Source organism: Nitratireductor sp. L15S-10, from assembly GCF_045011005.1.
Taxonomy (GTDB): Bacteria; Pseudomonadota; Alphaproteobacteria; order Rhizobiales; family Rhizobiaceae; genus Nitratireductor.
This window is the reverse complement of sequence record NZ_CP120674.1, coordinates 1,101,491-1,332,176: the sequence shown is the minus strand read 5'-3', so window position 1 is coordinate 1,332,176 and position 230,686 is coordinate 1,101,491. Positions and strand designations below refer to the sequence as shown.

The window sequence follows — 230,686 nt, the reverse complement described above, 5'->3', positions numbered from 1 at the left end:
CCTCCACCTGCTCCCGCGTCGGCGTCTCGGTCAGGTTCGCGAGACCGGAGATCAGTGCGTTGGCGATGTTGCGTTCTTCCGTGATGATCGTCGCGGTCATGCGAAAGCCTCTGCGATGAATTTCTCGGCCGTTTCGATCTGCCCGTCGAAGAGGCGCGTCGATCGCACGATCTGGAGGAATGCCTGCGGGTCGCCCGGTCCATCGCCGTAGAGCACCTGCTTGAGGCTCTTAAGCCGATCCAGTGTCTGGTCCTTGTCGGCGGCGGCCTGGCTCACCTCGCGCGGATGCGTCGAATAGTCGGAATAGATCATCTCGACCGGCAGGGCGGCGGCGATCGAATCAAGCAGCACACGCAGCGAACTGGCATCATCAGGAGTCAGCCGAGCGCCGAGAGAAGCGATGAGCGGGTGCTCCGCGTTGATCGCGAACCGGATGCCGCCATGATCGGCGTAGCGTTCCCAGAGCGGTGCCTGGCTTTCCTGGAACAGTTTCTGGCCACGACCGCGATGGACGGTGACACTTCGGGCGGTGATCTGACTGATGATCTGCCGCAAGCGCTCGCGCACCGCAAGCGGCGGCCGGGCGCGCGACTTCTTGATATCGATGGTCCAGGCTTCATCGAGGCTGTTCGGAAAATCGATCTGGACCCGCGCCAGCTTGGTCGCCTCGCCTTTGGGTACCAGCCGGAACCAGTCACCCCAGGCCATCAGGCGGCCGTTACGATAGACGTAGGCGCCCTGGTTGGAAATGAAGTCGCTGCGGTCCTGATAGTAGTCATATTCGGATGCCGACAGCCGGCTGTGGTGAGGCAGGACGTAGGGCTGCATCACGACCGGCACGTCACCGATCCAGACCTTCTCCTCCCGGAGCATCTGGGTCGCCTCGTTCTTCCGGCAGAAGGGATCGAATGCAGCGACCGGATGGCCGTTGATGCGGATGGTCAGCTTGCGCCGCCCTCTGACCTCCCCGCTGAGGAAGCGGTGAAAAACGAGCGACAGATGCCGTTCGACGACGGCCAGCTTCTCGTTGACGATCTCGTCGCGCTTCCGCCCGGTCTCGTCCTCGAACAGCCGGTCGAGATCCCGCCAGATGACCAGGGTGCCGGTATCGCCGAGGGCCTCGATAAAAGGCGTCTCCACGATCTCGTCGGGCTCAAGAAGGGAGATAAACCAGTCGTCGTCCTCTTCGATCCGGGAGAGGCTCCATTCGGCGCCGACGCGTTCGCCCTTCACGGCACTGACCACGGTGAGGAGGCGGCACTGCGAGAACGACGCGGTCTTGAGGCCGAGGCCGAAGCGCCCGAGGTCTTTCGGGCCTCGTTCCTTGCGCGGGTCGGTGGCGCCATGGCGCATCGCCGCGATCACCTCGTCCTCCGTCATCCCGCGCCCGTTGTCGGCGATGACGAGCACCGGCGCGCTGCGGCTCATGTCGCAGAAGATCTGAATGTCGGTCGCGTCGGCCGAGATGCTGTTGTCGATCAGGTCGGCAACGGCGGTTTCGAGCGAGTAGCCGAGATCACGGAGCGAAGCCGTCAGGCTGGCGGCGCTCGGGGGCAGATGGTGCGACCTCGCCATCAGCCATCGCCCCGCAGTTCATCGGCGAGGCGGCGGACAATGCCCTCCGCGTCGGCCTTCAACTCGCACTCCCATACGGTCAGGACGGTCCAGCCGGCGGCTTCAAGCGCGGCCCGGTTGCGTGCGTCGCGGCTGACATTGCCGTCGAACTTCTCCTGCCAGAACTCGCGCCGGGTAGACGGCGTGGTGGCATTCCGGCACCCTGGATGCCGGTGCCAGAAGCAGCCGTGGACGAAGATCGCCGTCCGGTATCTGGGCAGGACAACGTCGGGCCGGCCGGGAAGCTGCTTCGCATGAAGCCGGAATCGGAACCCCGCACGGTGCAGCAGCGAGCGCAGACGCATTTCCGGGCCGGTGTTCCGGCCTCTGATCCGCGACATGTTCCAGCTGCGCCGCTCGCTGGTGAGTGTGTCGGCCATCATCGACTGCTCCGAATGGAGTCGAGCACCTCGGCGACGATTTCGGCGATCTGCTGAGCGAGCTTCGGGGGCACGGCGTTGCCGACCTGGTGATACTGCTCGGTGCGGGGGCCCGCGAAGAAATAGTTGTCCGGAAAGGTCTGCAGACGGGCTGCTTCGCGCACGGTCAGGCTCCGGCACTGAGCCGGGTCGTAGTGGATGAAATAGTGACCATCCTTCGAGATATGCGAGGTGACCGTCGTCGATACCTGGTCGGCAAGCTGAACCCGGAAGCGATCAGAGAACATCTTGCCGCTGCGGCCCTCTTCGACATTCTGATGATCGGGGAGGAGATTGGCGGGAAAATCGGCGAGCTTGGGGCTGCGCCCGGTCTCCTGTGCGAAGGTCGCCGCATAAAGGTAGCGACGCAGGTCGGACGCCATGTGACTGCGCGCGTCGTGCGCGGTCAGGACCGTCAGGCGTTCATCGTACAGGCTGCGCAGCACATCATGATTCGGCCGTCGCATCTCATAGCGGGAGGACGAGGTCGAGCGCGGCGAGCGCATCTCAATGAGTTTGTCAAACCTGAGTTCACGCGCCACCGGTCCCGCATAGGCCGCACCGTTGAGCTGCCCGCGGATGTTCATGCTGGCAATGTGCCGAATGGCGCTCAGCCAGGCGTCATGGCTGTCCTTCTCCTTCGACAGACCGCTTCGGATTGCCGGCAGGGAGCCGAGCGTGTCGCGAACGGTCGGAGCCGTCATCTTCCTGAGGGTGGAGGGCCGAACCTTCAGATCGCTGCGGATGCCGACGATGAACATCCGGTGCCGCGCCTGCGGAATGCCATGATCCTCCGCGCGCACAAGGAACAGACGCGGATCGACTTCGCCCTCGGCCATCTCCTCTTCGGTGAGAGAATAGAGCCGGTAGGCGAGGTCGGCCGGAGCGCCGGCAATTGCGGTCGCCGGCTGCTGCAGGTCGCGGACGATCCGATTGATGGCGGACTTGCCCTCGATCGTGGCTGACAGCAGGCCCTTCACGTTCTCCATCACGAAGATCGGGGGACGGTGATCGGCAATGATGCGGAGATATTCGAGATAGAGGGTGTGCTTCTCATCCCGCTCGAAATCCGGATCGCCCTTCATCCGCGATCGGCCGACCAGCGAATACGCCTGACAGGGAGGGCCACCGACCAGCGCCCATCGGTCATTTCCGCCGAGCCTGTCTACGATCAGCTGCCGCACAAGGGCGTGAGAGTCTGCGGCGAGTGAAATTCTCAAGGCACTTTGCTTCGCCTCGAGATAGGCGGCGGGATGGCGATTGAACAGCTCCGTGTCCGCTATCCTGCCGGCGAGGAATTCATAGTAGTCGTCAGGAGCCTCGCCATCGGGGAAATGCCGCACGAAATGGCGAAGCAACAGGGTCCTGTGAGAGAATTTGTCCCTTTCGATGGAGACCGTGCTGCGAAAACGGTGCTTCCCCTTTTCGTCCAGTGCAGATGCGAAACCCTCTCCCAATCCGCCCGGGCCGGCAAAGAGATCAACAACGGGATATGCGTTGGAGCGGTGAACATTCTCCAATCCGGAAACTGACGTCCCGCCCGAAGGCAATCCTGCCGGAATTTCAGTACCCCCCCGCGCCAGCATCGCTACCTACCAGTTTTCTTATTGTCCATTGCTGCATGCTGCCCGTCGACCGGCGGGTATCCGCCGAGCCGTTGGAACTCCTCCACACTGACGACGACGACAACCGGCCGCCCGTGCTTGTTGACCTGAACCGGCTCGGCACGTGCGCAATCGAGAAGCAGCCCGAAGTTGTTCTTCGCGTCCTTGGCAGTCATGGTTTTCATAGTCATTCCGCGTAACGGGAAGTGGCTATTTTAGCCATTAGGACAGACGGCACAACAGTAAACCCAGGATATCTACGGCAATAAAGTTCGGCGATCCCTCAGTCAAACGGTAGAAACACTCCTATAGATGGCGAGGTTAAGAGTGCCAAAATCGCACCAATGAGGATGGAGGCAGAAAACCTCCATGGCAGCCACATCCAACCAGCCTCGGCCGGACGAATGGTGCGTCGACGGTCTTCCAAGCCGGCCATGCGACACCGCACTGATCAGGCTGTCCCTTGCCTGGCACAGCCTGATGGGCCTGCAGATCTTCATCACCCTCCGATCGTCTTCTTGGCCGACAATCCTCTATTTCGGGCTATATTTGTCATCGAAACCTTCAAAGGCGTCCGCGACAATTGCCTCAATCTGCTGAACCTCATCGTCGCGCAGCTTCTCAAACTCGCCCGTGCGGCGGCGCTTGCTGAGCGATCCGCCGTTCTGGCGGATATGCATGATGAGGTCCTGCGTCATGCGGTCAGGCATTTCGACCAGGTTCATGATGGCGGTCAGCGCCTGATCGCGGCATTTTAGGTAGTCGATCTCGCGCGGCAGATCGACCTCTACGGTTCGCTGCACGCAGCTAAACAAGAACTCAGCCTCCTCGGTGCAGTCGAAATAGCGATAGAGGTCCGCCGTGTCATGGGTCACCTCGACATTGTGATTGGGCTGGGCGCGCCAGTCGATGAACTCCATCAGGGGACCGGAATGCCGCTTCAGGGTCGTGGCGTAGTCGTCGATGCGATCCAGCATGACGGCGGAAACGGGAAACACCATGCCTGGTGGGGTGTATTTGCGCTCGGCGAGTACGTGGTGGATGAGACAGCGGTGCAGACGTCCGTTGCCGTCGGCCAGCGGGTGCACGTAGACAAACCCGAACGCGATTGCCGCAGCCTGCAGCACCGGATCGACCTCTGAGCTCCGCAGCCTGTTGTTGCATTCATTGAGGCCGGTCATGATGTCGGGAACATCCTGAGGCCGGGCTCCGATGAATTCGGGTATGGGGTCATTATTGTGATCCCGCTCGCCCAGAAACACGCCTTCGCTGCGATATCCGATCTCGGTGAACCGGTCGTCGCCGATCAGGATGCGATGCAGGCGGTAGATCTCGGTCTGGTTTAGCGGGCGCTTGCCGGCCTCGAGAACGGCGCGTCCCCAGCGCTCGAGCCGGTTGGCAGGCGCGCGTTCCCCTTCGATCTCGAAGCTGGCGCGGCTGTCGGCGAGGAGGAGAAAGCTTGCGGCCCGGGAAACGACATGAGCACCCGTTCGCCCTATCGTATCCTGGGCCTTGCGGGAAAGGTCGAGGGCCAGAAATGATTCCAGCTTTTTCGTGCGCCTGATGATCGGACAGAACGTACCCGTGCCGAGCAGATTGTTGCGCACACGATGGCGCAGAGACAGCGAAGCGGGGCCGGTGAAATAATCTTCGGGATCGAGAGCATCGACGGCGGTGACCGTAGGGGCGTCGTCAATGTCGAGCCGCTTGCCGGTCAAGGTTTCGTAAAAGAACCACACGCGCCGCGTCACCGCGCCGGTCGGTGTCCGCTGGATGAAGTCTATGAGGTCCTGCTGCGGCAGCGCATCGAGGATGCGCTTGAGCGCCAGAAGATCGATCAGTTCATGGCGCAGAGCAAAGCCGAGATGCCCATCCAGGGTGTCGTCCGGTTGATACCGCTTGTCATAGACCTCCCAGATGCCTTCCTCCCGGCGATTGCCGCGCACATGCCGTTCGGAGATGCAGGCGGGATTTCTCACGGGCGCCTTCACGTCGAGCGCGTGGACGAGAGCCGCCCACCCCGCGAGCCGCGTGCCCTCTGGAACGGGTTCGTTCTGAAAATGGGCAGGACTGCCAATGTCCAGCTTCATGTCGGCTTTCTCTCATGGATGTCGAAGGTTGATCATATATCGCACATCTGTCGAAAGTACTTTACAGTTCAAGGATTGAAAATCAATCACCTATGTCGAAAATCGCTCACGATGAGATGTAGATGTCGATAACGAGACGAAGCATGCCAGCCGGCCATTGACCAGAAAGGAGCTAGAATGCCGTCAAAAGAGCTCTCGCGCGAGGAACTGTTCGCGCTGGTTTGGGAGAAGCCGACGCAGGAGGTGGCCCGGGAACTTGGCGTTTCGGATGTCGCAATCGCCAAGCTGTGCGCCCGTCTTCAGGTTCCCAAACCGCCACGAGGCTATTGGGCCAGGGTTCAATCCGGGCAGACGCCGAAACGTCCGCCCCTTGCGGCGTTTCGGGAAGAGGTTGATCGCAAACGCCGGGAAACGGCGCGCGGGAAAACAGCTGGATCACTGTCGAAACTGCAGCAGCAATTCTACGAGGCTGCGCTCAGCGAGTTGGACGCTCGCGGTACGGATGTGGATGGGGCTGAGACACGCGGGAGCAGACTTCGCGAACTCCACCCCGATCTTGCCGCACAGATCCTGCTCCTCATTCAAAACCGCGGGCATGACTGGGTCAAAGACGGAAAAGTTGCCGCCAACTGGAGCCATTCGGTTCAGGCTAGCGCGGCCAGTCTGGTTGGAAAGCTCCTGCCGCTCTCACGACCACAGCTCTTGATGTTCGAGAGCGATCGTGAGCCCAGGCGGTATACGGCAGATGGTCCTGCGGTCTTCGTGCGCCTGACCACATATTTGCAGGAGCGTATTGCTTCTCTTGTGCGCGTCGTCCGGGACCAGAAACTGAACCATGTTGTCATGCCACTCATGGCCGCGGATCACGCGTGGTCGGCCCGGTATCTTTATGCGCCGGCAGCGCATGTTTTCCTGGACAGCACCTTGTGTGTTTCGGCCACAGAAGTGTGGGTGGAAAGTGCCCGGCGAGCATGGCGCGACGAGGATCCGCCTGAAAGGGTCGCCACCGGCAGACTCAAGCTGCGCGATATCATGCCGATCGATTACATGCCGGTTCGGGAGATCGAATTGCCCGCCGGCGTTTCCCGAGCCACCGTGAAACCCTACCGTGAGCGCCTACAGGGATTGCTCGAGGCTGATCGTGTATACGAGATGCTATCTCACGCCACATACGCGATTGAACGCGAGGTCCCGGACGACAAACTGTTGCTCGCGGACCGAATATGGTTCGGAAGAGAGCGGCCCTTTCGGTCGGCTCGGGAAGCTTTGGCGCGTCTCGAAGGTGAACTGGCCGACTGGGAGACGGAGCTTGAAGCCGAGCGTTCCGCCCTCGCCCAATCCATACTGGGTGTTGAAGTGGGAGACATCGTTGCAGCGGAAAATCGCGGGCGCTTCCTACGCCTTTCTGTCACGGGAATTACTCTCTACGCGAGCGACAACGGGGCCACCTTCATTGTCAGCGGCACGCGGTTTCGCAAAGATGGCACATTGGGCAAGCTGCAGGACACGTTGAGCTTGCATTTTGAGAGTGACAGCTGCTCAAGCGCATATTGATCTGCGTACATGGTGCTGAAATGTTTCTAACAGATTCTGCCGATAAAGATCGCGGGGGCTAAAGAATGAACAAACAACCAGCGACGCCACCCATCGACGGCATCCGATCTGGCCTCATCGTCGAAGGACAACATTACGAGTTCAAGGCACGCCTGAACCTCGACGAACAACGTGGGAAGTCGAACTTTATCGATGATGTTGTATCGTTCCTGAATGCAGGGCCTGGATATCTGATTGTCGGGGTACATGAAAAGAAGGGAGTTTTCGCACGCTTCGAGCCAATGGATGGCGATCGCGACGCCTTGGCACGCCGTATCACTTCTATTGTTCAGGACAACATCGATCCTAAGCCATTGGGCGTTCGTGTGGACTTTCTCGATCTCGATACGGGAGGGTTCATTCTCTGTCTCGACCTCCCTGACCACCGGCTAAGGCCTTACCAGAACATGACTACCGGAGGATTCTATATTCGCACTGGTGCCCAAAACACTCCGATCCCCCGTGACCAGCTCCTTGCATTGTTCACGCCGATCGAGAAGCTGGAAGCCGATACTGTGCAATTAATGCAGCGGGAGAATGCGGCTGTGGATGCGCGGGACATCATGCAAAACAACGGCGCAACGCTGCATATAGCGATCGTGCCGCAGGAGCACTATGAACGGGAGCGGGCGCCTTTCGATCCCGGACGAGGTGTATTGAAAGTCATGCGTCATTATCATGGCGAGAGCCGTGATGTTTTCAAAGGCTGTGAAAATGGCGTCGAGGTGCGGGACAGGACCTTCCAAGAGGGACGGTCGATCTCTCGCTTTTTCATCGGAGATGACTGGCTCGTCCACTCCTATATTTCCCACCCATTCTCTGTCCAGGATGGGGAGGGTCGGCTGACGATCCACGAGTTTCGCGATGAATTCGCCCGGCACCTGCGAGATATTCAGCTCATTCTGGACGACTCCGGCATCCGGGGGCCGTTTGGGGTTCTCTTCGCAGTGAAGAACCTGCGCCGTAACCCAAAACTCGAATGGGCGTTTCCCAACGCCAGCGCCGCCAGTCTCGGTCGGCCGATACGGGTTGAGCGCGTGAGCGAGCAAGATCTCGTCGATCGGTTCTATGACAAGGTCAGAAGCGTTTCGGTCTATGGTCGCTGATGGTAAACTAAAGAATTTCCCGAGCAGCAGGGATGCGGCCCTGCTGTCAAAAGAAACAGTGCTGATATTCGCCTCGCCTCCCTGGCGGAGGCGACATAGGTTTGCCCAACTCCTACTTGGACGACAACAATTTCGTCGCCCATGGTTTCCTTCCCGGCTTGCACCGAATCCTCAGTTGAGGTGAAAATTCTGATTATAGACTGCTTGTAGCAGGAATTGCCTGCATCTCCTGTGTTGGAGGGCGCTTGTCCGAGTACCGTATTAAGAACGCTGCGATAACGCGAACAGGATTCGACTATCAGGACCTGGTCGGGATTGATATCCTCATCGAATATTATCGCGACCCGTATAAATACAAATGGGTTCAGTTGGAATCGGAGGACGGCGAATTCGGAGCGCTGGACGATGTAGTTGCTGCATTGCCTGACGGAACGTTTGAACTCACGCAGGTCAAATTCACGCCGCGACCGGACAAATACCTACTCAGTTGGGATTGGCTTCTCGAAAAGTCGCCGAAGGGCACCTCGCGGCTTCAAAAGTGGGCGACGTCGCTAAAGACGTTAGCCGTCAGCGGTCAGGTGAAGTCCGCCTGCCTAAGAACGAATAGGCACCCCGACCCCGATTTGGCAAAATCTCTCAGTAATGCGCTGATCGATCTCGGCTCCCTTGACGGCGCTACTCGAACTGCCGTCGAAACGGAGCTAGGCGGAGCCGCCGAAGCATCGAGCTTCTTTTCAAGCTTCGAGTTCAAGCATTCGGAGCCGATGATCGATCGCTTGGAGGCGACCCTCAGGGGCCGACTGGTCCCTTCATCGACGAACAGCGAAGGATGGCTGCTCCTGTTGCATCAAGCCAGGCGCTGGGCGTCGGTGCGAAATGAGCCACAGCCGGACGGAAGGATCACGCATAAACACCTCACGCAGATCATCAGTCGAAAGAGACCGCAACCTCTGTCGCAGGATTTTCGCATCCCCGATGGCTATGAACCACCAAGTCGCCCGTTTCACGATGACGTCATGAAGCGCGTGACCGATCAGCCAGGAATCTGGGCGCTCTGGGGTTCACCCGGACGTGGAAAGAGTACCTATCTGAGCTACGCGGTGGATCAGTTGCGCAAGCAAGAAGTCCCCACAATACGGCACCATTACTTCTTGTCGCTAGCTGACTCCGGAGACCGAAACCACTTCGCGGACATCGCCTCATCACTGATGGACCAGATGGTCGTTCGCTACGGCGATGCCGTAAAGGGGCTAGAGGAGACTCCGACCGAGCTCAGAAAATGGGTGGAGGCCTGTGCCGCTCATTTCGCGGCCAAGGGGAAGCCGTTTGTGGTCGTGGTCGACGGGCTCGACCACGTGGCTAGGGAATATGCCGATCTCAGCCAGATGAACCAGCTTTTCAACGCCCTTCTTCCGTGCCCGCCTAACGTCACGGTGTTGCTCGGCACGCAAAGGGTCCCTGACAACCACCTTCCTCTTCGGCTGGTCCAACATGCCCCTAGCGAGTCGTGGATCGAGGTTCCTCCAATGGACCGCAACGCGGTTCAACGGTGGGTCGTCATACAGCACGAGGCCGGGCGCGTGTTGCTCAGCAGCATTCGTTCAACCACCAAAGAACAGCACGAACTCGGTGCGATTGGAGATGCGTTCTACGACATCTCGTTGGGACACCCTCTGCATCTGATATATTCATTCGAGGCGATGGTTCGAGGAGGTTTCACATTTTCTCCCGAGGAAATCGGACGCCTCCCAAGCTGTCCCGAGGGCGACATCCGGAAGTACTACGCGGGACTGTGGCGCGACCTATCGCCTTCTGCAAAGCAAACCATCCACGCAATGGCCGGCTCCGGCTTCAGGTGGACCGAAGACGGGCTACGAAGATGCTTTGGTCCAATCGAGGAAATTGACCATCTTCTTGAGTTTCAGCGTTCCGGCGTCGCGCCGTTCCATGGCAGCTTGCTCGCCTTTGCTATTGAGCGGGATGACCACATCGCGTCGTTCAAGGCTCTCCTGCCGAAAATCGCGAAGTGGCTCAAGAATGACGCTCCTAAGTTTCAACGTTGGGGCTGGTACTGGATCATAGAGGCGCTAAACGGGGATGAACGTGATCTGCTCAACGCAACAACGCGCCGATGGGTCATCGATTCTCTTGTGGAAGGTTGGCCACCCGCTCAGATTATTGAAATCCTTTCGCGCGCTGAGGAACTGGCCTTCTCGAACGACGACTATGTTCGCACGACCGAGCTTCGCGCTCTCAAAACACGGGTCGACAACGGGCCGGAGTTTCAAGTTCAGAATTTCGGCGACTTCTCCGAGGTGGCCATACGGACCGCCTCCAATATCGAAAGCGTCGTATTCTCGGCCGACCAGCTCGGTTCGCTGGGCTCCGACGAGATACTTACTCTTGTTAAGACGGTGCCTGATCGTTCCTCCGATATAATCGAGGACGCCTTCGAAGAGCTGCGGCGCCGGGTCAATCTTTGGATCGAGCTTCGACATCATCCCGATCGTGATTTCGAGCTCTTGGTCCGCCACTTTCTCGAAGTCGCAGCGATTTCTCCACAGACCGACGCGGCACGCGTTATCAGGTTCCTAAAAGGGTTTCGGGTCGATGTGACGAGAAACAGTTCCTTCAGGAGTTTTGTTTCTTACCTTCGCAGAGAGAAACGAGTCGGTCTCCTCGTTCAGGCGGCGAAGTCACTCAAGGGCAAGAATGATCTTCCCTGGCGATTCCACGTTGAGGATGCCCTCGTGGTCGTCGCCTCGGCAACAGGAGAAGACGTCTCCCGCGCGTACTCACCGAACTCACAGGTCAGCCCACTTCTGTCGTGTTGGCGCCACTTCCACAAGTCGACCGCTAATCAGCGCCAAGCGAGCCTTCCGGACTCAACGGGTCCAATCCGCAAGGACTATGAGTATGGACGTAACCTAGACGTCGAGGACTACTTCGTTTCCGTCTTCTTCACCTCCCTTGCGAACAGCCTCTATGGTTACGAGATCGGCGGTGCGGCTCCAGTGGGTTGGTCGGCGACAGCGTTTCAATGTCTGACGAAGTTGGCAAAGGACATTGCGATGGGGCGCGCCCAGTTATCTTTCGCTACGCCTTACTACGCCGCGCGTAACATCGAGCCGGTTCGCCCCGACCGTCTCACCGATCCAGAAGGCACACAGTATTCCTCCTTCGTCCATGCACTCCGCGAAATCGCAATAGGCCTACACGCGCTCAAAAGCCCAGCAGGTCGAGTGCTGAAAGTGTCTGGCGACGAGCTGCGCATAGCCCGCGCCTCGAAACATTGGAACGAAGATTCCTGGATGGCGGCACAGATCGAGAGCAACCTTCCGTTGCTCGAACCGTCGCTGGCCCAGCTTGCTTTGGATGCGGCAGCTGACGACGAGGCGAGGTCGATCACCGAATTTAATCAAAGGGCGGATCGGTGGATCGAGCTCTCACGATATGCACTGCTATACGACCTGCCGGCGAAGTCGCTTCTTGCCCGGGCAGCCAACTGCCTTATCGGCTATGGGTGGCGAAAAGATCCATGGATTTACGACGTCCTCGATGCGGTCGAAGACATCCACGTTAGTGCTGGCGTTGACGTCATTCCGTTGCTCGAGAAGATCGTCCCGATCGTCGAGCAGATCACCGAGTTTACCGATGGGAAAGGCACCAATCACGCGAGGACCGCCCTTATCGAGACAGTAGCCCGTGTCTGCCCCGAGCGTCTCATCCAGTTTTATTCTCATCACATTGCGGAAGATGACTATCACCTTGCGGAAACCGCGCTCGAAAAGCACATCGAACTCGTCGATTTCGCGGCGCCCGACGCACGCGCGCTCGCTCGAACCCTTGTCGAGTTCAGCAACGTTGCCGCTTTGGACAAGCGCGCCGATCCAGAGGCGAAAGCCCTAGCAGAGCAGCAGATTCAACTTCTCGGCGGAATGCCCACCGATCACGCCTATCAGCCCTCTAACAACTCATCCGACATTCCTAGGATCGCCGCCCCTGACCCGACGAAATACAAGGTGTCCGAGTTCGCAAGGTTGATGGAGGACTTGGGAGACTACCGTATCAGCTACGAGGACCAGCGCGCAGCGGCGAAGCTGTGGTTGCGCCACTGGGTTTCGAAGGGCCGCGCGAAACAAGCCCTTGCAGCAATTCGAGCGTATTTCGAAGGCGAAAGCCATTCCAACAGCATTGCAGAGGACGCCCTCAATGAAGCGTTTGAGGCAAGCCTCGGCGTGGAGGGGCGCGACGAGTCCTACCACTGGCTTGTGCGCGCTCACATCGCGCGTCACGGTTGGCAGACAAGCTGGACGTCAGAAGCGGAGATCAACAGGCGGCTTGAGGCTGCCGCCAGTCATTTTCCCGAGAGGTGGAAAGAGTACATCCGGGACACCTCTGATCGCGCTCCCTATTGGAAACGCTCGGGCTACTCATTTGCGATCGGTTACCGCTATCTCGTGCGCTTTCTGCTCCTCGTCGGGCAGACAGAGATCGCGACGAACCTAACGAAGAACTTCGTCGACATTCTGGTCTCCGAGGTATCAGACCAACCGATCCCACCTTGTCCTTGGTTTAGGTGATGGACTCAGCGCGCTTCATTCTCGAGAGGCTCAATTGGCCGGTCCGCTTTGCGAGGCTGCGAGCGGCCCGTGAGTATGCGAAGCTGCTCGCGGATCCGTCCTTCGGGGCGACCGCGCTTCGGACCTATCTGTCCTGGCTCGGGGAGCGGCGAACAGAAAACGAGACTTGTTCGGGACTGGCCGTTCTATTCGCTGCCGATAGAGACCACCTACCAAGCCTTAGCGTCCTCACGCAAAATATCGCGTACCCGTCTATGCTCGCCGACTTCATGCTGAAGGAGGTCTATGGACCGCTCGCTTCGGTCGGCGATTGGACTTCGCAACACTCGGGCGAAGTGCCACCATCGTTCGAGCCGCGCGGGTACTTCTTCCGTGATCGAACAGCGCAAGTACCATCGTCGCTTGGCGACGAACTTACGCGCCTAGAACAAGCGTCTCGCTTCCCCTTCGTTAAGCAGTGGGCATTCGAATGGGAGCACGTGAAAACCGTCACCGACGCTCCGCTCTCCGGATTTCCGTATCATTTTCTTGACGCCTCCATGACGAGATCAGGCGTGTCGGCGCAGATCGATCAGCGCCAAGGCGACATCTACCGCTCAGCCTATCTGCGAACCCTCGATTGTGCGGTCGATCTCTGGCGGATGCCACTCGACGTGGCCTATGCGGCAGCTTGCAAGTGCTTGCCGCTCAATCGTGGCCTGGTGGACATTGAGCGCGTTGACCGGCCACATTGGCTTGGTGGGCTTCCGGATGCGTGCGCAGCAGATGGTGCGCCGCTCGAAAACATCGTCAGAAAAATTGTTAAGGCTGGGTCGACTTCTGACACATTGGTTCCCGTCCATTTGAAAACGCCGCTATCTTTGAGTATTTCGGAATTTTCCTCGCTGACCGTCTCATGCACCCTTCTTACCGAAGACTACGTTCCGCTTCAGGACACCGATATCGCAGCGCTCGATGGAGCCGCTTGGAAGCTTCCGATGGGAGCACTTTTTTCCGGGCAAGCTCGCCAGCTAGAACCTGAGGATCACTTCCGACCCGCTGCCCAAGGCAAATGCATTCCATTGTGCGTTGATGTCTTCCCCTTTCCGTTTGGCTATTGGTTCGGTGATCTATTTCACTTGGGTCTCAGCCTTCCGGCGAGCTACGCCTTTCCGCATCCGATTTCGTACCGTTGCGCAAATGGCATAATTCTGACCGAGCTAGATCGTCAGCCAGTCGGCCGCTGGACGACGTGGAATGACCACTGGACCAATCTTTATCCCAAAGGCGGCAATACGCGGTGCGGCGCCCTTACCGAGATGCGGCAGGCAGACATCCTCGCCGCGGCGGATCGCTTCGGACTAAAGGTGGGTTGGACGGCAGACGTGAAGGTCTGGCCCGCGAAGAAAGCTATGGAGATCTCAAGCTGTCGCGCAAGAGCGTCTACTTTTTCGATGACGGTGATGTTGTGCGCTGAATGGCCTCCGGTCCCACGCCTATGCGCCAGTAGTCGAGAGAAAAATCGGAGCCTGTAGCGTATTTCCGGTAGGTGTGTGGATTGGTGGAAACGCTCCCTAGACGCGATACCCTAACGTTGTATCGCCTACGCTGGAGCACGCCAGAGCGACATCATCTCCCCGACCGAGCTGACCTAGACGCTAACTCCGCAGACGGGGCCATAGGCGATTGCTTCGCGCACTAAAATCAGTCTTTGCTCCGCTGATGGAGAATTCTCGGAGGCTGACATTCCCCCAGCGAGAGCGTCCGAGATTTATGGGTGGTGGGAAGCGGTCGTTCGTTGCATGCACGGGCGCGTCTGCATGGCTTTCCAGGAGCGGATGTTCCCTCGATTTCGTTCAGCTCTTAATTGCCGCGGCGGTTGTCCACCTCTTATCTGCCGCTAGTGACCGTCGGCATCTTCGGCCGGGGCAGTTGCATCCCGCGTTTCCGCTAAGTCTTCGTACTCGCGCTTTCGAAGCTCGTGTTCCTCCATGCTGCGACGCTGATCAGCTGCTATTTGTCGATCTAGGTTCCTCATGTGCCTCTCAGCAAAGACGCGCACCGGTTCGCGAGGGTCTGAAAGCCATTCCTCGATTTCGGCCTTTTTGCTCAGGTACGCTTCCACGAATCCAAACTGACCATGCACTATTCCCGTGGAGTCTAGCACGATCTCAACCTCTTTGAGCAGCTCGTCATCGGGTTGCAACGCAGCAACTATTTCTCGGCAGATGGGCTGCAACACCTTCTGCCCATCAAATACCCTCAAAACGTCGAGGACGAACTCTAAGCTCTTGCGTTCGCCCTCCGCCACGATAGACAAAAGGCTAGCCTCGAGCGGGGAGAAACTCGGAAAGACGGCCTTCAAAAGCTGAGCGCCGCGATACTGGAAAAGTCGAGCATCTTCATCGTACCAGTCCCGCAGCTTCTGGACCATGTCAGCTGCAAAATTGGCCAGCGGGTCCTTCAATTCAGAAAGCGAAAACGGCACCGGATCGTATTCTTTCGGCGCGTCGTTGCTGTTTGCCAGCCTCAGCCGGTCAATGAAGTAGTCAATTACTCTGACAGGCCACTCCCCTGCGATAACGGCGAGGACCCACTCCGCCTCGTGCGCGAGTTTGAGTTCGGGAACCAGACTCGTGAGAACCTCTTCGACACCAGCGCCACTAAGCGAAGAAAAGACTGCGCTTTTCCTGGCGAATGGCCAGATTGCACCAACCCAGCGCGTGTCTCCTTTCGATGCGAGGTATCTAAGGCTTGGCAGGAAGACTCTCTCGACAAGCTCGTTCGGCGACGAATCTTGGCGTGCTGCGGCTTCCATCGCCCAAATAATGGCAACCGAGTCGCCTGCCGCCATCGCTACGCTGATCGCGCGCTCAAGTAAGCCGGCGTCGAACGAAGGCGACATGCTGCAATAGATCGCGATCTGTTGTAGGTATTTCTTCTCATCAAGCCACGCGTTAGCAAGCGAAGCTATGTCGTCGAGGCGCCCGCCGATCTCAAGCCCCCTTAGCAGGAATGGAAGGAAGCGTGCCAAGTCGGCATCTATGTTCTTGATCAGCTTCAACACCAGGTCGGGCTTCTCGCGAGCCAATTCCTCGAGAAAATTCATAAAGCTAGGAAATGTTGCGCCGTCATTCGACCTGGTCTGCGCGCACCGTATGATGATGTCGAACCATTCCGCAGCATTCTCAGCGGTGATTTCGTCTACATGCTCACTGATGCGTTTCTTCCGGTAGTCGTCCTTCTGCTCGATGTTCATTTCGCCATCCCACATTGGTGGGAATACGGACTCAAACCCAACAAGAGTCTTGTAGATGACAAATCGCCGATCCGCATTTATCTGATCGCGGAAAGCGATTATCTCCTGCGCCAGCTGATCATGCAGATCAACGATGCTAGGACTGTCTTGGAATTCGCCGCGAGATCTACCGCGATGGCGATAGAGCCAGAAAAGATCGTGCTCTATGCTTTGAAGTAGTTCCAGGCTCAGCCGACCGGCAATCTCCCGATAGAATGAAACGATGCTAATGGCATCCCCGAGCAACATCTTTATCAGGTCGGCATCAACGCGAGGGGCCGAAGGTGGTCGGGTGGCGTCATTGAAGGCGTGCTTTATCATTCGGCGCACCTCGTCATCTTCCGAGGATCGGAAGAAGTTGCGCAGAACATCGAGCGCAGTTCGCCGAATCTCCTGAAGAGCGTCGCTCGCACGGACCGCGCCCCTGTGAATTGTCACGCTGTCGAAGTTCCACGTCGTACCGCCGACTTCGAACTTGAGAACCTCGTCAAGCAAGGCGATCAAGAGCGGACGGACGCTCTCGATGTGATCTGCAGACAGTTGTTGCACTTTGTCGACAACAATTTGCTGAACTGCCGGGCCAACTTGTTGCCAAGCAGAAAGGTTATTCTCGGCTAGTCGCCGGGCAGATTGGACAATCCGGTCGGTCTCCGCGGGCACGTCAGCACCTGACCAGAGCTCAAGCAGGGTATCGAACGTAGCTTCGATTGCCCCTTCATGCGTGAAACGCAGGCGATCGATCACTTCGAGCGCCAATTCGAGAATATCGTCGCGAGTATATCCGTCAAAACCGTATTGAGTCGGGACCACTGATGCCGATCTCGCCGCTATCGCAACTGAGGCCATGCAGTCGCGAACCACGGGAGCTACGCCGCCGATATCATCGTAGTAAGGTAGAACGTGTTCTTTGAATTCCTGGAGCGAATCGTAGCGCTCGTTGTTGTCTTGGCATTCGTTGAGAACGCGTATCGGGTCGGCCTCGTACAAAGTGCGCCCCCTTCGGAGCTTCTCCACATCGTTGGCGACTTTCTGAAAATCAAACCCGGCTGGCCGAAAGTATTTCTCCATGATACGGGCCATTCTTTCTTCAACATCCTTCATCAGGGTGCTTCCGAAGCCACCAGGTAGCCTCTTGTAGATGGTGTCATGCGCCATCTCGGACCAAGCATGGTCCAACGTCGTTTGAACCTGCACCTCACACCACATGTCGCGGTGCTCCGAATACTCGGGAAGAGCAACACGCTTTTCCTTGAGCTTGAGCACGTAGTTGTAGGAAATGAATAGCGATGTACTCGTCGGCTCGGATGGCGGATAGTGGAACTTCGTCCTATCCCAATCCACCTCGAAATTGTCGCTAATTATCCGTGATGACACCAGTCGCGCAACGTCCGCATTTGTGTAGCAGACGATCCGACATCCGGCCAAATCTTTCACTACAACCTCGACGTCGTCACCCTCGGCAGCGCCACGATCGTGGAGCTTTGTTCGCAGCGACTTGACCGATTTGGCCCTGCTCTGGATTTGCTGCACTCGGATATCCGGGATGTTCCTAAGGACAACATCAAGAATGCGAGCGATCGTTTCCGCCAGCCGGGCGTAGGCGGCCTGACCTTCACGTTGATAGTCGTCGAAGTTCATCGCGAAACACCCCTCGGTCGTCGACCCAACGTTAGTCCCGGCGTCATCCAGCCGGAACCTCTTCCACGGCGTCGGCAAGGTCGCTCCACGCCTCCAGCCCAAGAGCGTGCTCCATGAGGGCGATTCTTAAGCCAGTGAACTGCGCCGTCAGTTCGGAGAGGTCGTTGTTCAGCGTGCGAGTGAATTCGACAGCCAACGACTCTTCAGGTGATGACTTGTCGAATTCGCGCTCCAGCCTTTGATAACAGGCCTGCACCATTTGGCTCGCCATCGCGTTCGCGACTGAGGGGTCGATAACAAACGCTTCGCTGAACCACACTATCGTCTCGTTGATGCGACGCAGGTGGCCTTCGACTTGGATAGTCTCCAGAGGATTAAGATCGGCTCCCTTATCCTGGAGCATCGCCGACACGGCCGTCATGTCGTTCAAGATCTCGGTGAGGCGCTCAATAAGTGGCGGCTCGACAATCGGCCACGGGAGCTGCGCGCGCCAGTCCTTGGTAAAGTCGATGTCGGGCAACAAGGCGTCGCCGATCCTCACCATGGCGACGGGAGGAACCTGATTCCGGATCAACGGGGCGCAACTCATGCGCGGCGCGTCTTCGAACGTTTGGCACACCGCGAAGAACCGTTCTACAGTCGCTAGCCACTCTTGGATGGACGAGGCCTCCAAAAGGCTGGCGAAGTAGACATGGGGCCAAGCGTAGCCTTCGTCTTTGGCCGGCGCCCGCGCATAGACATTGGCGACCATCCCTGCCTCGGCGAACGCAGCCTCGTAGGCCGTCTTACGCGCGGTGAGCACTTGTTCAGCGTGAGCTCGCGCCTGAGCCGCCGCCTTGGGCAAGGCTGAGTGGCGGCGGCTAGTCGTGCTGAAGTGGGTCGCCCACCGACGCCGTTGAGTGGGGTCGTTGGCGATGTGCCCGTAGACGGCACGAATGTCTTCCAGACGTTCGGCGAGGTCGGACATCGCCTGGATCGGCGGCTCCGAGATCATTCGCCAGATTTCGGGATCGGTCAGTTTACGCGCCATGGTGACAAGGTCGACGACCCGCATGGCCCGCGCCTTCATGTTGTCGCCCTCGTCATCGGCGAGTTCGGTGACTAAGCTTTGCAGATCCGCTGCGAAGGCGTGCATGTGATCGGACGCGGCGTAGCTGCCGGGATCGAGGGAATCCGCCATGGCTTCATTGACACGCGGCGGCGGCACAAAATCGCGCAGCACAGCACCGATGTTGACGAGCAGACGCCAGCGCTCCTTTGGCGGCTCCATCCTAAGATAAAGGTTGGCTGCCTCGTCGAGGCGTTGGTTCAATTCCCTGATCAAGCTGGCCAGAGACGCCGTTCGCCCGGTCTCCTGCGGCGCGCCGACGAGTCGGTCGATCGCTCGGGCCTGCGCGCGGTTCCATGCGATCTGAGCCGTGCCAGGCAACCTTTCGCGGTAAATGCGTTTGCTGTTGAAGCTGTAGCCGCCAACCATCAAGGGCGTTCCGTCCGGCAACAGGGAATCGGATACCGCGAGCCTCGCTTGGGGCGCCGCCGCCAACATCAACTCGCAGAGCCGCACAACATCGCCATGCAAATCGGTCTGCACCTTTTCAGAGATCACCCTGACATGGGCCTGCACGGCGAGTTCGCGCTCGCCGTCGTCCCCCTCGGCCTCGAGCAACTCAGGCGGTGTGATCCAGGCCAGCTCATCAGGCAGCCGCGCCAGGAGCGCTTGGGGGCCGCCGGCGAGATCAACGAGGCGCGCCGCTTCGTCGGGCTTGATATCAGCCATTGTACGAACGAGCTCGAGCAAGGGGATCAATGGAGCGCACGACAGATCCTGGGAGAGGGACAGATCCAGCCGAGGCGGCTCCTCACATCCCCGCAAGGGCATCAGCGCGGCCTGAAGGCGGTGATAGGTCTCTAGATCAACCGCCTGTAAATCCAGCTTGGAGACACCGTCGAGCAGGTCGATGAAAGCTAGTCTGAGGTCTGGGACTTTGACTTCTGCGAATGCAGACACGGCTTCGCGCAGCTTCACGAACAGCGGGATGTCGCCTTCTATCGCTCCGGTGGCCGAGAGTATGAACAGGAAGCTGGAGAAGCGATCATCGACCTCGAGCCTGCGAGTAATCTCCAGCCAGCGCTCCGCTACGATGTCAGCAGTGGCCAAGCCTAGGCCGTGAAGAATCGGCCCGAGAGCAAGCACCTCGCCGCTCATAACACGCGCCGCTAGCGCTTCGATCAGTACGGACCGTTGATCCGGGTGGGTGCGCAAGACCCGCGCCACGAAGCTGGGAAGCGCCAGGGGGCTGACGATCCAGGCTGCCTCAGTGACCGACTCGGAGGCCGGTTCGTCGAGACACGCGCGCGTGGCGTCATCGAGGTAGGCGGATCGAATCTCGTGCAATCCTCCGAGCACACCGTCGGCACCCTCTCGAACCGCGTGTTCCTCGACCAGTCGGGCGAGCGCCTTCGCCAATCGAGGGCCGTTCCAACCGAGGCGTTCGCGCAGAACCTGGCCGTCGACTGTCGCTCCATAGCGCCCTGGGAACACTATGCGGCCGAGCAGTTGAAGCTCGTCGAACCGATCTTCCGCCAAGCGTCGGCGCACCTGCTCGGCGAGGGTCTGCTCGAGCCTTCGTCCCTCGGTCAGCAGGTGTGTATATTCGAGCAGAAGACCTCGGCTTTGCTCAAACGGTTCGACCCAGTGAGAAAAGACGATTTTCCCTTCTGACGACAGCGCCGACCACAGTCGCTCGGCCAGAGGCTCGTCCAAAATCGGTCGGATGATTGGTGTCGATTTCGCACTCTCGAGCAGAAAGAGATCCTCTTCTCGAACCGAGCCCAGGACCAGCAGGCCTGCGATGGCATGAACCTCCGTCACCAGCCTGTCCCAGCCCGCGACACCCGCTCTCCCGACATCGTCGATGACGAAGCCGACCGGCCGAGTGGGTCCCGCATCGAGCAAACGCGCGAACTGAATCAACCGCGGCACGTCTAGGTCGGCCAGTCGCCGAACCCGATACCAGCGGATAGCGTGGCGGCTATGGTAGGCGGCCAGCCATGTCAGCGCCGACTTTCCTGCACCGGACGGGCCGGCGACCAGCGCCGTTCGCGACGTTTCCAACGCCTCCAAAATGTCGGCGGTTTCAGTTGGGCGCTCAAACACAAGTCCGGCGCCGACATGGCCCGGCATGACATTGACGCCGCTGTAGAAGTCCGCGGAGGTCAGAGGCTCGTGAAAGTTGGCTGCGTCGCAAAGCTCGTCGGCGAGTTCCAGGCGCCCCAGCGGGTCGGTGATGCGGTGCACGTGATCAATCAACGCCTGGACCGCGGTCGCACCGAGAGACGCGGGGTCCCCCGGGCGTTGCGCATAGTTATCGTCTGCGGCTCGACCGACCGCTTCACGCAGCATCTGACCAACCAGCCGGCCCGCTGCCGGTTCGAGGCTGCTTCTATGCGCCAAAATCGCCGGGACCACGCCTAACGGATCGGGTGCCACGACAATGTGCAGCCGCTCGAAGACCGCCGGCGCGTCCACCACGCGAGGCGCGCACGCCGCCGAAAGGGCGTTCTCGAGTGTCGACAGCGCCTGCCCAGTCTGGGCAAGGGTGGCACTCCATCCGGTCGGCTCAAGTCCCTTGACCGGGCGTTCGAGCACGAGGGCGAATTTCAGCTCGCTGGGTTGATCACCCTGCAAGGGAAGGCTCATTTTGGCCAGATACTCGGCCACCTCCTTGAGAGTGAACTCCCCGCGGGGATCATGCCGCGATTTGATCTGTGCTCGGATTTCAAGTGCGATGCCATGTAAGGTTACGTCGTCGAGACCTTCAGGAACCACCGCCGTCCAGGCCGAAGTTCCCGCCCAAGCGTCGACGGCCAAGGCGGCGCAAACCGCATCCTGATAGCGGAAGCCACGTCCTGCGCGGGCGCCCGCGCGCGTTCTTGCCCAAAGATCAGGATCAATCAAGACAAAGTTAGACAAAATTCGCCAATCCCTCGAAACTCGCAGTCACTTCCCACAACAATGCGTTGGCTGAAAGCCGTTCCAGGTTACAAAGCTAAGATATAGCCGCGACTTCGTCTGGTTGGCCACCGGAGAACTACGGACAGGACTCTTTCATCATAGCCAAACGACGGCAGTTGCAGCGAGAGCGGAGAAGAAGGCCGTCAACGTGATGGTCGGTTTCGCGCTAGAGCGCACGCGCATTTCCGTCCGAGACAGTTCGTCTGCGGAATGTTCACTTCAGCCAGATGGCTCCGAAAGGAGACAGACGGATTCGGCCCCAAACAGGTCATGCGGCAAGCATGCCTACACTGACCGGTGCTATGGTCCTCACATCTGCAACTTCTCTTCCAATGTTGCCAGTAGGTCAGCGTGTTTGCGCGGGTTGGACTGCTTCCGACAGGCGCGGCGTCGAAGCTTGTGCGGACGCTCTCGCTGCCTGACGGTCACCCGGACTGAACCGGCCACCGCCGGGGCATCCGTCCCGGCGCATTTCCGATCAACTGAACAAGGAGTGCGATTGATGATCACCTTCATAAAGAAAACCGAACCTCAACCTGTGCCTGACACAAGCGAAGAGAACCGTTTCGAGCAGATCCGCAAGGCTGCAAAGGAGAAGCACCGGAAATCCGATGCCGACAGCGCCCGCCGCCGCGCCCGCCAGACGGCCGAGGACAACCGGCTGATCTGAGGTCCATGACATCCCACCCGAACAGGCAACATCCAATGAGATGTCTTGATCGAATAAGGACGGAACCGTCGCTCTGGCTCCTGATACTGATGGTCGGGGGCGTGGCCGCCACGATTCTTTACACGGTTCTCACCAGCATCACCTATTGAGTGATAGCCGGGCGTGAAACGAAGCCCACCAGCACGCTGAGTTTCAGGTAGCCGGCTAAAATCTGCAGCAGCCCAGCAAGAACGGTGGCGGTCAGGAAATTCGGCCCCAGATAGGTCATGCGGCAAGCATGCCTGCACTGATCGGTGTTCCGGTCCTCACAACTGCAATTTTTCTTCCAATCTTGCCAGCAGGTCGGCGTGTTTGCGCGGTTTGGACTGCTTCAGCTTGCGAATGTTTTCAAGCTTCCATCTCACGGCGGGCATGCGTCAGCATCTGTTTCAAAAGTCCATATTATTCTAAAGTCATGCTATATATTTTGACTTAAATGCTGCACTGTCAGGATGGGCATTTTTCAGAAATAGTCAGAATCATAAAATGCGGCTTTATAAATCCTCTCTCGATGGGAGCAGTGAAGCCGTTCCGCCCCCCCGGCGAGCCAGACAGCGAAAGTACGCGTTAGACGTTCGGTTTCCGGCTCCACTCAGTATGCATGCCTACGCCGCCAGAAGCCGAGAGAGCAATCGGAGCCTGTAGCGTATATCCGGCAGGTGTGGGGATTGACGGCAGCGGTCCTCCGCTACCAACGTTCCCCCGAACCTGATCTAGGTGTGCTTTACGTCCAAGTCGGCCTACCGCTACCATCACGCACAAGCCCTTTCGGATAGACAACCGGTGTCCCGCTCCCTCGTGCAGGACTAGAGCCTTTCGGCAAGCCGAAGCGTCACCATGTAGCCGGCCCAGGCTGACGCGCCCGTCAGTGCAGTCCCCCACGCCATATCGACGATGGTTACCGCCACGGACCAGTTTTTCACCGTTGCCAGATTGGTCATGTCATAGGTTCCGTAGGCGATCAGACCAAGAAGCGCACCGGCGATAAGAGCACTGGTTGCCGTGCCGTTGCCAAGGGCGGGGGCGACGGCGAAGTAGACGATGCCCGCCACGTATACGCAGTAGAAAAGCCCGGCGGCGGCAAGGTTTGGCTGATCCAGAAGCAAGTGCCCCATCCGATCGCGGTAGAAGCCCGTAGCCACACGCGACAGCCAGACATAATCCAGCCCGAAGAAGACCATGGCCGTGGCGAGATATGCGATGATGTAGGTCATTGAATGCTCCGATACCTGGAAAGTCGCGCGCGATCAGATTCCGAGGATCGGCTGAACGGCGCGCACCAGCCAGCTGCGAAATTTCAAGGGGGCGTCTGTGACGGCAAGGCAAATGCAATCCTCGCCTTCCGTCGCAACCGGCTGATGCTGCAGAGCCTCGTCCGCCTCTTCCAGATCGCCCCGTGCGAATAACGCGTCGCCGTCGTGAAAACTGCCGGAAAGAACGAGCGTTAACTCCCGCCCCCGATGCCCGTGCTCCGGCACCGGCTTGCCCGCTGGAATGCGCAGCAAGCGGACCCTTGTGCTTTTGTCCTCCACCGCAATGGGCAGGTGGTAGGCCCCGCGACCGAGCGGTCGCCATTTCACCGAATCCACGTCACCCCCCACATAAGAACGCAAAGGTTCCGGCAGGACGATAGAGAGGGCGCTCTCCGGATTGCGGCTTGACGGGGGTGTCTCGCCTTGCGCCTTTGCGCTCTCCAGCCGCTGTTTGAGGGCCTTCCAGCTGCGATCCTCATCGGGCAGCGAAGACTGAGGCGCAAGGTCGCTTACCAAAGCTCCACCCGCCATTTCCATCAGCGCAAGGCGGCGCCTGCTCTGTGGACACAAAGCAAGATGGGTGGCAATCGCGATGCGCCAGCCTTCCGAAAGCACGCCGGTGGCATAGTCGAGAAGAAGCTCATCGCTTACCTGATGCTGAATGGTCATGGCCGGTCTCCCAGCGCCGCGCGCAATTTTGAAAAGGCAAGCCGAATGCGCGATTTCACCGTGCCCAGCGGCAGCCCGAGACGTTCCGCGATCTCGCTATGCGAAACCTCCTCGAAGAAGGCCAGTTTCAGAAGGTCGTGCTGCTCGGGAGGAAGGCCGGTCAAGGCGATATGCAGACGTTGTTCTTCGTCTTGTGTTTCGACCGCATCATCGGCTGCAGGCTCTGCTTCCGGCACAAATGCGGGATCGTTGGGATCGAAGTCCGGTTGCCGGCTGCGGCGGTAGCTATCGATGCGCAAGTTGCGGGCGATGGTGAATATCCAGGCACTGGGTGAGCCTTTTGCCGCGTCGAACTGCGCGGCCTTGCGCCAGATCGTGACCATTGTTTCCTGCATCAGTTCTTCCGAGACCTGCGGGTCGCGCACACGCTGCAGCATGAAGGCGCGCACCCGAGGTGCGTAGGCACGAAAGATCTGTTCGAAGGCTTCCATATCGCCGCTCGCGCCAACGCGGACGATCAAACGTGCAACATCGTCTTGAGGCGCTGGTCTGGAGATATCTTTCATCAAGCCCCTCAACACCGCTGTGTGATGCCGTGTGGCATGCACGACACGAAACGCTGGAAGCGCCTGTCTGGCAGGCAATGTCGGGCATAGATCGAGATTCATACCCTGAGTTACGACAGTTAGAGCATTCCGGATCACAACAAGCAAAATTTTTTGATGCAGGGAGATCCAAACGGGCTCCGTGTCCGTAGACCTTCATAACATTCATGGAGGGCTTCCCGTTGCTGACAAAAAGACACAGGCCGACTGACAGTCGCGTGGCGGTTATCGGCAGCGGCATTTCCGGGCTTTCGGCTGCCTGGCTCATTTCCCGCTCTCGCCAGGTCACCCTTTATGAAGCGGACGCGCGACCAGGCGGACACGCGAATTCGGTAGATGTAATCACCCCGCGGGGGCCCACGGCGGTCGATACGGGGTTCATCGTCTACAATGACCGCAATTATCCTGAGCTCGTCTCCCTTTTTGAGCATCTTGGCGTTTCCTCCCAGCCCTCAGACATGTCCTTTGCGGCGTCGCTGGATGGCGGCCGGTTCGAATACTCCGGATCCGGGCTCAAAGGGTTGCTTGGTCAGAAAGCAAATGTCCTGCGTCCGTTCTTCTGGCGGATGATCGCCGACATAATCCACTTCTACCGGACGGCCCCATCCATTCTGATCGAACGCGGCAATACGGACGAAACGCTCGGCTCATTTCTTGCACGCGCGGGTTATAGCGACAGCTTCATCAACAACCACCTTCTTCCCATGGGCGCAGCGATCTGGTCGACCACGGCCGCGCAGATGCGTGATTACCCACTCCGCGCCTTTATCGGATTTTTCGAGCGACACGGGCTTCTGACACTCACCAACCGGCCGCAATGGCGCACCGTCACGGGCGGCAGCCGCACTTATGTCGAGCGGCTCCTGAAGAATTTTGAAGGAGAAGTGCGCCTTGCCTCCCCCGTGACAAATGTACGACGCCGGGATCACGGGGTAGAGGTAACCGACGCAACTGGGCATACTGACACATTTGACGACATCGTGATTGCCACTCACGCGGATCAGGCGCTTCGCATGCTCGAAGACCCAAGTGAGGATGAATACCAGCTCCTTGGCGAATTCGCTTACACGCCCAATGAGGCAGTGCTGCACCGGCACACTGGACTTATGCCGAAGCGTCGCAGCGTCTGGTCGAGTTGGAATTACATCGAGGCGGCGCGCCAGCCCGGAGAACGACAGCTCTGTGTCACCTACTGGATGAACCGCTTGCAGAACCTCGATCCGGTCCATCCGCTCTTCGTGACGCTTAACCCAGTCTATGCGGTTCCCGAACAAGATCAGATTGCCGCCTTTTCCTACACACACCCCCTCTTCGATACGAAAGCGCTCACGGCACAGAAGCAGCTTTGGCGGCTTCAGGGCGTCCGCGGAACCTGGTTCTGCGGTGCCTATTTCGGCAGCGGGTTTCATGAAGACGGCATCCGCTCGGGCCTGAGCGCGGCAGAACAACTGGCCGGCGTTTCTCCGCCCTGGAGAGGCAATCGGCAAGACCAGCCGCTGCCGGTCAGTCAGGACGTTGTCGCGGCAGAATGAGCTGGGTTTCCACCATATATTCCGGAAAGGTCGTCCACCGACGTCACCGGCCCACGGCACACCATTTGAGCTACCGGGTGTTCGCCCTCTATCTCGATCTCGATGAATTGCCTTGTCTGTCGGAACGCTTGCGGCTGTTCAGCTATAATCGTGCCGGGGTGTTCTCCTTCCACGACACGGATCACGGCAATGGCGTTCCGGGCGGGTTGCGCCACTGGGTCGATGCGCAGATTGAAAAGGCCGGCCTCGATGCCAGGACAATGCGGGTGGGCCTGCTGTGCTATCCAAGGATGTTTGGGTACGTCTTCAATCCTCTGTCCGTGTATTTCTGCAGGGATGAAGAAGGCAATGTGCGTCTCATACTGTACGAGGTGTGCAACACCTTCGGCGAACGGCACACCTATGTGATTCCCGTGGAGAATATGGCTCCGAAGGGCATTCGCCATGCCTGCGACAAGGCACTTTACGTGTCACCCTTCCTGTCAATGAAGTGCCGGTACAACTTCCGCATCCTGCCCCCCACGGAGGATGTGTTGGTCGCAATCAACGAGACAGAGGAAGACGCACCGGTGCTGCACGCCTCCTTTGCAGGACAACGTCGGGACTTGACTGACCGGGCGTTGCTGGGACTCCTTTTAAGCCATCCACTGATGACACTTAAAATCACCGGTGCAATCCATCTCGAGGCGGCACGCCTCTGGCTGAAAAAGATCCCCTTCCACAGGCACACGCCTTCCCCAAACCGGGTCACGCAGACCCTGGTCAAACCCGATCAAAAGGCAGATCCTCATGAGTCATATTGAACATGCCTCCAGGCTAAACGCCCAGTCATCGAGCCCCCTGTGGCAGCGCATAGTCTGTCGCTGGGCGGATGCCATCGATTACGGTCAGATCACTCTGCGTTTCCCCGACGGCGGGCGTCACACAGCCGCCGGGACACAGCCAGGCCCAGCCGCCGTGCTTCGCTTCAAGAACGGACGGGCTTTTATGCAGATCCTGACAGGAGGCAGCAACGGTTTTGCACGGGCCTTTCTCGACGGCCACGTCGAAACGCCCGACCTGGACGCCGTCCTCGAATTGGCTCTGGCTAACGAAACACGCTGGCGTGCCGTGTTGGAGAGTTCCTCTCTGATGTCCAAGCTGGACGTGCTGAGGCATCGCCTTCGTCGCAACTCGCGCGCGGGGAGCAGGCGCAACATCGCCTTCCATTACGATCTCGGCAACGAATTCTACAGCCACTGGCTCGACAGGAGCATGACCTATTCGTCAGCGGTCTTCAGCTCGCAAACACAGAGCCTGGAGGACGCCCAGGCTGCCAAATACGATCGCATCATCGATCGCCTGAAGATCGGGCCCGACGATCATGTTCTCGAGATCGGCTGCGGCTGGGGAGGCTTCGCTGAACATGCAATTCGCAAGACGGGTTGCCGTGTGACCGGACTGACACTGTCGCGCGAGCAGGCCAATTTTACCCGGGAAAGGCTTGCGCAAGCTGGATTGTCCGACAGGTCCGAAACCCGTCTGCAAGACTATCGCGATTGCCGCGGCACCTTCTCCAAGATTGTCTCCATCGAAATGTTTGAAGCCGTCGGCGAGGAGAACTGGCCTCTCTATTTCGATCGGATCCGCGCCCTCCTGGCACCGGGTGCGCGTGCTCTTATCCAGGTGATCACGGTGGATGAAAGCCGCTTTGAGATCTATCGACGGAAGGCGGATTTCATCCAGACCTATATTTTTCCCGGTGGCATGCTCCCGTCCCAACGCGCCTTCGAAGATGCCGCTTTCAACGCCGGCCTCACACTCGCTGACCGATATTGTTTCGGGAAGGATTACGCCCGTACATTGACCGAATGGGAAGCGCGCTTCGCACGAGGGTGGGAGGCCATTTCGTCACTCGGATTCGACGAGCGCTTTCGCCGCATGTGGCTTTACTATCTAGCCTATTGCCGGGCAGGCTTCCGCAACGGCCGTATCGATGTGGTTCAATACGAGCTTGCATAACCTGCCACAGTGAGAGGATCAGTCTCCAGCGCGCACAAGCTTGCGGGTAATCATAAAGCGCAGAGCCGCTGGCAGGGCGTGCAACAATTTGATTGCTATCTTCATTTTCCAGGGGAATATGATCTCGTACCGTCCGGATTCGAGCCCTTTTTCGATCGTGTCTGCGGCCTCCTCCGCCGAGATCAGGAATGGCATCGGAAAATCATTGCGCGCCGTCAGCGGCGTATCGACGAAACCGGGATTGATGACGCTCAGCGAAACGTTCCTGCGCTCGGCCTCCGGCTTCATTGCCTCACACAGATTGTTGAGCGCCGCCTTGGTCGCGCCATAGGTTGCGCCACCGGGCAGACCATTGTAGCCCGCCACTGAAGCCATGATGGCGATCTTGCCCCGCCCGCGCTGCATCATCGTTTTCAATAGCGGGTCAAGCGCATTCAAGGTGCCTTGCAGATTGACTGAAATCATCGCCTGCGCGGTTTCTGCCCTGAAGTCGAAAGCACCGTCGCGCTTGTAGGTGCCTGCTGCCAGAACAGCCATGTCGAGCGGTCCGAGGTCATGCTCGATCCGCCCGTGGACGCGCCTGGTCAACGTCATATCGGTAACATCAAGCGGATAAGGGTAGATGCGCCCCGCCTGCTCGGCTGCCAGTTCTTCCAGCGCTTCCACACTTCTGGCACTGGCCGCCACCTGCCATCCGCTGCGCGCCAGGCGCAACGCCAGCGCGCGCCCGATACCAGAACTTGCACCTGTGATCCACACGATACCTTTTGCGGTGTTGCCTGTCATGACGCTCAAACTCCTCTGTTGCCAGAGACTACGCGTCAAAACCAGGGCCGGATCACCCCAGTCGGCGCCTCCCGCCATTTCGCATGCGCGAAAACCCTTTATTCGACCGGATACTGTTTCGCCAGGGCCGCCACGTCATTGTCGGTGAGAAGGTTTGCCTTCATGCCGCGGGTAAGCAGCACCAGACGTGCCGTTGCTTCCAGCTCCTCCATGGCGAAAACCGCTGCTCTCAGATTCTTTGCCGCCACCACCGGGCCATGATTGGCCAAAAGCACGGCTGAATGCTTGCCTGCAAGGCCCCTCACCGCCTCACCCATGGCTGCATCTCCGGGCATGAAATAGGGAAGAAGCTTCACCTTGCCGAGTTGCATGAGGGAATAGGGCGTGATGGGTGGCAGCACATTGTCGGGATCCGTTTCAGGCAGCACCGAGAGCGCCACCGAATGGGTGGAATGCAGATGCACCACCGCGCCGGTCTGGGCCTGACGCGTTTCGTAAAAGGCTGAATGGAGAGGCACCTCCTTTGTCGGGAGGTCGCCGTCAATATGTTTGAATGATCCATCGAGACGGGAAATGCGGGCCGGATCCAGCATGCCGAGCGAAGACCCGGTTGGGGTCACGAGCAAACTGCCATCAGAAAGCCGGGCCGATATGTTGCCGGTGGACCCATGGGTCAGGCCGCGGTCATAGAGAGATTTCGCCAAAAGCGCAATTTCATCCCGCAGGCGTGTCTCTTCACTCATGCATTTGCTCCAAGAATTCGTGCTGCCTTGATGAAAAAGTCCTGACCTCCGAAATTGCCGGATTTCAAAGCCAGTCTCAGCGATCTTCCAACCACCTGAAGCGCTGGAACACCTGGGTCGATTTCCGGCCCGATCTCGAACGCCTCGACCTCCAACGCCGACACGATCGCCCCCGAGGTTTCGCCCCCGGCGGATATGATGATGTCCACTCCCCGCTCTGCGAGAATACGCGCGGTCTCTGCAAATAGCTGCTCGATGGCCTGCGCCACCGTGTCCCGGCCAAACCGGCGCTGGTTCTCCAAAACCGTTTCCGGACCAGCGGAAGAATAGGCGAGCGGAACACCCTCTTGTTCGATCAGCCATTCAGCCAGGGATTCCGCGTTGACCCGCTTTTCAAGCACTTCGGCAGCGGCAATCTCGTATGCGGGCTGGCCTGCCCTGCGGTGCGCCTCCACCTGACCGCATGTGGCACGGGAGACAGAGCCCGCCAGTGCCACGGCCTTCGATGCCATCGGCGCGAACCCTTCCGCGCGGTCGAGCCGGGCGGGACGGCAGCCGAAATTCTCTGGAAGACCAAGAGCAATCCCTGAGCCGCCGGTCACAAGCGGGAGATCGGCCACCGCCCTGCCGATCTCCACCAGATGTGCATCGCTGACCGCGTCGACAATGATGAACGGCCGCCCCGCCTCGAACTCCCGCGTGATGGCGCGTCGAATGGCTTCATGCCCGGCCAACACATCCCCGATAGCCACATGGCCGACGGGCTTTTTTGTCTGCGACGCCAACACCCGGCGCAGATCCGCATCCCGCATCGGCGTCAATGGGTGATTTTCCATTCCGGATTCATTGAGTAGCCGGCCATGGACAAACAGGTGACCCTGATAAATGGAGCGGCCTGTTGCGGGAAAGGCCGGGCAGAATATCACCGGTCCCGCACCCAGGGCGTCACTCAACGCCTCCGCAACAGGGCCGATATTACCTTCAGACGTTGAATCGAAAGTGGAGCAGTATTTGAAGAAGAATTGACTGCAACCCTGATCGCGCAGCCAGTTCAACGCTTCCAGAGACTGTCGGACAGCCTCATCGGCGGGTACTGTCCGCGTCTTCAGGGAAACGATGCCCGCCTCCACATCCGGTGCGGCGAGTGAACTGGGGAGCCCACAATATTGAACGACCCGCATTCCGGCTTTGGCAAGCGTGTTTCCAAGGTCAGACGATCCGGTAAAGTCGTCCCCGATACAGCCAAGCTTCATTTATGCCTGCCCCGTGTGTTGGACAAAATTGAAACCCTCCCTGGGCCCCGTTTGCTCGCCAGCTTTCCATTTTCTGCGACCTTGGGAAAGAGGGGCCGGGCGGGTTGTCCATCTCCGCGCTGGGGGCACCCCGGCACTGTGTGCAGATACGTGGCGATCATCCGCTTGTTGCCGCCATCCGCTTGTTGCGCCCATGACCGAGCGCGATTGTCTCTCTCTCTCTCTCTCTCTCTCTCTCTCTCTCTCTTGCAGACTTTGCAGAAGCCCTTTCGGAGCAATGCCCCTGCCAATGTCAGCTGAGAAATGACGTTTCAATCCGAACCCGTCTGCCTTGCAATGGCGCCCGGGGGTCCCAGTAGTTTGGCACCGGTGTCGTGCCCGCGGTGCAAAGCGCACTCAGAAATGCTTCGTCGTCAGCATCGTAAGGTGCTTTTGCCGCTTTGAGGTAGGCATTGAGCTGATCGACGGTACGCGGGCCGATCAGCACGCTTTTAACGGCGTCGTTGGCCAGCACCCATTGGAGGGCGAGATGCGCCGGCGCGACCCTCTTCTGATCGGCATACACGGCCACCCTCCCCGCGAGTTCCAGTGTTGCGGGGTGAAACTCCGTTTCCAGCATGCGGGTATCCCCACGCGCCGCACGCGAACCCTCGGGCGTGCCCGAACGATATTTGCCCGTGAGCACGCCTCGCGCAAGTGGTGAATAGGGAACGACACCAATGTCAAAATGGCGGCACACCGGCAGATAGTCTGCCTCCGCAGTCCGGTTGAGCACGTGATAACAGGGCTGCGCCGCAACCGGTCTCGCGACCCTGAACCTGTCAGCCAGATGCACGAGTTCAACGATCTTCCATGGTCGGAGATTTGACACACCCCAAGCGCGAATGGCGCCGCTGGTCAGAAGTTCGCCCATAGCTCCGACAATCTCATCGAGCGGCGTGGAGTTGTCGTCATGGTGCAGGTAATAGAGATCGACCGTTTCCCGTTTCAGCCGCTCCCGCGACAATTCTGCCGCTTGGAGAATCCACGCAGGCGAGAGACCGCCACTTCCTTGAAACCCCGGCAGTGGGTTACCGCATTTCGTGGCGACGTAAACCGGCAGATCGCGCTGGCTCAGAAGCCTTCCTAGAATGGCTTCAGATCGAGTTCCCGCATAGGAATCCGCTGTATCGATGAAATTGCCGCCAGCAGCAAGATAACAGTCGAGGATGGCTGAGGATGTCTCCTCATCAGCCTGGTCCCCGAACATCATCGTGCCAAGACAAAGGCGCGAGACCTCCGGGCCATACGGTCCAAGCTTCGTGGCCGTCAATGGCATGCCTCGCCGCTCCCGTTCAGAACCTTCTTTTCATACACCGATCCAGACGCTGCCCCCACGGCCGGACGCTGAAGTTCGCCCTCTGGAGTCCAGCTTCAACGACACTTGGTGGCACGGGAGCTCATAGTGCATCTTTGACCAGAGGCAGCAAGTCTGCACGCGTTGCCTTGGGGCTACCACACATTCTGGCGGTAGCCCCCAGACCTTGTCAAAGGAAGAGATCTGCGATGATTGCCGATCCGACATATGTGCCCGTCATCACGAACACGGCCACGATGAAGAGTTTCCAGCCCGAGGACTTGGCGATTGAAATTTCGCGCCGGGTGATCGCGATGCCCGCATAAGCCAGACATGGCGTGGCAAGCGTGAGAAAATTCACGTGGCTCACCTTGTCCAGAACCCAGGCACTGCCGGGTGTCCAGGGCAAGGTTGCGAGGATGCCCACGAGTGATATCCAGGCGACCGATGGCAGGTTGATTGGAACGACATGTGTCAGAACCAGGCCAACCATCGCGATGACGTAAAGGACGGCAAGGCCGACCAGCCCCTGAATGACCGTGGCGTCTGTCGCAACCGTATTCCCCACCAGAGCGATGAGGGACACGGCGGCCAGCAGCACGGCATGCTGCCCGAGATCGGGCTTCGTGTTTGCTTCGTAGTCGACGGGAAGTTCAGCAGTGCTCATGATCATTCTCCGGCGTTGCTGGCTGCGGGCTCTTTGCGGCCCAGAAGGTCGTAGAGTTTCTCAGTCACCGGCAGGGCCACAAAGATGCACAGGTAAAGGCCTGTTGCATATGTCAGCACATTGCTGGCCCCGGCGAGGGCGAGAATCTGCTCCTCCATCGCCGGTACGGCGTGAGACAACGCACCGGAGCAGGCCGCCATCATCGAGCCCGAACCGATGCCGCACGCCATGGCCAGAGCCTCGATGCTGAACCAGCCGGAGGTCGCCAGAAGCGACGCGAGAATGGCGAAGATGAACGTCCCGAAAAGTGTACCGATGACATAGACGCCCATGACGCCGGCACCCTCGGCGGATTTCAGCCCGTATTTGTCGGCGATGATCGCGATGTTCGGTTCACGGGCGACGGAGAAAGTGGCTCCCACCGCTTCCCGCCCCATGCCGAGCACCAGCACGGCAACCGGGAAAGCAAGCAGAATCGTGCCCAGATTGCCGAGCTCCTGCAAAATCAGCGCCGGCCCCGCGGCAATGATCTTCTCCATCGACGGCCCAATGATCGTGCCGAACTTGGCGATGAACGGCATGATCGCGATCACGATCAGCGGTGATGCAGCACGGACCTCGCGCTGTCCCATCCAGCCTTCAGCCTTGCGAATGACGTTGGGATTGAGAATCAGCCCCATCACGAAGGCGTAGAGCAGAGGCAGAAGCAGGATCGACCCGATGCCGATCGGCACGGCGACCACGCCAATGGCCTCTGCGATGATGGTAATGACCAGCACGCTCAGATGAAGGCGCCAGTCCAGCAGTATGTCTTTCGTCTTCTCCATAGAGATCCCCTCTCGTAAGCCCGTCCCATTCTTAACGCGGGCCGGGATGGAACAAAGGGCGGCCCTAGAGGGACCGCCCATGCGGTTCAGCCCGGCGCGTAACCGAAGCCGATCGTCGGATCGGCTGCGGTTTCGACCCAGACTGATTTCGTAGTCGTATAGGCGGCAAGCGCCTCCCGGCCGGAAGAACGCCCATAGCCCGACTGGCCAAAGCCGCCGAAAGGCGACATCACATGGATTGTCTTGTAGCTGTTGATCCAGAAAGTGCCAGCGCGAACTGTTGCTGCAACGCGGTGTGCACGTCCCACATCCCGTGTCCAGACCGCGCCCGCGAGCCCATAGGGCGTGTCGTTGGCAAGCGCCACTGCTTCTTCCTCCTCCTCGAAGGAAAGAACGGACAGAACGGGGCCAAACACCTCCTCACGCGCGATCTCCATCTCGCGAGATACCTGGTCGAGAACTGTCGGAGCATAGAAAAATCCGTCGGTATCACCCAGGGCCTCCGGTTTTCCGCCGCCGGTTGCCAGATGCGCACCTTCTGAAACGGCGGCGCGCACCATAGTGTCCACCTTGTTCCACTGGCGGGCATTGTTGACCGGGCCGATCTGCGTGGCCGGGTCGAGCGGCATGCCGACTGGAATTCGGGCGCTGGCCTTCGCCAGTTTTTCAACCATCTCCGCGTGCACGCTGCGGTGAACCAGAAGCCGGGAACCAGCCACGCAGCTTTGACCGCACGCGGCGAAGATTGCCGCCTGCGCACCGACCACGGCACGGTCGATATCCGCATCGGCAAACACGATGTTGGCGGATTTCCCGCCCAGTTCCAGGATTGAAGGGATGAGACGCCGCGCCGCGGCGGATGCGATCGCCGCACCGCCCGCAGCTGAGCCGACGAAGACGACCAGACCCGTCGCGGGGTGTTCGATCATCTTCTGGCCGGCCGTCGGCCCCTGCCCTGCAATCACGTTGACGAGCCCCTTCGGCGCACCTGCCTTGACACACAGGGCAGCGATGACGAGCGAGCTCAACGGCGTTAGCTCGGAAGGTTTCAGCATCACCGCATTGCCCGCACAGATCGCCGGTGCAACCTGCCAGCAACAGGTGAAAAGCGGCGCATTCCAGGGGGTGATCTGGGTAACCAAACCGATGGGCTCGTGGCGGGTGTAATTGAGATGGCTTGACGGTACCGGGATCACGTCGCCGCTGATCTTGTCGCACCAGCCCGCATAATACTCGAACATCTCGGCCATGCGAGCCGGCTCGCCGGCGGCATCGCGGATGGGACGGCCGGCCGAGATCGCCTCAAGACGGGAAAGCGGCTCCGCATGTGCGCGGATCTCGCGTGCGATCTCGAACATGATGCGCCCGCGTTCTGACGCTGTCTTGCCCCACCATTCACGCTGCGCAGCAACTGCCGCTTCGGCAGCTACGTCCACCACGGCTGCACCGGCATCTAAGAACTCCGCAAAGGCCTTGCCGGTGGCCGGATCGGTCAGCTCAAGGCCCTCGCCATCACCCGACATCAACCGTCCGGCAACGTGATTTTGCACCTCGGCGCTGCCGAGCAGTTCGGTCAACAACCGCGCGACTTCCGTGCGTGTGTCGCTTACGGGGATCATGTCGTCAGCCATCCGTTTTCTCTTCCGTACCGGCCGCAACACGGCCAAGCAGCATAAAATCCTGATCGTCGGCAATGCCCGAGCTTTCCTCGGACCACAGTTTCGCGACCAATTCCGAGACTGGCATGGGACAGCCGCTGTCCCGCGCCAGTTCAAGCGCCAGTCTCACATCCTTGCGCATCAGACCTGCAGAAAAACCGCTGTCGAAACTGCCGGTCAAAACCCAATTGGGAAAATGAACCTCGCTTAGCGCGCTCCGCCCCGTGGCGCTGTTGATGACGGAAAGCGCGTCCTGGGCCGGAAGGCCCGATGCCTCTGCAAGCCGCAGCCCTTCCGCCGTGGTGAGCATATGGCAGGCCACCAGCATATTGTTGACGAGCTTCGCGATATTGCCGGCCCCGCTCGGCCCGACATGGATCACCTTGGAAGCAAGCGCATCCAGAACCGGTTTGGCCTGCGCGACCCACTGCGCATCGCCGCCCAGCATCACCGAAAGGGAACCGCTTGCCGCCCCCTGCGGACCGCCACTGACGGGCGCATCAAGAAAACCGTGGCCGATCTCGGAGAGTTTCGCCGCCAGTCTGCGGCTCACCGCCGCTTCAGACGTCGACGTGTCGATGATGATCTTCGGAGAATTGAATGCACCTGCGGCCAATCCGGCCTCAATCGTCGATTCCACATGGCTGGCAAGGGGCAATGAGAGGACAATCACGTCACATGCTTCGATCACCCCGGCCGGAGCCCCATGCGCAGTAATGCCGGCTTCTTTGGCTCTTGCCATGGCCCGCGGCGCAAGATCAAAAGCTGTCACGGAAAAGCCATTGGCCAGAAGAGAGCGGGCCATGCCCATTCCCATAGCTCCAAGACCGATCACGCCGACCGACTGCGTCATGCCACCTCCCATGCACTTGGTGTTCATGACACTGCGGTGACAGAGTGTTGTTGAGTAGACATCGATTCAGGCACGTAGCGTTGCTATTTTAGCAACACAAGATGCACTATTCACGGAATGCCGACATGTTCGCGGCCAGATACTCGACCGTTATTGACGAAGACTGCGGCAAGCGACGGCGGGCCCGCACCATAAGGTGCGCACTGACATGCCGCAGGCTTTCCTCGTCGAGCTCGACAATCGCGACCTCACCCCGTTCTGCCTGTATGGAGACGGAGAAGCGTGGAAGGAAGCTTCCGCCCATGCCCGCGCCCACATATCGAATCAAAGCGGCGATGGAGGAGGTCTCCACCTGAGGCCGCAACGCAAGCCCAAGATCGCCGGCTGCACGCGCAACCAGTGCCCTGATGCCATGGCGGGCATCGAGGATGGCAAAGGGATGATCAAGCATTTCAGCAAGCCGTACGGACCGTCGTTCAGCGAGCGGAGAATGAACCGGGACCACACCGCAGAGCGGTTGCCTTGCAAGCGCCACTGCGCGTGTTGCTTCCATAGGGACAGGATTGTAGGCGATGCCCAGATCCGCGTCCCCTTCAACCACCTGGCGCTGGATTTCCTCGGTTCCGGCAATGTTGATGCGAAACCTGAGATGAGGATGGTTCTCCGCGAGCGGGGCGAGGCCGTTCTGCATCAGATCTGCAGCAAATCCTTCGCCGACGGCGATACGCACCACCTGCCCGCCCGAAGCTGTGAACTTGCCGAGCTGGTCGAGCAGAAACGTCTCTTCATCCTGCCGAACGAGTGCATGCTCACGCACCAGCCGCCCTGCATCCGTCAGCACGATGCCCTGTGCGCTGCGTTCCACGAGACCAACACCCAGCCGCGCTTCGGCTTCGGCCAGCTTGCGGCTGATCGCCGAGGGCGCAACATTCAGCCGTTCGGCGGCACGACGGATCGACCCCTCGCGGGCAACGACCAGGAACGCCCGCAAGAAGCGGCTGTCCAGAGCGTCCATCAGACAGAAAGAGCCCGCCGGACCAACCGCACCCAGAATTCGGCGCCCGTTGGCAGCACTTCGTCGTTGAAGTCAAACCGGGGCGAGTGGAGCCCGGGGTTTTCGCCCTGGCGCGCCGCGCCCAGCCAGATATACGCGCCGGGCTTTTCGTTCAGCATGAAAGCGAAATCCTCGGACGCCATGCTTGGCCCGGCCTCTCCCGCATCGAGACCCATGGCCTCCCCCACACGCCTCGCAAGCCCCGCCTCGGCCGCGCTGTTGACCGTCGCAGGATAGCGTCGCTGATAATCGATGTTTGCCCGGCAGCCATGGGCTGCAGCAATGCCATGGACCACCTCGGCCAGCCTGGTTTCGATCTCGTCCCCTGCGTCAGACTGGAACCAGCGGGTCGTTCCACAAACGACCGCACGGTCGGGGCAGACGTTGAATGCAGAGCCGGTGTGAATCTGCGTCACCGAGACGACGCCCGGCACGAGCGGAGACAACCGCCGCGCCGGTAATTCCTGCAGTGCTGTGGCGACGCGTGCTGCGGCGGCCACCACGCCATCGCTCTGCTCAGGCATCGCGCCGTGTCCGCCACGTCCCTTGATGGTGATCTCGAAAATCGCGAAGGCTGCCATCATCTCCCCGTCACGGGCGACAAGTCGTCCGGGGGCGAGACCCGGCCAATTGTGAATCCCGAAAACCCTGTCGCACGGATACTGGCGAAAAAGCCCCTCTTCGATCATCACGCGCGCACCACCATCGTTTTCTTCAGCCGGCTGAAAAATCAGGGTCACGTTTCCGCCGGTCACACCTTCAGCCGCCATCTGACGCGCGGCCAGAAGCAACATCGCCGTGTGTCCGTCATGCCCGCAGGCGTGCATCTTGCCAGGGTGGCTCGAAGCGTACTCCAGTCCTGTTGTTTCCTCGATGGGCAGCGCATCAATATCCGCCCGCAGACCAATCGATGCCCCCCCGTCACCCAACCGCGCAACCACGCCAGTCTTCGCAAGCCCTGTTTGAACCTGCCAGCCCCAGCCCTCCAGTAAACCGGCGATCAGCTTCGAAGTACGCTCTTCCTGAAATCCCAGTTCGGGATGACGATGCAGGTCACGACGCCACGCAATGGCCTCGTCAATGTGAGCGCTTTCGAACATTTTCCACCCTTTCCGGACTGTCTGTTGAACGCCGCCGATGGCCGCGCGCACGACAGCACGTGAAAGAGACGCCCTGAATTGTCAAGAACGGGACACCGCTCACCCTTTGGTCAAATCGGCAGGGATACCCATCCAAAGCCACCGCGCGGCTATCCGCCCCCCGGTTGCGCGTTTTTCAGCCGCTCAAAGCGCGATCATAGGTTTTCACGGTTTTGCGGGCCCTCGCTCTGACTGTATCAACGGCATCACCCGGTCGATAAAGTCCCGTCCCCAGACCGAAAGCGCGCACGCCGATCCCGAAATACTCGGCCAGTGTCACATCGGAAACACCGCCCACGGCACACACCACAGCGTCCCTCGGCAGAATAGCCTTGATAGCGGCAATGCCAGACACGCCAAGCGCGGACGCCGGGAAAAACTTGAGCGCCGAAGCCCCGCATTTGTGCGCAAGAAGGGCTTCGCTGGGTGTGAAAACACCGGGCATGGAGATCATGCCGAGCGCCACGCTGCGGCGGATCACCTCCGGGTCCGTATTCGGGCTCACGACCAGCCGGCCGCCGATGTCGTACAACCGCTCGACATCCTCAACGGCGAGCACTGTGCCGGCACCGACGAGCGCACGGTCTTCCGCTATTGCAAGGGCTGTTTCAATGGACTGGAAAGGTTCCGGCGAATTCAGCGGGACCTCTATGGACGTGATGCCCTCGTCGATAAGCATCTCAGTCATGGCCGCAACTTCCGAAGGACGAATGCCACGCAGGATCGCTACCAGCGCACGCCTCTCTCCCGGCCAGCTCACATCTCGTTCCGGCATGTCTATCGGCTCCAAATTCGTTTTGCTGATCTGAAAAGCCCTGCCCGCGAGGCTTCTCCCGCATCTTTCGAGACGACCTGGAAACCCTGTTTTTCCAGGGCAACCGAATACAGCGCATTGACCGGCTCTGATGCGATCAACGTAACCTTGCCCTCCATACCGAAAAGCTCTCGCGCGGCAGAGATCTCGCCGCCGATCAAGAGACCGGAAAGGTGTGCCGCACCATCGCCGCGAGTTTCCAGACCAAGCAATTGTGCAGCACGGACCCCGAAGAAGCCGGAAAGGGCAGCGTGCTCCTGTACTTCGGTACGTTCCAGTGCGGACCAGAATGCTGCGTCATCTGACGAGACAACGGCTTTTTCCTCGACCGCGTGCTGCAGAATTCCATGTTTCGTGAGCAGCGAGAAAAGCTCTCCGGTCATGAACGTGCTGAAACGCGTGACCACACCGTTTTCAATCTCGACCCATTTGCTATGCGTGCCCGGCATGCATACCAACGCATTGCCGCTCTCGCTCACGACACCCAGCAATTGTGTTTCCTCGCCTCGCATGACGTTCGGTGCCTGCGGGTCGTTCAGAGATAGTCCCGGCAGTATTCGAACATCTCCGGGTACGCCCGGAACCTTGATCGCCCTGTCCGCGAGTGCTGCAAGTTTGGCGGGAACCTCCACATAAGGTGCCTCCAGCCAACCCTGCCTTGCACCCGCCATCCCGCAGATCAACACAGGCGTGCCGGCAGGCGCTTCCACCTTTTCGAGATGAGCGTTGAGGACCGGTTCAAAGCCCGTCTTCGCGCAGTGCATCATGCCTTCCTCGCTCCTGCTGGACGCGACGACGGCCCCCTCGGCATCCAGAAGCCAAAGACGAAAACTGCTCGTGCCCCAGTCAACGGCAGCGCAGAACGGACGGGAAGGGTCGGTCATGAAAGTGAACTCAGGCCGGATGCTGCAAAACGCTCAGACCACCATCAATAACGAGGCAGGCGGCATTCATGAAGGGACATTCGTCGGAGATCATAAAAACCGACGCCATGGCGATCTCGTCAGGCGTTGCGATGCGACCGCCCGGATGCATGGCCATGGTCTCGGCCCGCGCAGCATCCGGATCGGGAAAACTGTTCCAGTAATCCACATTCTTCTGGGTTTCGACATAGCCGGGCGCGATGGCATTCACCCGCACACCCCTTCCCGCATATTCCAACGCCAGCGCCTTCGTCATGCCCAAGAGGGCATGCTTGGCCACTGGATACGGAAAGGTGTGCGGGATAATTGTGAAACTATGGGTCGAGGCGATGTTGAGGATTGCGCCGCCGCCTCCTTCAATCATGCCAGGCAACAACGAACGGCAACAGTGCCATGCTCCTTTCAGATTAATATCGAAACAGCGCGCCCATTCTTCATCGTCCGTCTCGAGCGGTTTATGAAAAACATTGACACCGGCATTGTTGATAAGCGCGTTGGGTGTCCCGATCGTGTTTCCCGCCATATCCGCCGCCGCCTTGATGGCAGAGGCATCAGAGATATCTGCAACAGCATAGGCTAGCCGCCCCTCGGCCCCACCGAGTTCGTCAACCGTCTGCTCAAGAAGTGTCTCATCCCGGTCCACAAGAAACAGAGAAGCCCCTTCGCGCAGGCAGGCTTCGGCGATCGCCCGGCCTATGCCCTGAGCAGCGCCTGTCAGAAAGATGCGCTTGCCGCTCAACCGTCCCTGTCCAGATGTCATGCGATCTCTCCCGATGTCCAAGGCGCCGCCAAACGTTCCCTGAATGAAAAGCAAATCCAATATCTACAACACGCCATCCTGCATCAGCGTCGCCCGATTGCACTCGACCGCATATTATCGAGCAACACGGCAAGCAACAGGATGAACCCGCGCACCACATATTGATAGAAAGCCTGAATATTCAAAAGATTCATGACGTTTTCGGCGATGCCCATGATCATCACACCGACGATCACACCGGTCATTGTCGCCCGCCCCCCAGCCAGCGACACCCCACCCAGAACGCAGGCCGAAATCACGGAGAGCTCGAGCCCCGTAGCCGCATTCGGCTGCCCGGATGTGATGCGGGACGCAAGCAGGATGCCGGCCACCGCACAGATGAAGCCCTGCAGCGTGAAAATCCAGATTCGCATCCAGTCGACATTGACACCCGCAAGTCTTGAGGCTTCCGGATTGCCGCCCATGGCAAGCGTGTTCTTGCCGAAAACCGTGCGGTTCAGGACAAAACCGAAAATGACGAAGAGAGCCGCCAACACCCAGATCGGAGTCGGAACACCCAGAAACTTGGAAAGAGCCAGCTGGTAGAACATGGGATCGTCGATACCGACAGCCCGCCCGTCCGACGAGATGAGCGCAAGCCCGCGCACGATCTGCATGGTTGCCAGCGTGGTGATCAGCGCGTTGATGCGAAATTTGGCGATGACCACGCCATTGAAAAGGCCGACCAGCGCGCCCGCAGCCAGCGCGGTCAGAATACCCAGAAAGATGGACCCGGTGGCATTCGACGCCATCACCGCGACCATGCCGCAAAAAGCAACATTGGAGCCGACGGAAAGGTCGAAATCGCGCGCCGCAAGACAAAACATCATCGTACAGGCAATCACACCAACGGTAACAACGGACTGTAAGAGACCGAGCATGTTGCGTTCGGTCAGGAAGTTGGGAACCGTCAGCGACACGAGCGCGAAGGCGAGAATGAAAATTACAAGCAGTCCCTGGTCGCCCAGGATGAGCTTTTTGATGGAAGTCGTCATCGTGAAGCCTCTTAACCGACCGACGCGGCGCTGGCCTCGTCCGGCAGCGCGGCGGCGAGGATGGATTGTTCGTTGAAGTCGGCTCGCTTGATCTCCGCGCTGATGCGCCCTTCGCACATCACGAGGATGCGGTCGCAAATGCCCATCACTTCGGGCAATTCGCTGGAAATGACGACTATGGCCATCCCCTCCTCCGCGAGCTGATAGAGAATGTCGTAGATTTCGGATTTGGCGCCGACATCGATGCCGCGCGTCGGTTCGTCGATGAGTAGAACCCTGACACCCTTTTCCGAGAGCCAGCGGCAGAGAATGACTTTCTGCTGATTTCCGCCGGACAGGTTGATGATGTCCTGCTTGCGCGAGGGTGTGCGCACCCTCAGTTTCTTCAGAAAGGTCTCGGCGACCTGCCCCTCCTGGCGCAGATCAAGCACACCGAACCGTGTCAGATGACGGCGCGAAGAGATAAGGATGTTCTCTTCAAGCGAACGGCCCTGGATGATGCCGTCGAACTTGCGATCCTCGGAGCACAGAACGACCCCCTTGCGGATCGCCTCTGCCGGTTGGCCTGACCCGATGTCCACGCCGCCGACACGCACATGTCCTCCGGCGCGCGGATCGGCACCACTGATCATGCGCAAGAGCTCCGAACGCCCCGCTCCTATAAGGCCGAAGAACCCGAGTATTTCCCCCTTTCGCGCCTCGAAGGAGGCGGGAACGGGCAGCTTCTCGCCGTGAACCCCTTCCACCTCCAGCTCGACCGCTCCGACGGGACGCGCGCGCCACCCCCAGATGTCGCTGATTTCGCGCCCGACCATTTCGGAGACGATTTGCTCGCGCGTGACCCCTTCGATTGTCTCGTGATGGGCAGCAAGTCTGCCGTCGCGCAGAACCGTGAGGCTGTCACAGAGGCGGAAGACTTCATCCAGCCGATGGGAAATGTAGAGAATGACGCGGCCATCCTCCCTCAGCCTGTCGATCAGAGTGAAAAGAATTTCGCTCTCACGAGAGGATAGTGAGGAGGTCGGTTCATCCAGCGCGATGACACGCGCATCGAGCATGACGGCTTTCGCGATTTCGACCATCTGGCGTTCACCGATGGAAAGCTCTGCAACCTTGCGCGTCGGATCGACGGAGATTCCGGCAAGCTCGAGTTTGCGCCGGACATCCTCATACATGGCGCTGAAACCGATGACGCCGCCGGTTGCAGGAAACCGTCCAAGGCAGAGGTTCTCTGCAACTGTAAGCCCCGGCACCAGTTGCAATTCCTGATGAATGACAACGACGCCAGCATCGAAGGCATCGCGGGTCGACTGGTAGTTCTGCGTCTCCCCGTCTATGCGCACAGTGCCTTCATCGGCAGCAGCATCGCCGGAAAGAATGCGGATCAGCGTGGATTTCCCGGCGCCGTTCTCGCCCATCAAGCCATGTACCGCGCCTTTGCGAACTCCAAACGAAACATCGGAAAGCGCTTTGACGCCGGGATAACTCTTCGAGATGCCGGAGAATTCGAGATAGGCAGACATGAAGCCGGCTTCCTCCAAAGCATAGCCAGTGTCGGAAACCCGCCAGAGAGGCGGGAAGAGAGCAGCCGGCATGATTGCACGCCGGCTGCATGGAAACCGCCGGCTATTCGATGCCGAGTTCCTTGCGGACATCCTGATAGTTGTCGCGTAGCGCCAAGGCGCCGGACGTCAGGATCAGCTTCTCGGGCTCCTTGCCGTCGACAATCCACTCATGCATGTTGAGTGCGGTCTCATAGCCATGGCGCTTCGGTGAAATGATCACCGTTCCGAAGAAACCCGTTGGCTCGGGCTTCTTGAATTCGTTGATCGCCGAATCTGCGCCACCAATGCCCACACCGATCATGCCATCGGCGCCAATTCCCACGCCTTCCGCAGCGCGCACCGCGCCAAGGACAGCCTCATCGTTGAGTCCGAAAGCAACCCAATGCTTGATGTCCGCATTCTTGTTCAGAACCACGGTCGCTGCATTGAGAGCAGCCTCGGTGTCCGTACGCGCCTGCGGCGCATCAAAGATGTTGGCTTCCGGAAATCCAGCCTCTTTGAGCTTTGCAATCGCGCCCTCGACCCGATCGACTGCTGTCGGAAGCTGATCGTATGAAACCCGGATCGCACCGACCGTGCTCATGTCCCAACCGCGATTCTTGATCTCGGCAACGATGGCTTCACCGGCGGTCTCGCCAATCTTCACGGCCGAAATTCCCATATGCGGCACATCCGCAAGGGGCTCTCCATCGGATCCGACCAGCCTGTCATCGACCGTCATCAGCTTGAGGCCATTAGCGGCAGCCTTGGCGACAATGCCCGGCCCGAGCTTCACGTCAGGCGTACAGATAATGAAGCCCTGAACACCCTGGACACCGAGATTATCGATGGCTGACATGACTTTCTCGCCATCTTCCGCGCCGATTTTGACCAGCGTGAAGCCTTTTTCAGAAGCAGCTATATCAGCAAACTTCCATTCATCCTGAAACCACGGTTCTTCCGGCTGCTTAACCAGAAAACCGATCTTCACTTCATCGGCCAGCGCCGATCCGGCCAGAAGCGTGCCGGCAATCGCAGCCATTGCTGCGGTTTTCAGAAAACGCATGAGAACCTCCCTGTTGCTCTGCGACGCCCTCCTGAGAGCGGGTGAAAATTACGTCCAATTATCATATTAGTCAATTGCATTTGTATGATAAATAATGCTATTGATTTGACAACGAACAAAAGACGGCCATGACTGCCGACAAGAACCCCTCTCGCGGCTTTCCCGGAAAGCCAGCGGGAAAGAGAATGTGGAGGCAACAGGACAGTGACCGTTTCAACCATGGATGCTCCGGCGGGCAAGTCGATCCGTCCACGGGTCCGCCTGTCGGTGGCGCAGTGTCTCGCCCAGGACATATTTTCGGGAAAGTTCGCGGAAGGCTCCAATTTGCCGAGGGAGAACGACCTTTGCGAAGATTACGGCGTCAGCCGCACGGTCATCCGGGAAGCACTGAAAATCCTTCAGGCCAAGGGTCTGGTTGTAAGCCGCCCTCGCATCGGGACCATCGTGTGTCCGCAGGACGAATGGAACATTCTTGACAACCAGGTCCTTGAATGGATTGGCCCCAACCTCGACAGGATGGGGCTGGTCGACTGTATCCTGGAAGCGCGCGGCGCGATTGAGCCGATGGCGGCAGAACTGGCCGCGCGGCGGGCCACGATGCAGGAAATCGCCGATATCGAAGCGGCGTGGCAGGCGATGGCGAAAGCCGGCAACGATATCGAGGCCTTTATCGCCGCTGACACTGTCTTTCATGAGCTCCTTCTGAAAGCCAGCCACAACCGCATTTTCCAGCAGTTCGGCGCTCTTATGGATCCGGCCTTGAACTTCATGCTGTCGACATCGGCGCATTCGGCCGAGAATCTCGAAGAATCGATCGGGCAACATGGGGCGCTGGTCGAGGCGCTACGATTGCGCGACAGCGAAGGCGCACGCAAGCTCGCCCTCGCGCTTATTGCCAAGGCCAAGCACGATGTGAGTGCCGCCCGGTCTGTCAAATCATAACGCAAAAAGACACGTTTTCATGAAGATAACCAAACTCACCACTTTCCTTGTTCCGCCGCGTTGGCTTTTTCTCAAGATTGAAACCGATGAAGGGATTTCCGGCTGGGGCGAACCCGTTCTGGAAGGTCACGCGGCAACGCTCGCAGCCAAGATCGAAGAGTTCTCCGACTTTCTCATCGGTGCCGATCCCATGCGGATCGAAGACATCTGGCACATGCTCTACCGGAACGGATGCTATCGTGGCGGGCCGGTGCTGATGAGCGCCCTGTCAGGCATCGACATGGCGCTCTGGGACATCAAGGGGCAATATTACAACGCTCCCGTTCACGACCTCCTGGGCGGTGCCGTCCGCGACAAGATCCGAAGCTATTGCTGGATCGGCGGCGACCGTCCTTCGGATCTCGTTGCTGGCGCGAAAGACCTGATGAAGCGGGGGTTCGATGCCTGCAAATTCAACGCCTGCGCGGAAATGCAGATCATCGACAGCTACAAGAAGCTCGATGGCGTCGTCCAGCAATTGTCGGATCTGCGTTCTGCCGTCGGGACCGAGATGGACCTCGCTTTCGATTTCCACGGCCGAGTTCACGCCCCGATGTCGAAGCAATTGCTGAAGGAAATCGAGCATCTCAGACCGATATTCATCGAAGACGCGGTCGATTCCGCTCATATCGGCACGCTGGCCGATCTCTCCCGTCAGACATCCATCCCTCTGTGCATCGGCGAGCGGCTGCATTCGCGCTTCGACTTCAAGCCGGTGTTCGAACAGCGGGCAGCAAGCGTAATCAACCCGGACACCGCACATGTCGGCGGGATCTCCGAAATGCTGCGCATCGCACACTGGGCCGAAGCCTATGATGTGGCCCTTGCACCGCATTGCCCGCTGGGACCCATCGCGCTGGCCGCCTGTCTGCAGGTGGATGCCGTCTGTCACAACGCCTTCATCCAGGAACAGAGCCTTGGCATCCATTACAATGCCACCCAGGACATGGCCGACTATCTCGAGCCGGGTCATGGTTTTGAACTGGAGGACGGCTTTCTGAAAATCCCCAGGGGACCCGGTCTCGGCATTCGGGTGAACGAGGAATTTGTGCGAAAGCAGGCAGAGATCGGGCACCGCTGGCGCGCACCGGTGTGGCGCCACGAGGACGGATCAATTGCCGAATGGTAACCGGGCGCCGATTTCACCGGCAAACCGATCTCATGGGCAACCATGACCATGGTCATGCCGGCTTCGGCCAGGTCGCGCATTACCTGAAGCACCTCCCCCACGAGCTCCGGATCAAGCGCAGGGGTCGGTTCGTCAAAGAGAAGCACCTTGGGTTTCATCACCATGGCGCGGGCGATAGCCACCTGCTGCTGCTGACCGCCCGACAATTCTCGCGCATTCCGGTCGATCTTGTCGGAAAGCCCACGCGAGCCAGCAGTTCCGGAGCCTCGGCTTTCACCTGGACGACAGTCAAACGACGCACATGGATGGGCGCTTCAATAAGGTTCTCCATCACCGTCATATGAGAGAACAGGTTGAACGACTGGAACAACATGCCGATCTCAGCTCGCCGCTGGCAGAGTTCGTCGTCCTTCACCTCATAGAGACGGTCACCACGCAGGTCGTACCCCACGAAAGCGCCATCGACGAGAAGGATCCCACCGGTGAGCTTTTCCAGATGGTTGATGCAGCGCAGAAACGTTCTCTTTCCGGAGCCCGATGGCCCGATGATGCAGGCAACCGAGCCGGTTGGCACATCGAAGTCCACGCCCTTGAGAACTTCAAGCTGGCCGTGAGATTTGCGCACACCGCGGGCGAACATCATGGAGTTCTCCGGAACGCCAAAGCGTGCCCGATTTTCGCCGGGCGTGTTGCTCATGCTGAAAGCTCCTTGGCGCGCGGTCCGAATGCGTTGCGAAGTACGCGCAGAGCCCAAGCATCCGTGCGGGCCGGCCTCACCTATTTCCACCAGATCGGCCAGTATGCGCTTTCCTTCAAGGAAGACACCGAACAGCGCAAACGCCATGGCCCGATCCATGACAAGGTTCTACTGGCACCACTTGTTCAGGAACCGAACCTGCCAAAAGACTGGCAGGACACGGATGGCAAATAATTCTCCCAACGCCAGATCTCAGTTCCTCGTCTGATCGGCGAGGTCAAGACGTTTCAACACGTCTTTCATGTCGCGAATTTTCCGCGCGGACGTTTGCCGCGCCGCACTGGAGGAAAAGCCGAAGCCAACGATCTCATGATCAACCCCGACTGACACGCTGCAGGAGGCATGAAACGACCGAATACCGGTGGCACGCGCAATCTCACCCAGATTTTCCGGCTTCAGGCCCGAACCTGCCATGATCTCGATGCGATCGCCCGCATGGGCGCGCATGGCTGCGAGCGCATTCTGCCCCTCCAGAACCGTCGGAGCGCCGCCGGACGACAAAATTCTTTCAAAGCCGAGCAGAACAGCAAGGTCGATTGCCGCCAGCCGATCCTCCACCGTGTCGATGACACGGTGGAGCGTGCGCCCCATGCCCGCACTTGTTTCGCTCAACATTTCAAGAGCATCCTTGTCGAGCACACCCTCGACAGTCGCCACTCCAAGCACAACGCCTGCGAGCCCTGCTTCCCGAGCGGCCGCAATATCATCCTGCATCAGAGTGATCTCCCCCGCATTGAAGCAGAAATCACCCTGACGTGGCCGGATCATCGCGTAGGCGGGCACGCCGCATTTGGCTGCCGCCCGCATCAAGCCATGAGAGGGTGTGAGCCCGCCAAGCGGCAATGCCGAACACAACTCAATACGGTCGACCTCACCCTCAACGCACGCTTCCACTCCCTCCAGAGTGTCGACACAGACCTCAAGGGTTGCCCGCATCGTGTGCCTCCCTTGCAAAGATCGCAGCCCCGATCAGTGCGCTCTCAACTCCACCCCGTACAGGGACGAGCAATCGGTCCCTGCGTTCTATGAGGCAGCGCTGACGCACCTCGGCATCGAGTGCCTCCATGAGCAGTTCGTCCTGTGCCAAGCCACCACTGACCGGTACGATGGAAGGGTCGATCATATTGACCATGTTGGCCAGTGCTCCACCGACAATGTCCAGAAACACGTCGACGGTCCGCGTCGCCTGTTCTCCTCCACCGTGCCATTGCGCAAGAATTTCGTAACTATCACTCTCAAGACCATGAAGGTGCTCGTGCAGTCGTTCGATGCCGCGCGCGGCGCCAAGCGTATCGACACACCCCGTCTGCCCGCACCCGCATTCGATAGCAGGCAGCAGAGTACCGGTCCGCATCGCACTGGCCGGCCCATGCCCCCACTCTCCCGCATTGCCCGTGGCACCGGTCATCACTTTCCCGTCGATAATGACTGCACCACCAATACCGGTGCCAACAATCGCCGCAAGAACATGCCGGTGCCCCACACCTACCCCCGCCTTGGCCTCGGCAAACGCAAATGCGTTCGCATCGTTCATGACATAAACCGGACGCGCCAGAGTTTCACCCAGATCCCCGGCGAGATTGCGGCCCGTAATGCAGGGAATATTGGCACTGCGCGCCAATCCGGTATGCGGATCGATCACCGCCGCGATCGAGATGCCAACGGGCGTGCTGGCCTCTCCCGCCATCGCCTTCACTGTTTCAAGAAACGCGCCATAATCGTCCGCAGGTGTGACCTGCCGGTGGCGGATGACAGGCTTTTCGTTCTCGCCCATGTCGGCAACAACGGTTTTGGAGCCGCCGATGTCAAAACAGCATGTCATATCAGCCCTTTCGTGTTGGCCGAACTTCGGTGGAGCAGGCCAATTCCTTCTCAGGTCTCCTCCAGAGAAAGTTTGCCCTCGACAAGGAACCGAAAGCGGCCACGACCACATTTGTCGATGACGATACCTGCTCCGCGCTCGCTCAATCGTCGTTGAAGCAACAACAGCCGCGCCTCCAGATTGTCGATGTAGTCGGGCAATCTCAGCGCTGGATCGAGACGGAGTTCCCGATTGGTGAACGCGACACGCCCACTCTGCGCATGTTCCCGCGCAAGCTTCCAGAGGATAGCACCCGCCACGCCACGAATGATGTAGACATCGTCGACAAAGACCGAATTGTCGATCCTGTAATGTCGGAGCCGAATGGCCTTGCCACCGGCATCACTTCCCGAGAGAGCCGGCTGCGCGCGCTCGGCAGTCTCGTCTTTCTGCAATAGCGCAACCCGCGCAGACACAAGCTCCGCAATCAGGGTCAGCGCATCCTCTTCGTCATAGCCAAACTGGTTGGGCTCTGTGCTTTCGGCAAACAGCACCCCCATCGTCTGGTCTTCACACAGAATGGGAACGGCAATCTGGCTCTGCGGTGCCTCAAGGCCCGGGAAGGCGATGGCATTGGCACATGCCCACTCCAGCCCGGCCGCCCTGGCACTGTCCAGAACGGCAGCGCGATAGGTATATTGCGACGTCATATGCCCAATGCGAATGGGAACGCGCTGTGCGGCTGCGACCCCGATCACGCCATCCCCGAGGCCAACTTCGGAACCGATGCCGGAGAAGGGATAGCCACGCGAACTGACCGTGTAGAGGCGGTTGGAGATCTGGTCGAGCATCAACACCATGGCGTGCTCGATCCCGAAATGCTGCTGCAGACAGGCGAGCAGCGTATCGAACAATTCCCCCATCTCAGAGGCTCGTGAAAACTGCTCGCAGCTACGCCGTGCGGCCGCCAGTGCATTGCGCTTCGTGGGCCGGGCCATCACCTCGCTCGCGACCGGCTCTATCTCACGCACACGAAAAACATCGGAACCAAGCAGACGGAAAACATCCTGCATGCCGCTATGCGAGGCAATTCCTGCAAGCTTGGCACGCATGATCTCAAACAGTGGACCGCTCGTCTGCGTTTCCAGATATTCCAGCGTGAGGCGATACTGCGCATTCGTATCCGGGTCGACAACAGTGACGGAAGCCAGTCTGGTCGCGAGCAGATTGCGGCGGGTCTTGTTGAAGAACTGATAGGACAGTGCAACGTGATCGGGATCGACATACTGCACATGTGAAATCAAAGACACATTGGGGATACCGTCAACGTCAGCCGTGGCAAGTATCGAAGGAACGATGCCCTCAAGCGCGTTGCGTATCTCGGGAAGCCTAGGTGTCATCATTTGCGCAGTTCCGCCCCAGCCCCCGGTCCCGGGGTCTGCACAAACGCGGCAACTGGATCAAAATCGAGCGCGACGAGATCGCCCACGTCGACCGCACAATACGCTTCGGTGAAGCTGCGGGCATAATCCACATCGCGAAGTTCCTGCTCGAGTCCAGCCAACTGCTCCACCGCAGCCTGCCTGTCGCTCAATGAGGGTTCACCAGTGGCAGCGTTGATCCCCTTGATCTGGATGGATCGATGGGTAAGCGGTTGACTGAAGGTGACAGCGACCGGAGCGCCCCGATCCGCTGCGGCAAGTAGCGCATGACTGCTTCTGCGCAACAGGAGGATGCGCATGCGCCCGTCTTCCAGGACACGACACGCGCAACCCTGACCGCTCAGTGGAACATTGCCCCTGCCCCCGACCGCGATAATCACACTGACACCGCTCTGACAGAACTCTGCAAGTTCAGCCGTCAGAACGCTGCCCGAACCAAGATCGTCCTTGCAGGCGCTGAGCGCCTCCAACTCGGCTTCAGGAGAATGAGGGCGCTGGGCGCGCGGCATGTCTGGTTTCGCTTTCCCTGGATCGCTTGAGGGATGCAGGCCCATCCCGACGCGCAAGAAGGCTATTTAGCATTTTTTTATGATCTCTTGCAGCTAGATTTAGCAGGCTCCGGAAATCCCGGTGAACTATTCGACTGGTCATTCGCTGCCGCGTTCATGGCAACGTCAGCAGCGATCAACCCGAAGCAACCGCAAGGAAGAAGCGCGAAGACGGACGCCAAAACTTGGCGCGGGGATACGCCGATACGGGAACGGGTCTGAACCCTTCCCTGACCACCGCCCCCGAATGTCTGAGCGCTGGTTCCAAGCTGTTGTGTGCGGAGTAGCGGCCAAAGACGGTGCGTCTCTCCCGCATGGGACACCGAAATAGTTCAACCAGGATAAGCAAGATGAATTATCTCATTCGTCCAGAAACGGATTTATCCGACGCGGCAGGGCTTCGCCTGAAGCCGCTTCTGACGCAGGTTAAGGGCAAGCCCATCCGACCTTCGGATGCTGAATATGAGCAGGCTCGGATACTCGCGAACAACAACTGGGACCACCAACCCGCATTGATCATGCGGGTGGCCGACGTACACGATGTGGCGCTCACCCTGCGCTTTGCCCGGGAACAGGGCATCGAAATAGCGGTTCGAAGCGGGGGACACTCCACATGCGGCCATGGCTCCTGTTCCGGCGGCATCGTGATCGATCTGCGCGACCTGAACGCGCTTGAATTCGCACAGGATCAAAGCTGGGTCTGGGCTGGCGCCGGGCTCACGGCTGGCGAGGTTACTGCCGAGGTCGAAAAGCGCAAGCTTATCGTTGGTTTTGGGGACGCGGCCACGGTCGGCATTGGTGGGCTCACGCTCGGTGGCGGCATAGGATACATGGTCCGCAAGCACGGCCTGACAATCGATTCCGTCCTTGCCTTCGAGGTGGTTACAGCCGCAGGTGAAGTCCTGATTGCTGACGCCGACAATCATCCTGACCTGTTCTGGGCCCTCAGAGGCGGCGGCGGCAATTTCGGTGTCGTGACACGCTTCAAATACCGACTTCATCCGCTTCCCGATTTCACTGGCGGACCGCTCATTCTGCCCGTAACGCCCGAGACACTGACCGGTTTCGCAGCAGCAGCGGAGACAGCCCCTGATGAACTTTCAACGATTGCGATGGTGATGCCGGCACCTCCCATGCCCTTTTTGCCGCCCGAAATGGTTGGAAAAACGGTTCTCATGGGGATGATGGCCTTCGCGGGACCGGCCGATCAGGCTGAGAAGGCGCTCGCTCCCTTCAGAGCGCTGGCGAAGCCGATAGCAGATCTTGTGGGCCCAGCCCCCTACAGCTCGATGTATATGCCCGACGACCCGATCCTCCATCAGTCGGTCTCCATACGCACCACCTTCATGGACGGGGTCACAAAGGCGCAGGCGGAGAAGATGCTTGAGCTCATTGAAGGCAACGACGCCCCTCTGCGTATGATCCAGGTCAGGGTGCTGGGTGGAGCTGCAGCCCGCGTCGCGCCGGAAGCAACCGCTTTCGCGCATCGGCAAAGAAAGATCATGACGGTGTTTCTGGCCATCGATAGTCCAGAGACACTGGCGCGAAATGAAGAATGGGTCTCTCGGTGTCTGAAGGAACTGGCCGAAAACGACCTCGGCGCATATGTGAACTTCCTCGCCGACGAGGGTGCGCAGCGCATCCGCCAAGCATATCCCGAGGCAACCTGGAACCGCCTGCGGCAAATCAAACACCGATATGACCCGGACAATATCTTCCGGCTCAATCAGAATATTCCGCCCGCTGTTTAAAATCAGGACGGATCAAGCGTATCCGGCGTCGGGGCTTTCCTCCGGCGCCGGAGTTTTTCTCGCTTTTTGGTCAAGCGCCCTCGCGGAGACGCTCTTTCTCGGGCGGGCTTGGCATGAATTTGCGTTCTGCTGCGCGTCGCGCTTCCTTTCGTTCCGCCTTCTGCCTGGATAGGAAAAGGGCGACTGCGTATTGCAGGCCAATCCCGACAGTCAGCAACACGGCGTCTGAAACGAAACCGGTTTCAAAGCGCAATCGCAGGATCTGCAGCACAATCGCCAAAACCGACCCTGAAGCGAAAACGGCGAGACCGTTCCTGCCCATCAGCTCGATCGGCCGGAAAACCGGCCATTGAAAGGCCTTGATCACCCAGGCAACGTTGGTCAGGACATAAGCAAGCGCAAGGGCATGCAGAAGCCGCGGCAACGCCAGAAAGGTCTTGTCAAAGCCCGCAATGAAGAATGGCAGAAACTTGCGCCCTGGCAGCGCACCCGCCTTGAGCAACACCCAGATGCAGGAGAATGCCAGAAACGCGACGCATAGCCAGAACAGCCACGCGCGATAGGGTACGAGCTTTCTTCCCTCAAGCATGCACAGGCCGCCCGCAATTCCCACAGCGTAGATCAGTTGCCAGGCTACCGGATTGAAGAACCAGCCCCCCGGATTCGGGTAGTTTGGCAAATTCAGGCGAAAGGTGCCTGCAAGTAGCCAGACAACAACTGCAGCTCCGATTAACGCGAGCGGGCTGCGCAGACCGATCATGATGTAAAACGGCGAAGCAAGCAGAAGCACGGCGTAGAGCGGGAGGATATTGAAGTAGCCAAGCTGATGGCCCAGAAGTGGCACGCCGACCATGGTCTGCAATGGTTTTGTGAGAAGCGGTCCGAAATTGATCCGGCCGAGCATCTCGAACACGCCGAAATACAGCGCTCCACCGGCAACCAGCGCAATGGCCAGAAGTGACGACACGATGTGCGTGACGTAGAGCAGCCCCGCGCGCCGCCAGACCTTCATGCAGGACGAAAGGAATGCTCCCTCGCGAAAGCCGCGCGAATAGGCGAGCCCCACGGCAATACCGGACATGAGAACAAAAGCCTCGGCTGCGTCCGAAAAGCCGAAATTGCGGGAAGTCAAATTCTCATAAAGATTTCCCGGCACATGGTTGATGAAGATCGTGATCAGGGCGAGACCACGAAACACGTCCAGGCGCTGGTCACGGCCAACGCTTGCGGGGATGAAGGGGGCGTTCATGGGGCAGCCTCACTGCTCCGCGTCAGCGGGCTCAAGCGCCGGTTCTGCCACCGGCGGGCTTGCGGGCGCAGGCTCTGCAGCGCCTCGCCAATACGAGAGAATGGCTTCCTGACGCAGGACCACCGGCGACCGTTCACGATCGTCTTCCGTCTGGAACAGCCCCCCCTCCCCAGCGTCGATTGCACTCCACGAACTGATATGGATGAGAAACGGTGCAAACACCTGGGGGCCGGCCACAAGAAGCAGCCATCCCACATATTCCGGGGCGAACTGGAAAGCGAGCCCCAGTGTCACGAGGCCCGTGGCGCTGATCCACCAACTGGCAGACCAGGCTTCAGAAAGGCTGACAGACCCTGCTTCCCGGTCGGTAGCGGGCCAGCCGCCATCCATGCCGAGAAAAACCTCCATCACCGCACGGCACTGATACATAAGCATGATCGGCGCGAGCAGACTGGTTGATAGTATCTCCGTCAATGTGTTGAGAAGCGCCCGGCCAGTACCGCCGAAACGCTCATTCACGCCACTCAAGGCTCCACGCAGAACGATCAGTAGTTTCGGCCCGATCAACAGCCCGAAAACGCCGACGAGCAGGGTCAGGGCAAGCCCCTGTTCGACTCGCGGAAAAACGGGAAACAGACCCGGTTCGGGGAAATAGTCCGGCACACCCTTCAGCAACGGTGCCGCGATCGAGGCCATGATGAACAATGCCCATAGCGGTGATGCGACATAGGCCATGATGTTCTGGACAAAGACGAACCGGCTCCACGGCTTCAGGCCGGGAGCCACCATCACCCGAGCGTGCTGAAGATTGCCCTGGCACCAGCGACGGTCCCGCTTGGCAAAGTCCACCACATTGTCGGGCCCCTCCTCATAGGAACCGGAAAGATCCGGATCGACGCGAACGATCCACCCATTGCGGGTCAAGAGCGCCGCTTCGACATAGTCATGGCTGAGAATATGCCCACCGAACGGGGGCGTCCCAGACAATTCCGGCAGCCCGCAGCTTTGAGCGAAAGCCCGCGTACGGATAATGGCGTTGTGTCCCCAGAACGGGCCGGCCTCACCCTGCAATGAGGCTAGACCACGGGTATAGATCGGGGAGTAATAGCTGGTAGAAAATTGCATCGCACGACCAAAGAACGAGCGTGCGTGGACGATCTTGGGAAGCGTCTGAAGCAAACCCAGCCTGGGCTCGCAATCCATACGCCGCACCATCTCGGCCATGGTCGCGCCTTCCATCAGACTGTCGGCGTCGAGAACGATCATATAGTCGTAGAGAGCACCGGACGTCCTGATAAAATCGGCAATGTTTCCAGCCTTCTTGCCGGTATTCTTCTCCCGCCGGCGATAATAGATCGCCGTATGCGCTCCACACTCCGCCTGCAGACGCTGGAACCAGCGCTCTTCCAACGCCGCAACGCGCTCATCGTTCGTGTCGGATAGGATCGCGAAATCAAATCGACCGGCGGCACCCAGCGTGTGGAGGCTGCCGATCATCGCGGCTACATGGGAAAAGGTCTTGACCGGATCTTCATTGTAAACAGGGACAAGAACCGCTGTACGCGCCTCTGTCGGAGCGAGTTCGAAAGGTTCCTGTTTCTCCGGAAAGGGAGGGCTCAACAAGCCGTTGAACGCATAGGCTGCGCCCCATGCTAGCCAGGCGGTGCTGGCGGCCAGGAGCACGATCCGGATGGCGTCGATCCATTGGATCCCATCGGCCGAAAAATATCCGACTGCAAGCGAAGCGACGAGCCCCGCCATAAGCAGGCAGAAAAGGATCGACAATACGCGTCTTACGCTGACCATCACACTCTCGCGGCGTTCAATGACCGCCCCTTCCGACGGTCACATGCGTGCCCGGGCTCACTTCCAGGCCAATCGTTTGAGCAGAATGGAGAATAGCGCCGGGCGGGCGCGCCGGCGTTCAAGCACCTGCTCGGGCATGGCCATGGGCGCCACCGGCAGAGTGTGACGGAGAGGCATCATCGGCTGGCTGTCCGTCTCACGAACGTGCATCATCTGTTTCTCTCCACTGATAACTCCAGATTTCGGAAAGGCGTTTGTCGTCGAGCTTCAGGTGCCCGCTCATTTCGACGGGCCCCGCACCGTTCGGCTTCAGGTCAATCACCAGACGCCACATGCCATTGCTTTCGATGCGGGAAACCGCGGAATGGGCAATCTCACCCCGGCTGACGTTTACGACTGCTTCAATGTTTGAATCGCCCGGAAGGTTCCGCAGAACTTCGCCATCGAAATCCACGACGAACTTTCGTAACCCTTCCTCATTCTTGACACCCGAGACACCCCCCTCTCCACTGCGGAGCGCCATCACTCTGGCGAACCGGTTGGTCGGCTCGTCGATGGCACCCCACGTCAAACGGTAATTGAACTCAAGTGCATCGCCCGCCTTCACGTCCCTTTCAGGCACCCAGAACGCGACAATGTTGTCATTGACTTCCAGGTCGGTGGGGATCTCCACCAGAGTAATGTTGCCACGCCCCCAGGCCTCCAGCGGCTCAACGAGCAGTGACGGCCTGCGTTCGTAGTGAGCGCCGGCATCCTGGAAATGCGCGAAATCACGATCGCGTTGATACAGACCAAAAGCCTGCGGGCTATCTTCGGAAAAGAAGGACGTTGCGAGCTGGGAGGGATTGTTCAAATTGCGCCACAGCTCGTCACCGTCCTTGCGAACGATCTTCAGACCATCGCTGTCATGGACCTGCCCGCGATAGTCATCGAACGCGCTGTCATTGTTCTCGGCAAAGAGGAACATGGATGTCATTGGCGCAACGCCGAGGCGACCAATATCCTTGCGGGCGAAGAGACGTGCGGTCACCGTCATGACGGTGTTTCGCCCAGGCGTTATCACGAAGCGATAGGCGCCGGTCACACTTTCGCTGTCGAGCGCCGCATAGACCACCACTTCCTTGCTGCGTCGATTTGGCTTCTCGATATAGAAATCGGTGAACCGCGGGAACTCTTCCCCATTGGCGGTGGCCGTGTCGATGGCAAGGCCACGCGCTGACAACCCGTAAAGCGTGTCCCGTCCCAGTGCGCGGAAATAGCTTGCACCGAGGAATGAGACCAGCTCATCCATCACATCAGGAGCATTGAGAGGATAGTGAAGCCGGAAGCCTGCCTCCCCCTCCATCACGAGATCCTCGAACAGGGATGGATCGAGCGGCTTGCGATACTCGAAGTCGCGACCGGTGAAGAGGATCGGCTCGGCCATGTTCCCGTCCACCGCATAGAGGCGCACGGGCTCCTTGAAAAGCCATCCCATATGGAAGGCCTGGAGTTCGAAAGGGGCTTCCCCCTGCCACAGGGCATGATCGGGCCGGAAGCGAATCGCCCGATGCTCATCATAGGTCAACCCGGCTATCTGCTCCGGTAACTTGAACTCAGCTTTTGAGAATGGTTCGGAAGCCTTGCTCTTCATCGCCTCCGTAAGAGTGTCAAAAGAAAAGGCCTGTGCCTTTCCTTTCTCATCAATGCCGTGCGGCGCAGGATCTTCGGCGCGCGCCTGGGTTGCAAGAGCCGTCAGGCTGGAGGTACCCAACAGCGACGCTGACAGGCAGGAAACAAGGAAGGATCGTCGGTCCATATATGGAGCTCGTATGCAAGAAAACTCAGGGTGAAGCCGCGGCACAAGCCACGCGCTTTCAACGCATTAATTGCGGTTTTGTTTCGGCACTGGACATAACATTCGAAGACTGACCGTTACCAAGATTTGAAGGCACAGCGCAGAGCGGCGGATCGCTGTACAGCTTCCCCTCAAGACTTGCAATCCTGTTCTGAATCGTGCCCAATCACACCACCTCACCCAACGTGAGCGAACCCACCACAAACCGTCATGGCCAAACCAGATAAGAAGCTGTTGGCGGTACATCAATCTGGGAAATTTGCCGATGGATCTAGGACTGAAGAACAAGCGCGCCCTCGTGCTCGGCGCAAGCCGCGGCCTCGGCGCTGCCATAGCCCAGGGGCTGGCAAAGGAAGGAGCGACCGTGGTCGCCGCCGCACGCAGCAAGGACAAGATCGAAGCCTGGGCAAAGGAATTGCCGGCAAGCGCAGGCACTGTCCAGGCCTATGAACTGGATCTTTCAGACCATGCCGCGATCGACGACCTGGCCGACGGGCTTCTGGCCGAAGGGGGCGTTGACATTCTTGTGAACAACACGGGCGGCCCTCCTCCTGCTAGCGCGGTCGACGCAAAACGCGGCGACTGGATCTCGAATTTCGAGACCATGGCCGCCAACATCTTTCATCTGACCGGGCGGCTCCTGCCAGCAATGCGTCAGCGCAAATGGGGCCGCATCCTCACCGTGACCTCGTCTGGCGTCGAGCAGCCCATCCCCATTCTGGCCCTGTCGAACGGCATTCGTTCGGCAATTGTCGGCTGGTCGAAAACGCTGGCGACAGAAGTTGCGCGTGACGGTGTTACGGTCAACATCCTGATGCCCGGACGTATTCACACCCAGCGCGTCGTCGAACTCGACACAGCGGCGGCCAATCGTTCCGGCAAACCGCTGGAGGAAGTGTCCGCTGCAGCCGCCGATTCCATTCCTATGGGACGTTACGGCGATCCGGAGGAATTCGCCAACATGGCGGTTTTCCTTGCTTCCGAACGCGCGTCTTATGTCACCGGCACCAAGGTCCGCATCGACGGCGGCGCGACGCGTTCGGTCTAGGCGAGATTCACCTCCTCAATGCACGCCCAAGCGCATGCCATGATGCTTTGGGCGTGCGCTCAAATGTTTTGAAATCGACGTGCACGAGACCAAAGCGTTTTTCATAGCCGAGCGCTTACTCGGAATTGTCCAGAAGTGACCAGACGATGTAGCCCTTCAGGGGAACGCCTGCGCTCAGGGTCCTGCGTACTGCACCGATATGTAGGTTGAGGAAAACAATGCGGGCAGCAGCATCCACTCGCCCGTTGGCCCAGATCGGGGAGGAACTTCGTGGCGCGGTGGAAGGCCCGGCGATAGTTCACATCCAGCCCGCCCGCGTCGAGAATGAGTACCGGCAACAATACCATCGTCAGCCTTGGTGGACGGGATACCATGGTTCCCATTCCCTCCCCCAATCGCTCTCAGGCACGCAGTGCCATTTCGGTGAACGCCCCGAAGACATGCGAATCGCCCACAGCGAAGACTTCCTTTTCGAAGGAGACGTGCACTTCGTTGAACGCTTCGGCGAGGTCACCAATCTTTACCTTCATGTGAAAGATGTGGATGACGCAGTCGTCGTGAAGGTGGGTGGTGTCCAGAATTACGCCAAAGGCGATCGAGTGAGCATCACCGCGCCCCCTGAAAAGATGCGTCTTTTCACCGAAAAGGGGCGCTCGTTCCTTCATATTTGAAACGTTTGAACTGCACGCAGGATTTCTTGACCCGAATCGAAAGCTTACCTAACCATAAAGAGGTTACTGGGGCTTCCAGACTTCCATTCTGGATCTCCCTCTTGTGCTGCTCGAAATGGAATGACCGGTCTGAACTTCCCGGCCCTTTCACCATCAGATTTGTATGGATCGAGCATTTAGCGGGCCTCGTATTGCGTATCCGCGAAACCCTTGGCACCGATCTTTGAAGGTGCGGATTTGCGGTGACATTGAATGGCGACTGAGATACGCGAGAAACGCACTGCAAGGCTATCCAAAGCCGTGTCGCGGCGCGATCTGTCCAACCTTGCGCGCGGCTATTGCCAGTCTGGCGAACCGATCTCCTACCTGATTGCGGAAGCCGCGCCAGACAGCGCAACTGGCATGGCAAGCATTCTCGTTTCCAACTGGACTTTCGACACGATCGAAGATGTCGGGCTGACCGCGATCACCCGCCTTGTCGAGAGTTCCATTTCCACCTTTCCCGGTGCGATGCCGCGCGGATGGCATCCGGTTGCCCTATCTGCGCTCCTGGCCTGCGATGAAGTGGCGAACCTTTCGCTACACGAGCAACAAGAGATATTTCTTCTCAAACTCCCGTCAGGCAAGAAGCGTTACATCGCACTGATATCCACCAGTCAGACAGATACGCTCGACCTCGCCGAGCTACGCCGATTGCAGATGGGACTGTGTCATCTTCTCTCTGGCTACAAGTCAAAAGCAAACCCGGTGGGTGAGCCGCTCTCGGAGCGGGAGCGGGAATGTCTCTATTGGGTTTCTGAAGGAAAAACTGCCGATGAGGTATCCCTCATCATCAACGTGTCATCGAACACAGTAAACAGTTACGTCGCCCACGCGATCCATAAGCTGGCGGCGAAAAACCGCGCTATGGCGATTGCAACGGCCATTCGCAACGGACTTATATAGAACGGTATGACAGGGATGCTTTCGGACATCGCAGTCGAGCTGCAGGAGCTCACCGAAAGCATCGGCGCTGACCGGTTTCATCTTTACCTGGTCCAGGGCGTGTCGAAACCCAGGTTGACCCCCTGTCTGGCTGAACATGCCCCCGGGCACAGCGTCGAAAGTGCCGAGTTTGCAAAGCGATTACCCAAACGTTTTGCCGACAAACTCTCCGAGACCTTCCATCCCCTGTTCTGGGGCATTGCCATGCCTGACGATTCTTCCGGCATGCACTGGGAAGAAACCCTGCCGCTTGACGAGGGGTGTGGTCTGATTTTGCCGCTCGCAACAGACCAGCGAAATCATGGCGCGATTTTCATTCTCGGCCAGGACATCCGACTGGAACGGGATCTTTTGTTTGATCTCCATAGCCAGTGTCATGCGCTGTTCACACAGTTCATCGAGCGGGACCCGCATCCCGCTGAAAGCGCAAGTCCGGCCATTTCGAAGCGGGAACTGCAGTGTCTGAAGCTAACCGCCAACGGATTGACCAGCGAGGAAATCGCCAGGCGCCTGGGGCTTTCGGTGCACACTGCCAATCAATATCTGGCGAACACGACGCAAAAGCTCAACGCCGTCAATCGCGTTCACGCAGTTGCCAAGGCACTTCGCAAGGGATTGATCGACTGACCGAAAACGTCTCTCCTGCCGCGATATCAGACTGCCAGTCCCTGATCATCCGTTGATGAGTGGCCTCTCGCTGCGCACGATACGCGAAGCCTGCAATGCCTCCGCAAGATACCGCGAGTTCACCTCGGGATCCTCGGACGGGTTATCGAAGGCCACGTAATTGACCTCCACACCGGCATTGTCAGCGCTGAGCTCCAACGTGAAATAGACTGTCGCGCCCTGCGGGCGCAATTCCAGATCGAGCGAGATGCGCGGGCTTCCGCTCCATGTCACATGCGCGTCGCAGCCATGCCCCAGGCGCAACGTGCCCGGCATGAAATAGAGTTCTGCAGCGGATTCGACGATATCAGCGACGCTCGCCAGGCTCTCAAGCCGAATGAACGCGATATAGTCGGCCACGTCGATAAGACGCAACTCGTTCGCTACCGCGCGTATGGCGTTGGCAACGATGATTTCGCGAGCAGGCGAATGCGGCTGCTTATCCATAGTGTATCCCTGCTGACTACGGTCTTTCACCGGTTCTGTAGATGCGACGGATCAACTCCGCGACAGCCTTGTAAAACTGTGACGGAATCAAACTATCAACCGAAACTTGTTTGTACATGGAGCGTGCGAGAACCGGCTCTTCGAAGACCGGAATGCCGTGCTCGGTTGCAATTTCCCTGATGCGAAGGGCTATGAGGTCCTGCCCCTTCGCCACCACCACGGGCGCTGCATCCTCGTCACGACGATACCGCAGCGCAATCGCAAAGTGGGTTGGATTGGCTATGACCAGTGTGGCTTGGGGCACCGCAGACATCATGCGCTGGCGAGCCCGGTCGCGTGCAAGCGAACGCAGACGCGCCTTGACGATCGGATCGCCCTCGGTCTGCTTGTGCTCGTCCTTGACCTCCTGCTTCGTCATGCGCAGATCGACACGCCATTGGTGGCGTGTCCAGAAAAGATCGGCGACCGCAATAACTGCCACCACAAGCGTCACCACTACGAGACTCTGAACGGCGATGTCGCGAATGACCGAGGAGAATTCGACCGGATTGGTGATCATGCCGGCGAGCAATCGCGTCTCTGCCTCACGCATCGCCAGAACAAGAAAGCCGCCTGCAACGATGATCTTGCCCAGGGATTTTGCGAACTCCACAAAACCCTTGACGCCAAAAATCCGGCTCCAGCCTTCCTTGAGAGAAATGCGCGAGAGCTTTGGTTTGACGCGGTCAAGGACAAAGCGCGGCGTGTTCTGAAACACTGAAGCCGCGACACCCGCCGTTACTAGCAGCAGCATCACGGTACCCACGACCTTCGCGATCTCCATGAATACCAGCTGATAAATCGCCATCGCATCAGAGCGCGTTTCCAGCGACCAGCCGTCCGCCCGCTCAAGAAAAATGGAGAGGAAGCTGCCAAGCCGCATCGCACTGTCCTGTGCGAAGAAGATGGTGAAAGTCAGGATGGCGAGAAAGGACGCAAAAACCGGCACTTCCTTGGAGAAGGGCAACTGACCTTTGTCGACGGAGTCACGGATTTTCTTTTCCGTTGCCTCTTCGGTCTTGCTTTCCTTGTCGGCACCTTCCGCCATCAGGACCTTCGCTCAAGCGATTGCAGATACGGTGATCCGGGTTCGTCAGGAAGCGAACCGGCTTTTGTCCTTGGTGAATGCGTCAGGCGGCTTCCTGCTGCTGCATGCTGGGCAGGACAAAATTGCCCTGTTGCGCCAGTTGGACCGCACTTGCGGAGATGCGCCTGCGAGCTTGCAGGATATCAGCCTCAGGCACGTCCTCCGAGCCGGTGCTGAGTTCGGCCTCGATCATGCGACGCGTGCGCTGTCCAAGGGCCGACAACACGGCTTCCACAATGGCCTCGGAGGCATTGCGGAGCGCCAGCGTCACCAGTTCGCTCGACAGGCCGTCGAACAGTGCGACACGGGCTTTCTGATCGAGCAGCACGATTTCCTCGAAGCTGAAAAGCTGAGAGCGGATCGCTTTCACATCGCTGGTGCCAGTCAGCTCCAGCTCGTGAATGACCTCGTCGGCCTGGTCCTTGTCGAGTTCATTGAGGAGCGACGCCACGCGCGCCAGACCGACGGCAGAGTCCTTGCCGGCACGCATATTGCGCAGAAGGTCGCTCATGCGGTTCTCGATAAGTTTCTTCGCCTGAGCCGGCATTTCGCCCGTCGCCGCCATCCGGCTGATGACCGAGGTCCGCAGGTTTTTGTCCAGGCTCACCAGAACTTTCGCAGCGATGGATGGAGCGATGCCGCCCAGAATGGCAGCGATCACCTGCGGATGCTCAGCAGAGATGAGTTCAATCAATTCCTCGGCAGGGAGTTTCTCAAGTTCGGCCCAGACCTCTTCGGCCTCGCTGGCCGCTGGCGCATTGCGCCCCATGAGAAGGTTCATTTCTTCTTCGGAGAGGGTCTCGTTGAGAATCGTATCAATGCTGTCAGCCGAATCGAGAAGCCCGGCGCCTTCAGTGAATTCGCTTTCGAATTCGCTGACGACTTTCTCCAGCTCTGCCTGCGGAATGGTTCGCAGCAGGCGTGCTCCTTCCATGAGCGCCTTGAGTTCGTCCTGCTTGAAAAACTTCAGAAGTCGACCCGCCGAAGGCTTGCCCATCGCCACGAGAATGGTGGCCGCCTTCTGCGCCTGTGTCAGAGCCAGAGCTTCCGTCATGATCGAACCGACCTTCCTATCCGCTATTCGTTATACGCTTTATTCAACAGACGCCTTGCCGGCGATTTCCGTGAGCTTCACCCCGAAACGAGACGGATCATCATCAACCAGTGTGATCTCACCCCGTGCGATACGCCTGCCATTCACGACGATCTCGACCGGCTCGCCCACGCGCCGATTGAGCGACACTGTCGATCCCTTTTTAAGAGCCATGAGTTGCGAGACAGGCATCTCGGCGCTGCCGAGAACAATCTGGACCTCAACTGGAATGCTCATCACCAGGTCAGGATTTCCCGAGAAGGAATCGACCCGTGCACCCCCGCCGGGATTCTCCTCGTGCAGCACGTCCTTCAGTTCCTCAATCGCCTTATTGAGCTCTTCCTCGCCGTGTTCCTGCGGCTCCGGCTCGGCATTCGTCATCGTCATTCTCCTTCACCGCCTTTCCGGCACATTATTGTGCCAGAAGGCCCTCGACGACATCCTTGCGGGCGTCAAAGGGCTGTTTGATCCGCACCGTGTAGTGATGTCCGGCTTTTCCGAAATCACAGGTGAAAACTGTCTTGTCACGCACCGCGAGCCTCGCTTCGGGTTGAGCCCCATCGCCAAATTCGATCACCTGACCTTCGTGAAGCGACGCGAGTTGACCAAGCGCCATGCGCATCAGCGGAATGGTTGCCTTGAGGCGCACATTCGACCGCATGACCTCATCGCTAAACCGGTTGTGCCAGTCGGCTGCCTTGGCGCTTTGCTGGCGATTGTCTTCTGCTTCGGGATCGCGAACCTCCAGCAGAAGACGCTGCGGCATCCAGGCGGTAAGAAAACCACCCTGCTCTTCCCCGCCAATCGCAAATCTGATGCGGACCCCCGGGCCGTCCCGCACGACGAAGCGCCGAAAATCAGCTCCGGCCAGTACAGTCGGCATTTGCAAGCGCAATCCGAGCGAACGGGCGCCCTTCCCGTTCAGGGCCCTTGCGAAAATGTCGAAAGCGTGGGCTACAACATCCCGTTCGATGGCCGAGGGCGGGCGTTCGAGGGCAACCGCCGGCAATTCAGGATTGCCTCCGAACATGGCTCCGACAATAAGGGAGATCGCTGTGGGATCGAGCCGCATGGTAAGTGCATCACCGGATGCATCGCCAGGAACGACCACAAGCGCATCGCAACAATCCGGCTGGGGCTTAAGTTCGGCAAGCCGCACGATTTCAACATCCACCAGATCTACCGTGATCGGCGTCGGCAGCTTTTCTTCCAGACTTTCCATGACACGCGGCAACGCGCGGGTCGCACATGACCGCGCCGCCTCAACCACCTTTCGCGGATCGCCGGTGGCACCCACCAGCCGCTCCACGACGAGCGCGCGCATCAGTTCAGGGTCATCCGTCAACGCCATGATCGGCTGTAACTCCATTGATCCTGCTGCATCATGCTGCCTGTTTCTCACCGCCACCGGTGTTCATGGTGCTCTGCTCGACCGCATCAATGCTCGGTCGGTCATATGCCGAAATGGTCTTGCGGCCGAACTCCAGCGCCACCTGCGGCAGCGAGCCGTTCATATATGCGAGCAAAGTCTGCTTCACGATCACGTAAAGCCGGTTCTTCTTTTCCCGAACAATCTTGATCTTGGTCGCAATCGGACCGACTACGGCATAGGACATGAAGATGCCAAGGAAGGTACCCACCAGTGCCGCGCCGACCAGACCACCTAGAATTTCCGGAGATTCATTGATCGCTCCCATGGCCTTGATCACCCCGAGAACGGCGGCCACGATACCAAGTGCAGGAAGTCCCTCCGACACCGCCACGAGCGCGTTGTAGGATTTGAGCTTGTCGCGTCGGATAGTCTGGATTTCCTCATCCATCAGCGCCTCAATTTCGAAAGGACGCGCATTGCCAATAATGATGATACGGCAATAGTCGCAGATGAAATTGGTGAGGTCCTTGTTTTTCAGAACCGTGGGATAGGTCTGAAAAATCGCGGATTCTTCCGGGTTGTCGATATGAGCCTCAACCTCGCTGCGCGACTTTGTCCGCAACTCCCGCATCAGGCTATGAAGAACGCCGAGCGTTTCAAGATACTCGGTTTCTTTCGGCACCGCGCCCTTGAAAGCCTCAATGCAGGCCTTGCCCGCATCCTTGACGGTCGACATCGGGTTGGCAACCAGAAACGTGCCGAACGCCGCGCCGCAGATGATCACGACTTCCCACGGCTGGAACAGCACATCCACATGTCCGCCCATCGCCATATAGCCGCCGATCACGCAGCCGAGCGTTACCACCAGTCCGATTAGAATACCCATCTATACCGCCATCTTTTCTTGGCCTTTTCCCCTGTGTATCTGCCGTGGCTTGCGTGAGGCTTGAATATCTGAAGCGATCGCGAAAGCCTCGCGCAAGATAGGCGGACTAGGGTTGCGCAACCGAAGATGGCGGAGGGCGCGCCTTGATCAACACCTTCACGAGCTACAACCTCATCAACCGCGATCTCTCGCGTTCGCTGGAGCGCGTGCAGTCGCAGCCCATGGTGCAGCGGGAGACTGAGTACTACCAGGAGAACATCGGCCGGGTGACTTCCATCGAGGAGTTCGTCAATGACGATCGCCTTTTCCGATACGCCATGAAGGCACACGGGCTCGACGACATGGCTTATGCCAAGGCCTTCATGGTGAAGGTGCTGGAAGAAGGCATCAGCGATCCTGAAAGCTTCGCAAACAAGCTCACCGACAAGCGCTATGCCGAGTTCGCCCGGACCTATAATTTTGCGGCAGGCGGCGTCGACACCACCAATTACAATCCCGCCCAAAAGGGAACGGTGGACAAATATCTCACGCGTGCTCTCAAGAACGGCGCCTCTCCCAGTGATCCGGCCCTCATCGGCAGCATCAACAATTATCTGGCAAAGATCCCTGACATCAAATCCGTCGATGACCTGATGAACGATCAGGAAATGCTGTCTTTCGCGTTGCTCGCGCACGGCTTCGACCCAGATGAGGTGATCGACGTCAAATTCCTTCGTTCGGTCCTGGAAGGCGGCATCGACGATCCCGGAAGCCCGGCGAACCAGACCGAAGACAAGCGCTACAGGGCACTCGCGGAAGCGTTCAATTTCGCACGCTACGGCGAGGATGCAACGACCTACAACATCGCCAACAATCTGGCGGTCGAGCGTTATGTGCGTCAGACACTTGAAGAGGATGCGGGCCGTGAAAACGAGGGCGTACGGCTCGCACTCTACTTCCAGCGCAAGGCTCCCGAATTTCGTTCCTATTATGAATTGCTGGCCGACAAGGCCATCGCCGAGGTGGTCCGCACAGCGCTTGGCTTCCCGGCCGCGCTTGCCCAGGCTGACATCGACAAGCAAGTCGAGATGATCAAGGAGCGTATCGACATCGAGGACTTCCGCGATCCCGAAAAACTCGAGGACTTCCTGAAGCGCTTTACCACCATGTGGGAACTCGAAAACCCCACCAGCTCTCAGCAGACCTCCATCGCCGCTCTGTTCAGCCAGCCGGCGGAGTTCGGCATCTCCACCGACATGCTTTTCACCATCGCGCAGTTGAAGAGGTAAGAGACCCGATGCAGACCGGACTTTATGTGGCCCTGTCATCCCAGGTGGCGCTCGAGAAACGTCTTGGAACGCTGGCCGACAACGTCGCGAATGCCGGCACTGTCGGCTTCCGTGCCACCTCGGTGAATTTCCGCGACATGGTCAATGGCGACGGTCCGGATTCCGTCTCGTTTGCCGCCCCCGGCACACCCAACATTGCCACCCATGCGGGCGGTCTGCGTGAAACGAAGAACCCTTTTGATTTCGCGGTCCAGGGTGACGCCTGGTTCGCACTCGAAACACCGGCCGGCACGGTCGTCACCCGGGATGGTCGCTTCACCATGCGCGAGACCGGCGAGCTGGTCAGTATAGACGGACATCCGGTCCTGGATGCCGGTGGTGCCCCGCTGCTGCTGGATCCCCTGGCCGGTCCGCCCGAGGCAGGCGCAGACGGCACACTTCGCCAGAACGGTCAGTTGGTCGGCGCCATTGGTCTCTACGCATTCGCTCCATCGCAGGACTACGCACGTTACGGCAATTCGGGGTTCATCGCCAATGACGTCCAGCCAGTCATCGACCAGCCTGATGTTGGGGTCGCCCAGGGCTTCGTGGAAGAAGCCAATGTCAATCCGGTTCTCGAAATGATGAACCTCATCGAGGTGCAGCGCACCTTTGAACATGTTTCGGCGTTGATGAGCGATAGCGATACCGCGCTCAAGGATGCCATCAAGCTTCTTGGCGCATGAGTGAAGTCGTGACAGAGCCTGCAATCTCTGCTGCTCCCCCTCGAGAGACCGTGCTTACCGCACTTGAAGAAGCTTATCGGCGAATAGCGGGTGATCAGCGGTTCCTCATCAGGCATGGTGGTCGCGTCAGCGAGGTTTCGCCGACCCATTACAGCGTGCGCGGCCTTTCGGAAACGGCGAGGCTCGGTGATGTCGTCTCGCGACAGAGCCGCAGGGGCGGAATCGCCGGTGCCGGCGAAATCGTCCGTATCGCGCAGGGTAGTGTGCTCGTCGCGCCCTACGAAGAGGCAGGTGCCGTGGGCCTGGGCGAAGCCGTTTTCAATCGTGGTCAACTCGGTCTTGCGCCATCCCCGTCATGGCGCGGTCGTGTCGTGGATGCACTTGGTCGACCCGCCGATGGAAAGCCCGCCCCCGCCGGCGCGCCTTCCGCCACCGGCGCCGCGCCGGTCACACCACCGGCAATGCAGCGGCAACGGGTTTCCGAAGCATTCCGCACAGGTGTTCGTGTCATCGACATCTTCACTCCTCTTTGCCACGGACAAAGGCTCGGTGTGTTTGCCGGTTCCGGCGTTGGTAAATCGACGCTTTTGTCCATGCTCGCCAACGCGGATGCGTTCGACACGGTGGTCATCGCACTGGTGGGAGAACGCGGGCGCGAGGTCCGCGAATTCCTCGAGGACACAATCGGACCACGGGGTATGACTAAATCGGTGGCTGTGGTCGCCACCAGTGACGAAAGTGCCATGATGCGCCGCCGCGCACCGGATACAGCCATGAGCGTCGCTGAATATTTTCGCGATCGCGGTGACAAGGTTTTGCTCATCGTCGATTCCATCACGCGCTTCGCCCATGCTCTGCGCGAGGTCGCTATCGGCGCCGGAGAACCTCCTGTAGCCCGCGGCTATCCCGCTTCGGTTTTCACCGAGTTGCCGCGCCTGCTGGAACGCGCCGGGCCCGGCGAAACCGGTCGCGGCTCCATCACGGCAATCCTGTCCGTCCTTGTCGATGGAGACGATCACAATGACCCGGTTGCCGACGCGGTGCGCGGCATTCTCGACGGACACGTGGTCCTCGACCGTTCTATAGCCGAACAGGGGCGTTTCCCCCCCGTCAATCCCCTGGCTTCCATTTCCCGCCTTGCCGAGCGCGCATGGAAGCCGGATGAGAAGCGGTTGGTGACACGATTGCGCGCGATGATCGCCCGTTTCGAAGACACCCGCGACATTCGCCTCCTTGGCGCCTATCAACCCGGAAACGACGCAGATCTCGATCAGGCCGTGCGCCAGATCCCACTCATCTACGATGCCCTCACACAATCGCCGAACGACCCGCGCTCGACTGATCCTTTCACGGATCTGGCGATGAAACTGAAAGCCGGAGAACCGGTACAATGACGCTGAAACTGGCCAGTCTCGAACTTCCGGACGGGCGGCGGACCGAATCGAACCCGACCGACGCGCCCGCAGCCGAGGCGCCCCCGCCTTCCCGAAAATCCGCATTTCTTCCTCGCCGGCTAAAAAAGATCGCGCCTCTCCACAAGCCAAGCAGCAGCCGCAGCGACTGGATGATCATGGTCGGCGGTATCGGGTTGGCCGCTGTCTGCGCCATGTTTCCCTGGTACATATTCTTCAATCAGGAGCAGTTCGGCGTTCGTCCCATGACTTTTGCCGGGCGTCCCTCCCCGCAGGGACCTTCGCGTGAGGCTCTTCCCGATTTGATCGGTGCACGCATCCCATCGCAAATCATTCCTTTGCCGGAGGTCGACTACACGTCTACCGGAACGGTTGGCCGCACGCCCGCCGAAGTGCTTGAGAACCAGCCTTTCCCCGGAGATGAACCGGGCTTTCGCCTGGTGCATGTGGCCGGTGGACGCGCCATGATCGAGGACGAGGATGGGTATTGGCTTGTGCAGCGTGGCTCTCGCCTGCCAGATGGCAGCCGTGTCTCTCGGATAGTCTGGAAAGACGGCAACTGGGAAATGGTCACATCGCGTGAGCTGGTGGTCAGGGTTTCTGCAGAAGACGGGACGTAAGGCCCGCACAAGACTGGCTGCATAAAGTGCCATTCAGGATGTTTGCATAGACCGAGAGACTTGCCTGATGCAGCCCGTCAACCTGTTCGACCTTGCCACCCAGCAGGCGAAGTGGCTATCCGTCCGCCAGACGACGGTGGCCAGCAATGTCGCCAACATCAACACGCCTGGATACAAGGCGCTTGAAGTCGAGCCATTCGAAAACGTGCTGAACGGAACACGGGTCGCTCTAAAGAGCACCAACCCGAACCATCTGCAGTTTGGCGCTACCAACGCTTCCTTTGCCGTCGGCAGCACCGAGGATCCCTCCGTCCTGCCTTCGGAGAACACAGTGAAAATCGAAGATGAGCTCGCCAATGCCGGTGAGGTTCGTCGCTCGTTCGAGCTCAACACGGCCATCGTCAAGGCCTTTCACCGCATGTTGATGAACACTTCGAGAGGATAGTCCGTGGACCCGCTTTCCGCTTCTCTGAAAGTCGCAGCATCCGGCCTGCAGGCGCAGTCCGAGCGTATGCAGGTGGTTTCTGAAAACCTGGCCAACGCCAAGTCCACCAGCGACATTCCGGGTGGCGATCCCTATCGCCGCAAGACCATCAGCTTCGTTGCCGAGCTCGACCGCAATATCGGTGGCAGCGTCGTCGAGGTCGGATCGATCGCCCGAGACCCCACCGAATTCACCCTCGAGTTCAACCCCGGTCATGAGGCGGCGGACGAACGCGGCTACGTCAAGATGCCGAACGTCAACGTATTGATCGAGATGGCCGACATGCGTGAGGCCAATCGCGGCTACGAAGCGAACCTGCAGGTCATCAAGCAGGCGCGCGAACTCATTTCCATGACCATTGATCTGATGCGGAGCCAGTCATGATTCCTCCAGTCGGCAGCATTGCCCCTTCCACATTAACGCAAGCCACCGGTCTGCAGCCGGCCCGCCAGGCCCCCACCTCCGAAACCGGAGAAGCTTTTAGCGCGATGCTCGGGCAAGCGGCGGCCAACACGGTAGCGAAATTGAACCATGCCGAGGGCGTGTCCATCAAGGCGCTGCAAGGTGAAGCAGAAACCCGGGAAGTGGTGGACGCGGTCATGAGCGCCGAACAGGCGCTACAGGCTGCGATTGCCGTACGTGACAAGCTTGTCACCGCCTATCTCGACATCAGCCGAATGGCCATCTGAGGAGCCTGATTAATGAAAGCCCTGTCGATTGCCGCCACCGGCATGAGCGCCCAGCAGCTTAATCTTGAAGTGATTGCCAACAACATCGCCAACATCAACACGACCGGCTTCAAACGCGCCCGGGCCGAGTTTTCCGATCTGCTTTATCAGACGGAGCGTATGCAGGGCGTTCCCAGCCGCGCCAATCAGGCGATCGTGCCGGAAGGTGCGAATGTCGGCCTCGGCGTCAAGGCCGCAGCCGTGCGCAACCTGCATATCCAGGGCCCGATGAACAACACCGGCAACAAGCTCGATGTTGCGCTGGTCGGCAAAGGCTGGTTCGAGATCGAAGGCACGGACGGTGAGCCGCTTTACACGCGCGCCGGCTCGTTCAACACCAACGCGACCGGTCAGCTCGTCACCACCCAGGGCTACAATGTGACCCCGGCGATCGTCATTCCCGAAGATGCCGTGGAGATCGTGATCAACAAGACCGGGCAGGTTTTTGCACGAATTGACGGCCAGGCAGAGCTTCAGGATCTGGGCCAGTTAACCCTTGCCAACTTTGCCAATGAAGCAGGCCTCGACCCGATTGGTGACAACCTCTTCCGCGAGACCCCCGCTTCGGGTGCTGCGATCCAGGGCGTACCCGGAGATCCCGGCTTCGCCGTCATCGAGCAGGGCTATCTCGAAGGTTCAAATGTCGATCCGGTGAAGGAAATCACCGAACTGATATCCGCTCAACGCGCCTACGAGATGAACTCCAAGGTCATCCGCGCGGCCGATGAGATGGCCGCAACCGTCACCCAGTCGATCCGGTAGGTTCGCATGAACACGCACTCCATCGTCTCCGCACTTGTCCTGGCCCTGGCCAGCTTCTTTGTGACCGGTGTTCCGGCAGCAGCGCAGGAGCAGGCGGTGGTTTCCACGCGTGTTATCTATCCCGGCGAAACCATCTCCATCGATGCGCTCGACGAAGTGATCCTGCGACGCCCGCCGCGCGGCAATACGGCAATTGCCCGTATGCTGGAAGACATCGACGGGAAAGTCGCCCGGCGCACCCTCCTTCCGGGCCGCCTCATACCCATCAGTTATGTGCGCGATGCCTATCTGGTGGAAACCGGCACCCCGGTTACCGTAACCTTCAGTGAAGGCCCACTCGTCATTTCGCTCCGCGCCGTACCGCTTCAAGCCGGCGCTGCAGGCGACATGATCCGCTTGCGCAACATTGAAAGCGGACGCACCTTCATGGGGGTGGTGCTCGCGGATGGTAGCGTCCAGGTGGGTGCCATATGATGTGTCGTCTGCTCCTCACCGTCCTCGTGGCAATGGCGCTCAGCCTGCCGGCCGGTGCCGCTTCGCGCATCAAGGATATCGCTATGCTGCAGGCCGCGCGTGACAACCAGCTTGTCGGCTACGGGCTGGTGATCGGGCTCCAGGGAAGCGGCGACAGCCTGCGCAATTCGCCATTCACCGAACAGTCCATGCGTGCAATGCTCGAGAATCTCGGCATCGCGTCGGAAGGCGGTCGCGCTCGCGCGAAGAATGTAGCTGCCGTTATCGTGACGGCAAATCTGCCACCTTTCGTCCAGTCCGGCGCGCGGATCGATGTCAGTGTCTCCTCGCTCGGCGACGCGACTTCCCTCGCAGGTGGTACGCTGGTCATGACCCCGCTTCGCGCCGCCGATGGCGAGATTTACGCCGTTGCTCAGGGGTCTGTCATCGTTTCCGGTTTTACAGCCCAGGGACAGGCCGAAACGTTGACCCAGGGTGTACCCACATCCGGTCGCGTGCCCAACGGCGCCATCATCGAGCGCAAGGTCGAGGCCTCCATGTCCGACAGCGCCAGCCTTGTCCTGCAATTGCGCAATGCGGATTTCTCAACGGCCGTGCGTGTTGCAGACGCGATCAACACATATACCGGCTCCCGTTTTGGCGCACGGCTTGCCAACGAAGAAGATGCCCGCACCATTCGGATCCGCAGGCCCAAGGGTATTTCCTACGCCCGCTTCTACGCTGAGATCGAAAACCTGATGGTGGAGTCCGACGGCCCTGCCCGGGTCGTGGTCGACGAGCGTACAGGAACGGTGGTCATCGGCAATGACGTGCGCATCTCCCGGGTTGCTATCAGCCACGGCGCGCTCACTGTCCGCATCACCGAAACGCCGCGCGTGGTACAGCCGGAGCCGTTCTCGCGCGGAGAGACAGCGATCGAACCTTTCACCGAAATTGAGGCCGATCAGCCGGATGCCAATGTGGCTCTGCTGGATGGCCCCAACCTGCAAACCCTTGTCTCTGGCCTCAACCGGCTTGGCGTAAAGCCCGATGGCATCATCGCCATTCTCCAGGGCATCAAGTCCGCCGGCGCGCTGCAGGCCGAACTCGTGCTGCAATAGGTACACCGCATGTCACGCAGTCTTCGATTGAAAAAAATCTCCACGGCCGTGTTCGCGGGTCTCGTTGTCGCCACGCAGATCGCACCACTCCACGCACTGGCGGCCGAAAACCCCGCGACCATGAAGCCCGACGAAGTGGAGCGTTTCTGCGCAAACATCGCCGATGCAGCACGCGATCGCCGCTACGCCCTCCAGGCCATGGAGCTTGAGAAGCTCAAGGGTGAAGTGGACGAGCGCATCGCCGCGCTCGAGCAAAAGCGTGCCGATTACGAGGGCTGGCTGCAGCGTCGAAACGTCTTTCTCGCGCAGGCGGAGGCCGGCATTGTCGAGATTTACGCCTCCATGCGGCCCGACGCGGCAGCTGAGCGTCTTGCGGAAGTCCGCGTCGAACTCGCCGCCGCCATCCTGATGAAGCTCGAACCGCGCACGGCTGGCATCATCCTTAACGAAATGAACAGCAAGTCCGCAGCGACGCTCACGACCATCATTGCCAGCGCCGCGCGGCCGGAGGACCCGACATGACGTTCCGGCCCCTATTTCTATTGCCACTGGCCTTCGTTGCCGGCTGCTCTCAATCGCTCAAGGAAATCGGCAAGGAGCCGGCGATGACCCAGGTCGGAGCGTCCATCGATCCGGAGGTTATGGCTGCTTACAACTATCCCAAGCGTCCGGCACCGGCGCTCACCCGCTACTCCCTTTGGGACGACAAGCAGAGCAGGCTCTTCACCGATCCGCGCGCGCTCAATGTCGGCGACATTCTGACGGTCGAGATCTCGATCAATGACAAGGCCCGTTTCAAAAACGAATCCGAGCGTTCTCGGGATGTGGACCGCAGTCTGGGTCTTTCTGGCTCCTACTCCATCGGCGGCGCGGGGTCATCAGCTGCGCTCGACGGCAAGATCGGTTCCGGCACATCAACGGCGGGCGGCGGCCAGACCGAGCGCTCGGAAAACATTCGTCTTCTCGTCGCTGCGGTGGTCACACAGGTAATGTCCAACGGAAACCTGCGCATCCGCGGAACGCAGGAGGTAAGGGTCAACGCAGAGCTGCGCATCCTCACCATCGAGGGCATCGTGCGGCCAAGCGACATCGATCCGCAAAACATGGTTTCCTACGAACGCATCGCCGAAGCGCGCATCTCCTACGGGGGTCGCGGTCGGATCAGCGAGGTTCAGCAGCCGCCCTATGGCCAGCAGTTCCTCGACCAGGTGCTACCATTCTAACCCGACGCCGGAGCCTGAAGACGCATGGCGCTGCTTGAACAGCAACCTACCGAGAAAAAGGGACCATCCCTCATCGTCCAGTTGGCGATGCTGCTGGTCATGTCGGCCCTTGCCGCCGGAGCTGCATGGTTCGCGGGCGGCTATCTGCAGAGCAGATCCGGCAGCTCCGAAGAGGTCGCTGCGGCCACCGCCGAAACTGCCTCCGCCGAACCCGCCACCGATGAGGATGGCGCCGCCAAAACGCCGCCCGGCATTTTCATGATGGACCCAATCACCACCAATCTGGCCGAACCGAGCGAAGTTTGGGTGCGTGCTGAACTTTCCCTCGTTTTCGAGGGCGAGCCCGACCCTGCGATGGCGGCCGCGATTCATCAGGACCTTTTTGCGTATCTGCGCACGGTGAAACTGCGCCAGGTGGAAACCGCGAGCGGCCTGCAGCATCTTCGCTCCGATCTTGCAGAACGCGCCAGCATTCGCAGCGAGGGCGCGGTCAAGCAAATCCTCTTCAGGGCTCTGTTGTTCGAATGAGACGTCTCGCTTTCCTGTCCGCCGCGCTGCTCGTTCCAACCGCAGCAGCGGCGCAAACCATCGATCTTGGTGCATTGACGGGTGCCGACGGCTCCACCATCGGCACGATTATCCAGCTTTTCGGCCTTCTGACGATCCTGTCCGTTGCGCCGGGCATCCTGATCATGGTCACAAGCTTCACCCGCTTCGTGATCGCCTTTTCGATCCTGCGTGCCGGCATGGGGCTGCCCACCACGCCAGCCAACCTTATCCTGATCAGCCTGTCCCTGTTCATGACCTTCTATGTCATGGCCCCCACCTTTGACAGGGCCTGGGCGGAAGGCATGCGCCCGCTCATGAACAATGAGATCAGCGAAGAAGACGCGGTCCAGCGTATCGCCGAACCCTTCCGTGGCTTCATGGTCAACAATGTCCGCGAGAAGGATTTCGCACTCTTCGCCGATCTGGCCGCGGAACGCGGCAATATAGACATCGACATAACGGTGGAGACCGCAGATCTGCGCGTTCTGGTTCCGGCTTTCATGATATCCGAGATCCGGCGTGGCTTCGAGATCGGATTCCTGATTGTCCTGCCTTTCCTCGTCATCGACCTGATCGTTGCCACCATCACCATGTCCATGGGCATGATGATGTTGCCACCGACCGTCGTTTCCCTGCCATTCAAGATATTGTTCTTCGTCCTGATCGATGGCTGGAACCTGCTCGTTGGCAGCCTTGTACGCTCCTTCGTTTAGGGGACCTTGCGGTCCTGCAATTCGTTTCTTCAGAAAAAACGCCGACCTGCGAAATTAAGCCGGCCCATTATCCTTTTGGTAGGACTTTCCCGCGATAAATGCCTTCAAGCATGGCGGACAGATCTTACAACGGGATCAAGGGCATGATGCCGCTCCGTCATACCGGTAAGCCCGGTATGTCCCTCGTTTGTTTTGTATTTCAGGGGCGTTTATCCCATGGCAAGTCTTATGACCAACGCGTCGGCAATGACGGCGCTGCAGACCCTCAACACCATCTCCAAGAACATGGCTACCACCCAGTCCCGCATTTCGACGGGCCTGCGCGTGGGCGAAGCTTCCGACAACGCAGCTTACTGGTCCATCGCGACTTCGATGAAGTCCGACAACAAGGCCCTTTCCAGCGTTCAGGATGCTTTGGGTCTCGGCGCCGGCAAGATCGACACGGCCTACACGGGTATCAATGAAGTCATCGACACCGTCGACAAGATCAAGCAGAAGCTTGTCACGGCACGCGGTGCTTCTCAGGAAGACCAGGAGAAGATCCAGGGCGAAATCAACGCGCTCCAGGCTCACATCACGTCGGTCGTCGGCAACTCCAACTACGCCGGCTCAAATATCATCCAGGACAACACCGATGTGAACATCGTTGCGTCCTACAACCGCAGCGGCGCGACCGTCACCATTGACGAGATCACGCTGACGGGTGCCAACGTTCTGGTGCTCGACGCGGCTGGTACGGGTGGTTCCGCAGCCAGCGTTGTTGCAGCGGCTCTGTTCGATGCTTCCGGCGGCCAGGTTGGTGACGCTGCAATCGATAGTGCTCTGGGCACCGTCGAGACGGCTCTCGCCTCCCTCGCCGACCAGGCAGCAGAACTTGGTGCCGCCAAGTCGCGCGTCGATCTGCAGAAAGACTTCGTTGGCAAGCTTTCCGACGCTATCGAACGCGGTGTTGGCCAGCTCGTCGACGCGGACATGAACGAAGAGTCGGCTCGTCTGTCGGCCCTGCAGGTTCAGCAGCAGCTGGGCATCCAGGCGCTTTCGATCGCCAACTCCAATTCGCAGAACATCCTGTCGCTGTTCCGCTAATAGATCGATCCCGGCGCAAAAGCGCCGGCATCAATCCACGATAGACGGGTCGCTCACTCGAGCGGCCCGTCTTTTTTTGATATTTGGAGCAACAGTTAACCTCCATTAATAGCCTGTTAACCATGTGCATCTACCTATCGTTAACCATACCCGGCGCGAACACGCGGTGCCACCGGGAGTGATTGAACAAAGAGGTGATCACGTGGCCAGCATCATGACCAACACTTCTGCGATGGTTGCATTGCAGAGCCTGAAGGCGACCAACAAGGCCATGGACGTGGTCCAGGGCCGCATTTCCACCGGCTACCGCGTTGCCGAAGCGAGCGACAACGCCGCCTATTGGTCCATCGCGACGACAATGCGTTCCGACAACAAGGCCTTATCGGCGGTTCAGGACGCACTGGGGCTGGGCGCCGGCAAGATTGACACATCCTACACGGCCATGAACAACGTTCTGGAAGCAGTGGATGCGATCAAGTCCAAATTGGTGACAGCGCGCGGCGCGAGTGCGGAGAACCAGGGCAAGATCCAGGCCGAGATCGACATCCTGCTTGACCACATCAAGAGCGCCGCCACCGGCGCAAGCTATGCCGGAACCAACATTCTCGCGACTGATGACACCGGAAACGTCGAAGTCGTTTCATCCTATAATCGCTCTTCAGCCGGAACGGTCTCGGTCGACACGATCAAAATCGACATCGCCAGCGTGAAACTGTTTGCCGCGGGCGGGCTTCCAGGCGGTCTGGCCGACGACATCATGCTCATCGACATCGTGACCAATGGGACAGACGCAGACATCGACGGCTACCTGACAGATGTTGAGACAGCCCTGTCGAACATGTCCAATGCCGCAGCCGATCTCGGCGCAGCCAAGACGCGTCTCGATCTGCAGAAAGACTTCGTCTCCAACCTGATGGACTCCATCGAGCGCGGCGTCGGGCAGCTTGTCGACGCTGACATGAACGAGGAATCCACACGGCTTCAGGCTCTTCAGGTACAGCAACAGCTTGGCATTCAGGCGCTCGCCATCGCCAATCAGAACGCGCAGAGCATCCTGTCCCTCTTCAAGTAGGCAAAAGCCGCAGCCACGCCGTTCTTACAATGGGGTCGCATCGCGGCCCCATTTCATTTTCGCACAAGTTTCGGCGTCTAGTCTCCCGGACAGAACTCGTATGGGAGCATTGGGCGTTGCCTGAGCAAATTCAGACCGTCGTTGAAAACCTGAAAAGCCTCGGCCCTCGCCGGCTTGCCCTTCTTGGGGGCATGCTGGCACTTTTCATGGCCGTCATCGTCGCCGGCGCGGCCTATCTCAACAGGCCCGCGTATGAAACTCTTTATGTCGGGCTCGATCGGTCCGACGTGAACCAGATCGGGCTGGTTCTGGGCGAGGCAGGCATCGGTTTTGATGTGGTCTCGGATGGGACGGCAGTTCTGGTCCCTGCCGGGAAAACCGCGCAGGCACGCATGTTGCTGGCCGAGAAGGGACTGCCCAGCAGCACCAATGCCGGCTACGAGCTCTTCGACAACGTCGGCTCCCTGGGTCTCACCACCTTCATGCAGCAAGTGACGCGCGTTCGAGCTCTTGAAGGCGAGATTGCCCGCACCATTCAGTCTCTTGCCGGCATCAAGGCAGCGCGGGTTCACATCGTCATGCAGGAACGCGGCACGTTCCGCACTGAAGAACGCCAGCCCTCGGCCTCCGTCGTCATCCGCGCTTCCAGCCTTGATGCAACCAACGCAGCCGCCTCGATTCGCTATCTGGTCGCAGCCGCAGTGCCCGGTCTGGACGCGGAGAAAGTGACCGTTCTCGATTCGACCGGCACGCTGCTGGCCGCCGGCGACGATCCGTCCAACAGCACCGCGCAACGTTCCATAGGCGTTGAACGCACGGTCGAAAACCAGATCGAGCAGAATATTCGCCGCGCGCTGGCGCCCTATCTGGGCCCAGACAACTTCCGCGCCAGCGTCAAAGCAGACGTAAACACCGACGCCCGTCAGATCGAGGAGGTCATTTATGACCCGAACTCACGCGTCGAACGGTCGGTTCAGGTCGTCCGCTCCAGCGACAGCGCCAATCGCGAAACAGCCATTCAGCCAACCTCGGTGGCTCAGAATCTTCCCGAGGACGACACTGCCGCCACGGCGGGTCCGAAATCCTCCGAGGAAAGCGAACGTCGTGAGGAAACTACCAATTATGAGCTGAACACCAAGCGCATCGCCACCACCAGCAACGGATACAGCGTCGACAAGATGTCGATTGCCGTGGTGGTCAATCAGGCAAGAATCCTGGAGATCCTCGGCCCCAGCGCCACGCCCGATCAGATCAATGCCCGGATTGCAGAAATTCAGAATGTCGTTGCCTCTGCTACCGGCTTCAACGAAGCTCGCGGCGACGTGATCAATGTCTCGTCGGTCGAGTTCATCGACGGCCTCGACGGTACACCGATGCCTGAGCCGGGCATTCTCGATACCGTCGGACAGCATACAGGTACTCTGATCAACGCAGCCGCCTTCATCCTCGTCGCGTTTCTCGTCACCTGGTTCGGTCTTAAGCCGATCGGCACCAACCTCATGCGCCCGGCCATAGCGCAGGGTCCGGTTTCCGACGACATGCAGCGGGCTCTTCCCAATCACGAAGAAGAGCAGGCGCGCCTGACGGATGGCGGGTACTCAGATCCCGAGTTCGAGGAAGACGACACCTACGGCACGCACCGGCTCAAGATCCGTCCCGCTCCACAGGAACGCCTGGCCCGCATGGTCGACCTCAATGAGGAGCGCACCGCCCACATTCTTCGCAAATGGGCGCGCGCTGAGGCGGAGGCCGGTTGATGTCTTCCGGTCTTTCGCTCTTCGACGTTCTGCCAGACTTTGGCACCCCGGCCCCGCCAGTCTCATCGCGCAGGGCGGAGAGCAGCCACTTCGATTCCCTCATCGAGCGTCCGGAGCCCCCTGCCAGGGAGGCGGTCCCTCCATTGCAGACCCAGGTTGACGAGATGATCGCGGCAGCGGAAGCCGCACTGGCGGAGAAGCTCGCGCATGAACATGCCGTAGCCCTCCAACAGGAACGTCAACGGCACGCTGAAGAGCTGGATGCACTGCGCAGTCAAATGGGCGAAGCAGTGGGGCAGGCGATCGAAACGCGTTTTGCCGCGCTGGAGAATGACCTGGTCGCACTGACCTCACAAGCCACATCACGGATTCTCAGCAGTGTTCTGACAGAAGATCTTCAGAAGCGGTCGATCGCGGAACTGGAGCGCGTGATACGCAGCGCTGTTGATGATCGGGAAAGCCTGCGCATTCGCGCCAGTGGTTCTCCGGCCTTATGGGAAAGTCTGAAGGCGGGGCTCGGCGAGAAGGCGCGTCATGTCGATTTTGCGGAAGCCCCCGGATTCGACATCAGTATCTCAGTCGATGAAGAACTTTTTGAAACCCGGCTTACGGAGTGGTCGGAAACACTTGCAGGATTGATCTCATGAGCGTCGCCGAGAACGAGGATCGCGCCTCGGAGATCATTATCGTTCGTCGCGGCGGCGGCGACGAAGACGAGGGCCATCACGGCGGTGCATGGAAGATCGCTTTCGCGGATTTCATGACCGCCATGATGTGCTTCTTCCTGGTCATGTGGCTTATCAACGCGACCGACGAAGATACGAAAACCGCGCTTGCAAGTTACTTCAACCCCGTGCAGCTCATTGACCGCAACACGAGCAGCAAGGGTCTTGAGGACGTCGACGGCGATCCGGTCGATAGCGCGCCGAACGATGTGGAGGATGACGCACCGGGCGCTCCATCGGAAAATCAGGAGCAGACATCCGGGCCAATGAGTTTCGAGAATTCAGTTGGCCAGTCGGACATCCAGAAATTGTCTGACGAGAACCTGTTTTCTGATCCGTATGCCGTGCTTGCCGAAATCGCGTCCAACACCGACACGATGCAGAACATTTCCCAGAAAGGGGATGGAGGCGCGCAGATTGCGGGTCCTTCCTCAGGTGCGTCCGGAGGAGAATCCTACCGCGATCCATTTGCACCCGATTTCTGGTCGCAGCAGGTCGCGCGCCCGCAGATCGGTGTCCAGGGCGATCCCGACAATGCACGTGAAAACCCTGCCGGAACCGATGTCGATCTCCCGAGCAACGGCGCGAATCTGCCACCAGCCGTGGCCCGGGAAGCTGCCGAGGCCGAGGCTGGAACCGAAATCGCTCTGGAACCGGTTCGTGAGGTTCAGCCCCTGAAACCTCTGGAGCGGGAAGAAACGGTCGCACAGGAAACCGCTCCTCCCGAAAAACCACAGATGAGCGATGCCTCGGAAGTGTCCGCCGAGCCTCCCGCAGAGGATGCGCTGGACAGAGGCGAGCAGCTTGCCGAGAAAATTCGCTCTCAGCTTGCTGCACAGTTCGCCGGAACGCCGCTTGAGAGCTCCATATCCGTTGTCGCAACGGATGAGGGTGTGCTTGTTTCTATTACCGACGATCTTGAAAACGGCATGTTCCCGGTAGGATCGGCAGTACCGCAACGCGAACTCGTTCTCGCGATGGACAAGATCGGCCAGACCTTGAGCGAACAGTCGGGCAAGGTGAGCGTGCGAGGCCACACGGATGGACGTCCCTTCCGCAGCGAGACTTATGACAACTGGCGTCTATCCAGCGCACGCGCTCAGGCCGCCTACTACATGCTGGTGCGCGGTGGGCTGGATGAGATGCGCATCGAGCAGGTAGCAGGTTTTGCCGATCGCAAGCTCAAGGTGCCGGAAGACCCGTATGCCAGCGCCAACCGCCGCATCGAAATCCTCCTGGAAGTGCCACGATGAGGGCAGTTGCGAGATTCGCCGCTATTCTGATAACCGGTCTCGTCGTCGAAACCGGTGCGCAGGCGGCGTCCATGCAGCCCTATCAGATGGTTCGCTCGCTTCAGCGTGTTCAAGACCGCATCGCGGACGGCGACCATGCAGCCCTGCCCATGCAGCAAAAGCTGCTCGGCATCATCGACAGCCGCATACGCAAAGCCGACCCGGCGGATTTCTCGGATCCGCGGAACCTGCAGGCATTGCTGATATACGGCTTAAGCGGCGGCAATCCCAAGACGCTCGAACTGCTCTTCTCCAAACTCTCTTTGGGTGCCGAGGAGGCCCGGCTCGGAGAAGCAATAGTGCGCTATGCGCTTGGAGACTTCACTGCGGCCCGGTCTGTGCTTCAGGAGATCGATCCAAAGTCCCTTCCACCGGAAGTGGGGCCACCTGTCGCTCTCGTCAGCGCAACAGTGACGGCGCGGGACAATCCGCTTTTTGCGGTTCGAATGCTTGATGAGGCACGGCTTCTCAGTCCTGGGACCCTCATAGAGGAAGCAGCCCTGCGGCGAAGCATCCCGCTGGCTGCCGCCCTCAAGGATACCGAGCGGCTTGCCCGGGCATCGGAACAGTATGTCCGGCGCTTTCTGCGCTCGCCCTACGCCACACAGTTCGTCGACACATTCGTGGCCGCTGTGGTGGAGTTGCACGAGACTGTCGACCCTTCCATGGTCGACGAAGTCACTGCACAAATGTCCGATGAACAAGCGAGGATCGTGTATCTGCGGCTTGCCCGCAAGAGCGCCATTGAGGGTTATGAGCGACTCCTCGCCTTCGCTTCGCAAAAGGCCATGGCCTATGGCCATGACGCAGACGGAGGCAGCGATCCACGCGCCGTTCTCTACGCGAACATGGCTTCCGTCAGTTCGGACAATGTGGACGACGTCCTGACCGCCCTGAACAGCATCGATCGTCACCGGCTATCGAAAGCCGATCAGGAACTGCTCGATGCGGCCGTCGCCATAGCCAAGGCGGTTCTTGACGAACCACGGCACACCTCGGCCCTCGTAGCGGAGCCCCAACCGAAACTTGTGGACGCACGCCTGCCTGACGAAGAAATTTCCGATGAAGACGACAGCAGCGCCGAGATCGCGGAAAGCGCTGCATCTCTCATGACGCCGGAGGCTGCTGACCCCGTTTTCCCCGGCGATCCGGAGAATGACGAGGCAGATAGCTATCTGAAGGAAATGCGCAGCAAGCTCGACGACATCGATGCGCTGCTCGGAAAGGAAACCGTACAATGAATCCCGCCATTAGCCGGAGTTTGCCGACCACCCTGCAGACGCTGGACGCGGGGTCCCAGAAGCGGGCGGGCGGAGAGCCATTTTCGTCGGCCTTCGAGGAAGCTCTGACGGAAACCCGCAACGCCAGGGGCGACAGGGAGAAGAAAACCAGCGAGGAAACCACAGGCTGGAAGCCGATACGCTGGACGCTCGCCGAAGGTCTGGGTGCGCGAAAAGAGCCCACCAGCGATGAAGAACCGCCGACCGAAGGCAGCGAACTGCAGCACCTTCCCGAGACACTTTCTCCTCAAACGAATGCACCCGTCCCCAGTAGATTGAACGGCGAAACAGGTGACGCCAAGGGTGACGAAAGAGCGGCTGAAACGGGGGGCGAAATTCCGGGCGACGAGAATGGCCACGCAGTGCAATCCGGTGAGGTACCAACGGCCACGCCCCCGGTCTCCGAAGGCGCACTCGCTGCGCCACAGATGGTTTCAGGACAACCTCTTGTTCAGACGAGCGAGCGGGCCCAGGAACGCGTAGTGCCAGCCAAACCGTCGGACAAGGCCGGGCAACCTCTTCCTGAACTGCCAGGTGCACCTGAGAAAGCCGCTTTGCCTGTCGGTGAAAAGCCTTCCACGCCAGCAGCCATCGAGCAGGCGGCCAAACAACCTGGCAAGCCCGATGCGGCGCTGCGAGGCCCTGGCGGGAACGAGGGGCCTACGCGTGAGAATGCCCAGCAGCCACAACAGCAACAACAGGAAATCCGCGTTGTCTCGATCCAGCGTGCGCCCGCCCCGGCCCCCACGGTCGGTGGCGACCAGACCCCTCTGGCCTCGCGCGCCGGAATGAGTGAGGCAGCACAGTTGCAGACCAGCCAGCAGGGCGAAGCAGGAAAGATGGTGCAGACTCTGAAGATCCAGCTTCAGCCGGCCGAGCTCGGGACGGTGACAGCCAAGCTGCGTCTCGTGGGCGAGCAATTGATGGTTGATCTGCAGGTTGAAAGCACCGAGGCGCGTCATCGCCTCAGCACCGACAGCGAGTCCATCGTGAAAGCGCTGCGCTCACTCGGCTACGACATTGACCGGGTCACCGTTCAACAATCCACTCCCGGAGGTCAAAGCAACACCGCGACCGGCGGCAACACACGCGATGGAGCATTCCAGTCCATGAGCGACAGCCGTGGCGAAGGCGATCCTTCACGGGGAACCGGCGGCGATCGCTCCACCCGTGAAGAAGCCGGCAATGGTGGCAGGCAGTCACAGGATACCGCCGATGCGTCACATAGCGGCCTGTATATTTAGTCTTTCAGTGATGGCCGGCAGTGCCCAGGCCGCGGCAAACGCCTGCGAAGGTGAAATCCTTCGTGCAGCGGAAACTTACCACGTGCCAGCCGGCATTCTCTATGCCGTGGGACTGACGGAAACCGGCGTGAAAGGAAGCTTGCAGCCCTACGCGCTCAACATCGAAGGGAAAGCTGTCTTCGCTCGCAGCGCTGCAGATGCAATCCGCACCTTCGAACAGGCACGCAGCGAAGGCAAGAAACTGATCGATCTCGGCTGCATGCAAATCAATCACCACTACCATGGAGAGCATTTTCGAAATTTGCGCTCCATGCTGGACCCGCGCCAGAACGTCGATTATGCCGCCCGATTTCTGATTCAACTCAAGCAGCGACATGGCTCCTGGTCGATGGCGGTGGCACGTTACCACGCCGGCCCCAATAACGACCCGGCCCAAAAACGGTATGTTTGCCGCGTGATCACCAACATGGTCGCGACAGGCTTTGGTGCCTGGACACCGGAAGCACGCCGCTTCTGCAATCACTGATTGAATTCCCGCTTTCAGCGGAACTCAGGAAACCCGCCCAACAGACTCCCCAATATTGACTCCTGAGATTTCATAGTTGTGCGTGATTCGCCCGACCAGTTACCACTTGATACATAAGTTGATTCGGAGGGCGGGCCGTTGATTGTCGTGATAGACGAGCGTGAGTTGGTGACTGAGGGTTATCATTCACTTTTCAATCGTGAGGGGGTTGCGAGCGCAGGGTTCGCACCGGACGAGTTTGGCGAATGGGTCGAAACTGTCGCTGACGACGAACTCAAGGCGGTGAGCGCATTCCTGCTCGGCCAGTGCGACGGGGGCAACATCCGGGCTCAGCGCATCCGCGAACGCTCCGCAGCGCCATTGATTGCACTCAGCGAGCGCAACTCGCTCGACGACACGCTGCGCATGTTCGAATGGGGTGTCGACGATGTGGTGCGAAAACCGGTTCACATCCGCGAAATCCTTGCCCGCATCACGGCGATTCGCCGCCGTGCCCAGCAGGACACGGCAACATTCACGGAAATCGGCGCCATGCGCATCTACTTCGACGGGCGCGATCCGGAAATTGAGGGACAACCACTTCCCCTGCCGCGCCGTGAACGCCGCATCCTGGAGTATCTGGCCAGCAACCCGACGCGCCGGGTGACCAAGACCCAGATCTTCAATGCCATCTACGGCATTTTCGATGAGGACGTCGAAGAGAACGTGGTGGAAAGCCACATCAGCAAACTGCGCAAGAAGCTGCGCGAGAAGCTTGGGTTCGACCCGATCGACTCCAAGCGGTACCTTGGCTACCGGCTGGCGGACGCCTGATCCGCCGGCTTTTTTTCTTCACAAAGCGTCATCACCAGTTTCACGCAAGTCACGTCTCCTACCTTGGCCGTGATCGGCGCAGACTACGAGGAGACTTCCGATGGGCCTTTACGGCATGATGCGTACCGGCGTTTCCGGCATGGCGGCACAATCCAACCGGTTGTCCACCGTTGCCGACAACATCGCCAATTCCAGCACCAATGGTTACAAGCGCGCGAAGGCCGAATTTTCCTCGCTTGTCCTGCCGTCCTCGGGCGGTTCATACAATTCAGGCGGCGTCACCACATCGATCCGCTATGAGATTTCCAAGTCCGGCCCGTTGCAATACACCACGTCGGGCACGGACCTTGCCATCGAAGGCAATGGCTTTTTCGTGGTCCAGGGCACCAACGGCCAGCCCTTCCTCACCCGTGCCGGCTCATTCGTGCCGAACGCTGACGGCGAACTCGTCAACGCTGCCGGCTACAAGCTCATGGGCTACAGCTACGCCAATGGTGTACCCGCAGTCACCGCAAATGGATATGCAGGCCTTGAAACCGTGACGATCGCGCAATCGGAACTGGTGGCAACGCCATCGCGCAACGGCACACTCACAGCCAACCTGCCATCGAGCTCGGACGTTGTTGCGGCAGCGGACCTGCCTTCCGCCAACGCAGCCACAGCCCAGTACACGCACAAGACCTCGCTCGTGGCCTACGACAATCTTGGCGGTAAACAGCTGCTTGACGTCTACATGACCAAGACCGGCGCGGACACCTGGGAAGTCGCTGTCTACGACCGCGCGGATGCCGCGCCCAATACGTCTTTCCCATACGCCAACCCGCCCCTGGCCACGACGACGCTCACCTTCGACCCGACCAATGGCAAGCTGGACGGCGCCAGCCCGACCGACATTGCGCTGACCGTTCCCGGCGGCGACACCCTGACCATCGATCTTTCCGACATGACGCAGCTCGATACCGGCTTCTCGGTCACCGGCGAAGTGGACGGAAGCGCACCCTATGCGATCGACAGTGTCGAAATCTCCGAGGACGGCACGATCTTCGCGCAATATGCAGATGGCTCCCGACGGGCTCTCTACCGCATTCCACTTGCCAATGTTCAAAGCCCCGATCAGTTGAAGGTCATCACGGGCAACGTCTTTTCCGAAAGCGCGGATTCGGGCGGCGTACAGCTTGGCTTCTCGGGAACCGGCGGGCTCGGCAAGGTAACACCCGGAGCTGTGGAGCGTTCCAACGTCGACATCGCCACCGAGCTGACAGACATGATCGAGGCTCAGCGCAACTATACGGCCAATTCCAAGTCGTTTCAGACCGGTTCCGAACTGATGGAACTGCTGGTCAATCTGAAGCGATAAGCGTGGATTTCCGGAACGGGGGAGTGGAAGAACGTAAATGTCTCTGACATCTGCACTGAACATTGCGCAGACGGCGCTTTTTAACACCTCGCGCCAGACCTCAGTCGTCTCACGCAACGTTTCGGAAGCCAGCAATCCGGACTACGCGCATCGCAGCGCGCTTCTGTCCAGCATGGCCCCCGGGGCGCGCGTCGTTCAGATCCGGCGCGCGGCCGACGAAGTTCTCTTCAGACAAAATCTCTTCGCGATCTCGGCCTGGCAGGGTCAGAAAGCGATGTCTGGTGGGCTCGACACCATGCGTCTAACCGTTAACGGCATTGACGACGCGAACGCGCCGGCGACCGCGATCAGTAAATTGCAGGAGGCCCTGCAGCTTTATGCGGCCACGCCATCCAACACCACGCTTGCAGAGAGCGCGGTGCAAGCAGCGAAACAGGTGGTTCGCTCACTCAATGACGGTGCCAGATCAGTACAGAATTTCCGGGCCGACGCGGATCGGGATATCTCAACGGCGGTCGAGGACCTCAACTATCTTCTCGGCGAGTTCGAGACCGTCAACACTGAGATCGTCAACGGAACCCGAAGCGGCCGCGACGTATCGGACGCTCTGGATCGACGGGGTGCGCTTCTCAAGAAGATCTCCGAATATGTCGCCGTCTCGACCACGACGCGCTCCGGCAACGACATGGTTATCGTCACCGCCGATGGTGCCACCTTGTTCGAGACCATTCCGCGGCCTGTCACATTCACCCCGAATACGAGCTACGGACCAGGGACGACCGGAAACTCGGTCTATGTCGATGGCGTTCCGCTGGTACCCGGCGTGGGTGGCAACACCAGCGCCAAGGGCTCGATAGCGGCAGCCCTGCAGTTACGCGACGAGACAGCACTGCAGATGCAGCGCCAACTCGACGAGGTCGCACGCGGCCTGATTACGGCTTTTGCCGAGACGGACCCCAGCGGCACCCAGCCGGACATGGCAGGACTGTTTACCTGGGCCGGTGGTCCCGGAATCCCGCCTGCAGGCACACTCATCGACGGGTTGGCAGGAGCAATCCGTATCAACGTCGCGTTCGACAAAAGCGCCGGAGGAGACCCCTCGCTTCTGCGTGATGGCGGCGCCAACGGCGCAGCCTATCTGCACAACACGAGCGGCGCCGCCTCCTATTCGGATCTGCTTCTCGGTTACTCACAACGCCTCGACGAACCGATGGCTTTTGACCCTCTGGCAGGTCTCGACACAAACCGCAGTGTGACAGCCTTCTCGTTCGATTCCGTCGGCTGGCTGGAAGCGAGCCGCAAAGAAGCTGCAAGCGGCGCTGAAGGCAAGGAGGCGCTGGCGGTACGCACGGCAACCGCACTCTCGAACGCAACCGGCGTCAATGTCGACAATGAAATGGCGCTGCTGCTCGATCTCGAAAATGCCTACGAAGCTTCAGCGCGCCTCATCTCCGTTATCGATGAGATGCTCTCCACGCTGATGCAGGCAACCCGGTAGAAGGACCGACCATGAAAACCTCCTTCATCTCATCCCTGGCCATGTCGCAGTCGCTGCGGTACCAGACCATGCGCATGCAGGCTGAGTTGGCCGAAAGATTGAAGGAGTCGCAAACCGGACGGCATGCCGATGTTGGCATCGCACTTGGTGCCCATGCCGGTCGCAATCTTTCGATGACCCGCAACATTGATCGCCTGAACGGCCTCGTTGATGCCAACGCGATCGCCGCCAACCGCCTTTCAGCAACGCAGAATGCGATGACGCAGATCGGCGATCTTGGACAGAGCCTGCTTGCTGCGCTGACAGCGGCAAAGTCCGACATCGATCAGGTCTCCGTGTCACAGGCGGAAGCCGAGCGCGTATTGAAATCGATAACCGGCATACTCAACACCAATCTTAATGGCGAATACCTGTTCGCCGGCATCAACACCGACGTCAAGCCGGTCACCGATTTCGACGTCCCGGCCTCGCCAGCGAAAGCGGCCTTTGATGCGGCATTTGTGGCAAAATTCGGCTTTGCGCAGACTGACCCCGCAGCGGCGAGTATCACTGCAGCCGACATGGACGACTTCCTCACCAATTTCGTGGAACCTCAATTCATCGGCGCGGGCTGGGAAACCAATTGGTCCAGCGCATCCAGCCAGAAAATTACCAGCCGCATCACCTTGAACGAAACCGCGGAGACGTCGCTGACGGCCAATGAGACCGGCATACGCAAGCTGGCCATGGTTGCGGCCACGATTTCCGACCTTTTCAATGGCCCTCTCGGCGAGGAAGCGCGCGCTGTTCTCTACGACAGATCGCTCACGCTGGTCGGTGAAGCCGTCGCCGAGGTCGCGAACGCGCAGGCGCAGGCCGGTATTGTCGAAAACCGGGTCTCGGCAGCCAGCGAACGGCTCTCCGCCCAGGTTGATCTGTTCAACACACTGATAAAGGACAGCGAGGGCATCGACCCCTACGAGGCAGCGACCCGGGTGAACGACCTGAGAGCACAGCTCGACGCATCCTACGCGCTGACCGCACGCCTGCAGCAGCTCAGCATCTTGAACTATCTGCGATAACCGACAGACAGCCGGAACAAAACGAACGGGAAGCACATGTACCAGTTTTCCTACAGCGAAGTTCAGACAGACTCGCTCGCCGACGCCCGGGATCGGGAGGAACAGGTTCTGAGCCGTTCAATCGATCTTCTTCAGGCTGCGCGCGAGAAGGGCCCGAACTCGCAGGAAGCCGTCGAGGCAATTCACTTCATGATCCGCGTCTGGACTGCCTTCATCGACGATCTCGGCAATCCGGAAAACGAGCTGCCAAAGGAGCTCAGAGCCAATCTGATTTCCATAGGCTTATGGCTGCTGCGGGAAGGAGAAGAAGTGCGTCAGGGAAGATCGCAGAACCTTGATGGCCTTATCGAGGTGTCGCAGATCATCCGCGACGGCATTCAGCAATGAGCACGTTAAAAATATCACTCAAGGCGAACGAGAAGATCTACGTCAACGGCGCAGTCATCAAGACCGACCGAAAAGTGACGCTGGAATTCCTGAACAACGTTCAGTTCTTGCTTGAGAACCACGTCCTTCAGGCGGAAGATGCGCACACACCGCTGCGTCAACTGTATTTCACGGTACAGATAATGTTGATCACGCCGGAGAATGCAGATGATGCGCGCCAGCTTTTCGGCCAGCTCCTTCCGAGACTACTGAACAGCTTCACAAGCGAGCGCATCCGTGCCGGTCTGAAGCATGTGGAGGAGCTGGTGGCGAACGACCAGGTCTATGACGCTCTGAAGGAAATCCGTGCGCTTTATCCTATCGAAGACGAGATCATGACCCAGAACACGCAACCGGCCAATAGCGAGCCCGTCACCGCCATTGCAGGAGAGTAAGCCATGAACGTTGAAGCAGCATCAGGCACCCAGACCTATAGCAATGGCACGCAGCAGGCTGCCACACCGCAAACGGTGGACTACCAGGCATTCCTTCGTCTTCTGGTCGCGGAGATGAAAAACCAGGACCCCACGAGCCCGATGGAATCCACGGATTATGTGGCACAGCTTGCCACGTTCTCGCAGGTCGAGCAGTCGGTGCAGGCAAACGCCAAGCTTGACCAGATTCTCCAGGCTTCCGCACTTGCGCAGGCCGGCAGCCTTGTAGGCCGTGAAATCACCTCCGCCGACGGCGAAACCACCGGCAAGGTGGCCGAAGTACGCCTCTATAGCGATGGCGTCATGGCCGTTCTCGAAAGCGGCGACAAGATTCCCGTCGGACCGGGTGTCGTGATCCGCTGAACGATGAACGAAGCCGACGCCCTCGACATTGTTCAGTACGCGATCTGGACCGTTCTGGTTGCCTCCAGCCCGGCGGTGATCGTCGCCATGGTGGTCGGCGTCGGCATCGCCCTGGTACAGGCACTCACCCAGGTGCAGGAGATAACCCTCACCTTCGTGCCCAAGATCGTGGCAATCCTCGTCGCGGTCGCCTTCTCCGCCCCCTTCGTCGCATCGCAGATTTCCGGTTTCAGCAACGTCATCTTCCAACGGATCGAAGGCGGCTTCTGAAGCCTTCCCTGTCTCCTCTCCTCTTTCGCGCAAGTTTGAGGCGCTAGCTTCAGCGCACGGACGTGCAAGCGCGTTCTGATTTGAGTGGGAAGACCGGCATGGCGTTGAGCGAAGCAATCACAGGCGCAGAGACCAGAAAGCATGGCCGCGACATTGGCTTTGCTGTTGGCATTGTCATCATCCTGGCGGTGCTTTTCCTGCCCATACCAGCCTTTTTGATCGACGTCGGCCTCGCATTCTCGATCGCGCTTTCAGTCCTGATCCTGATGGTCGCTTTGTGGATTCAGAGACCACTGGATTTCTCCTCCTTCCCCACCATCCTGCTCATCGCGACGATGCTACGGCTTTCGCTCAACATCGCCACGACCCGCGTGATCCTGTCCGAAGGCCATGAAGGGGCGAACGCGGCCGGTTACGTTATCGGCGGCTTCTCGCAGATGGTGATGAGCGGCGATTTCGTTATCGGTCTTATCGTCTTCATGATCCTGGTGGTGGTGAACTTCGTCGTCATCACCAAGGGTTCAACACGTATCGCGGAGGTCGGGGCCCGCTTCACTCTCGACGCCATCCCTGGCAAGCAGATGTCCATCGACGCCGATCTTTCTGCCGGCACGATCGACGACAAGGAAGCGCAGCGCCGCCGGGCTGAACTCGAAGAGGAAAGCTCCTTCTTCGGCGCGATGGATGGCGCCTCGAAATTCGTGCGCGGGGATGCGATCGCCGGTCTCCTCATCACCGCCATCAACATCGTTGGCGGCATCGCCATCGGCTATGCACGCCACGACATGAGCATCGGCGAAGCGGCGGATGTCTTCACCAAGCTTTCTGTGGGCGACGGCCTTGTCTCGCAGATCCCCGCACTCATCGTCTCTCTGGCGGCCGGCCTGCTTGTCTCCAAGGGCGGCACGCGCGGCTCCGCGGATCAGGCTGTGTTCGGACAGCTCAGCGCTTACCCGCGCGCGCTCTTCGTCGCCGCGATGCTTCTGACAGTGCTCGGCCTCGTTCCCGGTCTTCCCTTTATTCCGTTCGTGGCGCTTGCCGGCATCATGGGCGGTATAGGCTATGCATTGCCACTGCGTGCGCGCCAACGGCGCGAAAAGGAGAACGAGGCACAACGACAGGAACAACTTTCCCAGGAAGAGGAAGAGCGCAACTCCGTCAAATCCTCTCTGAAAACCGCAGAGATCGAGCTCCTTATCGGCAAGCAGCTTTCGACGCGGCTTCTGGCGTCGCATCAGGAGCTCGCCTATCGCATGAGCAAGATGCGCAAGAAGTTCGCCGCGCAGTATGGGTTCGTGGTGCCCGAGGTGCGCCTGACCGATGACTATTCCATTCCTCCAAAGAGCTACCGCATCAAGATTCACGGCACTGTAGTCACCGAGTATCAGATGCGTGTGGGAGAACTTCTGGTGCTCGTCGGCAACAACCGCATGCCAGATATGCCCGGTGAAGAAGTCAAGGAACCCGCCTTTGGCATGCGGGCTTTCTCAGTACCGGAAATGTTCGCCGATGACCTGAAGCGCGAGCGCTATGCCTTCGCTGACAATATGTCGGTGCTGCTCACCCATCTAAGCGAAGTCATCCGTAACAACCTGCCGCAACTCCTTTCCTACAAGGACATGAAGGCGCTCATCGAGCGGCTCGACCCCGAATACCGCAAGCTGGCAGACGAAATCTGCTCATCGCACATCACCTATCCCGGCCTGCAGGCAGTGCTGAAACTGCTCCTGGCAGAGCGGGTGTCGATCCGCAACCTGCACCTGATCATCGAGGCGATTGCGGAGATCGCGCCGCATATCCGCCGCACCGAGCAGATTGTCGAGCATGTGCGTATTCGCATGGCACAGCAGATCTGCGGAGACCTGACCGAAGGCAACACGCTCAAGGTCCTCAGGCTCGGCGGCCGCTGGGACCTCGCCTTCCACCAGGCGCTCAAGCGTGATGCCAAGGGCGAAATCCGCGAGTTCGATATCGATCCGCGGCAACTCGAGGAATTCGGACAGGAAGCGAGTACCGCCATTCGCAAACATCTCGATGCCGGCGAACGCTTCGTTCTTGTCACCGCACCGGAAGCACGCCCCTATGTTCGCATGATTACCGAGCGTCTCTTCCCCACACTCCCCGTCCTCAGCCATGTCGAGATGGCAAAAGGCGTCGAGCTCAGCGTATTGGGTTCAATTTCCTGATGCGCGGCGCCGGCCTGCCCCTGTTGATTGCACCGGCAACCTGAGACCATGCTGGAAACCCCGCTCCTGGCCGCCTTCCTCGCCTTCTGTCGCATAGGCGGCTGCTTCCTGTTCATGCCCGGCCTTTCCAGCGTCCGTGTGCCAATGCAGGTGCGCCTCTTCGCGGCGGTTGCGGCAACGCTCGCCATGCTGGCGCATCTTTGGGATGTGATCACCCCACATGTCTCAGACGAACCCGGCCCCCTCTTCCTGCTGATCGCCTCAGAACTGGCCATCGGAGCATTGATCGGTCTCATCGCCCGCTTCTACGTTCTGTCGCTTCAGTTCATCGGCACATCCATGGCGATGTTCTCCGGCTTCGGTATGGCTGCAGGTGGCACGGCTATCGAAGAACCGGAAGCCCAGCCGCCCCTGACGGCATTGATATCGCTCTCTGCCCTGATGCTGCTTTTCGTTCTCGATTTTCATCATCAGATCATTCGCGCGCTTGTGGTTTCCTACGAGCTTGCACCGATTGAGAGCCTCTTTGACCCGCAATCCGCACTGACCGATATCACCGATACGCTGTCCGACGCATTCTTCGTGATGATCCGGCTTGGCAGTCCGTTTCTGGCCTATGCGATCCTGGTGAACCTCGCGATTGGCTTCATCAACAAGCTTACACCACAGATCCCGATCTACTTCATCTCCCTGCCCTTCGTGATCGCCGGGGGCATCATTCTTCTCTATTTCGCCATTCCCTCATTGCTTGGCCTGTTCGCCGAGGGCTTCTTCCCAATCTTCGAAGGTCGCTAACAATGCCGACACCCCGTCAGAAGCGCCTGCAGAAACTGGTTCTGGTGATGCAGCGTCTCAAGGATTTTCATCAGGCCCAACACGCCGCGCACATCGCCGAAGCCGCTGTTGCGCAGGAAGAGGCAAAAGCCATAACCGAGACGCTCGATGCCGGAACGGCCATGACCGCATTGTTCCCGGAACTTTATCACCGTCGCGTCGCCAACGCGCTCGAACGCAGCCGTACAAGCGCCGAACGCGCCCGGCAGGAAGCACATCGCCTCTTGCAGGCCGATGCACGCGGCAACGCGCTGGCCCGGGCCTATCGCGAGGCCAGTGATCTCTCCGAGCGCAGCACTGCTGACAGGGAACGTCTGGAGTTCATCGAGCGCGGCAAAGCAGGTGAGACTTAAGCCTCCCACAAGCTTCTTCTGGGAAGATGCTGCCTACGAAAACGAATGATGGAGGACGCCTTGGCGATATCGCCTCCCGGCGACATTGTCCTGAACGTCGCGCGCGCCGCCGACCCCGCCAAAGCTGCCGCCGCGAAAGCGCGGCTCCAGGCGAAATCGGACGTGACCGCGAGTTTCTCGGCAGTGCTCGACAGCAATTCTGTCCAGGCTTCGAAGATCAGCGCACACGCACCTTCCGATGTCGAGAAGAAATTCGAGGCAATGGTCCTGCAGAACTTCATGCAATCCCTTCTCCCAGAGGAGACGTCCGCCGTCTACGGCGAGGGTCTCGCGGGCGAAATGTGGCGCTCCATGCTGGCACAGCAACTGAGCGAAACACTGGCAGACAAGGGCGGCATAGGCATCGCACGCAATGTCCTGCGCGACTACACGGTGGAGAATGAAAAGCCCGTGCCAATTGGCGCGATCTCTCAAACACCGGAGCAGGAAGAGATCGGCAGACGCGCGCTTCTTTCCACTGCCATGGTCGAGGAAATCGAACGAGAAGCAGCCAGGACCCTTGGCGTGAACACGACCCCGGCCGGCGGCGATAAAGACAGCTGAAGTTCAGGAACGGAACAACACCATGTATGATATGACCTCCGCAGCAAATTCCGAAAATGCCTCCCTGACGATGAACCAGCATGGTGGGGCAAGCGCTCTGGCGATCATGCGCCGCATTGAAGAAACCATCGACGCCGAGACAGCTGCGATCCGCAATGATCCCGCCTTCGATCTCAAGGCTTCCAATGCGCGCAAAAGCCGTCACCTCTACGAACTTACCCGTGCATTGAAAGGGGCCAACGAGGCCGGCCTGGCCAGTGCGCATCGGGATGCTCTGATCCGCCTGCGCGACAAACTCGCCGACAACGAGGCCACCATCCGGGCTCACATGGGCGCAGTGAATGAAGTTGCCGATCTTCTGCAAGACGCCATCCAGCGTGCCCAGACAGACGGCACCTATTCGCAACAGGAATTCGGACAGGCCGCGCCGGCATGATCAAATTCGTCTTTGCCGCTCTCTGGATCTGCGCCGTCACGGTTGGAACGATGCTCTATTCGTTCCAGTTCTCGCAGGCGAAGAACAGCGCCGAGCCGCCACCTGCATTTTTTGGCGGCCTCGACTATGTAAGCACCGATGTCATCTCGGTACCGGTGATAAAGGCCGGGGCGGTGGAAGGCTATTTCTTGACCCGCCTCTCCTACTCGGTGGACTCCAAAAAAGTTCCCGCGCTCAGCATCCCTGTCCAGACGATGCTGGTCGATGAGATTTACTCCCACCTCTATGCAAACCCCGCTATAGACTACGCAAGCAACGAGGCTTTCGACGTCGTTGCCTTCCGGGACGGACTTCGCGACAGCATCAACCAGCGGGTCGGCGAAAAGCTCATCCATGAAGTATTCATCGAGCAGGCCGATTACCTGTCGAAGGCCGAGATCCGCGACAAGACCGCACGCAGCAGGCTCGGGCCGGCTGAGACGGCGGGCTCCGCCCCCGGCAAGAGTGCTCACTAAAACACCATTATGGTCACATCGGGCGGTGTTCCAGACTTCTCCGGAGTTGAGAGTATCGCCCTCCCAGATCCCTGCCAGACAGGAGAAGCGGCGGAGATCCGGACAGGGTTCGGGCCTCCGCCTTCTTCTTTCACGGCCCGCAATCTCAAAATCAGCTCAGAGCTTGTGAAGAAGCTGCTTCCGTCGAGTGAGAGAACCAAGGATAACTATCACATATTATAATCATGAACCATTTCTACAAAGTCTAAGCATTAAACAATATTAGATATAAAACTTATAAGTTCAAACATAATACCGGAAAAAACTCGTTCTATATGAACTTTTGTATCCAAGCGCCTCATTCTTGTCCAAAATGGATTTGTTTAATGTGGATATAAGGCGTTGCCTTATACGGCCAACGTATGCAAACAGTCTTTCGCTACTTCGGTGATCTCACCAATTTTCGGTCGAGATGCGAAGCTCTGTTTCGACGCAGCGGTTTACGCAGGCCGAAAGAGTATAGTTTGGAGATTTACAGTGAAGATGACCCAGCCCTCGGTCAAAGTATCCACCGGCTCACCCGGTAATGAATATCTTGATGTTTTCGACAGCAATGCACAAAGCCCCTGTTTACCGCTTCTGGCAACCGCCATCGGCTACAAACTGCGCCGCGCGCAGCTTGTCGTGTTTCAGGATTTTCAAAAATCGTTCGCTTGCGTGAAGCTGCGGCCAACGGAGTTTGCGGTCCTGTCGCTGATTGCCACCAACCCGGGCCAGAAGCAAACCGAAGTCGCGGAGCAATTGGGTATCAAGCGCGCGAATTTCGTCGCACTCATGGACTGCCTCGAGACCCGCGGTCTGGCCGAGCGTCGCAAAGGCGATATCGATCGCCGTTCGCACTCTCTGCACCTCACGGAGAAGGGCTCCGATTTCATCGCGGAGATTTCAAAACTGTGGGCTCAGCATGAGAAGCGGATCATTGAAAGGCTAGGGGGAGAAGACAACAGAGACGCTCTGATCGCTCTTCTCGACCGTCTGCTTGCCGGCAAGAAACGCGTGTCTATTCCGCGTGGTTGAGGCAAATAAAGACGTTGACGTAAACGTCAATGAAAGCCTACTGTTTGCCAGCGGCGGGTCGTAGCTGAAACGGCTATCGCCAACTGAATGACAACACGACGCAGATGCGCGTACAGGGAGAACTTGAATGGGGATGGACGCAATTGCCGAGAAAGTGAAGTCACGCGTGGCAACTTCGGATTTCAGTCGGTCGGTGAAATTCGACTGCGGAGAGGACGGGGTGATTGTTGTCGACGGGAGCAGCGTTTCCACCGAAGACAGCCAGGCTGATTGCATCATCAGCTTGTCCAGGAACGATCTTGAAGCAATGATCGCAGGCGAACTTGATCCGACCGCCGCGTTCATGCAGGGAAAACTGAAGGTTGACGGAGACATGACTGTCGCCATGCAGTTGAGCCAGGTGCTTTAGCACGTCTCTCTGCGAACAGAGCCGCAGAGGCTGCGATGCAGGTGCTTTTGGGGCGGCTCGCAACATGAGTGCGGTCCGCCCCGGCACTCTCAGGCAACCAGGCTTCGCACCACCGCTTTCCGGCCGGTGGGATAAAGCGTTCCAGACGCGTGTAACAGTGCACCCGGCGTGAGTTCGAGAGCCAGAAATCTGTTCGTCTCGTAAGGGCCGGGCATCGAAAGCGCCGGCGTCAGGTCGGCTGAGAAACCAAAGCGGCCATAATAGCCTGCATCACCAACGAGCAGGATTGCCAGGTGTTCCAGCCGACGTGCCTCGGCAATCGCATGGCGCATCAACGCAGCGCCGATACCCCGCCCGGCAAATTCCTTCTCGACCGCCAGCGGCCCAAGAAGAAGGGCGCTGGATCCCTCGTTGCCCAGACGAACATTCCACAGACGGACAGAGCCGATCATACGGCCTCCCGCGTCACGCGCAACGAAAGCCAGGCCTTCCGCCGGCAAACGGCCGCTGCGCAGCTTCTCCGAAGATTTTGACTTGCGCTTGGGCCCCATGACGCGATCCAGCAGAGCTTCCCGCTCGGCAGCGTCCCGGGCACTTTCGCAAAGAATCGAGAAGGCAGGCGCAAATGCGCCGCCAATAACAGCCTGTTCCATAACCCTGATCCCGAAATCCGGAAAATCCGGCCCGCGCATAGCGCGCGGGCAACGCAGCTTTATGTCAGATCACGTAGGATCGGAGCGGCTCGAAACCGTTGAATGCCACAGAAGCATAGGTCGTTGTGTAAGCGCCCGTCCCCTCGATAAGAACTTCATCGCCAATGGTCAGCGATAGCGGCAGAGGATATGGCGTTTTTTCATACATGACATCAGCGGAATCGCAGGTCGGGCCGGCCAGCACACAGGGTGCTGTCTCCCCGCCATCGTGACGTGTCACAAGCGGATAGCGGATTGCCTCGTCCATGGTTTCTGCCAGGCCGCCAAACTTGCCGATGTCGAGATATACCCAGCGCACATTGTCGTTGTCCGCTTTCTTGGAAATCAGCACGACCTCGGACTTGATCACACCGGCATTGCCGACCATGCCGCGCCCGGGTTCGATGATCGTCTCGGGAATGCGGTTGCCGAAATGCTTGCGAAGCGCCGAGAAGATCGCCTGGCCATAAGCCTGTGCGGCAGGCACGTCGCGCAGGTAACGCGTCGGGAAGCCGCCGCCCATATTGACCATGCGCAGCACGATACCTTCGTCCGCAAGCGCACCGAAAACGCCACGGGCGTCGGCCAATGCACGATCCCAGGCGTCCAGATCGGTCTGCTGCGACCCGACGTGAAAGGAAACCCCATAGGGATCCAGTCCAAGAGCGCGGGCATGGCGCAGGACATCAACAGCCATGGTGGGTACGCAGCCGAATTTGCGCGACAGCGGCCACTCAGCGCCGGCGCCATCCGTCAGGACACGGCAGAACACGCGTGAGCCGGGCGCGACACGCGCAATTTTCTCCACCTCTTCCTCGCAATCGACCGCGAACAGGCGAATGCCGAGTTCATAGGCACGCGCAATGTCGCGCTCTTTCTTGATCGTATTGCCATAGGAGATGCGGTCTGCGGTGGCACCGGCATTCATCGCCATCTCGATCTCGGCCACCGAAGCCGTGTCGAAGCTGGAGCCCAACTGAGCAAGAAGACGCAGGATTTCCGGCGCCGGGTTGGCCTTCACAGCATAGTAAATCCGGGAATCGGGCAGCGCCTTTTCAAAGGCGCAGAAATTGTCGCGCACCACGTCGAGATCAACGACGAGGCAGGGGCCCTCGGGACGTCGGGTGGCGAGGAAGTCGAGAATGCGCTGGGTGGCCATCATGTCTCTCCAATCGCGGCTTTCAGGCCGCGTTACCGAAGCTTCGAAACTGCAAAAGCGAACTCGCTTCCGCGGTGGACAAAGGACGCGGCATGCGCACACGGGAGCCGGCAGGTGGAGAGCACCGGAACCAGGTCATGCGATAACGCGCTACGATGCACTTCCGCCTCGCGGCGAAGATGCGCTTTGTCTGCCTCAGCTTTGGATGGGAGACCCCAACCGCACTGCCGGCAATGAAGGTGTGCCTCTTCAGTAACCCCGGCTTTTGGACAGCCGGCAGACACCAGAAAGGCCCGCACCGTCGTTGCTTCAAGATGTCCTCGGTTTGATGGTTGGCCATCAGACCGACTGGAGCGGTTAGGTCCAGGTACCGTACCGGTTTCCTCGCCATTTTCGAGGCCCGGCGGACACCCACAGGCACGTGCGACTTTGGGCAGCGCGGATATAGGCGCAACGGCTGTCACAATCAATGAAAAATTTTATGTCCTTGAAAAAAAGCGCGTGAATGCCGACCTTTGACGCTCCGGTGCGATGAGGAAAACGACGATGATCAAGATGCGCGATACGCTGAACGCTTTCCTCGCCTACCCGGACACATCTCCTCCTCCCAGTGGCGAGGGACCGTTGGCAGGTCTGACACTTGGTGTGAAAGATATCTTCGACGTGGCGGGATATCCGACCGGTGGCGGCAATCCGCGCCGCGCTGAATGCTATCCCCGCGCCCCGAACACGGCACCAGCGATCCAGCGTCTTCTCGATGCGGGCGCCCGCTTCATCGGCAAGACCCAGACCGACGAACTGACCTTCTCGATGATCGGGCAGAACGCTCACCACCCTGCTCCGGTCAATCGCGCCGCGCCGCAGCGTTTCACCGGCGGCTCTTCCTCCGGTTCGGCGGCCGCGGTGGCTGGCGGGCTCGCTGACATCGCCGCCGGATCCGACACGAATGGTTCAATCCGCGCGCCCGCTTCATATTGCGGCCTGATCGGGCTGCGCACGACGCACGGGCGCATCCCCCTCGAGGGAGCCATGCCGCTCGCTCCTTCCTTTGACACGTTTGGCTGGTTCGCGCGTGACGCCGTCGCCTATGCACGGGTTGGCGAAGTGCTGCTTGGGAGCGACCCGCACAGGGATCTTCTCGTGCGCCCGGTTCGCATTTCCGAATTCGAGGCGCTTCTCTTCGGTGAGCAGGAGCGCACGTCCTATGGCACGATGCTTGCCACAGTCATGCACCATTTCGACCGCGAAGCTGCCTTCCTCGCGCTGCCCGGCTCCATGGACAGGCTGTTTGAGTGTTTCCGTCTCATTCAGGCTTTCGAGGCGTGGCAGGTGCATGGCGAGTTCATCCGGACCGCGAAACCGCAACTCGGTCCCGGTGTCCGGGAACGTTTCGAGTTTGGCAGCCGCATCAGCCTTGCTGCGGTGGCCGAGGCGCGCGCCGAACGCCAGCGCTTCCAGCAGGATTTCGCCGCGTTGTTCGATCACGACATGGTGCTGGTCATGCCGACCCAGCCGACCGTGGCCCCGATGAAGAATGCAACGCGGGAAGAGCTCGACCGCTACCGAAGCCTGGCGCTCAAACTCACCGCCATCGCCGGCCTGCTCGGCTGGCCTCAGATTACCCTCCCTCTCGGCCAGGTGCATGATGCCCCCTTCGGCATCTCACTTCTCGGGCCCGCCGGCAGCGACCGGCAGCTCATCCGCATCGCCGCCGATATTCTCTCCGGAAGCTGAAGGAAACTCTCGTGGACACACTCAGCCGCATGCGCGCATTCGTCGATGTAGTCGAGGCCGAAGGCTTTTCCGCCGCCGCCCGAAAAGTCGGAAAATCGAAGGCGCTTCTGTCGAAATATGTCCGCGAGCTCGAAGATGAACTGGGCGCGCTTCTGCTCAACCGCACCACAAGGCAATTGTCGCTTACGGAAGCCGGCCATACCTATTTCGCCCGAGCCGTGGAACTGTTGCGGGACGTCGAGGACCTTGCCGAAGCGGTGCGTGATTCCTCCGGCGATGTTCGCGGCAGGATCAGGCTTTCCGCCCCGCGTACATTTGCCGATGCTCCCATCGGTCAATCGCTCATCGATTTCGCCAGCGCGCATCCAGACGTCACGCTTGAAATCAATCTCGACGACCGTTTCGTGGACCTGGTCGAAGAAGGGTTCGATCTCGCCATTCGCATCACCAAGCTCGCCGACTCCTCGCTGATCGCCAAGCGGCTGGCCCCGTTCCGCGTGGTGCTTTGCGCTTCTCCGGCACTGATCTCCCGTCATGGCGAACCGGGTACGCCGCAGGAGCTCACCCATTTACCCTGCATCGTGGACACCAACAGCCGTTACCGCCAGAACTGGCCCTTCAGACTGAAAGATGGCACAACCGTGAATGTCCCGGTCACCGGGCGCCTGGAGGTAAACAGCCCCATGGCGGCCAGGGCAGCAGCTTTATCCGGCCTGGGTTTCGCGATCCTTCCGGACTTTATCGCAGATCCGGAAATCAGCGCCGGTCGTCTTGTGCCCCTGCTCGAGCAGAACAGCTTCGACGGTGCCGGGATTTATGCCATCTATCCGCACCGACGCTATTTGCCCGCAAAAGTCCGTGCCTTTGTGGATTTTCTCGCGCAGTGGCTGAAAGAAAATTACCCCAACAAATAACACCCCGTCCAATTTCCGCCGGTTTCGTGTACATAACAGCACGGACGATCTGGGAGCAGGACTGTTGCATATGCCGATTCGCAGGAATTTCACGCCCGGAGTTGGCGCCACCCTTCTTGCCCTTGTATGCGCCACCCCCGCCTTTGCTCACCCACACGTGTTCGCCGAAGCACGGCTCGATGTGAATGTCGATGCCGGGGGAAACGTAACGTCCCTGCATCATGTCTGGCGCTTCGACGACCTTTTCTCCAGCACGGTTCTGGTCGAGTTCGACAAAAACCAGGATCTTGTGCTCGATCAGGCGGAACTCGAAGAAGTGGCAAATGTGGTTCACGGGTCGCTTGCCGATTTCAATTATTTTCAGCTTGTCACCAAAGGCGGCAAGGACGTGCCCATGCAGGCCCCCGAACGGCTTGTGGCCGATTTCGTCGATAACCAGCTCATCATCCTGTTTGAATCCGAACCCGAAGCGCCCCTTCTCCTTGTCGGCGAAGTCGCCTTCGGCGTCTACGACCCGACCTTCTACACAGCCATCGACTTCGTTGAAGACAGCTATATGACCGTCAACAATCTCCCGGCTGACTGCACCAGTAGCGTTGTCCGACCGGATCCTGATGAAGCGATCGCCCAAAATCAGCAGACCCTGACAGAAGCCTTCTTCAACGATCCGACCGGCAATGACATGAGCCAGATTTTCGCGACCCGCCTGGAGTTAAACTGCAGCAAGGATAGCTGACCCATGCTTCCATTCCGCCGTGTCGTCATCGCTTCCGCAGCGATTACCCTACTGGCCGCGGGTGCGGCGATGGCGCAGAGTTCGCTCGGCATTGGAGCGGCCGAACCCGCCATCACCCCGTCCGGCCCGTTTGCCGGCACCCTGCAATGGATCAACACTCACCAGCAGGCGTTTTATCGCACTCTGACCGGCGCGTTGAAGGCGATGCGCGACGATGGCAGCAAACTGTGGGTTCTTATCGGCCTCTCCTTTGCCTATGGTGTTTTCCATGCAGCCGGTCCGGGGCATGGCAAGGCCGTCATTTCTTCGTATATGCTGGCCAATGAGGTCGCGCTACGGCGCGGTGTGATCCTCTCCTTCGCCTCTGCACTTCTACAGGGTCTGACGGCCGTCATCCTGATGGGCGTTGTCTTCCTGGCTTTGCGCGGCACATCAATCTCCATGACCGATGCCGCATGGTTTCTTGAAACTGTCAGCTTCGGCCTGATCGCCGCTTTTGGTGCCTGGCTCCTCTGGCGCAAGCTCTCAGGTCTGATGCGTACCCGTGCTTCACCCCTCGCCACCGCGGTAGCGCATTCCCGGGTCGCGCCGGCAATGCACAGTCTTTCAGCAGCGCACGTCCATGAACACGCCCATGATCATGTGCATGCTGCTGATGACGATCATCATGACCATTCCACCTGCGAGCACGGTCATGACCATCACACGCACGATCACACATGCGGACATGAGCATCATCACGGGCACGAACACGCGCATGACCACGGTCCCGGTGATGTCTGCCCCAGCTGCGGTCACGCACATGCGCCGGACCCGAGTCTGCTGACGGGAGAGCGTTTTGACTGGAAAACCGCTAGCTCTGCCATTGCCGCGGTAGGTATACGCCCCTGCTCGGGCGCCCTGATCGTGCTCACCTTCGCCTTTCTGAACAGCCTTTGGCTTGGTGGCGTTCTTTCAGTTCTGGCCATGTCCATTGGAACGGCGATCACTGTTTCGGTTCTGGCAACACTCGCTGTGACAGCAAAGAACTGGGCCGTGGCACTGTCGGGTGGCAACCGTGCGAGCAACCGCGTTCACAACGCCATCGAGATCGGCGGCGCTGGCCTTGTACTGGTTTTGGGCCTGACGCTCCTTGCCGCAAGCCTTGCGGCGTGACCCCCGGTCAGCTGTATCAGTTGCGCTTCCGCTGGACGCGGGCGCGCAACCAGAAGACCATGAAAAATGCCAGTACAAACAGGACGGCAACCACACCCGCGACCCAGGGCGAATAGGCGCCGATGGCGAGCATGATGCGCGGCATCAGATAGGCAACGACACCAAAACCGATGAGGATGAGCGCGGCTGCGACCGCCGCCTTGCGATTTTCCGACAAAGGATCCTGCCTGTCTGCTCGCCGAGCTCCAGGGTCAGTCCCTGAAAGCTTCCAGCCTTTTCTTCTGACGGCCTTCCTTATCGAAATTGGCCGGATCAAGCCATGCGTCAAATGCACTTTTTAGCGCCGGCCATTCGCTGTCGAGTATCGAAAACCAGGCCGTGTCGCGGTTTTCGCCCTTTACGATCATATGCTGACGGAAGACGCCCTCAAACTTGAAACCAAACCGTTCTGCGGCGCGACGCGAAGGCAGATTGGCATTGTTGCACTTCCATTCGAAGCGCCTGTACCCAAGATCATCAAAGATGTGGCGGGCAAACAGATAGAGCGCCTCGGTCGCCCGCACGCTGCGCGATATCCCCGGTCCCCAATAAATGTTACCGGCCTCGATAACACCGTTGGCCGGGTCTATACGCATCAGCGCCTGCCGGCCGCCGACTCGTTCTGTCTCCCTGTCGATCACTGCGTAAAAGAACGGGTCGGTGCTCTCGGCCGCCTTTTCAAGCCAAGGCCTGAAAGCCTCTTCGCTTTCCGGCGGATATTCTGCCAGCCAGCGAAATCGCTCATCCGCGTCGGCAACCGTGGATACGGCATAAAGACCGTTGCCGTGGAGCACCGGGTCAAGGGGTTCGAGCCTGACGGTACGTCCCTCGAGCACCCTGCGTTCCGGGCGCGGTCTGGTGCTCCAGTGAATAAGATCGTTCTGCATACGCATGTTCTCCAGCCTTGCCTGTGCTCTGCCCAGCCTTGTCATCATTCTGCAAAGCATGGTGGCGCGCCGCATGAAAGGCCCAGCAGGACATGCGGACCTGCGCCAGGCAACGCGTGAAGAAGCATGAGATAGAAACGGACGAGGCGGCCACTGGTCGGCCGCCCCGTTTCGAACCGTGCTTGGGAGGAGGAAAGCCGATCCGACAGTCAGAATCCTAACTGCCCAATCGTTAACGTTTACTTAACGGAATCCCTCAAATCGCAATTACCTTGTCACGATCTCAGGCCCCATAAGGCTGTAGGGCAACCATGTTGACATAACCGGCATATAGGTAACCAGTATCAGGAAGATAAACAGAACTGCCACAAATGGCGCCGCCGCACGCACCACCTGGATCAGGCTCATGCCGGTTATGCCGCTTGTCACGAACAGATTAAGCCCGATCGGCGGCGTGATCATGCCGATTTCCATGTTCACCACCATGATGATGCCAAGGTGGACCGGATCCACGCCCAGTTCCATGGCGATAGGGAAAACGACCGGCGCAACGATAAGGAGCAGTCCTGAGGGCTCCATGAACTGGCCACCCAGAAGCAGAAGCAGGTTCACGGCGATCAGGAAAGTAAACCAGGTGAATCCGGCGTCGACCATGAGACCGGTGATGGCCTGGGGGATGCGCTCCGCCGTAAGCACATGGGCAAAAAGCAGCGCGTTGACGATGATGAACATCAGCATGACCGTTGTGCGCGCAGCATCGACCGTCACTTTCCGTGTCTCTTCATTGAAGAAGGCGCGCAGGAAATTCCGGCCCATCAGGCTCAGATTGCGCCGCCAGATCGGCAGGCTTGCCAGGAGCAACCCCGGCAGCGCCGCGGGTCCGCCCCTGCCGCGCCACAACGCATAAGCCACCATCGCCGCCAAAGACAGGAAGAGCCCGGTCACCGTGCGTCCCTGCAGCGTCACCCCTTCCCAATCTGCTGTCAGGAAGAAACTCAGGATCATCCAGACAAAGAAGAATGCGAGCGCATAGACCGTGGCCGAAAATCCCACCTTTGCGCGCGGGCCATCTGCCTCCTTCACCCACCGTTCGTTCTTCATTGGCCCCATGTCGCGATAGACGAACAGTGCCACCGCAAACGAGTAGACAGCGGCAACGGCAGCCGCTTCGGTGGGTGTGAAAACCCCGCCATAGATGCCGCCGAGAATGATGATGATCAAAAAGAGGCCCCAGCCCGCCTCCTTGCCGCCCTCGACAATCTCGTGAAAACCCTTCCACTCCTCCGCCGGCAGGTTGCGGACCCGTGCCATCACATAGATGGCAACCATCAGCATCAGACCTGCGACGAGCCCCGGCACCACACCGGCCAGAAACATGCGCCCGACAGAGACATCCGTCGCCGCCGAATAAACGACCATCACGATGGATGGCGGTATCAAAATCCCGAGAGTGCCGGCATTGGCGATGATGCCGGCCGCAAACTCCTTGGAATATCCAACCTGCCGCATACCGGCGATGGCAATTGTACCAATCGCAACCACCGTTGCCGGCGACGAACCGGAAAGGGCGGCGAACATCATGCATGCCAGCACTGAAGCCATCGCCAGACCGCCACGAAAATGACCGACGGACGCAATGGCGAACCGGATGATGCGCCGTGCAACGCCACCTGTAGACATGAAAGCCGAGGCCAGAATGAAGAAAGGGATCGCCAGAAGCGTGTAGTTCTGCGACGCAGTAAAAAGCTGCAGCGCCACCGAGGAAATGGAATCGCTTGAAAAGAACGCGATGATGATGAGAGACGAGAGCCCCAGGGCCACCGCTACCGGCACCCCCAGAAACAACAGGAGCAGAACGAGGACGAAAAGAATGGCTGGTTCCATCGCCGCTACTCCTTCAGGGCATCTTTGTTTTGGGCAACGAGATCTTCTGCCTCGTGGCCGGCAATGATCAGGTCGCGCTCGCCCCTGGCGATACCCACCACGCCCTCAAGAGCGCGAAATGCAAGGAGAGCAAGGCCGATCGGTAACATGAGATAGGCCACCCAGCGTTGTACGCGATCCTGTAGCCCGAACGCCTCCTGCATCCAGAGCGGATACCGAAGATCATCGAGCCCGGTGCCGCGGTCGAACATGAACTTCCAGTAGCCAATGGCGCCCGTTTGACGCCAATTGGTCGACACATCGGCCCCCACCAGTGTCATCCAGCCTGCATAGAGAAGAATGAAGGCGTAAAGAAAAACACAGACGGCGCCAAAAATAGCCACCGCTTTGAACAACCGGGAAGGAAGCAGCCGGATGAAAGCATCGACCCCCAGATGAATGCCGTTCTTCACGCCATAACTCATCCCGAACAGGATCATCCACGCAAACAGGATACGCGTGAACTCGAGCGCACCGCCCCAGCCGCTGTTGAAGCCATATCTGGCAATAACCTGGGTGAAAGAGACAAATGTGATCGCCGCCAGAAGTATGGCTAGCACGTTTTCTTCAAACCGCCCGACCGCATTGGGAAAACGCCGTTCCAGAAGGAACATGACGGCCACGATTGCCACGAGCCCGAGCGCCGGCCATAACAGAACCATGATTTCCCTCCCGAAGATCGCCTGCCACAAGACCGCCCGCACGCAGCGGACGGCCCTGCATAACGCGACGAGGGGAGACGTCGCGTCGGGAAAGACTGAAACGTCAGGAGCCGCTTGCGGCAGCTGAATCGATCAGTTCCTTGCCGATATCACCTTCGAACTTCGCCCAGACGGGCTTCATGGTTTCGACCCATGTCGCGCGCTGCTCAGAGCTCAGTTCACGGATCGTGCCACCGGCATCAAGAATGTTCTGACGGCAGGTTCCCTCCTGGTCGGCAACATTGGCATTGGCCGTCTCAGTCACTTCCTGAACAATGGTGACGAACTGGTCGCGCACCGCCGGATCAAGACCCTCCAGCCACTCCGTAGAAGTCACCAGGAGATAGGCGAGAAGCTGATGATTGGTCTCGGTGATACCGTCCTGCACTTCAAAGAATTTCTGCGTGTAAATGTTGCACCAGCTGTTTTCCTGGCCATCCACGACACCCGTCTGAAGTGCGCCATAGACTTCCTTGAAAGCAAGTTTCTGCGCCGAAGCGCCCATTGCCTCGATCATGGCAACGGCGACGTCGGAGGTCTGAACACGGAACTTGAGTCCCGCCGCGTCCTGCGGCTCCAGAAGCGGCTTCCCGGCCGAGAACTGCTTGAGACCGGAAGACCAGAAACCAAGGCCCGTATAGCCTTCGTCTTCCATCACGGTGAGAAGGCCTTGTCCGTCATCTGACGTGGTGAATTTGTTCACCGCCTCCAGTGTGGGGAACAGGAAAGGAAGGTCGAACAGGCGATATTTGAGCGTGTAGGCCTCGAACTTCGCAAGAGAAGGAGCAGCCAGTTGAACATCGCCAAGAAGCAGAGCCTCCATCACCTTGTCATCGTCATAAAGAGTCGAATTCGGAAACACCTCCATACAGGCGGTTCCGTTCATTTCCTCATTCACCCGGTTTGCCAGAAGCGTCGCCGCATCCCCCTTGGGATGGCCTTTTTCGGCAACCACGTGGCTGAACTTGATAACCATTTCGCCGTCGTCGCACTGGGCTTGGGCCTGCCCTGCAAACATGGTCAGGGAAAGCGCCGAGACGGCACCGATCAGAAGTCGCATGGTGTCTCCTCCACTCCGCGGTCCGCAGAATGCTGCGGCCGAAAAATCGCGGCCTGTCACCGCCTGTTTCTTTTCTGGCAAGGCATGGGCGATCCTCCGCGCCGATGCGCCATTGCAAATGTATCCTGTGATACAGGCAGAGCGAAATCAAGCGAGACGGGAACTGCCTCCCCATTTTCTCCCTTATGCTTTAGTCTGAGTATTCCCGTTCGTCGGCGATCACCTTGCCATCGCGCGGCAGGCTACCGGGTTCAGCCAGGACCACGCGGCCACCGATCCTGGTCACATCGCGCAGCGTCGTTTCGATGGCGGTGGCGTTTGGCGTGGCGCCGGCAAGCACCTCCACATGCAGGGTCATGGCATCGCTCGCGCCATCCCGTGCCACAACGAGCCGGGCCCGCTCAATCTCAGCATGCCTGCGGGTGAGTTCGGCGATTTGTTTGGGGTCGACGAACACGCCCTTGACCTTCGTGCGTTGGTCGGCGCGCCCCATCCAGCCTTTGATCCGCATATTGGTCCGACCGCACGGACTTGTGCCGGGTAAAACGGCTGAAAGGTCACCCGTGCCAAGCCGCACCAGAGGATAGGACTCGTTCAGCGAGGTCACCACCACCTCGCCCACCTCCCCATCGGGAACCGGATCGTCGGTCCCGGGCCGAACAATTTCCACGATCAGGTTTTCGTTCACCACCATGCCCGGGAGCGGTGCCCCGTCAGCCCCGGAGGTTTCATAGGCGATCACACCGAACTCGGCCGTCGCATAGCACTGCATCACGTGAATTCCCCGCGCGCGATACGCTTCGCGCATGGCAGGAAAAAGAGCCCCCCCGGAAACCAGACCAATCCGGATCGACGAAAGGTCCCTGCCGTCGCGATCCGCCCGTTCGAGCATCGTCTGCAGAAAATCCGGCGTTCCGGCATAGACATCCGGTCGAAAGGTCTCCGCCGCCTCCACCTGCATGTCCGTATTGCCCGTCCCCGCTGGAAACACGCTGCACCCCAGCGCACGCGCGCCCGTATCCAGCACGAAGCCGCCCGGTGTCATATGATAGGCGAATGCATTGTGAACTCGCGCCCCCGGCCGCACGCCAGCGGCAAAAAAGGCACGCGCGGCCTGCCAGGGATCGGCCCCCGCGCCTTGTATTTCCCATATCGGCCCCGGGGACATGAAAATCCGCGCGCCCTCCAGCGCGTCGGGATCGACAAAACCGCCGAACGGCGGAGACGCCTTTTGCAGGTCCAGAAGTTCCGGTTTGCGCAGGACCGGCAGGCGCGCAAGGGCCGCACGATCTACGATGCCGGAGAGATCATGCCCTGAAAGCCAGTTCGCAAGCCCATCTGCCTTGGCCACGGCACCGCTCAAAAATTCCGGCAGCCTTGAAAACAGGTCACGTTCGCGCTCGGCTGGATCACGAATTTCCAGCGCGTCGAAATGCGGGGACATGGCTCCTCCCGAAGGGTTTTGAGCATGTTATCGCAACAATCGCCCCCCGCGGGCAAGGCCGACCAAGGTCATGCATCGAAAGCCGGTCGGAAAACGCGAGAAAGGCAAGCCGCACTTTGCGGCCTGCCATAGTCATGTTCTCGATCAGGAAACGCCGGCAGTGCGCGTCAGGACGAAATTCGTACCATTGGCCAGCGTGCAGTTCATACGGTCGCTCGATGCCAGAAGGCATGTCGCTGAGGTCTGCCGCTGACTCTTCAACGAATAGAAGGAAAGATCGATGGTCTGCGCCCCACGATGCGAGTAGGAGCCTTCCGTCAGGACCTCGCCGGTCTCCACCGCCCGCGAGCTGAAGCGGCCGCCCTGAAGGGTCGACACAGCCACACCGTCCGTACCCATCCACTGTCCTTCGACACCGGTCTGGCGTGCTGCGCGCTGTCCGCCACCGTCTGGCATAACCGTCTGGCAGCCGGCCAGCGCAAGTGCTGAAACGACCGTCGCAAGCGTCAGAATTTTGCTTGTCTTCATGGTTCTGGCCTCCTGTCGCACCACCGAACACGACCGGCAGCGCGCCTTCGATTGGGCCCAGCCCTGTTCAGGACCCGGCAATATCCATTCCAATTGCCCGATTTTGTCGTCAATGCAAGCAAAGCACGCATTTCAACGATCAACGCACGAGAATGTTGCGGAACTGCCACGGATCGGATTCGTCGATATCCTCGGGGAAAAGGCCGGGTCTGCCCTCAAGCGGCGTCCAGTCGGTATAGTATCCCTTCACGGGTCCCAGATACGGCAATTGCACCTCGAGACAGCGGCGGTAATCCACTTCATCGGCCTCGACAATACCCGCTTCAGGGTTTTCCAGCGCCCACACCATCCCCGCGAGCACCGCCGACGTCACCTGAAGACCGGTCGCGTTCTGATACGGCGCGAGTTCACGGGCCTCCTCAAGCGTAAGCTGCGATCCGAACCAGTAGGCGTTCTTCTTGTGCCCATAGAGCAGGACACCGAGCTCATCCATCCCGTCAACCAGCTCGGTTTCGTCAAGCACGTGCTGCTCCGGCTGCGCCTTTCCTTCTGCTCCGAACATTTCGTGCAGCGAAAGCACCGCATCGTTGCAGGGGTGATAGGCGTAATGGCAGGTCGGTCGATAGACGACCTTGCCCTTCTTGTCACGCACGGTGAAGAAATCGGCGATCGAGATCGACTCATTATGGGTCACGAGAAACCCGTATTGCGGACCCGGTGTCGGACACCAGCTGCGGACCCGCGTGTTGGCGCCCGGCTGCTCAAGAAAGATTGCAGCCTTGTTGCCCTTCTTCTGCTTGCGCGCGTTTTTCGGCTTCCATTTTTCATGCGTGCCCCAGCCCAGCTCCGCCGGCTGCAATCCCTCCGCGACAAAACCCTCGACCGACCAGGTGTTCCAGAACACGTTCATCGGCTTGGGCTTTTTGGTGCGTTGCGTGTCGCGTTCGGCGATGTGTATGCCCTTCACGCCGCAGGCCTTCATCAATTTTGCCCAGCCTTCGCGGTCATCCACGCCAGGCTCTGCGAATTCGAGCCCGAGATCGGCGGCAAGGTTCACCAGAGCCTGTTTGACAAACCAGGAAACCATGCCTGGATTCGCGCCACAGGTGGAAATGGCGGTGGTGCCACCCGGATTTTTTGCCTTTTCGCTGCGTACTGTCTCGCGCAACGCATAGTTGGTGCGCGAGGCATTGTCGGCCTTGTCATCGAAATAGAAGCCCAGCCAGGGCTCCACCACCGTGTCGATATAGAGCACGCCCAGTTTCCGGCACAGCTTCATCAGATCCAGTGAAGATGTATCCACGGACAGGTTCACGCAAAAACCCTGCCCTTCGCCTTCGGTCAGGAGCGGCCTGAGCAGTTCCTTGTAATTGTCTTTTGTGACATGCGCCTGAACGAAGCGGATGCCGCGCTCGTCCAGCAGCTTGCGATCCGCGTCATTCGGATCCACCACGACCATGCGCGATTTGTCGAACTTGAAATGGCGCTCGATCAACGGCAGCGTACCCCGCCCGATAGAGCCGAAGCCGATCATCACGATCGGACCGGTGATTTCACCATGGATGGGCCATTTCCTGTCAGCCATTACGCGCCTCTCCTAAACAGAACTGTTGAGCCTCCAAAACACAGAAGCGTGTCACAATAAAGCGCAAATGCTGATCCGGTTCGCCCAGGCTTTGCTATTCCTTAAGCGCATCAAGGCCTTCGATGGCGCGTGAAATGGCGCATTCGATGATCTCTGCTTCGGCCAAACCATTCGCCACAAACGGGTCCTGGGCGACACAGGCTTCAATGCGCTCACGCTCGCCGCGCGCCAGGATGACGCCGCCAGTTCTTGGCACCTTGCGTCCCGAAGCCATGAACATCCCACTCGCGTAATGTTCCTCGAGCCAGGCCATATGCCCCTCCATATGCGGCTCCACCTGCTCCACCGGCACAACGTAGCGCAACGATACGACAAACATCACCCATCCCCTTTTCAGGTCATCGCGAAGCGCGCTTTGAGCATCGCTTCTTCATATTCGCCTTCGGCAGTGGAATCGAACACCACCCCACCGCCCACATTGTAGACGGCTTCCCCACCGGCAAAGAGCGAAACCGTGCGGATCGCCACGTTGAAACGCATCGTGCCGTCGGGTGCGGCCCAGCCGATCGCCCCGCAATAGGCCTCGCGTGGTGCGGCTTCCAGCGCATGAAGAATTTCCATGGCCCGGATTTTCGGTGCTCCCGTAATCGAACCGCATGGAAAGAGGGCGGCAAAGATGTCGCGAAAACCCACATCCGGCCGGAGTTTCGCGCGAACACGACTGACCATTTGATGGACGGTTGGATAGCTTTCCACCCGGAATAGCTCGGGCACATCGAGGGTTCCTACCTCGCTGATGCGGGAGATGTCGTTGCGCAGGAGATCGACGATCATGCGGTTTTCCGCCTGGTTTTTCGGATCGTTGCGCAGGAAGGTTTTTTGCGCCGCATCCTCTTCGGGCGTCGCCCCGCGCGGCGCCGTCCCCTTCATGGGCAGGGTCTCGACCCAGCCATCCCGCGAAACCTGAAAAAACAGTTCCGGCGAACGGGAGACGATTACCGGCCAGCCAAGCTCCACCAGCGCCCCGTATCGCACAGGCTGGCGTGCACCGAGTGCATCGAAAAGCCGGGCAGGATCCCCACGCCAGCGCGCCTTGATGGGAAAGGTCAGGTTCGCCTGATAGCAGTCACCCGCCCGCAAATGCGCGTGAAGGCGTTCAAAACGGCTCTGATATTCCGTGCTGCTCCAGGTCGGCCTGGCGTCGGAAAGCGTGCCATCCCCCACGACAGTTGTAACAATCGGCCGGTCCTCGGGCGGATCGAAAACGCCGAAGCACACAAGCGGCCCACACCGTCCTTCTGGCAGAAGTGGTCTCAATTTCGGCTCCAGCAGGTACCCGGCTTCATAGGCAATGTATCCGGCCAGCCAGAACCCTTCGCGCCGGATCTTCTCGGCCCGGTCGAGCATGATGTCGAATGTCTCGGCATCCGATGCGGAAAGAACAGCGCGTGGTCGGGAGAAGTGTAGCTCCCGGCCAGCAGCGTCATCGCGAATAAGGACCTGCCCCCGAATTTGTCCGGGCATTGCGTCTGAGAAACCTGTCCTAGCCGTCGAGCGTTTCAAGCTCGTCGATGAGACCCTCGATCACCGAAAGACCCTTGCTCCAGAAATCCGGGTCGCTGGCATCGAGCCCGAAAGGCTCAAGCAGTTCGGAATGATGCTTCGTGCCGCCGGCTTCAAGCATGGCAAAATACTTGTCCTGAAACCCCTCCGGTGCCTGCTGATAAACCGCAAAGAGCGAGTTCACCAGGCAATCGCCGAAAGCATAGGCATAGACATAAAAAGGCGAATGGATGAAGTGGGGAATGTAGGTCCAGAACGTCTCATAGCCCTCGCGCAGCTTTACGGATGGACCGAGGCATTCTTTCTGGACGTCGAGCCACAATTCACCGATCTGGTCCGAGGTCAGCTCCCCGTCGCTACGGCGTTTTGCATGCACCTTCCGCTCAAACTCGTAGAAAGCGATCTGGCGGACAACCGTATTCAGCATGTCCTCCACCTTCTGCGCCAGCATGGCCTTGCGCTCTCGCTTATGGGTCGTCCGATCGAGCAGGGAACGGAATGTCAGCATTTCGCCGAACACCGACGCCGTCTCGGCCAGTGTAAGAGGTGTTGGAGCCATCAAGGCTCCCTGCTTTCCAGCCAGAACCTGATGGATGCCATGCCCCATCTCATGAGCCAGCGTCATGACATCCCGCGGTTTGCCGAGATAGTTGAGCAGCAGATATGGATGGACAGCCGGCACCGTGGGATGCGCAAAGGCTCCCGGCGACTTTCCAGGGCGCACGGGCGCATCGATCCAGTTGTGATCGAAGAAGCGGTTCGCAATCTCTGCCATGCGCGGATCGAAAGCCTGATAGGCATCAAGCACCGTCTTCCTGGCCTCTTCCCAGCCTATCACCGCCTGTGGCGTCTCCGGCAATGGTGCATTGCGGTCCCAGTGGTTCAAAACATCCATGCCGAGCCATTTGGCTTTCAGGGCGTAATAGCGATGCGAAAGCTTCGGATAGGCGTTTCGCACCGCTTCGGCCAGCGCGTCCACCACCGGCCGCTCGACCCGGTTCGCCAGATGGCGGGAATCAGCGATATCCTCAAAACCGCGCCACCGGTCGGAGATCTCCTTGTCCTTGGCCAGCGTGTTGGTGATCAGCGTGAAAGTACGCAAATTCCTGGAAAACGTGTCTGCCAGGGCTGCGGCAGCGCTACGACGCTTCTCCCCGTTCGCGTCCTGCAACAGGTTGAGCGTCTGTTCAAGCGCCAGCTCTTCCCCGTCCACGGTGAATCGAAGGCTGGTCATGGTCTCGTCGAACAGCCTGTTCCAGGCGCCTCGCCCGGTTACCGACTTTTCGTGGAAGAGCTGTTCGACCCTGTCTTCCAGCTCGTAGGGCTTGTCCCGACGGATATCGAGCACCCAGGGCCTGTAGCGCGCAAGCCTGGCATCCGCTTCCAGCGCCGCATCGATCACGGCATCGTCGATCTTGTTGAGCTCCAGTGTAAAGAAGATGAGATGCGCGCTCGCATCCGTCAGTTTCTCCTGCACATCTCCGTAAAGCTTTGCACGTTTGGGATCGGAAGTGTCGCCAGCGTAGAGAAGCCCCGCATAGGACACGATGCGGCCCATCAGTTCTTCAATTGCCTCATAGGCTTCAACGGCTTCGCCAAGCCTGCCCTCATTTCCTCTGGCTGCCTCGTCCGCCAGCTTGCCTTTCCAGGCGGTCTCAAAACCGGCAGCTTCCGCCGCAGCGCGATCGAGATCGCGCTTCAATTCAGGCGACTCGATCGCCGGATAAAGGTCAGTCAGATTCCACTCTGGCAGGTTGCCGAGTTCAGAAACTGCGTTTTCAGCCGCTAGCGCCGCATCCGTTGCCGCAGGGCATGATGCCCTGTCAGTGTTCTTGGCCATATAAACCTCGTTGAGCCGAAATCGCTGTCTTCCCGCGGTGCCGAAAGGTTTCGTTCACCGGGATTCTTGAGCCCTTGTTTAGAAGCCTATGCCATTTTGATCCAGCCCGCGCCGAAAAACTGCGCGCGATATCGTAACGCCATTGCATAATTGCGACATGTCCGAAGCCGTTCTCATAGTGGATGATGACCCTGTTCAGCGACGCCTTCTTCAGGCGGCGGTCGAGAAATTGGGACATACTCCCCTCTTTGCAGAAAACGGTCAGGAAGCACTGGACGTACTGGAACAGGCAGAAAAGCCACCGTGTACGATCGTGCTTGATCTGGTGATGCCGCATATGAGTGGGCTGGAAATGCTTGACCGTCTTCGCGGAGACGGGACCGAAATCCCGGTCATCGTCCAGACCTCCCGCGGCAGCATAGACACCGCCGTCGAAGCCATGCGCGCCGGAGCTTTCGATTTCATTGTAAAGCCCGTGGCTCCTGCCCGGCTGGGCATAGCCATAAGCAATGCCCTTAGGGTCAGCGCCATGGAAACTCGCCAGCGCCGGGGCGAAAAACCGGCGGAAGCATCGTCATTCAACCAGCTGATCACCAACAGCCCATCGATGGCGCGGGTTATTATGCTGGGCCAGAAGGCGGCTGCCAGCGACATCCCCATCCTGATCGAAGGCGAATCCGGCGTTGGCAAAGAGGTCATCGCCCGAGCAATTCAGAGCGAAAGCCGGCGGCGGCGAAAGCCCTTTGTCACGGTCAATTGCGGGGCGATCCCCGACACGCTGGTGGAGAGCATCCTCTTCGGCCATGAAAAGGGGGCCTTCACGGGGGCCACGGAAAAGCGAGCCGGCAAGTTCACCGAGGCTGACACGGGAACGCTCTTCCTGGACGAGATCGGCGACCTCCCTCTCGACGTCCAGGTAAAGCTCCTGCGGGCAGTGCAGCAGGGTGAGGTGGACACGGTCGGCGGGCGCGGCACGCAGAAAGTGGACATTCGCCTGATTTCGGCCACCAATCAGAACCTGATCGAACGCGTAAAGGAGGGCCGGTTTCGCGAGGACCTCTTCTATCGCCTCAATGTCTTTCCGATCATGGTGCCTCCGCTGCGCGACCGAAAGGATGACATCCCTCTGTTGGTGCAGACCTTCATCGCCCGCTTCAGCGACAGTGCGGCACGCCGCGTCACCGGCATTTCGCGAACCGCACTCGAACTGCTTGATCGCTACGACTGGCCTGGCAACATTCGCCAACTGGAGAACGCGGTTTTCCGGGCTGTGGTGCTCTGCGAAACGGGTGTCCTTGATGTCGCGGACTTTCCGCAGATCTTCGCCCAGGTCGAAGGGCTTGATCCCTATGAAACGCTGAATGGCGGCATTGAGACTGCCGGCCGTGCCCGCACTGCACATCTGGCGGCGCAAGAGACCCTGCAGCACAAGCCGGCTGCCCCCCGTGATCTCCCCGGGCAGATCGCCGTTCTGGACGAAAACGACAATGTGCGCCCGCTCGAGGAGATCGAAGGCGATATCATCAGATTTGCTCTGGATCACTACGGCGGTCAGATGAGCGAGATAGCCCGGCGGTTGGGAATCGGGCGTTCAACCCTCTACCGGAAACTCAAAGACATGGGCATCGATCCGGCCGAGCGCACACGCGCAAAAGACGATTGAGGCCTTAAGGTCACAGTCCAGAGTTTAACTCCCTGTTTACCCTGCGGCGGCTTGTCTCATTTTGCCACGATATCGCCATCCTCTTCGCGCATTCCTCCTTTAATAAGATCGAATTAACCATTAAATAGAATAATCGGAAGGTGGGAACCACACAGTCCGAGCCTCAGGCTCGGGGGACAAACACCAGCCTGTAAGGCCACGGATCTTGAAACAAAACGACGTTCACGTTCTTGGGTGGCGTTTGCCTGCGCTCATACGCGTGAGGCTTCTCGCCGGTTTGATGCTAGCAGTTGGCGCGTTTGTCGCAGCAGCGCCGGCCGCCCACGCCGAAACACGCACCCTGAAGCTCTACTTCATACACACGAAGGAGCGTGCGGAAATCACCTTCAAAAAGAATGGTCGCTACATTCAGAGCGGCCTGAAGCAGGTGAACCGCTTCCTGCGCGACTGGCGCCAGAACGAACCCACCAACATGGATCCGCAGGTCCTTGACCTGTTGTGGGAAGTTTATCGCGCAGCCGGTGCCCGCGACTATATCCACGTCGTCTCGGCCTACCGCTCACCCAAAACGAATGCCATGCTGCGTAGCCGCTCGAGCGGAGTTGCCAAGAAGAGCCAGCACATGCTCGGCAAGGCGATTGATTTCTACATTCCAGGCGTAAAGCTCTCCAATTTGCGGAACGCCGCCCTTAAATTCCAGGCTGGCGGTGTCGGGTATTACCCCCGTTCCGGTTCTCCCTTCATTCACATCGACGTCGGTGGTGTACGCCATTGGCCCCGCATGAGCCGCAAACAGCTTCTGGCCGTCTTCCCGGATGGAAAGACCATGCACGTTCCCACAGACGGCAAACCTCTGCCCGGATACAAGCAGGCGCTTGCTGCCTATGAGTCTCGCAAGCGGAACGGTAGCTCGATCCAGGTCGCACGTGACAATGGCGGTGGCAGTGGTCGCGGTCTCTTGGCTGCGCTCTTTGGTGGCGGCGCCGACGAGGAAGAGGATACCGCCGAGACGACAACGGTCGTCGCACGGCAGCAGCCCGTGGCCCGCCAGCCCGAGGCGCCGGCGGCAGCACCCGCACCGCAGCCGGAACCCGAGACTCCGAGCACAATACTGGCCGCCCTTCCGCAGCGCAGCCTGCCGACGCCACGTTCTGCCCCGCGCCCGGATGTGGCTGTCGGCCAGCAACTGCCCTTCGAAGTCAAGCCGGTGGAAGAAGCCCCGGCCATCGAGCAGGCGACACCGGAGAACGCCGGAACCGCGGTGCTGGTAGCCGCCAACATCCCGATTCCGACACGCCGTCCGGAATATGTGCCTGATGCGGCCACGCAGGAAGCTCTGGTACAGATCGCCTCGGCCCAGACTGATGCACCGGACGCGATTGCCGGCGTGCTGGCCGATGATACCGAAACCGGGCAGTCCATAACCACAGCTGCCTATCTGCCAATGCCCTCCGGCCGCCCCGAGCGCACAGTAGCCGACGAGTTCACGCTCGCAGCACTTCCTGAGCCGCGCCCGCAGACCGAAACGGCGGAATTGAAGAGCGATTTCGCCCTTGCTGGTGATGCGGAAGTGGAGGAGACAGTCAGCGCTCCTCCCCCTCAGGAGCAGCGTGGAGAGCCGGTTTCCGCATCCCCGCGCAAAGCGCTTCTCGCACGTGCGGACGATCTCCCCCAGGGCCGACATGAAAGCCGGGCGCGCAGCACCCGAAAATCGGCCAAACCGGGCCCGAATGACGTCGCCCGCGGTGCGCAGCCCGTGGTGGTTGCCACCTTGGGCGAAGCACCGACCCGCGCACTCAGTCAGAATTCGATGCTGACAGAAGCCACTCCTCCAACCCGCCCTCCGGCTTTCGACAGCGAGTTCGTCCGTTCGCCCGAAACCGTTTATACGACCGGGTTCCAGCAGGACATTACCGTGGCTGACGCCACTCGTTTCTCCGGAAAGGCCGTCAACTTCATCTCCATGGCCCGTTTCCGTACCAACTGAGATACGGCGGAAATTCAACAAAAAAGCGGGACCTCGCGGCCCCGCTTTTTTGCGTCTTGCGCGAGAGATAATCAGCCCTTGAGGCCGCTCGCCGCCTGAGCCAGGGCTTCGATGCTGGCCCAGTCCCCGGCTTCGATCGCTGCGTCAGGCGCCACCCAGGATCCGCCCACGCAGATCACATTCGGCAGTGAAAGGTAATCTCCCACATTCTTCGGCGATATCCCGCCTGTCGGGCAAAAGCGGATGGAGGCGAGTGGAGAAGAAAGAGCCTTGAGAAAGGCCGCGCCACCTGACTGCTCGGCCGGGAAGAACTTGAGCAGGCTGTAACCCTCTTCCCGCGCGGCCATCACCTCGCTTGGCGTCGCCGCACCTGGAAGAAACGGCACTGCGGACATCGAGGCCGCATCGAGCAGCTCCTGCGTGATCCCGGGGCTAACGATGAACCGGGCGCCAGCCGCCACCGCATAGGAAAAATCCTTCGAAGTCAGGATTGTGCCCGCACCAACAATCGCTTCCGGCACTTCTTCGCTTACGAGACGAATGGCATCGATGGCATCGGGTGTGCGCAGCGTGATCTCGATCGCCGGCAATCCACCCTTCACCAGCGCCTGCGCAAGCGGCACGGCGTCTGCCAGCCGATCGATCTTGAGAACCGGAATCACCGGCTGTCCTTGCAGGATAGCCAGCAGCACCTCGTTCTTCTTCTGCATGGCAGCGTTCATGTGCAAACGTCTCCTCAAAATCTTCAATCTCCGGGCGAAATCGCAGCGTTAAAACGGTTCAATACACGGATTTCGCCGCCCATGAACACTTTTCTCCGGAAACTCGCAAGCTGCAAGGTTCATAACGCTGCCCCCAAAAGCCGCCTCAGCCGGAGAAAAAGCGCCCACAAACGCGATCCCAAAGCGCCGAACGGCAAGCGTCGCGCCAGCGCATCACGGGTTACAGGTCCCACGATACCATCCGAAACGAGGCCGGCTTCTGTTTGAAAGCGCTGCACCGCACGGCCGGTCTGCGGGCCGAAAACGCCATCCACCGCGACCCGTTGACCGTGGGCGCAGAGCATTAACTGCAGGCTTCTCACGGCGGCACCCCGCGCACCGATCCGCAACGTCTCCGCCGCGCAGAGCAGTCCGTCTGCCGCATGAGCCCGGTAAGCCCGGGCGAGCTTTCGGTCATACTGATTACGCCTGTAGCCCGGACCATTATAGCCGCGAGCAAAGCGCGCCCAGTCCCGCGCCACCAGAGCATCCATCAACCCTGCTTTCTCGATATACCGCAGCATCAGCCGAACCTGTCCGGCGATCCCGCTTCGTGCCTCCGCGACCAGGGCTTCCACATCGGCAAAGCCAAGCCAGCTCCAGTGCGCTCCCATCACCTGACCCAGCCCCCAGGAGACAGATTCGCAGGCAGCCTTTCGGTCAATGCGCGCCGCCCTTTCGAAAAGCGCCCAGCGTTCCGCCTGACCACGCGGGTTCGCAATTTCTCCAACCTCCGGCGAAGCCAGCCCCGCCGCTCGTGCCTCCGCACGTTTGGTACCGGCAAGCCTTCGATCGAAATAGTGGCCTTCAAACCGGATGACCGGCTCCGCTCGCCCACGCAGCATGACGTGCGATCTTCCGCCACTCTCCACCTGTGCCACCGCCAGAAGAATGGCCGGTTCGATCCCCGCCTTCGAGGCCGCTCCGCTGATTTCCGTGATTGCCGCTTTTGAAAACATTGCTCTCGCCTATGGTTGCATTGAACAATTATCGTCGAAAACAACCGTGAGGGGATAAACGCCAGAACTCGCAACCTGAAGATCGAATACGACCCCTCACACAAGCCGGAAAAACACTGCTTTTTCTTGCATAGCGGTCAGGACAGGCGTAGGAGACCGCGCATGATTTCTTCCTCACCCGAACAAAGATTTCGCGTTGCCGCGCTCTATCGCTTTGCCGCCCTTCCAGAGCATGAGGCATTGCGTTGCGAGCTTGCCGCCTTCTGCTGCGAGCGTGGCATTCGCGGTACACTGCTCCTGGCTGCAGAGGGCATCAACGGCACAGTAGCCGGAACGCCGGAGGCCATCGAAGCGCTCATCGCACATCTTGAGGGAATGCCCGCGCTGAGTGGTTTGGAGGTCAAGTACAGCACCGCCTCCGAAATGCCCTTTCACCGCATGAAAGTCCGGTTGAAAAAGGAAATAGTCACCATGGGAGTCCCCGCGGTCGATCCTGTCAATCAGGCGGGAACCTATGTAGAGCCGGCCGAGTGGAACTCATTGATCGTCGACCCCGATACGGTGGTCGTCGACACCCGCAACGCCTATGAGACCGCCATCGGCACCTTCTCCCGCGCCGTGGACCCGGGAACTGAAACCTTCCGCGATTTCCCCGCCTGGGCCGAGCGAAATCTCAACCGCCTCAAGGGCCGCAAGGTCGCCATGTTCTGCACTGGCGGCATCCGCTGCGAGAAGGCGACGGCATACATGAAGCTGATCGGCGTCGATGACGTCTATCACCTTAAAGGCGGCATCCTGAAATATCTCGAAGAAGTTCCGCCAGAAGAGAGCCTTTGGGAAGGAGAGTGTTTCGTATTCGATGAACGCGTCTCTGTTCGCCACGGGCTCGAAGAGGGTGAAGCGACGCTCTGCCGGGCCTGCAGGCATCCGCTGACACCGCAGGAGCGCGCGTCTCCCCTGTTCCAGGAAGGCATTGCCTGTCCCCGTTGCGCTGAGAGCCGCAGTGAAGCAGACCGCACCCGCTATGCCGAGCGGCAGCGTCAGATCGAGCTTGCCGAAAAGCGCGGCGACCGCTTCCCCATCGGCGCACCGGCAGGGAAGCAACGCGCCTAGCGTTCATCCAATGCCTGCAAGATCCTCAAGGATCGCATCGGCATGGCTCCACAGAATGGCACTTCCTTCACCTTCCAGCCGCATAAGCTTGCTGTTCGGCAGACGCTTGCTGAGGGTCTCTCCAAAATCCGGCGCGTGCACCGGGCTTGTGTCGGCCAGGCCATACCACAGACGCACCGGACAGGTGATATCCTCGAGCCGAAATGGCCATGGCGCCATGGCAAGACGCGTATCGCGTGCATATCCCGCAGCGCCGTGGCGGAAGCCCTCATCGAGAGCCCTCCGATAAAGGGGCGCGAAGGTCTCGGCGGCGTAAAATGCCCGATCCTGCGGTCCGCTCATGGTCTCGATCATCTGCCAAAGCCACTCCGCGGTCGCGATGGCAGCGATGTCAGCCTCCAGCCGTTCAGGATCGTCTTTGGCAAGCTGCACCATGTTTGCCACCGCTTCGGGCAGTTGCGATAACACCCCGGGCGAGGCAAGCTCATCCTGCCCTGACACCACCGAAACCGCCTTGACCAAACCGATATCCGCCAGCGCCAGGGCAAAGGGCGCTCCTTGCGAGAATCCGATGGCGACAGCCTCATTGACCCCAAGATGCCGAAGCAGGTAGGCAACGTCGCCGCTCCAGCTCGCAAAGCTCTTTTCTGCGTTTGTGTCTGAAGCACCAAGACCCGCCCGGTCTACGGAAAGAATGCGCAAGCCCATTCGCCGGGCCGCCTCCTCGCCAAAAGGGATTGCCCCTGCCATCCCGGCCCCGGGGCAAAAGATCACGGCTTTACCATTTTGAGCTCCCCACTCGTGCCAGCCAAGACGCCGGCCGTCGGGGAGATTCAGTCGATGGGAAAAAACATCGTTCACGGTCGATACCTGCAAAAATAAGGGGGCGGGAGCCATTGCCACCGGACGTGCGAAATGTCAAAGCCAAATCAACCTGTCCCGGGCATCGCCGCAGCGATGTTCGCACGCGCAAAACGCTTCAGGTTGGCTTGCTTAACGCCGGCGCGTGCGTGGATCGCGACGCCGGTCAGCGTCGCCAGCATCAACTGGGCGAGACCTGCCGGATCTCTCACCCCCTTTCCCTCGTCCGCTGCACGCAGGATACGCCTCCTGAGCTGTTCCTCGATTTCAGTGATCGAGTCCGCAAGAGCCCGGCCGATTTCCTTGTCGGCAAGCGCTTCTGCAGGGGCCGTACACAGCACAAGACAACCCGGCGCGGTGCCTTCGTGATAGAAGGCGATAACCGCATCAAAGAAATCCACCAGCACCTTCGACAGCGCTCCATCCCCCTCCAGCGCCGGCGAAACCGCCACCCGCATCCGTCGCCGATAATCTTCAAGCGCAGCCAGATACATAGCCTTCTTGTTGCCGAACGCCGCAAAAAGGCTCGGGCGGTTCATCCCCGCAGCGCGGGCGATCTCTTCCAGAGACGCGGCGGCGTAGCCGCGCACCCGAAATGCTTCCGCAATCGCAATAAGAGCTGCTTCGCGATCATAGGCAGGCGGCCGGCCCCGACGTGATCTCATTTTGTACCATCTTGCATAAAAATCATCTTTATGCATTTTTATGCGAAACAGTACAAATATCAAGGCATGCGATGACGGCCCAGGACCAACACCCCCGAAACGCGGCCATGGGCACCCTCGCCTGGGGTCAGGGAAGAGACGGAAGCTTGACAAGCACGGAGAAAATCCGCCTCATCGGTAATCTTGCCTACGTGCAGATACGCGAACGGTTCGACACCATGCGATGCCGGCTGGGCCTTCTTGTTCCAGCGCAACTCGAGCTTGAATCAATCCTGCCTCCGAACACTGCATTGGTTGAAGACGCACTTGGATTGGCGAGTGAAACGCATCAGGACGCATTGTTCTACCACAGCTGGCGGACTTACCTCTTTGGAGCTCTCATCGCGGCTCACGAGCGATTGGCATATGATCCCTCTCTGTTTTTCGCGGCGGCCATCCTCCACGATATCGGGCTGACGGAGCATCATGAACCGCATCTTTGCTCACGTTGCTTCGCGCTGAGTGGTGGTGAGCGGGTTCGCGCGCATCTTCGTAGCAAAGGGCACGCTGAAACAGCGGCTCAGAAAGTCGGCAATGCAATCGCGCTCCATCTGAATGGATGGGTGTCCGCCCGGACACACGGCGCCGAGGCACATCTGGTCTCACGCGGTGCGGTCTGCGACCTGTTCGGCGCGGGCCGACATCGTATTGCACCCGCCACACTGTCTGCAGTGCTTGAGCGTTTTCCGCGAAACGGGGTCATCGAAGCGCTTCAGTTCGGAACCGCCAGGCATAAAGAAAGCACCCGTCCGGCCGTCATGACCAGCCTTTCAAGGGGCAAGGCGCCCGCAGAGCCTTTCTGATAATCGTCAGTCTCTCGAGATGAGCAGCGTTGTCATTGCAATGCAATGAATGCATCCCTACTTTCCTGCCAACCCCAGGGTGTATGTCGCGCGAAACGAGGAGATGCGGATGTTCGATCCCAAGAAACTGCTGAACGATCTTTTGGGCTCGCAGGTGCCCGGAACTGAGGGCACAGTGCGTGACAAGGCAGGTCAGGCCGTTCAGCTTGCCAAGGACAATCCGTTTGCGACCGGCGCAATCGCAGCCGTCCTTTTGGGCACCAGCGCAGGACGTTCGGTCACCGGTAGCGCACTCAAGCTTGGTGGCATCGCCGCCGTGGCCGGTTTGGCCTACAAGGCCTATCAGAATTATCAGGCAGGCAAGGAACCCACCGAGGCTGCCAGGGAAGGCGAGCTTCTTCCTCCGCCGGAGGATACAAGCTTCGACCCCGCACAGGCTCCGCAGGGCGAGGCCGAGTTCGCCCTCGCTCTCGTGCGCGCCATGATCGCCGCTGCCCGGGCCGACGGGCACATCGACGAAGCCGAGCGTGGCAAGATTGCCGACAAGCTCAAGCTGGCGGGCATAGATGGCGAGGCAGAAGCCTTCCTCCTGCAGGAACTGGAGCGCCCGGTCGATCTCGACGCTTTGGTCGAAGCCGCCCAGACCGACGCCCAGAAAATCGAGCTCTACACGGCTTCGCGGCTTACCATCGAGCCGAAGACCCGTGCCGAGCGCGGCTATCTCGACATGCTCGCCGGCCGCCTGCGCCTGCCCGACCCGCTTGTCGACCACATCGAGGCAACCGTCTCCGAAGCAACGGCCTGACCGTTTCTCAATCGTCCGGTCATGCTCTTCCAGTCGTGGCCACCCCGACGAAAAGCGGGCCTCAACGTCAATGCCCCCTTCTCCCCACACGCGGGGAGAAGGTAAGGATGAGGGGCGAGCATCCGCATTCCCGAAATGCCCACCACGTCACACACACCACCTCGTCCCCAGCGCTTGCCCCATCCTCCCTTGACCCCGCCGTCACGCCCCTCCTAATATCCGGTTCGGGCAGCGCGTGATGGCTGCCTCTGTCCCAAGGTTCGGGCGGCATTCGGGGCGCGAATGTCCAGATCTGACCACCATGCATTCTCGCTGACCAGCGCGCGGCATTTGTCCGCACCAATGATCTATGGTGGTTTCATGTTCAAACGCACTTTTGTGAGCCTCGCCCTCATCGCTTCTCTTTCCACTGCGGCTCTCGCCGAAAAGCTCACAGTCTTCGCTGCCGCCAGCATGAAGGATGCCATCGAGCGCGCCGCAGGCGAGTATCAGGCTGCCGGTGGCGAAAAAATCGTCGTCTCGTTCGCCTCCAGTTCCGTTCTCGCCCGACAGATCGAGGCCGGGGCGCCGGCGGATGTGTTTATCTCGGCAAACACCGACTGGATGGCCTATCTGGTCGAACGTGATCTGGTCCGCCACGATAGCGAAACCATCATCGCTGCCAACAATCTCGTCATCGCGGTCGCCGAGGGGCCTGGGCAGGTGGAGAGCCCCGGTACCCTGCTCGACAATCGCTTCGCCATGGGCGACCCGAGCCATGTGCCCGCCGGCAAATATGCCCGTACGGCTCTCGAACACCTCGGTCTTTGGAATGACGTCGAGAAGAATGCGGTGTTTGGCGAAAACGTCCGTGTTGCGCTCGAACTGGCCAGCCGTGGCGAGGTGAAAGCAGCAATCGTCTACGGGTCAGACCAGAAGGCCGCCGGCGATCTGATGCGCGCCTATGTCTTCCCGAAAGAAAGCCACGCGCCGATCCTCTACCCGGCCGCCGCCACGAAAAACGGGGCTGAAAGTGCCGAAGCCTTCCTCGCCTTCCTGAAAAGCGACGCCGGCCGCGCGATTTTCTCCGAATTCGGTTTTTCCGAGATAGCGGACTAGACTGCCGACATGGGTGAGACCGAACTTTCGATCATACTCCTGTCCGCGAAGGTGGCGTTCACCGCGATCCTCTGCGCGCTCGTGCCGGCCTTTGCGGTGGCCTGGCTCCTCGCCCGCAGGGAGTTTGCCGGCAAGAGCATCGTTCAGGCGCTGGTCACCCTGCCGCTCGTGTTGCCGCCGGTCGTCACCGGCTATGGCCTGTTGATCCTGTTCGGCTCCAAAGGGACCCTCGGCCAGCTTTTTGAAAACCTGTTCGGCATCAGCTTCGCCTTCCGCTGGACAGGCGCAGCGCTTGCCGCCGGTGTCATGGCGTTTCCGCTCCTTGTACGCCCCATCCGCCTCTCGCTGGAAGCAATGGACCGGGGCCTTGGCGAGGCTGCGCGCACGCTCGGCGCATCGCGTCTGACCGTGTTCTTCACCGTCACCCTGCCGCTCGCCTTGCCAGGCATCATTGCCGGCGCCGTTCTCGGCTTTGCCAAGGCGCTGGGCGAATTCGGCGCGACGATCACCTTCGTCTCCAACATTCCCGGCGAAACACAGACGCTGTCGCTCGCCATCTATGCGCTGCTGCAATCCCCATCGGGCGATGCCGCCGCCCTTCGCCTGATCGCAATCGCCGTTGCCCTGGCGCTCGCCGCCATTGTCGCGTCCGAATATCTGGCCCGAAAACTCACCGCAGGAGCGCGCGCATGACTGTGCTCGACGTCGATATCAGGGGCCGCGCCGGCAGCTTTGAAATCGAAACCGCCTTTCAGGCCGGCGCGGGCGTGACAGCTCTCTTCGGGCCATCGGGTGCCGGCAAATCCACGCTCCTGAAGATGATCGCCGGCACGGCACGTCCGCAGTCGGGGCGCATCATTGCCGGCGGGCGCACACTGTTCAACTCAGCCACCAGCACCAACCTCCCACCGGAAAAACGCGGCATCGGCTTCGTCTTTCAGGATGCCCGCCTCTTCCCGCATCTCTCGGTGCGCAAAAACCTGACCTATGCGCGCTGGGCCGGTCGCCGTCGCGCATCCCGCGCCTTCGATGAAGTGGTTTCCCTGCTTGGCCTTGATGATCGCCTCGACGCCGCACCCACAACACTTTCAGGCGGCGAGCGCCAGCGTGTCGCCATCGGCCGGGCGTTACTCGCCGACCCCGCTCTGCTTCTCATGGATGAGCCACTGTCTTCGCTCGACAGGGCGCGGCGCAGCGAGATCCTGCCCTATCTGGAAACCATCCGCACCGAGGCCGGTATTCCCATCCTCTATGTAAGCCATGAAACCTCGGAGGTCGCACGTCTGGCAGATACGGTCGTCCTCATTGAGAACGGACGCGTGACCGATAGCGGCCCCACCGCCGCAATCCTCGCCCGCCTCGGCCTCGCCGCCGGCAGCGATCCCGCAGAGGCCGGGGTGATCCTCGAGGGCCATGTCACGAATGTCGACTCCGCCTACCACACCGCCGTCATCGCACTCGGAGATGATCGCATCGAGCTGACCGGCAATGGTTTCGCCCCGGGCATGACTGTTCGCCTGCGTGTTCTCGCCGGCGATGTCGCCATCGCCAATGCGCCCCATGACGGACTGTCGATCCGCAACCAGCTTGCCGCGACGGTTGATGAGATACGCCGCGACGGCGCTTATGCCATGGTAGCCCTGACGTTGGGCGGGCAACGGCTGCTCGCACGCATCACGGCGAAATCCTCGGACCAGCTCGCTCTCCACCCCGGCGAACGCGTCTACGCGTTGCTCAAGGCCGTGTCGGTTGAGATGGCCAGGCTGGAGCCCCTCTCCAGTTAAGCAACGCACCTCTTCACGCGTGTCCAACTTTCTCTTGCATCGCATTCGGCCCGGTGAAAACATGCCAACCGGAGCCCTTTAACAGGGCGTCACAATGCGGCGGTAGAGACCGCAAAGAGCCATTCGGGAGAAGTCACTATGAACAGATCGATCTTCAGAAAACGCCTCGCCATTGCATCGCTCACCGCATCTGCATTGACGCTGAGCGCCGGTGCGGCCTTTGCCGACTATACGCTCAACATTCTCCACATGAACGACTGGCACAGCCGCATCGAACCTATCAACAAATACGATTCCACCTGCTCGCCGGAAGACGATGAAGCCGGCGAGTGTTTCGGTGGTGCAGCCCGCCTCGTCACGGCCGTCGCCGAGTCCCGCAAGGCGCTTGAAGGCGAAAACGTTCTGTTCCTCAATGCTGGCGACAATTTTCAGGGATCGCTGTTTTACACCACCTACAAGGGGGCAGCCGAAGCCGAGTTCCTGAACCTGATGAAGACCGACGCCATGGTGGTCGGCAATCACGAGTTCGATGACGGCGAAGACGGTCTGGCCACCTTCCTCGACAAGGTCGAGTTCCCGGTGCTCGGCTCCAACGTCAAGGCCAGGGAAGCCTCCGCACTCGGCGACCGGGTGAAGGAATATCTCATCCTCGAGGTGGGTGGCGAGAAGGTCGCCATCGTCGGCGCGGTCGCCAACGACACCGCCGAGCTTTCCTCGCCTGGCGAAAACGTCTCGATCATTGAAGATGTGGCCGGCATTACCGCAGCCGTGAAAGCGGCCACTGCCGAAGGCGCAAACAAGGTCATCGCACTCACCCATGTGGGCTATCCGCGCGACCTTGAGGCCATCGCGAAAATTCCCGGCGTCGATGTGGTCGTTGGCGGTCATTCCAACACACTGCTGTCCAACACGATCGAAGGCGCCGCTGGCCCCTACCCGACCATGGTCGACAATCCGGACGGCCATCAGGTACCTGTCGTGCAGGCTGCCTCCTACTCGAAATATCTCGGCGAGCTAAAGCTCACCTTCAATGACGAAGGTGTCGTCACCGCCGCCACGGGCGACGTCAAGCTGATCGACGCTTCCGTTGCCAGGGACGAAGCCGTTGTGGCCCGTGTCAAGGAACTGGCCGGCCCCATTGAGGAGCTGAAAAACAAGGTTGTCGCTGAAACGTCAGCCGCTGTCGACGGGAGCCGCGAGACCTGCCGCGCCGGCGAATGCGAGATGGGCAATCTTGTCACGGATGCCATGGTCGCGCGCGCCAGTGATCAGGGTGTGCAGTTTGCCATCACCAATGGCGGTGGCCTGCGTGCTTCCATTGATGCCGGCGAAGTCACCATGGGCGAGGTCCTCGGCGTCCTTCCTTTCCAGAACACGCTTGCAACCTTCCAGTTGAAGGGTGCGGACGTCGTGGCGTCACTCGAAAGCGGTGTTAGCCAGATCGAGGAAGGCGCGGGCCGTTTCCCGCAGGTTTCGGGCCTGCGCTATAGCTTCGATCCATCGGTCGCGCCCGGCGAAGGCCGCATCAAGTCGGTCGAGGTAAAGGACGGCGACGGCTGGACAGCAATCGATCCGGATGCCACCTACACGATTGCCTCCAACAATTTCATGCGCAACGGCGGCGATGGCTACAGGCTCTTCGCCGAGAATGCCGAAAACGCCTATGACTACGGCCCTGGCCTCGAGCAGGTGCTTGCCGACTATCTGGCCGAAAACAGCCCCTACAGGCCTGCCCTGGACGGCCGCATCACGAAGATCGACGCAAGCGTCGCGGCGACTGAGACTGAGGCCACTACCCCGGACCTGCCCGAAATGTCGAAAACGATCGCCAGCGAGGCACCGAAAGCAGTTGAGGAAACGGTGGAGAAGGCGGGCGAGGCCCTCGAAGCAGTGGCTGAAGGCGTGGAGGAAATGGCCGACAAAGCCGCTGAGGACGCTGGCGAAGCCATGGAGAAGATGACCGACGCGACCGGGGATGCCGCCAAAGACGCCGGTGAGGCTATGACGAACGGGAAGAACACCCACACCGTTGCGCGTGGTGACACGCTTTGGGAGATCGCCCGCACACACTATGGCGACCCGGTGAAGTGGAAGGCCATCGCGGAAGCCAATCCGCAGATAAACCCACACCGGATCGATGTGGGCATGGAGATCAATCTGCCGGCCGCAAACTGATCCCTCCCATCGGAACCGGTCCGGAGCCTCGCCACACGGCGGGGCTCATTTTTCGTCCCTGCGGCTACACGCTCCATTGAAAACCAGCCCGGCTTCGCTAGCTTCCCCTGCATGATCGGAGCCAAAGCATGAATCTCGCCACGACAATCGACCCCAAAGCAGCGAAAGCCATCGGCCCGCTGCCCCCAGAGCACCCACCTGTCCGCATTGGCAAGGTAGGCGTTCTTCTCGTGAACCTCGGCACACCGGACGGGACCGACTACGCGCCGATGCGGCGATATTTAAAGGAGTTCCTTTCTGATCCCCGTGTCATCGAATGGCCGAAAGCAATCTGGTATCCGATCCTCTACGGCATCGTTCTCAACACGCGGCCGAAGAAGTCAGGAGCGGCTTACGCGGAAATCTGGAATAACGAACGCAATGAATCGCCGCTGCGCACCTTCACCCGCTCTCAGGGCGAAAAACTTGCCGAGGCGCTGTCCGGGCACGAGCATGTGATCGTCGACTGGGCCATGCGCTATGGCCAGCCCTCCATCGAAACGGTGACCAAAAGCCTGATGGAACGCGGTTGCGACCGGATCGTCATGTTCCCGCTCTATCCGCAGTATTCGGCCACCACCACGGCGACGGTGAACGACAAATTCTTCGAAGCGCTCATGAAAATGCGCTTTCAGCCGGCGATCCGCACCGTGCCCTCCTATCAGGACGAGCCCGTCTATATCGAGGCGTTGGCTCGTTCCATTGAAAAACACCTTGAAAGCGTCGATTTCGAGCCGGAAGTGGTCATCGCCTCCTATCACGGCATCCCGCAGAGCTACTTCAGGCGTGGCGATCCCTATCACTGCCACTGCCAGAAAACGACACGCCTCCTGCGTGAGCGCCTCGGTTGGGGCGAGAAGAAACTCATCACCTGCTTCCAGTCTCGTTTCGGTCCGGAGGAATGGCTTCAGCCCTACACCGACAAGACGGTCGAGAAACTCGCAAAAGAGGGTGTCAGGTCCATCGCCGTGTTTAATCCGGGTTTCGTTTCCGATTGTCTGGAAACGCTGGAAGAGATCGCGGGAGAAGCCGGCGAGATCTTTCATAAGGCCGGCGGCACGAATTTCACCCACATTCCCTGCCTCAACGACACTGATGAAGGCATGGCTGTGATCGAGTCCCTCGTGCGCCGGGAACTTTCAGGCTGGCTTTGAACGCACCCTGCCATAGGGGTGTCATATTTGGCGAAGCATATGCCTTTCGATGCAACTTTTTGTGGAAACAGCTCATGTCAACGCGCAGTCCGTTTCCGTGACAACGCGATCCGTGATCTTTCTGTTCACATCGCGGCGCAGAACCTTAAACTGCGTGCCAGCTTGTCATTCGTTCCCCGCAGACGCGGTTCCAGGAGCTGAAAATGCCTTTTTCCGGTTTTGACATCATCATTCCCGTTCTCGTCGTCCTTGTCCTGCTCTTGCTCTTTGCAGGCATCAAGACGGTTCCGCAGGGCTTCAACTTCACTGTGGAGCGCTTTGGTCGCTACACCAGAACGCTCTCACCCGGTCTCAATCTTATCGTCCCGTTCATCGACCGCGTTGGCGCAAAGATGAACATGATGGAGCAGGTGCTCGACGTTCCGACACAGGAAGTCATCACCCGCGACAATGCGATTGTCGCGGTCGACGGTGTCGCCTTCTATCAGGTTCTCACCGCCGCCGAGGCCGCATATCAGGTTTCTGGTCTGGAAAATGCGATCCTCAACCTGACCATGACAAACATCCGCTCGGTAATGGGGTCGATGGATCTCGATGAACTCCTGTCCAACCGGGATGCGATCAACGAGAAGCTCCTGCGCATCGTCGATGATGCCGCCAGCCCCTGGGGCATCAAGATGACGCGTGTCGAGATCAAGGACATCAATCCGCCCGCCAACCTCGTGGAATCGATGGCGCGTCAGATGATGGCCGAACGCAACAAGCGCGCCCAGATCCTTGAGGCGGAAGGTCTGAAACAGGCTGAAATTCTGGAAGCCGAGGGCCGCAAGGAAGCTGCCTTCCGCGACGCCGAAGCGCGCGAGCGTGCTGCCGAGGCGGAAGCCCGCGCAACCCAGGTCGTTTCGGAAGCCATTGCAGCCGGCGACGTTCAGGCCGTGAATTACTTTGTGGCACAGAAATACACCGAAGCACTGGCCACCATCGGCTCCTCCAGCAACAACAAGATCGTCCTCATGCCTTTCGAAGCCTCCTCGCTGATTGGCTCACTGGGCGGCATCGGCTCGATTGCACGCGAGGTGTTCGGCGACGGCGGCTCATCCTCAACACCTGCCCAGCGCGTCTCCTCGGCCCGACCTCCCCGCACGGGACCGTCGCAGGAGTAACACCATGATCGAGCATGTCATCGCGGAACTCGGCCCCTGGAACTGGATGCTGCTCGGCTTCGTGCTTCTTGCAGCCGAGATCCTTGTACCCGGCGTCTTTCTGCTATGGATCGGGATCGCCGCGATCCTGACCGGCGCGCTTTCACTGCAATTGTGGGACCTGTTGGCCTGGACATGGCAGGTGCAGGTTCTTGTCTTCCTCGCCCTGTCTCTGATCTCGGCCTACGCCGGCAAACGTCTTATGGATTCTCGCCGCAATGAGGAAACCGACCAGCCGCTTCTGAACCGGCGTCGAGAGCAGCTCATCAACCGCACGGCGACGCTCGAGGAACCCATCGAAAACGGATATGGCCGCATTCGGCTGGATGACACGTTGTGGCGTGTCACAGGTCCCGATCTGCCGGCGGGAACACGCGTCAGGGTCGCAGCGGTGGACGCCGGAACCCTGCGTGTCGAGGCGGTCTGAATTTTCAAAGGTCCCGGAGCCATAAACCGCCTCCGGGACTTACGATCTGGATAAGAGCAGCCGAAAGCCGGCATACCCAAAGATCACAGCGAGAGCTCCTTCGATCCAGTGGCTAAACTTTTGGTAAGCCCGTCCCAGAACGCCAGTCGAAAAAAGAAGAGCATAGCCAACATTGACTGTCAGGCCCAGAACGGCACACCCCGCTATGATTGTCAGTAGCGTGTGTGGCGGCGCATCAGGCCCCGATCCCAGTGCCATGATCGCCACCCAGCCGAGAACGGCTTTGGGGTTGGACAAGTGCAATAGCACACCTCTACGGTAGAAGACCGCCTTCCTTGCAGGTGTCATTGATTTCATGCCTCCGGCCCGTGGCGACATGGCCGACCTCGCGGATTTCCAGGCCAGATAAAGAAGATAGAGCCCACCAGCGACCTTGATGAAAAAGACCGCTTCAGCATAAGCCGTCAGCACCGTTGCAACACCGGTCGCGGCCAAAATGGCCCATGACATACTTCCCGTCACCACCCCTAGTGCGAGAAAGATCGCACTTTCCCGACCCTGTTTCATCGCAACCCCCATAATCGCAATCGTGCTGGGGCCAGGGCTGGCGATCACGACAAAATAAGCGGCGAAGACGACCAGAAGATGCTGAATGTGTTCTGCAGGCATCGCACTTCCTTCACATGGAAAGGTCGGAGGGAACGCGAGAACTCCGGTCCCAATTGCTGAATATGGCACGCGACGCCCACCCTCCCAATCACGCAATTGTCCCCCTCACAAAATCCTCACCGGCAATCGACAGCCGTACAGCAAGCGAACGGATCGATCCCGCACGCGCTGCGATGATAAAAAAAACGCCCCGTTTGGAACGGGACGTCCGTGAACTTTCGCTGTGCGTTTGGAGAACTACGGGCTTGCGTCAGGCAGCGCCAATCCGCAGCAGATCGTGGAGGTGCACAACCCCACAGGGTTTGCCGTCTTCGACCACCATCAGCGTGGTGATGGCTGAAGAGTTCACGATCTGCAACGCGCTTTCCGCCAGTGTCTCCGGCGCGATGGTTTTGGGATTGCGCGTCATCACCTGATCGACGGTCATCGACAGAAGCTCGCTGTCGATGTGGCGGCGCAGGTCACCATCGGTGATGATTCCGATCAGCAAACCCTCGGCGTCGGTGATACCGACACAGCCGAAGCCCTTTTGCGTCATTTCCAGAATGGCTTCGCGCATCAGCGCGCCGCTGCTGGCTAACGGCAGCTCGCTCCCTGAATGCATGATCTGGCGCACCTGAGTCAATTTAGCCCCAAGCTGCCCGCCGGGGTGGAAGGTACGGAAATGATCGGCCGTGAAGCCTCGCGCCTCCAGAAGTGCGACCGCCAGCGCATCGCCGATGACCAGTTGCAGCACCGTGGAGGTGGTGGGCGCCAATCCGTGCGGGCAAGCTTCCGGCGCACGCGGCAGCGCAAGAACCACCGTTGCTTCCTTTGCAAGCGCCGATGATTTGCCTGCGGTGATGGCAATGATCGGAATGGCGAAGCGTCGCGCGTAGGCAACAATGCCATGCAGCTCCATGGTTTCTCCAGACCATGACATGGCGAGTATGACGTCGTCATCGCCAATCATGCCCAGATCGCCGTGGTTGGCCTCTGCCGGATGCACAAAGAAGGCCGGCGTCCCCGTCGAAGCAAGTGTGGCCGCGATCTTGGAGCCGATATGGCCGCTTTTGCCCACACCGGTCACGATCAGGCGTCCCTTGACCCCCGCGATGATGCGCACCGCTTCCGCAAACGGATCGGCAAGTCCATTGTCGAGTGCGTCGGCGAGCTCTTTCAGGCCTGCCCGTTCGGTCTCGAGGGTGCGAACGGCAGAAGCGACAACGCTTTTCCGGTCGATTTTGATGGAAGTGTCTTTCAGCATGGCAATGCCCTTACCGCCTTGATGACCGGCTGTCCATTCAGATTGTCCATTCTCCAGTGCGCAAGGTTAGCGCGACAGGGCTCAACCTTCCGTTAACCACAGAGGTTTAGATTTCGGTAAGCATAAGAATGGCGCGTCTCGATAGTCTGGATCTGTATGGTTCGTCCCGGTGTCAGAGTGGGTTCCCGCATACGCGGATTGTACGGGTCGACCGCGATCGGCCTGTCGGTGATCGCGCTGACACCCTGCATCGCGGGAGCGCAGCAGGTTGACGGACTGCGCGGGCTCGTCTCCGAAACGGACATCACTTCATCCATCCAGGACAGCTCAGAAACGGGAATTTCCGCTCCGGCCTATACGCCGGCGACGCCGAGCCCGGCACAGCAAGCAGGTTCGGAGAATGACCGCGCAAACCGAGCACCCTCCACAGCAGTCGAGCGAGAGCGCGCCCGTGCTGCGCGGAACAACCCTGCCCTGACTGTTTCAGGATCAGCCTCTCTTGACCCCCTCGTCACCGAAGCCATCCCCGAAAGCGAGGAAGAGGCATCGGCTGCCGAACGCATCGAACGCGCGGAAGCACTCAATCAACGGACCGGCGCGATCGAAAGCGACTATCAGACCGCCGATGAAAACCCCTATGCGCCGCTGGGATTGCGGGTTGGCACCTTCATCGTCACCCCCACGCTCGAGCAGGGACTGACATGGACCTCAAACGCTGATTCCAGCACCAATGGCGCCGAAGCGGTGATTTCGCAGACAACGCTTCGCCTGAATGCGGCTTCGGACTGGTCGCGGCACGCCGCAACGTTGGGTGCCTACGGCATTTACCGGAAATCCGTTTCCGGCGAAGAGGTTTCCGACCTTGAAGGCGGCATCGATGGCAGCCTTCGCTTCGATCTCGCCCGCGATTACACCGCGCTTGCCAGTCTTGGTTATTCGATCAGTCCCGAATCGGCGTCATCCCCCGTGATCATCACAGGCGTGGACGACCGTCCGCTGCGTCACGCAATCGATGGCAGTCTTGGACTGTCGAAGGATCTCGGAAAATTGCGCCTCAGCGCCACCGGCTCGGTATCGCGCCAGCAATATGGCGACGCCACGCTGATCGATGGCAGCACCCTCTCTCAGGAAGAGCGAAACTCGACCCTGGCGACACTGCGGCTGCGCACGGGCTATGCCGTTTCTCCGGCTCTCACCCCCTTCATCGAAGGTGAATTCGGTCGCCGGTTCTACGATGAGAAGCAGGACAGCGCCGGTTATGAGCGTTCAGCAACGCGTCTTGCCGCCCGCGCAGGTGTCATGGTCGACATTGAGGAGAAACTGTCCGGTGAAACCTCCATCGGCTGGATCGCCGAAGACCTCGATGACGAACGGCTCGATACGGTTTCGGGCCTTGCGCTCGCCGCAGCGCTCAACTGGTCGCCGCAGCGCGGCACGAATGTAAGGTTTGACGGTTCGACCACGATCGAAGGCACGACGGACGCCGGCGACAGTGGATCGATCCTTTATGCCGGAACCCTGCGCGTCGAAAGGCAGATCCGCGCCAACCTCATCGCCGAAGCAGCCGCCGGCCTTTCATGGCGAGACTATATGAGCGGCGGACATGATCTCACGATGAACGGCGAAGCGGGGATGACATGGTGGCTGAACCGCACGCTGGGCCTGACAGGTCGCGCCCGTTACGAGAAGCGCACAAGCAGCCTGCCTGACCGCGATTACAATGCCACAAGCGTCTTCATGGGCATCCGGATGCAGCGGTAAAATCCATTTTCGGGAATACCGCTCAGAATTCCGGAAAAGTGGAAAAAAGGCCGCCATTTTCGGCAAAACGCGGCCTTTTCCAGGAATTTTAGCTGCGGTCAGAAGCAGCGACAGCCTTCAGCACATGTTTGCGCAAATCCGGTCGCTCCAGCGCAAAGGCGAGATTGGCTTCAACAAAGCCCTCAGGCGATCCGCAGTCGAATGTGCGACCGGTGAAATGATACCCGTGGAACGGCTGCTCTTTCATCAGCGTGAGCATGGAATCGGTAAGCTGAATCTCGCCGCCGGCCCCACGCTCCTGCTTGGCGAGGAGATCGAAGATTGCCGGCTGAAGGATATAACGTCCATTGATATAGAAGTTCGACGGCGCATCTTCCGGCTTCGGCTTCTCTACCATGCCGTTGATCTCGAACCCTCCGGCGACATCGGCGCCACGCCCGACAATGCCATATTTATGCGTTTGCGAAGGGTCGCACTCCTCCACAGAGATCACATTGCCCCCGGTCTTTTCGAACACCTCCACCATCTCTGAAAGACAGCCCTTCGGCGCCTGCATGATCATGTCCGGCAGGAGAAGTGCAAATGGCTCGTTCCCAACAAGTTCCCGGGCGCACCACACCGCATGGCCCAGCCCGAGCGGTTCCTGCTGGCGCGTGTAGCTCGTCTGACCCGGCTGCGGTTGCAGACTGCGCAGGCGATCCAGCACCTCGGTCTTGCCGCGACGCTCCAGCGTGTCATACAATTCCACCTGAATGTCGAAGTGATCCTCGATGACCGCCTTGTTGCGACCGGTCACGAAGATGAAGTGCTCTATTCCGGCTTCGCGCGCTTCATCCACGACATATTGAATGACGGGTTTATCGACAACGGTCAGCATTTCCTTCGGCACCGCTTTGGTAGCAGGCAAGAACCGCGTTCCAAGACCGGCAACAGGAAAAACCGCTTTGCGAAGTTTCGTCATCAGAAATCGACCCCCGAAGGTTTATGAAAATGAGCTTAGCGCTGCCTTAGCAACGCCGAATTGATGTTTCCATAATGAATTCGCGTATTTCGTGACGGAAATGCGTGAAGATCGTTCACGAAGGATAACAGCATGGTAAACGTTTTTCTAACCGGGGCATGCCATGGATAGGCTGCAGTACCTGTAACGGAGATCGTGATGTTGTTCCGCTTGCCCCCACGAAACCTCGTCGCGACATTGATCGCTTCTTTCGTGGTTGCCCTAACCGTAACCCTTCAACCGGCCAGCGCGGATGCCGGCTTCCAGAGATGGATTCAGCAGTTCCGCAACGTGGCGATTCAGAACGGCGTTTCCGGCGCCACCTATGATCGCGCTTTCCGCGGCATTACGGAACCCGATCCGGAAGTGCTGGAAAAAGCGCGTTACCAACCCGAATTCCGCGCCGAGCCATGGGAATACTTCGACAACCGTGTGCAGGAAGACGCAATTCAGCGCGGCCGCCAGCTTGCCCGCCAGTGGAAGCCATGGCTCGACCGCATTGAAAGCCAGTTCGGTGTCAGCCGCTACATTCTGCTCGCCATCTGGTCGATTGAATCGAACTACGGCGAAGTGCTCAAGAACGACCGCATCATGCGTAGCGTGCCACGTTCTCTGGCGACGCTCGCCTATGCCGACAAGCGCCGCGCAAAATTCGCGCGCCAGCAGCTCATCGCCGCGCTGAAAATCCTCCAGACGGGCGACATCGATGTCGGCCATCTCACCGGTTCCTGGGCTGGCGCAATGGGACACACCCAGTTCATTCCCACCAGCTATCAGGCCTACGCGGTCGATATGGACGGCAATGGCAGACGCGACATCTGGACCTCGATTCCCGACGCGCTGGCGACTGCTGCCAATCTCCTGCGTCGCAACGGATGGCGAACCGGGGAGACCTGGGGCTACGAAACCGCGGCCCTCCCCGGCGGTCGCAAATTCCCCGGTGGCAACATGGCATTGAGCCGCTGGCAATCGATCGGCGTGGTCCGCGCCAATGGCAAGCCCTTCCCGCGCCCGAGCGACACCGCAGAGTTGAAAGTACCGGACGGGCGCGACGGACCGGTCTTTCTCGTGACCAAGAACTTCCAGGTCATCAAGCGCTACAACAATTCCGACAAGTACGCCCTCGCAGTCGGGCTGCTCGCCGACGAAATCGCCGGCTACGGCGGTTTGGTGCGGGACTGGAACCGTCCGTTCGAGCGTCTGAGTTACAATGAAACGGAAGAACTGCAAAAGCGCCTCGGCGCACTCGGCTATTATGATGGCCCGATCGATGGCAAGATCGGTTCAGGCTCGCGTGCCGCCATTCGCGCCTTCCAGGCACGCAACGGCATGCAGCAGGACGGTCATCCCGGCAAGGAAGTCCTGCGCCGCCTGCGCGGAAACTGAACCGGATCAAGGGGAGCGGCATGGAAGGAGGACGAAGCAGGATCGATGGCGGCAACGGCAGGCGCATTTTCGCCATCGCTGTTGCCCTGGTTCTTGCCGTGCCCGCCTCCACCGCCTTCCCCTCCTTTGCCGAGGCACAGGAGTATCAGCGTGAACAGCGGCGCGGTCTGTTCGATCTTCTTTTTGGCGGGGCTCTACGTCAACGCGAGCCGCAAAAACCAGCAACCCGTCAGCGTTCCGCTCCCAGGAAGCAGCAGGGGACACAAAGGCGTCGTTCGGCTGCCCCCGCAGCTTCCCGTCAACCGCCGCCCACCCCCGAAGTCGAGAAGCTGGAAAATGCACGCATCGTCCTCGTCGTCGGCGACTTCCTTGCAGGCGGTCTTGCCGAAGGGCTGAGCGCAGCCTACGCGGATTCGCCGGGCGTGCGTGTGGTCAATCGCAGCAATGGGTCGTCGGGCTTCGTGCGTGACGACTACTACGACTGGAACGGCGAAATAGCGGGCATTCTGGACGATGTATCGCCCGCTGTTGTGGTGATGATGATCGGTTCCAACGATCGCCAGCAGCTCATCGTTGACGGCAAGCGTGAAGCCCCGCGCTCAGAAGCATGGGTCGCAGAATACACGCAGCGCGTGGAGACCTTTGCTGCAGCAATCGAAGACAGGCAGATCCCCCTTGTCTGGAGCGGACTGCCATCATTCAAGTCTTCAACCATGTCCTCGGACATGCTTGCATTCAACGACATCTACAAAACAGCGGTTGAAGCCATCGACGGCTCCTTTGTGGATATCTGGGACGGCTTCGTGGACGAGAATGGCGGCTTCGTCTTCACCGGCCCCGACATGAACGGTCAGCCAGTACGGCTGCGTGGCAGTGACGGCATCAATCTTACCCGCGCGGGAAAACGCAAGGTCGCCTTCTATGTGGAGAAACCACTCAACAAGCTGCTGGGCGAGGCTGTGTCTCCGGATATCGGCGAGCTTGGCATGGAAAGCCTCCCAGCCCTTGTGCTTCATCCGGAAAACCCTGCGCCGGTGAACCGGACAATGCCAATCTCGCTGTCCGATCCCGCTCTCGACGGCGGAGTGGAACTGATGGGCGCGGTGGTCAAGCCGATCGAACGCCAAGAGCGTACCGAAAGCGGCGGAGATCCCCGGGAAGCGGCAAGTCAGCCTGGCCGTGCAGACAACTTTTCCCTGCAGACGAGCACATCACCGAAAAGCAAGACGCCGCCCGGCCCATCGGCCCAGGCGGCGCCCTGAACTTTCAAACTCCGCTTAAAGCACTCAGCGCGGCAGGACGGAGCTTCCCATGAGGAATTCGTCGATTGCATGTGCCGCTTGACGCCCTTCACGGATGGCCCAGACCACGAGCGACTGGCCACGGCGGACATCGCCTGCGGCGAACAACCGGTCGACGGTCGTCTTGTAATCGCGGTCATTCGCGTTGACGTTGACCGAGTTGCGGCGATCGACATCTGTCTTCAGACGATCCCCGAACTCCGACAGAACGCCCGTCTCGGCCGGGCCGGAAAAGCCGATGGCGATGAAGGCGAGATCGGCGCGGATAACGAATTCCGTACCGGCGATGGGCTTACGCTTCTCATCCACCTGGCAGCATTTCACGCCGGTCAGAACACCATCCTCGCCGATGAATTCGAGCGTTGCGACCTGGAATTCGCGCTCCGCACCCTCGGCCTGAGAGGACGAGGTGCGCATCTTGGTCGCCCAGTAGGGCCAGACGGCAAGCTTGTCTTCCTTTTCCGGCGGGCGCGGACGAATGTCGAGCTGGGTAACACGGACCGCTCCCTGACGGAACGCCGTGCCCACGCAATCGGACGCGGTGTCACCGCCACCAACGACCACCACATGCTTGCCACCGGCCAGAATGGGATCGGAAGCCCAGGCAACGGACTGGATATCCTCACCGCCGACGCGCCGGTTTTGCTGAACGAGATAGGGCATGGCGTCGTGAACGCCTTCAAGATCGGCACCGGGAATACCGGCCGGGCGCGGACGCTCCGAACCGCCGCAGTAAAGAACGGCATCATATTCGGAAAGGAGTTCTTCGACCGGCTTGTCGACACCGACATTCACACCGCAATGGAAAGTGACGCCCTCGCCCTGCATCTGCTCGACGCGGCGGTCGATATAATGCTTCTCGATCTTGAAATCAGGAATTCCGTAGCGCATCAGGCCGCCTGGCCTGCTCTCGCGCTCATAGACATGGACCTGATGACCGGCGCGGCCAAGCTGCTGGGCAGCCGCCATGCCAGCCGGCCCGGACCCGATAACAGCCACTGACTTGCCCGTCTTGTGCTCGGGCGGATAGGGCCGCACGAAGCCGGACTCATAGGCCTTGTCGGCGATTGCCTGTTCCACCGTCTTGATGGCGACGGGAATGTCTTCGAGATTGAGCGTGCAGGCTTCCTCGCAGGGAGCCGGGCAAATGCGGCCCGTCCATTCGGGGAAATTGTTGGTGGAGTGCAGGTTGCGGATCGCCTCGTCCCAGTCGCCATTATAGACCAGATCGTTCCAGTCCGGGATCTGGTTGTGAACCGGACAGCCCGTTGGCCCATGGCAATAAGGGATGCCGCAATCCATGCAGCGCGCGGCCTGTTTCTCGACTTCCTTGTCCGACATGGGAAGCGTGAATTCGCGGAAATGGCGAATGCGGTCGGATGCCGGCTGGTACTTGTGGACCTGCCGGTCGATTTCGAGAAAACCTGTAACCTTACCCATCGAGTAAACCCCGTAATTTTATTGAAGTGCCGGAAGTCCGAGGACATCCTCGCACCGTGCAATCCAGCGGGTGAGCGCCCTGCGCCCGTCGAATTCAAAACCGCCCTGTGGAGCGAGCCGTGTGTAACCAAGCAGGGCGATGTCGGCGATGGTCAACGCACTGCCGACAAAGAAATCACGCGTCTTCAACGCCTCGTCCATGAAATCGAGCGCGGCATCTCCGCGCTCGACCTTGACCGGATCCCGTGTCGCCACCGGTTCCTTGCGATAGACCACGTGAAAGCGCGCACCTGCCACATTGGGCTCGTGGAAATTCTGTTCCCAGAACATCCACTGGTCGATTTCAGCCTGCGCGAACGGATCATCGGGCAGCAGCGCAGAGCCACGCGCCAGATACCGGATGATCGCGCCCGACTGCCCAAGGACACGCCCGTCATCAAACCGCACCACCGGCACCTGGCCGAAGGGCGACATGGCGAGAAACGCATCCGTGCGGCTCTCACCCGCCATGATGTCGAGCTCGTGCCAGCGATAGACGAGGCCGAGATGATCGGCCGTATATCTGACCTTCAGGCAATTTCCCGAATTCTGGTCGCCGAAGATGTCCATTGACAACAGATCCCAAAAAGCGGTGGTTATTCAGCCGCCAGCCCCAGTTTCATGCGCTCCATCTCCTCCAGCGCGCGCCGGTATTCAACCGGCATTACCTTGCGGAATTTGGGGCGATAATCGGCCCAATTGTCCAGAATGGTGCGCGCCCGCTCAGAGCCCGTGTAGTGAAGATGGCTGGAGATGAGCTGCGCCAGACGCTCCTCATCGTGTCGGGTCATGTCGCCGGACACGTCGACACGTCCCTTGTGCATGAGGTCGCCGCCATGGTGGTGCAGCTTTTCGAGGATATCGTCTTCCTCCGGCACCGGCTCGAGCTCGACCATGGCCATGTTGCAGCGCTCGGCAAAATCGCCGGCCTCGTCCAGCACATAGGCCACGCCGCCCGACATGCCGGCAGCGAAATTGCGGCCCGTCTGACCAAGCACGACGACTACACCGCCGGTCATGTATTCACAGCCATGATCGCCAACGCCTTCGACAACAGCGATGGCACCCGAGTTGCGTACGGCAAAACGTTCTCCGGCAACGCCGCGGAAATAACACTCGCCCTCGGTGGCACCGTAAAGCACTGTGTTGCCGACGATGATGGAGTCTTCAGCAACGATCTTCGAATCGTCCGTCGGACGAATGATGATGCGCCCGCCAGAAAGCCCCTTGCCGACATAGTCGTTTGCATCACCATGAAGCGTGAAGGTCACGCCGCGCGCCAGGAAGGCACCAAAGGACTGACCGGCCGTGCCCGTGAGGCGCACATCGATCGTGTTGTCCTTCAGGCCCTTGTGGCCGTAACGCTTTGCCACCGCGCCCGACAGCATCGCGCCAGCGGAGCGGTCGGTGTTGCAGATCGGGAAATCGAGCGACACCTTATCGCGGCTTTCAAGCGCGGGCTTTGCCGCCTCGATCAGCTTGCGGTCGAGAATGTCGTCAATCGGATGCACCTGCCGTTCCGTCCAGCGCAAGGCTTCGCGCGGGGCGTCGGGCTTGTAGAAGATTTTCGTGAAATCGAGACCACGCGCCTTCCAGTGCTCAATCATCGCGTTTTTCTCGAGAAGATCCGACTGGCCGATGATTTCATCGAGCCTGGTGTAGCCCATCTCGGCCAGATACTGACGCACCTCTTCCGCGACATAGAAGAAATAGTTGATGACGTGCTCGGGCGTGCCCTTGAAGCGCTTGCGCAGCACCGGATCCTGCGTGGCCACGCCGACGGGGCAGGTGTTGAGGTGACACTTGCGCATCATGATGCAGCCGGCGGCAATGAGCGGTGCGGTGGAGAAACCATATTCGTCGGCACCGAGCAGCGCCCCGATGATGACATCGCGGCCGGTCTTCAGCCCGCCGTCGACCTGAAGCGCAACGCGCGAGCGCAGACCGTTCAGCACCAGGGTCTGATGCGTTTCGGCAAGACCCATCTCCCACGGGCTGCCCGCATGCTTGATGGAGGTGAGCGGCGAAGCGCCCGTGCCGCCATCATAACCGGAAATGGTGATGTGATCGGCGCGTGCCTTGGCGACACCAGCCGCGACCGTGCCCACACCAACCTCGGAGACGAGCTTGACGGAAACGTCTGCATCAGGATTGACGTTTTTCAGATCGTAGATGAGCTGCGCCAGATCCTCGATGGAATAGATGTCGTGGTGCGGCGGCGGCGAAATGAGGCCGACACCCGGCGTGGAGTGGCGCACCTTGGCAATGGTCGCGTCGACCTTGTGGCCGGGAAGCTGACCGCCCTCGCCGGGCTTTGCGCCCTGTGCCACCTTGATCTGCATCATGTCGGAATTGACGAGATATTCGGTGGTGACGCCGAAACGGCCGCTGGCGATCTGCTTGATAGCCGAACGCTCGGGGTTCATCGAACCATCGGGCATGGGCATGTAGCGGTCCGGCTCCTCGCCGCCCTCGCCCGTGTTCGACTTGCCGCCGAGCGCATTCATGGCGCGTGCCAGCGTGGTGTGCGCCTCGCGGCTGATGGAGCCAAAGGACATGGCGCCGGTGGAGAACCGCTTGACGATCTCGGACGCCGGCTCGACTTCATTGAGCGAGACCGGCTTGCGTCCCGTGACCTTCGCCATCTTGATCGCGAAGAGGCCGCGAATGGACTTGGCGTCAGCCGCCTCGCCATCGACCATCTTTGCGAAATCGCGATAGGTCTCCCACGATTTGCCACGCACGGCATGCTGGAGAGAAGCGACGGCATCGGGCGACCAGATGTGGGATTCGCCGCGCATGCGGTAATTGTATTCGCCGCCCACTTCGAGCGCGTTCTTCAACACAGGGTCGGGGCCGAACGCGGATGTGTGACGACCCACCGTCTCGGCTGCAATCTCTTCCAGCCCGACACCTTCGATCGTGGTGGCGGTGTTGGTGAAATACTGCTCGATGAAATCGCTTTCGAGGCCCACGGCATCGAAAATCTGCGCGCCGCAATAGGACTGGTAGGTGGAGATGCCCATCTTGGACATGACCTTCAAAATGCCCTTGCCGATGGCCTTGATGTAGCGCTGGACGACCTCCTGCGGGTCCACCTCCGGCGGGAACTCGCCTGCCTTGTGCATGGCAAGCAGTGTATCGAAGGCGAGATAGGGATTGATCGCCTCTGCGCCATAGCCGGCCAGACAGCAGAAGTGGTGCACTTCGCGCGGCTCGCCGGATTCGACCACGAGGCCGACCGCGGTGCGCAGGCCCTTGCGGATCAGGTGATGGTGGACGGCGGCGGTGGCAAGCAGCATCGGGATGGCGATGCGGTCCGGGCCGATCTGACGATCCGACAGGATGATGATGTTGTAACCGCCGGCAACGGCTGCCTCGGCACGGTCGCACACGCGCTCCAGCGCGCCGCGCATGCCGGCAGCCCCCTCGCCCGCCGCATAGGTGACGTCGATGGTCTTGGTGTCGAACCGGTCCTCGGTGTGGCCGATGGAGCGGATTTTTTCCAGATCGCCATTGGTGAGGATGGGCTGGCGCACCTCAAGCCGCTTGCGGCGCGAGGAGCCGACCAGATCGAAAATATTGGGCCGCGGGCCGATGAAGGAGACCAGGCTCATCACCAGTTCTTCGCGGATCGGATCGATCGGCGGGTTGGTGACCTGCGCAAAGTTCTGCTTGAAATAGGTGTAAAGCAGCTTGGGCTTGTCGGACATGGCCGAGATCGGCGTGTCGGTGCCCATGGAGCCGATGCCCTCCTGGCCGGTCGTGGCCATGGGCGCCATCAGCATCTTCGTGTCTTCCTGCGTGTAGCCGAAAGCCTGCCGCAGATCGAGCGGGGAGACATCCTTGCGCAGGGCGCGGGGCTCCACCGGCTTCAGATCCTCAAGAATGAGCTGGGTGTTGTCGAGCCACTTCTGGAAGGGGTGCTTCGTGGCAATCTTCGCCTTCACCTCTTCGTCGGAGATGATGCGGCCTTCTTCCATGTCGATCAGGAGCATGCGGCCGGGCTGGAGACGCCATTTGCTGACGATCTTCTCCTCCGGCACCACCAGCGCACCGGCTTCAGACGCCATGATGACGCGATCGTCGTCGGTGACGATGTAGCGCGCCGGACGCAGGCCGTTGCGGTCGAGCGTCGCGCCAATCTGGACACCGTCGGTGAACGCCACGGCGGCGGGGCCATCCCACGGCTCCATTAATGCGGCGTGATATTCGTAGAACGCCTTGCGCTCGTCGCTCATCAGGCGATTGCCGGCCCAGGCTTCCGGGATCAGCATCATCATGGAATGGACGAGCGAATATCCGCCCTGGAACAGGAATTCGAGCGCGTTGTCGAAACAGGCCGTGTCGGACTGGCCCTCATAGGAAATCGGCCAAAGCTTGGAAATGTCGTTGCCGAAAAGCTCCGAATCCACCGAGGCCTGGCGCGCCGCCATCCAGTTGACGTTGCCGCGCACGGTGTTGATCTCGCCATTGTGGGCGACCATGCGGTAGGGATGCGCCAGCTCCCAGGAGGGGAAGGTGTTGGTGGAGAAGCGCTGGTGCACGAGAGCCAGCGCAGTCTCGAAACGCGGATCCTTGAGGTCTTTGTAATAGGCGCCAAGCTGGTAGGCGAGGAACATGCCCTTGTAGACGATGGTGCGCGCCGACAGCGAAACGGTGTAGAAACCGTGTGTGCCGCCCTCCAGCTCCTCGCGCACACGGCCCGAAATCACTTTGCGCAGGATGTAGAGCCTGCGCTCGAAATCCTCTTCATTTTCGATGCCGGCGCCGCGCGCGATGAAAATCTGCCTATGAACCGGCTCTGACGCCACGATTTCGGGTGCCTTGGACAGGCAGGAGTTGTCGACCGGCACATCACGGAAACCGATCAGCTCCTGCCCTTCCGAGCGCACCACATCTGCGATGATCGTGTCGATCTTCTCGCGAAGTGCGCCGTCGCGCGGCATGAAGAAATGACCGACGCCATAATGGCCGGGCTGGGGAAGCTCGACACCGCGCCCGGCCCATTCCTCACGATAGAAGCGGTCAGGGATCTGCATGAGCATGCCCGCACCATCACCCACAAGCGGATCCGCGCCAACGGCACCGCGATGGGTGAGGTTTTCGAGCATGGCAAGTCCGTCCTGGACGATGCTGTGCGAACGTTTGCCCTTCATGTGCGCGACAAAGCCGACGCCGCAGGCATCGTGCTCGTTGCGCGGATCATAAAGCCCCTGTGCCACGGGCAGACCGGGCACAGTCGGCTTTCCTGTGCGTTTGACGGTGGCCGCTCCAGCCTCGGCGGCGGGTTCGAACTTGGTCGAAACAGATGGCGTCATTTCCGTCATCGCAATTCCTCACTATTGTTGCCCAGAGCCTCGCCTCCCTGAGCGGTCGTTCAGTCGCCGGGCTGCCCTTGCGGCCATCCGGGGTGTATGCACGGCATTTCCATTTAGAAGCCGGAGGAACGCTACCGGTTCGCTCCGGCGCATTTTCTTGTTCTTGGGCGGGGCATTCCTGCCTATGGATTTTGCTCCGGTCGTTGCCGGACCGCCTTCGTCGCGCCGATCACCGCTACATTACCACGACCCGGGGAGGCGTTTGCAATGCACCGCAACATGACCCGCACGTAATAAGACAGGATTGCTGTCCTAATCGCTGAAATGCCAGAAATACCAACACCAGACAAGACGGAAATGCAAATTTTTTGCGCAAAAAGCGAAAGAAAATTCCCAAGCTGCAAGTATTATCGAAATTATCCATCATCGCCGCAGATCATCCTGCAAAGCAACCGAATGACCGCAACATCTAATCTTCGGGACTTGATAGAAGGGTACGAAGCGCGCAATGTCGCGCCGCCACTGCTTATTTTAAGGTCAAAAGAGAGATCGACTGCATGAATTTCGCCTCCGACAACTGGGCCGGCGCCCATCCGCAAATCGCCGAAGCGCTCACAAACAATGCAGGCGGCTACACATCGGCCTACGGGACAGGCGATCTGGACAGACAGGTGGAGCGAGCCTTCTGCGACGTCTTCGAACGTGACGTGGCGGTCTTCTTCGTCGGTACCGGCACGGCTGCCAACAGCCTGTCGCTCGCCTGGGCTGCCAGGCCGGGCGGGGTTGCCTTTTGTCATACGGAAGCCCACGCCATCGAAGATGAGGGAGGGGCGCCGGAATACCTGACCGGCGGCGCCCGACTGAAGGGGGTTGCCGGGCAGTTGGGGCGCATGGATCCGAACGCGCTCGATGCGGCAATCCGCGAACACCCGGCTGAATTCGTGCATGCGGGTCAACCCATGGCCACCTCTATTACCCAGGCCACCGAAATAGGCACGCTCTACTCTCTCGATGACATCGAGAAGATCGCCGGCATCTGCCGCGAGGCCGGTATTCCGCTGCATCTGGATGGAGCGCGCTTTGCCAACGCATTGGTGGCGCTCGAAACCACCCCGGCCGAAATGACGTGGAAACGCGGCGTCGACATTGTTTCCTTTGGCGGCACCAAGAATGGCTGCTGGTGCGCCGAGGCCATTGTGGTGCTCGACCCTTCGAAGGTGGGGCAGATGCATTTTCTGCGCAAGCGGGCCGCGCAGCTATTCTCCAAGTCGAGATTCATCGCCGCGCAGTTCGATGCCTACTTCAGAGACGGGCTGTGGCTCAAAACGGCGCGCCACGCCAACGCCATGGCCGGGGAACTGGCCTCCGCATTATCAACTGCGAAAGGTACGCGCCTTGCCTGGCAACCTCAGGCGAACGAGGTGTTTGCACTCATGTCCGCCGAAAAGGCGAAGACCCTTCAGGCTGCCGGCGCACGATTCTATCCCTGGAAACCGCCATTGTCCTTCGCCGCCGAGATCAGAGAGGGGGAAATACTCCATCGCTTCGTGACCAGCTTCGCGACCGAGCCCTCTGAAATCAGGCAGTTTGCAGAGCTTCTTCAAGGCTGAGCGTCACGCGCGCGTCCCCGCCGATAAACACTCTTTCACGCCCATGTGATGGTGGATCGCGCGCGCTTGATTTCCAAGTGAACGTTCCCTCTGGAAGAACGGGTCCTGCCGGAGCCGAATTCCGGCTTCGCCACGACCTCGAGAGGAGAACGTTTCATGTCCACGAAAACCGCACTCACCGCTGCCTATATCGCCGGAACAGTCGCAGCTGCCCTGTCTGCAGGCACCCTTGCCACGACCACGGCTGCACAGGCTCAGGAAAAAGAGAAATGCTACGGCGTTTCCATGGCAGGCAAGAATGACTGCGCAGCCGGCCCCGGCACCACCTGCGCCGGCACATCGAAGGTCGACTATCAGGGCAACGCCTGGACTTATGTAGATTCCGGAACCTGCACCACGATGGAGCTTCCCGGCGACCGCATGGGTTCGCTTGAGCCGCTCGATCGCGATCTGCCGTCCTGATCGGCCTGACAGCATCCTGAACCAGAAATGCCGGGAGGCGCCCGATGCTACGCGAAGTCAAACTTCCATCCGCAAACGACAGTCGCTTCCCGGCACTCGACCCCGCCGGCAGAGCCGGAGCCAGCTTCAAACCACAGCATTTTGAGGAAATCTCCGCAGAGCCCACTTCCGTGGGCTTTGTCGAAGTCCATGCAGAAAACTATATGGGCGCGGGCGGACCGCCTCACGCCGCACTGACTGAAATCCGCAACGTGCTGCCCGTCTCCCTGCACGGTGTCTGCATGTCCATCGGCGGTCTGGACCCGCTCGATCCTGATCATCTGTCCCGCTTCGCCAGGCTCGTCGAACGCTATGAGCCCTTCAAGGTGTCCGAACATCTCGCATGGTCGACCCATGACGATGTATTTTTCAACGACCTCCTGCCCCTTCCCTATACTGACGAGACGCTGGCGCGTGTGTGCGAGCATATCAACCAGGTACAGGAAGCCATCGGCAGACCGTTGCTGCTTGAAAACCCGTCCACCTATGTCCTCTTCTCCGAATCCAGCTGGAACGAGACCGATTTCCTGCGTGAAATCGTCAAACGTACGGGCTGCGGTCTGTTGCTCGACATCAACAACGTCTTCGTTTCCGCAACCAATCACGGTTTCAGCGCCACCGAATATCTGGCCGACTTTCCACTCGCACATGTCGGCGAAATTCATCTCGCCGGCCATGACGAGCAGGAAGATGACGAGGGCGCGCCGCTCCTGATCGACAGCCATGACCGACCGGTCGCCGATCCCGTTTGGAGCCTTTACGAGATGGTGATCGAACAATGTGGACCGGTCGATACACTTGTCGAGTGGGATTCTGATGTGCCCGACTGGCCGATCCTGCGCTCGGAAGCCATTGCTGCCGAGCGCATTCTCGACCGCCATCGCGGACGCCAGCAGAGCGTGAAACGCCATGCGCTACACTCCTGACATGCCCGCCGAAGGCAATCCTGCAGGATATGACGGCGCGTTTGGTTCCGTGCTGCTCGACCCCGAACGCGCCACGCCCGAGGGTTTGACCGGCCCGCGCGGCAAGTCCGCAAACAAGCGCTTCAACGTCTACCGCAACAATGTCACGCACAGCCTCGTCACGGCTCTGACCGAGATCTTCCCCACGGTGGCGCAGATCCTCGGGGAGGACAACTTTCGCATGATCGCGCGAGACTTCGTGCGGGCACACCCGCCGCGCTCGCGGCTCGTCTTTGAGTATGGTCAAGATTTTGCTCGTTTCCTCGCCGGCTGCGCCCCGATCAGCCATCTGAAATACCTGCCTGACGTCGCCCGGCTCGAACGTGCCTGGCTGGACGCCTATCATGCGACCGACCATGCACCGCTTGCCGCAGATGATCTGAGTGCGCTACCGCCGGAGGCTCTGGCAACAGCAGTCTTCACGCCACATCCTGCTGCAAGGTTCATTGCGTCCGCCTACGCGATCCACACGATCTTTACCGCCCATCGGGAAGGGCCGATGCCCGAACGCATCAATGCCGGTGTCGCACAGGCAGTCCTTGTGACGCGACCGGCTCTCACGGTGCAGGTGCGCAAAATCGACCACGGCCAGTTTCTTTTTATTGAGGCACTCAGCCGCGGAGCCCCACTGCAGCAGGCCGCGGGCCTCTCGCTTGCGGCGGTGCCGGAATTCGACCTTCAGGCTGCAATTGCCTTGACCATTGAAAGCGGCGCTTTTGCAGGTTGCCGTTCAAGCAGCGATATTGACGAAAAGGATTAAGGCCCGTGTTTCAGACAATCGAGGCGCTGCATGCGCGTGTATTCTCGACCGTGGAGCGCTTGCTTGACGGATGGTTCCTGGGCCTTACAGCCCGCTTCTCCTTCTTCGCCGTTCTCTATTTTTACTTCCTGAACTCGGCACGTACGAAAGTCGGAGACGGCTTTTTCGGCTTCTTTCACGTCGCTGACGGCGCCTATTACCAGATCGCGCTGCCGGCAGTGGAAGCGGCGGGCGGCAACGTCTCCGCCGTATCGTTCATCCCATGGGGGATGATTGTCTGGCTGGGGACATATTCTGAGTTCGTGTTGCCATTGCTGATCGTGTTCGGATTGTTCACCCGCATCGCAGCGCTCGGCATGATCGGTTTCGTGCTCGTGCAGTCCTATGTCGACATCGCCGTTCACAAGGTCGGCTCCCAGACGGCAGGCGCCTGGTTCGATCGCTTTTCGGACGGGCTGATCTGGGACCAGCGCACGCTCTGGGTTTTCCTGCTTCTCTATCTGGTGGTCAAAGGTGCCGGGCTGATCTCACTCGACGCCCTTCTTTCGCGCCGCCGCGCGATTCCAAACACCTGAACCAGAAGCGGCGCCACAAGGGCGCCGCCGTCAGGTCTTTAAGACACTTATTCGCCTTAGTGGGCCTTGGCCTCGATCTCCTTCGCATCCTTCACCGAAGCAATGGGGATGCGGCGCGGCTTCATCTCCTCGGGGATGTTGCGCGTGAGCTCGATGTGAAGCAGGCCGTTCTCCAGACTGGCGCCCGTCACCTCGACATGGTCGGCAAGCTGGAAGCGGCGCTCGAAGCTGCGCGAGGCAATGCCGCGATAAAGCAGCTCACCCTCATCCTTCTGTTCCGTGCTCTTCTCGCCCTTGACGGTGAGCACATTGCGGTGAGCCTCGATGGAAATGTCCTCCTCGCCGAACCCGGCGACCGCCATCGAGATGCGGTAGGCGTCCTCACCCGTGCGCTCGATATTGTAGGGCGGATAGGTCTGGCCGTTATCCGGCTGCCCGAGCGTATCGAGCATCGAGAAAAGCCGGTCGAACCCGACGGTGGAACGATAGAGAGGCGAAAAATCAACGTGACGCATGGTTTGTTCTCCTGTTGAGCAACATTGCGTTATGGCCGTTTTCCGAAACCCGCTTATGGGCGTTTCTGAGTGGCCAGCGGCCCCGTCCTGGCGGCCGCAGAAATTATATGGGGACATCAAAAATACGGTTCAAGAGCGCGCGCCTCGCACATGAACAGCCGATGAACAGCCCACTCGGAAACCGTTCAGCTTGATCACGGTAGGGTTGGCGAACCTGATGGATGGCCTTGTGCTGCCATCAGGCAAGCACCGGATGTAACGTCCCTTCCACCGGTGCGGAACGCCGGAAGCGGCATGACGTCGCTTCCGGCATTCGTTTCCCCAAACCTTTCCGTTTCTTGCCTTTCAGGCGACCGGGCTCTATCAATCCATAGGAATATCATCTTCTGACGACCCTCATCTCCGCTCTTGAGGCCAATGTTTCTGCATGGATGACCTGCTTATCGTGGTTCCGGAAAATCCCGCACCAGAGGGGATCAGGGCAGGTCTGTTGCGGACAAGCGACGGGATCTCGATCCGGTACGCACGCGTTCCGGGCCGGGGCGAGGCGAAACACGGCACTGTGGTGGTGCTTCCCGGTCGCAACGAATACATCGAGAAATACTTCGAAACGGCCGACGATCTCGCGCAGCGCGGCTATGGGACGGCAATCCTCGACTGGCGTGGGCAGGGTGGCTCCGAAAGGCTTCTGGCGAATGCCAATCGCGGCTATGTGGAGAGCTTTGACGACTATGTCCGCGACCTGGACGCGCTGTTTGAGCAGGTTGTTCTGCCCGACTGCCGGGGCCCCTATTACATCCTCGCGCACTCGACCGGTGTGCTGATTGCCCTTCTCGCCTCCCCCAGCCTTACCAACCGCGTGCGCCGCATGGTGCTCTGTGCGCCCTTGCTCGGCCTTGCGGCATCACCGTCAACAACGGTTTGGGTCAGGCGCCTCGCCCGGTTTCTCTATGCGATCGGGCTTGGAAAAATGTACATGCCGGGCCGTCGAAACCGGCTCAAGACCCCGGATTTTTCACCGGCAGCATTAAGTTCCGACCCGGCGCGTTTCAACCGCAACCGCGCGACTGTGACAGCCTGGCCCGGGCTTGCCATCAATGGCCCGACAGTGGCCTGGACGCGGGCGATGTTCCGCGCCGTGGAACAGGTAACGGAGCCGGAGTTCATGGCACGGCTGCACATCCCCTCGCTGACACTGGCAGCAGGGGGCGACCGGGTCGTTTCCAACAGGGCGATTGAGGCCTATGTACGCCATCTGCGCAGCGGTTCCCTGTTGACGATCGACGGAGCGCGGCACGAATTGCTTCAGGAAGCCGATCGCTATCGCGAACAGGCGCTTGCAGCTTTCTTTGCTTTCCTGGAAGGCACGGGCGACATCGACTACTGAACAGGATCAGCGCAGCAGCGCCATCGCTTTTTCGTGGAGCTCGCGGGTCGCCGCAGCAATGATATCGCCACCGCTTTCAGGTCTGCCGCCAGCCCAGCTCGTGATTACCCCACCCGCCTGCTCGATGATCGGAACCAGCGCGACGATGTCGTAAGGCTGCAGTCCAGACTCGATGACGAGATCGACCTGCCCGGCCGCCAGCATGGCATAGGCATAGCAGTCCGTCCCATAGCGGGGGAGGCAGACCGCCTCTTCCACCCTGTCGTAAGCCGGGCGACGCAGGGCATCGAAGAGCGCAGGCGTGGTGGTGCACAGCGTGGCATCGGAAAGCTCGGACGTGTCGCGGGTCTTCAGTCTGCGCGCACCGCCGGGGCCCTCATAGTGGCTGCCCTCACCGACCGCATAGAACAGCTCACCCGTGAACGGCTGGGACATCATGCCCGCGACCGCACGGCCTGATACGGTGAGCCCCACCAGTGTCCCCCACAGCGGCAGGCCCGAGATGAAGGCACGTGTGCCGTCAATCGGATCGATGATCCAGCGGTGATCGCTCGCCTCGCGCTCAAGGCCAAACTCCTCGCCCAGTATGCCATGATCGGGGTAGGCCTCGCAGATCAGCGCGCGAATCGCTTTCTCGGCCTCGCGATCAGCCTCCGTAACCGGATCGAAGCCGCCATCCACCTTGTTGTCGATCAGCACCGGCTGGCGGAACCGCGGCAGGGTTTGTTCTGCGGCAGCTTGGGCAATGCGGCGCATCAGGGCCGGCGACACGGTCATGGAAAACTCCTGGATACTGGATTTGCTGGCGGGCGAATGGCCGGAGGCCGATCTTCGCTGTGAATGCGGCCGTTTGCAACGGTTCACGAACGGTTAACGCTTGACAATGCTGCAATGCAACATAAACTTCCAATCAGGCAGTTTATCTGCCGAATGCCCTTTTTGGGCGTTTCCTCCCTAGACTTTAGGCCGCGTCGCCAATGCGATGCGGTCTTTTTTTGCATCTGCTTCCGGAAATCGACACCGGCATATGCTGCACTGCCGCAAAATTGCGGATCATTCGGCAGCCAGGGGAAAAGCGCTGAAGTGCCGGCCGGCGGTCAGCATCAGCTCACGGGCGAAATCTGATAAATCCTCCATAAGTGCGTGAAAGCCAGCCGTCTTTTCCAGCGTGCGCTCATCCATATAGAGGCTTCGATTGATCTCGATCTGCAGGGCGTGAAGACCCTGTGCGGGACGCCCGTAATGCTCTGTGATGAAGCCGCCCGCATAGGGCTTGTTGTGCACCACGCAGTAGCCGCGCGCCGTCAACAACCCGATCACCCATTCCGTAAGGACCGGTGCCGCAGACACCCCGAAGCGATCTCCGATGATGAAATCAGGCCTCAGTCCACCGTCGCCGGAACGCACGCCCGCCGGCATGGAATGGCAATCGATGAGAATCCCATGTCCGAACGCGCAATGCGTGTCGATGAGAAGGCGTTTGAGGCATTCATGATAAGGCTGGTAGATCGATTCTATCCGTGAAACCGCCTCAGCCAGCGGCAACCGCCCCTGATATATGTCGAGGCCCTCTCCCACCAGCTTGGGCACTGTACCAAGCCCGCCCGCCACTCGTGGCGAACGGATATTGGCGTAGGGCGGCACCGGCTCGCAAAACATGCGCGGATCGAGCTCCCAGGGCTCACGATTCACATCGAGATACGCACGTGGGAAATTGGCTTTGAGGAAAGGGGCGCCACAGGCGACGACGCCGGAAAACAGTTCATCAACATAACAGTCTTCCGACCGCCGGATCACCCTGGCATCGAGCTTGCTCATCTCGAGAAAACGTTGCGGATAATGGCGCCCACTGTGTGGCGAATTGAAAACGAAGGGCACCTCTTGCGACGCTGGAGCATGCACCTCAAACGCGGGCACCGTGCCGAAATCCGCTGCAGCATTCATCCGTGTTTTGCGCCTCCGCAACGCTGTATTCTTCTGAAGCCTGCCACCGGCGCCCCCGCCTGTCCAGCCGCTCCACAGACTGGCCCATAAGGATTCACTTGATATTTACCATGCGAGAATCATATAGCTGGTAACACATAAGCGGTTGGCGGGACGACCGCTCTCGCACGATTCGGACGGCACAATGGCACGGATTCTCCTGGCGGAAGACGATAACGATATGCGGCGCTTTCTCGTGAAGGCGCTTGAACGGGCGGGCTACGAAGTCGTAGACTTCGACAATGGCGCCGGCGCCTATGACAGGTTGCGCGAAGAGCCCTTTTCTCTCCTTTTGACGGACATCGTGATGCCGGAGATGGACGGCATCGAGCTGGCAAGGCGCGCGACGGAAATAGACCCTGACCTCAAGGTGATGTTCATCACGGGTTTTGCCGCTGTCGCGCTGAACCCGGATTCGAACGCTCCGCAGGATGCAAAAGTCCTGTCCAAACCCTTCCACCTGCGCGATCTCGTGAACGAGGTGGAGAAGCTTTTGCAGGCGGCCTGAGAGCCGTTTTGTTATGGGGAGGCGCGGCATCCGGGACGGGTGTCGGATTTGCCGTAAAATCCCCAAACTACCTATTGACGCCTGCCGCAATTTTATGATCTATGCGCGGCGTCGGATGGGCGTGTAGCTCAGCGGGAGAGCACTACGTTGACATCGTAGGGGTCACTGGTTCAATCCCAGTCACGCCCACCATCCACTTCCTCATTGAAATCAACAGCTTGTTTTCCGTGCACCGCACCTCTAGCGTAAGACCGCAGGGCCGGTGGCGGGCGGTGTTTTGCGTCCTGCCTTTGGCCGCACTGGTCCCGCCCCGCCCCCCCTCGGCAGGCGCGGCAAGAAGCGGGAGGAAACCGTGGTGAGGCCGGTTCAGCGCTTCACAGTCCGAAAACGCTCTTCCAGATACGACACGAGACGCACCGCTGGCCAAAGCACAATCAGGTACATAACCGCGGCGGCGATCAGCGGTGTGGGGTTGGCCGTCAGCGCCTGGGCATCGGTTGCCTGTTTGAGAAGATCAGGCATGGCAACAACGGAAGCCAGTGATGTGTCCTTGGCGATTGCGACCGAATTGCTCGTATGCGGCGGAATCGCCACGCGAAACGCCTGCGGCAGGATGATTTTGTAGATGATTGCCCAGAACGGCATGCCAAGAGCCTTGGCAGCCTCGGTCTGTCCCTCGGGAATCGACTGTATGCCAGCGCGGAAAACCTCGGCCGTGAACGCAGAAAAGACCAGTCCGAGCGCCAGCGTCGCGGACGTGAAGGCGTTGAGGCGGATGCCGACAAAAGGCAACGCATAATAGATCAGCACGAGGACAACGAGGATCGGCAGCGCACGAAACACATCCACGTGCAACACGGCAAGGAGACGCAATGGACGCGGCCCATAAAGTCTCGCCAGGCAGATGAGAACCCCCGCAAGCCCCCCAAGCGTGATCGTTGTCAGGGCGAGAAGGATCGTATTTCCAACTCCCTTCAGGAGCATCGGAAAGATTCGGAAAAAAACCTCGGCATTCAGAAACGTATCGACGAAACCCGGCATTCTTTTAATCCTCCCGCAGCTCACCCCGCATTCCCACGGGCGGCCGAATGATCCTGATGGACCGAGGGATGGGTCGGGCAACCCTTCCCCGGTTCGTATCCTCAACTGTCTTCACGCGCGGGCCGGAGCATCCCCCGCAGATTGTTCCGCTGCCGATTGATAGACCGCCAGCGTGAACTGGACGTGCTCACGCAGCAGGCCAGCCGCGTGCTCCGCATCACGTGCAAGCACGGCCTCCATCAACCGGGTGTGATTGGAAATGGACAGCGCCTCCTCCAGCAACGCCTGGGTCGCCCCGTCATGTTCATAAGAATTCCCCTCGTCATCTTCCGGCAGAAACAGAAGTGCCTGATGATGCCGCCTCAGCTGCTCGGAAATCTGCCGCTGAAAGGATTTTAACCAGCCCGACCTGGCAGCCGAGAGAAGTGATTGATGAAACGCGTCATGCGCATCCATCCATGCCGCGAATGTCCTGGAGCGCTCGCGGCAAAGGGCGGCCGAAGCGCGCGACAACTGGTGATGGCACGCCACGATGGCGCTTTCCCAATCCAGATCGCCATGGGCTATGGAGTCCTTGAGAAGTGCTGTCTCCACCACCGCGCGCGCCTGCTCAAGATCCTCCAGCTCCGCGACGGAAACGGACGCAACACGATAACCGCGATTGGGGCTGAGAACCGCAAGACCGGCCTCTTCAAGACGTGGTAGCGCTTCCCGCAGGGGCGTGTATCCGATCCCGTAGCGCTTCGACAGCGCCATCAGGCGCAACGGTTCCCCAGGCGCCAGGACTCCATCCACAATGTCCCGCTTGAGGGCGGCAAGCGCGTCTTCAGGCTCCTGCAGGTCACGCTTCGGCATTGTCTCGGCCTCAGATTTCATATAATCAATCATATTATATATAATCTGCCGGGCCAACAGGATTTTGATCAAATGAGCACAGCCGAACAAAATCAGGATAATCAGATGATGGCAAGTGCCCGGGAGAGCGACCGCAGGGACCCGTTGAAAGACCATCGCACCCGATTCACTGTTCCAGACGGCGTCATCTATCTCGACGGCAACAGCCTTGGCGTTTTGCCGGCCGGTCTCGGTCATCGCATGAGCGAGGTTATCGAACATCAGTGGGGCGAACGTCTGGTTCGCGGTTGGAACGACGCAGGCTGGATCGACCTCCCTTCTCGGGTGGCAGGGAAGATTGCCTCCCTAGTCGGTACAAGCGCAAACTGCGTTGCAGTTGGCGATTCCACATCGATCAACGTCTTCAAGGTGCTTTCTGCCGCCCTCTCCCTGCGCCCCTCCCGGCGCGTCATTCTCTCCGACAGAAACAATTTTCCCACCGATCTCTACGTTGCCGATGGCCTCACGCGTCTACTCGGGCAGGGCTACGAGTTGAAGCTCGCCACGGCAGAGACGATGATTGACACGCTGGACGAAAGCGTTGCTGCGGTGCTTCTGACGGAAGTCGACTATCGAACCGGCGAGCGCTACGACATGGCGGCCATGACCCGGCACATTCATGAAAAGGGCGCGATGGCGATCTGGGATCTGTGCCACAGCGCCGGCGCCTTCCCGGTTCATCTCGATGCCGCAGGGGCAGATTTTGCTGTTGGCTGCGGCTATAAATATCTGAATGGGGGCCCCGGCGCACCCGCCTTTCTTTATGTCGCGGAACGGCATCTGACGAGCGTCACCCCGGCACTGTCGGGATGGATGGGGCATAACGCCCCGTTTGCCTTCACAACGGATTATACGCCGGCTGAGGGAATTGACCGCATGGAGGTGGGCACGCCGCCGATCCTCTCCCTCTCCGCGCTCAACATTGCACTCGATGCGTTCGAAGGTGTCGACATGACACTGGTACGCCAGAAATCGCAGGAACTGTGCGACCGGTTTATTTTCGAGGTCGAACGCCGCTGCCCTGAACTGGAACTGGTGACCCCGCGCGAACGCGCCATGCGCGGCAGCCAGGTGTCTTTCAGACACCCTGAAGGCTATGCGATCATGCAGGCGCTGATCGCCAATGGCGTTATCGGCGACTTTCGGGCTCCCGATATTCTGCGCTTCGGCATGACGCCGCTCTATCTGCGGCACACCGACATTCTGGCCGCAGCAGAAACCCTTGAACGCGTGATGCATGAAAGGCTGTGGGACCGTGAAGAATATCGCAGCCGCGCCAAGGTAACCTGACGGCCTCCAGCCACTCCGTTTCGACCTCGACCCGGGAAGCAACACCGCCTGCTTCCCGTAGCCTTACGATAATTTAATACTAGAACAGATGAAAAGCCGCCCGGAAGCTGGCATAAAGAGCGTGGCTCGAAGCGACCGGTATACCGGCTGATCAGTGCCGCCTCCATTGCCAAAACCGAATTGCCGGAGCGTGCATGTCTTTCTGGAAACAGGCAGTTGCCTGCCTCATCATTCTTATCGTCGCAGCATTCGTCTGGTTTCTGTACTACCCCGGCGCACAGGATGTTCTGGCCCGCACGGGGCTTGTCTCACCTGACGCGGGCTCCCCGCAGACAAGCGCGGAGCGCGGCCCGCAACGAGGAGGACGTGGCGGAGGCGGCGCGCCGGGACCGGTGGTGACTGCACCGATCACCCACGCAACGATCAACGACAGGCTCACCGCGATCGGTACGGGTCGGGCGCGCCGCTCGGTCGTCGTCAACCCGCTGACGGCAGGCACGCTGGTCGAGATCGCGGTCTCTTCGGGGGCGGAGGTGAAGGCCGGCGACCTGATCGCCAAACTCGATTCAGATGCCGAGGAAATCGCACTCGACCGCGCCGTCATCGCACTGGACGACGCCCAGGCGACGCTCGAACGCATCAAGGCGCTACGCACATCCAACACGGTGAGCGTGGTGCAGCAGAACGAAGCCGAGCTTGCGCTTCGCAATGCGGAGCTGGCCAAGCGTGAAGCGGAGCTCGCACTCGAACGCCGTTCCATCACTGCGCCCATCGACGGCACGGTGGGCATTCTCCCGATATCGGCAGGCAGCTATGTGACAAGCAGCACGGAAATCGCCAGCATAGACGACCGGTCGCAGATCCTGGTGGATTTCTGGATCCCCGAGCGCTACGCGGGACTGGTCGATATCGGGTCGCCACTGACAGCCATTTCGGTCGCCCGCGCATCCTCGGTTCATGAAGGCGAGATAAGCGCGATCGACAATCGGATCGACCCGGAAAGTCGCACGCTGCGCATCGAGGGACGCATCGACAACCCCGACGACCGGCTGCGTGCCGGCATGGCCTTCACCATCTCCATGCGTTTTCCGGGCGAAACCTATCCGGCCATCGACCCACTCGCCATTCAGTGGAGCTCTGACGGGCCGTTCGTGTGGGCGGTGGAAGACGGCATGGCCCGCCAGAAGCCGGTGCGCATCGTGCAGCGCAATGCTGACAGTGTGCTTGTCGACGCCGAGTTTGGCGAGAACGCCCTCGTTGTCACCCAGGGCATTCACAATGTGCGCGAGGGTTCTCCCGTTGAAACGGCCGGAAATCCGGCCAGTGTCGGCGCCAGACAGGCCAATGCGGGAGGATCCGCGTCGTGAAGGAAACGCTTCAGAACGCCCAGACCGGCATTACCGCCCTTTTTGTCCGGCGTCCGGTCCTTGCCTTTGTGTTCAATACACTGATTGCCGTGGCGGGTCTTGCAGCCCTCTTCGGCATCGAGGTTCGTGAACTGCCCGACGTCGATCGGCCGGTCATCACCGTCTCCACTGATTTCTCCGGCGCCGCCGCCGAAACGATGGACCGCGAAGTGACGGCCATGATCGAAGGCGCTGCGGCACGTGTTTCCGGCGTGGTGGCGATATCTTCCGATTCCTCCTATGGCCGCAGCCGGGTGACGGTGGAGTTCAGCGACAACGTCAACCTGGACACGGCCGCTTCCGATCTGCGCGATGCGGTGAGCCGCATCCAGAACAGTCTTCCCGACGATGCTGACGCGCCGCGCATCATCAAATCCGACAATGACGCCCAGGCGGTCATGCGGATTGCGCTGACCTCCGCAAGCATGCCGGTACAACAACTCACCACCCTCGTGGAGGATGAAGTCGTCGATGCGTTTTCGGCGGTGCCCGGGGTCGCCGATGTTCAGGTCTATGGCGACCGGACGGAAATCTTCCGTATCGACATCGACCAGACGAAGCTCTCCAGCATGGGGCTTACGGTGGCCGATGTTTCAAAGGCGCTTGCAACCGTCGCATTCGACACTCCGGCAGGCTCCCTGAGTAACACGACGCAGGACCTGACGGTGCGCGCCACAGCTGCCATCTCTACGCCGCAGGAGTTCGAGGCGATCTATCTGAAGGACAATGTCCGTCTGGGAGAGGTGGCGACCGTCACCCTTGGAGGCGATCTGGGGGAAAGCCAGTTGCGCGCCAACGGTCGCACCGGCATCGGGCTGGGCATCGTCCGCCAGGCCCAATCGAACACGCTCGAGATCTCCACCGGCGTCCGCAAGGCGGTGGAAGAAGTGCGCGCAATCCTGCCCGAAGGGGTCGACATCGAGGTAACCAGCGACGATGCGACCTTCATCAACGGTGCCATCCACGAGGTTGAGATCGCGCTGTTGATCTCCGTGACGGTGGTGCTTCTGGTCATCTTCATCTTTCTGCGCGACGTTCGCGCGACGATCATACCGGGGCTCGCCATCCCGGTGGCGCTGATCGGCACACTGGCGACCATTTACCTGACCGGCTTTTCAATCAACATCCTGACCCTTCTCGCTCTGGTTCTGGCGACAGGTCTTGTGGTGGATGATGCCATCGTGGTTCTGGAGAATATCGTGCGCCGGCGCAATGAAGGCATGGGCGCGCGCGCTGCCGCCGTGCTCGGCACGCAGGAGGTCTTCTTCGCGGTTCTGGCAACAACGGCCACGCTCATCGCGGTCTTCGTTCCCATTTCCTTCCTGCCCGGGCAGGCAGGCGGACTTTTCAAGGAATTCGGCTTTGTTCTCGCGATGGCTGTGTTCCTTTCCTCCATCGTGGCGCTGTCGCTATGTCCTATGCTCGCCTCCCGCATGCTGGCCTCCCACCCCGATGGGGAAGCGGAGCAAGGCGGTGGTTCAAGTACCGGTCGGGCCCTTTCCACCCTCTATCGGCGCTGCCTGTATGCCTGCCTCAACGCACCGGCAGTGGTGGTGGTGATTTCGGTTCTTTTCGCTGCCGCTTCCTATGGTGCCTTCGGTTTCATCAAATCCGAGATCACGCCAAGCGAGGATCGCTCGATCGCCTTCATGCGCGTTTCGGCACCGCAGGGCGTGAGCCTCGATTACTTCGCCGAACGGATGCGCCGGATCGAAGCGCTGATAGAGCCCCTGCGCGACAGCGGCGAAGTGGTCAGCACCTTTTCCATCGCCGGGCGCGGCTCCTCCAACAGCGGCTTTCTCGTATTGCGGCTGGCCGACTGGGAAAATCGCGAGCGCAGCCAGCAGGAGATCGTTGCCGACATCTCTGCCCGTGTGCGCAATGAGCCGGGTGTCCGCGCTTTTGTCTTCCAGCCCAACAGCCTTGGCATCCGCGGCGCAGGCAACGGGCTGAGTTTCGCGATTGCCGGCAACAATTACGCCAGGCTGACGGAAGCCGCGGAGAAGATCGTCGCAGCCATGGACGAGGATCCGAGTTTCCGCCAGGCCCGGCTCTCCGATGACACGACACAACCCCAGCTTTCGATCGCCATCGATCGCGACCGCGCGTTCGATCTGGGGATCGATATTGACGGTCTTGGCAACACCATCCAGGCGATGCTCGATGGCCGCAAGATCGGCTCGGTCTTCATCGACGACCGCAGCGTGGACGTGAAACTGGTCTCGACCACCAATCCAGTGAATGATCCGACCGATCTGGAAAACATCTACATCAAGGCCGGCGACGGCCGTTTCGTGCCCTTGTCCGTCATCGCAACGCTCAAGGAGCAGGCCGTCCCGCCATCCCTGTCGCGCGAGGATCAACTGCGCTCGGTCGGCGTAAACGCAGCACTAGGGCCCGATGTGGCCCTTGGCGAAGCCTATCAGCGGGCGCAGGCAATCGCCGCACCTTTCCTCGAACCCGGCATGCGGCTGGTGCCGCTCGGCGAAGCGGCCGCGCTCGGCGAGACCGCCAATTCGATGCTGATCATCTTCGGTTTTGCGCTGGTTATCATCCTTCTTGTGCTGGCCGCCCAGTTCGAAAGCTTCATCAGCGCGGTCATCATCATGGCAACGGTACCACTCGGGCTCGCCTGCGCTGTGTTCGCCATGCTGCTGACAGGCACCAGCCTCAATGTCTACAGCCAGATCGGTCTCGTCCTTCTGGTGGGTATCATGGCCAAGAACGGCATTCTCATCGTCGAGTTTGCCAACCAGCTCCGTGATCGGGGGATGGGTGTCCGGGAAGCAATTGAAGAGGCATCGCTGATCCGTCTGCGTCCGGTCGCAATGACAATGATCTGCACCATTGTCGGCGGGGTTCCGCTGGTCCTTGCCAGCGGCGCGGGCGCAGAAGCCCGTGTCGCGCTTGGCTGGGTTATCGTGGGCGGCCTCGGCCTTTCCACGTTGTCCACCCTTTTCCTTACCCCGGTGGCTTATCTGTTGCTTGGGCGTTTCATCACCCCGAAGGTGGAAGAAGAAGAGAGGCTCGAGCGTGAGCTTCACCACGCATCGCGGATTGGTAGCAAGCTGTCCTGAACACTGGACCTGAAGCGGGTGACAATCGCAGCACAAAACTGTATCTGTGCGCGGCGCGCAGGGGCGAATGGTCCCGGCGCGATCCCTTCAACAGCCACGGAGTGCCCCGTTGACCATCGGGACAATCAGTATTGAGGAAGCCGAGAAACTGGTGGGACAGGAAGTCGGCCTGTCCAACTGGCGTGTCGTCACCCAGGAAATGATCGATCAGTTCGCCGCGGCGACCGATGATCACCAGTTCATCCATACAGATCCCGAGCGCGCTGCCCGGGAAACCCCGTATGGCGGCACCATCGCTCACGGCTTTCTCTCCCTGTCCCTCCTTTCGACCATGGTCTTCGAGGCGGTGCCGCGTCTCGAAGGGTCGGCAATGGGCGTCAACTTCGGCTTCGAGCGCATCCGCTTCCTGGCACCGGTGCGATGCGGCGCCCGCATTCGCGCGCGCTTCGTTCTCGCCGCGATCAAACTGCGTCCCTCGGGTATCGCCGAGGTAAATTACGATGTCACCGTGGAAATCGAGAACTCGCTGAAACCAGCTCTTACTGCACACTGGCTGACACTGGCGATGCCGGATCGTGGCCGGGACGACTGAAAGGGCGGCCCCCTCCAACGAAAAACCCGAACAGGCACCACATTCGGGCAAGGCGTTAAGGTTACCGGGCGGCAAACAATTGCTCGACCTGTTCTGTGCAGTTATTCACGTTAATAATAATTGCAGCCTTTCAGATTCTGGAGGGCATTTCCGTTCCTCCAAGAGTTTTACATGACGCTCAGTTTCGGCCCATCATTACAAAAGGAAGAACGGAAAAGTCCCTACCGAGATCCCGAGAGCCTGGAGTTCAACTTCCGAGCAAGGCGATTTCAGCGCATCCGCCGCCTTATCGAAGACGCGCTTGACGAAAAGCAACAGATCAACATTCTCGATCTCGGCGGCACGGAAGAATACTGGCAGATCGGCGCAGACTTTCTGAACCAGCATCGACACAGGCTGAAGATCACGCTTCTCAATCTGGAAGCGGAAGAGGTCGAGGACAAAGGCATATTCGAAGCTTTTGCCGGTGACGCGGCGGACCCCAAATTGCTGCAGGGTGAGCGGTTTGACCTTGTCCACTCCAATTCCGTGGTCGAGCATATGGGGAGCTGGGACAGGATGTTGCGGTTTGCCGAGAACAGCAAAAGGCTGTCCAGGCGCTACTTTGTCCAGACCCCGAATTTCTGGTTTCCGTTCGAGCCTCATTTTCGTCTGCCCGGGTTTCAGTACCTCCCCAGGAGTATCCAGGTCTCACTTGTCCAGCGGTTTCAACTGGGCTTTTTCCCCCGCACTCCGGATCGCGCGGAAGCGTGCACGCTGGTCAGGCACAACACACTGATTTCAGCGGCACAGATGCAGCGGCTATTCGATGACGGAAACATTGTTTTCGAAAAGTTCGCTTTCCTGAACAAGTCGATCATGGCCATACGCGCGCGCTGACCCTGCTCCCGCTCAACGCCAGGAGGGGTGAAAGAGGCCGGTTGCGACTGCAATCCGGCCCCGTCTGAGCTTTCTATTCTTCTTTTTGCGCCTGAACGTCGTGCTCCGGAGCGGCCGAGACAAGCTCAGAGGCTGTCGACTGAACCAAAAGCAAATACCGCTCATACTGGATCAGCACGTCATGAATGATCTGGTCGCGTGTCATACCCATGATGTCATACCCCTTGCTGCCACTTGAGAATTCGGTCCGGGCTTCATAGCGCAGGCCCGATCTTGCGGCATCGAAGGCGGAAAACGCCGGTAGTTTCTGAGAGGCTGGCGCCACACCATAGACAAAGTTTCGCATATCTTCGGCTGGCGAGGTCAATGCGATGGCGCCGCTCTCCTCTTCCTCCACAAAAGCTTCACGACCCCGCTCCGTGAGTTCCTTTGCCACTTGCTCGAGAGCGGGCTTCACCTCCTTTTGAATGAAGGCAAGGATCTCCTTTTCGTTCGGCGCATGCAGCATCAATCCCAGTCTGCGCTGCCAGGTCAGCCCAGAGGCCGGGTAGGCCGGAGCCATCTGCGGCACGGCGACATGAGCCTCGCGCTGAGCCAGGTCAGCCCGCATGCCCACATAAAGCGCCCAGACCAGAGCGAGCATGACGAAAGTGAAGGGCAAGGCGCTGGCGATAGTGGCGGATTGAAGCGCGCCCAATCCCCCGGCAAGAAGCAGCGATCCGGCAACCAGGCCTTCAAGTGCGCACCAGAAAACCCTCTGAAGGGTCGTCGTTTCCGTTTCGCCACCGGCTGCGATGGTGTCGATGACGAGCGAACCGGAATCAGACGAGGTGACGAAGAAGATTGCGACCAGCGCGACCGCCAGCGCCGATGTCAGGCCCGTAAACGGCAGATAGGTGAAAAACTGGAACAGGCCGACGGAGACATCCTTTGCGACTTCGGCGCCCAGTTCGCCGGCAGCGATGCCCGTATCCACGAAGATCGCCGTATTTCCGAAAACAGTCATCCAGAAAAAGGTGAACCCCGCAGGAATGAAAAGAACGGCTGTCACGAATTCGCGCACTGTGCGACCGCGTGAGATGCGTGCAATGAACATGCCCACAAATGGCGACCAGGAAATCCACCATGCCCAGTAGAACAAGGTCCAGCCGTCGACCCACGGCGTCGGCTCATAGGCATAGATGTTGAAGGTGCGCAGCACGAGCGTGTCGAGATAAAGTCCAATATTCTGCACGAAGTCGCGAAAAAGGTTTGCTGTCGGCCCGACAACAAGAACGAATATCATCAACAGGACCGCAACGATCAGGTTCGTTTCCGACAGTATGCGGACCCCCTTGTCCAGGCCCGTGACGACGGAGATGGTCGCAAACGCGGTGATGATCGCGATGAGCGGCAACTGCACCCAGGGTGCGATGGGCAAACCTACCAGGTAGTTGAGACCCGCATTTATCTGGGTAACGCCGAGACCAAGCGATGTAGCGATGCCGAACATGGTGCCTACAATGGCAAAGATATCCACCGCATGGCCGATAGGACCGTTGATCCTGTCTTTCAGAAGCGGATAAAGGCCCGAACGGATGGTGAGCGGCAGATTGTAGCGATAGCCGAAATAGGCAAGTGAAAGCCCCACCACCGCGTAAATGGCCCACGCATGGATACCCCAGTGAAAAAAGGTGACCGTCATGGCTTCGCGCATGGCAGCGATGCTTCCCGGCTCTGCTGTGGGCGGCGCCAGAAAATGGGTCATGGGCTCGCCGACCGCATAGAACATGAGGCCGATACCCATGCCGGCGGCAAACAGCATGGCAACCCAGGAATGATACTTGAACTCAGGTTCGGAATCGTCCGGTCCCAACTTCAGCCTGCCAAACCGCCCGAACGAAAACAGGAGCACCGAGGCCAGGAAAATACCAACGGCGAGAAGATAGAGCCAACCGAAGCTCGCCAGAATATTGCTCTGCAGGGCGGAGAACATCTCCCCTGCCCGGCCTGGAAAAACAATGCCAATCAAAAGAAACACTGCGATGATGGAAACCGCACCGAAAAAGACCGGTGGGTTGATAACAAAGCGATTGAACATGAGGGCTACTTTCTGCGCTTCCGTTTTTGAAATGGCGGTTGGCGCTCCAAAAGATTTGGCTCGCAAGGGGCATCAACACCCCTTGAATGGCTGGTGCACGATGAAAGAGCGCCGGCGGCAAGCGCCCCGTTTCTGCGACCCATGAGGTGGATTGTCAATGAGGGGTGGCAAAGCAGGTGCGCGCGGGCAACCGGTCAGTATGTCCGGGTTTCAAACAATTCCGCAGGCCCGAACAAGCTTGAGAAGGCGTGGTAGGGAAGGCTTCGTGTTCATCGCGCACCAGGTCTCACGCGCTTCCCCACCATAGCTTTCCTTGTGCCTTGCAAGCGACTGCGTCGGATAGACAAGCTTTTGGGCAACAGGATTTGTGTAGATGAATCGGAACGCACGGCGGGTCAGCCAGTCCTTCTCGAACTCCTGATCCTCGATCTTGTGAAACGGCATGAGGCCGAGATAAAGCTTCGGCACCCCTTCGGACTGAAACGTTTCCACCGCATGCCGGACAAGAAAGTAAGCCGCCAGCGGATCGGTGTCGGGTAGCCAGCGTCGCGTGGCCGAGAGGTACCCGATCAGCTTGCCGTCTTCATACAACGGATCGAAGAAGGCGAAGGCCAGCGGCCTGTCATTCTCATCCAGAATGAAGAACTTTCGGACATCGGGCTCATCACGTAACTGGATCGGACGAACTAGAAAAGAAAGCTCGCGGCGCTTTGTGGTGCGGGTGCGCCGCCACCCAAGGGAGACATCCTCGACTTGCTCCGGCTGCAGCGAAGCCACGGGAATTTCGGCAACGCGGCACCCCATGCGGGTGAAGCGGTTTGTTGCCGTCCGGAAGCTCCGCCGCAAGGGCCCGGCGAAACTGTAGGTTGCGAGATCAATCAGGCTCTCGATGCCAAGCGCATTGACGGAAAATCCCTTTGACGAAAGAAGCTCCGCCATGGGGCGGGAGACCTGCCAGAAGGTCACATCGCTTTTAGCCGCCACAAACGCGTCGAGCATGGCTGGCCAGAGTTCTCTCGGTGCGAGTGGGTCGGCCAGCGCATAGGCTGTGCGCCCCACCATGCGATATGCGATCACACCATGTTCGTTGCCGAAATAATGCATACCTGGCTGGTGCGCGACTGAATAGGCCAGCACGAAACGTCCGTGCCGTTTGAGCAGCGCATGGCGCTGACTGTCGGTCAGAAGAGCGTTGTCGCTCAGGCGATCAGAATTTGACAAGCGAGCTATCTGGTTCACGGCGAAGAATCATGTTCCGCGCCCCCACGGGCGGAGGGATGCCACGCATTGCGGACCGTGACAAGGTGATTGACAATAAAGAAACAAAATGGTTATTTTAATAATGATCGGAGGGTCTCATGACCAGATTGATTGCACCAGTCCAGGCCGAAGCTGCACCGGAAACGGCGGATGACCGCATTCTGTTTGCGCTCAAGACCAAGGGAGCGATGACAGCCCAGCGTCTTGCGCATCGTCTGAACATCTCCACAGTTGCCGTGCGCAAGCAGCTCTCACGGCTTGAAGAGAGCGATCTGGTTCAGTTTCAGGAAGACGTACGAGGCCGCGGGCGCCCCGAACGTGTCTGGCGCCTGACGCCCAAGGGGCATGGCCGTTTCCCCGACAGCCATTCGGATCTGACGCTTGAACTGATCAACTCGATCCGGCGGGTCTTTGGTGACCACGGGCTCGACAGGCTCATCGGAGAGCGCGAGCAGACGATGCGATTATCTTACGAAACCGCGGTCAGGGAACATAGCGATCTTGCCGAGCGCGTTGCAGCTCTGGCCCGGATTCGAGCACGGGAGGGCTATATGGCTGAAGTCGAGCCCCTCGACGACGGCGCATATCTCCTGATCGAGAACCATTGCCCGATCTGCGCCGCCGCGACGGCCTGCCAGGGCTTTTGCCGCTCCGAACTGAATGTTTTCAAAACCGTGCTCGGTCCTCACACCCGGATCGAGCGCACGGATCACATTCTGGCCGGCGCGCGCCGTTGTGCCTACCGCATAGAAAGAGGTTCAGGCGACTGAACCCTGAACACCCGAGGACATCATGACAGATGCAAGCACCGAGGGTCCGCTCGGCAATGCCGGCTGGGCAGCGATCCTGAAAACCGGACAATTGGGGCAGTTCGCACTGCTGTGCCTCGGCATCTGGCTTCATGCCGCCGACACACTGCTGGTGGCCACTGCAATGCCAGCCGCCGTCTTGGAGATAGGTGGTGACCGACTGGTGAGCTGGACGCTGTCGCTCTACCTGCTGGGCTCGATCATTTCCGCTGCCGCAGCAGCCCTTGCTGCCACAGCGCTGGGGCTGCGCCGCGCGTTCGTGATCGCAGCGCTGATCTACACCGTGGGCTGCGCGATCAGCGCGCTTGCTCCCAACATGCCTGTCATGTTGCTGGGGCGTTTCTGTCAGGGCGTTGGCGGCGGCCTTCTCGTGGCGTTGACCTATGTCGCCATCCAGCGTCTTTTCCCAAAGGATATGTGGCCGCGTCTGATAGCGCTGATGTCGGCGATCTGGGGCGCTTCGGCATTCTGCGGCCCCATGATCGGCGGCTTCTTCGCGGATATCGGCCTGTGGCGCTGGGGCTTCTGGACCTTTGCGATACAGGCGCTTCTGCTTGCGCTTCTCGTGCCCGTGTTCCTGCGCCCGACCAGAGGAGCAGTGGCAACCGCGCAGCGCTTTCCGGTGTGGAGGCTCACACTCCTGTCTCTTGCAGTGATCTCAGTAGCGACAGCGGGGATCTACGTGAAGCCGGCCATATCGCTGCCGCTGGTGGCAGCAGGTGCGGTAATGTTTTTTCTCTTCCTTAAGCGGGATGGCAGTCGCCTGAGCAACAGGATGTTCCCGACGCGCGCCTTCGATATCCGCACACCTGTGGGTGCTGGATTCATCGCCAATCTCGCCCTTGGCACGGCAGCCATGTCGTTCACCGTTTACGGCCCGTTCCTTCTCCAGCGCATCCACGGCATGTCGGCACTGGGTGCGGGCTATGTGATCGCAGCCGAAGCCGTTGCCTGGAGCACAACGGCAATGGTTTTCGCCGGGGTGAATGAAGCAGGAGAGCGCGTCGTGATGAAAACCGGCGCATTGCTGATCCTTCTGGCAGTCACCCTGCTCGGCCCTGCGATGGCGGAAGGACCAGTGTGGGCAGTGGTATTGCTTTCGATCGCGCAGGGCGCGGGCTTCGGCATGTTGTGGGGATTTCTGATCCGCCGCGTGGTCGCTGCCGCTCCCGAAACCGAGCGCGACAGCGCATCCTCCGCAATGCCGACAACACAGCAGATCGCATTTGCGCTAGGCGCCGCCCTTGCCGGCATCGTCGCCAACATGGCTGGCTTTGCCGAAGGCGGCGCGGCCGAGTCCATGAAGGTGGTCGCGATCTGGGTGTTTGTCTGCTTTGTTCCGGTTGCGGCCTTCGGTGCAGCCGCAACGTGGCGGCTTGCACGCCAAAGCGACGTGGAAGCACTCTAGCTATTACCCCTAAGAGCGGCTCACCGTTTCACGGAAACACCACTCCGCTCTATCTGTCTGTTTTTCAGCATTTTTGCGGACGTCAGGTGATTCCAACTGACTGCAAAATGCTCTTCTAGCGCTCCCTCTTGGGGCGCCCCGTACGCGTGGACGAAGTTACGGATACGGGGTCGCTCGCTGGGAAAGTATCTTCAAGTCCCTCTTCCAGCTCGTCCTCGAGCTCTTCGGCATCCGGTTCGCTCTTCCGAGTTTTTTTCGCAAACTCTCCAGGTGCACCGGTGCGGGTGGTGCGCGTCACGGAGACCGGGTCGCTCGCGGGAAAACTCTCTTCCAGCCCTTCCTCCAGGGCTTCTTCCTTATCGATCTGCTCGCTTTTGCTGTCAGAGACTGTTTTTTTTGGATCAGGCTGCATTGATATCTTCCTTTTCCGGATCAATGCTGGAAGGGCCTCTCCGGTTCCACGCTTCGGGAATTATCGGTCGCGTGTGGCCTGTTCCAGAAGCATGAAGACATAGTCGGAGAAGGAGCGCCAGCACTCGACCCGGAAGGCATCGGCGCCAGTGCGCCACAGAATGACCTCAGCCTTGCCGAAAACGGTACGCGAGCAGGCGCAAACCGGAAACGCATCGAGGGAAAGGTCCTGCGGGCAACCGGCGTTAAGCACCGTTTCAACACGCGCTCCCGAGACGAGCACGGCCGTGTTTCGGTGTGAAACGTCCACGGCCGAATGAAATTCTGCGACCGATGCGCAGGCTCCGGCCAAATCCGCCTGGTTCTCGTCGATCACCAGCCATTCATCCGGACCGAGCCAGAGAGCGGCCCGCCCGTCTTTTGCACTGGACGTTTTCGGACGTTCAGGCAGATCAAGCCCGAGCGCCTTCGAAAGGGATTTTATGGCGGTTTTCGGCGCACGCAGGGAAAGCCGTGCGGCCGGCTCGGCCCGGACGAGTGTCAGACCGTCCGCATTGAGAAAACGGCCTTCGAGCGCGCTGGCGCGTGCAATCGTGTCAGCCATTGGTGCGCTCTCCCTTCTTGTCGAAGAAAACCGTGGACGTGACCTCCACTTCGATCACGCTGCCGGGCATCGGCACGTAGAGCGTCTCGCCCATGCGTTCATGCCCGCCTGCAACCAGCGCCAGCGCGATTGAATGGCCGCAATTTTCCGACCAGTAGGACGAGGTGACATGACCGAGCATGGGAACGGGAACCGGCGCTTGCGGGTCGGCGACGATCTGTGCCCCCTCTTCCAGAACCGTTTTCGGATCACGCGTTTTCAGGCCCACGAGCTGCTTGCGACCGGGAGCGGCAAGGTCCGGGCGCATCAGACCGCGCATGCCGACGAAATCGGTCTTCTTCCTGCCAATCGCCCAGGAAAGCCCGGCATCATGGGGCGTGACGGTGCCATCCGTCTCCTGCCCGACGATGATGAAACCCTTTTCAGCTCTGAGCACATGCATGGTTTCAGTGCCGTAGACGCAGGCGCCATGTTTCTCACCCTCGGCCCAGACCGCCTCCCACACGGCACGACCATAATCGGCCGGCACGTTGATCTCGAAACCGCGCTCACCGGTGAACGACATGCGAAAGAGCCTCGTCGGCACGCCGCAGATCATCCCCTCACGCACCGACATGTGCGGCATTGCCTCGTCGGAGAGGTCGATGCCGTCGACCAGCGGCGCGATGATCTCGCGGCTTTTCGGTCCCTGAACGGCGATGACAGCCCATTGCTCCGATGTGGAGGTGAGATAGACCTTCAGATCCGGGAACTCGGTCTGGAGATAGTCTTCCATATGGTTGAGAACGCGCGGCGCGCCGCCGGTGGTGGTGGTCACGTGGAACCGGTCTTCGGCAAGACGCCCGACAACACCGTCATCATAAATGAAGCCGTCCTCGCGCAGCATGATGCCATAGCGGCAGCGTCCGACGCCGAGCTTCTGCCACGGATTTGTGTACATCAACTCCATGAAGCGCGCGGCGTCGGGACCGACGATCTCGATCTTGCCCAGCGTGGTGGCGTCGAAAATGCCGGCACTCTGGCGCACCGTACGGCATTCGCGGGCGACCGCAGCATGCATGTCCTCGCCGGCCTGCGGAAAATACCATGCGCGCTTCCACTGGCCGACATCTTCGAACACCGCGCCACGGGCTTCCGCCCAGTCATGTATGGGTGTGCGCCGCACCGGCTCGAACAGCCGGCCCCTGCCATGCCCCACAAGCGCGCCGAAAGTGACGGGGGTGTAGGGCGCGCGAAAGGTGGTAAGTCCCACTTCGGGAATGGGTTTGCCCAGCATCTCGGCGGCGATGGCGAGACCGTGCATGTTGGAGGTCTTGCCCTGATCGGTCGCCATGCCGGTGGTGGTGAAGCGCTTGACGTGCTCGATGGAGCGCATGCCCTCGCGCACCGCCTGGCGGATGTCCTTCGCGGTCACGTCGTTCTGGAAATCGACAAAGGCCCTGGCCGTGCTTTCGGCTCCAGCCCCCTCGCCTGCACCCAGCATGCCGCCGGACCAGCGCTCGGTGCTCTTGGCGGCAAGTTTTGGCAACTTGCGAGCCGCTCCGCCGGCAGCCTCCTGCCCGGCCTTCAGGGCCTCGGCGACCGTCTCGCCCAGATCAACCGTGCCGGCGCACGCTCCAACCGAAACCATATTCTGCACCGGCTGGCCGGGAAGGAAGCGCTGTGTTTCGGCTTCGAAGGCAAGCTTGCCGCGCGATTGCGAGAAAATGTGGACGGCTGGCGTCCAGCCGGACGAGGTGATGAGCGCATCGCAGGCGACGCTGCGTTCCGCACCGCCGGATACGGGGCGAATCTTGATGGATGAAACCCTGAGGCGTCCGCTTGTTGCGGTAACGGCATGCCCCGTCAGGCATTCGATGCCAAGCCTGCGCGCCTCCTCTACATGAGGCCCCTGCGGATCGCTGCGGCAATCGATGATGGCAGCAATCGCGATGCCTGCGCGTTTCAGATCGATGGCCGCCTGCCATGCACCGTCTTCCGCCGTATAGACCGCCACACTGTGCCCGACCGCAACGCCGTAATGGTTCAGATAGGTGCGGGCGGCGGAGGCCAGCAGGATGCCCGGGCGGTCATTGTCTGGAAACACCATGTGCCGCTCGATCGAACCGGTGGCGAGCACCACGCGCTTCGCCCGCACCTGCCAGAGCCGTTCGCGCGACTGGTCGGTCGCAGGGCTCGCTAGATGATCCGTCAGCCGTTCGACGAGGCCCACCATGTTCTGTGCGTAATAGCCGAAACCCGTGGTGCGGGTGAGAAGCCGGACATTGTCGCGCGCGGCGAGGTCCGCCGTCAGGGCCTGCGCCCAGTCCCAGCCGGGCATGCCGTCGATCGTCGTCCCGGTCTCATAGCGCAGCGCACCGCCCGTTTCCGCCTGTTCGTCGGCCAGAATGACGCGCGCGCCTGCATCGGCGGCAGCAAGTGCTGCGGAAAGCCCTGCCGCACCGCCGCCAATAACAAGCACGTCGCAATGGGCAAAACGGTTTGAATAGCAGTCGGGATCAGGCCGGTCAGGGGCTTCGCCCAACCCGGCGGCGCGCCGGATGAAGGGCTCGTAGAGTTTTTCCCAGGCGGCCTTCGGCCACATGAAGGTCTTGTAGTAGAAGCCGGCGGAGAAGAAGGGCGACGCCAGATCGTTGAGCGTGCCGATATCGAAGGAGAGCGAGGGCCAACGGTTTTGCGAGACCGCGTCGAGCCCCTCATAGATCTCCTGTACGGTGGCCCGTACATTCGGCGCCTTGCGGGCGGCATCACGATGAATGCCGACCAGCGCATTGGGTTCTTCAGCACCAGCGGAGATCACGCCGCGCGGGCGGTGATATTTGAAGGAACGGCCAACGAGATGAACGCCATTGGCAAGCAGGGCCGATGCAAGCGTGTCGCCTGAAAGGCCGGTAAAGGCTTTCCCATCGAAGCTGAAACGAACGGGATCTGCCTTGCCGAGCCTGCCGGCGGTAGCGATGCGGAAAGGCTGGATCATCACTTCCCCTTCCCGAGATCGGGCTTGGGTTCGCCGGTCTTGTAGGTCGCAAGAAACCTGTCGGAGACCGTGTCGCGCGCAGCATTGAAAAATCGCGCGCAGCCATGGATGTGCCGCCAGCGCTCATAAACGATGCCCTTTGGGTTTGAGCGAATGAAGAAAAAACGCTCGAATTCCTCATCCGACAGTTCGGCCATGTTTTCAGGCCGCGCGATATGCGCCTCGCCGGCATGGCGAAACTCAAGTTCCGGCCGGTCTTCCTCGCAATAGGGGCAGTGTATGAGAAGCATGAGATCCCCTTGCGTCTAATGCGCCACGGCGGCGGCCGCCGCCTCATCGATGAGCCGGCCGGAGCGGAACCGCTCGAGCGTGAAGGGTGCATTGATGGGATGCGGCTCGTCGCGCGCGATGGTGTGGGCGAATACATGGGCAGAACCCGGCGTGGCCTTGAACCCGCCCGTGCCCCAGCCGCAATTCACGTAAAGCCCCTTGACCGGCGTCCTGGCCAGAATGGGCGAACGGTCGGGCGTGACATCGACAATGCCACCCCACGATCGCAGCATCTTCATGCGGGTGAAGATCGGGAACATCTCGCAGATGGCATCGAGCGTGTGCTGGATGATGTGCAGCCCACCGGTCTGGGAATAGGAGGTGTATTGATCGGTGCCAGCCCCGATGACCAGTTCGCCCTTGTCTGACTGGGAGATGTAGGCATGGACCGTGTTGGACATGACCACGCAAGGGAAGACAGGCTTGACCGGCTCCGACACCAGCGCCTGAAGAGGGTAGGATTCCAGCGGCATCCGAACGCCCGCCATCTGCATCAGAACCGAGGAATGACCGGCAGCAACGACACCGATCTTTTTCGCATTGATGGTTCCACGCGTGGTCTCGACACCGGTGACCGCCCCGTCCGGCCCGCGATTGATGCCGGTGACTTCGCAATTCTGGATGATGTCGACCCCACGCGCAGCGGCAGCCCGCGCATAGCCCCACGCGACCGCATCATGACGCGCGGTGCCGCCGCGTCGCTGCAGCGCTGCACCCTGAACCGGGTAGCGTGCCTCACGCGAAATATTGAGTGGCGGGCAATAAGCCTTCGCCTCTTCCGGCGTCAGCCATTCATTGTCGACGCCATTCAGCCGGTTGGCGTGGATGTGGCGTTTGAACACCTGCACGTCATGCACATTGTGAGCCAGCATCATCACGCCGCGCGGCGAATACATGACGTTGTAGTTCAGATCCTGTGAGAGCCCGTCCCACATCCTGACCGCATGATCATAGATGCCCGCGCTTTCGTCATAGAGGTAGTTGGAACGGATGATGGTGGTGTTGCGACCGGTATTGCCACCGCCGAGCCAGCCCTTTTCCAGCACGGCGACATTGGTGATGCCATGCTCCTTTGCCAGATAATAGGCTGCACCGAGCCCGTGACCGCCTGCACCGACGATGATGACATCGTAGCTCTTCTTGGGCTCGGGCGACGGCCATTGTTGCGGCCAGCCCCTGTGAGCACGCATGGCCTCGCGGGCGATGGCGAAGACGGAGTATTTGCGCATGGGCCTCCCCGCAGACAGTTTTGGTGCGTCGCAACCGGACGCCTCTGACAAGAGCCTAGCAGTAGCGAAATACGAGGCAATGCCTTACACTGATTGCGACGGAGATTGCCGTTTTGTGCCAAGCCTGATTGTCATTCCGTTCATCTGGCCTCTCGTCTGGTTTCGGGTGGTTGACACGCCGCGTTGCTGAAAGTTTCGCATCACCCCGGCAATGCCGGCAACGCGAAACGGAAGGATACCAGATGACATCGCTGAACGAGAAAGTCGCCATCGTAACCGGGGCAAGTGCCGGTATCGGTCGGGCGGCAGCCAGGCTATTCGCCCAGCACGGCGCCAGGGTCGTCGTTACAGCCCGGCGGCAGGCAGAACTGGACACACTTGTCGGCGAAATCGAAGCCAAGGGAGGCGAAGCCATCGCGCTTGCCGGCGACGTTCGCGAGGATACTCACAATCAGAAACTCGTCGCGGTCGCAGAAAGCCACTTTGGAGGTCTCGACATCGCCTTCAACAATGCAGGCGCTGTCGGCCCGCTAGTGCAGATCGATGCACTTGAACGCTCGGACTGGAACGATGTGATCGAAACCAATCTGAGCTCCGCCTTTTCGGCTGCGCGGTACCAGGTACCCGCCATGAGGCGCCGCGGCGGCGGTTCGCTGATCTTCACGTCGAGCTTCGTTGGTCACGAGACCGCAGGCATGCCCGGCATGGCAGCCTATGCGGCGAGCAAGGCCGGGCTCGTCGGCCTCGTTAAATCGCTGGCATCGGATCTCGGGCACGAAGCTATTCGCGTGAATGCCCTTCTTCCCGGCGGGACCGACACCAGAATGGCCACGTTCGAGAACGACGAACAGCGCGCCTTTGTCGAAGGCATGCATGCGTTGAAACGCATCGCACGTCCCGAAGAGATCGCCCAGTCTGCACTCTTCCTCGCTTCCGACGCATCGAGCTTCACGACCGGCACAGCCATGCTGGCCGATGGCGGCGTTGCCATCAGCAAGGTCTGATTGGGGCCGCTATCGATGCTGGCGAAATCGCTTCGCCAGCATCCATCCATAGGCGAGGAAAAGAAGTGAGATATAGAACTCGCGCACCTCGGACAGCTCATACCCATCCACCATGTCGAAGCCGCGAATGATGAACACCAGTTTGGAGACCACATAGATGGCCGCAAGGGCGGTGGCGGCAAGGCGCAGCTCGAAGGATTTGAGCTGGCGAACGATGTCAAGACAGATCAAAAGCCCCAGGAAGAACCAGACCTGATAGGGTACGATGTTCCAGGATTCGAACATCAGCGACGCGACGGGCAGCCCGAAAAGCGCAAAGATGCGCGGCGGCAGATAAGGCTCCACCTGGCCGAAAAGACCGCCCGCTCCGCGCGGCCAGCACCAGGGCAGGACCACAAAGCAAAAGATCGCGCTCGTGTAGTAGATGGCCTCGAACTGGTAAGTGTAGAAATTGTGGATGTTGGTTTCGTTCTGAACGTTCTTGCTGAAGAGCTCGGGCGTAGCCCAGCCAAGCCAATGCTGCCCCCAGGACATCTCTTCCATCAGAATGAAAAACACCACGCCAGCCATGCCAGCCAGCACCAGCTGCGGCGGGAAGACGCCGAGCAGCCGCGCGCCGCGCATGCCTCGCGCACGCCAGGCAGCGATAAGGAAACTGACGACCGCTGCAATGAGCAGAACCTCGGTGGCCATGCCCAGCGGCTGCATCTCGCGAACAAAATCGTTCAACGCCGTGGGAACAAAATGAACGGCGGCTGCAACCGCCAGAAGGAATGCGCCGGCAGCACCAATGGCCCAGCACGCCTGCGCGCGATCCCCGCTTGCCAGGGCCAAGGCATTCATGGCCGGCTTCAAGGCGAGAAAGAGCAAGAGCGCTGCCAGAAAGGAAAAGCCGATCCGGGCGCGACCAAAGAACGTGAAATCAGGATCGCCCTTGCGCAGCAGGCCATACCCATGGACCACTTCGCCATAGACAGCTGAACCAACGACCAATATGAAAGCGACCATGCCAAAACCAAGTCTCATCAGACTTGCCTCCGGCCCAGTGTCGGCCCGCCTGTCCCCCTCCGACATGTCGATATACTCCAATATGAAAAAACACGTTTGTGTAGTGCTCTTTCCTTTTCTCTACGTTAACGCGAGCCAGGAAACATGCATGAGAGAGGCGTGTGCGCGAGAAGTCCACAAGAAAGCACTCGACAGAAGCCAATGCTTCTGCTATGTGCCACCGCTATTCGTGGCTGAATTCCGCCGCGGAACCCTTTGCCCATGGGTAAAGGAAAATCGAATTCAATGCTTAACATATCGAAGACCAACGTTCTGACAGGAAACCCACGTGCAGGTACTCGTCCGCGACAACAATGTTGATCAGGCGCTTCGCGCGCTGAAGAAGAAAATGCAGCGCGAAGGCATCTTCCGCGAGATGAAGATGCGTGGGCACTATGAAAAGCCGTCAGAAAAGCGCGCGCGCGAGAAGGCTGAAGCCGTTCGCCGCGCACGCAAGCTGGCGCGCAAGCGCGCACAGCGCGAAGGACTGGTCGGCGGACGTCCGGGCGCCCGCTGATAGCGCCCAGCTTTTGACGATTTCTGCCTATAGATGACGCGGTACGATCTTTGGATCGTGCCGCGTTTTCGCATATCCGATGACTTTTCGCATGGGGACGGCAATGGCTTGGTTTGGCACTCGGGTTGTGGCATTAAGTGGCATGACTTCTTTCGACACGCCCCCCTCCCGCGCATCGCGCAACGCGGTTGCGGGCTTCGCCCTCGCAGCCCTTCTGCCTCTCGCGGCTTGCCAAACCGCGACAAATCCCGCCACTGATCTGAGCCGTGTCGATACCGCTCAGGGTTCTGCCGAGAATATCGGCTCGCTGAGTGCGGTCATTCAAAGAACCCCCAATGAGCCTGAAGCCTACAATATGCGTGGGGCGGCATACGGCCGGGCGGGTCGCTATCAGGATGCGTTGAAGGATTTCGACAAGGCGATCTCGCTCAACCCGCGCTCGCCGAACACCTATGCCAACCGCGCCTTGATCCACCGCTACATGGGCAACAACCAGCAGGCGCTTGCGGATTACAATCAGGCGATTTCACTCGATCCGAACTATGACACCGCCTATATCGGACGTGCAGAAGTCTACCGCCTCTCCGGCCGTTCAACCGACGCACTTGCCGATCTGGAACGCGCCATCCGGCTCGATACGACAGACCCGCGGGCCTATCACCGACGCGGTCTGCTTTATCAGGCGAGCGGCCAGCACCAGTTCGCAATCGAGGACTTCGCCAAGGCGATCTCGCTATCCCCGGACGCACCGTATGGCTACAACGGTCGAGGGCTCTCCTATCTGGCACAGGGCGACGAGGAAAACGCCTTCTCCGACTTCAACACCGCCATCCGGCTTGACGACGGCCTGGCGGAAAGCTGGGCAAATCAGGCGCTTGTCTACGAGAAGCGCGGTGACAGGGAGAAAGCAGCGAAATCCTACGCCCGCGCGCTTCAACTCGACCCGGAATACATGCCGGCTCGCGATGGTCTGGCCCGCACGCGCATCTGATTTTTGATATTTACCAACAGCTTAGCCCCGGACGTCCAGGCCGGGGCTTTTTGCCGTCTTCAAGCAGGGTCAGGCAAATTAATCTGGAACCTTCTTTGCAGTGGCGTGTTTTGAGCCCGGACCACAAAAGGAGTTCCAGTGATGAAAAAAGCAATCATTCTCGCTTCCGTCCTGACCGCTGCCGCCGTCACTCCGGCGCTTTCACAGGAGCGTGTCGAAGTCGGTGTCCTTGACTGCGTCATCGAAGGCGGAGCCGGCGTGGTGATCGCCTCCTCCCAGGAACTGGCCTGCACCTTTGAGCCGGCTGATGATAGCCGTCCGCCCGAGACCTATGTTGGTGTCGTGAACAAGTTCGGCCTCGATGTCGGTGTCAAGGATGCCACGCAGATGCAGTGGCTGGTCATGGCTCCCACAGCTGATGCCTATGCTCCAGGCGCGCTTGAAGGTGACTATGCCGGTGTGAGCGCGGAAGTGGCAGCCGGACTTGGCGCTGGCGCGAACATTCTCGTTACGCAGGACAGCCAGAGCCTGATGCTTCAGCCCGTGAGCCTTGAAGGCAAGACGGGCATCAATGTCGCGCTGGGCGTGAGCGAATTTCAGCTACGCTCAACCTCTGCTGCCGAGTGATAATCCCCTGCCCCACCCGGCAACAAAAAAGCCCGGCTTCGCGCCGGGCTTTTCTCTGATGCCAGTTCTTTGCTGTCAGTGATCCATCGCCTTAACGATGTCTTCTGTCATCTTCTTGGCGTCGCCGAGCAGCATCATCGTCCCGTCCTTATAGAACAGGGTGTTGTCGATGCCGGCATAGCCGGAGCCAAGCGAACGCTTGACGAAGAGGCAGGTGCGCGCCTTGTCCACATCGAGGATGGGCATGCCATAGATCGGCGAGGACTTGTCGTCGCGGGCTGCCGGATTGGTGACGTCGTTGGCACCGATGACATAGGCCACATCGGCCTGGGCGAACTCGGAGTTGATGTCTTCGAGCTCGAACACCTCGTCATAGGGCACCTGCGCCTCGGCAAGCAGCACATTCATGTGGCCGGGCATACGGCCTGCGACCGGGTGAATGGCGTATTTCACCTCGACGCCTGCTTCCTTCAGCTTGTCGGCCAGTTCACGCAGCGCATGCTGCGCCTGCGCGACCGCCATGCCATAGCCCGGCACGATGATGACCTTCTGCGCATTCGCCATCAGATAGGCGGCATCGTCGGCAGAGCCCTGCTTGACCGTGCGGTCGATCCCGTCATCGGCGGCAGCCGCCGTCTCGCCGCCGAAGCCGCCGAGAATGACCGAGATGAAGGACCGGTTCATGCCCTTGCACATGATGTAGGACAGGATCGCACCGGAAGAGCCCACCAGCGCGCCGGTGATGATGAGCGCGAGATTGCCGAGTGTGAAGCCGATACCGGCTGCAGCCCAGCCCGAATAGGAGTTGAGCATCGACACGACAACCGGCATGTCCGCGCCACCGATCGGGATGATGATGAGCACACCGAGCACCAGGGAGGCGGCAACGATAAGCCAGAAGATCGTGGTGCTCTGCGTGGTGACGAGCAGCACGATCATGACGACCAGCGCAATGGCAAGGCCCGCATTCACCACATGGCGCATGGGCAGCATGATCGGCTTGCCGGACATGCGCCCATCAAGCTTCAGGAAGGCGATGATGGAGCCGGTAAAGGTGATCGCGCCAATGGCGACACCGAGCGACATCTCGACCAGAGCCTGGGCGTGGATCGCACCCAGTTCGCCGATGCCGAAGCTTTCAGGCGAATAGAGTGCGGCGGCCGCAACCATGACGGCCGCGAGGCCGACCAGAGAGTGAAAGGCGGCCACGAGCTGCGGCATGGCAGTCATTGCGATGCGCTTCGCGATCACCGCGCCGATGCCACCGCCAATGGCGATGCCAAGAACGATGAGGACAAAACCGCCAAAGGAGGGCGTTGCGTAGAGCAGCGTGGTGCCGATGGCGATGGCCATGCCGACCATGCCGTAGACATTGCCCTGACGGCTGGTTGTGGGATGCGACAGGCCCCTCAGCGCGAGGATGAAGAGAATGCCGGAAACGAGGTAGAGGAAGGATGCAAGATTGGCGCTCACGTCACTTGTCCTTCTTCTTGTACATGGCAAGCATGCGGCTGGTCACAAGGAAGCCGCCGAAGATGTTCACCGACGCGAGGATGAGCGCGATGAAGCCGAAGCCGGTGGCAAGGCCGGAAGCGGAGATGCCCACGGCTAGAAGTGCGCCGACGACGATCACGGAGGAGATCGCGTTGGTGACCGACATGAGCGGCGTATGCAGCGCCGGCGTCACCGACCACACAACATAATAACCGACGAAGATCGCCAGAACGAAAATGGCGAAGCGGAAGACAAACGGGTCGATCGCCCCACCGGATGCGCCATGCGCAAGCGCGCTGGCGGCATCGGCGACTTCGGCCGCCTGCATGCCTTCAATGGCGGCGCGAACGCTCGCCGCGGCGCTGTCGAGCTGGTCGAGCGCCTTTTCTAGTGCGGTTGGTTCCATCAGGATTCTCCCCCCGATCTGGTTGCGGCAGGCTTATCGGCGGCGCTGGACGTAGCAGCCGGCTTTCCTGCCGTTTTCTTCGTCGCTGCGGAGCCGCTCGCAGCCTTGGCTGCGGGCTTGCGCGCGGGCGCCTTGCGGGCTGGCGCCTTGCGGGCTGGCGCCTTTTTTCGCGCGGCGGCCTTGGCAGCAGGCTTTGCGATAGCAGGCTTTGCGGTGTCGACGAAATTGGGATGCACGACCTTGCCGTCATGGGTGAGCATGGTAGCCTTCACCAACTCGTCCTCCATATCGACGGCAAGCACCTTCTTCTCCTTGTCGACCATGGTCTCAAGGAAGGTGTAGAGGTTTTTCGCATATAGAAGCGACGCGGATGCGGCCACCCGGCCCGGCACATTGAGATGGCCGATAATCTTCACGCCATTGGGCGTGGTGACGACCTCTCCGGCCTTCGCGCCTTCCACATTGCCGCCACGCTCCACCGCCAGATCGACGATGATGGAGCCAGGCTTCATGGACTTGACCATATCGGCACTGACAAGACGCGGCGCAGGCCGGCCCGGAATAAGCGCCGTGGTGATGACGATGTCCTGCTTGGCAATGTGATCGGCGACGAGTTCGGCCTGGGCTTTCTTCTCTTCGTCGGTCAGCTCGCGGGCATAACCGCCCTCACCCGAAGCATCTTTCAACGCTTCGGTCATGATGAACTTCGCACCAAGCGACTGCACCTGCTCGCCCGCTGCCGCACGAACATCGGTGGCGGTGACGACTGCACCCAGACGGCGCGCGGTGGCGATGGCCTGAAGCCCGGCCACGCCGGCACCCATGACAAACACCTTGGCAGCCGGCACAGTGCCGGCGGCGGTCATCATCATCGGCAGCGCGCGATCATACTCGGCGGCGGCGTCGATCACGGCGCGGTAACCTGCAAGGTTTGCCTGCGAGGACAGGACGTCCATGGACTGGGCACGCGTGATGCGCGGCATGAACTCCATGGCGAAAGCGGTGACGCCTGCTGATGCCATCGCGGCGACGTCACCCTCATTGCCATATGGATCCATGGAGGCGAGGACGAGCGCGCCCTTTTTGTAGGTCTTCACCTCGGCAGGTGTCGGGCGGCGCAGCTTCAGGACGACATCGGCCTTGCCGGCATCGGACGCCTTGCCGATCTTTGCGCCGGCCTTTTCAAATTCACTGTCGACAATGCGCGATTGTTCGCCTGCGTTTTTCTCGACGATCACGTCGAAACCCAGCCCCACAAATCGCTTGACCGTTTCCGGAGAGACCGCAACACGACCTTCCGTTACGTCAATTTCTTTAGGCACAAATATGCTTTGTCCCACCGTCATATCCTTTCGGTTGGACCGTCCCCCCATTTCACGGAGCCGAGGGAGCGGCTCCGCACGTCACATCGCGGCAAGTGGCGCGCCTAGCGCAGCAGCCAGGCGCCGATCACCGAGATCAGAATGAAGAGAACGGTGCTGGAGAAAAAACCAGCGGAGGTGAAGAAACCAAACGCCATTGCCACCAGAATGGCGACAACCACCAGGCTCGAATATTTGATGACGGCCAGGAAGAGATCGTAGGTCTTCTCGTGTTCGGCGTAGTCCATTTCCGCGCCCGTTTCAGCCGGTCCGGCCGGCAAATTCTCTGCCATCTCAAAACCCCATGGGAATAGAATTGGTCTTGGGAGATAGCGAAAAGATGGCGGAAGGGCAATGGGAGGATTGCCGCATGAACAATCCAATGCGCTTTGAGGCGCCATAAGAGAACCGATTTCACGGAAACGGTACGGAATGTGGAAAAATCAGCGCTCCGGGCATGAAATGGCGTACTACTGTTTCGTCATCGCAAACGGCATATGGTGAATCACGAGAGCCAGCGCTTGCGTCGCTTGTAGTGTTTGACGTTCCGGAATGAGCGACGACCCTCGCCACCGACACCGAGATAGAATTCCTTCACGTCCTCGTTCTCGCGCAGCGCCCTGGCCTCGCCATCGAGCACGACACGGCCCGATTCCAGAATATAGCCATACTTGGCATAGCGCAGCGCCACATTGGTGTTCTGCTCGGCCAGAAGGAAAGAGACGCCCTGCTCCTCATTGAGCTTTCTGACGATCTCGAAGATTTCTTCGACCAGTTGAGGCGCGAGTCCCATGGAAGGCTCATCGAGCAGGATCATCTTCGGGCGCGACATGAGCGCCCGGCCAATCGCCGTCATCTGCTGCTCGCCGCCTGAGGTGTAGCCGGCCTGCGAGTTGCGCCGTTCTTTCAGGCGCGGGAAATAGGTGTAGACCAGATCGAGATCCTCGCGGATAGCCGCCTGCCCGTCGCGCCGGGTAAACGCGCCCGTAAGCAGATTGTCCTCCACCGAGAGATGGCCAAAACAGTGCCGCCCCTCCATGACCTGGATGCAGCCCCGCCGCACAAGATCGTTCGGCGAAAGGTTCTGGACTTCGGCACCACCGAACAGGATCGAGCCCTTGGTCACCTCGCCGCGCTCCGCATGCAGCAGGTTGGAGATGGCCTTGAGCGTTGTGGTCTTGCCCGCTCCATTCGCACCGAGCAAGGCGGTGATCCCACCACGCGGAACCGAGAGGGAAACCCCTTTCAGCACCAGTATGACGTGATCGTAGATGACCTCGATATTGTTGACTTCGAGGATCTGTTCATCGGCCTGTGGCGCGGGAGCTGGTGTCGTCATGCCGTCGGTTCCCATTTTATGGAAATGCTGCTCCCCGCTGGAGACGGGGAGCAGTGGGGCGTCAAGTGCCTACATGCTGCACTCTTCATTGACCGGCCAGGGCGCGTTGGCTTCCGCATATTCCTTGGCCTTTTCAGCTTCCAGTTTTTCGATTTCGGCACGGTCGGGTGTCAGAAGGTCCGACGCCTTGACGAATTTCGCGCCGTCCCATTGAAGCATCCAGCCGCCACCATGGCCGGTGTGATCGGCGCATGACGTGCTGAAGGGAACGAGCATGCCTTCGGCGCCGAGTTCCTTCAGCCGGGCTTCATCGAGATTGATGTTTTCCAGCCCCCAGCGCAGTTGCTCCGGGCTGGGATTGCGCACATCGAACTCTTCCTGCGCAGCCTTGATGCCCTCGACCAGTATGACGGAGATCATGAGACCGCGCTGATAGAACACGGAATCGAACTCACCTTCACCCTGATTGATCTGCGACTTGCCGGCATCGACAACATATTTCTTGATGTCGGCCATAAGCGGAGCCTCGGAATTGGGCACGCTCCAGGAGATCGAGCGGTAGCCTTTGCCCTGATCGCCGACCAGCTTGAGATCGCCATCATGGCCGGACCACCACACACCGATAAACTGGTCCATCGGATATTTTGTCTTTACGGCCTCGGTTATGGCGCCGGCGTTCATCGCGCCCCAGCCCCACATTACGACAAAATCAGGCCGCTCGCGGCGGATCTGCAGCCACTGCGCGGACTGGTTCTGCATTTCGGTCAGGCCAACCGGGATCGGTACGAGGTTGAAACCATGCTTCTCGGCCAGAACCTCAAGCAGAGGCAGAGGCTCCTTGCCGAACGGATGATCGAGATGCAGGAAGGCGATCTTCTTGTCTTTCAGACTGTCGAGATTGCCGTCCGAAATGTTTTTCAGGATCATCGACGCGCCATCCCAGTAGGATGACGGCGGGTTGTAGGCCCACTGGAATACCTTGCCATCGGCCATGGGCGAGAAGCCATAGCCGGGCGCGAGGATCGGGATCTTGTCGACATTCGACTTGGGCAGGACCTGAAGCGTGATGCCGGTCGACCAGGGCTGCGTGACCACGGCGCGTGCCTTGGTTTTTTCGTAACACTCAACACCTTTCTCGGTGTTGTAGCCGGTTTCGCACTCGTCATATTCGAGTTTGACGCCGTTCAGCCCGCCATCGCGCTCGTTTAACAGCGTGATGTAATCGCGCTGGCCATTCATGAGCGGTGTGCCGGTGGCCGCGAAGGGGCCGGTGCGGTAGGCCAGGTTCGGAATGTAGATGGCCTCGTCCTGCGCAGCAGCAGGGACGGCGACGCTGGCGGCAGCAAGAAGGGCTGACGACAGGATCGCATTTCTGAGCATTCTCTTCATACTCTCTCCTCCACTTGTTCCGTTCTCCGAAAGGAAGGGGCGAACAATCCCCGTTTCAGACACCTTTTCCACCTAGTGCGGAAATGGCCACAGAATGAATTTCTCGCGGATCATCGCCCAGAAGCGCGCGAGCCCGTGCGGCTCGATGATCAGAAAGGCGATGATGAGCGCACCGATGATCATGATGTTCAAATGCTCGACCATGGCTGAATCGAGTGGAATGCCGAACGCCTGCGGCACACTGCCGATGATGACCGGCAGGGCCACGATGAGGATGGCTCCGAGGAAGTTTCCAAGGATCGAACCCAACCCGCCAATAATGGCAATGAACAACACGCGGAAGGACAATGGAATGTCGAACAGGTTCGCCTCCGCTGCACCGCGCCACAGAAACACGAACAGCGCGCCGGCAATGCCCACCACATAGGATGAAACGAAGAAGGCCATGAGCTTGGAGCGCATCAGATTGATGCCGACAAGCTCTGCGGCGATGTCCATGTCACGCACCGCCTTCCACATGCGGCCGATGCGCCCGCGCGTGATGTTGATGGCGAAGAAGGTGATGACGCAGACCACGCACAGGACGAAGTAGTATTGCGTGATTGCCGTGGCACGTGGACCAGCGACGGTGATGCCGAACATGTCGATATTGGGCACCTGGATCGCGCCGGAGGCATTGTAATTGTAGAGCCATGCCCATTTCTGGAACAGCCAGACAAGGAAGAACTGGGCGGCCAGCGTGGCGATGGCGAGGTAAAAACCCTTGATGCGGAGCGACGGCAGGCCGAACAGCACGCCTATGGCGGCGGAGAAAAAGCCCGATAGCGCAATGGCCACCACGATGTTCATCTCCGGAAAGATCGTGATGAGCTTGTAACAGGCATAGGCGCCCACGCCCATGAAAGCCCCGGTGCCAAGCGACAATTGCCCCGCATAGCCCGTCAGAATGTTGAGGCCGAGGGCTGCCAGCGAATAGATGAGGACCGGGATCAGCAGCGCGCGGAAGGTGAATTCGCTTGCCGTGAGCGGGAAGATGACGAACGCGAAGACGAGGATGACGCCGAGCAGGAACGCATCCTGCCGCACCGGAAACAGCGCGTGATCGGCTTCGTAACTCGTCTTGAACTGGCCTGCTGTGCGGTAGAACATGAATTATACCCGCTCAATGATTTTTTCGCCGAACAGCCCCTGCGGGCGGAAGAGAAGCACCAGCAGCGCCAGCATGTAGGCGAACCAGGCTTCGGTGTTGCCGCCAAGCAGCGGCTGGCCCCAATAGATCTCGAAGAGCTTTTCCAGAATGCCGATGGCGAGCCCGCCGATGATCGCGCCCATGACGCTTTCCAGCCCGCCGAGCATCAGCACCGGCAGCGCCTTGAAGGCGATCACCTCCAGCGCGAACGACACGCCGGCGCGCGCGCCCCAGACAATGCCCGTGGCAAGCGCGATGACACCGGCAATGAACCAGACGATCACCCAGATAGTGGAGAGCGAAATGCCCACTGAAAGGGCAGCCTGATGGTCATCGCCCAGCGCGCGGATGGCGCGGCCGATCTTGGACTTGTTGAGGAAGACCAGAAGCGCTGCGACCAGCACCATGGCACCGATCACCGCCGTCAGGTCTTTCTCCTCGATGGAGACGAAGCCGCCAAAAGGTTCGAACACGATGCTGCCGGTGGGGATGAAAAGCTGTTCGGTGATCATCACCTTGTTTTCGCCACCGAAGATCAGTTCGCCGAAGCCGATCAGGAAGAGCGTGATGCCGATGGTGGCCATGAACAGGATGATGTCGGGCTGGTTGACCAGCGGCCTCAGCACCACGCGCTCGATGGTCATGGCAAGCACCAGCATTACGGCCAGCGTGAGCGGCAGGGCAAGCAGGGCCGGCACGCCTTTTTCATAGAGGCCCACCAGCGTGAGGGCGGCGAACACCACCATAATGCCCTGCGCAAAATTGAAGATGCGCGAGGATTTGTAGATCAGCACAAAGCCGAGCGCGATCAGCGCGTAGAGCACCCCTCCGACAAGCCCTTCCCAGAGCACCTGAAGCAGGAAATCGGGAGCGGCCGCCATGTCGGCGAAGGGCTTTATCAGGATGTCGTTCAAGAATTCCATGCGTTCCTCCCCTCGCCACCTAGTGCGGGACGCCCAGATAGGCGTCGATCACATCCTGACTGTTCTTCACCTCGTCGGGCGAGCCGTCGGCGATCTTCTTGCCGTAATCGAGCACCACCACGCGGTCGGACAGGTCCATGACCACGCCCATATCGTGCTCGATCAGCGCGATGGTGGTGCCGCGCTGCTGGTTCACGTCGATGATGAAGCGACTCATGTCTTCCTTTTCCTCAAGATTCATGCCCGCCATGGGCTCATCGAGAAGAAGAAGCGTCGGCTCCATGGCAAGCGCGCGGCCAAGCTCGACGCGCTTTTGCAGGCCATAGGGCAGCTTGCCCACCGGGGTGCGGCGAATGTGCTGGATCTCCAGAAAATCGATGATCTCCTCGACCTTTTCGCGGTGTTCGATCTCTTCGCGCAGCGCCGGCCCATGCCATAGCATCTGCCAGCCGATATTGCGCTTCATCATGACCGAGCGGCCAGCCATGATGTTGTCGAGCGTCGACATCCCCTTGAAGAGAGCGACGTTCTGGAAGGTGCGGGCGATGCCCTGCCCCACCGCCTCGTGCGGCTTCATGGAGCGGCGCTCGCGCCCGCGAAAGATGATCGTGCCCTGCTGCGGCGTGTAGAAGCCGTTGATGACGTTGAGCATGGACGTCTTGCCGGCACCGTTGGGGCCGATAATGGCACGGATTTCGCCCTTCAGAACGTTCAACGAGATATCCGTGATCGCCTTGACGCCGCCGAAGGAAAGCGAGACGTTTTTCACATCCAGAAGAACACCGCCCCGGGCGATGCCGTCATCGGCGGCGCTGAGCTCACTGGGATCGGGGCGCAGGTTCATTCGGCAGCCTCCCGTGCGCTCTCGGCCGGAACCGCATGGACCTCGGCGTCGACGATCTTCACCGTCGCGCGGATGATGCCCTTGCGGCCATCTTCATAGGTGACCTGGGTTTCCACGAATTTCTCCGTGGAGCCGTCGTAAAGCGCCTCGATCAGCTCGCCATAGCGCTCGGCGATGAACTTGCGGCGCACCTTCTGGGTGCGGGTCAATTCGCCGTCATCGGCGTCGAGTTCCTTGTGCAAAACGAGGAAGCGCCTGATCTGGGAAGCCGCCATCAGCGGTTCGCGAGCGAGCCTGCGATTGGCCTCGTTCACATGGGCTGCGATGATCTCGTAGACGCGCGGGTGCCCGGCAAGCTCCTGATAGGACGCATAGGCGATGTTGTTGCGCTCGGCCCAGTTGCCGACCGCCTGCAGGTCGATGTTGATAAATGCCGCGCAGAATTCCCGCCCATGGCCGAACGCCACCGCCTCCTGAATGTCCGGGAAAAACTTTAGCGTATTTTCGATGTATTTCGGGGCAAACAGCGCGCCGTTGGAGAGCTTGCCGACATCCTTGGCGCGGTCGATGATCTTGAGCTGACCGTCGCTGTCGAAGAAGCCGGCGTCACCCGTGTGCACCCAGCCATCTTCGGTCTTGGTTTCGCGGGTCGCCTCGTCGTTCTTGTAGTAGCCGACGAAAACGCCCGGCGAGCGATACATCACTTCGCCACTTTCTGCGATGCGGATTTCCACCTCCGGCGATGGCAGACCGACCGTGTCGGGACGGATCTTTCCGTCTTCCTGCGCGGTGATGTAGACGGTGGCTTCCGTCTGGCCGTAGAGCTGTTTCAGGTTCAGCCCCAGCGAACGGTAGAAGGAGAAAAGCTCCGGCCCGATGGCCTCGCCCGCCGTATAGCCGACACGCATGTTCGAAAAGCCCATGCGGTTTTTCAACGGGCCATAGACCATGAACTCGCCGAGCCCGTATTTCAGCCGGTCAAATAACCCCACCCCTTCGCCATTCAGGATGCGCTCGCCGACCTTTGCCGCATGGGCGAGGAAATAGTCGAACATCGCCTTCTTGAGCTTTCCCGCATCCTCCATCCGCACCATGATCGAGGTCAGCATGGCCTCGAAGACGCGCGGCGGTGCGAAGAAGTAGGTCGGCGCGATCTCGCGGCGATCCTCGTTCACCGTTTCGGGGCTTTCAGGACAGGCGACGCAGAAGCCAGCCGTGTAGGACTGGGCGTAGGAGAACAGGTGATCGCCCACCCATGCCAGCGGCAGATAGGCGATGATCGTCTCGTTCTCGGTCAGATTGTCGAAGGCGTTGCCGTTAATGGCCGAGCGCACGAAATTGTCGTTCGACAGCATCACGCCCTTGGGGCGGCCCGTGGTGCCTGAGGTGTAGAGCATCACCGAAAGGTCGGCGCCGCGCCCCTTCTCGATCTCGGCCAGCCAGTCGTCGTTGACACCCGGCTCTTCGGCAAGCCGGCGCAGACCCTCTTCGCGCAGGTCATGATACGCATGGAGATGGGTGTGATCGTAATCGCGTAAACCCCGCTCCTCGTCATAGACGATCTCAGTCAGAAGCGGCGCCTCGTCGGAAATGGACAGAACCTTGTCGACCTGCTCCTGGTCCTCGACGACAGCGAAGGTGACCTCGGCATGGTTCAGAACATAAGCCATCTCTTCGGCGACGGAATCGGCATAGACCGGCACCGGAACCGCCCCCAATGACTGGGCAGCAGCGAAGGCCCAGTAAAGCCTCGGCCGGTTGGAACCGATCACGGCGATCTTGTCGCCACGCTTGAGGCCGATCGACTGGAGACCAAGCGCAAAAGCCCGCACTTCCTCAAGCTGCTCGGCCCAGCTCCAGCTCTGCCAGATGCCGTAATCCTTGAAGCGCATCGCCGGCCGGTCGCGAAACCGCTCGGCGTTCCAGAGCAGATATTTGGCAAACGTATCCTTAGACGCGTCAGAATGCGCCAAGTCGCTTCCTCCCACTGTCAGCGGTTGACCGCTGTTTTCCCGGCTCCTCCCAGAACCGGTTCTTGATTGGATCGAGGGTTCCACGAAACCTGCAACCGATCAACACGCCCCTTGACAGACAGGCGATCAGTTTGCCTTTATACTAGCGGAATTATGTGCGCGGATGCGAGTATTCCGGAAGCATCAGGCGCCTGCTCCGACCAAAGTCTAAGCGATTATCAAGAAGAATGACGGGTTCTGCGGGACCAGGACCCGCTCAGGACTCGTAGTGGCTCAGCGCACCCGCATCCACCACTGTGATGCGGCCATGCTCTGCCTTGAGCAGCCCTTCCTCCTCCAGCGCGCGCAAGGCGCGATTGACCACCTGACGCGAGACTCCGGCGAGCAGACCGAGTTCCTCCTGGCTGATCTCGATCGTGGTGCCCGCACGCGGGTAAAGCGTACGATTGAAGAACCAGGACAGGTTACGCGCCACACGCGCCGTCGGACCCAGAATGCGATCATATTCTATCGTCGCGATGAACTGGCCCATGCGCTCATTGAGCTGCCGCACCAGAAACCGGTTGAAACCGGTGCTGTTCTCGTAAAGCCACAGAAAGCTGCTGCGCGACAACATCGCGAGACGCGTATCCCGGATTGCCACGACGTCATATTGTCGGGGCTCGTTCTTGAGCACCGACCCCTCCCCAAACCAGCCGCCATCCGTCACGCCGGCGAAGGTCATTGCCTTCCCGGCAGCGGAGATGGCGCTGATCTTGATGAGTCCCTCGGAAACGCCCGTCCAGTGGTCGAGCCGATCTCCCCGATGGCAGATATAGCTGCCCTTGGAAAAGGTTCGTTCCGTCAGCCCTCGCCGGGCCCGATCCAGTTCCTCATCCGTGAGTTCGGCAGCCCAGATGGTTTCTGCAACCGTATCCCGTTTCGTGCTCATGCCACTTCGATAACCCGGCTGCCCGCGAGCGGCAAGCAGTGGCGCTGAAAGAGGGTACGCTTCAGGCCGCGTGCTTCAGATATTTGGCTGTGGGAAGCACGGTCAGTGGTGGTGCGAGGTGGGCGTTGCCGCGCTCGAACAGAAGCTTTCGCTCCGACCGCGTCGACAGGAAGAACGGAAACCGATCCACAATGGGACCGAACTCCCTGGCACAAACGCCTCCGAACAGCATCAGTGGAACGCTGATTGGCGGATAGGTGCGCTCCGGGCTCATCTGGCGGGCACCAAAGATCCGGCGATAGAATGCGGTGTGTTCCTGCCGGATGAGACAGGCGCAATAGGTCGAGCGGAAATACTCATAGGCCGCAATCACCAGACGCAGCGAAACGTAGGGCAACGCACGGTATTCGCGCGCCCACTCCGGATCTGCAGCAAGCATGCTGGGGTTGATGCAGCTGTCACCCTGTTCGATCAGAGGCGACATGACGTCACCGAACCCTTTGGTCACGGGACCGAGCGGGTTGCGCTGGTCGATCTGGTGCAGGCGCACAGTGCTGACAAGACGCTTGTCGATATAGACAGCGAAATTGTAGCAATTGGGGAGATCGTCGAGGTCGTCGTGAACGATCTGTCCTTTCGTCTCGGGCACGAAACCATGAGCTCGATAGGAACGGTACCGAAGATGGAAGATCTCTTCACGGTCTTCCCCTGTTTCGCACCGGCGATACTCGGTACGCTCGAGTAGCGCCATCACGCCATCGATGAAGCTTGAAGATTTGTTTGACTGTTCGCGAACGACGCGTTCAGTTCCCGGTTTCAGTCCGACCAGGCCGGTACTCATGACCATTGCCGCATGCCCCATGTCGACTTCTACCACCTCTCGTAGAGTATAAGCGTAGTCCCATGATCAGCGATGTAAAGCTGAAACTCGTAATCAAACTGTTCAGGTTTTATTAACCTTAACAAAAGATTTATGCGCACTCATCTTGCAGATACAAAAGGCGCTGAAAGTCAGTTGGATAGGCGCTCTTCGCGCGCAAGCTGAGCCGGTGTGTAAAGCTGTTTCATTTCGGCCATGGTTTCAATACCCGAGGCCGTCAGGGCCGGACCGAACAGAAATCCCTGCAGGAGATCGGGCTTCACCGAGCTTTCGAGCAACTTCAGCTGATCGAACCGCTCAACGCCTTCGACCGTTACAGCAAGGCCCAGCTTGCGCGAAAGGTCGACCACGCCCTGCAGCAGATGAAGCGAGCGCTCGCCTTCCTTCAGATTTGCGACAAAGCTACCGTCGATCTTGATTTTGTCGAGCGGTAATGTGTGCAGATAGCTGAGGGAAGAGTATCCGGTGCCAAAGTCGTCCAGCGCGATGCGCACACCAAGCCTCTTCAAGGTATTGATGTAACGGACGGTCGCTTCTGTATCGTTGAGGAGTGCAGTCTCCGTCACTTCGATTTCAAGGCGGTCCGGCTTCAGTCCCGCGCCGTTGAGAGCCCGCTCCACCTTGCCGACAACCGCCTCAGAGCGAAAATCCTTTGCCGACAAATTGACCGACACACTCACATGTTCCGGCCACTTAACGCATTCCTCACACGCTGCCTCGAGAACGATCGAGCTGATCTCGGAGATCAGACCCATTTCCTCCGCGAGAGGTATGAAGACCGCGGGTGAGACCAGTCCGAGGTCCGGATGGTCCCAGCGACACAGCGCCTCACAGCTCGTGATCCGCATCGTGCCTGCATCAACGATCGGCTGATAAACAACGCGCAGACTGCGCGCCTCGATGGCGCTGCGCAGATCGGCCTTCATCACCTGCCGGTTTCGGAATGCGATATCCATCTCGGTTTCGAACAGGCTCCAGGCATTTTTGCCCAGCTCCTTGGCCCGGAAGAGCGCCAGATCCGCCTTGACGATCATCGAGTCCACATCGCTTGAGCGAACAGGCACGACCACGGCCCCGCCACTCGCCTGAACGCGCATCGCATGTCCCGCGACATCGACTTCACCGGTAAGCGAGGCGAAGATTTGCTCGAACTGCCGGGAGAACTCTTCTTCGTCGGCCACCTGGTTGAAGTAGACCATGAACTCATCGCCGCCGAACCGGCTGATGCGAATGTTGGGGTTTGCGAAGGCAGAAAGTCGCTCGGCCACCGCATATATCAAGCCGTCTCCGACTGGATGACCGAGCGTATCGTTGACTGTCTTGAAATCATCCAGATCGAGAACCCCAAGAGCGCACAGGCGCCCCTGGTCGCCTGCCGCCATCGCTTCCGTCACCTTCTCGTGAAAATACGCGCGATTGGGCAGGCTGGTAAGGCTGTCATACCGCGCCATGAAACGGATTTTCTCCTCCGCTTCGACGCGACTTGTAACTTCCTCGAAGGTGAGAACACCCACTTCGTCATGTCCTTCGCGGGCAGCGAACTCAAAGTGCCGCCCATTGGTCATGCGCAACAGAACCTTGCGGTTGCGACCTTCGCGCAGAGCGCGCGACAGCTGTTCTTCGGCGTAGGCATAATCGCGCTCCGAAAGAAGACCGCTTGCCACACCACGCATGAGCAGTGATTTCAGCGTACGCCCCAGCAACTGCTCCGAGGACTTGAACCCAAGCATCTCAGCCGCCTGGGTATTGCTCACCACCACCCGCTCCTCATTGTTCAGCATAAGCAGGCCATGATGCATCGTATTGAGTGCGCGGTCGAAGCGCTGCGCCAGCCTGGTGGAGCGCTTTTCCTCACTGATGGCGGTGAAGAGAACCGTGCGCACCAGATCTGCCATTTTGGTCACGACCAGCATGAATGGCGCGATGAAAAGCCCAAGCACGAAATGATATAAATCGCCCTTCAACATCAGGCCGAGCGCCATCGGAAACACAATCGTCAGCGTCAGGATCGACACCATTTTGTGTGACCCGTAGTTGCGCCCTGCTATTGTGATCGTACCGCTAAGGATGGCCGCGACCGCGGCGAGCTCGCTGAAATTGTCCTCAGACAGAGCCGTGGCGAAGAACCCAAAAGCACCCACGACAAATCCGTGGAGGCTGCCCCACCAGAGGTAACGCGCCTCCCAGGCAAGCGCTGATGGATAGTCGGAGATCAGGGCGTGATCGACACGAGTAATCTTGAAGTAGCGCCAGAGCCCGGCAATGAACATCGCTGGCCCGAAGGCGAGGAAAGCAGCCTGCCCGGTCTTGTAGTAAAGAAGAATGGCAATCAGGCCATAGCAAGCCGCACCGACGGGGAGCACGCCCACGTCCTGAAACAACGAACGGATGTACCCAACGTAGACGTCTTCCGGAATGCTGTTTCTGCTGTTTTTCACCGCATGAGCCCGATTGACGGGCAAGATATGCCATAACAGCATTAAGAAAGGTTTAGTGAAGTTTCTCCGTCCGTTTCTTGAGAGAAGCCGGCTATTCTGCTGCCTTCAGGAAGGGATCTTCCGTTTCACCATCTTCCAGACGCTGGATCAGTCTCGCCCGCTCCTGCGCTGCTTTTGCCGCATTGGCTTCCTTGATGTGCCCGTACCCGCGAATGAGGGCGGGGATCGATGCAAGCGCAGCCGCAGCATTCGCCCTCTCCGGAGAAAGCACTGCCTCGATCCGATCGAGGTCGGCTTCATATTCGGACAACAGCCGCCGCTCCATTCGACGCTCCTGCGTACGGCCGAAGAGGTCGAACGGCGTGCCGCGCAGCCCGCGCAAACGCGCCAGCAGGCGAAAGGCGGTCATCATCCAGGGACCAAAATTCGATTTTCTGGGGTGGCCGGCAGCATCGCGACGACCGAGAATGGGCGGGGCAAGGTGAAATTCAAGACGGTCATAGCTCTCAAATTCCGCAGCGAGCTGGCGTTTGAAGGCACCATCGGTGTAGAGCCGCGCCACCTCGTACTCATCCTTGATCGCCATCAGCTTGAACAGGTTCCGCGCCGCGGCCTCCGTCACAGCGATCGAGCCCGGCACAGCTTTTTCTTCCGCGGCGCGCAAACGGGCGACACGTCGGCGGTAGCGCTCCGCGTAAGCCTGGCTCTGATAGCCGGCCAGGAAAGCCGCGCGCCGGTCGATGATCTCATCGAGTGTCTGCGAAACAGGTTGCCGGACATCGCCATTCGAAGACTTAGCGACCAGTTGGCTCACAAACTCTGGATCGTGCGCCGCGCAGCGCCCCCAACGGAAGGCGGAAACGTTCATGCTTACCGCCTGGCCATTGAGCTCTATCGCTTTCTCGATGGCTTCTGCAGAGATTGGCAAACCACCAAGCTGATAAGCCATGCCAAGCATGAGCATGTTGGCACCAACGGAATTGCCAAAGAGAACGCTCGCCGTGTGTGTGGCATCGAAGAAATGCGCCTTTTCTTCACCGACCGCAGCGCGGATTGCCATTTTCAGGCGCTCGGTCGGTAGAGAGAAATCGGCTGAGCGTGCAAAGTCTCCAGGCATCACTTCCGCCGTGTTGGCCATGAAAAGCGTGTGCCCCTGACGGGCCGCTGCGAGAACCTTCTTGGCGCCGGAAACCACCAGGTCACAGCCAAGAACGAGATCCGCCTCACCCGCCGAGACGCGAATGGCGTGAATATCTTCCGGTGTCTCGGCGACGCGAAGATGAGTGAAAACCGCACCGCCCTTCTGCGCCAGCCCCGCCATGTCGATGATGCCCGCACCCTTGCCTTCCAGGTGGGCAGCCATGCCGACGATCGCGCCGATGGTCACGACGCCCGTGCCGCCGATTCCGTCCACCACCGCCGACCAGCCGCGCGTGAGACTGTAAAGCTCCGGCTCCGGCACACCTTCCAGCGGATCACTGGCACCGGTTGCGGCTTTCGCCTTCTTCAGCCTGGCTCCGTGCACCGTCACAAAGGACGGGCAAAAACCGTTCACACAGGAAAAATCCTTGTTGCAGCTCGACTGATCAATTCGGCGCTTGCGACCGAATTCGGTTTCCTGCGGCTGCACCGAAACGCAATTGGATTTGATTCCACAGTCACCACAGCCTTCGCACACGAGTTCGTTGATGAAAACGCGCTTGTCCGGGTCGGGGAAAGTGCCACGCTTGCGCCGGCGACGCTTCTCCGCAGCACAGGTCTGATCATAAAGCAGAACGGAAACGCCCTTCACCTCACGAAGGTCGCGCTGCACCTGATCGAGATCGTCACGATGGTTGATCGTGGTGCCCTTGGGGAAGCTCACAACCCCGGCGTATTTTTCCGGTTCATCGCTGACAACGGCAATGCGCTGCACGCCTTCCGCGCGCACCTGGTCAGCGATCATGTCGACGGTGAGACCGCCTTCATGCGGCTGTCCACCCGTCATGGCAACAGCATCGTTGTAGAGGATCTTGTACGTGATGTTTGCGCCCGACGCGATCGCGAACCGGATCGCCATGGACCCTGAATGATTGTAGGTGCCATCGCCGAGGTTCTGGAAGAAATGCTCGCGCTTCGAGAATGGGGCCTGCCCAATGAACTGCGCACCCTCGCCGCCCATCGCGGTGAAACCCACATTGGAACGATCCATCCAGGTGGCCATGAAGTGACAGCCAATACCGCCGCCGGCAATCGACCCTTCGGGAACATTGGTTGAGGTGTTGTGCGGGCATCCGGAGCAGAAAAAGGGCGTGCGACCTGATACGTCCTGCGTATCCGCAAGCATCGCCTGAAACTGGCGAAGCCGCGACACATGAGCGGCAATTTCCTCCGACGGACCGATGACGCGCAGGATGCGCTCGCCGATGGCGATGGCGATTTCATTGGGATCAAGTGCCGCCGTGGGCGCGAAAAGCCGGTTGCCTTTCTCATCCACCTTGCCGATGATTTCCGGCTGATTGGCTGTCCCGTAGAGATTCTCGCGCAATTGCACTTCGATCAGCGAGCGCTTTTCCTCGACCACGATCACCATGTCGAGGCCGCGCGCGAACTCCCGCATGTGCTCGACATCGAAGGGCCATGGGCAGGCCACCTTGAAAAGACGGATGCCAAGTTGCTTTGCACGCGCCTCATCGATCCCCAGATCGTCCAGCGCCTGACGCGTGTCGAGGTAGCTCTTCCCAAGCGTGACAATGCCGATCTTTGCATTGGCGCCGCCGGAATAGATGATGCGGTTGAGATTGTTTGCCTGGACGAAGGCCGCGGCGGCAGCGCGCTTGAAGTCGTAGAGCCGGGCCTCCTGCCCGAGCATGTTGATCTCGTTGCGGATGTTAAGACCGCCGGGCGGCATCTCGAATTCGGGCGTGACGATGTTCAGCCGCTCAAGCGACACATCCACGGAGGCTGTCGATTCAATGTTGTCCTTGACGCATTTGATGGCCGTCCAGGTCCCTGCAAAACGCGACAGCGCATAGCCATAGAGACCATAGTCTATCAGTTCCTGAACGCCGGCAGGGTTCAGAATCGGGATCATCGCATCGACAAAAGCGAACTCGCTGGCATTGGCAACCGTCGAGGACTCGGCTGTGTGGTCATCGCCCATGAGCGCCAGCACACCACCATGTTTCGAGGAGCCTGCGTGATTGGCATGGCGAAAAACATCGCCGGAGCGGTCTACGCCCGGGCCTTTGCCATACCAGACGCTGAAAACACCGTCATATTTGCCTTCGCCAAGAAGTTCGGTCTGCTGAGACCCCCAACAGGCGGTGGCCGCCAGTTCCTCGTTCAGACCGGGCTGGAAGACCACATTCGACGCTTCGAGCTGTTTTTTCGCCTTCCAGAGCTGCTGATCGAGCCCACCAATGGGCGACCCACGATAGCCGGAAACGAAACCGGCCGTATTCAGCCCCGCACGTCGATCACGCTCACGCTGCATCAGGAGCATCCGGACAATCGCCTGCGCGCCGGATACGAAAATGCGCTCCTTCGTTAAATCGAACTTGTCATCGAGCGTGACGTCGTGAAGCGTCATGTAATAATTCCTCCTCTGCGGATCACGGTTGGAAACGCTTCCGCAAGGGTAGTTTTCTATCCGCCCGGCATCCCGTCAAACGAATTTGCGGGCTCCACAACAATGAGCAACGCCAGGACAGGAAGCGGCATTTCCCGGGACATTTTATTAGCTGAACCGCATGAACAGCGCACGAATCTGACCTGAGTATACTCGTCGGTCTCCCGAGTGCAGCAAGCAGCATGGCATATTCACTTCGCAATTTGGGTTTGAAAGGCAGAAAATGGCGACTTTTCCCGCTGTGTTACTTTTTCGCCAGAAACAAAGCTGCTAATCAATCGCTGCCTAGTAACTAGGTTGAAGGGCAGGACAGGGAACAACTTCCGCTCGTATCGGGGAAATGCAAGAGGGCCTCATGACACATCATCACGCGCCGCCCACCGTGCGCGCAATCGCTATTTTAGTCCGCGCAATCAGCGGCCTTAATGCGCTCATCGGCAATGTTTTTTCTTGGCTTTCGCTGGCCATCGTTCTGGTTTGCTTCACCGTTGTCGTGCAGCGCTACGTCTTCTCAACCAGCTTTGTGTGGATGCAGGACCTCTATATCTGGCTGAACGGAGCGATGTTCACCGCCGTCGCCGGTTTCGCCCTCCTCAGAAACGACCATGTGCGGGTAGACATTTTCTACCGACCGGCCAGCACACGGCGCAAGGCGATCGTGGATCTGATCGGTGTGATCCTGTTCCTTCTGCCTTTTTCCTGGATCGTGGCCTATTACGGGTGGAGCTTCGTCAGCCGTTCCTGGCGGCTGGGAGAGGCATCCGCCAATGTGGGCGGCATGCCGGGACTGTTCATTCTCAAAGGCTTCATCCTCGGATTTGCCGTTCTGCTTGCCCTGCAGGGCATCGCGATGGCTCTGCGCTCGGTTCTCGTCCTCTACGACAAAGAAAACCTGCTGCCGGAAAGCCTGAGATACGAAATCAATGACGACGAACAGCCGGAGGCGCACGTCTGATGGATCCGGTTCTTATTGGCGAGCTCCTTTCGGGGCTCATGTTCTTCGGCATTATCGGCTTTCTTCTTCTGGGCTTTCCCGTCGCCTTTACGCTCGCCGGCGTGTCGCTCATGTTCGGTCTCGTCGGCATGTGGATCGGCGTGTTCGACCCCTCCAATTTCGGCAGTCTCGCAAACCGCTATATCGGCTACATGACCAATGAAGTGCTGGTGGCTGTCCCGCTCTTCATCTTCATGGGCGTGATGCTGGAGCGCTCCAAGATCGCCGAGCAGCTGCTTTTGACCATGGGCAAGCTGTTCGGCAATCTGCGCGGCGGGCTTGGCATGTCGGTCATCATCGTAGGCGCACTTCTGGCCGCTTCCACCGGCGTGGTGGGTGCCACAGTCGTGACCATGGGGCTGATCTCGCTCCCGGCAATGCTGCGCGCGAACTACGACCCCCGGCTTGCCTCCGGCGTCATCTGCGCTTCGGGCACGCTCGGCCAGATCATCCCGCCCTCCACCGTTCTCATCTTCATGGGCGACATGCTATCGGGCATTAACGCACAGGTGCAAATGGCAAAGGGCAACTTCGCCCCGGTTCCCGTCTCGGTGGGCGACCTCTTCGCAGGCGCACTTCTTCCCGGTGTGCTGCTGGTGGGGCTATATCTCGGATGGACGCTCCTGAAGGCGGTTTTCGATCCGGCCTCCTGTCCAGCCACCCCGGTGCCTGCGGAAGAAAAGAAAGAGTTGCTGGGAGAGGTCGCTGTCGCGCTTTTGCCTCCGCTTCTTTTGATCATGGCCGTTCTCGGCTCCATCCTCGGTGGCATTGCGACACCGACGGAAGCCGCTTCCGTTGGCGCCGTCGGCGCGATGGTGCTTGCGGCCCTGCGCTGGCGGCTCTCCTTTGCCGTGCTACGGGAAACGGCAATCGCCACGGCCTCCATCACCTGCATGGTGTTCATCATCCTGTTCGGCGCTTCGGTGTTTTCCATCGTTTTCCGCCTGATGGGTGGTGACAATCTGGTGCACGAATTCCTCGCCAACCTGCCTGGCGGCACACTGGCAGCGGTGGCCGTGGTGATGTTCATCATGTTCCTGCTGGGTTTCATCCTCGACACGTTCGAGATCATCTTCATCGTCATCCCGATCACCGCACCGATCCTGCTGGCGCTTGATGTGGATCCGGTCTGGCTTGGTGTGCTTGTCGGCGTGAACCTGCAGACGAGCTTCCTCACTCCGCCTTTCGGCTTCGCGCTGTTCTATCTGCGCGGGGTCGCCCCGGATTCAGTGAAGACATCGATGATCTACAAGGGGGTTCTGCCCTTCGTGCTGCTTCAGCTCCTGGCCATCGCGATCATGTTCATGTTCCCGGAGATCGCCACCTGGTTGCCGAGAGCGATCTACAGCTAGGATCACAAACGGCAGGCAACAAAAAAGCCCGGCACAAGCCGGGCTTTTTCGTAGACCTCAATCCGGGTCAGATCGAGAAGTACTTCTTGCGAGCCTCAACGAAAGCACCGTCAGTGCCTTCTGTGCGGGTACGCAGAATGTTGAGCGACTCGATGAAGCTCTCGGTCGTCTTCTTCGTCAGGGCGTCTCCGGAATCGCGCAGTTCGCCGAGAATTTCGGTCGCAGCCTTCGCGCCTGCCTCAATAATGTCGTCGGGGAACTGGCGAACATTGACGCCATGCTCATCGACGAGCGTCTTCAGGGCACGCGGATCATTGGCGTAGAAATCCGAAGCCACCTGATCGTACTCCGCCTGGCAGACATCCTTGACGATCGCCTGCAGGTCGGAGGGCAGTTCCTGATATTTCGCCTTGTTGACCACCAGTTCGGTTGCCAGACCCGGCTCCACAAAGCTCGGGAAATAATAATTCTTGGCGACCTGGTAGAAACCGAGCGCCAGATCGTTATAGGGACCAACGAACTCAGCCGCATCAAGCGTGCCCGACTGAAGCGCCTGGAAAATCTCGCCGGCAGCCATGTTGGTGACCGTCGCGCCAAGCTTCTCCCACACACGGCCGCCAAGGCCCGGCGTGCGGAAGCGTAGACCTTTGACAGAATCGAGACCCGTCAGTTCCTCACGGAACCAGCCACCGGCCTGCGTGCCCGTATCGCCGGACAGGAAACCCTGGACGCCGAACTGGTCGTAGATCTCGTCCCAGATCTCCTGACCGCCCATATAGCGGACCCATGCCGCCATTTCACGCGAGGTCATGCCGTAGGGCACGCCGGTAAAGAAGGACAGGGCCGGGCTCTTGTTCTGCCAGTAATAAGCAGCACCATGGCTCATCTCGGCCGAACCGTCGATCACAGCGTCAAGCGACTGAAGCGGCGGAACGAGTTCACCCGCGGAATAGACCTGCACGGTCAATCGACCGTCCGAAGCCGCCGTGATGCGATCTGCAAGCCTCTGGGCACCAACGCCCAGACCCGGAAAATTCTTCGGCCACGTGGTGACCATGCGCCAGGTCTGGTTACCCTGAGCGATCGCAGGCGTGGCTAACGCCGCAGCGCCCGCGCCGGCACCCGTCAGTCCAGCTTTCCTGAGAAAAGAACGACGATCCATGTATACCTCCCAAAAGAACATCAAGCGAAAAAAAAGGCCGCAGAACGGCCTCATCGACTTTACCGCAGCACCGACAACAACCTCCCCGGCGCAGCGGAAACTTATCAATACACGCACACGCATAAGTGTCCAGACTGCTGCCTGCAGGGGGCGGCGATTTGGGACATTTGCCCGGTATGACCGTGTTTATTCACCTGGTTGCGACTTGAGCACGGACCCAGATTGCCGTGTCTGAGACTTCAATGTCGACTTTTGGCTCACTTGAACGCAGGCTGCAGATGCAAGACAAAGCATAAGTCCCGAGAATCACAAAAACGATCCGGGGGGAACACATTGCTGGGAGGAAAGCATGGCGGGGCTTCTAGGCCTTTCGCGCCTGATTGACGCTATTAATCAATTCATCGGAAAGCAGGTTTCATGGCTGATCCTGGTTGCGGTGCTTGTCTCGGCCTACAACGCCATCATCCGCTTTCTGGGAGATGGTCTGCCAGCCTATCTGCCGATACCGAGGGCTTCCAACAGCCTGCTTGAACTCCAATGGTACCTCTACGGAACCGTGTTCATGCTGGCGTCTGCCTATACGCTGCAGCGCAATGAACACATTCGCATCGATATCGTTTCGAGCCTGTTCACGAAGCGGACGCGGGACTGGATCGACCTCTTCTGCCACATCTTCTTTCTGCTGCCATTCGTCGTCCTGATTGTCTGGCTGAGTTGGCCCTGGTTTCAGCGGTCATTCATCTCGGGAGAGATTTCCGCCAATGCAAGCGGTCTGATCATCTGGCCGGCCAAGTTCATGGTGCTTGCCGGCTTCGTGCTTCTGACAGCGCAGGCCATCTCAGAGATCGTAAAGCGATATGCGGTCCTGCGCGGATTGATCGACGAACCCAACCCTCAACACGAGATACATCCGGCCGCCGAAGCAGCCATCGAAATGGAGGAGAAGCGCGATGATTGACCTTATCGCGCATAACCTCGCGCCCATCATGTTTGTCACCGTGATGGCGATGCTTCTGATCGGCTATCCCGTGGCGTTCACTCTTGCCGCCGGCGGCCTCCTCTTTTTCGTGTTCGGCGTGGAGCTATCCCACATCTCCAGCGAGATCCGTCTCTTCTGGCCTCTGCTACAGTCACATCCCGAGCGCATCTACGGGATCATGTACAACGACACCCTGCTCGCCATTCCGTTTTTCACCTTTATGGGGCTGATCCTGGAACGCTCCCGGATGGCGGAGGACCTGCTGGACACGATCGGCCAGCTCTTCGGCCCGGTGCGCGGCGGGCTTGCCTATGCGGCCGTGCTGGTCGGCGCCCTGCTTGCCGCCACGACGGGTGTCGTTGCCGCATCCGTCATCGCCATGGGCCTCATCTCACTGCCAATCATGATGCGCTACAACTACAATCGTGGCTTTGCGACGGGCACCATCGCCGCGTCCGGCACATTGGCGCAGATCGTGCCTCCCTCGCTTGTCCTGATTGTCATGGCCGATCAGCTTGGGCGATCAGTGGGGGATATGTATGTTGGCGCGCTTTTGCCGGCACTCGCCATTATCGGCGCCTATTGCCTGCTGGTTTTTGCCGTCACCATCGTCAAGCCCCACTGGGCCCCGGCTCTGCCTCCTGAAACCCGCACTCTCGGCGGCGGCGTAACCTCACTAATCCTGCTGCTTGCCGCATCAGTTGCGGTTTATTTCGCCACCTATCATACGCTGTTCGCCGACATGCGCAGCGAGGTGAGGCTGGTCTGGGCAGCAACGGCGGCGACGATGTTCGCTCTCACCATCAGCCTCGCCAATCGGCACCTGAAACTGAACATCCTCTCAAGGCTTGCCGAGCAGGTGGTGATCGTTCTGATCCCGCCGCTTGCGCTTATCTTTCTGGTCCTTGGCACTATTTTCCTCGGCATTGCGACCCCGACGGAAGGCGGGGCGATGGGCGCGACCGGAGCACTCGTGCTTGCACTGGTCAAGCGGAGGCTTTCCTTTTCCGTCCTCAAACAGGCGCTGGACGCCACAACGAAACTTGCCGCCTTCGTGATGTTCATCCTGATCGGCGCGCGGGTGTTCGGGCTGACCTTCTACGGTATCAACGGCAATGTGTGGATCGAGGAACTGCTTCTGGCACTGCCCGGCGGTGAAATCGGCTTCCTTCTGACCGTGACCGTCATTGTCTTCATTCTGGGCTGCTTTCTCGATTTCTTCGAGATCGCGTTCATCATGGTCCCGCTTCTGGTGCCGGCTGCCGAAACGCTGGGCATCGACCTGATCTGGTTCGGGGTCATTCTTGGCATCAACCTGCAGACATCCTTCCTGACCCCGCCTTTCGGTTTCTCGCTTTTCTATCTGAGATCCATCGCACCGACGAAAGAATGGAAAGACGAGGTTTCCGGGAGAATTCTGCCTGCCGTGAAAACAACGGAGATCTACAAGGGCGCCATACCCTTCATTATCATCCAGTTTCTGATGATCATTCTGGTGATTTCGTTTCCCGGCCTTGTGACGCACTACAAGCAGGAGAGCACCGTCAATCCGGACGAAGTGGAAATCAACATACCCTCCTTCGGTGGCGATGGTGCGGGGGGACCGGGATTTGGCTTGCCCGGCGCATTGGGTGGATCACCCTTCGGCTCACCGCCAGCCACCCAGCCAGCCACCCAGCCAGCCACTCAGCCAGCCACCCAGCCAACCAACCAGAATGACGGGAGTGAGCAAGAAAACAACGGCTTGCAACTACCGGGGCTTGGCGGGCTTCCACCGCTTGGCACGCCTCCGAATGACGCTTCGGAAGAAACCCCGCCTGCACAGCCATCACTGCCGGATCTCAGTCAGCCTCCGAGTTTCGACTGACACATTGAGCCACAAAAGGAAAACCCCGGGACTGAGCCCCGGGGTTTTCCTGACGCTTCAGAGACAGATCAGAGTTTGCCTGCCCGCTGCTGAATCATCATGAAAGTGTCGAACGTATATTCGGACAACTGGGCCCACAGATATGCATCCTTCTTGAAGGCCTGCTGATTGTCGTAGATCTTCTTGAAGGTGGGGTTTGAGGCGTTGATTTCCTCGTAGGTCTCCATTGCTGCGTTGTAGCACGCTTCGAGGATCTCCTGACTGAAGGGACGCAACTGTGCCCCGTCCGCCACCAGTTGCCGCAGTGCCGCCGGGTTCTTGTAGTCGTAGCTCGCCATCATGTCGGCATTGGCCGCCCGGCAGGCCGCGTCGAGCACCGATTGATAGGCTGCAGGCAGTTCATCCCACTTTGCCTTGTTGAACATGGCATTGAGGACCGGGCCGCCTTCCCACCATCCCGGGTAATAGTAGTACTGAGCGACCTTGTTGAAGCCCAGCTTCTGATCGTCATAGGGCCCGACCCACTCGGTTGCGTCGATGGTGCCTTTCTCAAGCGCAGGGTAGATATCGCCGCCGGCGATCTGCTGGGGCACCACACCGAGCTTCTCGATGATTTTGCCGCCCATGCCGCCGATGCGCATCTTCAGCCCTTTGAGGTCCTCGACGGTATTGATCTCCTTGCGGAACCAGCCACCCATCTGGGCACCCGTGTTGCCGCAGGGCAGCGTGTGAAGCCCTTCCGTATGATAGAACTCGTTCATGAGATCATTGCCGCCGCCATAATAGAACCATGCGTTCTGCTGGCGGTAGTTCAGCCCAAATGGAATGGCCGTGCCCAACGCATAGGTCGGATCCTTGCCCCAATAGTAATAGGATGCCGTGTGAGCCATCTCGACGGTGCCGGCGGCTGCCGCGTCCGCGGCCTGAAGCCCCGGCACGATCTCGCCAGCGGCGAAGACCTGGATCTCGAAATTGCCGTCCGTTGCCCCTTTCACGAACTCGGCCATTGTTTCGGCCGCGCCATAGATCGTGTCGAGTGCCTTCGGGAAAGAAGACGTGCAACGCCATGTGACTTTTGGCATCGACTGAGCGACGGCAGGTGCAGAAAGTGCCGACGCGGCGGCAACGCCCGTCCCTGCAATACCTGCCTTCTTGAAGAAGGTTCTGCGGTCCATATGTACTCCTCCCATTCTGGAACCGTCTGCCGTGGTGCACATAACACCCGGCTACAAGCCGGCTTCGCCGCCTGCTGCTGTTTGCTTTTTGTCAGGCGCCAAAAACCACGGTTATCAATGCATGCATGGCGGCCCAAGTCCAGCGAATGGGGGCCGTCTGCGACCAATGTCGAAGGCCCAACGAAATCACTGGACTGCCCATTGGAAAGACGCGAGAAATCTCTACATTCGCTTCCTTGGGAGCGAACGCCAACCAACGGATTTTTTCGAATGCGCACGCCACTGATCGCCGTCTCGACCGATGCAAAAGATTTCGAGAAATATACGTGGCACGCCACGCCTCAACCCTATCTCGATGCAGCCGTCGCCACTGCCGGCGTCCTGCCGGTGCTGTTGCCATCGCTCGGCGAAAAGCTCGATCTGGACAGCCTGCTGGACACGGTCGACGGCGTCCTGGTGACGGGATCGAAGTCAAACGTCTATCCCGAGCTGTACGGCGGCGAAGCCAGCGAAGAGAACGGCCCCTACGATCACGCACGCGATGCCACCACGCTTCCTCTTATCCGCAAGGCTGTTGAACGTGGCGTACCGCTGCTGGCCATCTGCCGCGGGATCCAGGAGCTGAATGTCGCGCTGGGTGGCACATTGGCGACGGAAATCCATGAACGCGAAGGCGCATTCGACCATCGCGGCCCACAGGATGCCGACCAGGACACGCGCTTCGCCATCCGACAGGCTGTAAAGGTGACGCCTGGCGGCTGTCTCGCACGCATATTCGACACGTCCGAAGTCCGCGTGAACTCAGTTCACCGTCAGGGCGTGGGTATGCCCGCTCCCCTCCTTCAGGTCGAAGCCGTAGCGGATGATGGAACGGTGGAGGCCGTTTCGGTCAAGGACGCGCCCGGCTTCGCCATCGGCGTCCAGTGGCATCCTGAATACTGGGCACACAGGGACAGTGCCTCGGCCCGCATCTTTGAAGCCTTCGGAAATGCGGTTCGCCAGCACGCGGCCAGGCGGAACAAGGCAGACATCGCCGCAGAATAATCAGTTTCCGGGGTACATGCTGAGCAGCGGTGTCTGCGGGCGCAGCGATTCATAGGCTGCACCGTCGCCCGGATAGAATTCCACCAGAGCCTCTCCGGTCGCTGAGACAAAAGCGACCGTCCCGTCTTCCCGCTCCTCCCAGATGCGCGCATCTGCAAGGCTTGGCATCAAACGGGCACAGGATCCGTCAAGATCAAGGCGCGTGTTCTCCAGCCCCGGCGAGTGGCGAACGCGGCAGATGCCGTTTAGCCCCACGCCCGTCAGGGTGAATTCTGAAACGGCCTCATCCTGGAACGCGGCTTTCGGCGCCGCCGTGGTTGCGGCCATTTCCCCCACCCGCGTATCAGAAAAATAACCGAACGCCCCGACAAGGGCGAACACCAAAGCGCCAGACGCTATCAGTTTCATAAATCGGGAGCTCCATCGCCAGCGGAATGTCTTTCCGAGAGCTTCCAATGTTCTGGTTAATCGCTTGTTAAAAAATACAACTTTAAGGCGCTATTCCACTGATGAGGAAACACCCTCGCGCTTTACATGGCCGGTTTCAGGCACTGGCGTAATCGCCTGGTTCCGCGTGAACCAGGAAACGAGATTGTCGACTACCAGATCCGCCATCGCCTGGCGGGTCACGATCGAAGCCGAGCCCACATGAGGAAGCAGCGACGCATTCTCCAAAGCAGTCAAAGCCTCTGGCACGTGGGGTTCATTCTCGAAGACATCCAGCCCCGCAGCAAAGATGGTGCCTTCTTTCAGGGCCGTGATCAGAGCCGCCTCGTCCACCGTGCTGCCACGACCGATATTGACGAACACGCCGTTCTCGCCCAGTGCCTTCAAGACGTCAGCGTTGACCGCCTTGTGCGTTTCCGCACCTCCCGGCGCTACGCAGATCAGAGTATCGACCGCTGCGGCCAGGGCTACAAGCGTATCGTGATAGGCATACGGGACGTCATCCAGTTGTCGGCGGTTATGATAAGCGATCGGCAAGCCGAAGGCGGAAAGGCGGTGGGCGATGGCACGACCGATACGCCCCATTCCGAAAATGCCGACAGTCCGTCCACGCAATGAGCCCCGTGACGACCGGTAGGCACCTTCCCGCGGCCAGCGCCCCTCACGCAGCCACGCCTCCGCCCGGGGGAACTCGCGGACGGTATTGAGCAGAAGCCCCACCGCCGTATCAGCGACCTCCTCCGTCAGAACATCGGGCGTGTTGGTGACCATGATGTCCCGCCGACCGGCATGCGCGGCATCGACTGCGTCGTAACCCACACCGAAGTTGGCGATGATCTCGAGATTGGGCAATGCATCGATAAAGGAGGCATTCACCACGGTCATCGCAGCCATCCCGCGCACCTTCGCCGCCATCTCCTCCGTTACGAGTGCCGGATCGGCCCTCTCGATCGTAAGGAGCTCGAAACGCCCATCAATGCGTTCTACTGCGTGTGGATGCAGTTTCCCCGGCACCAGGATTGCGATCTTGCTTGTTTGTGCCACTTCCATCCTCCTGATCGGGTAAGCCGGCGAAAATCCCGCAATCGAGGTTAGCGCTCGACGGGTTTTCCGGTTGACTGACGCACATGCAACTCCGGCTTGATAAGCTCCTGCGCGGGGTTCACCTCGGCCCCGTTGAGCCTGTCCAGCAGAACGCGCGCAGCCCGCCGCCCCACATCCCTCTGACCATTCCAGACCGTCGTCAGCGCCGGTGTGGCGATCGCCGCCTCCTCGAGGTCGTCATAGCCCGTAACGGAAATGTCGACGCCCGGTACGAGACCGGCCCGCGCTATTCCGTTCATCAGGCCGATCGCGACGAGATCGTTCCAGCACACCGCGGCCGTGGGCTTATCCTTGAGCGCCAGAAACGCGCCGGCAATCTCGAAACCGGCCTGCTTGGTACGCGGCCCCGGGAAACGCCACTGCGGCTTTATCTCGAGCCCCGCCTTCCCCATCGCATCGACATAGCCTTGATACCGGTCACGACCGGTCGATGTCTGGTCCGTACCGCCGATCATGGCAATGCGTGTGTGGCCAAGCGAAATCAGATGGTTGGTCGCAAGACCGGTTCCATACGCATCATCACCGCGAAAGACCGGCACCCGCGCACCTTCCACAGATCGCGCAATAAGCACTGTCGGCAAACCATTTTCCTCCACAAGACGAATGTCCTGTGGCGGCGTCCCGATAGCCGGCGACATGATCACTCCGTCAGCGCCCAGTTGAAGAAGCGTGTCGATGAAAGTGCGCTGCTTTTCGAGCTGATCGTAGTGGTTCGACAAAAGAAACGTTTGCCGGGACCGGTCGAGCTCGGTTTCGATGGAACGCAGAATCTCGGCGAAGAACGGGTTCATGATGTCATGCACGACGACCCCGATAATGCCTGAGCGCGACGTTCTCAGGCTGGCGGCGCGCCGATTGTAGATATACCCGATCTCGCGCGCATGCTCCTTGATCCGCTGGCGCGTGGCATCCGCCACGAGCGGACTGTCACGCAACGCCAGAGAAACAGTGGCCGTGGAGACGCCAAGCGCCTCTGCGATGGTGGAAAGCTTTATCTTCTGCGCCAGCCTGAATTCCCCCACATGCGGATGGCCTTCAACATCAGTCACGACGCGATCCGCGATCGTTCCGCCTGCTCGAAATAAGACAGACCCGCGAACACGCCCTGCCTAAACTGTTTAAAGACCTGATTACGCCACGGATGACTGCAAGGTCAATCAGGATGCACGTCCGTAGCGTCCCGTTCTGGCAAAATCAGGTCGGTTTTGTGGGATTCCAGACTGGGAGATCAGGGGCTACGCATCGACGTCGACATTTTCATCATCGTCGACATCCTCGAAACTTGTACCGTTCAGATTTGCTTCGACTTTTGAGAGAAGCCGCGTCAGAATCTGTCGCTCTTTCTTGTCGAACCCCTTGAGCGCGATTTTCTCTGTCTTGCGTACGGACTTCTCAATAGAGCGAATAGCCTGCTCGCCTTCCTGGGTTAAGAAGACATAGGCCCGGCGCCCGTCTTCCTCCGATAATCGCTTTTCAAGAAAGCCCTGATTCATCAGACGATTGATGGTCTTTGTGATTGTTGGTGGTCGTACTCCCAGAAGATTGGCGAGTTGACTGGGCGTCTGCCCGTTCTCCACCGATAACGCCAGCATCAACTTGTCTTGCCCCGCATAAAGCCCATACTCCAAAAGCCGTTCGGCCAGAGCGGTACGTGAAAGCCGAGCGGCCGACTGTAATAAGCCAATTGTCGCGCCCTTTGCAGCTTTGGCCATACAAACTCCCCTTTAGACATCCTTAACGATGAGATAGAACGCCCCGTACACAAAATAGCTCTAACGATTCCCATTGCAACCATAGATTGCTCTTGTTTAGACAAATAATTATCCACTACTTTTGGATAAGAGTTTTGCCAGATAAGTGTCTTGATACATCGCGGGGCAGGCTGTGAATACACAAGATAACACCCACACAATCGCAGAGAAGATCGCGGTCTTGCCAATCGGGGCTACAGAGCAGCATGGCCCTCATCTATCCCCGGATACCGACTGGGTCATCGCGCAAGGTATTGTAGAAGCAGTCAAAAAAGCTGTTCCAGAGTATCTCGACATCGTTTTTCTTCCTGTCGAGAAGATCGGCTATTCGGTCGAACACTCCGATTCTCCGTCAACCCGAAGCATGACATTCGAAGAAGCGGCAAACCGGTGGATCGACATCGGAGCCTCACAGTACAGAGCCGGCTTGCGGAAGCTGGTGATACTGAACGCTCATGGCGGGAATTCGCCCCTGCTCACCATTGTGACGACGGAATTGCGTGTGCGATTCGGCATGCTTGCTGCCGCCACAAGCTGGACCCGTTTCGGCTATCCGAAAGACCTGGTTTCCGATAGTGAGCGTGCTCTTGGGATTCACGGCGGCTTTATCGAAACGTCGGTCATGCTTGCGTTGCGTCCAGACCTTGTGGACATGCAGAAAGCCGCGGATTTCAAGTCGGCTCAAGAGGATTTTCAACACAGCTTCAAACATCTGCGTGCATACGGTCCGCACGCTTTTGGATGGATGATGCGGGACCTCGCGCAAGAAGGCGTCACGGGGAACGCGTCTGCGGCGAGTGCGGAGGCGGGGCACCGTATCATCGCCCACAGCGTGACTGGCTTCCTCGAACTGCTCGAGGACGTCCACCGGTTCGATCTTGGCCATTTCAATCACTGACCGTGCAATCGACGCAGCTCCGTCTTATATAGTCGAAAAACCATTCTAGTTTTGCGAGAAATCATGTCCGACGTGCAGACTGAGACACCCAGCGAAGCCGAAGCGAAACAGATCCCCGTTACGGTGCTGACCGGCTATCTGGGTTCAGGCAAGACGACCCTTCTGAACCGCATCCTCACGGAAGATCACGGCAAACGCTATGCGGTGATCGTCAACGAGTTTGGCGAGATTGGCATCGACAACGACCTGATTGTCGAATCCGACGAAGAAATCTACGAAATGAACAATGGCTGCGTGTGCTGCACGGTGCGCGGCGACCTGGTGCGCGTGGTCGAGGGACTGACACGCCGCACGGGTCGCTTTGATGCCATCGTGGTGGAAACTACGGGGCTGGCCGATCCTGCCCCTGTTGCACAGACCTTTTTCATGGATGACGATGTGCGCACCAAGACGCGGCTCGATGCCGTTGTGGCACTGGTCGATGCCAAGCATTTACCGCTGCGCCTCAAGGATTCCAACGAGGCCGAAGACCAGATCGCCTTTGCAGATGTGGTGATCGTCAACAAGACCGATCTGGTGACATCTGAAGAATTGGCCGCTGTGGAAGCAACGATCCGCGCGATTAATCCGATGGCCCGCATTCACCGCGCCGAGCGCGCCGGCGTATCGCTTTCGGAGGTGCTTGATCGCGGCGCCTTCGACCTGAAGCGCGTGCTCGACAATGACCCGCACTTCCTCGATCATGATCATCCCGATCATGTATGCGGCCCCGACTGCGATCACGATCACCACCACCATGATCATGATCACGGGCACCATCACCACCATCACGGCGAAGCATCGCCCATTCATGATGCTGGCGTGAAGTCGCTCTCCCTGCGTGCGGGCGAGATGGACCCCAAGAAATTCCTTCCCTGGCTCGAGAAAACCACGCAGGTCGACGGGCCGAACATTCTGCGGCTGAAGGGCATCATCGCTTTTGCGGATGACCCCGACCGTTTCGTGGTGCAGGGCGTGCATATGATCGTCGAAGGCGATCACCAGCGCCCGTGGCGGGCTGACGAGAAACGCGAGACGCGTCTTGTCTTTATCGGTCGCGATCTGGACACCGAGCGCCTGCAACGCACTTTCGAAGCCTGCCAGGCCTGACGCATGCCGACAGTCGCACCGCTTGATCTCGACAGCCATTGCATAGCCACTGCATGGTTGAACGACACACCGCATTTTGCGTTGGCCGATGGCGTTGTGCATCGTCTCGACAATGGTCACAAATGGACGGAGGTTCACGATGGGCTTCTATCTGCCTGCTTTGATCCCGACCACGCACGCCTCATCACCGGCGGTGAAGATGGCCGGGTAACAGCGCTTACAACAGACGGCACGGTGGAAACGCTGGCCGAAATCGGGCGCAAATGGGTGACCGGCGTGGCAAGTGGCACGCAGGGAGCGGTCGGTTTCGCGGTTGGGCGCAATGCATATGTACGCTTTGCCGATGGCCGGCAGCGCGAGTTTCAGCACCCTCGCTCGGTGGAGGGTATCGCCTTCGCGCCGAAGGGGATGCGGCTCGCCATCGCCCGCTACAATGGCGCAACGCTGCATTTTCCCGCGACCGACGGCAAACCGACAGAGCTGGAATGGGCGGGTGCTCACACGGGCATCACCTTCTCGCCCGACGGAAAGTTTCTCGTCACCACCATGCAGGAAAATGCCCTGCATGGCTGGAAACTTGCTGACGGAAAGCACATGCGCATGGCCGGCTATCCGGCCAAGGTCAAGAGCTTCTCGTGGAGCGCGAAGGGCAAATGGCTTGCTACCTCCGGCGCGTCTGCCGCCATTGTCTGGCCTTTCCAGGCCAAGGACGGCCCGATGGGCAAGGCACCGCTGGAGCTTGGCACACGTGGTGACACGATGGTGACGCAGGTTTGCTGCCATCCGACCGAGGAAATTGTCGCCATCGGCTATGCCGACGGCATGATTCTCGCCGGACGCTTCGCGGACCAGAAAGAAGTTCTTTTGCGCCGCCAGGGCAAGGGCGCCATCACGGCCATGGCCTGGGACGGAGAAGGCCGCCGCCTGGCCTTTGGCTCGGAGAGCGGCGAAAGCGGCGTGGTGGACATTGCCGGCTGAACCTGCCGCCTGATTTTCACTCTTCACTTGCAGAGAAAATCACGTCCTATAGCCTTCGTGGTCGAACGACATCGAAATGGAGCAGACGGTGGATAGCAGGCGAACAGCACAGGAGACGCCTGCCCGGCTTGAGCTCACTACAGCAACCTATCGCCATCTTCTCAAAACGGCGCACCGCCACGCATCGCACCTCATCGAAGCAGAAGACCTTCTGCATGAAACGCTGATCGCCGCGCTGACTGCAGGCAACCGTCCGGGCATTGTGAGCCGCGCCTGGCTTCAGGGCGTGATGCGGAACGTGGCAGCGACGAAACGGCGCTCCGCTAATCGCCGATCAAGCCGGGAAAACACCGCAAGCCTTTTCGAGCCGGCGGACGACAGTGATATTCCGGCTGCATTTCTCGCCGACCTGCCAAAGAGCCAGCGGATCGTGGCTCTCCTGGCTCTCGGTGGTCATACACGCAGCGAAATCCGGCATCTTCTTCGCATTTCAGATGCAAGCCTGCGTCAACGCATTGCCGGCCTGCGCCAGCGTTGGCGCGATGCTGCACCCAATGCCACTCCCCTTCCTGGAAAACTTCTGTCGGGCGCGCTCGCCTTCGGCGCGATCCGGCAGAGCCTTCGTCCGCTGGCCGGCCGCAGCCATACGTTCCTCGCGAGCCATGATCCGGACGGAAATCTTTTTGCGATAAGTTTTTCTGCTCCCAATGCTCACAAATCGTGTTCCGGCGGCAATTAGGAAGCAGAGCCACCAATGGTAACATCAGGAGACAGACATGCTTTCCAACGTCCGCATCGGCAACATCTGCTACTACGTCAGCGACATTGACCGCACGGAGGCGTTTTATCGCGATGTGATCGGGCTGAATGTCGAAAGGATGGAAGGAGACGAGGAGACGGGCGACTGGCTGCTGGCCAGCATCGAAAACAATATCGAACTCATCTTCTTCAAGATGGACTCCCGCCCCGGAAACACGCCCATCGTGGTGTTCGATCTTTCTGAAGGTGGCATTGACGGGGTTGTGGAGGGCCTGGCGGAAAAAGGCGCAACCATCGTTACGCCCGTCAGTCATGCTCCCGGTGGCTGGTCGGCTGAATTTGCCGATCCGGATGGCCACGTCATGTCCGTTTATCAGTCGGAAGAGCGTCCGCGCCGACTTGCATAAGGGTTATTGCACCAGCACTGCCCGCAGATCATTGACATTCGTGCCGGTCGGCCCCGGCACGAAAAGGTCGCCCAGGGCATCAAACGCGCCCCAGGCGTCATGCGCAGCGAGCAGCGCCTTCGGGTCGTGGCCGGCGGAGCGCAGCCGCGCGGCGGAGCGGTGATCGGCAAAGGCGCCGGCATTCTCCTCCGACCCATCGATACCGTCCGTATCGGCAGCGAACGCCGAGATGCCGGACACGCCCTCGATGCCGAGCGCAAGCGCCAGAAGGAATTCGGTGTTGCGTCCACCGCGCCCGCCGCTCTGGCGTATCGTCACCGTGGTTTCGCCGCCCGAAAGCAGCACGACCGGCTTTCTGAACGGCCGGTCGCGCAGTGCGATTTCGCGGGCAATCGCGGCATGAACTCCGCCCACTTCACGCGCCTCACCTTCAATGGCATCGGAGAGAATAACGGCAGGCACACCCTGTGCTTCGGCAGCGGCCGATGCCGCCTCCAGCGAGCGCGCGGCGGAGGCGATGACGTGAACCTCATGGCCTGAAAAACGTGGATCATCCGGCTTTGGTGCGTCCGCCGCAGGTGATGCGAGATGCTGCATCACCGCATCGGGCATCTGGATGTCAAAAGCTCTGATCACGGCAAGCGCGTCTGTACGGCTTGCTGTATCCGGCACTGTTGGGCCAGAAGAGACAAGCGCCGGATCGTCACCGGGAATATCAGACACGATCAGCGAGACGACGCGGGCGGGGTGGGCCGCAGCGGCCAGCCTGCCGCCCTTGATCGCGGAAATGTGCTTGCGCACCGTGTTCATGGCCGAGATCGGCGCGCCGGACGCCAGAAGCGCCTCGTTGACGGCGATCTCGTCGGCGAGTGTCAGGGAGCCTGCGGGTGCAGGCAGCAGGGCCGAGCCGCCGCCGCAAACGAGCGCGATGACCAGATCGTCCGGGCCGAGCCCGGTCACACTGTCCATGAGACGCTTTGCGCCGGAAAGGCCGGCCTCATCCGGCACCGGATGCGCCGCCTCCAGCACCTCGACCATGCGGGTCGGTGCGCCATAGCCATAACGGGTGACGACAGTGCCTTCCAGAGGCCCGTCCCAGACCTCTTCGAGCGCCGCCGCCATTTGCGCCGCGCCCTTGCCTGCACCGACAACGATGGTGCGGCCTTTCGGCTTCGGCGGAAGGCACTTACGAATGGTCCTGGAGGGGTCGGCGGCAGAAACCGCTGCCTCGAACAGCGTTGTGAAAAGTGCTTTCGGATCGATGCCACAATTCAAATGCGCCCCCTAATTCACAAGGCGCTCTTGGCCGCCTCTCCTGCAACATAGGTTTCCACGATGGCGCGGTCATCGGCAAGCGTCTGGAGCAGGAAAAGCTCCTCCGCCAATGTTTCCACACGCTCCATGCGCAGCGCCATGACGGGCGTTGCGCGCGCGTTCAGAACCACGATATCAGCGTCCGATCCCGGTTCCAGCGTGCCCACGCGCTCCGAAAGGGATAGTGCTTCGGCATTGCCGCGCGTGATCTGCCAGAAGGAGGCCAGCGGATTGAGTTTCTCGCCATTGAGCGCGATGACCTTGTAGCCCTCATCCATGGTGCGGAGCATGGAGTAATTGGTGCCGCCGCCCACATCCGTCGCAGAGGCAAGCCGCAGCGGCTTCTCGCGTTTGCGATAGCGCTGATAGTCGAACAGGCCGGAGCCGAGGAAAAGGTTTGAGGTGGGGCAGAACACGGCAACAGAGCCCGTGTCCGACAACACATCCGCTTCGCGCTCGGAAAGATGAATGCAATGGCCGAAAAGCGCCTTGGGGCCAAGCAGGCCGTAATGCTCGTATATGCCGGTATAGTCCGGCGCATCGGGATAAAGCTTAAGCGTGAAGGCGATCTCGTCGTGATTTTCGGAAAGATGCGTCTGCATGTGCAGGTCGGGAAACTCTTGCATTAGCGCCGACGCCATCTCCATCTGCTCGGGGCTGGAGGTGATGGCGAAGCGCGGCGTGATGGCATAGTTGAGCCGGCCCCTGCCGTGCCAGTCGCCGATTAGCGCCTTCGTGTCGTCATAGGACGACTGCGGTGTGTCCGTGAGCGCTTCCGGCGCGTTGCGGTCCATCATCACCTTGCCACCCACAACGCACATGTTGCGCGCCAGCGCCTCGCTGAAAAACGCCTCCGCGCTTTCCCTGTGAACGGAACAATAGGCGGCAACCGTAGTCGTGCCGTTGCGCACCAGCTCGTCGAAAAAGAGCCGGGCGATGCGGCGGCCATGCTGGATGTTGGAGAACTTCGTTTCCTCTGGAAACGTGTAATTGTTCAGCCAGTCCAGAAGCTCGGCGCCATAGCTCGCGATCACCTGCATCTGCGGGAAATGCGCATGGGCGTCGATGAAGCCCGGCAGGATGAGGTGCGGGCGATGATCCACCACCGCGTGCCCCGCTTCGGCGCCTGCTGCGACCTCGGCAAAGCTTCCGGATGCGAGGATAACGCCATCTTCTACCAGAACCGCGCCATCCTCTTCAAAGAGATAGGCGTCGTGGTCGTCGATGCTCCGAGGCTCGGCCTTGAAGGACAGAAGCCGTCCGCGGATGAGTTTCTGTGCCATGTGCTAGCGCGCCTCTTCGAACCAGGTAACGATCAGCCGCCGCTCCTCTGGCGTGATGCCCGAGACATTGCCGGGCGGCATGGCGTGGCTGCGGCCCGCCTGCAGATAGATTTCGCGCGCATGCCCGGCAATGGAGGCATCCGTGTCGAGCACAACGTTTTTTGGCGGAAAAGAAACGCCCTCATAGCCTGGCACGGCAGCATGGCACATGGCGCAGCGCCCCATGACTGTGTCACGCACCGCCGGAAAATGCACCGAGGTCACGAAGGTCTGCCCCGTCGCCGAAAGCTTCGGCTCGCCGGTCAGCACCTGCGGTACGGTGGAAAGCCACATGATGATGATGAAGAGAACACCGGCCAGCCCCCAGGTCCAGTGCGGGGTACCCTTGCGAGCATGCACCGTGTTGAAATAGTGGCGGATCAGCACACCTATGATGAAAATCAGCGACGCGATCACCCAGTTGAACTGGGTTCCGAATGCCAGCGGATAGTGGTTCGACAGCATCAGGAAGACGACGGGGAGCGTCAGGTAATTGTTGTGTAGCGAGCGCTGCTTGGCCTGCAGGCCAAGCTTCGGGTCGGGCGTGCGCCCCGTCTTCAGATCGGCCACCACGATCTTCTGGTTGGGAATGATGATCAGGAAGACATTCGCCGTCATGATCGTCGCGGTGAAGGCGCCCAGATGCAGGAAGGCTGCGCGACCGGTGAAGAGCTGCGTATAGCCCCATGCCATCACCACAAGGATCACATAGAGAACCAGCATCAGCGCCGTGTCGTTTTTTCCGAGCGGCGATTTGCACAGAAGGTCGTAGAGCAGCCAGCCCAGGCCGATGGAGGCGAGCGAGATGAGGATACCGCCCCAGGCGGGCACATCGAGCACGTTGCGGTCGATGAGATAGAGATCCGCCCCCGCATAATAAACAATGGCCAGAAGCGCGAAGCCGGAAAGCCAGGTGGAGTAGGATTCCCACTTGAACCAGGTCAGGTGCTCCGGCATCGAAGCCGGTGCGACCATGTATTTCTGGATATGGTAGAAGCCGCCGCCATGGACCTGCCATTCCTCGCCATGAACGCCCTCGGGCAGGCCCGGCCGTTTCACCAGCCCCAGATCGAGCGCGATGAAATAGAAGGATGAGCCAATCCAGGCGATGGCCGTGACCACGTGCAGCCAGCGCACGCCAAAAGACAGCCAGTCCCACAAAACCGCGTATTCGTTCATGCCAGCTTCCTCAACTCCACCGGGCGCAGGGTGACGGAACCCGATATAAACGGAAAGCGGATAAGATCACGATGACTTTCAAAAAATTTTGGAAAATAATGCGCGCGAAACTTCTGGGGGCAGTGCATGGCCTATCTCGACAACATCGCTGTTTTTGTCCGCGTGGTGGAGCTCGGCAATTTGTCTTCTGCCGGACGCGACATGCGGCTTTCACCGGCCGTTGCTTCGAACCGGGTGAAGGAGCTCGAAAAGCACCTCGGCGTGCGGCTCTTCAACCGCACCACGCGCCAGCTCACCCCCACCGAGCAGGGGCGCGTTTTCTATGAAGGCGCGCGAAAGGTTCTGGAAGCAGTGGCAGAAGCCGAAGCCTCGGTGGCCGATCTTTCCGGCCAGCCGCGCGGCACGATCCGCGTTACCGCGCCGCTTGGCATCGGCAAGCGGCTGATCGCCAGCGGAATCCCTGAGTTCCGTGACAGATATCCAGAGATCGAGGTTCGTTTGCGGCTGTCAGACCACGACGTAGACATGATGCGCGAAGGCATCGACGTTGCCTTCAAGCTTGGGATTCTCGAAAATTCCTCGTTCCGCATGCGCGGCATCATGGATTGCGAGCGCGTTCTGGCGGCAACGCCTGATTATCTGAAACGGCGCAGCGAACCGAAGACACCCGAAGCGCTGATCGATGATCGTCACGATTGCCTGATGCTGCGCTTCCCCGGCGCGCGCGAACATTTCTGGATGCTGCAAACACCCGAGGGCGCACGGAAATTCGAGGTGAGCGGCCCGTTCGATTCCGACGATGGCGACGTCATCACCGACTGGGCGCTTGCCGGGCGTGGCATCATCAACAAGCCCCGCTTCGAGATCGAGCCATTTCTGCGCGATGGAAGGCTTAAGGTGGTCCTGCCCCAGACCCCGCCTGTGCCGGTAAAACTTGCCGCGCTCTACCCGCACAAGAAGTTTCAGGACCCGAAAGTGCGGTTGCTGGTGGATTTCATGGCAAGCCGCTGCCAGAAGATGATCGGCGAGACCCTGTCGGAGCAATAATGGTCAGCCTGCACGCAGGCTTTCGAGGCCGCGCTGAACAAGCTCGCGCATGAGGCGCTGATAGGGAACGCCGCGCTTCTCCGCCTCAGCCTTCACCGCATCAAGTTGGCTTTGCGGCATGCGCATATTCACCCTCGCTGCCTTGTTCTCGAACTCGAACCCGGCGGATTTGAATGCACCAAAATCCAGATCGGAAAGATCCTGATCGAGGAAGTCTTCCGCATCCTTATCGGTTTTCAGTTTGGGAACGCTGCGTTTCATAGCGTTTCACCTCCTTGGCATGCATGTAGCGCGCTGTGATGGGACGAATAAGACGCTTCCCGTCAACCGTGCGAAAGGTCACGCCTATGAACATGGGGCGGCCCTGCCGGTTGCGTCCTATGACGATGTAGCGGTCTTCCGGCCCGGAATGTGCCGGGTCCGGCGCAATCAACGGGTCATGAAGAAGCGCATGTTCGATCTCATTCTTCGAGACACCGTGCTTTGCGCATTTCGGCCAGTTTCCGGCATCCCAGTCAAAGCCCGCGATCTTCATTCATGAAGTATGTAAGTTTGTACACACAAATGTCAATATGAATGCAAAGCCACCAGTATCTCCGCAGCCGCCACCGCCGCGATGACGGCGGGGCGTTTGTCGTGTACGGCATCGCCGCCAATGGGGGTGACGAGCCTGGAGAAACGGTCTTCATCGCCGCCATTCTTCAGATACCAGCTCTTGAAGGTCGCGCGCTTGGTCTTCGAGCCGATCATGCCGACATAGGCAGCATCATCACGTGCGAGCGCCTCGGCAACCAGCAGGAAATCGAGCGCATGATCGTGGGTCAGGATCACGAAGGCCGTCCCGGCGGGAGCTTCACGCACCGCCTCTTCCGGCAGGGCCGTAAGGCGCGTCTCCACATCATCCGGAAAATCCTCAAGCGCTTCCTTGCGGGTCTCGACCACCAGCACCCGCACGGGCAGCGGGGTCAGCGCTGCCGCCAGCGCATGGCCGACATGGCCACCGCCAAACAGGATCACCTGCGGGAAGGCGCCTGCCTCTTCGCCAGCGCGCTTCACAAGCGCCCCGCGCTCCGCCTGATCGAGTAGGCGAATGTCGAGCGCCACCCGGCCGCCGCAACACTGGCCGATTTCCGGCCCGAGCGGTATGTCGAGGGTTCCGTTGACAAGACTGTCCACGATAAGTTCGCGCGCTTTGGCGATCGCCAGAAACTCGAGCTGGCCGCCACCGATGGTTCCGAAAATCGCCGCCGGCGAAACCAGCATCCACGCGCCCTCTTCACGCGGGGTCGAGCCCTTCGCCTCGCGTACCGCGACAAGCGCGACGGAAGGCGAGGCTTGCAGGAAGGTTTTCAGACCGGAGGTCGAATCGGCCATATCGATCAGCGTGCGCCTTCCGCCCGGACCCGCTCCACCGCCATCAGCACACGCTCGGGCGTGGCCGGCGCATCGAGACGCGGGCAGACCTTGTGATCGGCAACGCTCGCCACCGCATCGGACAGCGCATGAAGCACACACATGGCGAGCATGAAAGGCGGCTCGCCCACGGCCTTGGAGCGATGCACCGTCGGTTCGGCGTTTTCCGCCCAGTCGGCAAGCGCCACGTTGAACACCTTTGGCCGGTCGGAAGCGAGCGGGATCTTGTAGGTGGAAGGCGCATGGGTTCTAAGCCGCCCCTTGCCGTCCCAGACCAGTTCTTCCGTCGTCAGCCAGCCCATGCCCTGAATGAAGCCGCCCTCGATCTGGCCAATGTCGATGGCGCGATTCAGCGAACGCCCCGTTTCGTGCAGGATGTCGACGCGCTCGACCATGTATTCGCCGGTCAGCGTGTCGATGGAAACTTCGGCACAGGCGGCGCCATAGGCGAAATAGTAGAATGGCCGCCCCTCTCCCCTGTCGCGATCCCAGTGGATTTTCGGCGTCTTGTAGAAACCGGCGGCCGAAAGCTGGATGCGGGCCATATAGGCCTCGCGGATAAGCTCGGCGAAAGGGATTTCCTGATTGCCTATGCGTACACGACCCGGCAGGAACACGATCTGGTCTTTCGGCACGTCATGGGCTTCGGACGCGAAGTCGATCAGCCGGTTCTTGATCTGGCGTGCGGCATCCTGCGCGGCCATGCCGTTCAGATCGGAACCCGAGGAGGCCGCCGTGGCGGAGGTGTTGGGCACCTTGCCGGTGGTCGTGGCCGTGATCTTCACCTGATCGATGTCGATCTGGAACTCTTCGGCCACCACCTGCGCGACCTTGGTGTAGAGCCCCTGCCCCATCTCGGTGCCGCCGTGGTTCAGATGCACGGACCCATCCGTGTAGACATGCACCAGCGCCCCGGCCTGGTTAAAATGCGTGGCCGTGAAGGAGATGCCGAATTTCACCGGTGTCAGCGCAAGACCGCGCTTGATGACCGGGCTTTTCGCGTTGAAGGCCGCGATTTCGCGTCGGCGCGCGGCATAATCGCTGCTCTCCTCCAGCTCGGCGATGACCCGTTCGGCGACATTGTCCTCCACCGTCTGGTGATAGGGCGTGACGTTGCGGTCGTCGGTGCCGTAAAGATTTTTCTTGCGGATTTCGAGCGGATCCTTGCCCAGCGCGAAAGCGACTTCGTCGATGATGCGCTCTGCGCCGACCATGCCCTGCGGCCCACCGAAACCGCGAAACGCGGTGTTGGACACGGTGTTGGTGTAGAGCGGGCGCGAGACGGCGCGCGCAGCGGGATAGAAATAGGCGTTGTCGCAGTGAAACAGCGCCCGGTCGGTCACCGGACCGGAGAGATCCGCCGCATAGCCGCAGCGCGCGGCATAGATGAAATCGACGCCGAGAATGGAACCTTCATCATCGAAACCGACTTCATAGTCGATCAGGAAATCGTGGCGCTTGCCGGTCGCCGTCATATCGTCGTCGCGGTCCGGACGCAGCTTGACGGGACGGTTGAGCTTCTTGGCCGCGATGGCCGAGACAACGGCAAAGAGATTTGCCTGCGTTTCCTTGCCGCCGAACCCGCCACCCATACGCCGCACCTCGATGGTGACGGCATGAGAGGAAACTCCCAGCGCATGCGCCACCATGTGCTGCACCTCGCTCGGGTGCTGGGTCGAGGAAAAAACGGTCACGTCGCCATCCTCACCCGGCATGGCGAAGGCGATTTGCCCTTCCAGATAAAAATGGTCCTGCCCGCCAACCCGCATCTGCCCCTTGATGGAATGCGGGGCGGTGGCGATAGCCGCGGCACTGTCGCCGCGCTCAAGTTTCAGCGGCGCGGTGACAAGCCGCGCATCGGCGCCCGCATCGGCAATGTCGATCAGCGCCGGTTCTTCTGAATAGTCGATCTTCGCCAGACGGCATGCGCGGCGGGCGGCTTCGCGCGTTTCGGCAATCACGGCAAAGATCGGCTGGCCGAAGAACTGCACCCTTTCGTTCGTAAAAATGGGTTCGTCGTGCAACCCGGTGGGGCTGATGTCGTTTTCGCCGGGAATGTCGTCCGCCGTCAGAACGGCGACCACACCGGGCGCAGCACGCACCTTCGAGAGGTCCATGCTCGTGATCGTGCCATGCGCGACCTCGGAAAGACCGAGACAGGCATGCAGCGTGCCCGCCGGTTCGGGCATGTCGTCGATATAGACGGCTTCGCCGCTGACATGCTTGTGCGCGGAATCGTGTTTTTGATCACTGGCGACACCACCGGCGATCCTCGCCTTTCCGGGATCAAGCGTTTCGTGCCGTGTCATGATCAGGCCGCCTCATATCTGGAGAGGTTTGCCGGGTTGCCCATGCTTTCAACGTAGAAGCGGCGCAGCAGGTTCTTCGCCGCCATCATGCGATAATCGGCGGAGGCACGCATGTCGCTGATCGGCTGGAAATCTTTCTCATAGGCCGAAAGTGCTGCCTCGACCGTTTCCTCAGTCCACGCCTTTCCGACAAGCGCTGCCTCGACAGCTTTTGCGCGTTTCGGCGTCGCAGCCATGCCGCCATAGGCGATGCGGGCGGCCTCAACCCGGCCATCGGCGATCGTGAGATCGAACGCGCCGAGAACCGCCGTGATGTCTTCATCCCGACGCTTGGAAATTTTCCACACCGCGAAACGGGAGGTCGCATCGGGCACCGGCACATGCACCGCCTCGACGAATTCGCCGGGCGCACGATCCTGTTTGCCATAGTCGATGAAGAAATCTTCCAGCGGAATGGTGCGGCGCGCGCTGCCCTTGCGCAGCGTAAGGGTTGCGCCAAGGGCGATCAGCGGAGGAGGCGTGTCGCCGATGGGCGAGCCATTGGCGATGTTGCCGCCAATCGTACCCATATTGCGCACCTGCTCGCCGCCAATGCGGTCGATCAGTGCGCCCAGCGCGGGAATGCGTTTCGCCAGAAATGAGAATGCATCGGAATAGCTGACGCCAGCGCCAATGTGGATCGCGCCATTTTCTTCGTGGATATCGCGCAATTCATCGAGCCCCCCAATGAACACCACAGGCGCGATCTCGCGCATGAACTTCGTGACCCACAACCCCACATCCGTGGCACCGGCGACGACAGTGGCGTCGGGCTCGCTTTCGAGAATCGTGGCGAAATCGTCGACATCGGTCGGGATGACCAGGCGGTCCCTGCCGGAACCGATCTCCACCCTCGCCCCATCCTTCATCTGATTGAGCGCGGCGATGACCGCAGCGCGTTCCGTGGCCAGCGGATCCGATACCGCATCACCATAGGTGGAGACCGACAAAGCGGCGCGCACAATGGGTTCATAACCCGTACAGCGGCAGAGATTGCCCTGCAGAGCCTTTTCGACGGCTCTCTCGGAAGGTTTCGGCTCGCGCATCCAGAGCGCATAGAGCGACATGACAAAGCCCGGCGTACAGAAACCGCATTGCGAACCGTGATGGTCGACAAGCGCCTGCTGCACCGGGTGCAGGCTGCCATCGGCGCGCTTCAGATGCTCCACAGTCACCACGTGACAGGCATCGAGCGAACCCAGAAAGCGGATGCAGGCATTGATGCTCTCATAGACGAGTTCGTCCTTGCGCAACCGCCCGACAAGAACGGTACACGCACCGCAATCGCCTTCCGCGCAGCCTTCCTTTGTGCCCGTCAGTCGCTGGCGCAGGCGCAGATAATCGAGAAGGGTTTCGTCAGGGCGCACATCGCCCAGCGTCACCGGCGTGCCGTTCAACAGAAAGCGGATTTCAGAACGCGCTTTCATCAGCTTCCCCTGTAGGTGGAGTAGCCATAGGGCGAGAGAAGCAAGGGCACGTGATAATGCGCGTGCTCGGCCATGCCGAAGCGGATCGGAACCTGATCAAGAAAGGCCGGGGCCGGCAGATCGGCACCCTGTGCCCGCAGATAGGCGCCAGCCTCGAACACCAGTTCATAGAAGCCGGTGCGAAACGCCTCTCCGGCAAGCAGCGGCGCATCGCAGCGGCCATCGCTGTTGGTCGTGACGGTTTTCACATGAACTCTCGCCTCGCCCTCCAGACGATAAAGCGCGATCTCCAGCCCTCCTGCCGGATTGCCGCTGGCCGTGTCCAGCACATGGGTCGTCAGACGACCCTCACCCGCATTGCTCATGCGGCCTCCCTTCACATTCGATCAAGCCACTTGCCCGTCGACCTCTTGATTGTGGGGCAAATTCATTGCGAGCATAAGAGGACGCGCGAAGGAAGAACAACAAAACTCTTTCAAATTTTTCAGGAAAGTCCCTTCCTCATTTCATCTATTATCCTTGCCAATAGCGAATTTCGGACAGATTGCATGACCCGTTACCTCAGAAACATGATCGGCTATGGCCAGACCCCACCCAGTGCCGACTGGCCCGGCAGTGCCAGGGTCGCCGTGCAGTTCGTCGTCAATTACGAGGAAGGCGGAGAAAACTGCATTCTGCATGGCGACGAGGCTTCGGAAGCCTTTCTTTCGGAAGTGGTGGGCGCGGCCCCCTGGCCCGGCATGCGCCACTGGAACATGGAATCGATTTATGAGTATGGCGCGCGGTCCGGCTTTTGGCGACTTCACCGCATGTTCACGGCAGCCGGTGTGCCCGTCACGGTTTTCGGTGTCGCTTCGGCGCTTGCCCGCAGCCCGGGACAGGTGGAAGCGATGCAGGAGGCCGGCTGGGAAATCGCCTCGCACGGTCTGAAATGGATCGACTACCGCGCTCACACGGAGAAAAGCGAGCGGGACGACCTTTTGGAGGCAATCCGGCTGCACACCGAAGTGGTAGGCGAGCGCCCGCGCGGCCTCTACCTCGGCCGCACCTCGGTCAACTCGGTGAAACTGGCCATCGAGGAAGGCGGGTTCGACTGGATTTCCGACACCTATGACGACGACCTGCCCTACTGGATCGACCATGATGGACAGGGGCACGGCACGCGGCCGCAGCTGGTCATTCCCTATACGCTCGACGCAAACGACATGCGCTTTGCCACGGCGCAGGGCTTCAACTCGGGCGATCAGTTTTTCAGCTATCTGAAAGACGCCTTCGACACGCTTTATGCCGAGGGGGAAGCAGGCCGGCCGGGCATGATGAGCATCGGCCTTCATTGCCGGCTCGCAGGCAGGCCGGGACGCGCCGCGGCCCTTCAGCGCTTCATAGACTATGTGAAAAGCCACGACCATGTGTGGCTGGCGACACGGGGCGAGATCGCCCGGCACTGGCGCGAAAAGCACCCATATGAAGCGCCGGCCCTGCGCCCGAGCCGCATGAGCGAACCGGAATTCATCGAACGGTTCGGCAGCATCTACGAACACTCACCGTGGATCGCCGAGCGCGCGGCCAAGCTGGAGCTCGGCCCTGCGCATGACACGGCCGGCGGCCTTGCCAATGCTCTGGCACGTGTCTTCCGCTCGGCCAGCGCAGACGAACGCCTTGGCGTTCTAAGGGCCCACCCAGACCTGGCCGGAAAACTGGCGGCGGCCAAAAGGCTGACCCAAGAATCGAGCCGGGAGCAGGCCTCAGCCGGGCTCGATGCGCTGACCGACAGCGAACGCGCGCGCTTCACCGAGCTCAACACCGCCTATACGGAGAAATTCGGCTTTCCCTTCATCATTGCCGTCAAGGACAACACCAGGGACAGTATATTGAGGGCGTTCGAGGCCCGGCTTGAAAACAGCCGCGACGAGGAGTTCGCCACTGCCTGTCGGCAGGTGGAGCGGATCGCCCGGCTGCGGCTCAACGACATCCTTCCCGCGTGAGATCAGGACAAAGAAGATGAGCGCCCGCACCTATTACGCCCCGCATGGCGGGCACCCGCCGCAGACCCAGCTCCTGACAGATCGCGCGGTTCTGACCGACGCCTATGCACTGATACCCAAGGGCGTCATGCAGGACATCGTCACAAGCCTGCTGCCGTTCTGGGAGAAGACGCGCTGCTGGATCATCGCGCGGCCGCTCTCCGGTTTTGCCGAGACGTTTTCACAATACATCATGGAAGTGGAACCAGGCGGTGGCAGCGACCGGGCCGAACTCGATGAGACCGCGGAAGGCGTGCTTTTCATCGTCGAGGGCGAGCTGACCGTCGAGATCGCCGAAGAAACGCACAAGATGACCCCCGGCGGCTACGCCTATCTGCCGCCAGCGAGTGGCTGGACCGCGCACAACCGGGGAAATGCACCCGCGCGGTTCCACTGGATCCGCAAGGCCTATGAGCCCGTCAACGGCCTCGACACGCCTGATCCGCTATTTCTGAATGAAGCCGATGTCGCGCCCTCTCCCATGCCGGGAACGGATGGCAAATGGGCAACGACACGCTTTGTCGATCCGGCGGATCTGCGCCACGACATGCATGTAACCATCGTCACGCTGGAGCCGGGCGCGGTGATCCCCTTCGCCGAAACGCATGTCATGGAACACGGTCTCTATGTGCTGGAAGGCAAGGCCGTCTACCGGCTCAATCAGGACTGGGTGGAGGTGGAAGCCGGCGATTTCATGTGGTTGCGCGCCTTCTGCCCGCAGGCCTGTTATGCGGGCGGGCCGGGCAATTTCCGCTACCTGCTCTACAAGGACGTCAATCGGCACGCAAAACTCGCCGGCGGGTTCGCGCGATGAAACGGATCGAGGCCGAGACACTGACACGCACAGCCTTCGCGCCATTCGGCGACGTGATCGAGACCGAAGGCGCGGAAAGCTTCCTGATCAATGCCGACAAGTGCCGCCGCTTTCACGATCTGGCGACGGTGGAGACGGCGGGCGAGAACGCCCGCGTTCTGATCAATATCTTTCGTGGCACGCCCTATGCACTGCCGCTCAGGCTTTCGATGGTCGAGCGGCACCCGCTTGGAAGCCAGGCCTTCATGCCGCTTTCGCGAGCGCCCTTTCTGGTGATCGTGTGCCCGGATGAAAGCGGGCGACCCGGCGAACCCCGCGCCTTCATCACCCGCCCCGGACAGGGCGTGAACTATGCGCGCAGCACATGGCATGGCGTCCTGACGCCCATCGGCGAACCGCAGGATTTCGTCGTGGTCGACCGTGGCGGAGACGGCAACAATCTGGAAGAATTCCACTTCCCCGACCCCTTTGAAATCACGGTGCCATCGCTCACATGACCGCCCCCGACATTCACCTCATCAACCGGCTGCTCGACGTGATCGAACAGGACATCCTGCCGAAAACTGCAGAAGGCGTCGCCCATGGCAACAAGCTCTTCGGCGCGGCGATCCTGAAGAAAAGCGATCTTTCTCTGGTGCTTGCCGAGACCAACAATGAGCTGGAAAACCCGCTCTGGCATGGCGAGGTGCACACGCTGAAGCGGTTTTACGAACTCCCGAAGGATGCACGGCCCGATACGAAGGACTGCATTTTCCTCTCCACCCACGAGCCCTGCTCACTGTGTCTATCGGCGATCACCTGGACCGGCTTCGACAATTTCTATTATCTGTTCAGCCACGAGGATTCGCGCGACGCGTTTGCGATCCCGCACGATCTGAAGATTTTGAAGGAAGTTTTCACGCTGGAGCCCGGCGGTTACAATGCCGAAAACGCCTTCTGGAAAAGCTACGCCCTGCCCGCTCTCGCTACGGCGCTGCCGAAGGCTGACGCGGAAATCGTGAAAGCGCGAATTGCCGCGCTTTCCACAGCCTATGCCGCGCTGTCCGAGCGCTATCAGGACGGCAAGGCGGAGAACGACATTCCGCTTAACTGACGGGGATGGGCAGCTTGCGCCGTGGCCTGTCAGCGTTCTCCGCTCAAGCGTCCAGCCAGACCTCAGATGCAGGCTTCGAAGAGCGCCTTCGTGTTGGCTGCGGTCAGCTTGACCGGGTTGCCCCCACCACTCGGATCCTCCAGAGCCATTTCCACCATCTCGTCGATGCGGTCCGTGCCCACACCCATGTCGCCGAGGCGGTCGGGAATGCCGAGTTCGTCCCGGAGCTGCATCACGAAATCGAAGAACCCGTCGTAACCGCCAGAAATGCCCAGATAGGCTGCGGCGGCAGCTATGCGTTCCTCGATTTCCGGCCTGTTTAGCTTTAGAACAGCCGGCATCACCACCGCGTTCGTCGTGCCGTGATGGGTGTTGTAGAGCGCTCCGACCGGGTGGGAGAGTGCGTGGATGGCACCCAGCCCCTTCTGAAACGCAACTGCACCCATGGCGGCAGCGCTCATCATATGGGCGCGGGCCTCCAGGTCGCTTCCATCGCGGTAGGCACGGGGGAGAT

General features: G+C 59.7%; 214 protein-coding genes, 1 tRNA gene and 2 pseudogenes (2 of these 217 cut by a window edge). 107 read left to right on the top strand and 110 right to left on the bottom strand.

What is annotated here, in order from left to right:
- From P2W41_RS06390 to P2W41_RS06365, 6 genes are all read right to left on the bottom strand, one after another.
- On the bottom strand, positions 1-100 hold the 5' portion of the coding sequence (locus P2W41_RS06390) for a Z1 domain-containing protein (protein WP_404934608.1). 2,561 nt of this gene lie to the left of the window's left edge; 100 of the gene's 2,661 nt are visible here — the first part of the coding sequence; its start codon is at positions 98-100; its stop codon lies beyond the left edge, outside the window.
- Positions 97-1,575 carry an ATP-binding protein gene (locus tag P2W41_RS06385; protein WP_404934607.1) on the bottom strand — a complete coding sequence of 493 codons (1,479 nt, stop codon included), beginning with the start codon at positions 1,573-1,575 and terminating at the stop codon, positions 97-99. The genes P2W41_RS06390 and P2W41_RS06385 overlap by 4 nt, the downstream gene beginning before the upstream one ends.
- Positions 1,575-1,994 (bottom strand): very short patch repair endonuclease, encoded by a 420-nt coding sequence (locus tag P2W41_RS06380; RefSeq protein WP_404934606.1) that lies wholly within the window; start codon positions 1,992-1,994, stop codon positions 1,575-1,577. Before P2W41_RS06380 ends, P2W41_RS06385 begins: the two co-directional genes overlap by 1 nt.
- Positions 1,994-3,619, bottom strand: a complete 1,626-nt coding sequence (locus P2W41_RS06375; protein ID WP_404934605.1) for a DNA cytosine methyltransferase — start codon at positions 3,617-3,619, stop codon at positions 1,994-1,996. The genes P2W41_RS06380 and P2W41_RS06375 overlap by 1 nt, the downstream gene beginning before the upstream one ends.
- A gap of 2 nt (positions 3,620-3,621) precedes the next feature.
- On the bottom strand, positions 3,622-3,822 hold the full coding sequence (locus P2W41_RS06370) for a type II toxin-antitoxin system Phd/YefM family antitoxin (protein ID WP_404934604.1): 201 nt from the start codon (positions 3,820-3,822) through the stop codon (positions 3,622-3,624).
- A 348-nt stretch (positions 3,823-4,170) separates the two neighbouring features.
- Complete coding sequence (locus P2W41_RS06365) at positions 4,171-5,727, bottom strand: Fic family protein (RefSeq protein ID WP_404934603.1); 1,557 nt, start codon at positions 5,725-5,727, stop codon at positions 4,171-4,173.
- A 177-nt stretch (positions 5,728-5,904) separates the two neighbouring features.
- Here P2W41_RS06365 and P2W41_RS06360 point away from each other — a divergent pair, with 177 nt between their 5' ends.
- The 4 genes from P2W41_RS06360 to P2W41_RS06345 all read left to right on the top strand — a co-directional run bounded on the left by P2W41_RS06360 (position 5,905) and on the right by P2W41_RS06345 (position 14,523).
- Positions 5,905-7,281, top strand: a complete 1,377-nt coding sequence (locus tag P2W41_RS06360; protein ID WP_404934602.1) for a hypothetical protein — start codon at positions 5,905-5,907, stop codon at positions 7,279-7,281.
- Positions 7,282-7,346: 65 nt separating this feature from the next.
- Entirely contained in the window at positions 7,347-8,426 is a 1,080-nt protein-coding gene (locus P2W41_RS06355; protein ID WP_404934601.1) for a helix-turn-helix domain-containing protein, read from the top strand.
- A gap of 245 nt (positions 8,427-8,671) precedes the next feature.
- Positions 8,672-13,009 (top strand): hypothetical protein, encoded by a 4,338-nt coding sequence (locus P2W41_RS06350; RefSeq protein ID WP_404934600.1) that lies wholly within the window; start codon positions 8,672-8,674, stop codon positions 13,007-13,009.
- Positions 13,010-13,263: 254 nt separating this feature from the next.
- Positions 13,264-14,523, top strand: a complete 1,260-nt coding sequence (locus P2W41_RS06345; RefSeq protein WP_404934599.1) for a hypothetical protein — start codon at positions 13,264-13,266, stop codon at positions 14,521-14,523.
- Positions 14,524-14,888: 365 nt separating this feature from the next.
- Here P2W41_RS06345 and P2W41_RS06340 read toward each other — a convergent pair whose 3' ends face one another.
- Both P2W41_RS06340 and P2W41_RS06335 read right to left on the bottom strand, forming a co-directional pair.
- Positions 14,889-17,924, bottom strand: a complete 3,036-nt coding sequence (locus P2W41_RS06340; protein ID WP_404934598.1) for a hypothetical protein — start codon at positions 17,922-17,924, stop codon at positions 14,889-14,891.
- Between the two features lie 43 nt (positions 17,925-17,967).
- Positions 17,968-21,882: a hypothetical protein gene (locus P2W41_RS06335; RefSeq protein WP_404934597.1), complete on the bottom strand. Its 3,915-nt coding sequence runs from the start codon at positions 21,880-21,882 to the stop codon at positions 17,968-17,970.
- A 559-nt stretch (positions 21,883-22,441) separates the two neighbouring features.
- On the opposite strand from P2W41_RS06335, the gene P2W41_RS06330 reads away from it, so the two are divergent.
- Complete coding sequence (locus P2W41_RS06330; protein ID WP_404934596.1) at positions 22,442-22,609, top strand: hypothetical protein; 168 nt, start codon at positions 22,442-22,444, stop codon at positions 22,607-22,609.
- Positions 22,610-22,751: 142 nt separating this feature from the next.
- Here P2W41_RS06330 and P2W41_RS06325 read toward each other — a convergent pair whose 3' ends face one another.
- The 4 genes from P2W41_RS06325 to P2W41_RS06310 all read right to left on the bottom strand — a co-directional run bounded on the left by P2W41_RS06325 (position 22,752) and on the right by P2W41_RS06310 (position 25,136).
- Positions 22,752-22,877: a SulP family inorganic anion transporter gene (locus P2W41_RS06325; RefSeq protein ID WP_404935019.1), complete on the bottom strand. Its 126-nt coding sequence runs from the start codon at positions 22,875-22,877 to the stop codon at positions 22,752-22,754.
- Positions 22,878-23,454: 577 nt separating this feature from the next.
- The gene (locus P2W41_RS06320; RefSeq protein ID WP_292896938.1) at positions 23,455-23,862 is read right to left on the bottom strand and encodes a DUF2177 family protein; all 408 of its coding nucleotides are present in this window, start codon (positions 23,860-23,862) and stop codon (positions 23,455-23,457) included.
- A gap of 33 nt (positions 23,863-23,895) precedes the next feature.
- Positions 23,896-24,570 carry a ChrR family anti-sigma-E factor gene (locus tag P2W41_RS06315; RefSeq protein WP_404934595.1) on the bottom strand — a complete coding sequence of 225 codons (675 nt, stop codon included), beginning with the start codon at positions 24,568-24,570 and terminating at the stop codon, positions 23,896-23,898.
- Positions 24,567-25,136, bottom strand: a complete 570-nt coding sequence (locus P2W41_RS06310; protein WP_292896942.1) for a sigma-70 family RNA polymerase sigma factor — start codon at positions 25,134-25,136, stop codon at positions 24,567-24,569. Before P2W41_RS06310 ends, P2W41_RS06315 begins: the two co-directional genes overlap by 4 nt.
- A gap of 221 nt (positions 25,137-25,357) precedes the next feature.
- Here P2W41_RS06310 and P2W41_RS06305 point away from each other — a divergent pair, with 221 nt between their 5' ends.
- The 3 genes from P2W41_RS06305 (at position 25,358) to P2W41_RS06295 (ending at position 28,708) form a co-directional block, all read left to right on the top strand.
- Entirely contained in the window at positions 25,358-26,707 is a 1,350-nt protein-coding gene (locus tag P2W41_RS06305; protein ID WP_404934594.1) for an NAD(P)/FAD-dependent oxidoreductase, read from the top strand.
- 65 nt (positions 26,708-26,772) lie between these two features.
- Positions 26,773-27,510, top strand: a complete 738-nt coding sequence (locus P2W41_RS06300; protein ID WP_404934593.1) for a DUF1365 domain-containing protein — start codon at positions 26,773-26,775, stop codon at positions 27,508-27,510.
- Complete coding sequence (locus P2W41_RS06295; protein WP_292896948.1) at positions 27,497-28,708, top strand: cyclopropane-fatty-acyl-phospholipid synthase family protein; 1,212 nt, start codon at positions 27,497-27,499, stop codon at positions 28,706-28,708. Before P2W41_RS06300 ends, P2W41_RS06295 begins: the two co-directional genes overlap by 14 nt.
- A gap of 18 nt (positions 28,709-28,726) precedes the next feature.
- Here P2W41_RS06295 and P2W41_RS06290 read toward each other — a convergent pair whose 3' ends face one another.
- The 16 genes from P2W41_RS06290 to P2W41_RS06215 all read right to left on the bottom strand — a co-directional run bounded on the left by P2W41_RS06290 (position 28,727) and on the right by P2W41_RS06215 (position 45,165).
- Positions 28,727-29,494 carry an SDR family oxidoreductase gene (locus P2W41_RS06290; protein WP_292896950.1) on the bottom strand — a complete coding sequence of 256 codons (768 nt, stop codon included), beginning with the start codon at positions 29,492-29,494 and terminating at the stop codon, positions 28,727-28,729.
- A gap of 98 nt (positions 29,495-29,592) precedes the next feature.
- Positions 29,593-30,237 (bottom strand): 3-oxo-tetronate 4-phosphate decarboxylase, encoded by a 645-nt coding sequence (gene otnC / locus P2W41_RS06285; RefSeq protein ID WP_292896952.1) that lies wholly within the window; start codon positions 30,235-30,237, stop codon positions 29,593-29,595.
- Entirely contained in the window at positions 30,234-31,490 is a 1,257-nt protein-coding gene (gene otnK / locus P2W41_RS06280) for a 3-oxo-tetronate kinase (protein ID WP_404934592.1), read from the bottom strand. The genes otnC and otnK overlap by 4 nt, the downstream gene beginning before the upstream one ends.
- A gap of 292 nt (positions 31,491-31,782) precedes the next feature.
- Entirely contained in the window at positions 31,783-32,808 is a 1,026-nt protein-coding gene (locus P2W41_RS06275) for an aldo/keto reductase (protein ID WP_404934591.1), read from the bottom strand.
- A gap of 208 nt (positions 32,809-33,016) precedes the next feature.
- A complete protein-coding gene (locus P2W41_RS06270) occupies positions 33,017-33,493 on the bottom strand; it encodes a hypothetical protein (protein ID WP_292896958.1) in 477 nt (158 codons plus the stop codon).
- Between the two features lie 2 nt (positions 33,494-33,495).
- Positions 33,496-34,320, bottom strand: a complete 825-nt coding sequence (locus tag P2W41_RS06265; protein WP_404934590.1) for a DUF3100 domain-containing protein — start codon at positions 34,318-34,320, stop codon at positions 33,496-33,498.
- A gap of 86 nt (positions 34,321-34,406) precedes the next feature.
- A complete protein-coding gene (locus tag P2W41_RS06260) occupies positions 34,407-35,951 on the bottom strand; it encodes an aldehyde dehydrogenase family protein (protein ID WP_404934589.1) in 1,545 nt (514 codons plus the stop codon).
- The gene (locus P2W41_RS06255; RefSeq protein ID WP_404934588.1) at positions 35,944-36,831 is read right to left on the bottom strand and encodes an NAD(P)-dependent oxidoreductase; all 888 of its coding nucleotides are present in this window, start codon (positions 36,829-36,831) and stop codon (positions 35,944-35,946) included. The genes P2W41_RS06260 and P2W41_RS06255 overlap by 8 nt, the downstream gene beginning before the upstream one ends.
- 106 nt (positions 36,832-36,937) lie before the next feature.
- Positions 36,938-37,846, bottom strand: coding sequence for a LysR family transcriptional regulator (locus P2W41_RS06250; protein WP_292896965.1), 909 nt, complete (start codon positions 37,844-37,846; stop codon positions 36,938-36,940).
- A complete protein-coding gene (locus P2W41_RS06245) occupies positions 37,846-38,985 on the bottom strand; it encodes a M20 aminoacylase family protein (protein WP_404934587.1) in 1,140 nt (379 codons plus the stop codon). The genes P2W41_RS06250 and P2W41_RS06245 overlap by 1 nt, the downstream gene beginning before the upstream one ends.
- A gap of 175 nt (positions 38,986-39,160) precedes the next feature.
- Positions 39,161-39,799 carry a 2-dehydro-3-deoxy-6-phosphogalactonate aldolase gene (locus tag P2W41_RS06240; protein WP_404934586.1) on the bottom strand — a complete coding sequence of 213 codons (639 nt, stop codon included), beginning with the start codon at positions 39,797-39,799 and terminating at the stop codon, positions 39,161-39,163.
- A gap of 2 nt (positions 39,800-39,801) precedes the next feature.
- Complete coding sequence (locus P2W41_RS06235; RefSeq protein WP_404934585.1) at positions 39,802-40,722, bottom strand: 2-dehydro-3-deoxygalactonokinase; 921 nt, start codon at positions 40,720-40,722, stop codon at positions 39,802-39,804.
- A 10-nt stretch (positions 40,723-40,732) separates the two neighbouring features.
- Positions 40,733-41,521 carry an SDR family oxidoreductase gene (locus P2W41_RS06230; RefSeq protein ID WP_404934584.1) on the bottom strand — a complete coding sequence of 263 codons (789 nt, stop codon included), beginning with the start codon at positions 41,519-41,521 and terminating at the stop codon, positions 40,733-40,735.
- 83 nt (positions 41,522-41,604) lie between these two features.
- Positions 41,605-42,555, bottom strand: a complete 951-nt coding sequence (gene araH / locus P2W41_RS06225; RefSeq protein ID WP_229448542.1) for an L-arabinose ABC transporter permease AraH — start codon at positions 42,553-42,555, stop codon at positions 41,605-41,607.
- Between the two features lie 11 nt (positions 42,556-42,566).
- Entirely contained in the window at positions 42,567-44,078 is a 1,512-nt protein-coding gene (gene araG, locus P2W41_RS06220; RefSeq protein ID WP_404934931.1) for an L-arabinose ABC transporter ATP-binding protein AraG, read from the bottom strand.
- A gap of 103 nt (positions 44,079-44,181) precedes the next feature.
- Entirely contained in the window at positions 44,182-45,165 is a 984-nt protein-coding gene (locus P2W41_RS06215; protein ID WP_292896977.1) for an arabinose ABC transporter substrate-binding protein, read from the bottom strand.
- 219 nt (positions 45,166-45,384) lie between these two features.
- Here P2W41_RS06215 and P2W41_RS06210 point away from each other — a divergent pair, with 219 nt between their 5' ends.
- Both P2W41_RS06210 and dgoD read left to right on the top strand, forming a co-directional pair.
- On the top strand, positions 45,385-46,107 hold the full coding sequence (locus P2W41_RS06210; RefSeq protein ID WP_404934930.1) for a FadR/GntR family transcriptional regulator: 723 nt from the start codon (positions 45,385-45,387) through the stop codon (positions 46,105-46,107).
- Positions 46,108-46,126: 19 nt separating this feature from the next.
- Positions 46,127-47,275 carry a galactonate dehydratase gene (gene dgoD / locus P2W41_RS06205; RefSeq protein ID WP_292896981.1) on the top strand — a complete coding sequence of 383 codons (1,149 nt, stop codon included), beginning with the start codon at positions 46,127-46,129 and terminating at the stop codon, positions 47,273-47,275.
- Between the two features lie 182 nt (positions 47,276-47,457).
- Here dgoD and P2W41_RS06200 read toward each other — a convergent pair.
- Positions 47,458-47,915: pseudogene (locus P2W41_RS06200) on the bottom strand (ATP-binding cassette domain-containing protein); the annotation flags it as partial.
- Positions 47,916-47,984: 69 nt separating this feature from the next.
- Between P2W41_RS06200 and P2W41_RS06195 the strand changes: the two are divergent.
- Positions 47,985-48,206: a hypothetical protein gene (locus P2W41_RS06195; RefSeq protein ID WP_404934583.1), complete on the top strand. Its 222-nt coding sequence runs from the start codon at positions 47,985-47,987 to the stop codon at positions 48,204-48,206.
- An 18-nt stretch (positions 48,207-48,224) separates the two neighbouring features.
- On the opposite strand, the gene P2W41_RS06190 is transcribed toward P2W41_RS06195, so the two are convergent.
- Genes P2W41_RS06190 through P2W41_RS06175 form a run of 4 tightly spaced genes read right to left on the bottom strand, consistent with a single transcriptional unit; the run spans position 48,225 to position 51,784 of the window.
- The gene (locus tag P2W41_RS06190; protein ID WP_404934582.1) at positions 48,225-48,968 is read right to left on the bottom strand and encodes a copper homeostasis protein CutC; all 744 of its coding nucleotides are present in this window, start codon (positions 48,966-48,968) and stop codon (positions 48,225-48,227) included.
- The gene (locus P2W41_RS06185; protein WP_404934581.1) at positions 48,952-49,854 is read right to left on the bottom strand and encodes an ROK family protein; all 903 of its coding nucleotides are present in this window, start codon (positions 49,852-49,854) and stop codon (positions 48,952-48,954) included. Before P2W41_RS06185 ends, P2W41_RS06190 begins: the two co-directional genes overlap by 17 nt.
- Before the next feature lie 50 nt (positions 49,855-49,904).
- Positions 49,905-51,236 (bottom strand): GAF domain-containing protein, encoded by a 1,332-nt coding sequence (locus P2W41_RS06180; protein ID WP_404934580.1) that lies wholly within the window; start codon positions 51,234-51,236, stop codon positions 49,905-49,907.
- The gene (locus tag P2W41_RS06175) at positions 51,233-51,784 is read right to left on the bottom strand and encodes a hypothetical protein (RefSeq protein WP_292896989.1); all 552 of its coding nucleotides are present in this window, start codon (positions 51,782-51,784) and stop codon (positions 51,233-51,235) included. Before P2W41_RS06175 ends, P2W41_RS06180 begins: the two co-directional genes overlap by 4 nt.
- A 389-nt stretch (positions 51,785-52,173) precedes the next feature.
- Between P2W41_RS06175 and P2W41_RS06170 the strand changes: the two genes are divergently transcribed.
- A complete protein-coding gene (locus P2W41_RS06170; protein WP_404934579.1) occupies positions 52,174-53,574 on the top strand; it encodes an FAD-binding oxidoreductase in 1,401 nt (466 codons plus the stop codon).
- Positions 53,575-53,644: 70 nt separating this feature from the next.
- Here the strand turns inward: P2W41_RS06170 and P2W41_RS06165 are convergent, their stop codons facing one another.
- The 4 genes from P2W41_RS06165 to P2W41_RS06150 are packed head-to-tail and all read right to left on the bottom strand — an operon-like array spanning position 53,645 to position 58,427.
- Positions 53,645-54,823, bottom strand: a complete 1,179-nt coding sequence (locus P2W41_RS06165; RefSeq protein ID WP_292896991.1) for an OpgC family protein — start codon at positions 54,821-54,823, stop codon at positions 53,645-53,647.
- A gap of 9 nt (positions 54,824-54,832) precedes the next feature.
- Positions 54,833-56,629 (bottom strand): glucans biosynthesis glucosyltransferase MdoH, encoded by a 1,797-nt coding sequence (gene mdoH / locus P2W41_RS06160; protein ID WP_404934578.1) that lies wholly within the window; start codon positions 56,627-56,629, stop codon positions 54,833-54,835.
- Positions 56,630-56,686: 57 nt separating this feature from the next.
- A complete protein-coding gene (locus P2W41_RS06155; RefSeq protein WP_292896992.1) occupies positions 56,687-56,842 on the bottom strand; it encodes a hypothetical protein in 156 nt (51 codons plus the stop codon).
- Positions 56,826-58,427, bottom strand: a complete 1,602-nt coding sequence (locus P2W41_RS06150) for a glucan biosynthesis protein (protein WP_404934577.1) — start codon at positions 58,425-58,427, stop codon at positions 56,826-56,828. Before P2W41_RS06150 ends, P2W41_RS06155 begins: the two co-directional genes overlap by 17 nt.
- A gap of 304 nt (positions 58,428-58,731) precedes the next feature.
- Here P2W41_RS06150 and P2W41_RS06145 point away from each other — a divergent pair, with 304 nt between their 5' ends.
- A complete protein-coding gene (locus P2W41_RS06145) occupies positions 58,732-59,514 on the top strand; it encodes an SDR family oxidoreductase (protein WP_404934576.1) in 783 nt (260 codons plus the stop codon).
- Between the two features lie 7 nt (positions 59,515-59,521).
- Here P2W41_RS06145 and P2W41_RS06140 read toward each other — a convergent pair.
- Positions 59,522-59,752, bottom strand: a pseudogene (locus tag P2W41_RS06140) (family 1 glycosylhydrolase).
- On the opposite strand from P2W41_RS06140, the gene P2W41_RS06135 reads away from it, so the two are divergent.
- The 3 genes from P2W41_RS06135 (at position 59,733) to P2W41_RS06125 (ending at position 61,796) form a co-directional block, all read left to right on the top strand.
- Complete coding sequence (locus tag P2W41_RS06135) at positions 59,733-60,185, top strand: TOBE domain-containing protein (protein ID WP_404934575.1); 453 nt, start codon at positions 59,733-59,735, stop codon at positions 60,183-60,185. The pseudogene P2W41_RS06140 and the gene P2W41_RS06135 overlap by 20 nt on opposite strands.
- Before the next feature lie 252 nt (positions 60,186-60,437).
- The gene (locus P2W41_RS06130) at positions 60,438-61,130 is read left to right on the top strand and encodes a response regulator transcription factor (protein WP_292896997.1); all 693 of its coding nucleotides are present in this window, start codon (positions 60,438-60,440) and stop codon (positions 61,128-61,130) included.
- Between the two features lie 6 nt (positions 61,131-61,136).
- Positions 61,137-61,796 (top strand): helix-turn-helix transcriptional regulator, encoded by a 660-nt coding sequence (locus P2W41_RS06125; RefSeq protein WP_292896998.1) that lies wholly within the window; start codon positions 61,137-61,139, stop codon positions 61,794-61,796.
- Positions 61,797-61,841: 45 nt separating this feature from the next.
- On the opposite strand, the gene P2W41_RS06120 is transcribed toward P2W41_RS06125, so the two are convergent.
- The 6 genes from P2W41_RS06120 to motA form a co-directional block, all read right to left on the bottom strand.
- On the bottom strand, positions 61,842-62,282 hold the full coding sequence (locus tag P2W41_RS06120; RefSeq protein ID WP_292896999.1) for a hypothetical protein: 441 nt from the start codon (positions 62,280-62,282) through the stop codon (positions 61,842-61,844).
- 16 nt (positions 62,283-62,298) lie between these two features.
- On the bottom strand, positions 62,299-63,369 hold the full coding sequence (gene flhB, locus P2W41_RS06115; RefSeq protein ID WP_292897000.1) for a flagellar biosynthesis protein FlhB: 1,071 nt from the start codon (positions 63,367-63,369) through the stop codon (positions 62,299-62,301).
- 82 nt (positions 63,370-63,451) lie between these two features.
- Positions 63,452-64,462: a FliG C-terminal domain-containing protein gene (locus tag P2W41_RS06110; RefSeq protein ID WP_292897001.1), complete on the bottom strand. Its 1,011-nt coding sequence runs from the start codon at positions 64,460-64,462 to the stop codon at positions 63,452-63,454.
- A gap of 39 nt (positions 64,463-64,501) precedes the next feature.
- On the bottom strand, positions 64,502-64,888 hold the full coding sequence (gene fliN, locus P2W41_RS06105) for a flagellar motor switch protein FliN (protein ID WP_292897002.1): 387 nt from the start codon (positions 64,886-64,888) through the stop codon (positions 64,502-64,504).
- A gap of 25 nt (positions 64,889-64,913) precedes the next feature.
- Positions 64,914-65,852, bottom strand: coding sequence for a FliM/FliN family flagellar motor switch protein (locus P2W41_RS06100; protein ID WP_404934574.1), 939 nt, complete (start codon positions 65,850-65,852; stop codon positions 64,914-64,916).
- 31 nt (positions 65,853-65,883) lie between these two features.
- Positions 65,884-66,759 (bottom strand): flagellar motor stator protein MotA, encoded by an 876-nt coding sequence (motA, locus tag P2W41_RS06095; RefSeq protein ID WP_292897004.1) that lies wholly within the window; start codon positions 66,757-66,759, stop codon positions 65,884-65,886.
- Between the two features lie 143 nt (positions 66,760-66,902).
- On the opposite strand from motA, the gene P2W41_RS06090 reads away from it, so the two are divergent.
- The 38 genes from P2W41_RS06090 to P2W41_RS05905 all read left to right on the top strand — a co-directional run bounded on the left by P2W41_RS06090 (position 66,903) and on the right by P2W41_RS05905 (position 98,413).
- Positions 66,903-68,027 carry a DUF1217 domain-containing protein gene (locus tag P2W41_RS06090; protein WP_292897005.1) on the top strand — a complete coding sequence of 375 codons (1,125 nt, stop codon included), beginning with the start codon at positions 66,903-66,905 and terminating at the stop codon, positions 68,025-68,027.
- Between the two features lie 8 nt (positions 68,028-68,035).
- Entirely contained in the window at positions 68,036-68,752 is a 717-nt protein-coding gene (gene flgF, locus P2W41_RS06085; protein ID WP_292897006.1) for a flagellar basal-body rod protein FlgF, read from the top strand.
- Positions 68,749-70,146 (top strand): flagellar protein export ATPase FliI, encoded by a 1,398-nt coding sequence (gene fliI / locus P2W41_RS06080; protein WP_404934573.1) that lies wholly within the window; start codon positions 68,749-68,751, stop codon positions 70,144-70,146. Before flgF ends, fliI begins: the two co-directional genes overlap by 4 nt.
- Positions 70,143-70,784 carry a hypothetical protein gene (locus P2W41_RS06075; protein WP_404934572.1) on the top strand — a complete coding sequence of 214 codons (642 nt, stop codon included), beginning with the start codon at positions 70,143-70,145 and terminating at the stop codon, positions 70,782-70,784. Before fliI ends, P2W41_RS06075 begins: the two co-directional genes overlap by 4 nt.
- 67 nt (positions 70,785-70,851) lie before the next feature.
- Positions 70,852-71,229, top strand: coding sequence for a flagellar basal body rod protein FlgB (flgB, locus tag P2W41_RS06070; protein WP_292897009.1), 378 nt, complete (start codon positions 70,852-70,854; stop codon positions 71,227-71,229).
- A 3-nt stretch (positions 71,230-71,232) separates the two neighbouring features.
- Positions 71,233-71,652, top strand: coding sequence for a flagellar basal body rod protein FlgC (gene flgC / locus P2W41_RS06065; RefSeq protein ID WP_292897010.1), 420 nt, complete (start codon positions 71,233-71,235; stop codon positions 71,650-71,652).
- Positions 71,649-71,957 carry a flagellar hook-basal body complex protein FliE gene (locus P2W41_RS06060; protein WP_229448496.1) on the top strand — a complete coding sequence of 103 codons (309 nt, stop codon included), beginning with the start codon at positions 71,649-71,651 and terminating at the stop codon, positions 71,955-71,957. Before flgC ends, P2W41_RS06060 begins: the two co-directional genes overlap by 4 nt.
- 12 nt (positions 71,958-71,969) lie before the next feature.
- Complete coding sequence (gene flgG / locus P2W41_RS06055) at positions 71,970-72,758, top strand: flagellar basal-body rod protein FlgG (RefSeq protein WP_404934571.1); 789 nt, start codon at positions 71,970-71,972, stop codon at positions 72,756-72,758.
- A 6-nt stretch (positions 72,759-72,764) separates the two neighbouring features.
- A complete protein-coding gene (gene flgA / locus P2W41_RS06050; RefSeq protein ID WP_292897012.1) occupies positions 72,765-73,232 on the top strand; it encodes a flagellar basal body P-ring formation chaperone FlgA in 468 nt (155 codons plus the stop codon).
- Entirely contained in the window at positions 73,229-74,332 is a 1,104-nt protein-coding gene (locus P2W41_RS06045; RefSeq protein ID WP_404934570.1) for a flagellar basal body P-ring protein FlgI, read from the top strand. The genes flgA and P2W41_RS06045 overlap by 4 nt, the downstream gene beginning before the upstream one ends.
- 9 nt (positions 74,333-74,341) lie before the next feature.
- Positions 74,342-74,854 (top strand): MotE family protein, encoded by a 513-nt coding sequence (locus P2W41_RS06040; RefSeq protein WP_292897013.1) that lies wholly within the window; start codon positions 74,342-74,344, stop codon positions 74,852-74,854.
- Entirely contained in the window at positions 74,851-75,555 is a 705-nt protein-coding gene (gene flgH / locus P2W41_RS06035) for a flagellar basal body L-ring protein FlgH (RefSeq protein WP_292897014.1), read from the top strand. The genes P2W41_RS06040 and flgH overlap by 4 nt, the downstream gene beginning before the upstream one ends.
- Positions 75,556-75,579: 24 nt before the next feature.
- Positions 75,580-76,083 carry a flagellar basal body-associated FliL family protein gene (locus P2W41_RS06030; protein WP_292897015.1) on the top strand — a complete coding sequence of 168 codons (504 nt, stop codon included), beginning with the start codon at positions 75,580-75,582 and terminating at the stop codon, positions 76,081-76,083.
- A complete protein-coding gene (fliP, locus tag P2W41_RS06025; RefSeq protein WP_292897016.1) occupies positions 76,080-76,817 on the top strand; it encodes a flagellar type III secretion system pore protein FliP in 738 nt (245 codons plus the stop codon). The genes P2W41_RS06030 and fliP overlap by 4 nt, the downstream gene beginning before the upstream one ends.
- A 216-nt stretch (positions 76,818-77,033) precedes the next feature.
- Positions 77,034-77,903, top strand: a complete 870-nt coding sequence (locus tag P2W41_RS06020; RefSeq protein WP_292897017.1) for a flagellin — start codon at positions 77,034-77,036, stop codon at positions 77,901-77,903.
- Positions 77,904-78,105: 202 nt separating this feature from the next.
- Entirely contained in the window at positions 78,106-78,975 is an 870-nt protein-coding gene (locus P2W41_RS06015) for a flagellin (protein WP_292897018.1), read from the top strand.
- Between the two features lie 116 nt (positions 78,976-79,091).
- Complete coding sequence (fliF, locus tag P2W41_RS06010; protein WP_292897019.1) at positions 79,092-80,732, top strand: flagellar basal-body MS-ring/collar protein FliF; 1,641 nt, start codon at positions 79,092-79,094, stop codon at positions 80,730-80,732.
- Complete coding sequence (locus tag P2W41_RS06005; RefSeq protein ID WP_404934569.1) at positions 80,732-81,379, top strand: hypothetical protein; 648 nt, start codon at positions 80,732-80,734, stop codon at positions 81,377-81,379. Before fliF ends, P2W41_RS06005 begins: the two co-directional genes overlap by 1 nt.
- Positions 81,376-82,710 carry a MotB family protein gene (locus P2W41_RS06000; RefSeq protein ID WP_404934568.1) on the top strand — a complete coding sequence of 445 codons (1,335 nt, stop codon included), beginning with the start codon at positions 81,376-81,378 and terminating at the stop codon, positions 82,708-82,710. Before P2W41_RS06005 ends, P2W41_RS06000 begins: the two co-directional genes overlap by 4 nt.
- A complete protein-coding gene (locus tag P2W41_RS05995; RefSeq protein ID WP_404934567.1) occupies positions 82,707-83,990 on the top strand; it encodes a chemotaxis protein in 1,284 nt (427 codons plus the stop codon). Before P2W41_RS06000 ends, P2W41_RS05995 begins: the two co-directional genes overlap by 4 nt.
- Complete coding sequence (locus tag P2W41_RS05990; protein WP_404934566.1) at positions 83,987-85,273, top strand: flagellar hook-length control protein FliK; 1,287 nt, start codon at positions 83,987-83,989, stop codon at positions 85,271-85,273. The genes P2W41_RS05995 and P2W41_RS05990 overlap by 4 nt, the downstream gene beginning before the upstream one ends.
- On the top strand, positions 85,245-85,799 hold the full coding sequence (locus P2W41_RS05985; RefSeq protein WP_292900263.1) for a transglycosylase SLT domain-containing protein: 555 nt from the start codon (positions 85,245-85,247) through the stop codon (positions 85,797-85,799). The genes P2W41_RS05990 and P2W41_RS05985 overlap by 29 nt, the downstream gene beginning before the upstream one ends.
- A 138-nt stretch (positions 85,800-85,937) precedes the next feature.
- Entirely contained in the window at positions 85,938-86,612 is a 675-nt protein-coding gene (locus P2W41_RS05980; RefSeq protein WP_292897024.1) for a response regulator transcription factor, read from the top strand.
- A 100-nt stretch (positions 86,613-86,712) separates the two neighbouring features.
- Positions 86,713-87,969 carry a flagellar hook protein FlgE gene (locus P2W41_RS05975; RefSeq protein ID WP_292897025.1) on the top strand — a complete coding sequence of 419 codons (1,257 nt, stop codon included), beginning with the start codon at positions 86,713-86,715 and terminating at the stop codon, positions 87,967-87,969.
- 37 nt (positions 87,970-88,006) lie between these two features.
- Entirely contained in the window at positions 88,007-89,467 is a 1,461-nt protein-coding gene (gene flgK, locus P2W41_RS05970; protein WP_292897026.1) for a flagellar hook-associated protein FlgK, read from the top strand.
- A gap of 11 nt (positions 89,468-89,478) precedes the next feature.
- A complete protein-coding gene (locus P2W41_RS05965; RefSeq protein WP_292897027.1) occupies positions 89,479-90,528 on the top strand; it encodes a flagellar hook-associated family protein in 1,050 nt (349 codons plus the stop codon).
- 36 nt (positions 90,529-90,564) lie between these two features.
- Positions 90,565-90,915 carry a flagellar biosynthesis regulator FlaF gene (gene flaF / locus P2W41_RS05960; RefSeq protein ID WP_292897028.1) on the top strand — a complete coding sequence of 117 codons (351 nt, stop codon included), beginning with the start codon at positions 90,565-90,567 and terminating at the stop codon, positions 90,913-90,915.
- Positions 90,912-91,349, top strand: a complete 438-nt coding sequence (gene flbT, locus P2W41_RS05955; RefSeq protein ID WP_404934565.1) for a flagellar biosynthesis repressor FlbT — start codon at positions 90,912-90,914, stop codon at positions 91,347-91,349. Before flaF ends, flbT begins: the two co-directional genes overlap by 4 nt.
- Positions 91,350-91,352: 3 nt before the next feature.
- Positions 91,353-91,751 carry a flagellar hook assembly protein FlgD gene (gene flgD, locus P2W41_RS05950; RefSeq protein WP_292897030.1) on the top strand — a complete coding sequence of 133 codons (399 nt, stop codon included), beginning with the start codon at positions 91,353-91,355 and terminating at the stop codon, positions 91,749-91,751.
- Positions 91,752-91,754: 3 nt separating this feature from the next.
- A complete protein-coding gene (fliQ, locus tag P2W41_RS05945) occupies positions 91,755-92,021 on the top strand; it encodes a flagellar biosynthesis protein FliQ (protein ID WP_007008607.1) in 267 nt (88 codons plus the stop codon).
- A gap of 98 nt (positions 92,022-92,119) precedes the next feature.
- Positions 92,120-94,207, top strand: a complete 2,088-nt coding sequence (flhA, locus tag P2W41_RS05940; RefSeq protein ID WP_404934564.1) for a flagellar biosynthesis protein FlhA — start codon at positions 92,120-92,122, stop codon at positions 94,205-94,207.
- A 48-nt stretch (positions 94,208-94,255) separates the two neighbouring features.
- A complete protein-coding gene (gene fliR / locus P2W41_RS05935) occupies positions 94,256-95,002 on the top strand; it encodes a flagellar biosynthetic protein FliR (RefSeq protein ID WP_292897032.1) in 747 nt (248 codons plus the stop codon).
- 2 nt (positions 95,003-95,004) lie between these two features.
- Complete coding sequence (locus tag P2W41_RS05930; RefSeq protein WP_404934563.1) at positions 95,005-95,394, top strand: hypothetical protein; 390 nt, start codon at positions 95,005-95,007, stop codon at positions 95,392-95,394.
- A 60-nt stretch (positions 95,395-95,454) separates the two neighbouring features.
- Positions 95,455-95,997: a rod-binding protein gene (locus P2W41_RS05925; protein WP_404934562.1), complete on the top strand. Its 543-nt coding sequence runs from the start codon at positions 95,455-95,457 to the stop codon at positions 95,995-95,997.
- Positions 95,998-96,067: 70 nt separating this feature from the next.
- Entirely contained in the window at positions 96,068-96,433 is a 366-nt protein-coding gene (locus tag P2W41_RS05920) for a hypothetical protein (RefSeq protein WP_404934929.1), read from the top strand.
- Positions 96,430-96,948, top strand: a complete 519-nt coding sequence (locus tag P2W41_RS05915; protein ID WP_404934561.1) for a hypothetical protein — start codon at positions 96,430-96,432, stop codon at positions 96,946-96,948. The genes P2W41_RS05920 and P2W41_RS05915 overlap by 4 nt, the downstream gene beginning before the upstream one ends.
- A gap of 381 nt (positions 96,949-97,329) precedes the next feature.
- Entirely contained in the window at positions 97,330-98,004 is a 675-nt protein-coding gene (locus P2W41_RS05910) for a MarR family winged helix-turn-helix transcriptional regulator (protein WP_292897036.1), read from the top strand.
- A 127-nt stretch (positions 98,005-98,131) separates the two neighbouring features.
- A complete protein-coding gene (locus P2W41_RS05905) occupies positions 98,132-98,413 on the top strand; it encodes an SCP2 sterol-binding domain-containing protein (RefSeq protein ID WP_404934560.1) in 282 nt (93 codons plus the stop codon).
- Between the two features lie 89 nt (positions 98,414-98,502).
- Here P2W41_RS05905 and P2W41_RS05900 read toward each other — a convergent pair whose 3' ends face one another.
- Together P2W41_RS05900 and odc2 are read right to left on the bottom strand one after the other, a co-directional pair.
- A complete protein-coding gene (locus tag P2W41_RS05900) occupies positions 98,503-99,066 on the bottom strand; it encodes a GNAT family N-acetyltransferase (protein ID WP_404934559.1) in 564 nt (187 codons plus the stop codon).
- A gap of 64 nt (positions 99,067-99,130) precedes the next feature.
- Positions 99,131-100,264 (bottom strand): ornithine/lysine decarboxylase, encoded by a 1,134-nt coding sequence (odc2, locus tag P2W41_RS05895; protein ID WP_292900267.1) that lies wholly within the window; start codon positions 100,262-100,264, stop codon positions 99,131-99,133.
- 546 nt (positions 100,265-100,810) lie between these two features.
- On the opposite strand from odc2, the gene P2W41_RS05890 reads away from it, so the two are divergent.
- From P2W41_RS05890 to P2W41_RS05875, 4 genes are all read left to right on the top strand, one after another.
- On the top strand, positions 100,811-101,998 hold the full coding sequence (locus tag P2W41_RS05890; RefSeq protein WP_404934558.1) for an amidase: 1,188 nt from the start codon (positions 100,811-100,813) through the stop codon (positions 101,996-101,998).
- An 11-nt stretch (positions 101,999-102,009) separates the two neighbouring features.
- Positions 102,010-102,912 carry a LysR family transcriptional regulator gene (locus P2W41_RS05885; RefSeq protein ID WP_404934557.1) on the top strand — a complete coding sequence of 301 codons (903 nt, stop codon included), beginning with the start codon at positions 102,010-102,012 and terminating at the stop codon, positions 102,910-102,912.
- Between the two features lie 70 nt (positions 102,913-102,982).
- Positions 102,983-103,648 carry a DUF1007 family protein gene (locus P2W41_RS05880; protein ID WP_292897041.1) on the top strand — a complete coding sequence of 222 codons (666 nt, stop codon included), beginning with the start codon at positions 102,983-102,985 and terminating at the stop codon, positions 103,646-103,648.
- 3 nt (positions 103,649-103,651) lie between these two features.
- Complete coding sequence (locus tag P2W41_RS05875; RefSeq protein ID WP_292897043.1) at positions 103,652-104,803, top strand: nickel/cobalt transporter; 1,152 nt, start codon at positions 103,652-103,654, stop codon at positions 104,801-104,803.
- A 16-nt stretch (positions 104,804-104,819) separates the two neighbouring features.
- On the opposite strand, the gene P2W41_RS05870 is transcribed toward P2W41_RS05875, so the two are convergent.
- The 11 genes from P2W41_RS05870 to P2W41_RS05820 form a co-directional block, all read right to left on the bottom strand.
- A complete protein-coding gene (locus tag P2W41_RS05870; protein ID WP_292897045.1) occupies positions 104,820-105,020 on the bottom strand; it encodes a hypothetical protein in 201 nt (66 codons plus the stop codon).
- Positions 105,021-105,054: 34 nt separating this feature from the next.
- Positions 105,055-105,729, bottom strand: coding sequence for a GNAT family N-acetyltransferase (locus P2W41_RS05865; protein ID WP_404934928.1), 675 nt, complete (start codon positions 105,727-105,729; stop codon positions 105,055-105,057).
- A 267-nt stretch (positions 105,730-105,996) separates the two neighbouring features.
- Entirely contained in the window at positions 105,997-107,613 is a 1,617-nt protein-coding gene (locus P2W41_RS05860) for a TRAP transporter large permease (protein ID WP_404934556.1), read from the bottom strand.
- Positions 107,614-107,618: 5 nt separating this feature from the next.
- Positions 107,619-108,314 (bottom strand): TRAP transporter small permease, encoded by a 696-nt coding sequence (locus P2W41_RS05855; RefSeq protein ID WP_404934555.1) that lies wholly within the window; start codon positions 108,312-108,314, stop codon positions 107,619-107,621.
- Between the two features lie 103 nt (positions 108,315-108,417).
- A complete protein-coding gene (locus P2W41_RS05850) occupies positions 108,418-109,413 on the bottom strand; it encodes a DctP family TRAP transporter solute-binding subunit (protein ID WP_292897051.1) in 996 nt (331 codons plus the stop codon).
- Between the two features lie 190 nt (positions 109,414-109,603).
- Positions 109,604-110,857 (bottom strand): phenylacetate--CoA ligase family protein, encoded by a 1,254-nt coding sequence (locus P2W41_RS05845; protein ID WP_404934554.1) that lies wholly within the window; start codon positions 110,855-110,857, stop codon positions 109,604-109,606.
- Between the two features lie 144 nt (positions 110,858-111,001).
- Positions 111,002-111,385: a hypothetical protein gene (locus tag P2W41_RS05840; RefSeq protein WP_292897054.1), complete on the bottom strand. Its 384-nt coding sequence runs from the start codon at positions 111,383-111,385 to the stop codon at positions 111,002-111,004.
- A 139-nt stretch (positions 111,386-111,524) separates the two neighbouring features.
- A complete protein-coding gene (locus P2W41_RS05835; protein WP_292897056.1) occupies positions 111,525-112,970 on the bottom strand; it encodes a homospermidine synthase in 1,446 nt (481 codons plus the stop codon).
- Positions 112,971-113,064: 94 nt separating this feature from the next.
- Positions 113,065-113,349 (bottom strand): YciI family protein, encoded by a 285-nt coding sequence (locus tag P2W41_RS05830; protein ID WP_292897058.1) that lies wholly within the window; start codon positions 113,347-113,349, stop codon positions 113,065-113,067.
- Positions 113,350-113,363: 14 nt separating this feature from the next.
- Positions 113,364-114,494, bottom strand: a complete 1,131-nt coding sequence (locus P2W41_RS05825) for an aminodeoxychorismate synthase component I (RefSeq protein WP_404934553.1) — start codon at positions 114,492-114,494, stop codon at positions 113,364-113,366.
- A 19-nt stretch (positions 114,495-114,513) separates the two neighbouring features.
- Positions 114,514-116,373, bottom strand: coding sequence for a M3 family oligoendopeptidase (locus tag P2W41_RS05820; protein WP_404934552.1), 1,860 nt, complete (start codon positions 116,371-116,373; stop codon positions 114,514-114,516).
- Positions 116,374-116,530: 157 nt separating this feature from the next.
- Between P2W41_RS05820 and P2W41_RS05815 the strand changes: the two genes are divergently transcribed.
- Entirely contained in the window at positions 116,531-118,036 is a 1,506-nt protein-coding gene (locus P2W41_RS05815) for a sigma-54 dependent transcriptional regulator (RefSeq protein WP_292897062.1), read from the top strand.
- Between the two features lie 205 nt (positions 118,037-118,241).
- Complete coding sequence (locus tag P2W41_RS05810) at positions 118,242-120,023, top strand: DUF882 domain-containing protein (RefSeq protein ID WP_404934551.1); 1,782 nt, start codon at positions 118,242-118,244, stop codon at positions 120,021-120,023.
- A 71-nt stretch (positions 120,024-120,094) separates the two neighbouring features.
- Here P2W41_RS05810 and P2W41_RS05805 read toward each other — a convergent pair whose 3' ends face one another.
- Together P2W41_RS05805 and P2W41_RS05800 are read right to left on the bottom strand one after the other, a co-directional pair.
- Entirely contained in the window at positions 120,095-120,733 is a 639-nt protein-coding gene (locus P2W41_RS05805; RefSeq protein WP_404934927.1) for a 2-dehydro-3-deoxy-phosphogluconate aldolase, read from the bottom strand.
- A gap of 131 nt (positions 120,734-120,864) precedes the next feature.
- Entirely contained in the window at positions 120,865-121,743 is an 879-nt protein-coding gene (locus P2W41_RS05800; RefSeq protein ID WP_292897064.1) for an N-acetylmuramidase domain-containing protein, read from the bottom strand.
- A gap of 162 nt (positions 121,744-121,905) precedes the next feature.
- On the opposite strand from P2W41_RS05800, the gene P2W41_RS05795 reads away from it, so the two are divergent.
- Positions 121,906-122,856, top strand: a complete 951-nt coding sequence (locus P2W41_RS05795) for a rhodanese-related sulfurtransferase (RefSeq protein ID WP_404934550.1) — start codon at positions 121,906-121,908, stop codon at positions 122,854-122,856.
- Between the two features lie 3 nt (positions 122,857-122,859).
- Here P2W41_RS05795 and P2W41_RS05790 read toward each other — a convergent pair whose 3' ends face one another.
- A complete protein-coding gene (locus P2W41_RS05790; protein ID WP_292897067.1) occupies positions 122,860-123,606 on the bottom strand; it encodes an alpha/beta fold hydrolase in 747 nt (248 codons plus the stop codon).
- A 179-nt stretch (positions 123,607-123,785) separates the two neighbouring features.
- Positions 123,786-124,382 carry a TetR/AcrR family transcriptional regulator gene (locus P2W41_RS05785; RefSeq protein WP_404934549.1) on the bottom strand — a complete coding sequence of 199 codons (597 nt, stop codon included), beginning with the start codon at positions 124,380-124,382 and terminating at the stop codon, positions 123,786-123,788.
- A gap of 11 nt (positions 124,383-124,393) precedes the next feature.
- Here P2W41_RS05785 and P2W41_RS05780 point away from each other — a divergent pair, with 11 nt between their 5' ends.
- From P2W41_RS05780 to P2W41_RS05740, 9 genes are all read left to right on the top strand, one after another.
- Positions 124,394-125,224 (top strand): HD domain-containing protein, encoded by an 831-nt coding sequence (locus tag P2W41_RS05780; RefSeq protein WP_404934548.1) that lies wholly within the window; start codon positions 124,394-124,396, stop codon positions 125,222-125,224.
- A 109-nt stretch (positions 125,225-125,333) separates the two neighbouring features.
- Positions 125,334-126,029 (top strand): tellurite resistance TerB family protein, encoded by a 696-nt coding sequence (locus P2W41_RS05775; protein ID WP_404934547.1) that lies wholly within the window; start codon positions 125,334-125,336, stop codon positions 126,027-126,029.
- A 360-nt stretch (positions 126,030-126,389) separates the two neighbouring features.
- Entirely contained in the window at positions 126,390-127,127 is a 738-nt protein-coding gene (modA, locus tag P2W41_RS05770; protein WP_404934926.1) for a molybdate ABC transporter substrate-binding protein, read from the top strand.
- 9 nt (positions 127,128-127,136) lie between these two features.
- Positions 127,137-127,820: a molybdate ABC transporter permease subunit gene (modB, locus tag P2W41_RS05765; protein WP_292897075.1), complete on the top strand. Its 684-nt coding sequence runs from the start codon at positions 127,137-127,139 to the stop codon at positions 127,818-127,820.
- The gene (gene modC, locus P2W41_RS05760; protein WP_404934546.1) at positions 127,817-128,911 is read left to right on the top strand and encodes a molybdenum ABC transporter ATP-binding protein; all 1,095 of its coding nucleotides are present in this window, start codon (positions 127,817-127,819) and stop codon (positions 128,909-128,911) included. The genes modB and modC overlap by 4 nt, the downstream gene beginning before the upstream one ends.
- Before the next feature lie 138 nt (positions 128,912-129,049).
- Entirely contained in the window at positions 129,050-131,086 is a 2,037-nt protein-coding gene (locus P2W41_RS05755; protein ID WP_404934545.1) for a 5'-nucleotidase C-terminal domain-containing protein, read from the top strand.
- A 128-nt stretch (positions 131,087-131,214) separates the two neighbouring features.
- Positions 131,215-132,279, top strand: a complete 1,065-nt coding sequence (hemH, locus tag P2W41_RS05750; protein WP_404934544.1) for a ferrochelatase — start codon at positions 131,215-131,217, stop codon at positions 132,277-132,279.
- 203 nt (positions 132,280-132,482) lie between these two features.
- Complete coding sequence (locus P2W41_RS05745; RefSeq protein ID WP_404934543.1) at positions 132,483-133,442, top strand: SPFH domain-containing protein; 960 nt, start codon at positions 132,483-132,485, stop codon at positions 133,440-133,442.
- Between the two features lie 4 nt (positions 133,443-133,446).
- Positions 133,447-133,908 carry an NfeD family protein gene (locus P2W41_RS05740; RefSeq protein ID WP_292897083.1) on the top strand — a complete coding sequence of 154 codons (462 nt, stop codon included), beginning with the start codon at positions 133,447-133,449 and terminating at the stop codon, positions 133,906-133,908.
- Positions 133,909-133,947: 39 nt separating this feature from the next.
- Here the strand turns inward: P2W41_RS05740 and P2W41_RS05735 are convergent, their stop codons facing one another.
- Positions 133,948-134,562 (bottom strand): LysE family translocator, encoded by a 615-nt coding sequence (locus P2W41_RS05735; RefSeq protein ID WP_404934925.1) that lies wholly within the window; start codon positions 134,560-134,562, stop codon positions 133,948-133,950.
- Positions 134,563-134,827: 265 nt separating this feature from the next.
- Positions 134,828-135,823, bottom strand: coding sequence for an SIS domain-containing protein (locus P2W41_RS05730; protein WP_292897085.1), 996 nt, complete (start codon positions 135,821-135,823; stop codon positions 134,828-134,830).
- Positions 135,824-136,021: 198 nt separating this feature from the next.
- Between P2W41_RS05730 and P2W41_RS05725 the strand changes: the two genes are divergently transcribed.
- Positions 136,022-137,584: an outer membrane beta-barrel protein gene (locus P2W41_RS05725; RefSeq protein WP_404934542.1), complete on the top strand. Its 1,563-nt coding sequence runs from the start codon at positions 136,022-136,024 to the stop codon at positions 137,582-137,584.
- Positions 137,585-137,672: 88 nt separating this feature from the next.
- Here the strand turns inward: P2W41_RS05725 and galU are convergent, their stop codons facing one another.
- Entirely contained in the window at positions 137,673-138,545 is an 873-nt protein-coding gene (gene galU, locus P2W41_RS05720; RefSeq protein ID WP_404934541.1) for a UTP--glucose-1-phosphate uridylyltransferase GalU, read from the bottom strand.
- A gap of 198 nt (positions 138,546-138,743) precedes the next feature.
- Between galU and P2W41_RS05715 the strand changes: the two genes are divergently transcribed.
- Both P2W41_RS05715 and P2W41_RS05710 read left to right on the top strand, forming a co-directional pair.
- A complete protein-coding gene (locus tag P2W41_RS05715) occupies positions 138,744-139,970 on the top strand; it encodes a lytic murein transglycosylase (RefSeq protein ID WP_404934540.1) in 1,227 nt (408 codons plus the stop codon).
- Positions 139,971-139,990: 20 nt separating this feature from the next.
- A complete protein-coding gene (locus P2W41_RS05710) occupies positions 139,991-141,232 on the top strand; it encodes a DUF459 domain-containing protein (protein ID WP_404934539.1) in 1,242 nt (413 codons plus the stop codon).
- Positions 141,233-141,256: 24 nt separating this feature from the next.
- On the opposite strand, the gene P2W41_RS05705 is transcribed toward P2W41_RS05710, so the two are convergent.
- From P2W41_RS05705 to gltB, 3 genes are read right to left on the bottom strand one after another with little or no spacing between them, the layout of a single operon-like run.
- A complete protein-coding gene (locus P2W41_RS05705) occupies positions 141,257-142,711 on the bottom strand; it encodes a glutamate synthase subunit beta (protein ID WP_292897094.1) in 1,455 nt (484 codons plus the stop codon).
- Positions 142,712-142,729: 18 nt separating this feature from the next.
- Positions 142,730-143,320, bottom strand: coding sequence for a glutathione S-transferase family protein (locus tag P2W41_RS05700; RefSeq protein ID WP_404934538.1), 591 nt, complete (start codon positions 143,318-143,320; stop codon positions 142,730-142,732).
- 26 nt (positions 143,321-143,346) lie between these two features.
- A complete protein-coding gene (gltB, locus tag P2W41_RS05695; RefSeq protein WP_404934537.1) occupies positions 143,347-148,080 on the bottom strand; it encodes a glutamate synthase large subunit in 4,734 nt (1,577 codons plus the stop codon).
- Between the two features lie 548 nt (positions 148,081-148,628).
- On the opposite strand from gltB, the gene P2W41_RS05690 reads away from it, so the two are divergent.
- The 5 genes from P2W41_RS05690 to P2W41_RS05670 all read left to right on the top strand — a co-directional run bounded on the left by P2W41_RS05690 (position 148,629) and on the right by P2W41_RS05670 (position 152,482).
- On the top strand, positions 148,629-149,681 hold the full coding sequence (locus P2W41_RS05690; protein WP_292897100.1) for a low specificity L-threonine aldolase: 1,053 nt from the start codon (positions 148,629-148,631) through the stop codon (positions 149,679-149,681).
- Positions 149,682-149,837: 156 nt separating this feature from the next.
- Positions 149,838-150,143, top strand: a complete 306-nt coding sequence (locus tag P2W41_RS05685; protein ID WP_229448410.1) for a DUF2282 domain-containing protein — start codon at positions 149,838-149,840, stop codon at positions 150,141-150,143.
- A gap of 44 nt (positions 150,144-150,187) precedes the next feature.
- A complete protein-coding gene (locus P2W41_RS05680; protein ID WP_292897103.1) occupies positions 150,188-151,108 on the top strand; it encodes a DUF692 domain-containing protein in 921 nt (306 codons plus the stop codon).
- Complete coding sequence (locus tag P2W41_RS05675) at positions 151,092-151,907, top strand: DUF2063 domain-containing protein (RefSeq protein WP_404934536.1); 816 nt, start codon at positions 151,092-151,094, stop codon at positions 151,905-151,907. Before P2W41_RS05680 ends, P2W41_RS05675 begins: the two co-directional genes overlap by 17 nt.
- Positions 151,908-151,912: 5 nt before the next feature.
- Positions 151,913-152,482, top strand: coding sequence for a DoxX family protein (locus P2W41_RS05670; protein ID WP_292897106.1), 570 nt, complete (start codon positions 151,913-151,915; stop codon positions 152,480-152,482).
- Between the two features lie 56 nt (positions 152,483-152,538).
- Here the strand turns inward: P2W41_RS05670 and P2W41_RS05665 are convergent, their stop codons facing one another.
- A complete protein-coding gene (locus tag P2W41_RS05665) occupies positions 152,539-152,997 on the bottom strand; it encodes an Hsp20 family protein (protein ID WP_404934535.1) in 459 nt (152 codons plus the stop codon).
- A gap of 427 nt (positions 152,998-153,424) precedes the next feature.
- Here P2W41_RS05665 and P2W41_RS05660 point away from each other — a divergent pair, with 427 nt between their 5' ends.
- On the top strand, positions 153,425-154,384 hold the full coding sequence (locus tag P2W41_RS05660) for an alpha/beta fold hydrolase (RefSeq protein ID WP_404934534.1): 960 nt from the start codon (positions 153,425-153,427) through the stop codon (positions 154,382-154,384).
- A 6-nt stretch (positions 154,385-154,390) separates the two neighbouring features.
- Here P2W41_RS05660 and hisN read toward each other — a convergent pair whose 3' ends face one another.
- Together hisN and P2W41_RS05650 are read right to left on the bottom strand one after the other, a co-directional pair.
- Complete coding sequence (hisN, locus tag P2W41_RS05655; RefSeq protein ID WP_404934533.1) at positions 154,391-155,161, bottom strand: histidinol-phosphatase; 771 nt, start codon at positions 155,159-155,161, stop codon at positions 154,391-154,393.
- Positions 155,162-155,437: 276 nt separating this feature from the next.
- A complete protein-coding gene (locus tag P2W41_RS05650; RefSeq protein ID WP_404934532.1) occupies positions 155,438-156,328 on the bottom strand; it encodes an N-formylglutamate amidohydrolase in 891 nt (296 codons plus the stop codon).
- A gap of 184 nt (positions 156,329-156,512) precedes the next feature.
- Between P2W41_RS05650 and cpdR the strand changes: the two genes are divergently transcribed.
- On the top strand, positions 156,513-156,875 hold the full coding sequence (gene cpdR / locus P2W41_RS05645; RefSeq protein WP_007008549.1) for a cell cycle two-component system response regulator CpdR: 363 nt from the start codon (positions 156,513-156,515) through the stop codon (positions 156,873-156,875).
- Positions 156,876-156,992: 117 nt separating this feature from the next.
- Positions 156,993-157,067, top strand: a tRNA-Val gene (locus P2W41_RS05640).
- 174 nt (positions 157,068-157,241) lie between these two features.
- Here P2W41_RS05640 and P2W41_RS05635 read toward each other — a convergent pair.
- Together P2W41_RS05635 and P2W41_RS05630 are read right to left on the bottom strand one after the other, a co-directional pair.
- The gene (locus P2W41_RS05635; protein ID WP_223021455.1) at positions 157,242-157,916 is read right to left on the bottom strand and encodes an amino acid ABC transporter permease; all 675 of its coding nucleotides are present in this window, start codon (positions 157,914-157,916) and stop codon (positions 157,242-157,244) included.
- A 111-nt stretch (positions 157,917-158,027) separates the two neighbouring features.
- Positions 158,028-158,804 (bottom strand): GntR family transcriptional regulator, encoded by a 777-nt coding sequence (locus P2W41_RS05630; protein ID WP_404934531.1) that lies wholly within the window; start codon positions 158,802-158,804, stop codon positions 158,028-158,030.
- 72 nt (positions 158,805-158,876) lie between these two features.
- Between P2W41_RS05630 and kynU the strand changes: the two genes are divergently transcribed.
- The 5 genes from kynU (at position 158,877) to P2W41_RS05605 (ending at position 166,054) form a co-directional block, all read left to right on the top strand.
- Complete coding sequence (kynU, locus tag P2W41_RS05625; protein WP_404934924.1) at positions 158,877-160,100, top strand: kynureninase; 1,224 nt, start codon at positions 158,877-158,879, stop codon at positions 160,098-160,100.
- A gap of 194 nt (positions 160,101-160,294) precedes the next feature.
- Positions 160,295-161,467, top strand: a complete 1,173-nt coding sequence (locus P2W41_RS05620) for an efflux RND transporter periplasmic adaptor subunit (RefSeq protein ID WP_292897113.1) — start codon at positions 160,295-160,297, stop codon at positions 161,465-161,467.
- Positions 161,464-164,583, top strand: coding sequence for an efflux RND transporter permease subunit (locus P2W41_RS05615; protein ID WP_404934530.1), 3,120 nt, complete (start codon positions 161,464-161,466; stop codon positions 164,581-164,583). Before P2W41_RS05620 ends, P2W41_RS05615 begins: the two co-directional genes overlap by 4 nt.
- Positions 164,584-164,692: 109 nt before the next feature.
- Positions 164,693-165,175 carry a MaoC family dehydratase gene (locus tag P2W41_RS05610; protein ID WP_404934529.1) on the top strand — a complete coding sequence of 161 codons (483 nt, stop codon included), beginning with the start codon at positions 164,693-164,695 and terminating at the stop codon, positions 165,173-165,175.
- Positions 165,176-165,346: 171 nt separating this feature from the next.
- Positions 165,347-166,054 (top strand): methyltransferase domain-containing protein, encoded by a 708-nt coding sequence (locus P2W41_RS05605; RefSeq protein ID WP_404934528.1) that lies wholly within the window; start codon positions 165,347-165,349, stop codon positions 166,052-166,054.
- A 73-nt stretch (positions 166,055-166,127) separates the two neighbouring features.
- On the opposite strand, the gene P2W41_RS05600 is transcribed toward P2W41_RS05605, so the two are convergent.
- Together P2W41_RS05600 and P2W41_RS05595 are read right to left on the bottom strand one after the other, a co-directional pair.
- On the bottom strand, positions 166,128-168,134 hold the full coding sequence (locus P2W41_RS05600) for a BCCT family transporter (protein ID WP_292897117.1): 2,007 nt from the start codon (positions 168,132-168,134) through the stop codon (positions 166,128-166,130).
- Between the two features lie 210 nt (positions 168,135-168,344).
- Positions 168,345-169,355, bottom strand: a complete 1,011-nt coding sequence (locus tag P2W41_RS05595) for a DUF2156 domain-containing protein (protein ID WP_404934527.1) — start codon at positions 169,353-169,355, stop codon at positions 168,345-168,347.
- A gap of 137 nt (positions 169,356-169,492) precedes the next feature.
- Between P2W41_RS05595 and P2W41_RS05590 the strand changes: the two genes are divergently transcribed.
- Positions 169,493-170,164, top strand: coding sequence for a helix-turn-helix transcriptional regulator (locus P2W41_RS05590; protein WP_404934526.1), 672 nt, complete (start codon positions 169,493-169,495; stop codon positions 170,162-170,164).
- Between the two features lie 22 nt (positions 170,165-170,186).
- Positions 170,187-171,611 (top strand): MFS transporter, encoded by a 1,425-nt coding sequence (locus tag P2W41_RS05585; protein ID WP_404934525.1) that lies wholly within the window; start codon positions 170,187-170,189, stop codon positions 171,609-171,611.
- A 115-nt stretch (positions 171,612-171,726) separates the two neighbouring features.
- Here P2W41_RS05585 and P2W41_RS05580 read toward each other — a convergent pair whose 3' ends face one another.
- From P2W41_RS05580 to P2W41_RS05560, 5 genes are read right to left on the bottom strand one after another with little or no spacing between them, the layout of a single operon-like run.
- Positions 171,727-172,023, bottom strand: coding sequence for a hypothetical protein (locus P2W41_RS05580; protein WP_404934524.1), 297 nt, complete (start codon positions 172,021-172,023; stop codon positions 171,727-171,729).
- Between the two features lie 60 nt (positions 172,024-172,083).
- Entirely contained in the window at positions 172,084-172,626 is a 543-nt protein-coding gene (locus tag P2W41_RS05575; RefSeq protein ID WP_292897124.1) for a sarcosine oxidase subunit gamma, read from the bottom strand.
- The gene (locus tag P2W41_RS05570; protein WP_404934523.1) at positions 172,619-175,603 is read right to left on the bottom strand and encodes a sarcosine oxidase subunit alpha; all 2,985 of its coding nucleotides are present in this window, start codon (positions 175,601-175,603) and stop codon (positions 172,619-172,621) included. The genes P2W41_RS05575 and P2W41_RS05570 overlap by 8 nt, the downstream gene beginning before the upstream one ends.
- Positions 175,603-175,893, bottom strand: coding sequence for a sarcosine oxidase subunit delta (locus tag P2W41_RS05565; RefSeq protein WP_292897128.1), 291 nt, complete (start codon positions 175,891-175,893; stop codon positions 175,603-175,605). Before P2W41_RS05565 ends, P2W41_RS05570 begins: the two co-directional genes overlap by 1 nt.
- Before the next feature lie 15 nt (positions 175,894-175,908).
- Entirely contained in the window at positions 175,909-177,162 is a 1,254-nt protein-coding gene (locus tag P2W41_RS05560; RefSeq protein ID WP_404934522.1) for a sarcosine oxidase subunit beta family protein, read from the bottom strand.
- A gap of 242 nt (positions 177,163-177,404) precedes the next feature.
- Between P2W41_RS05560 and P2W41_RS05555 the strand changes: the two genes are divergently transcribed.
- Positions 177,405-178,166, top strand: a complete 762-nt coding sequence (locus P2W41_RS05555; RefSeq protein WP_404934521.1) for an SDR family oxidoreductase — start codon at positions 177,405-177,407, stop codon at positions 178,164-178,166.
- Between the two features lie 9 nt (positions 178,167-178,175).
- On the opposite strand, the gene P2W41_RS05550 is transcribed toward P2W41_RS05555, so the two are convergent.
- The gene (locus P2W41_RS05550; protein WP_292897133.1) at positions 178,176-179,192 is read right to left on the bottom strand and encodes a hypothetical protein; all 1,017 of its coding nucleotides are present in this window, start codon (positions 179,190-179,192) and stop codon (positions 178,176-178,178) included.
- A 310-nt stretch (positions 179,193-179,502) separates the two neighbouring features.
- Between P2W41_RS05550 and rpsU the strand changes: the two genes are divergently transcribed.
- The 3 genes from rpsU (at position 179,503) to P2W41_RS05535 (ending at position 181,348) form a co-directional block, all read left to right on the top strand.
- Positions 179,503-179,730 (top strand): 30S ribosomal protein S21, encoded by a 228-nt coding sequence (rpsU, locus tag P2W41_RS05545; protein ID WP_007008828.1) that lies wholly within the window; start codon positions 179,503-179,505, stop codon positions 179,728-179,730.
- A gap of 142 nt (positions 179,731-179,872) precedes the next feature.
- Positions 179,873-180,721 carry a tetratricopeptide repeat protein gene (locus tag P2W41_RS05540; RefSeq protein WP_292897134.1) on the top strand — a complete coding sequence of 283 codons (849 nt, stop codon included), beginning with the start codon at positions 179,873-179,875 and terminating at the stop codon, positions 180,719-180,721.
- 141 nt (positions 180,722-180,862) lie between these two features.
- Positions 180,863-181,348, top strand: a complete 486-nt coding sequence (locus P2W41_RS05535) for a DUF992 domain-containing protein (protein ID WP_404934520.1) — start codon at positions 180,863-180,865, stop codon at positions 181,346-181,348.
- Between the two features lie 75 nt (positions 181,349-181,423).
- On the opposite strand, the gene P2W41_RS05530 is transcribed toward P2W41_RS05535, so the two are convergent.
- From P2W41_RS05530 to P2W41_RS05465, 14 genes are all read right to left on the bottom strand, one after another.
- Entirely contained in the window at positions 181,424-182,821 is a 1,398-nt protein-coding gene (locus tag P2W41_RS05530; RefSeq protein ID WP_292897136.1) for an NAD(P)(+) transhydrogenase (Re/Si-specific) subunit beta, read from the bottom strand.
- 1 nt (position 182,822) lies between these two features.
- Entirely contained in the window at positions 182,823-183,248 is a 426-nt protein-coding gene (locus P2W41_RS05525) for a proton-translocating transhydrogenase family protein (protein ID WP_292897138.1), read from the bottom strand.
- The gene (locus tag P2W41_RS05520; protein ID WP_404934923.1) at positions 183,248-184,588 is read right to left on the bottom strand and encodes a Re/Si-specific NAD(P)(+) transhydrogenase subunit alpha; all 1,341 of its coding nucleotides are present in this window, start codon (positions 184,586-184,588) and stop codon (positions 183,248-183,250) included. Before P2W41_RS05520 ends, P2W41_RS05525 begins: the two co-directional genes overlap by 1 nt.
- 86 nt (positions 184,589-184,674) lie before the next feature.
- A complete protein-coding gene (locus P2W41_RS05515; protein WP_292897141.1) occupies positions 184,675-184,902 on the bottom strand; it encodes an aa3-type cytochrome c oxidase subunit IV in 228 nt (75 codons plus the stop codon).
- A gap of 212 nt (positions 184,903-185,114) precedes the next feature.
- On the bottom strand, positions 185,115-185,948 hold the full coding sequence (locus P2W41_RS05510) for an ABC transporter ATP-binding protein (protein WP_292897142.1): 834 nt from the start codon (positions 185,946-185,948) through the stop codon (positions 185,115-185,117).
- Positions 185,949-186,017: 69 nt separating this feature from the next.
- On the bottom strand, positions 186,018-187,337 hold the full coding sequence (locus P2W41_RS05505; RefSeq protein ID WP_404934519.1) for an ABC transporter substrate-binding protein: 1,320 nt from the start codon (positions 187,335-187,337) through the stop codon (positions 186,018-186,020).
- A 72-nt stretch (positions 187,338-187,409) separates the two neighbouring features.
- Positions 187,410-188,486: a branched-chain amino acid ABC transporter permease gene (locus tag P2W41_RS05500; protein WP_404934518.1), complete on the bottom strand. Its 1,077-nt coding sequence runs from the start codon at positions 188,484-188,486 to the stop codon at positions 187,410-187,412.
- A 3-nt stretch (positions 188,487-188,489) separates the two neighbouring features.
- Entirely contained in the window at positions 188,490-189,449 is a 960-nt protein-coding gene (locus P2W41_RS05495) for a branched-chain amino acid ABC transporter permease (protein ID WP_292897148.1), read from the bottom strand.
- 19 nt (positions 189,450-189,468) lie between these two features.
- Complete coding sequence (locus tag P2W41_RS05490; protein WP_404934517.1) at positions 189,469-190,293, bottom strand: ABC transporter ATP-binding protein; 825 nt, start codon at positions 190,291-190,293, stop codon at positions 189,469-189,471.
- Positions 190,290-192,266, bottom strand: a complete 1,977-nt coding sequence (locus P2W41_RS05485; RefSeq protein ID WP_404934516.1) for an AMP-binding protein — start codon at positions 192,264-192,266, stop codon at positions 190,290-190,292. Before P2W41_RS05485 ends, P2W41_RS05490 begins: the two co-directional genes overlap by 4 nt.
- A gap of 256 nt (positions 192,267-192,522) precedes the next feature.
- Positions 192,523-193,197, bottom strand: coding sequence for a Crp/Fnr family transcriptional regulator (locus P2W41_RS05480; RefSeq protein ID WP_292897151.1), 675 nt, complete (start codon positions 193,195-193,197; stop codon positions 192,523-192,525).
- Positions 193,198-193,258: 61 nt separating this feature from the next.
- The gene (locus P2W41_RS05475) at positions 193,259-194,038 is read right to left on the bottom strand and encodes an N-acyl amino acid synthase FeeM domain-containing protein (protein WP_404934515.1); all 780 of its coding nucleotides are present in this window, start codon (positions 194,036-194,038) and stop codon (positions 193,259-193,261) included.
- Between the two features lie 170 nt (positions 194,039-194,208).
- Positions 194,209-196,557: a putative bifunctional diguanylate cyclase/phosphodiesterase gene (locus tag P2W41_RS05470; RefSeq protein WP_404934514.1), complete on the bottom strand. Its 2,349-nt coding sequence runs from the start codon at positions 196,555-196,557 to the stop codon at positions 194,209-194,211.
- A gap of 49 nt (positions 196,558-196,606) precedes the next feature.
- Positions 196,607-200,086 (bottom strand): indolepyruvate ferredoxin oxidoreductase family protein, encoded by a 3,480-nt coding sequence (locus P2W41_RS05465; RefSeq protein WP_404934513.1) that lies wholly within the window; start codon positions 200,084-200,086, stop codon positions 196,607-196,609.
- A gap of 394 nt (positions 200,087-200,480) precedes the next feature.
- Here P2W41_RS05465 and P2W41_RS05460 point away from each other — a divergent pair, with 394 nt between their 5' ends.
- Both P2W41_RS05460 and P2W41_RS05455 read left to right on the top strand, forming a co-directional pair.
- Positions 200,481-201,080, top strand: coding sequence for a TRAP transporter small permease subunit (locus tag P2W41_RS05460; protein ID WP_404934512.1), 600 nt, complete (start codon positions 200,481-200,483; stop codon positions 201,078-201,080).
- Positions 201,080-202,471, top strand: coding sequence for a TRAP transporter large permease subunit (locus P2W41_RS05455; protein ID WP_292897157.1), 1,392 nt, complete (start codon positions 201,080-201,082; stop codon positions 202,469-202,471). The genes P2W41_RS05460 and P2W41_RS05455 overlap by 1 nt, the downstream gene beginning before the upstream one ends.
- Positions 202,472-202,538: 67 nt before the next feature.
- Here the strand turns inward: P2W41_RS05455 and P2W41_RS05450 are convergent, their stop codons facing one another.
- The gene (locus tag P2W41_RS05450; RefSeq protein WP_292897159.1) at positions 202,539-203,633 is read right to left on the bottom strand and encodes a TRAP transporter substrate-binding protein; all 1,095 of its coding nucleotides are present in this window, start codon (positions 203,631-203,633) and stop codon (positions 202,539-202,541) included.
- Between the two features lie 349 nt (positions 203,634-203,982).
- Between P2W41_RS05450 and P2W41_RS05445 the strand changes: the two genes are divergently transcribed.
- Both P2W41_RS05445 and P2W41_RS05440 read left to right on the top strand, forming a co-directional pair.
- Complete coding sequence (locus tag P2W41_RS05445) at positions 203,983-204,591, top strand: TRAP transporter small permease subunit (protein WP_292897161.1); 609 nt, start codon at positions 203,983-203,985, stop codon at positions 204,589-204,591.
- The gene (locus P2W41_RS05440) at positions 204,584-206,479 is read left to right on the top strand and encodes a TRAP transporter large permease subunit (protein WP_404934511.1); all 1,896 of its coding nucleotides are present in this window, start codon (positions 204,584-204,586) and stop codon (positions 206,477-206,479) included. The genes P2W41_RS05445 and P2W41_RS05440 overlap by 8 nt, the downstream gene beginning before the upstream one ends.
- A 68-nt stretch (positions 206,480-206,547) precedes the next feature.
- Here P2W41_RS05440 and P2W41_RS05435 read toward each other — a convergent pair whose 3' ends face one another.
- Positions 206,548-207,654: a TRAP transporter substrate-binding protein gene (locus tag P2W41_RS05435; protein ID WP_292897165.1), complete on the bottom strand. Its 1,107-nt coding sequence runs from the start codon at positions 207,652-207,654 to the stop codon at positions 206,548-206,550.
- A gap of 270 nt (positions 207,655-207,924) precedes the next feature.
- Here P2W41_RS05435 and P2W41_RS05430 point away from each other — a divergent pair, with 270 nt between their 5' ends.
- Positions 207,925-208,698: a gamma-glutamyl-gamma-aminobutyrate hydrolase family protein gene (locus P2W41_RS05430; protein ID WP_404934510.1), complete on the top strand. Its 774-nt coding sequence runs from the start codon at positions 207,925-207,927 to the stop codon at positions 208,696-208,698.
- Here P2W41_RS05430 and P2W41_RS05425 read toward each other — a convergent pair whose 3' ends face one another.
- From P2W41_RS05425 to P2W41_RS05410, 4 genes are all read right to left on the bottom strand, one after another.
- Positions 208,699-209,106: a hypothetical protein gene (locus tag P2W41_RS05425; protein ID WP_404934509.1), complete on the bottom strand. Its 408-nt coding sequence runs from the start codon at positions 209,104-209,106 to the stop codon at positions 208,699-208,701. It lies immediately after the preceding gene.
- A gap of 90 nt (positions 209,107-209,196) precedes the next feature.
- On the bottom strand, positions 209,197-210,189 hold the full coding sequence (locus tag P2W41_RS05420; RefSeq protein ID WP_404934508.1) for a 2-hydroxyacid dehydrogenase: 993 nt from the start codon (positions 210,187-210,189) through the stop codon (positions 209,197-209,199).
- A 47-nt stretch (positions 210,190-210,236) separates the two neighbouring features.
- Positions 210,237-211,256 carry a LacI family DNA-binding transcriptional regulator gene (locus tag P2W41_RS05415; RefSeq protein WP_025030476.1) on the bottom strand — a complete coding sequence of 340 codons (1,020 nt, stop codon included), beginning with the start codon at positions 211,254-211,256 and terminating at the stop codon, positions 210,237-210,239.
- A 228-nt stretch (positions 211,257-211,484) separates the two neighbouring features.
- Positions 211,485-211,961 (bottom strand): MarR family winged helix-turn-helix transcriptional regulator, encoded by a 477-nt coding sequence (locus P2W41_RS05410; protein ID WP_292897173.1) that lies wholly within the window; start codon positions 211,959-211,961, stop codon positions 211,485-211,487.
- Between the two features lie 199 nt (positions 211,962-212,160).
- On the opposite strand from P2W41_RS05410, the gene P2W41_RS05405 reads away from it, so the two are divergent.
- From P2W41_RS05405 to P2W41_RS05385, 5 genes are all read left to right on the top strand, one after another.
- Positions 212,161-212,898, top strand: a complete 738-nt coding sequence (locus P2W41_RS05405) for a creatininase family protein (RefSeq protein WP_404934922.1) — start codon at positions 212,161-212,163, stop codon at positions 212,896-212,898.
- Positions 212,899-212,961: 63 nt separating this feature from the next.
- Positions 212,962-214,047, top strand: a complete 1,086-nt coding sequence (locus tag P2W41_RS05400; RefSeq protein WP_292897177.1) for a GTP-binding protein — start codon at positions 212,962-212,964, stop codon at positions 214,045-214,047.
- A gap of 3 nt (positions 214,048-214,050) precedes the next feature.
- Entirely contained in the window at positions 214,051-215,025 is a 975-nt protein-coding gene (locus tag P2W41_RS05395) for a WD40 repeat domain-containing protein (RefSeq protein ID WP_404934507.1), read from the top strand.
- An 88-nt stretch (positions 215,026-215,113) separates the two neighbouring features.
- A complete protein-coding gene (locus tag P2W41_RS05390) occupies positions 215,114-215,764 on the top strand; it encodes an RNA polymerase sigma factor (RefSeq protein WP_404934506.1) in 651 nt (216 codons plus the stop codon).
- A gap of 37 nt (positions 215,765-215,801) precedes the next feature.
- Complete coding sequence (locus P2W41_RS05385; RefSeq protein WP_292897183.1) at positions 215,802-216,191, top strand: VOC family protein; 390 nt, start codon at positions 215,802-215,804, stop codon at positions 216,189-216,191.
- Positions 216,192-216,194: 3 nt separating this feature from the next.
- On the opposite strand, the gene P2W41_RS05380 is transcribed toward P2W41_RS05385, so the two are convergent.
- From P2W41_RS05380 to P2W41_RS05370, 3 genes are read right to left on the bottom strand one after another with little or no spacing between them, the layout of a single operon-like run.
- Positions 216,195-217,466 carry a glycerate kinase gene (locus P2W41_RS05380; RefSeq protein WP_404934505.1) on the bottom strand — a complete coding sequence of 424 codons (1,272 nt, stop codon included), beginning with the start codon at positions 217,464-217,466 and terminating at the stop codon, positions 216,195-216,197.
- Between the two features lie 14 nt (positions 217,467-217,480).
- The gene (gene guaD / locus P2W41_RS05375; RefSeq protein WP_404934504.1) at positions 217,481-218,788 is read right to left on the bottom strand and encodes a guanine deaminase; all 1,308 of its coding nucleotides are present in this window, start codon (positions 218,786-218,788) and stop codon (positions 217,481-217,483) included.
- A 3-nt stretch (positions 218,789-218,791) separates the two neighbouring features.
- Positions 218,792-220,006 (bottom strand): urate hydroxylase PuuD, encoded by a 1,215-nt coding sequence (locus P2W41_RS05370; RefSeq protein WP_404934503.1) that lies wholly within the window; start codon positions 220,004-220,006, stop codon positions 218,792-218,794.
- Positions 220,007-220,132: 126 nt separating this feature from the next.
- Between P2W41_RS05370 and P2W41_RS05365 the strand changes: the two genes are divergently transcribed.
- On the top strand, positions 220,133-221,053 hold the full coding sequence (locus P2W41_RS05365) for a LysR family transcriptional regulator (protein WP_404934502.1): 921 nt from the start codon (positions 220,133-220,135) through the stop codon (positions 221,051-221,053).
- Positions 221,054-221,056: 3 nt separating this feature from the next.
- Here the strand turns inward: P2W41_RS05365 and P2W41_RS05360 are convergent, their stop codons facing one another.
- From P2W41_RS05360 to uraH, 6 genes are read right to left on the bottom strand one after another with little or no spacing between them, the layout of a single operon-like run.
- Positions 221,057-221,314 carry a CopG family antitoxin gene (locus tag P2W41_RS05360; protein ID WP_292897193.1) on the bottom strand — a complete coding sequence of 86 codons (258 nt, stop codon included), beginning with the start codon at positions 221,312-221,314 and terminating at the stop codon, positions 221,057-221,059.
- Positions 221,280-221,588: a BrnT family toxin gene (locus P2W41_RS05355; RefSeq protein ID WP_292897195.1), complete on the bottom strand. Its 309-nt coding sequence runs from the start codon at positions 221,586-221,588 to the stop codon at positions 221,280-221,282. The genes P2W41_RS05360 and P2W41_RS05355 overlap by 35 nt, the downstream gene beginning before the upstream one ends.
- A gap of 32 nt (positions 221,589-221,620) precedes the next feature.
- Positions 221,621-222,427 carry a xanthine dehydrogenase accessory protein XdhC gene (gene xdhC, locus P2W41_RS05350; RefSeq protein ID WP_404934501.1) on the bottom strand — a complete coding sequence of 269 codons (807 nt, stop codon included), beginning with the start codon at positions 222,425-222,427 and terminating at the stop codon, positions 221,621-221,623.
- 5 nt (positions 222,428-222,432) lie between these two features.
- Positions 222,433-224,775 carry a xanthine dehydrogenase molybdopterin binding subunit gene (gene xdhB / locus P2W41_RS05345; RefSeq protein ID WP_404934500.1) on the bottom strand — a complete coding sequence of 781 codons (2,343 nt, stop codon included), beginning with the start codon at positions 224,773-224,775 and terminating at the stop codon, positions 222,433-222,435.
- Between the two features lie 2 nt (positions 224,776-224,777).
- The gene (xdhA, locus tag P2W41_RS05340) at positions 224,778-226,241 is read right to left on the bottom strand and encodes a xanthine dehydrogenase small subunit (RefSeq protein ID WP_404934499.1); all 1,464 of its coding nucleotides are present in this window, start codon (positions 226,239-226,241) and stop codon (positions 224,778-224,780) included.
- On the bottom strand, positions 226,241-226,606 hold the full coding sequence (gene uraH / locus P2W41_RS05335; protein WP_404934498.1) for a hydroxyisourate hydrolase: 366 nt from the start codon (positions 226,604-226,606) through the stop codon (positions 226,241-226,243). Before uraH ends, xdhA begins: the two co-directional genes overlap by 1 nt.
- 183 nt (positions 226,607-226,789) lie before the next feature.
- Here uraH and puuE point away from each other — a divergent pair, with 183 nt between their 5' ends.
- From puuE to P2W41_RS05315, 4 genes are read left to right on the top strand one after another with little or no spacing between them, the layout of a single operon-like run.
- Entirely contained in the window at positions 226,790-228,226 is a 1,437-nt protein-coding gene (puuE, locus tag P2W41_RS05330) for an allantoinase PuuE (protein WP_404934497.1), read from the top strand.
- Between the two features lie 16 nt (positions 228,227-228,242).
- Entirely contained in the window at positions 228,243-229,079 is an 837-nt protein-coding gene (locus tag P2W41_RS05325) for a bifunctional allantoicase/(S)-ureidoglycine aminohydrolase (protein ID WP_404934496.1), read from the top strand.
- A complete protein-coding gene (locus P2W41_RS05320; RefSeq protein ID WP_292897209.1) occupies positions 229,076-229,576 on the top strand; it encodes an ureidoglycolate lyase in 501 nt (166 codons plus the stop codon). The genes P2W41_RS05325 and P2W41_RS05320 overlap by 4 nt, the downstream gene beginning before the upstream one ends.
- Positions 229,573-230,172, top strand: a complete 600-nt coding sequence (locus P2W41_RS05315) for a nucleoside deaminase (protein ID WP_404934495.1) — start codon at positions 229,573-229,575, stop codon at positions 230,170-230,172. The genes P2W41_RS05320 and P2W41_RS05315 overlap by 4 nt, the downstream gene beginning before the upstream one ends.
- Before the next feature lie 62 nt (positions 230,173-230,234).
- On the opposite strand, the gene P2W41_RS05310 is transcribed toward P2W41_RS05315, so the two are convergent.
- Positions 230,235-230,686, bottom strand: the 3' portion of a protein-coding gene (locus P2W41_RS05310; protein WP_404934494.1) for an iron-containing alcohol dehydrogenase. It continues 694 nt past the right edge of the window; only the last 452 of its 1,146 coding nucleotides appear in the window; its start codon lies off the right edge, out of view; its stop codon occupies positions 230,235-230,237.

Excerpts from the sequence above, each read along its gene's own strand:
- P2W41_RS06385 (WP_404934607.1), bottom strand. The coding sequence starts at position 1,575 with ATGGCGAGGTCGCACCATCTGCCCCCGAGCGCCGCCAGCCTGACGGCT.
- P2W41_RS06380 (WP_404934606.1), bottom strand. The coding sequence starts at position 1,994 with ATGGCCGACACACTCACCAGCGAGCGGCGCAGCTGGAACATGTCGCGG.
- P2W41_RS06375 (WP_404934605.1), bottom strand. The coding sequence starts at position 3,619 with ATGCTGGCGCGGGGGGGTACTGAAATTCCGGCAGGATTGCCTTCGGGC.
- P2W41_RS06370 (WP_404934604.1), bottom strand. The coding sequence starts at position 3,822 with ATGAAAACCATGACTGCCAAGGACGCGAAGAACAACTTCGGGCTGCTT.
- P2W41_RS06365 (WP_404934603.1), bottom strand. The coding sequence starts at position 5,727 with ATGAAGCTGGACATTGGCAGTCCTGCCCATTTTCAGAACGAACCCGTT.
- P2W41_RS06360 (WP_404934602.1), top strand. The coding sequence starts at position 5,905 with ATGCCGTCAAAAGAGCTCTCGCGCGAGGAACTGTTCGCGCTGGTTTGG.
- P2W41_RS06355 (WP_404934601.1), top strand. The coding sequence starts at position 7,347 with ATGAACAAACAACCAGCGACGCCACCCATCGACGGCATCCGATCTGGC.
- P2W41_RS06345 (WP_404934599.1), top strand. The coding sequence starts at position 13,264 with ATGCTCGCCGACTTCATGCTGAAGGAGGTCTATGGACCGCTCGCTTCG.
- P2W41_RS06340 (WP_404934598.1), bottom strand. The coding sequence starts at position 17,924 with ATGAACTTCGACGACTATCAACGTGAAGGTCAGGCCGCCTACGCCCGG.
- P2W41_RS06330 (WP_404934596.1), top strand. The coding sequence starts at position 22,442 with ATGATCACCTTCATAAAGAAAACCGAACCTCAACCTGTGCCTGACACA.
- P2W41_RS06325 (WP_404935019.1), bottom strand. The coding sequence starts at position 22,877 with ATGACCTATCTGGGGCCGAATTTCCTGACCGCCACCGTTCTTGCTGGG.
- P2W41_RS06320 (WP_292896938.1), bottom strand. The coding sequence starts at position 23,862 with ATGACCTACATCATCGCATATCTCGCCACGGCCATGGTCTTCTTCGGG.
- P2W41_RS06315 (WP_404934595.1), bottom strand. The coding sequence starts at position 24,570 with ATGACCATTCAGCATCAGGTAAGCGATGAGCTTCTTCTCGACTATGCC.
- P2W41_RS06310 (WP_292896942.1), bottom strand. The coding sequence starts at position 25,136 with ATGAAAGATATCTCCAGACCAGCGCCTCAAGACGATGTTGCACGTTTG.
- P2W41_RS06295 (WP_292896948.1), top strand. The coding sequence starts at position 27,497 with ATGAGTCATATTGAACATGCCTCCAGGCTAAACGCCCAGTCATCGAGC.
- P2W41_RS06290 (WP_292896950.1), bottom strand. The coding sequence starts at position 29,494 with ATGACAGGCAACACCGCAAAAGGTATCGTGTGGATCACAGGTGCAAGT.
- otnC (WP_292896952.1), bottom strand. The coding sequence starts at position 30,237 with ATGAGTGAAGAGACACGCCTGCGGGATGAAATTGCGCTTTTGGCGAAA.
- otnK (WP_404934592.1), bottom strand. The coding sequence starts at position 31,490 with ATGAAGCTTGGCTGTATCGGGGACGACTTTACCGGATCGTCTGACCTT.
- P2W41_RS06275 (WP_404934591.1), bottom strand. The coding sequence starts at position 32,808 with ATGCCATTGACGGCCACGAAGCTTGGACCGTATGGCCCGGAGGTCTCG.
- P2W41_RS06270 (WP_292896958.1), bottom strand. The coding sequence starts at position 33,493 with ATGAGCACTGCTGAACTTCCCGTCGACTACGAAGCAAACACGAAGCCC.
- P2W41_RS06265 (WP_404934590.1), bottom strand. The coding sequence starts at position 34,320 with ATGGAGAAGACGAAAGACATACTGCTGGACTGGCGCCTTCATCTGAGC.
- P2W41_RS06260 (WP_404934589.1), bottom strand. The coding sequence starts at position 35,951 with ATGGCTGACGACATGATCCCCGTAAGCGACACACGCACGGAAGTCGCG.
- P2W41_RS06255 (WP_404934588.1), bottom strand. The coding sequence starts at position 36,831 with ATGACGCAGTCGGTCGGCGTGATCGGTCTTGGAGCTATGGGAATGGGC.
- P2W41_RS06250 (WP_292896965.1), bottom strand. The coding sequence starts at position 37,846 with ATGGACGCTCTGGACAGCCGCTTCTTGCGGGCGTTCCTGGTCGTTGCC.
- P2W41_RS06245 (WP_404934587.1), bottom strand. The coding sequence starts at position 38,985 with ATGTTCGAAAGCGCTCACATTGACGAGGCCATTGCGTGGCGTCGTGAC.
- P2W41_RS06240 (WP_404934586.1), bottom strand. The coding sequence starts at position 39,799 with ATGCCGGAACGAGATGTGAGCTGGCCGGGAGAGAGGCGTGCGCTGGTA.
- P2W41_RS06235 (WP_404934585.1), bottom strand. The coding sequence starts at position 40,722 with ATGACCGACCCTTCCCGTCCGTTCTGCGCTGCCGTTGACTGGGGCACG.
- P2W41_RS06230 (WP_404934584.1), bottom strand. The coding sequence starts at position 41,521 with ATGACATCTGGACAGGGACGGTTGAGCGGCAAGCGCATCTTTCTGACA.
- araH (WP_229448542.1), bottom strand. The coding sequence starts at position 42,555 with ATGACGACTTCCATCAAAAAGCTCATCCTGGGCGACCAGGGACTGCTT.
- araG (WP_404934931.1), bottom strand. The coding sequence starts at position 44,078 with ATGTCTGCCTATCTCGAATTCTCCGGCATCTCGAAGAGTTATCCCGGC.
- P2W41_RS06215 (WP_292896977.1), bottom strand. The coding sequence starts at position 45,165 with ATGCGTTTTCTGAAAACCGCAGCAATGGCTGCGATTGCCGGCACGCTT.
- P2W41_RS06210 (WP_404934930.1), top strand. The coding sequence starts at position 45,385 with ATGGATGCTCCGGCGGGCAAGTCGATCCGTCCACGGGTCCGCCTGTCG.
- dgoD (WP_292896981.1), top strand. The coding sequence starts at position 46,127 with ATGAAGATAACCAAACTCACCACTTTCCTTGTTCCGCCGCGTTGGCTT.
- P2W41_RS06190 (WP_404934582.1), bottom strand. The coding sequence starts at position 48,968 with ATGCGGGCAACCCTTGAGGTCTGTGTCGACACTCTGGAGGGAGTGGAA.
- P2W41_RS06185 (WP_404934581.1), bottom strand. The coding sequence starts at position 49,854 with ATGACATGCTGTTTTGACATCGGCGGCTCCAAAACCGTTGTTGCCGAC.
- P2W41_RS06180 (WP_404934580.1), bottom strand. The coding sequence starts at position 51,236 with ATGATGACACCTAGGCTTCCCGAGATACGCAACGCGCTTGAGGGCATC.
- P2W41_RS06175 (WP_292896989.1), bottom strand. The coding sequence starts at position 51,784 with ATGCCGCGCGCCCAGCGCCCTCATTCTCCTGAAGCCGAGTTGGAGGCG.
- P2W41_RS06170 (WP_404934579.1), top strand. The coding sequence starts at position 52,174 with ATGAATTATCTCATTCGTCCAGAAACGGATTTATCCGACGCGGCAGGG.
- P2W41_RS06165 (WP_292896991.1), bottom strand. The coding sequence starts at position 54,823 with ATGAACGCCCCCTTCATCCCCGCAAGCGTTGGCCGTGACCAGCGCCTG.
- mdoH (WP_404934578.1), bottom strand. The coding sequence starts at position 56,629 with ATGGTCAGCGTAAGACGCGTATTGTCGATCCTTTTCTGCCTGCTTATG.
- P2W41_RS06155 (WP_292896992.1), bottom strand. The coding sequence starts at position 56,842 with ATGATGCACGTTCGTGAGACGGACAGCCAGCCGATGATGCCTCTCCGT.
- P2W41_RS06150 (WP_404934577.1), bottom strand. The coding sequence starts at position 58,427 with ATGGACCGACGATCCTTCCTTGTTTCCTGCCTGTCAGCGTCGCTGTTG.
- P2W41_RS06145 (WP_404934576.1), top strand. The coding sequence starts at position 58,732 with ATGGATCTAGGACTGAAGAACAAGCGCGCCCTCGTGCTCGGCGCAAGC.
- P2W41_RS06135 (WP_404934575.1), top strand. The coding sequence starts at position 59,733 with ATGCGGGCAGCAGCATCCACTCGCCCGTTGGCCCAGATCGGGGAGGAA.
- P2W41_RS06130 (WP_292896997.1), top strand. The coding sequence starts at position 60,438 with ATGGCGACTGAGATACGCGAGAAACGCACTGCAAGGCTATCCAAAGCC.
- P2W41_RS06125 (WP_292896998.1), top strand. The coding sequence starts at position 61,137 with ATGACAGGGATGCTTTCGGACATCGCAGTCGAGCTGCAGGAGCTCACC.
- P2W41_RS06120 (WP_292896999.1), bottom strand. The coding sequence starts at position 62,282 with ATGGATAAGCAGCCGCATTCGCCTGCTCGCGAAATCATCGTTGCCAAC.
- flhB (WP_292897000.1), bottom strand. The coding sequence starts at position 63,369 with ATGGCGGAAGGTGCCGACAAGGAAAGCAAGACCGAAGAGGCAACGGAA.
- P2W41_RS06110 (WP_292897001.1), bottom strand. The coding sequence starts at position 64,462 with ATGACGGAAGCTCTGGCTCTGACACAGGCGCAGAAGGCGGCCACCATT.
- fliN (WP_292897002.1), bottom strand. The coding sequence starts at position 64,888 with ATGACGATGACGAATGCCGAGCCGGAGCCGCAGGAACACGGCGAGGAA.
- P2W41_RS06100 (WP_404934574.1), bottom strand. The coding sequence starts at position 65,852 with ATGGCGTTGACGGATGACCCTGAACTGATGCGCGCGCTCGTCGTGGAG.
- motA (WP_292897004.1), bottom strand. The coding sequence starts at position 66,759 with ATGGGTATTCTAATCGGACTGGTGGTAACGCTCGGCTGCGTGATCGGC.
- flgF (WP_292897006.1), top strand. The coding sequence starts at position 68,036 with ATGCAGACCGGACTTTATGTGGCCCTGTCATCCCAGGTGGCGCTCGAG.
- fliI (WP_404934573.1), top strand. The coding sequence starts at position 68,749 with ATGAGTGAAGTCGTGACAGAGCCTGCAATCTCTGCTGCTCCCCCTCGA.
- P2W41_RS06075 (WP_404934572.1), top strand. The coding sequence starts at position 70,143 with ATGACGCTGAAACTGGCCAGTCTCGAACTTCCGGACGGGCGGCGGACC.
- flgB (WP_292897009.1), top strand. The coding sequence starts at position 70,852 with ATGCAGCCCGTCAACCTGTTCGACCTTGCCACCCAGCAGGCGAAGTGG.
- P2W41_RS06060 (WP_229448496.1), top strand. The coding sequence starts at position 71,649 with ATGATTCCTCCAGTCGGCAGCATTGCCCCTTCCACATTAACGCAAGCC.
- flgG (WP_404934571.1), top strand. The coding sequence starts at position 71,970 with ATGAAAGCCCTGTCGATTGCCGCCACCGGCATGAGCGCCCAGCAGCTT.
- flgA (WP_292897012.1), top strand. The coding sequence starts at position 72,765 with ATGAACACGCACTCCATCGTCTCCGCACTTGTCCTGGCCCTGGCCAGC.
- P2W41_RS06045 (WP_404934570.1), top strand. The coding sequence starts at position 73,229 with ATGATGTGTCGTCTGCTCCTCACCGTCCTCGTGGCAATGGCGCTCAGC.
- P2W41_RS06040 (WP_292897013.1), top strand. The coding sequence starts at position 74,342 with ATGTCACGCAGTCTTCGATTGAAAAAAATCTCCACGGCCGTGTTCGCG.
- flgH (WP_292897014.1), top strand. The coding sequence starts at position 74,851 with ATGACGTTCCGGCCCCTATTTCTATTGCCACTGGCCTTCGTTGCCGGC.
- P2W41_RS06030 (WP_292897015.1), top strand. The coding sequence starts at position 75,580 with ATGGCGCTGCTTGAACAGCAACCTACCGAGAAAAAGGGACCATCCCTC.
- fliP (WP_292897016.1), top strand. The coding sequence starts at position 76,080 with ATGAGACGTCTCGCTTTCCTGTCCGCCGCGCTGCTCGTTCCAACCGCA.
- P2W41_RS06020 (WP_292897017.1), top strand. The coding sequence starts at position 77,034 with ATGGCAAGTCTTATGACCAACGCGTCGGCAATGACGGCGCTGCAGACC.
- P2W41_RS06005 (WP_404934569.1), top strand. The coding sequence starts at position 80,732 with ATGTCTTCCGGTCTTTCGCTCTTCGACGTTCTGCCAGACTTTGGCACC.
- P2W41_RS06000 (WP_404934568.1), top strand. The coding sequence starts at position 81,376 with ATGAGCGTCGCCGAGAACGAGGATCGCGCCTCGGAGATCATTATCGTT.
- P2W41_RS05995 (WP_404934567.1), top strand. The coding sequence starts at position 82,707 with ATGAGGGCAGTTGCGAGATTCGCCGCTATTCTGATAACCGGTCTCGTC.
- P2W41_RS05990 (WP_404934566.1), top strand. The coding sequence starts at position 83,987 with ATGAATCCCGCCATTAGCCGGAGTTTGCCGACCACCCTGCAGACGCTG.
- P2W41_RS05985 (WP_292900263.1), top strand. The coding sequence starts at position 85,245 with ATGCGTCACATAGCGGCCTGTATATTTAGTCTTTCAGTGATGGCCGGC.
- P2W41_RS05975 (WP_292897025.1), top strand. The coding sequence starts at position 86,713 with ATGGGCCTTTACGGCATGATGCGTACCGGCGTTTCCGGCATGGCGGCA.
- flgK (WP_292897026.1), top strand. The coding sequence starts at position 88,007 with ATGTCTCTGACATCTGCACTGAACATTGCGCAGACGGCGCTTTTTAAC.
- P2W41_RS05965 (WP_292897027.1), top strand. The coding sequence starts at position 89,479 with ATGAAAACCTCCTTCATCTCATCCCTGGCCATGTCGCAGTCGCTGCGG.
- flaF (WP_292897028.1), top strand. The coding sequence starts at position 90,565 with ATGTACCAGTTTTCCTACAGCGAAGTTCAGACAGACTCGCTCGCCGAC.
- flbT (WP_404934565.1), top strand. The coding sequence starts at position 90,912 with ATGAGCACGTTAAAAATATCACTCAAGGCGAACGAGAAGATCTACGTC.
- flgD (WP_292897030.1), top strand. The coding sequence starts at position 91,353 with ATGAACGTTGAAGCAGCATCAGGCACCCAGACCTATAGCAATGGCACG.
- fliQ (WP_007008607.1), top strand. The coding sequence starts at position 91,755 with ATGAACGAAGCCGACGCCCTCGACATTGTTCAGTACGCGATCTGGACC.
- flhA (WP_404934564.1), top strand. The coding sequence starts at position 92,120 with ATGGCGTTGAGCGAAGCAATCACAGGCGCAGAGACCAGAAAGCATGGC.
- fliR (WP_292897032.1), top strand. The coding sequence starts at position 94,256 with ATGCTGGAAACCCCGCTCCTGGCCGCCTTCCTCGCCTTCTGTCGCATA.
- P2W41_RS05930 (WP_404934563.1), top strand. The coding sequence starts at position 95,005 with ATGCCGACACCCCGTCAGAAGCGCCTGCAGAAACTGGTTCTGGTGATG.
- P2W41_RS05920 (WP_404934929.1), top strand. The coding sequence starts at position 96,068 with ATGAACCAGCATGGTGGGGCAAGCGCTCTGGCGATCATGCGCCGCATT.
- P2W41_RS05915 (WP_404934561.1), top strand. The coding sequence starts at position 96,430 with ATGATCAAATTCGTCTTTGCCGCTCTCTGGATCTGCGCCGTCACGGTT.
- P2W41_RS05905 (WP_404934560.1), top strand. The coding sequence starts at position 98,132 with ATGGGGATGGACGCAATTGCCGAGAAAGTGAAGTCACGCGTGGCAACT.
- P2W41_RS05900 (WP_404934559.1), bottom strand. The coding sequence starts at position 99,066 with ATGGAACAGGCTGTTATTGGCGGCGCATTTGCGCCTGCCTTCTCGATT.
- odc2 (WP_292900267.1), bottom strand. The coding sequence starts at position 100,264 with ATGGCCACCCAGCGCATTCTCGACTTCCTCGCCACCCGACGTCCCGAG.
- P2W41_RS05890 (WP_404934558.1), top strand. The coding sequence starts at position 100,811 with ATGATCAAGATGCGCGATACGCTGAACGCTTTCCTCGCCTACCCGGAC.
- P2W41_RS05880 (WP_292897041.1), top strand. The coding sequence starts at position 102,983 with ATGCCGATTCGCAGGAATTTCACGCCCGGAGTTGGCGCCACCCTTCTT.
- P2W41_RS05875 (WP_292897043.1), top strand. The coding sequence starts at position 103,652 with ATGCTTCCATTCCGCCGTGTCGTCATCGCTTCCGCAGCGATTACCCTA.
- P2W41_RS05865 (WP_404934928.1), bottom strand. The coding sequence starts at position 105,729 with ATGCAGAACGATCTTATTCACTGGAGCACCAGACCGCGCCCGGAACGC.
- P2W41_RS05860 (WP_404934556.1), bottom strand. The coding sequence starts at position 107,613 with ATGGAACCAGCCATTCTTTTCGTCCTCGTTCTGCTCCTGTTGTTTCTG.
- P2W41_RS05855 (WP_404934555.1), bottom strand. The coding sequence starts at position 108,314 with ATGGTTCTGTTATGGCCGGCGCTCGGGCTCGTGGCAATCGTGGCCGTC.
- P2W41_RS05850 (WP_292897051.1), bottom strand. The coding sequence starts at position 109,413 with ATGCGACTTCTGATCGGTGCCGTCTCGGCGCTTTCCCTGACCATGTTT.
- P2W41_RS05845 (WP_404934554.1), bottom strand. The coding sequence starts at position 110,857 with ATGTCCCCGCATTTCGACGCGCTGGAAATTCGTGATCCAGCCGAGCGC.
- P2W41_RS05840 (WP_292897054.1), bottom strand. The coding sequence starts at position 111,385 with ATGAAGACAAGCAAAATTCTGACGCTTGCGACGGTCGTTTCAGCACTT.
- P2W41_RS05835 (WP_292897056.1), bottom strand. The coding sequence starts at position 112,970 with ATGGCTGACAGGAAATGGCCCATCCATGGTGAAATCACCGGTCCGATC.
- P2W41_RS05830 (WP_292897058.1), bottom strand. The coding sequence starts at position 113,349 with ATGTTTGTCGTATCGTTGCGCTACGTTGTGCCGGTGGAGCAGGTGGAG.
- P2W41_RS05825 (WP_404934553.1), bottom strand. The coding sequence starts at position 114,494 with ATGCCCGGACAAATTCGGGGGCAGGTCCTTATTCGCGATGACGCTGCT.
- P2W41_RS05820 (WP_404934552.1), bottom strand. The coding sequence starts at position 116,373 with ATGGCCAAGAACACTGACAGGGCATCATGCCCTGCGGCAACGGATGCG.
- P2W41_RS05815 (WP_292897062.1), top strand. The coding sequence starts at position 116,531 with ATGTCCGAAGCCGTTCTCATAGTGGATGATGACCCTGTTCAGCGACGC.
- P2W41_RS05805 (WP_404934927.1), bottom strand. The coding sequence starts at position 120,733 with ATGCAGAAGAAGAACGAGGTGCTGCTGGCTATCCTGCAAGGACAGCCG.
- P2W41_RS05800 (WP_292897064.1), bottom strand. The coding sequence starts at position 121,743 with ATGTTTTCAAAAGCGGCAATCACGGAAATCAGCGGAGCGGCCTCGAAG.
- P2W41_RS05795 (WP_404934550.1), top strand. The coding sequence starts at position 121,906 with ATGATTTCTTCCTCACCCGAACAAAGATTTCGCGTTGCCGCGCTCTAT.
- P2W41_RS05790 (WP_292897067.1), bottom strand. The coding sequence starts at position 123,606 with ATGGCAGGGGCAATCCCTTTTGGCGAGGAGGCGGCCCGGCGAATGGGC.
- P2W41_RS05785 (WP_404934549.1), bottom strand. The coding sequence starts at position 124,382 with ATGAGATCACGTCGGGGCCGGCCGCCTGCCTATGATCGCGAAGCAGCT.
- P2W41_RS05775 (WP_404934547.1), top strand. The coding sequence starts at position 125,334 with ATGTTCGATCCCAAGAAACTGCTGAACGATCTTTTGGGCTCGCAGGTG.
- modA (WP_404934926.1), top strand. The coding sequence starts at position 126,390 with ATGTTCAAACGCACTTTTGTGAGCCTCGCCCTCATCGCTTCTCTTTCC.
- modB (WP_292897075.1), top strand. The coding sequence starts at position 127,137 with ATGGGTGAGACCGAACTTTCGATCATACTCCTGTCCGCGAAGGTGGCG.
- modC (WP_404934546.1), top strand. The coding sequence starts at position 127,817 with ATGACTGTGCTCGACGTCGATATCAGGGGCCGCGCCGGCAGCTTTGAA.
- P2W41_RS05755 (WP_404934545.1), top strand. The coding sequence starts at position 129,050 with ATGAACAGATCGATCTTCAGAAAACGCCTCGCCATTGCATCGCTCACC.
- hemH (WP_404934544.1), top strand. The coding sequence starts at position 131,215 with ATGAATCTCGCCACGACAATCGACCCCAAAGCAGCGAAAGCCATCGGC.
- P2W41_RS05745 (WP_404934543.1), top strand. The coding sequence starts at position 132,483 with ATGCCTTTTTCCGGTTTTGACATCATCATTCCCGTTCTCGTCGTCCTT.
- P2W41_RS05740 (WP_292897083.1), top strand. The coding sequence starts at position 133,447 with ATGATCGAGCATGTCATCGCGGAACTCGGCCCCTGGAACTGGATGCTG.
- P2W41_RS05730 (WP_292897085.1), bottom strand. The coding sequence starts at position 135,823 with ATGCTGAAAGACACTTCCATCAAAATCGACCGGAAAAGCGTTGTCGCT.
- galU (WP_404934541.1), bottom strand. The coding sequence starts at position 138,545 with ATGACGAAACTTCGCAAAGCGGTTTTTCCTGTTGCCGGTCTTGGAACG.
- P2W41_RS05715 (WP_404934540.1), top strand. The coding sequence starts at position 138,744 with ATGTTGTTCCGCTTGCCCCCACGAAACCTCGTCGCGACATTGATCGCT.
- P2W41_RS05710 (WP_404934539.1), top strand. The coding sequence starts at position 139,991 with ATGGAAGGAGGACGAAGCAGGATCGATGGCGGCAACGGCAGGCGCATT.
- P2W41_RS05705 (WP_292897094.1), bottom strand. The coding sequence starts at position 142,711 with ATGGGTAAGGTTACAGGTTTTCTCGAAATCGACCGGCAGGTCCACAAG.
- P2W41_RS05700 (WP_404934538.1), bottom strand. The coding sequence starts at position 143,320 with ATGGACATCTTCGGCGACCAGAATTCGGGAAATTGCCTGAAGGTCAGA.
- gltB (WP_404934537.1), bottom strand. The coding sequence starts at position 148,080 with ATGACGGAAATGACGCCATCTGTTTCGACCAAGTTCGAACCCGCCGCC.
- P2W41_RS05690 (WP_292897100.1), top strand. The coding sequence starts at position 148,629 with ATGAATTTCGCCTCCGACAACTGGGCCGGCGCCCATCCGCAAATCGCC.
- P2W41_RS05685 (WP_229448410.1), top strand. The coding sequence starts at position 149,838 with ATGTCCACGAAAACCGCACTCACCGCTGCCTATATCGCCGGAACAGTC.
- P2W41_RS05680 (WP_292897103.1), top strand. The coding sequence starts at position 150,188 with ATGCTACGCGAAGTCAAACTTCCATCCGCAAACGACAGTCGCTTCCCG.
- P2W41_RS05675 (WP_404934536.1), top strand. The coding sequence starts at position 151,092 with ATGCGCTACACTCCTGACATGCCCGCCGAAGGCAATCCTGCAGGATAT.
- P2W41_RS05665 (WP_404934535.1), bottom strand. The coding sequence starts at position 152,997 with ATGCGTCACGTTGATTTTTCGCCTCTCTATCGTTCCACCGTCGGGTTC.
- P2W41_RS05660 (WP_404934534.1), top strand. The coding sequence starts at position 153,425 with ATGGATGACCTGCTTATCGTGGTTCCGGAAAATCCCGCACCAGAGGGG.
- hisN (WP_404934533.1), bottom strand. The coding sequence starts at position 155,161 with ATGACCGTGTCGCCGGCCCTGATGCGCCGCATTGCCCAAGCTGCCGCA.
- P2W41_RS05650 (WP_404934532.1), bottom strand. The coding sequence starts at position 156,328 with ATGAATGCTGCAGCGGATTTCGGCACGGTGCCCGCGTTTGAGGTGCAT.
- cpdR (WP_007008549.1), top strand. The coding sequence starts at position 156,513 with ATGGCACGGATTCTCCTGGCGGAAGACGATAACGATATGCGGCGCTTT.
- P2W41_RS05635 (WP_223021455.1), bottom strand. The coding sequence starts at position 157,916 with ATGCCGGGTTTCGTCGATACGTTTCTGAATGCCGAGGTTTTTTTCCGA.
- P2W41_RS05630 (WP_404934531.1), bottom strand. The coding sequence starts at position 158,804 with ATGATTGATTATATGAAATCTGAGGCCGAGACAATGCCGAAGCGTGAC.
- kynU (WP_404934924.1), top strand. The coding sequence starts at position 158,877 with ATGATGGCAAGTGCCCGGGAGAGCGACCGCAGGGACCCGTTGAAAGAC.
- P2W41_RS05620 (WP_292897113.1), top strand. The coding sequence starts at position 160,295 with ATGTCTTTCTGGAAACAGGCAGTTGCCTGCCTCATCATTCTTATCGTC.
- P2W41_RS05605 (WP_404934528.1), top strand. The coding sequence starts at position 165,347 with ATGACGCTCAGTTTCGGCCCATCATTACAAAAGGAAGAACGGAAAAGT.
- P2W41_RS05600 (WP_292897117.1), bottom strand. The coding sequence starts at position 168,134 with ATGTTCAATCGCTTTGTTATCAACCCACCGGTCTTTTTCGGTGCGGTT.
- P2W41_RS05590 (WP_404934526.1), top strand. The coding sequence starts at position 169,493 with ATGACCAGATTGATTGCACCAGTCCAGGCCGAAGCTGCACCGGAAACG.
- P2W41_RS05585 (WP_404934525.1), top strand. The coding sequence starts at position 170,187 with ATGACAGATGCAAGCACCGAGGGTCCGCTCGGCAATGCCGGCTGGGCA.
- P2W41_RS05580 (WP_404934524.1), bottom strand. The coding sequence starts at position 172,023 with ATGCAGCCTGATCCAAAAAAAACAGTCTCTGACAGCAAAAGCGAGCAG.
- P2W41_RS05575 (WP_292897124.1), bottom strand. The coding sequence starts at position 172,626 with ATGGCTGACACGATTGCACGCGCCAGCGCGCTCGAAGGCCGTTTTCTC.
- P2W41_RS05570 (WP_404934523.1), bottom strand. The coding sequence starts at position 175,603 with ATGATCCAGCCTTTCCGCATCGCTACCGCCGGCAGGCTCGGCAAGGCA.
- P2W41_RS05565 (WP_292897128.1), bottom strand. The coding sequence starts at position 175,893 with ATGCTTCTCATACACTGCCCCTATTGCGAGGAAGACCGGCCGGAACTT.
- P2W41_RS05560 (WP_404934522.1), bottom strand. The coding sequence starts at position 177,162 with ATGCGCAAATACTCCGTCTTCGCCATCGCCCGCGAGGCCATGCGTGCT.
- P2W41_RS05555 (WP_404934521.1), top strand. The coding sequence starts at position 177,405 with ATGACATCGCTGAACGAGAAAGTCGCCATCGTAACCGGGGCAAGTGCC.
- P2W41_RS05550 (WP_292897133.1), bottom strand. The coding sequence starts at position 179,192 with ATGAGACTTGGTTTTGGCATGGTCGCTTTCATATTGGTCGTTGGTTCA.
- P2W41_RS05540 (WP_292897134.1), top strand. The coding sequence starts at position 179,873 with ATGACTTCTTTCGACACGCCCCCCTCCCGCGCATCGCGCAACGCGGTT.
- P2W41_RS05535 (WP_404934520.1), top strand. The coding sequence starts at position 180,863 with ATGAAAAAAGCAATCATTCTCGCTTCCGTCCTGACCGCTGCCGCCGTC.
- P2W41_RS05525 (WP_292897138.1), bottom strand. The coding sequence starts at position 183,248 with ATGGAACCAACCGCACTAGAAAAGGCGCTCGACCAGCTCGACAGCGCC.
- P2W41_RS05515 (WP_292897141.1), bottom strand. The coding sequence starts at position 184,902 with ATGGCAGAGAATTTGCCGGCCGGACCGGCTGAAACGGGCGCGGAAATG.
- P2W41_RS05510 (WP_292897142.1), bottom strand. The coding sequence starts at position 185,948 with ATGACGACACCAGCTCCCGCGCCACAGGCCGATGAACAGATCCTCGAA.
- P2W41_RS05505 (WP_404934519.1), bottom strand. The coding sequence starts at position 187,337 with ATGAAGAGAATGCTCAGAAATGCGATCCTGTCGTCAGCCCTTCTTGCT.
- P2W41_RS05500 (WP_404934518.1), bottom strand. The coding sequence starts at position 188,486 with ATGTTCTACCGCACAGCAGGCCAGTTCAAGACGAGTTACGAAGCCGAT.
- P2W41_RS05495 (WP_292897148.1), bottom strand. The coding sequence starts at position 189,449 with ATGGAATTCTTGAACGACATCCTGATAAAGCCCTTCGCCGACATGGCG.
- P2W41_RS05490 (WP_404934517.1), bottom strand. The coding sequence starts at position 190,293 with ATGAACCTGCGCCCCGATCCCAGTGAGCTCAGCGCCGCCGATGACGGC.
- P2W41_RS05480 (WP_292897151.1), bottom strand. The coding sequence starts at position 193,197 with ATGAGCACGAAACGGGATACGGTTGCAGAAACCATCTGGGCTGCCGAA.
- P2W41_RS05475 (WP_404934515.1), bottom strand. The coding sequence starts at position 194,038 with ATGAGTACCGGCCTGGTCGGACTGAAACCGGGAACTGAACGCGTCGTT.
- P2W41_RS05470 (WP_404934514.1), bottom strand. The coding sequence starts at position 196,557 with ATGCTGTTATGGCATATCTTGCCCGTCAATCGGGCTCATGCGGTGAAA.
- P2W41_RS05465 (WP_404934513.1), bottom strand. The coding sequence starts at position 200,086 with ATGACGCTTCACGACGTCACGCTCGATGACAAGTTCGATTTAACGAAG.
- P2W41_RS05460 (WP_404934512.1), top strand. The coding sequence starts at position 200,481 with ATGACACATCATCACGCGCCGCCCACCGTGCGCGCAATCGCTATTTTA.
- P2W41_RS05455 (WP_292897157.1), top strand. The coding sequence starts at position 201,080 with ATGGATCCGGTTCTTATTGGCGAGCTCCTTTCGGGGCTCATGTTCTTC.
- P2W41_RS05450 (WP_292897159.1), bottom strand. The coding sequence starts at position 203,633 with ATGGATCGTCGTTCTTTTCTCAGGAAAGCTGGACTGACGGGTGCCGGC.
- P2W41_RS05445 (WP_292897161.1), top strand. The coding sequence starts at position 203,983 with ATGGCGGGGCTTCTAGGCCTTTCGCGCCTGATTGACGCTATTAATCAA.
- P2W41_RS05440 (WP_404934511.1), top strand. The coding sequence starts at position 204,584 with ATGATTGACCTTATCGCGCATAACCTCGCGCCCATCATGTTTGTCACC.
- P2W41_RS05435 (WP_292897165.1), bottom strand. The coding sequence starts at position 207,654 with ATGGACCGCAGAACCTTCTTCAAGAAGGCAGGTATTGCAGGGACGGGC.
- P2W41_RS05430 (WP_404934510.1), top strand. The coding sequence starts at position 207,925 with ATGCGCACGCCACTGATCGCCGTCTCGACCGATGCAAAAGATTTCGAG.
- P2W41_RS05425 (WP_404934509.1), bottom strand. The coding sequence starts at position 209,106 with ATGAAACTGATAGCGTCTGGCGCTTTGGTGTTCGCCCTTGTCGGGGCG.
- P2W41_RS05410 (WP_292897173.1), bottom strand. The coding sequence starts at position 211,961 with ATGGCCAAAGCTGCAAAGGGCGCGACAATTGGCTTATTACAGTCGGCC.
- P2W41_RS05400 (WP_292897177.1), top strand. The coding sequence starts at position 212,962 with ATGTCCGACGTGCAGACTGAGACACCCAGCGAAGCCGAAGCGAAACAG.
- P2W41_RS05395 (WP_404934507.1), top strand. The coding sequence starts at position 214,051 with ATGCCGACAGTCGCACCGCTTGATCTCGACAGCCATTGCATAGCCACT.
- P2W41_RS05385 (WP_292897183.1), top strand. The coding sequence starts at position 215,802 with ATGCTTTCCAACGTCCGCATCGGCAACATCTGCTACTACGTCAGCGAC.
- guaD (WP_404934504.1), bottom strand. The coding sequence starts at position 218,788 with ATGGCACAGAAACTCATCCGCGGACGGCTTCTGTCCTTCAAGGCCGAG.
- P2W41_RS05370 (WP_404934503.1), bottom strand. The coding sequence starts at position 220,006 with ATGAACGAATACGCGGTTTTGTGGGACTGGCTGTCTTTTGGCGTGCGC.
- P2W41_RS05365 (WP_404934502.1), top strand. The coding sequence starts at position 220,133 with ATGGCCTATCTCGACAACATCGCTGTTTTTGTCCGCGTGGTGGAGCTC.
- P2W41_RS05360 (WP_292897193.1), bottom strand. The coding sequence starts at position 221,314 with ATGAAACGCAGCGTTCCCAAACTGAAAACCGATAAGGATGCGGAAGAC.
- P2W41_RS05355 (WP_292897195.1), bottom strand. The coding sequence starts at position 221,588 with ATGAAGATCGCGGGCTTTGACTGGGATGCCGGAAACTGGCCGAAATGC.
- xdhC (WP_404934501.1), bottom strand. The coding sequence starts at position 222,427 with ATGGCCGATTCGACCTCCGGTCTGAAAACCTTCCTGCAAGCCTCGCCT.
- xdhB (WP_404934500.1), bottom strand. The coding sequence starts at position 224,775 with ATGACACGGCACGAAACGCTTGATCCCGGAAAGGCGAGGATCGCCGGT.
- xdhA (WP_404934499.1), bottom strand. The coding sequence starts at position 226,241 with ATGAAAGCGCGTTCTGAAATCCGCTTTCTGTTGAACGGCACGCCGGTG.
- uraH (WP_404934498.1), bottom strand. The coding sequence starts at position 226,606 with ATGAGCAATGCGGGTGAGGGTCGTCTGACGACCCATGTGCTGGACACG.
- puuE (WP_404934497.1), top strand. The coding sequence starts at position 226,790 with ATGACCCGTTACCTCAGAAACATGATCGGCTATGGCCAGACCCCACCC.
- P2W41_RS05325 (WP_404934496.1), top strand. The coding sequence starts at position 228,243 with ATGAGCGCCCGCACCTATTACGCCCCGCATGGCGGGCACCCGCCGCAG.
- P2W41_RS05320 (WP_292897209.1), top strand. The coding sequence starts at position 229,076 with ATGAAACGGATCGAGGCCGAGACACTGACACGCACAGCCTTCGCGCCA.
- P2W41_RS05315 (WP_404934495.1), top strand. The coding sequence starts at position 229,573 with ATGACCGCCCCCGACATTCACCTCATCAACCGGCTGCTCGACGTGATC.